At 66.2% G+C, this 222,744-nt stretch carries 211 protein-coding genes, 7 tRNA genes and 1 riboswitch (2 of these 219 only partly in view); of the genes, 114 read left to right on the plus strand and 104 right to left on the minus strand.

The annotated features are described in order from the left end of the window. From IEW24_RS06625 to IEW24_RS06635, 3 genes are all read right to left on the minus strand, one after another. On the minus strand, positions 1 to 355 hold the beginning of the coding sequence (locus tag IEW24_RS06625) for an amidase (RefSeq protein WP_188576527.1). 1,073 nt of this gene lie to the left of the window's left edge; the window shows 355 of its 1,428 coding nt (coding positions 1-355); it begins with the start codon at positions 353 to 355; its stop codon lies beyond the left edge, outside the window. A 3-nt stretch (positions 356 to 358) separates the two neighbouring features. Further along, the gene (locus IEW24_RS06630; protein WP_188576529.1) at positions 359 to 577 is read right to left on the minus strand and encodes a hypothetical protein; all 219 of its coding nucleotides are present in this window, start codon (positions 575 to 577) and stop codon (positions 359 to 361) included. Between the two features lie 66 nt (positions 578 to 643). Then, complete coding sequence (locus IEW24_RS06635) at positions 644 to 2,074, minus strand: amidase (RefSeq protein ID WP_188576531.1); 1,431 nt, start codon at positions 2,072 to 2,074, stop codon at positions 644 to 646. Between the two features lie 480 nt (positions 2,075 to 2,554). Here IEW24_RS06635 and IEW24_RS06640 point away from each other — a divergent pair, with 480 nt between their 5' ends. Then, entirely contained in the window at positions 2,555 to 3,265 is a 711-nt protein-coding gene (locus tag IEW24_RS06640) for a GntR family transcriptional regulator (RefSeq protein ID WP_188576532.1), read from the plus strand. A 34-nt stretch (positions 3,266 to 3,299) separates the two neighbouring features. Here the strand turns inward: IEW24_RS06640 and IEW24_RS06645 are convergent, their stop codons facing one another. Together IEW24_RS06645 and IEW24_RS06650 are read right to left on the minus strand one after the other, a co-directional pair. Further along, entirely contained in the window at positions 3,300 to 4,199 is a 900-nt protein-coding gene (locus tag IEW24_RS06645) for a MurR/RpiR family transcriptional regulator (protein ID WP_188576535.1), read from the minus strand. Then, positions 4,196 to 4,999, minus strand: coding sequence for an HAD-IIA family hydrolase (locus tag IEW24_RS06650; protein ID WP_188576537.1), 804 nt, complete (start codon positions 4,997 to 4,999; stop codon positions 4,196 to 4,198). The genes IEW24_RS06645 and IEW24_RS06650 overlap by 4 nt, the downstream gene beginning before the upstream one ends. 108 nt (positions 5,000 to 5,107) lie before the next feature. On the opposite strand from IEW24_RS06650, the gene IEW24_RS06655 reads away from it, so the two are divergent. The 5 genes from IEW24_RS06655 (at position 5,108) to IEW24_RS06675 (ending at position 10,351) form a co-directional block, all read left to right on the plus strand. Then, the gene (locus tag IEW24_RS06655; protein WP_188576539.1) at positions 5,108 to 6,235 is read left to right on the plus strand and encodes an ABC transporter ATP-binding protein; all 1,128 of its coding nucleotides are present in this window, start codon (positions 5,108 to 5,110) and stop codon (positions 6,233 to 6,235) included. Between the two features lie 53 nt (positions 6,236 to 6,288). Then, positions 6,289 to 7,242: a carbohydrate ABC transporter permease gene (locus tag IEW24_RS06660; protein WP_188577444.1), complete on the plus strand. Its 954-nt coding sequence runs from the start codon at positions 6,289 to 6,291 to the stop codon at positions 7,240 to 7,242. Further along, positions 7,239 to 8,087, plus strand: coding sequence for a carbohydrate ABC transporter permease (locus tag IEW24_RS06665; protein ID WP_188576541.1), 849 nt, complete (start codon positions 7,239 to 7,241; stop codon positions 8,085 to 8,087). Before IEW24_RS06660 ends, IEW24_RS06665 begins: the two co-directional genes overlap by 4 nt. Positions 8,088 to 8,125: 38 nt before the next feature. Continuing rightward, positions 8,126 to 9,397 (plus strand): ABC transporter substrate-binding protein, encoded by a 1,272-nt coding sequence (locus IEW24_RS06670; RefSeq protein WP_244644191.1) that lies wholly within the window; start codon positions 8,126 to 8,128, stop codon positions 9,395 to 9,397. 96 nt (positions 9,398 to 9,493) lie between these two features. Then, on the plus strand, positions 9,494 to 10,351 hold the full coding sequence (locus IEW24_RS06675) for a phosphodiesterase (RefSeq protein WP_188576543.1): 858 nt from the start codon (positions 9,494 to 9,496) through the stop codon (positions 10,349 to 10,351). Between the two features lie 55 nt (positions 10,352 to 10,406). Here the strand turns inward: IEW24_RS06675 and IEW24_RS06680 are convergent, their stop codons facing one another. From IEW24_RS06680 to serA, 3 genes are all read right to left on the minus strand, one after another. Further along, a complete protein-coding gene (locus tag IEW24_RS06680) occupies positions 10,407 to 11,081 on the minus strand; it encodes a TenA family protein (RefSeq protein WP_188576546.1) in 675 nt (224 codons plus the stop codon). Between the two features lies 1 nt (position 11,082). Further along, positions 11,083 to 11,724 (minus strand): TenA family protein, encoded by a 642-nt coding sequence (locus IEW24_RS06685; protein ID WP_188576548.1) that lies wholly within the window; start codon positions 11,722 to 11,724, stop codon positions 11,083 to 11,085. Positions 11,725 to 11,937: 213 nt separating this feature from the next. After that, complete coding sequence (serA, locus tag IEW24_RS06690; RefSeq protein WP_373870013.1) at positions 11,938 to 13,206, minus strand: phosphoglycerate dehydrogenase; 1,269 nt, start codon at positions 13,204 to 13,206, stop codon at positions 11,938 to 11,940. A gap of 348 nt (positions 13,207 to 13,554) precedes the next feature. Between serA and IEW24_RS06695 the strand changes: the two genes are divergently transcribed. Beyond that, positions 13,555 to 13,866: a hypothetical protein gene (locus IEW24_RS06695; RefSeq protein WP_188576550.1), complete on the plus strand. Its 312-nt coding sequence runs from the start codon at positions 13,555 to 13,557 to the stop codon at positions 13,864 to 13,866. Between the two features lie 438 nt (positions 13,867 to 14,304). Then, positions 14,305 to 15,327 carry an LLM class flavin-dependent oxidoreductase gene (locus IEW24_RS06700; protein ID WP_188576551.1) on the plus strand — a complete coding sequence of 341 codons (1,023 nt, stop codon included), beginning with the start codon at positions 14,305 to 14,307 and terminating at the stop codon, positions 15,325 to 15,327. 25 nt (positions 15,328 to 15,352) lie between these two features. Here IEW24_RS06700 and IEW24_RS06705 read toward each other — a convergent pair whose 3' ends face one another. Then, on the minus strand, positions 15,353 to 16,153 hold the full coding sequence (locus IEW24_RS06705) for a hypothetical protein (protein WP_188576553.1): 801 nt from the start codon (positions 16,151 to 16,153) through the stop codon (positions 15,353 to 15,355). Positions 16,154 to 16,733: 580 nt separating this feature from the next. Here IEW24_RS06705 and IEW24_RS06710 point away from each other — a divergent pair. Next, a complete protein-coding gene (locus tag IEW24_RS06710; protein WP_188576555.1) occupies positions 16,734 to 18,188 on the plus strand; it encodes a porin in 1,455 nt (484 codons plus the stop codon). A gap of 316 nt (positions 18,189 to 18,504) precedes the next feature. After that, positions 18,505 to 19,668 (plus strand): N-methyl-L-tryptophan oxidase, encoded by a 1,164-nt coding sequence (solA, locus tag IEW24_RS06715; protein ID WP_188576557.1) that lies wholly within the window; start codon positions 18,505 to 18,507, stop codon positions 19,666 to 19,668. A 13-nt stretch (positions 19,669 to 19,681) separates the two neighbouring features. Here the strand turns inward: solA and IEW24_RS06720 are convergent, their stop codons facing one another. Then, positions 19,682 to 20,161 (minus strand): Lrp/AsnC family transcriptional regulator, encoded by a 480-nt coding sequence (locus tag IEW24_RS06720; protein ID WP_188576559.1) that lies wholly within the window; start codon positions 20,159 to 20,161, stop codon positions 19,682 to 19,684. Positions 20,162 to 20,367: 206 nt separating this feature from the next. Between IEW24_RS06720 and IEW24_RS06725 the strand changes: the two genes are divergently transcribed. Further along, entirely contained in the window at positions 20,368 to 21,282 is a 915-nt protein-coding gene (locus IEW24_RS06725) for a PCC domain-containing protein (protein ID WP_188576561.1), read from the plus strand. Between the two features lie 16 nt (positions 21,283 to 21,298). Here IEW24_RS06725 and IEW24_RS06730 read toward each other — a convergent pair whose 3' ends face one another. The 3 genes from IEW24_RS06730 to IEW24_RS06740 all read right to left on the minus strand — a co-directional run bounded on the left by IEW24_RS06730 (position 21,299) and on the right by IEW24_RS06740 (position 24,157). After that, positions 21,299 to 22,132 (minus strand): class I SAM-dependent methyltransferase, encoded by an 834-nt coding sequence (locus IEW24_RS06730; protein ID WP_188576563.1) that lies wholly within the window; start codon positions 22,130 to 22,132, stop codon positions 21,299 to 21,301. Positions 22,133 to 22,139: 7 nt separating this feature from the next. After that, a complete protein-coding gene (locus IEW24_RS06735) occupies positions 22,140 to 23,051 on the minus strand; it encodes a metal-dependent hydrolase (protein WP_188576565.1) in 912 nt (303 codons plus the stop codon). 191 nt (positions 23,052 to 23,242) lie between these two features. After that, positions 23,243 to 24,157, minus strand: coding sequence for a LysR family transcriptional regulator (locus tag IEW24_RS06740; RefSeq protein ID WP_188576567.1), 915 nt, complete (start codon positions 24,155 to 24,157; stop codon positions 23,243 to 23,245). A gap of 144 nt (positions 24,158 to 24,301) precedes the next feature. Between IEW24_RS06740 and IEW24_RS06745 the strand changes: the two genes are divergently transcribed. Then, a complete protein-coding gene (locus tag IEW24_RS06745; RefSeq protein ID WP_188576569.1) occupies positions 24,302 to 24,463 on the plus strand; it encodes a hypothetical protein in 162 nt (53 codons plus the stop codon). A gap of 19 nt (positions 24,464 to 24,482) precedes the next feature. Here the strand turns inward: IEW24_RS06745 and IEW24_RS06750 are convergent, their stop codons facing one another. The 8 genes from IEW24_RS06750 to IEW24_RS06785 form a co-directional block, all read right to left on the minus strand. Continuing rightward, on the minus strand, positions 24,483 to 25,979 hold the full coding sequence (locus IEW24_RS06750) for a PepSY domain-containing protein (protein WP_188576571.1): 1,497 nt from the start codon (positions 25,977 to 25,979) through the stop codon (positions 24,483 to 24,485). Further along, positions 25,979 to 28,123, minus strand: coding sequence for a TonB-dependent receptor (locus tag IEW24_RS06755; RefSeq protein ID WP_188576573.1), 2,145 nt, complete (start codon positions 28,121 to 28,123; stop codon positions 25,979 to 25,981). The genes IEW24_RS06750 and IEW24_RS06755 overlap by 1 nt, the downstream gene beginning before the upstream one ends. A gap of 363 nt (positions 28,124 to 28,486) precedes the next feature. Continuing rightward, positions 28,487 to 28,714: riboswitch (cobalamin riboswitch) on the minus strand. A 97-nt stretch (positions 28,715 to 28,811) separates the two neighbouring features. Next, positions 28,812 to 30,680: a TRAP transporter large permease gene (locus IEW24_RS06760; RefSeq protein ID WP_188576574.1), complete on the minus strand. Its 1,869-nt coding sequence runs from the start codon at positions 30,678 to 30,680 to the stop codon at positions 28,812 to 28,814. An 84-nt stretch (positions 30,681 to 30,764) separates the two neighbouring features. Next, positions 30,765 to 31,784, minus strand: a complete 1,020-nt coding sequence (locus IEW24_RS06765) for a TRAP transporter substrate-binding protein (RefSeq protein WP_188576576.1) — start codon at positions 31,782 to 31,784, stop codon at positions 30,765 to 30,767. 44 nt (positions 31,785 to 31,828) lie between these two features. Further along, a complete protein-coding gene (locus tag IEW24_RS06770) occupies positions 31,829 to 32,602 on the minus strand; it encodes an SDR family NAD(P)-dependent oxidoreductase (protein ID WP_188576578.1) in 774 nt (257 codons plus the stop codon). Between the two features lie 68 nt (positions 32,603 to 32,670). Then, positions 32,671 to 34,047 carry a four-carbon acid sugar kinase family protein gene (locus IEW24_RS06775; RefSeq protein WP_188576579.1) on the minus strand — a complete coding sequence of 459 codons (1,377 nt, stop codon included), beginning with the start codon at positions 34,045 to 34,047 and terminating at the stop codon, positions 32,671 to 32,673. Continuing rightward, complete coding sequence (locus IEW24_RS06780; protein WP_244644192.1) at positions 34,044 to 35,300, minus strand: ribulose-bisphosphate carboxylase large subunit family protein; 1,257 nt, start codon at positions 35,298 to 35,300, stop codon at positions 34,044 to 34,046. Before IEW24_RS06780 ends, IEW24_RS06775 begins: the two co-directional genes overlap by 4 nt. 38 nt (positions 35,301 to 35,338) lie before the next feature. Continuing rightward, the gene (locus tag IEW24_RS06785) at positions 35,339 to 36,133 is read right to left on the minus strand and encodes an SDR family NAD(P)-dependent oxidoreductase (protein ID WP_188576583.1); all 795 of its coding nucleotides are present in this window, start codon (positions 36,131 to 36,133) and stop codon (positions 35,339 to 35,341) included. 335 nt (positions 36,134 to 36,468) lie between these two features. Here IEW24_RS06785 and IEW24_RS06790 point away from each other — a divergent pair, with 335 nt between their 5' ends. The 4 genes from IEW24_RS06790 to IEW24_RS06805 all read left to right on the plus strand — a co-directional run bounded on the left by IEW24_RS06790 (position 36,469) and on the right by IEW24_RS06805 (position 42,838). After that, positions 36,469 to 37,347, plus strand: a complete 879-nt coding sequence (locus IEW24_RS06790; protein WP_244644194.1) for a LysR substrate-binding domain-containing protein — start codon at positions 36,469 to 36,471, stop codon at positions 37,345 to 37,347. Positions 37,348 to 37,552: 205 nt separating this feature from the next. Continuing rightward, entirely contained in the window at positions 37,553 to 38,638 is a 1,086-nt protein-coding gene (recA, locus tag IEW24_RS06795; protein ID WP_188576585.1) for a recombinase RecA, read from the plus strand. 351 nt (positions 38,639 to 38,989) lie between these two features. Beyond that, a complete protein-coding gene (alaS, locus tag IEW24_RS06800; protein WP_188576587.1) occupies positions 38,990 to 41,635 on the plus strand; it encodes an alanine--tRNA ligase in 2,646 nt (881 codons plus the stop codon). Between the two features lie 267 nt (positions 41,636 to 41,902). After that, positions 41,903 to 42,838, plus strand: a complete 936-nt coding sequence (locus IEW24_RS06805; protein WP_188576589.1) for an AEC family transporter — start codon at positions 41,903 to 41,905, stop codon at positions 42,836 to 42,838. A 61-nt stretch (positions 42,839 to 42,899) separates the two neighbouring features. Here the strand turns inward: IEW24_RS06805 and IEW24_RS06810 are convergent, their stop codons facing one another. Next, complete coding sequence (locus tag IEW24_RS06810) at positions 42,900 to 43,325, minus strand: hypothetical protein (protein ID WP_188576591.1); 426 nt, start codon at positions 43,323 to 43,325, stop codon at positions 42,900 to 42,902. A 314-nt stretch (positions 43,326 to 43,639) separates the two neighbouring features. Here IEW24_RS06810 and IEW24_RS06815 point away from each other — a divergent pair, with 314 nt between their 5' ends. From IEW24_RS06815 to dprA, 4 genes are read left to right on the plus strand one after another with little or no spacing between them, the layout of a single operon-like run. Further along, positions 43,640 to 44,587, plus strand: coding sequence for an aspartate carbamoyltransferase catalytic subunit (locus tag IEW24_RS06815; RefSeq protein ID WP_188576593.1), 948 nt, complete (start codon positions 43,640 to 43,642; stop codon positions 44,585 to 44,587). A gap of 10 nt (positions 44,588 to 44,597) precedes the next feature. Continuing rightward, a complete protein-coding gene (locus tag IEW24_RS06820) occupies positions 44,598 to 45,893 on the plus strand; it encodes a dihydroorotase (protein WP_188576595.1) in 1,296 nt (431 codons plus the stop codon). A gap of 50 nt (positions 45,894 to 45,943) precedes the next feature. After that, positions 45,944 to 46,567, plus strand: a complete 624-nt coding sequence (gene plsY, locus IEW24_RS06825) for a glycerol-3-phosphate 1-O-acyltransferase PlsY (protein WP_188576597.1) — start codon at positions 45,944 to 45,946, stop codon at positions 46,565 to 46,567. Beyond that, positions 46,564 to 47,688, plus strand: a complete 1,125-nt coding sequence (gene dprA / locus IEW24_RS06830; protein ID WP_188576598.1) for a DNA-processing protein DprA — start codon at positions 46,564 to 46,566, stop codon at positions 47,686 to 47,688. The genes plsY and dprA overlap by 4 nt, the downstream gene beginning before the upstream one ends. A gap of 9 nt (positions 47,689 to 47,697) precedes the next feature. Here the strand turns inward: dprA and ruvX are convergent, their stop codons facing one another. Next, positions 47,698 to 48,216 (minus strand): Holliday junction resolvase RuvX, encoded by a 519-nt coding sequence (gene ruvX / locus IEW24_RS06835; RefSeq protein ID WP_188576600.1) that lies wholly within the window; start codon positions 48,214 to 48,216, stop codon positions 47,698 to 47,700. Between the two features lie 213 nt (positions 48,217 to 48,429). Here ruvX and IEW24_RS06840 point away from each other — a divergent pair, with 213 nt between their 5' ends. The 5 genes from IEW24_RS06840 (at position 48,430) to IEW24_RS06860 (ending at position 53,236) form a co-directional block, all read left to right on the plus strand. Then, on the plus strand, positions 48,430 to 49,140 hold the full coding sequence (locus IEW24_RS06840; RefSeq protein ID WP_188576602.1) for a metal-dependent hydrolase: 711 nt from the start codon (positions 48,430 to 48,432) through the stop codon (positions 49,138 to 49,140). Positions 49,141 to 49,204: 64 nt separating this feature from the next. Further along, a complete protein-coding gene (recQ, locus tag IEW24_RS06845; RefSeq protein ID WP_188576604.1) occupies positions 49,205 to 51,061 on the plus strand; it encodes a DNA helicase RecQ in 1,857 nt (618 codons plus the stop codon). Positions 51,062 to 51,171: 110 nt separating this feature from the next. Continuing rightward, complete coding sequence (gene gatC, locus IEW24_RS06850; protein ID WP_188576605.1) at positions 51,172 to 51,459, plus strand: Asp-tRNA(Asn)/Glu-tRNA(Gln) amidotransferase subunit GatC; 288 nt, start codon at positions 51,172 to 51,174, stop codon at positions 51,457 to 51,459. Next, complete coding sequence (gatA, locus tag IEW24_RS06855) at positions 51,456 to 52,940, plus strand: Asp-tRNA(Asn)/Glu-tRNA(Gln) amidotransferase subunit GatA (RefSeq protein WP_188576607.1); 1,485 nt, start codon at positions 51,456 to 51,458, stop codon at positions 52,938 to 52,940. The genes gatC and gatA overlap by 4 nt, the downstream gene beginning before the upstream one ends. Beyond that, positions 52,937 to 53,236 carry a chorismate mutase gene (locus IEW24_RS06860; RefSeq protein ID WP_244644196.1) on the plus strand — a complete coding sequence of 100 codons (300 nt, stop codon included), beginning with the start codon at positions 52,937 to 52,939 and terminating at the stop codon, positions 53,234 to 53,236. Before gatA ends, IEW24_RS06860 begins: the two co-directional genes overlap by 4 nt. 39 nt (positions 53,237 to 53,275) lie before the next feature. Here the strand turns inward: IEW24_RS06860 and IEW24_RS06865 are convergent, their stop codons facing one another. Continuing rightward, positions 53,276 to 54,427: a glycosyltransferase family 2 protein gene (locus tag IEW24_RS06865; protein WP_188576609.1), complete on the minus strand. Its 1,152-nt coding sequence runs from the start codon at positions 54,425 to 54,427 to the stop codon at positions 53,276 to 53,278. A gap of 136 nt (positions 54,428 to 54,563) precedes the next feature. Here IEW24_RS06865 and gatB point away from each other — a divergent pair, with 136 nt between their 5' ends. The 3 genes from gatB (at position 54,564) to IEW24_RS06880 (ending at position 56,815) form a co-directional block, all read left to right on the plus strand. Then, positions 54,564 to 56,042, plus strand: coding sequence for an Asp-tRNA(Asn)/Glu-tRNA(Gln) amidotransferase subunit GatB (gene gatB / locus IEW24_RS06870; RefSeq protein ID WP_188576611.1), 1,479 nt, complete (start codon positions 54,564 to 54,566; stop codon positions 56,040 to 56,042). A gap of 213 nt (positions 56,043 to 56,255) precedes the next feature. Then, entirely contained in the window at positions 56,256 to 56,513 is a 258-nt protein-coding gene (locus IEW24_RS06875) for a CopG family ribbon-helix-helix protein (protein WP_188576612.1), read from the plus strand. Then, positions 56,513 to 56,815: a type II toxin-antitoxin system RelE/ParE family toxin gene (locus IEW24_RS06880; RefSeq protein WP_188576613.1), complete on the plus strand. Its 303-nt coding sequence runs from the start codon at positions 56,513 to 56,515 to the stop codon at positions 56,813 to 56,815. Before IEW24_RS06875 ends, IEW24_RS06880 begins: the two co-directional genes overlap by 1 nt. Before the next feature lie 14 nt (positions 56,816 to 56,829). Here the strand turns inward: IEW24_RS06880 and lipB are convergent, their stop codons facing one another. Next, positions 56,830 to 57,534 (minus strand): lipoyl(octanoyl) transferase LipB, encoded by a 705-nt coding sequence (gene lipB, locus IEW24_RS06885; RefSeq protein ID WP_188576614.1) that lies wholly within the window; start codon positions 57,532 to 57,534, stop codon positions 56,830 to 56,832. Between the two features lie 230 nt (positions 57,535 to 57,764). Between lipB and IEW24_RS06890 the strand changes: the two genes are divergently transcribed. Further along, positions 57,765 to 57,849, plus strand: a tRNA-Leu gene (locus IEW24_RS06890). Positions 57,850 to 58,031: 182 nt separating this feature from the next. On the opposite strand, the gene IEW24_RS06895 is transcribed toward IEW24_RS06890, so the two are convergent. Next, complete coding sequence (locus tag IEW24_RS06895) at positions 58,032 to 59,213, minus strand: polysaccharide deacetylase family protein (RefSeq protein ID WP_188576615.1); 1,182 nt, start codon at positions 59,211 to 59,213, stop codon at positions 58,032 to 58,034. Between the two features lie 94 nt (positions 59,214 to 59,307). Further along, the gene (locus IEW24_RS06900; RefSeq protein WP_373870032.1) at positions 59,308 to 60,054 is read right to left on the minus strand and encodes a polysaccharide deacetylase family protein; all 747 of its coding nucleotides are present in this window, start codon (positions 60,052 to 60,054) and stop codon (positions 59,308 to 59,310) included. Positions 60,055 to 60,216: 162 nt separating this feature from the next. On the opposite strand from IEW24_RS06900, the gene mgtE reads away from it, so the two are divergent. The 4 genes from mgtE to IEW24_RS06920 all read left to right on the plus strand — a co-directional run bounded on the left by mgtE (position 60,217) and on the right by IEW24_RS06920 (position 66,129). Next, on the plus strand, positions 60,217 to 61,623 hold the full coding sequence (mgtE, locus tag IEW24_RS06905) for a magnesium transporter (RefSeq protein ID WP_188576617.1): 1,407 nt from the start codon (positions 60,217 to 60,219) through the stop codon (positions 61,621 to 61,623). 193 nt (positions 61,624 to 61,816) lie between these two features. Beyond that, positions 61,817 to 63,892: a putative bifunctional diguanylate cyclase/phosphodiesterase gene (locus tag IEW24_RS06910; RefSeq protein WP_188576618.1), complete on the plus strand. Its 2,076-nt coding sequence runs from the start codon at positions 61,817 to 61,819 to the stop codon at positions 63,890 to 63,892. Between the two features lie 152 nt (positions 63,893 to 64,044). Then, positions 64,045 to 65,217 carry an isovaleryl-CoA dehydrogenase gene (locus tag IEW24_RS06915; RefSeq protein WP_188576619.1) on the plus strand — a complete coding sequence of 391 codons (1,173 nt, stop codon included), beginning with the start codon at positions 64,045 to 64,047 and terminating at the stop codon, positions 65,215 to 65,217. A 96-nt stretch (positions 65,218 to 65,313) separates the two neighbouring features. After that, positions 65,314 to 66,129 (plus strand): YdcF family protein, encoded by an 816-nt coding sequence (locus tag IEW24_RS06920; RefSeq protein ID WP_188576620.1) that lies wholly within the window; start codon positions 65,314 to 65,316, stop codon positions 66,127 to 66,129. A gap of 6 nt (positions 66,130 to 66,135) precedes the next feature. Here the strand turns inward: IEW24_RS06920 and IEW24_RS06925 are convergent, their stop codons facing one another. Beyond that, on the minus strand, positions 66,136 to 66,435 hold the full coding sequence (locus IEW24_RS06925; protein WP_188576621.1) for a DUF3253 domain-containing protein: 300 nt from the start codon (positions 66,433 to 66,435) through the stop codon (positions 66,136 to 66,138). Positions 66,436 to 66,850: 415 nt separating this feature from the next. On the opposite strand from IEW24_RS06925, the gene IEW24_RS06930 reads away from it, so the two are divergent. Then, complete coding sequence (locus tag IEW24_RS06930) at positions 66,851 to 67,525, plus strand: glutathione S-transferase family protein (protein ID WP_188576622.1); 675 nt, start codon at positions 66,851 to 66,853, stop codon at positions 67,523 to 67,525. A 47-nt stretch (positions 67,526 to 67,572) separates the two neighbouring features. Beyond that, a complete protein-coding gene (locus IEW24_RS06935) occupies positions 67,573 to 68,016 on the plus strand; it encodes a DUF1489 family protein (RefSeq protein ID WP_188576623.1) in 444 nt (147 codons plus the stop codon). A gap of 376 nt (positions 68,017 to 68,392) precedes the next feature. Here IEW24_RS06935 and sseA read toward each other — a convergent pair whose 3' ends face one another. The 7 genes from sseA to IEW24_RS06970 form a co-directional block, all read right to left on the minus strand. Beyond that, a complete protein-coding gene (gene sseA / locus IEW24_RS06940) occupies positions 68,393 to 69,235 on the minus strand; it encodes a 3-mercaptopyruvate sulfurtransferase (RefSeq protein WP_188576625.1) in 843 nt (280 codons plus the stop codon). A gap of 41 nt (positions 69,236 to 69,276) precedes the next feature. After that, positions 69,277 to 70,308 (minus strand): cysteine synthase A, encoded by a 1,032-nt coding sequence (locus tag IEW24_RS06945; protein ID WP_188576627.1) that lies wholly within the window; start codon positions 70,306 to 70,308, stop codon positions 69,277 to 69,279. A 74-nt stretch (positions 70,309 to 70,382) separates the two neighbouring features. After that, a complete protein-coding gene (locus tag IEW24_RS06950) occupies positions 70,383 to 71,843 on the minus strand; it encodes a cryptochrome/photolyase family protein (protein ID WP_188576629.1) in 1,461 nt (486 codons plus the stop codon). 111 nt (positions 71,844 to 71,954) lie between these two features. Then, entirely contained in the window at positions 71,955 to 72,452 is a 498-nt protein-coding gene (locus IEW24_RS06955) for a DUF3592 domain-containing protein (RefSeq protein WP_188576631.1), read from the minus strand. Between the two features lie 239 nt (positions 72,453 to 72,691). Beyond that, positions 72,692 to 72,766 (minus strand) — tRNA-Asn (locus tag IEW24_RS06960). 147 nt (positions 72,767 to 72,913) lie between these two features. After that, positions 72,914 to 74,740: an ABC transporter ATP-binding protein gene (locus IEW24_RS06965; protein ID WP_188576633.1), complete on the minus strand. Its 1,827-nt coding sequence runs from the start codon at positions 74,738 to 74,740 to the stop codon at positions 72,914 to 72,916. Between the two features lie 220 nt (positions 74,741 to 74,960). Beyond that, positions 74,961 to 75,034: transfer RNA gene (locus tag IEW24_RS06970), tRNA-Cys, on the minus strand. Positions 75,035 to 75,239: 205 nt separating this feature from the next. On the opposite strand from IEW24_RS06970, the gene IEW24_RS06975 reads away from it, so the two are divergent. The 8 genes from IEW24_RS06975 to IEW24_RS28630 all read left to right on the plus strand — a co-directional run bounded on the left by IEW24_RS06975 (position 75,240) and on the right by IEW24_RS28630 (position 85,532). Continuing rightward, a complete protein-coding gene (locus tag IEW24_RS06975) occupies positions 75,240 to 75,911 on the plus strand; it encodes a protein-L-isoaspartate O-methyltransferase family protein (protein ID WP_188576634.1) in 672 nt (223 codons plus the stop codon). Positions 75,912 to 76,098: 187 nt separating this feature from the next. After that, positions 76,099 to 77,490: a TolC family outer membrane protein gene (locus tag IEW24_RS06980; RefSeq protein ID WP_188576636.1), complete on the plus strand. Its 1,392-nt coding sequence runs from the start codon at positions 76,099 to 76,101 to the stop codon at positions 77,488 to 77,490. Positions 77,491 to 77,662: 172 nt separating this feature from the next. Then, positions 77,663 to 78,697, plus strand: a complete 1,035-nt coding sequence (locus IEW24_RS06985) for a PopZ family protein (protein WP_188576638.1) — start codon at positions 77,663 to 77,665, stop codon at positions 78,695 to 78,697. Between the two features lie 355 nt (positions 78,698 to 79,052). Beyond that, positions 79,053 to 81,842: a valine--tRNA ligase gene (locus tag IEW24_RS06990; RefSeq protein WP_188576640.1), complete on the plus strand. Its 2,790-nt coding sequence runs from the start codon at positions 79,053 to 79,055 to the stop codon at positions 81,840 to 81,842. A gap of 419 nt (positions 81,843 to 82,261) precedes the next feature. Beyond that, on the plus strand, positions 82,262 to 83,077 hold the full coding sequence (locus IEW24_RS06995; RefSeq protein ID WP_188577454.1) for a tetratricopeptide repeat protein: 816 nt from the start codon (positions 82,262 to 82,264) through the stop codon (positions 83,075 to 83,077). Positions 83,078 to 83,205: 128 nt separating this feature from the next. Then, positions 83,206 to 84,216, plus strand: coding sequence for a BMP family protein (locus tag IEW24_RS07000; RefSeq protein ID WP_188576642.1), 1,011 nt, complete (start codon positions 83,206 to 83,208; stop codon positions 84,214 to 84,216). A gap of 137 nt (positions 84,217 to 84,353) precedes the next feature. Then, the gene (locus tag IEW24_RS07005) at positions 84,354 to 84,635 is read left to right on the plus strand and encodes a hypothetical protein (RefSeq protein WP_188576645.1); all 282 of its coding nucleotides are present in this window, start codon (positions 84,354 to 84,356) and stop codon (positions 84,633 to 84,635) included. 84 nt (positions 84,636 to 84,719) lie between these two features. Further along, entirely contained in the window at positions 84,720 to 85,532 is an 813-nt protein-coding gene (locus IEW24_RS28630; RefSeq protein WP_244644200.1) for a TonB family protein, read from the plus strand. Positions 85,533 to 85,549: 17 nt separating this feature from the next. Here IEW24_RS28630 and xth read toward each other — a convergent pair whose 3' ends face one another. Beyond that, complete coding sequence (gene xth, locus IEW24_RS07015) at positions 85,550 to 86,338, minus strand: exodeoxyribonuclease III (RefSeq protein WP_188576646.1); 789 nt, start codon at positions 86,336 to 86,338, stop codon at positions 85,550 to 85,552. A 192-nt stretch (positions 86,339 to 86,530) separates the two neighbouring features. Between xth and IEW24_RS07020 the strand changes: the two genes are divergently transcribed. Together IEW24_RS07020 and IEW24_RS07025 are read left to right on the plus strand one after the other, a co-directional pair. Next, a complete protein-coding gene (locus IEW24_RS07020) occupies positions 86,531 to 87,937 on the plus strand; it encodes an MBOAT family O-acyltransferase (RefSeq protein ID WP_188576648.1) in 1,407 nt (468 codons plus the stop codon). 2 nt (positions 87,938 to 87,939) lie between these two features. Beyond that, positions 87,940 to 89,079 (plus strand): alginate O-acetyltransferase AlgX-related protein, encoded by a 1,140-nt coding sequence (locus IEW24_RS07025; protein WP_188576650.1) that lies wholly within the window; start codon positions 87,940 to 87,942, stop codon positions 89,077 to 89,079. Positions 89,080 to 89,118: 39 nt separating this feature from the next. On the opposite strand, the gene erpA is transcribed toward IEW24_RS07025, so the two are convergent. Beyond that, positions 89,119 to 89,457, minus strand: a complete 339-nt coding sequence (erpA, locus tag IEW24_RS07030; protein ID WP_188576652.1) for an iron-sulfur cluster insertion protein ErpA — start codon at positions 89,455 to 89,457, stop codon at positions 89,119 to 89,121. A 108-nt stretch (positions 89,458 to 89,565) separates the two neighbouring features. On the opposite strand from erpA, the gene IEW24_RS07035 reads away from it, so the two are divergent. The 3 genes from IEW24_RS07035 to IEW24_RS07045 all read left to right on the plus strand — a co-directional run bounded on the left by IEW24_RS07035 (position 89,566) and on the right by IEW24_RS07045 (position 94,269). Beyond that, positions 89,566 to 90,762 carry a deoxyguanosinetriphosphate triphosphohydrolase gene (locus IEW24_RS07035; RefSeq protein WP_188576654.1) on the plus strand — a complete coding sequence of 399 codons (1,197 nt, stop codon included), beginning with the start codon at positions 89,566 to 89,568 and terminating at the stop codon, positions 90,760 to 90,762. A 34-nt stretch (positions 90,763 to 90,796) separates the two neighbouring features. Then, positions 90,797 to 92,554, plus strand: a complete 1,758-nt coding sequence (argS, locus tag IEW24_RS07040; protein WP_188576655.1) for an arginine--tRNA ligase — start codon at positions 90,797 to 90,799, stop codon at positions 92,552 to 92,554. A gap of 71 nt (positions 92,555 to 92,625) precedes the next feature. Further along, entirely contained in the window at positions 92,626 to 94,269 is a 1,644-nt protein-coding gene (locus IEW24_RS07045) for an SPOR domain-containing protein (protein ID WP_188576657.1), read from the plus strand. Between the two features lie 75 nt (positions 94,270 to 94,344). Here the strand turns inward: IEW24_RS07045 and IEW24_RS07050 are convergent, their stop codons facing one another. Together IEW24_RS07050 and IEW24_RS07055 are read right to left on the minus strand one after the other, a co-directional pair. Next, the gene (locus IEW24_RS07050; RefSeq protein ID WP_188576659.1) at positions 94,345 to 95,292 is read right to left on the minus strand and encodes an alpha/beta fold hydrolase; all 948 of its coding nucleotides are present in this window, start codon (positions 95,290 to 95,292) and stop codon (positions 94,345 to 94,347) included. 49 nt (positions 95,293 to 95,341) lie between these two features. After that, positions 95,342 to 96,166 (minus strand): HpcH/HpaI aldolase/citrate lyase family protein, encoded by an 825-nt coding sequence (locus IEW24_RS07055; RefSeq protein ID WP_188576661.1) that lies wholly within the window; start codon positions 96,164 to 96,166, stop codon positions 95,342 to 95,344. Positions 96,167 to 96,378: 212 nt separating this feature from the next. Here IEW24_RS07055 and IEW24_RS07060 point away from each other — a divergent pair, with 212 nt between their 5' ends. Beyond that, entirely contained in the window at positions 96,379 to 97,062 is a 684-nt protein-coding gene (locus tag IEW24_RS07060) for a class I SAM-dependent methyltransferase (protein WP_188576663.1), read from the plus strand. Positions 97,063 to 97,148: 86 nt separating this feature from the next. On the opposite strand, the gene IEW24_RS07065 is transcribed toward IEW24_RS07060, so the two are convergent. Next, the gene (locus IEW24_RS07065) at positions 97,149 to 98,951 is read right to left on the minus strand and encodes a class I poly(R)-hydroxyalkanoic acid synthase (protein WP_244644201.1); all 1,803 of its coding nucleotides are present in this window, start codon (positions 98,949 to 98,951) and stop codon (positions 97,149 to 97,151) included. Positions 98,952 to 99,101: 150 nt separating this feature from the next. Here IEW24_RS07065 and IEW24_RS07070 point away from each other — a divergent pair, with 150 nt between their 5' ends. From IEW24_RS07070 to recJ, 5 genes are all read left to right on the plus strand, one after another. Next, positions 99,102 to 99,434 (plus strand): hypothetical protein, encoded by a 333-nt coding sequence (locus IEW24_RS07070; RefSeq protein WP_188576665.1) that lies wholly within the window; start codon positions 99,102 to 99,104, stop codon positions 99,432 to 99,434. Positions 99,435 to 99,589: 155 nt separating this feature from the next. After that, on the plus strand, positions 99,590 to 100,810 hold the full coding sequence (locus IEW24_RS07075) for an LL-diaminopimelate aminotransferase (protein ID WP_188576667.1): 1,221 nt from the start codon (positions 99,590 to 99,592) through the stop codon (positions 100,808 to 100,810). A gap of 100 nt (positions 100,811 to 100,910) precedes the next feature. Then, the gene (locus IEW24_RS07080) at positions 100,911 to 102,212 is read left to right on the plus strand and encodes a homoserine dehydrogenase (protein WP_188576669.1); all 1,302 of its coding nucleotides are present in this window, start codon (positions 100,911 to 100,913) and stop codon (positions 102,210 to 102,212) included. A 4-nt stretch (positions 102,213 to 102,216) separates the two neighbouring features. Further along, positions 102,217 to 103,206 carry a class II fructose-bisphosphatase gene (glpX, locus tag IEW24_RS07085; RefSeq protein ID WP_188576671.1) on the plus strand — a complete coding sequence of 330 codons (990 nt, stop codon included), beginning with the start codon at positions 102,217 to 102,219 and terminating at the stop codon, positions 103,204 to 103,206. Positions 103,207 to 103,287: 81 nt separating this feature from the next. Further along, positions 103,288 to 105,084: a single-stranded-DNA-specific exonuclease RecJ gene (recJ, locus tag IEW24_RS07090; protein WP_244644202.1), complete on the plus strand. Its 1,797-nt coding sequence runs from the start codon at positions 103,288 to 103,290 to the stop codon at positions 105,082 to 105,084. Between the two features lie 6 nt (positions 105,085 to 105,090). On the opposite strand, the gene IEW24_RS07095 is transcribed toward recJ, so the two are convergent. Both IEW24_RS07095 and IEW24_RS07100 read right to left on the minus strand, forming a co-directional pair. Continuing rightward, entirely contained in the window at positions 105,091 to 106,383 is a 1,293-nt protein-coding gene (locus tag IEW24_RS07095) for a DNA polymerase IV (RefSeq protein ID WP_188576674.1), read from the minus strand. A 21-nt stretch (positions 106,384 to 106,404) separates the two neighbouring features. Continuing rightward, positions 106,405 to 106,719 carry a DUF3572 domain-containing protein gene (locus IEW24_RS07100; RefSeq protein WP_188576676.1) on the minus strand — a complete coding sequence of 105 codons (315 nt, stop codon included), beginning with the start codon at positions 106,717 to 106,719 and terminating at the stop codon, positions 106,405 to 106,407. A gap of 108 nt (positions 106,720 to 106,827) precedes the next feature. Here IEW24_RS07100 and IEW24_RS07105 point away from each other — a divergent pair, with 108 nt between their 5' ends. Continuing rightward, positions 106,828 to 107,196, plus strand: coding sequence for a response regulator (locus IEW24_RS07105; protein ID WP_188576678.1), 369 nt, complete (start codon positions 106,828 to 106,830; stop codon positions 107,194 to 107,196). A 423-nt stretch (positions 107,197 to 107,619) separates the two neighbouring features. Here IEW24_RS07105 and rpmG read toward each other — a convergent pair whose 3' ends face one another. From rpmG to rnr, 5 genes are all read right to left on the minus strand, one after another. Then, positions 107,620 to 107,787 carry a 50S ribosomal protein L33 gene (rpmG, locus tag IEW24_RS07110; RefSeq protein WP_188576680.1) on the minus strand — a complete coding sequence of 56 codons (168 nt, stop codon included), beginning with the start codon at positions 107,785 to 107,787 and terminating at the stop codon, positions 107,620 to 107,622. Positions 107,788 to 107,897: 110 nt separating this feature from the next. Continuing rightward, positions 107,898 to 109,088 (minus strand): MFS transporter, encoded by a 1,191-nt coding sequence (locus IEW24_RS07115; protein ID WP_188576682.1) that lies wholly within the window; start codon positions 109,086 to 109,088, stop codon positions 107,898 to 107,900. A 105-nt stretch (positions 109,089 to 109,193) separates the two neighbouring features. Beyond that, positions 109,194 to 109,943, minus strand: coding sequence for an NUDIX hydrolase (locus IEW24_RS07120; protein WP_188576684.1), 750 nt, complete (start codon positions 109,941 to 109,943; stop codon positions 109,194 to 109,196). Next, positions 109,940 to 110,386, minus strand: a complete 447-nt coding sequence (locus tag IEW24_RS07125; RefSeq protein WP_188576686.1) for a DUF983 domain-containing protein — start codon at positions 110,384 to 110,386, stop codon at positions 109,940 to 109,942. The genes IEW24_RS07120 and IEW24_RS07125 overlap by 4 nt, the downstream gene beginning before the upstream one ends. A gap of 53 nt (positions 110,387 to 110,439) precedes the next feature. Continuing rightward, positions 110,440 to 112,905, minus strand: a complete 2,466-nt coding sequence (gene rnr, locus IEW24_RS07130; protein WP_373870014.1) for a ribonuclease R — start codon at positions 112,903 to 112,905, stop codon at positions 110,440 to 110,442. 302 nt (positions 112,906 to 113,207) lie between these two features. Here rnr and IEW24_RS07135 point away from each other — a divergent pair, with 302 nt between their 5' ends. Beyond that, on the plus strand, positions 113,208 to 114,725 hold the full coding sequence (locus IEW24_RS07135; protein WP_188576689.1) for an MDR family MFS transporter: 1,518 nt from the start codon (positions 113,208 to 113,210) through the stop codon (positions 114,723 to 114,725). A gap of 27 nt (positions 114,726 to 114,752) precedes the next feature. Here the strand turns inward: IEW24_RS07135 and topA are convergent, their stop codons facing one another. Next, positions 114,753 to 117,449, minus strand: a complete 2,697-nt coding sequence (topA, locus tag IEW24_RS07140) for a type I DNA topoisomerase (protein ID WP_188576692.1) — start codon at positions 117,447 to 117,449, stop codon at positions 114,753 to 114,755. A 191-nt stretch (positions 117,450 to 117,640) separates the two neighbouring features. On the opposite strand from topA, the gene IEW24_RS07145 reads away from it, so the two are divergent. Further along, positions 117,641 to 117,922, plus strand: a complete 282-nt coding sequence (locus IEW24_RS07145) for a hypothetical protein (RefSeq protein ID WP_188576694.1) — start codon at positions 117,641 to 117,643, stop codon at positions 117,920 to 117,922. On the opposite strand, the gene IEW24_RS07150 is transcribed toward IEW24_RS07145, so the two are convergent. After that, on the minus strand, positions 117,894 to 119,081 hold the full coding sequence (locus IEW24_RS07150; protein WP_210324136.1) for an MFS transporter: 1,188 nt from the start codon (positions 119,079 to 119,081) through the stop codon (positions 117,894 to 117,896). The genes IEW24_RS07145 and IEW24_RS07150 overlap by 29 nt on opposite strands. Before the next feature lie 114 nt (positions 119,082 to 119,195). Here IEW24_RS07150 and IEW24_RS07155 point away from each other — a divergent pair, with 114 nt between their 5' ends. Beyond that, positions 119,196 to 119,786, plus strand: coding sequence for a TetR/AcrR family transcriptional regulator (locus IEW24_RS07155; protein WP_188576696.1), 591 nt, complete (start codon positions 119,196 to 119,198; stop codon positions 119,784 to 119,786). A 77-nt stretch (positions 119,787 to 119,863) separates the two neighbouring features. Here the strand turns inward: IEW24_RS07155 and IEW24_RS07160 are convergent, their stop codons facing one another. After that, positions 119,864 to 121,078, minus strand: coding sequence for an NADP-dependent isocitrate dehydrogenase (locus IEW24_RS07160; RefSeq protein ID WP_188576698.1), 1,215 nt, complete (start codon positions 121,076 to 121,078; stop codon positions 119,864 to 119,866). A gap of 289 nt (positions 121,079 to 121,367) precedes the next feature. On the opposite strand from IEW24_RS07160, the gene IEW24_RS07165 reads away from it, so the two are divergent. Further along, on the plus strand, positions 121,368 to 122,231 hold the full coding sequence (locus IEW24_RS07165; RefSeq protein WP_188576700.1) for an RNA methyltransferase: 864 nt from the start codon (positions 121,368 to 121,370) through the stop codon (positions 122,229 to 122,231). Between the two features lie 207 nt (positions 122,232 to 122,438). Continuing rightward, positions 122,439 to 122,515: transfer RNA gene (locus IEW24_RS07170), tRNA-Met, on the plus strand. An 85-nt stretch (positions 122,516 to 122,600) separates the two neighbouring features. Here IEW24_RS07170 and IEW24_RS07175 read toward each other — a convergent pair. The 7 genes from IEW24_RS07175 to IEW24_RS07205 all read right to left on the minus strand — a co-directional run bounded on the left by IEW24_RS07175 (position 122,601) and on the right by IEW24_RS07205 (position 132,546). Beyond that, a complete protein-coding gene (locus tag IEW24_RS07175; RefSeq protein ID WP_188576702.1) occupies positions 122,601 to 124,322 on the minus strand; it encodes a GMC family oxidoreductase in 1,722 nt (573 codons plus the stop codon). A 97-nt stretch (positions 124,323 to 124,419) separates the two neighbouring features. Continuing rightward, positions 124,420 to 125,748, minus strand: a complete 1,329-nt coding sequence (locus IEW24_RS07180; RefSeq protein ID WP_188576704.1) for an MFS transporter — start codon at positions 125,746 to 125,748, stop codon at positions 124,420 to 124,422. Between the two features lie 44 nt (positions 125,749 to 125,792). After that, positions 125,793 to 126,599: an enoyl-CoA hydratase/isomerase family protein gene (locus IEW24_RS07185; RefSeq protein ID WP_188576706.1), complete on the minus strand. Its 807-nt coding sequence runs from the start codon at positions 126,597 to 126,599 to the stop codon at positions 125,793 to 125,795. Between the two features lie 47 nt (positions 126,600 to 126,646). Next, a complete protein-coding gene (locus tag IEW24_RS07190) occupies positions 126,647 to 128,203 on the minus strand; it encodes an AMP-binding protein (RefSeq protein ID WP_188576708.1) in 1,557 nt (518 codons plus the stop codon). Beyond that, a complete protein-coding gene (locus IEW24_RS07195; RefSeq protein WP_188576709.1) occupies positions 128,196 to 128,729 on the minus strand; it encodes a (2Fe-2S)-binding protein in 534 nt (177 codons plus the stop codon). The genes IEW24_RS07190 and IEW24_RS07195 overlap by 8 nt, the downstream gene beginning before the upstream one ends. After that, positions 128,717 to 129,541, minus strand: coding sequence for an FAD binding domain-containing protein (locus IEW24_RS07200; protein ID WP_188576711.1), 825 nt, complete (start codon positions 129,539 to 129,541; stop codon positions 128,717 to 128,719). Before IEW24_RS07200 ends, IEW24_RS07195 begins: the two co-directional genes overlap by 13 nt. After that, positions 129,538 to 132,546, minus strand: coding sequence for a xanthine dehydrogenase family protein molybdopterin-binding subunit (locus IEW24_RS07205; RefSeq protein ID WP_188576713.1), 3,009 nt, complete (start codon positions 132,544 to 132,546; stop codon positions 129,538 to 129,540). Before IEW24_RS07205 ends, IEW24_RS07200 begins: the two co-directional genes overlap by 4 nt. A gap of 421 nt (positions 132,547 to 132,967) precedes the next feature. Here IEW24_RS07205 and IEW24_RS07210 point away from each other — a divergent pair, with 421 nt between their 5' ends. Both IEW24_RS07210 and IEW24_RS07215 read left to right on the plus strand, forming a co-directional pair. Beyond that, positions 132,968 to 133,786, plus strand: a complete 819-nt coding sequence (locus IEW24_RS07210) for a SapC family protein (RefSeq protein WP_188576715.1) — start codon at positions 132,968 to 132,970, stop codon at positions 133,784 to 133,786. 247 nt (positions 133,787 to 134,033) lie between these two features. After that, positions 134,034 to 134,591 (plus strand): hypothetical protein, encoded by a 558-nt coding sequence (locus IEW24_RS07215; protein ID WP_188576717.1) that lies wholly within the window; start codon positions 134,034 to 134,036, stop codon positions 134,589 to 134,591. Positions 134,592 to 134,623: 32 nt separating this feature from the next. Here the strand turns inward: IEW24_RS07215 and IEW24_RS07220 are convergent, their stop codons facing one another. Genes IEW24_RS07220 through pabB form a run of 3 tightly spaced genes read right to left on the minus strand, consistent with a single transcriptional unit; the run spans position 134,624 to position 137,429 of the window. Further along, on the minus strand, positions 134,624 to 135,247 hold the full coding sequence (locus tag IEW24_RS07220; protein WP_188576718.1) for a GNAT family N-acetyltransferase: 624 nt from the start codon (positions 135,245 to 135,247) through the stop codon (positions 134,624 to 134,626). Beyond that, entirely contained in the window at positions 135,244 to 136,041 is a 798-nt protein-coding gene (locus IEW24_RS07225; RefSeq protein ID WP_188576720.1) for an aminotransferase class IV, read from the minus strand. Before IEW24_RS07225 ends, IEW24_RS07220 begins: the two co-directional genes overlap by 4 nt. After that, a complete protein-coding gene (pabB, locus tag IEW24_RS07230; protein ID WP_244644204.1) occupies positions 136,038 to 137,429 on the minus strand; it encodes an aminodeoxychorismate synthase component I in 1,392 nt (463 codons plus the stop codon). The genes IEW24_RS07225 and pabB overlap by 4 nt, the downstream gene beginning before the upstream one ends. 191 nt (positions 137,430 to 137,620) lie before the next feature. On the opposite strand from pabB, the gene IEW24_RS07235 reads away from it, so the two are divergent. Both IEW24_RS07235 and IEW24_RS07240 read left to right on the plus strand, forming a co-directional pair. Continuing rightward, the gene (locus tag IEW24_RS07235) at positions 137,621 to 138,367 is read left to right on the plus strand and encodes an AzlC family ABC transporter permease (RefSeq protein WP_244644205.1); all 747 of its coding nucleotides are present in this window, start codon (positions 137,621 to 137,623) and stop codon (positions 138,365 to 138,367) included. Then, positions 138,364 to 138,711, plus strand: a complete 348-nt coding sequence (locus tag IEW24_RS07240; protein ID WP_188576724.1) for an AzlD domain-containing protein — start codon at positions 138,364 to 138,366, stop codon at positions 138,709 to 138,711. Before IEW24_RS07235 ends, IEW24_RS07240 begins: the two co-directional genes overlap by 4 nt. Positions 138,712 to 138,820: 109 nt before the next feature. Here the strand turns inward: IEW24_RS07240 and glnA are convergent, their stop codons facing one another. Together glnA and IEW24_RS07250 are read right to left on the minus strand one after the other, a co-directional pair. Continuing rightward, entirely contained in the window at positions 138,821 to 140,230 is a 1,410-nt protein-coding gene (gene glnA / locus IEW24_RS07245; RefSeq protein ID WP_188576726.1) for a type I glutamate--ammonia ligase, read from the minus strand. A gap of 46 nt (positions 140,231 to 140,276) precedes the next feature. Next, a complete protein-coding gene (locus IEW24_RS07250) occupies positions 140,277 to 140,615 on the minus strand; it encodes a P-II family nitrogen regulator (protein WP_188576728.1) in 339 nt (112 codons plus the stop codon). A gap of 217 nt (positions 140,616 to 140,832) precedes the next feature. On the opposite strand from IEW24_RS07250, the gene IEW24_RS07255 reads away from it, so the two are divergent. Beyond that, positions 140,833 to 142,320 carry an NAD(P)H-hydrate dehydratase gene (locus IEW24_RS07255; protein WP_188576730.1) on the plus strand — a complete coding sequence of 496 codons (1,488 nt, stop codon included), beginning with the start codon at positions 140,833 to 140,835 and terminating at the stop codon, positions 142,318 to 142,320. A gap of 7 nt (positions 142,321 to 142,327) precedes the next feature. Here IEW24_RS07255 and IEW24_RS07260 read toward each other — a convergent pair whose 3' ends face one another. Then, on the minus strand, positions 142,328 to 143,602 hold the full coding sequence (locus IEW24_RS07260; protein WP_188576732.1) for a multicopper oxidase family protein: 1,275 nt from the start codon (positions 143,600 to 143,602) through the stop codon (positions 142,328 to 142,330). A gap of 131 nt (positions 143,603 to 143,733) precedes the next feature. Beyond that, complete coding sequence (locus tag IEW24_RS07265; RefSeq protein ID WP_188576734.1) at positions 143,734 to 144,609, minus strand: aldo/keto reductase family oxidoreductase; 876 nt, start codon at positions 144,607 to 144,609, stop codon at positions 143,734 to 143,736. A 124-nt stretch (positions 144,610 to 144,733) separates the two neighbouring features. On the opposite strand from IEW24_RS07265, the gene IEW24_RS07270 reads away from it, so the two are divergent. The 9 genes from IEW24_RS07270 to IEW24_RS07310 all read left to right on the plus strand — a co-directional run bounded on the left by IEW24_RS07270 (position 144,734) and on the right by IEW24_RS07310 (position 155,032). Beyond that, complete coding sequence (locus IEW24_RS07270; protein WP_188576736.1) at positions 144,734 to 145,669, plus strand: LysR family transcriptional regulator; 936 nt, start codon at positions 144,734 to 144,736, stop codon at positions 145,667 to 145,669. 169 nt (positions 145,670 to 145,838) lie between these two features. Next, a tRNA-Leu gene (locus IEW24_RS07275) sits at positions 145,839 to 145,923 on the plus strand. Positions 145,924 to 146,029: 106 nt separating this feature from the next. Next, positions 146,030 to 147,379 carry a trigger factor gene (tig, locus tag IEW24_RS07280; RefSeq protein WP_188576738.1) on the plus strand — a complete coding sequence of 450 codons (1,350 nt, stop codon included), beginning with the start codon at positions 146,030 to 146,032 and terminating at the stop codon, positions 147,377 to 147,379. 64 nt (positions 147,380 to 147,443) lie between these two features. Then, a complete protein-coding gene (gene clpP, locus IEW24_RS07285; RefSeq protein ID WP_188576739.1) occupies positions 147,444 to 148,076 on the plus strand; it encodes an ATP-dependent Clp endopeptidase proteolytic subunit ClpP in 633 nt (210 codons plus the stop codon). Positions 148,077 to 148,662: 586 nt separating this feature from the next. Beyond that, a complete protein-coding gene (gene clpX / locus IEW24_RS07290; protein WP_188576741.1) occupies positions 148,663 to 149,931 on the plus strand; it encodes an ATP-dependent Clp protease ATP-binding subunit ClpX in 1,269 nt (422 codons plus the stop codon). A 315-nt stretch (positions 149,932 to 150,246) separates the two neighbouring features. Then, positions 150,247 to 152,667 carry an endopeptidase La gene (lon, locus tag IEW24_RS07295; protein WP_188576743.1) on the plus strand — a complete coding sequence of 807 codons (2,421 nt, stop codon included), beginning with the start codon at positions 150,247 to 150,249 and terminating at the stop codon, positions 152,665 to 152,667. A gap of 602 nt (positions 152,668 to 153,269) precedes the next feature. Continuing rightward, entirely contained in the window at positions 153,270 to 153,548 is a 279-nt protein-coding gene (locus tag IEW24_RS07300) for an HU family DNA-binding protein (RefSeq protein WP_188576744.1), read from the plus strand. Between the two features lie 568 nt (positions 153,549 to 154,116). Beyond that, entirely contained in the window at positions 154,117 to 154,434 is a 318-nt protein-coding gene (locus IEW24_RS07305; RefSeq protein WP_188576746.1) for a PilZ domain-containing protein, read from the plus strand. A gap of 522 nt (positions 154,435 to 154,956) precedes the next feature. Next, a tRNA-Val gene (locus IEW24_RS07310) sits at positions 154,957 to 155,032 on the plus strand. A gap of 57 nt (positions 155,033 to 155,089) precedes the next feature. Here the strand turns inward: IEW24_RS07310 and IEW24_RS07315 are convergent. The 3 genes from IEW24_RS07315 to IEW24_RS07325 all read right to left on the minus strand — a co-directional run bounded on the left by IEW24_RS07315 (position 155,090) and on the right by IEW24_RS07325 (position 157,205). Then, entirely contained in the window at positions 155,090 to 155,929 is an 840-nt protein-coding gene (locus IEW24_RS07315; protein WP_188576748.1) for a hypothetical protein, read from the minus strand. A gap of 362 nt (positions 155,930 to 156,291) precedes the next feature. Next, positions 156,292 to 156,368, minus strand: a tRNA-Asp gene (locus IEW24_RS07320). A gap of 516 nt (positions 156,369 to 156,884) precedes the next feature. Next, positions 156,885 to 157,205 carry a PilZ domain-containing protein gene (locus IEW24_RS07325; RefSeq protein ID WP_188576750.1) on the minus strand — a complete coding sequence of 107 codons (321 nt, stop codon included), beginning with the start codon at positions 157,203 to 157,205 and terminating at the stop codon, positions 156,885 to 156,887. Positions 157,206 to 158,652: 1,447 nt separating this feature from the next. Here IEW24_RS07325 and IEW24_RS07330 point away from each other — a divergent pair. Then, positions 158,653 to 159,348 carry an outer membrane protein gene (locus IEW24_RS07330; protein ID WP_188576752.1) on the plus strand — a complete coding sequence of 232 codons (696 nt, stop codon included), beginning with the start codon at positions 158,653 to 158,655 and terminating at the stop codon, positions 159,346 to 159,348. A gap of 234 nt (positions 159,349 to 159,582) precedes the next feature. Here IEW24_RS07330 and IEW24_RS07335 read toward each other — a convergent pair whose 3' ends face one another. The 7 genes from IEW24_RS07335 to IEW24_RS07365 all read right to left on the minus strand — a co-directional run bounded on the left by IEW24_RS07335 (position 159,583) and on the right by IEW24_RS07365 (position 169,475). Further along, a complete protein-coding gene (locus tag IEW24_RS07335) occupies positions 159,583 to 160,662 on the minus strand; it encodes an alpha-hydroxy acid oxidase (protein ID WP_188576754.1) in 1,080 nt (359 codons plus the stop codon). Between the two features lie 67 nt (positions 160,663 to 160,729). Continuing rightward, on the minus strand, positions 160,730 to 161,134 hold the full coding sequence (locus IEW24_RS07340) for an acyl-CoA thioesterase (RefSeq protein WP_188576756.1): 405 nt from the start codon (positions 161,132 to 161,134) through the stop codon (positions 160,730 to 160,732). Positions 161,135 to 161,302: 168 nt separating this feature from the next. Further along, positions 161,303 to 163,027: an ABC transporter ATP-binding protein gene (locus IEW24_RS07345; protein ID WP_210324159.1), complete on the minus strand. Its 1,725-nt coding sequence runs from the start codon at positions 163,025 to 163,027 to the stop codon at positions 161,303 to 161,305. 95 nt (positions 163,028 to 163,122) lie between these two features. Further along, a complete protein-coding gene (locus IEW24_RS07350; RefSeq protein WP_188576760.1) occupies positions 163,123 to 164,196 on the minus strand; it encodes a siderophore-interacting protein in 1,074 nt (357 codons plus the stop codon). A gap of 3 nt (positions 164,197 to 164,199) precedes the next feature. Further along, a complete protein-coding gene (fhuB, locus tag IEW24_RS07355) occupies positions 164,200 to 166,191 on the minus strand; it encodes a Fe(3+)-hydroxamate ABC transporter permease FhuB (RefSeq protein ID WP_188576761.1) in 1,992 nt (663 codons plus the stop codon). Continuing rightward, positions 166,184 to 167,062 (minus strand): ABC transporter substrate-binding protein, encoded by an 879-nt coding sequence (locus tag IEW24_RS07360; protein ID WP_188577464.1) that lies wholly within the window; start codon positions 167,060 to 167,062, stop codon positions 166,184 to 166,186. Before IEW24_RS07360 ends, fhuB begins: the two co-directional genes overlap by 8 nt. A 238-nt stretch (positions 167,063 to 167,300) precedes the next feature. Beyond that, complete coding sequence (locus IEW24_RS07365; RefSeq protein WP_244644207.1) at positions 167,301 to 169,475, minus strand: TonB-dependent siderophore receptor; 2,175 nt, start codon at positions 169,473 to 169,475, stop codon at positions 167,301 to 167,303. Between the two features lie 228 nt (positions 169,476 to 169,703). Here IEW24_RS07365 and IEW24_RS07370 point away from each other — a divergent pair, with 228 nt between their 5' ends. Further along, positions 169,704 to 170,585, plus strand: a complete 882-nt coding sequence (locus IEW24_RS07370; protein ID WP_188576763.1) for a helix-turn-helix domain-containing protein — start codon at positions 169,704 to 169,706, stop codon at positions 170,583 to 170,585. Positions 170,586 to 170,669: 84 nt separating this feature from the next. Here IEW24_RS07370 and IEW24_RS07375 read toward each other — a convergent pair whose 3' ends face one another. Then, positions 170,670 to 171,563, minus strand: coding sequence for an ATP-binding protein (locus tag IEW24_RS07375; protein ID WP_188576765.1), 894 nt, complete (start codon positions 171,561 to 171,563; stop codon positions 170,670 to 170,672). 265 nt (positions 171,564 to 171,828) lie between these two features. Between IEW24_RS07375 and IEW24_RS07380 the strand changes: the two genes are divergently transcribed. Further along, positions 171,829 to 172,521, plus strand: a complete 693-nt coding sequence (locus IEW24_RS07380; RefSeq protein WP_188576767.1) for a hypothetical protein — start codon at positions 171,829 to 171,831, stop codon at positions 172,519 to 172,521. 3 nt (positions 172,522 to 172,524) lie between these two features. Here IEW24_RS07380 and IEW24_RS07385 read toward each other — a convergent pair whose 3' ends face one another. The 3 genes from IEW24_RS07385 to dusA all read right to left on the minus strand — a co-directional run bounded on the left by IEW24_RS07385 (position 172,525) and on the right by dusA (position 177,092). Beyond that, positions 172,525 to 173,361 (minus strand): sulfite exporter TauE/SafE family protein, encoded by an 837-nt coding sequence (locus IEW24_RS07385; RefSeq protein WP_188576769.1) that lies wholly within the window; start codon positions 173,359 to 173,361, stop codon positions 172,525 to 172,527. Between the two features lie 120 nt (positions 173,362 to 173,481). After that, positions 173,482 to 175,590, minus strand: a complete 2,109-nt coding sequence (locus IEW24_RS07390) for a TonB-dependent receptor domain-containing protein (protein WP_244644251.1) — start codon at positions 175,588 to 175,590, stop codon at positions 173,482 to 173,484. 464 nt (positions 175,591 to 176,054) lie between these two features. Further along, a complete protein-coding gene (gene dusA, locus IEW24_RS07395) occupies positions 176,055 to 177,092 on the minus strand; it encodes a tRNA dihydrouridine(20/20a) synthase DusA (RefSeq protein WP_373870033.1) in 1,038 nt (345 codons plus the stop codon). A 122-nt stretch (positions 177,093 to 177,214) separates the two neighbouring features. Between dusA and IEW24_RS07400 the strand changes: the two genes are divergently transcribed. Further along, complete coding sequence (locus tag IEW24_RS07400) at positions 177,215 to 178,309, plus strand: site-specific integrase (protein ID WP_188576773.1); 1,095 nt, start codon at positions 177,215 to 177,217, stop codon at positions 178,307 to 178,309. On the opposite strand, the gene IEW24_RS07405 is transcribed toward IEW24_RS07400, so the two are convergent. The 22 genes from IEW24_RS07405 to IEW24_RS07510 form a co-directional block, all read right to left on the minus strand. Next, positions 178,304 to 178,588, minus strand: coding sequence for a hypothetical protein (locus IEW24_RS07405; RefSeq protein WP_188576775.1), 285 nt, complete (start codon positions 178,586 to 178,588; stop codon positions 178,304 to 178,306). The genes IEW24_RS07400 and IEW24_RS07405 overlap by 6 nt on opposite strands. Positions 178,589 to 178,644: 56 nt before the next feature. Beyond that, positions 178,645 to 178,905 (minus strand): pyocin activator PrtN family protein, encoded by a 261-nt coding sequence (locus IEW24_RS07410; RefSeq protein WP_188576777.1) that lies wholly within the window; start codon positions 178,903 to 178,905, stop codon positions 178,645 to 178,647. Then, positions 178,902 to 179,366 (minus strand): thermonuclease family protein, encoded by a 465-nt coding sequence (locus IEW24_RS07415; protein ID WP_188576780.1) that lies wholly within the window; start codon positions 179,364 to 179,366, stop codon positions 178,902 to 178,904. Before IEW24_RS07415 ends, IEW24_RS07410 begins: the two co-directional genes overlap by 4 nt. Beyond that, positions 179,359 to 179,799 carry a hypothetical protein gene (locus IEW24_RS07420; protein WP_188576782.1) on the minus strand — a complete coding sequence of 147 codons (441 nt, stop codon included), beginning with the start codon at positions 179,797 to 179,799 and terminating at the stop codon, positions 179,359 to 179,361. Before IEW24_RS07420 ends, IEW24_RS07415 begins: the two co-directional genes overlap by 8 nt. Continuing rightward, complete coding sequence (locus IEW24_RS07425; protein ID WP_188576784.1) at positions 179,799 to 180,086, minus strand: hypothetical protein; 288 nt, start codon at positions 180,084 to 180,086, stop codon at positions 179,799 to 179,801. The genes IEW24_RS07420 and IEW24_RS07425 overlap by 1 nt, the downstream gene beginning before the upstream one ends. Further along, complete coding sequence (locus tag IEW24_RS07430; protein WP_188576786.1) at positions 180,083 to 181,219, minus strand: DUF5131 family protein; 1,137 nt, start codon at positions 181,217 to 181,219, stop codon at positions 180,083 to 180,085. Before IEW24_RS07430 ends, IEW24_RS07425 begins: the two co-directional genes overlap by 4 nt. Further along, positions 181,212 to 181,670, minus strand: a complete 459-nt coding sequence (locus IEW24_RS07435; protein WP_244644208.1) for an ASCH domain-containing protein — start codon at positions 181,668 to 181,670, stop codon at positions 181,212 to 181,214. Before IEW24_RS07435 ends, IEW24_RS07430 begins: the two co-directional genes overlap by 8 nt. Beyond that, positions 181,663 to 182,028, minus strand: coding sequence for a hypothetical protein (locus IEW24_RS07440; protein WP_188576788.1), 366 nt, complete (start codon positions 182,026 to 182,028; stop codon positions 181,663 to 181,665). The genes IEW24_RS07435 and IEW24_RS07440 overlap by 8 nt, the downstream gene beginning before the upstream one ends. Continuing rightward, positions 182,028 to 182,462 (minus strand): YoqU family phage-derived protein, encoded by a 435-nt coding sequence (locus IEW24_RS07445; RefSeq protein ID WP_188576790.1) that lies wholly within the window; start codon positions 182,460 to 182,462, stop codon positions 182,028 to 182,030. The genes IEW24_RS07440 and IEW24_RS07445 overlap by 1 nt, the downstream gene beginning before the upstream one ends. Next, positions 182,455 to 182,802, minus strand: a complete 348-nt coding sequence (locus IEW24_RS07450; RefSeq protein ID WP_188576792.1) for a hypothetical protein — start codon at positions 182,800 to 182,802, stop codon at positions 182,455 to 182,457. Before IEW24_RS07450 ends, IEW24_RS07445 begins: the two co-directional genes overlap by 8 nt. A 177-nt stretch (positions 182,803 to 182,979) precedes the next feature. Then, positions 182,980 to 183,204 carry a hypothetical protein gene (locus IEW24_RS07455; protein ID WP_188576793.1) on the minus strand — a complete coding sequence of 75 codons (225 nt, stop codon included), beginning with the start codon at positions 183,202 to 183,204 and terminating at the stop codon, positions 182,980 to 182,982. Then, complete coding sequence (locus IEW24_RS07460) at positions 183,197 to 183,685, minus strand: hypothetical protein (protein WP_188576794.1); 489 nt, start codon at positions 183,683 to 183,685, stop codon at positions 183,197 to 183,199. The genes IEW24_RS07455 and IEW24_RS07460 overlap by 8 nt, the downstream gene beginning before the upstream one ends. Before the next feature lie 17 nt (positions 183,686 to 183,702). Beyond that, the gene (gene dnaN, locus IEW24_RS07465; RefSeq protein ID WP_188576796.1) at positions 183,703 to 184,824 is read right to left on the minus strand and encodes a DNA polymerase III subunit beta; all 1,122 of its coding nucleotides are present in this window, start codon (positions 184,822 to 184,824) and stop codon (positions 183,703 to 183,705) included. Positions 184,825 to 184,831: 7 nt separating this feature from the next. Continuing rightward, on the minus strand, positions 184,832 to 184,984 hold the full coding sequence (locus IEW24_RS07470) for a hypothetical protein (RefSeq protein WP_188576798.1): 153 nt from the start codon (positions 184,982 to 184,984) through the stop codon (positions 184,832 to 184,834). Between the two features lie 41 nt (positions 184,985 to 185,025). Continuing rightward, positions 185,026 to 185,958 carry a DUF2303 family protein gene (locus IEW24_RS07475; RefSeq protein WP_188576800.1) on the minus strand — a complete coding sequence of 311 codons (933 nt, stop codon included), beginning with the start codon at positions 185,956 to 185,958 and terminating at the stop codon, positions 185,026 to 185,028. Between the two features lie 30 nt (positions 185,959 to 185,988). Continuing rightward, the gene (locus tag IEW24_RS07480; RefSeq protein WP_188576802.1) at positions 185,989 to 186,336 is read right to left on the minus strand and encodes a YfdP family phage-associated protein; all 348 of its coding nucleotides are present in this window, start codon (positions 186,334 to 186,336) and stop codon (positions 185,989 to 185,991) included. Positions 186,337 to 186,351: 15 nt separating this feature from the next. Further along, positions 186,352 to 187,035 (minus strand): hypothetical protein, encoded by a 684-nt coding sequence (locus tag IEW24_RS07485; RefSeq protein ID WP_188576804.1) that lies wholly within the window; start codon positions 187,033 to 187,035, stop codon positions 186,352 to 186,354. Beyond that, positions 187,032 to 187,328 (minus strand): hypothetical protein, encoded by a 297-nt coding sequence (locus IEW24_RS07490; RefSeq protein WP_188576806.1) that lies wholly within the window; start codon positions 187,326 to 187,328, stop codon positions 187,032 to 187,034. The genes IEW24_RS07485 and IEW24_RS07490 overlap by 4 nt, the downstream gene beginning before the upstream one ends. Beyond that, positions 187,325 to 187,525, minus strand: a complete 201-nt coding sequence (locus tag IEW24_RS07495; protein WP_188576808.1) for a hypothetical protein — start codon at positions 187,523 to 187,525, stop codon at positions 187,325 to 187,327. The genes IEW24_RS07490 and IEW24_RS07495 overlap by 4 nt, the downstream gene beginning before the upstream one ends. Continuing rightward, entirely contained in the window at positions 187,522 to 187,776 is a 255-nt protein-coding gene (locus IEW24_RS07500; protein WP_188576810.1) for a hypothetical protein, read from the minus strand. Before IEW24_RS07500 ends, IEW24_RS07495 begins: the two co-directional genes overlap by 4 nt. 1 nt (position 187,777) lies before the next feature. Further along, entirely contained in the window at positions 187,778 to 188,002 is a 225-nt protein-coding gene (locus IEW24_RS07505) for a hypothetical protein (protein ID WP_188576812.1), read from the minus strand. Position 188,003: 1 nt separating this feature from the next. Further along, a complete protein-coding gene (locus tag IEW24_RS07510; RefSeq protein ID WP_188576814.1) occupies positions 188,004 to 188,432 on the minus strand; it encodes a hypothetical protein in 429 nt (142 codons plus the stop codon). A 130-nt stretch (positions 188,433 to 188,562) separates the two neighbouring features. Here IEW24_RS07510 and IEW24_RS07515 point away from each other — a divergent pair, with 130 nt between their 5' ends. Beyond that, complete coding sequence (locus tag IEW24_RS07515) at positions 188,563 to 189,066, plus strand: hypothetical protein (RefSeq protein ID WP_188576816.1); 504 nt, start codon at positions 188,563 to 188,565, stop codon at positions 189,064 to 189,066. Positions 189,067 to 189,090: 24 nt separating this feature from the next. Here the strand turns inward: IEW24_RS07515 and IEW24_RS07520 are convergent, their stop codons facing one another. Continuing rightward, positions 189,091 to 189,675: an XRE family transcriptional regulator gene (locus IEW24_RS07520; RefSeq protein WP_188576818.1), complete on the minus strand. Its 585-nt coding sequence runs from the start codon at positions 189,673 to 189,675 to the stop codon at positions 189,091 to 189,093. 85 nt (positions 189,676 to 189,760) lie between these two features. On the opposite strand from IEW24_RS07520, the gene IEW24_RS07525 reads away from it, so the two are divergent. From IEW24_RS07525 to IEW24_RS07550, 6 genes are all read left to right on the plus strand, one after another. Continuing rightward, positions 189,761 to 190,018 carry a hypothetical protein gene (locus IEW24_RS07525; protein ID WP_188576820.1) on the plus strand — a complete coding sequence of 86 codons (258 nt, stop codon included), beginning with the start codon at positions 189,761 to 189,763 and terminating at the stop codon, positions 190,016 to 190,018. Further along, positions 190,015 to 190,578, plus strand: a complete 564-nt coding sequence (locus tag IEW24_RS07530) for a hypothetical protein (protein ID WP_188576822.1) — start codon at positions 190,015 to 190,017, stop codon at positions 190,576 to 190,578. Before IEW24_RS07525 ends, IEW24_RS07530 begins: the two co-directional genes overlap by 4 nt. Positions 190,579 to 190,686: 108 nt before the next feature. Next, complete coding sequence (locus IEW24_RS07535) at positions 190,687 to 191,199, plus strand: hypothetical protein (protein ID WP_188576824.1); 513 nt, start codon at positions 190,687 to 190,689, stop codon at positions 191,197 to 191,199. 10 nt (positions 191,200 to 191,209) lie between these two features. After that, a complete protein-coding gene (locus IEW24_RS07540; RefSeq protein WP_188576827.1) occupies positions 191,210 to 191,434 on the plus strand; it encodes a hypothetical protein in 225 nt (74 codons plus the stop codon). Then, entirely contained in the window at positions 191,431 to 192,669 is a 1,239-nt protein-coding gene (locus tag IEW24_RS07545) for a DUF7146 domain-containing protein (protein WP_188576829.1), read from the plus strand. The genes IEW24_RS07540 and IEW24_RS07545 overlap by 4 nt, the downstream gene beginning before the upstream one ends. Then, positions 192,666 to 193,334 carry a GcrA family cell cycle regulator gene (locus tag IEW24_RS07550; protein ID WP_188576830.1) on the plus strand — a complete coding sequence of 223 codons (669 nt, stop codon included), beginning with the start codon at positions 192,666 to 192,668 and terminating at the stop codon, positions 193,332 to 193,334. The genes IEW24_RS07545 and IEW24_RS07550 overlap by 4 nt, the downstream gene beginning before the upstream one ends. Before the next feature lie 13 nt (positions 193,335 to 193,347). Here IEW24_RS07550 and IEW24_RS07555 read toward each other — a convergent pair whose 3' ends face one another. Next, entirely contained in the window at positions 193,348 to 193,692 is a 345-nt protein-coding gene (locus IEW24_RS07555; RefSeq protein ID WP_308468487.1) for a BrnA antitoxin family protein, read from the minus strand. Continuing rightward, positions 193,664 to 193,945 carry a BrnT family toxin gene (locus IEW24_RS07560; RefSeq protein ID WP_188576832.1) on the minus strand — a complete coding sequence of 94 codons (282 nt, stop codon included), beginning with the start codon at positions 193,943 to 193,945 and terminating at the stop codon, positions 193,664 to 193,666. Before IEW24_RS07560 ends, IEW24_RS07555 begins: the two co-directional genes overlap by 29 nt. Before the next feature lie 92 nt (positions 193,946 to 194,037). On the opposite strand from IEW24_RS07560, the gene IEW24_RS07565 reads away from it, so the two are divergent. From IEW24_RS07565 to IEW24_RS07665, 21 genes are all read left to right on the plus strand, one after another. Beyond that, positions 194,038 to 196,737: a DNA methyltransferase gene (locus IEW24_RS07565; protein WP_188576835.1), complete on the plus strand. Its 2,700-nt coding sequence runs from the start codon at positions 194,038 to 194,040 to the stop codon at positions 196,735 to 196,737. Between the two features lie 389 nt (positions 196,738 to 197,126). Beyond that, the gene (locus IEW24_RS07570; RefSeq protein WP_188576837.1) at positions 197,127 to 197,543 is read left to right on the plus strand and encodes a hypothetical protein; all 417 of its coding nucleotides are present in this window, start codon (positions 197,127 to 197,129) and stop codon (positions 197,541 to 197,543) included. Next, positions 197,533 to 197,973: a hypothetical protein gene (locus IEW24_RS07575; protein ID WP_188576839.1), complete on the plus strand. Its 441-nt coding sequence runs from the start codon at positions 197,533 to 197,535 to the stop codon at positions 197,971 to 197,973. Before IEW24_RS07570 ends, IEW24_RS07575 begins: the two co-directional genes overlap by 11 nt. Beyond that, the gene (locus tag IEW24_RS07580; RefSeq protein WP_188576842.1) at positions 197,970 to 198,791 is read left to right on the plus strand and encodes a phage antirepressor N-terminal domain-containing protein; all 822 of its coding nucleotides are present in this window, start codon (positions 197,970 to 197,972) and stop codon (positions 198,789 to 198,791) included. Before IEW24_RS07575 ends, IEW24_RS07580 begins: the two co-directional genes overlap by 4 nt. Next, a complete protein-coding gene (locus tag IEW24_RS07585; RefSeq protein WP_188576843.1) occupies positions 198,788 to 200,695 on the plus strand; it encodes a DNA primase family protein in 1,908 nt (635 codons plus the stop codon). Before IEW24_RS07580 ends, IEW24_RS07585 begins: the two co-directional genes overlap by 4 nt. Positions 200,696 to 201,054: 359 nt before the next feature. Then, positions 201,055 to 201,915, plus strand: coding sequence for a hypothetical protein (locus IEW24_RS07590; protein WP_188576845.1), 861 nt, complete (start codon positions 201,055 to 201,057; stop codon positions 201,913 to 201,915). Positions 201,916 to 202,015: 100 nt separating this feature from the next. Beyond that, positions 202,016 to 202,555, plus strand: a complete 540-nt coding sequence (locus tag IEW24_RS07595; RefSeq protein ID WP_188576847.1) for a hypothetical protein — start codon at positions 202,016 to 202,018, stop codon at positions 202,553 to 202,555. 413 nt (positions 202,556 to 202,968) lie between these two features. Then, the gene (locus IEW24_RS07600; RefSeq protein WP_188576849.1) at positions 202,969 to 203,571 is read left to right on the plus strand and encodes a hypothetical protein; all 603 of its coding nucleotides are present in this window, start codon (positions 202,969 to 202,971) and stop codon (positions 203,569 to 203,571) included. A 56-nt stretch (positions 203,572 to 203,627) separates the two neighbouring features. Then, positions 203,628 to 205,691 (plus strand): terminase gpA endonuclease subunit, encoded by a 2,064-nt coding sequence (locus tag IEW24_RS07605; RefSeq protein ID WP_244644209.1) that lies wholly within the window; start codon positions 203,628 to 203,630, stop codon positions 205,689 to 205,691. A gap of 7 nt (positions 205,692 to 205,698) precedes the next feature. Continuing rightward, positions 205,699 to 207,381, plus strand: a complete 1,683-nt coding sequence (locus tag IEW24_RS07610; protein ID WP_188576853.1) for a phage portal protein — start codon at positions 205,699 to 205,701, stop codon at positions 207,379 to 207,381. A 1-nt stretch (position 207,382) separates the two neighbouring features. Then, positions 207,383 to 207,658, plus strand: a complete 276-nt coding sequence (locus IEW24_RS07615) for a hypothetical protein (RefSeq protein WP_188576855.1) — start codon at positions 207,383 to 207,385, stop codon at positions 207,656 to 207,658. A 10-nt stretch (positions 207,659 to 207,668) separates the two neighbouring features. Next, positions 207,669 to 208,721, plus strand: coding sequence for a head maturation protease, ClpP-related (locus tag IEW24_RS07620; RefSeq protein ID WP_188576857.1), 1,053 nt, complete (start codon positions 207,669 to 207,671; stop codon positions 208,719 to 208,721). A gap of 12 nt (positions 208,722 to 208,733) precedes the next feature. Further along, a complete protein-coding gene (locus IEW24_RS07625; RefSeq protein WP_188576859.1) occupies positions 208,734 to 209,111 on the plus strand; it encodes a head decoration protein in 378 nt (125 codons plus the stop codon). A gap of 16 nt (positions 209,112 to 209,127) precedes the next feature. Then, on the plus strand, positions 209,128 to 210,156 hold the full coding sequence (locus tag IEW24_RS07630) for a major capsid protein (RefSeq protein ID WP_188576862.1): 1,029 nt from the start codon (positions 209,128 to 209,130) through the stop codon (positions 210,154 to 210,156). Positions 210,157 to 210,162: 6 nt separating this feature from the next. Further along, positions 210,163 to 210,558 (plus strand): hypothetical protein, encoded by a 396-nt coding sequence (locus IEW24_RS07635; RefSeq protein WP_188576863.1) that lies wholly within the window; start codon positions 210,163 to 210,165, stop codon positions 210,556 to 210,558. Beyond that, positions 210,558 to 211,304: a hypothetical protein gene (locus IEW24_RS07640; protein ID WP_188576866.1), complete on the plus strand. Its 747-nt coding sequence runs from the start codon at positions 210,558 to 210,560 to the stop codon at positions 211,302 to 211,304. Before IEW24_RS07635 ends, IEW24_RS07640 begins: the two co-directional genes overlap by 1 nt. Before the next feature lie 25 nt (positions 211,305 to 211,329). Continuing rightward, positions 211,330 to 211,548 (plus strand): hypothetical protein, encoded by a 219-nt coding sequence (locus IEW24_RS07645; RefSeq protein WP_188576868.1) that lies wholly within the window; start codon positions 211,330 to 211,332, stop codon positions 211,546 to 211,548. After that, on the plus strand, positions 211,548 to 213,053 hold the full coding sequence (locus tag IEW24_RS07650) for a hypothetical protein (RefSeq protein WP_188576870.1): 1,506 nt from the start codon (positions 211,548 to 211,550) through the stop codon (positions 213,051 to 213,053). The genes IEW24_RS07645 and IEW24_RS07650 overlap by 1 nt, the downstream gene beginning before the upstream one ends. A gap of 10 nt (positions 213,054 to 213,063) precedes the next feature. Then, on the plus strand, positions 213,064 to 213,438 hold the full coding sequence (locus tag IEW24_RS07655; protein ID WP_188576872.1) for a hypothetical protein: 375 nt from the start codon (positions 213,064 to 213,066) through the stop codon (positions 213,436 to 213,438). Further along, positions 213,438 to 213,776: a hypothetical protein gene (locus tag IEW24_RS07660; protein WP_188576873.1), complete on the plus strand. Its 339-nt coding sequence runs from the start codon at positions 213,438 to 213,440 to the stop codon at positions 213,774 to 213,776. Before IEW24_RS07655 ends, IEW24_RS07660 begins: the two co-directional genes overlap by 1 nt. A gap of 84 nt (positions 213,777 to 213,860) precedes the next feature. Beyond that, entirely contained in the window at positions 213,861 to 216,017 is a 2,157-nt protein-coding gene (locus IEW24_RS07665; protein WP_188576875.1) for a phage tail tape measure protein, read from the plus strand. On the opposite strand, the gene IEW24_RS07670 is transcribed toward IEW24_RS07665, so the two are convergent. Beyond that, positions 216,014 to 216,415 (minus strand): hypothetical protein, encoded by a 402-nt coding sequence (locus tag IEW24_RS07670; protein WP_188576876.1) that lies wholly within the window; start codon positions 216,413 to 216,415, stop codon positions 216,014 to 216,016. The genes IEW24_RS07665 and IEW24_RS07670 overlap by 4 nt on opposite strands. Positions 216,416 to 216,513: 98 nt before the next feature. Between IEW24_RS07670 and IEW24_RS07675 the strand changes: the two genes are divergently transcribed. The 8 genes from IEW24_RS07675 to IEW24_RS07710 all read left to right on the plus strand — a co-directional run. Continuing rightward, positions 216,514 to 217,182, plus strand: coding sequence for a DNA circularization N-terminal domain-containing protein (locus IEW24_RS07675; protein WP_188576878.1), 669 nt, complete (start codon positions 216,514 to 216,516; stop codon positions 217,180 to 217,182). Between the two features lie 9 nt (positions 217,183 to 217,191). After that, positions 217,192 to 217,770 (plus strand): hypothetical protein, encoded by a 579-nt coding sequence (locus tag IEW24_RS07680; protein WP_188576880.1) that lies wholly within the window; start codon positions 217,192 to 217,194, stop codon positions 217,768 to 217,770. 3 nt (positions 217,771 to 217,773) lie between these two features. Beyond that, positions 217,774 to 218,826 (plus strand): phage baseplate assembly protein, encoded by a 1,053-nt coding sequence (locus IEW24_RS07685; protein ID WP_188576883.1) that lies wholly within the window; start codon positions 217,774 to 217,776, stop codon positions 218,824 to 218,826. 18 nt (positions 218,827 to 218,844) lie between these two features. After that, positions 218,845 to 219,327, plus strand: a complete 483-nt coding sequence (locus IEW24_RS07690) for a phage baseplate assembly protein domain-containing protein (RefSeq protein ID WP_188576884.1) — start codon at positions 218,845 to 218,847, stop codon at positions 219,325 to 219,327. After that, entirely contained in the window at positions 219,327 to 219,827 is a 501-nt protein-coding gene (locus IEW24_RS07695) for a phage GP46 family protein (RefSeq protein WP_188576886.1), read from the plus strand. The genes IEW24_RS07690 and IEW24_RS07695 overlap by 1 nt, the downstream gene beginning before the upstream one ends. After that, positions 219,817 to 220,899 (plus strand): baseplate J/gp47 family protein, encoded by a 1,083-nt coding sequence (locus tag IEW24_RS07700; RefSeq protein ID WP_188576888.1) that lies wholly within the window; start codon positions 219,817 to 219,819, stop codon positions 220,897 to 220,899. The genes IEW24_RS07695 and IEW24_RS07700 overlap by 11 nt, the downstream gene beginning before the upstream one ends. Then, on the plus strand, positions 220,892 to 221,674 hold the full coding sequence (locus tag IEW24_RS07705) for a putative phage tail protein (protein WP_188576890.1): 783 nt from the start codon (positions 220,892 to 220,894) through the stop codon (positions 221,672 to 221,674). The genes IEW24_RS07700 and IEW24_RS07705 overlap by 8 nt, the downstream gene beginning before the upstream one ends. A gap of 75 nt (positions 221,675 to 221,749) precedes the next feature. Further along, on the plus strand, positions 221,750 to 222,744 hold the 5' portion of the coding sequence (locus IEW24_RS07710) for a glycine-rich domain-containing protein (protein WP_188576892.1). The gene runs 109 nt beyond the window's last position; the window shows 995 of its 1,104 coding nt (coding positions 1-995); it begins with the start codon at positions 221,750 to 221,752; the stop codon falls past the right edge of the window.

A 222,744-nucleotide genomic window follows, 5' to 3' on the forward strand; every position in this document is an offset into this window, starting at 1 on the left:
GCACGCCGCCGCCCGCCCACAGCTTTGCCTGCACGGTGCAGTCCTCGGCCGGAATGTGGTGCTCCAGCAACTTGGAATGGGCGGTGGTGAGCAGGCCGGCGGTGTCGTAAATGTCCTTCAGGCCGTAGGGGATGCCCTGCATGGGCCCCTTGTCCACGCCTTGCGCGAACAGGGTTTCGGCTTCCTTCGCCTCGGCGCGGGCGCGCTCGGGCGTCACCGTGATGAAGCTGTTGAGCGCGCCATCCAGCGCATCGATGCGCGCGAGGCAGGCCTCCGTCAGATCCACCGGCGAGAGGGTGCCGGCCCGGAACTGCCGGCCGGCTTCGGCGATGGTCAACTCATGCAGCGCGGCCATGGCTCACGCCGTCTCCGGCATGAACTTGCGCGGATCGAACACATGCGCCGGCTCATCCGCCCGGTCGCGGCTCCGGCGCAGGCGCATGAGCATGGGCTCAATGTTGCCATAGGCCTGCACCAGCTCCTCGAAGATCTCCGGCGGCAAGTCGAGCCCGGCGTTGCGGGCGAGCACGGCGATTTCCTCGCGGGTGGCGGGGCGGGGCGGAACGGTGCTGGTCATGGTCTTCGGCTCCCTTCGGTCACAGGGAGGACGCGTGCGTCCTCGCGGGGCGTGTCGGTCGGGTCGTCAGTCGAGATCAGGTTTGGCGAGGTGCCACTCGGTGGCCTGCTGGTAGGCATCGCCCGCGCACAGCACGGTTGCTTCGTCGAACGGGCGGCCGGCGATCTGCAGCGAGAGCGGCAGGCCGGTGGCGGAGAAGCCGCAGGGCAGGGCCAGCGCCGGCAGACCGGCGAGGCTGAACGGCATGGTGGCCAGCTGGCGCTTCTTGAAGAAGTCCACGCCATCGGGAATGGCGGGATCGGCGGGCGCCATCCAGCCGGCCGTCACCAGCAGATCGTAGCGGGAGAAGGCCGCCATCATGCGGGTGCACAGTTCCGTGCGCCAGCGCATGGCCTGCACGTAATCCTCCGCGCGCACGAGGCCGCCCACCATCACGCGGCTGCGCAGCAGCTTGCCGAAATCCTGCGGCCGCGTGCGGATGTCCGCCTCGTGCACGGAGAACAGCTCTGCGATGGAGATGGTGGTCTTGGCGTCCACATAATCGCGCAGCGGATCAAGGGTGAGCACCTCGACGCTGGCGCCGAGCCCGCGCAGCACCTCGACCGAGGCATCCACGGCGGCGATCACCTCCTCGGTGGCCTCTTCCTCGTACCAATGGCGCACGAGGCCGATCTTCAGGCCTTTGATGGAGCCGGTGAGCGCCGCGAGATAGTCGGGCACCGGCTCGTCGATGGAGCCGGGATCGAGCGGATCGTGGCCGGCGCAGGCGCCCAGCATGGCCGCGCAGTCGGCGGCGGTGCGGGTCATGGGGCCGCAATGATCCAGCGAATAGGTGTTGGGATGGACGCCGCGCCGGCTGATGCGGCCATAGGTGGGCTTCAGGCCGGTGATGCCGCACATGGCGGCCGGCCAGCGCACGGAGCCGCCGGTGTCGGTGCCGATGGCGCCGGGCACGAAGCGCGCGCCCACCGCAGCACCCGAGCCGGAGGAGGAGCCGCCGGGCAGATAGTCGCGGTTCCACGGATTGCGGGCCGGGGGCCAGGGCAGATCGAAGGAGGGGCCGCCGATGGCGAACTCGAAGGTGGCGGTCTTGCCGATGAGGATGCCGCCGGCCGCCTCCAGCTTGCGCGCCACCGTGGCGCTCTCCTGCGGCATGCGGTCGGCGAAAATCTTGGAATGGGAGGAGGACAGGATGCCCGCCGTGTCCACATTGTCCTTCAGGGCATAGGGAATGCCGTGGAAAGGGCCGCGATCCGTGCCCGCCGCCAGTTCAGCCTCGGCGGTGCGGGCCTGTGCGAGGGCGGCCTCGGCGGTCACGGTGATGAAGCTGTTGAGGCTGCCGTCGAGGCGCGCGATGCGATCGAGGCAGGCGGTGGTGACGTCCACCGGCGATATTGAGCCTTCGCGCATCAGTTGACCAAGCTCGGCAATGCCGAGATCGCAGAGATCGGCGCCTTCCCGCGCCTGCTGGTGGACTGCTGCCTTGAGTGCCGTCATCGCCTGCTCCGATCTCGTTTCAGAATTGTATACAACCTGAAGTGACGTGCTGCTCCGTATCCCGCGCCTTGGCTGGAATGGATCTAGCAACCTGCGTGCCAGCGAATGACCTTGGCGGAGCTATGTTGGCTTATAATTTTTAAGCCATTGAATTATATATATTTTTATTTCAAGCAATGAAGTCGCAGAAAGTCCTGCATCGGCCGTTGGTTGGCATGGCGGGTGGAAGTTTGAGGGCACCGGAGCCTGTCGCACGGGCTTTGCCGCAAGGCTGGGCGATGCACTTGTGTGCATGCCTAATCGGAAGTCATTGGTGGTCTGCGAGGCTATGACCCATTTATCGACTTCATACTCCTGCACTTAAGGGTTTGGGCGGGCCGCCGAGCTTCTGTCGTTATTGTGTACAAAAAGGGCAGGGCATTTTCCAGCAAGTCGCGTTAGCCTTGCGGATGGCAGGTGTTGCGGTGGGAGAAGTGTTTCATGGTCACGCGGGCCGAGGCCGTCACGCGGCAATTGCGGGAAGCGATCCTCGGTGGACAGTACGAGCCCGGCGCGCGGCTCAGCGAAATGGCGCTGGCGGACGGCATGTCGGTTTCGCGCACGCCCATCCGTGCGGCGCTCAGTGTCCTGTTTACTGAGGGGCTGCTCGATTACGAGCCAAACTGCGGCTATGTGGTGCGGCGTATCACGCTGGATGACGCGATCCACATCTATACCGTGCGGGCGACCCTCGAGGGCCTTGCGGCGCGCCTTGCCGCCGAAATCGGGCTGGCCGAGGCCGAGCGCACGCGCTTCGAGGCCGTTCTGGCCGAGATGGAGCGCCTTGTTGCCGGCAAGGCGTGGAAGGCCGAGCAGATGGAGCGTTGGGGCGAATTGAATATCGCCTTTCACGGCATGATCTGCGCCGCCGCCGGCAATGGCTATCTCGCCTCTTCCATCCTGCGCACCCGCACCTTGCCGGTGCTCACCGAACGCGGGCTGAAGACCTTCTTCGCCGAGCGCGCCGTGGTGTGGTGGGACCGCGCCGCTTATCGCCGCTCGCAGGATGACCATCTCGATATTGGCGAGGCCATCCTGGCGCGGCAGGGCACGCGCGCCGAGACGGTGATGCGCGAGCATATCGAGCGCGCTGGTCGCCTGATCCACCGCAAGCTTGCCATCGGCTCCGAGGCGGCGCTCGCTTTGCCTTAAGTGTGCTCAGCCGCGCGTCCTCAATAGCGCTTCCTCAATAACGTTTCATGGACAGCACGTCGAAGGTGCGGGAGATGGTGTCCATGGCGCGGTCATAGGTGGCCAGCGCGAGGCAGCAGATGAGCGCATCCACGATGGCGAGCTGGGCGATGCGGCTGGTCATGGCTTCGGTGCGGAACTGGGTTTCGCGCGCCATGGTCTGAAGCAGGATGTCCGCGTGGGCCATCAGAGGCGATTTGCCGTAATTGGTGATGCAGATGGTGGTGGCCCCCGCCTCCTTGGCCAGGCGCGTCGCCGCCACCGTCTCGAACGTGCTGCCCGAATGCGAGACGGTGATGGTGACAACCGTCTCATTGGCCAGTGCTGCGCTGATGGCCTGAAGATGAGAATCCACCACCGCCTTGGCCTCGATGCCGATGCGCCGCAGGCGGTAGTGCAGGTCTTCCGCGATGGGAGCGGCGCTGCCGATGCCATAGACTTCCACGCGGGCCGCCTTGACGATGGCCTCCACGGCGCGGCTCATCTCTTTGGTCTGCAACACCTTCAGCGAATCCTGCAGGGCCTGCATATCGCTGCGGAAGACTTTTTCGATGACGGTCTGGGTGTCGTCGTCGCGGGCCAGATCCTCGTGAATGAACTGCACCGGCTGCACCAGATCGCGGGTCAGCGCGATCTTGAACTGCTGGAAACCGCGCGCGCCCAGCTGTTGGCACAGGGCCACCACGCTGCCCTCGCTGGCCTGCGCATGCTCGGCGACTTCGGTCACGGACATGTAGACCACGTCCGCCGCATTCGCGAGGATGAAGTCCGCGATGCGCGCTGCGGTGCGCGACAGGGTGGGGCGCAGCGCCTGGAGCCGGTCCAGCGTGCCAGTGAGCGGTTGCTCACGCTCAGGGCTCGGCTTCACGTCATCGGTGGCGGTCTGCTTCTTCATGCTCTGACCCGTTCCTGTCCCTGCTTCGCTTCTTGTTGGCGGACGAATCGCGACGTCATCTCCTTGTGGCCCGGCGCGTGGCGCACGTCCAGAAAGCGCAGGCCCGCCCGCGCCGCGCCGCGCCCGTCGGTCTCGGGATTGTCGCCGATCATGATCGTTTCGTCCGCTCTCGTCCCGATGCGGCGCAGGCCTTCCGCGAACATGAAAGGCTCCGGCTTGCCGATGACGAGATGCGGAACCGGCCCGGTGGCCGCGAGCACGGCGGCCAGCAGTGCGCCGGTCTCGGGCAGCACGGTGCCGCCGGGGCCGGGGCGTGTGCGGTCGGGGTTGGCGGCGACAAGGCGCGCGCCATCGCGTACCGCGTTGACGGCAGCCGTGAGGCGGGCATAGGAGAAGTCCAGATCGCGGCCGATCACCACCACGTCGGGCCGTTCCTGCACCAGCCTGAGGCCCTTGCTGCGGGCATGCGCGGCAAGGCCGTTGCCTGCCAGCAGCATCACCCGCGCGCCCGGAGCCTCCCGCGCCAGATGGTCGAGGGCGAGCACGCCGGCCAGCAGGATGCGCTCCTCGGGAATGGGCAGGCCGAGGCCCGCCAGCAGGCGCGCCAGCTCGGCCGGCGTGTGCTGGGCATCATTGGAGAGGATGAGGCCCGCATCCCCCATATGGTCCACGAGATCGTGCGCCCAGGGGAGCGGCGCATCGCCCGTCACCAGCGTTCCGTCCAGATCGACCAGGAAGCCTTTCGCTTCCCGGAGCATGTCGTCCCACATCGCATCCCACTCGATTTTTCGGGTCCCCATGTGGACTGAGACAATGTCAATTTCAACCGGCTAATTTTCTGAAATAGGTTCATATGGGTGTCACAGATCGCGGCCTATAGGACGCTCCGAACACAGGGAGCTCTGGCCATGGCCGCAATCGAAGCCCGCGATCTGATCAAGAGCTTTCGCGGAACCTCCGTGCTGAAGGGCGTGTCGCTGAACATCGCCGATGGCGAGTTCGTCAGCCTTGTCGGCCCCTCCGGCTGCGGAAAGACGACGCTGCTGCGCATCCTCGCGGGCCTGGAATTGCAGGATGCCGGAGAGGTCTCCATCGCCGGTCGCGTGGTGGACGATCTGGAGCCCAAGGCGCGCGATGTGGCCATGGTGTTCCAGTCCTATGCGCTCTATCCGCACCTGACGGTTGCTGAAAACATCGCTGTGCCGCTGGTGATGCGGCGCCTCACCACGGCGGGCCGCCTGCCGGTGCTGGGCGGGCTCATGCCGCATGTTCGCCGCGCGCGCAAAGGCATTGCCGGCGAAGTGGCTACGGTGGCGCGGACGTTGGAAATTGAGCATCTGCTCGATCGCAAGCCGGGCCAGCTCTCCGGCGGCCAGCGCCAGCGCGTGGCGGTGGCCCGCGCCATGGTGCGCGAGCCAAAAGCCTTCCTCATGGATGAGCCGCTGTCCAATCTCGATGCCAAGCTGCGCACCCAGATGCGGGCGGAGATCTCCCAGCTGCACCGCCGGCTCGGCGCCACATTTGTCTATGTGACCCATGATCAGGCGGAAGCCATGACCATGTCGGATCGCATCGCGGTGATGATGGGTGGCGAACTGCTCCAGTTCGGCACGCCGGATGAGATCTATGCGGAGCCGGTGGACATCCGCGTGGCGGAATTCATCGGCTCGCCGCGCATCAATGTGCTGGAGGCGCGCTCCGACGGGCAGGGGGCGGCCAGCGCCGGCCCCATCGCGTTCTCACTGGCCAATGCGAAGCCGCAGGGCGAGGTGGTGCGCGTGGCCTTCCGGCCCGAGGCGGCGGAGCTGGCGGCACCCGATACCGGGCTTGCCGGCCGCGTGGAGCATACGGAGAATTTCGGCTCCGACCTGTTCGTGCATGTGCGGGCCGAAGGCGCGGCGGCGCCCGTGATCGTGCGCAGCCGGCCGCAGGGGCGGCGGGCGCAGATTGGTGATCATGTGGGCATCAAGGTTGCGCCGGATCGCCTGATGGCCTTTGGCGGCGACCACAAGCGTCTCGCCGCCGTAGCGGCCTGAGGCACGCCATGACTGATCACGCCATCACCGATCGTGCCATCACCAATCGTGCGATGACCGATCGCACCGCCCTTCCGGCGGCTGCCGCCGGCAACGCCCGTCCCGCGAAAGCGCGGGCGCCGGCCCGCAAGGCGGCGCGGCGTCAGGCCCGCACGGCTTACGCACTGCTCGCCCCGGCGCTGCTGCTGATGGCGGGGCTGCTCATCTTGCCGCTCGCCGCCATTTTCGCCCTCGCGCTCACCGACTATCAGTTGGGCGCGCAGGCCATCGCCTTCATCGGCATCGACAATTTCAAGGCGCTGGCGGTTGATCCGGTGTTCTGGCAGGCGCTGGGCAACACGCTGCTCTATGCCGCCATGGTGGTGCCCGGCTCGATCGGTCTCGGCCTTGTGGCGGCGTTGCTGATCGAGAGCGGCACCAGCCTGCGCAGCTTCTATCGCGCCGCCCTGTTCCTGCCGGTGATGGCGACGCTGATCGCCATGGCCATCGTGTGGGAATTCATGCTGCATCCCACCTTCGGGCTGGTGAATGCCATGCTCGGCGTCTTCGGCATCGCCCCGCACAACTGGCTGCTGGACAAGGCGACGGCGCTCCCCGTGCTGGCCGTCATCGGCATCTGGCAGCAGTTCGGCTTCGCCATGGTGCTGTTCCTTGCCGGCCTCGTCTCCATTCCCCGCCAGCTCTACGAGGCGGCGGCGCTGGACGGCGTGCCGGGTGGCTGGGAGCGGTTCCGGCTGATCACCTGGCCGCTGCTGGGGCCGGTGTCGCTGTTCATCCTCGTCATCTCCGCCACCCGCGCCTTTCAGGTGTTCGACGTGGTCTATGCGCTCACCAAGGGGGGGCCGAGCAAGTCCACTGAGGTGATGCTCTATTCCATCTATACCGAGGGCTTCGAGTTCTTCCGCACGGGCTATGCCTCGGCCCTCACCATCGTCTTCATCGTGCTCATTCTGGCGGTGACGCTGATCAAGAAGACGGTCCTCGAAAAGCGGGTGCATTACGCATGAGCCGGTCTATCGCCTTGCGCCGCCGCGCCCTGCTGGGCTCGGCCCTGCGCCACGTCGCGTTGTTGCTGATCGCCGCCTTCGCGCTGCTTCCCTTCGTTTGGATGGTGGTCACGTCGCTGAAGCCGCCGGGCGAGATCCTGAGCAGCGTCATCACATGGTGGCCGAAGCGCTTCTACGCGGTCGAGAACTACACCGCCGCGCTCAGCACGGCACCGCTGGCGCGCTATCTGCTGAACGGCGTCATCGTCACCGCTGCCATCTTCTTCCTGCAGGTGCTGATCGCGCTGCCCGCCGCCTACGCGCTGGCCAAGCTCCGGTTCAAGGGGCGTGAGGCGGTGTTCACGCTGGTCTTCTTCTGCATCCTCATTCCCTATCACGCGCTCGCCGTGCCGCTGTTCGTGATGTTCCACTACATGGGCATCCTGAACTCCTATGCGGCGCTGATCCTGCCTTTCACCATCTCGGTGTTCGGCATCTTCCTGATGCGGCAGTTCTTCATGACCGTGCCGGACGATCTGGTGGATGCCGCACGCATGGACGGCATCTCCGAATTCGGCATCGTCTGGCGGGTAATGCTGCCCACCGCCATCCCGGCCGTGACCGCGCTCGGCATCTTCTCCGTGGTCGCCCACTGGAACGACTATTTCTGGCCGCTGATCGCGCTCGTGGACGATGCCTATTTCACGCCTTCGCTCGGCGTGGTCGCCTTCCGCAATCAGGAGGCGGGCAGCAATTACGGGCCGCTGATGGCCGCCGCCACGCTGATTGTTCTGCCGCTCATCACGGCATTCCTGCTCGCCCAGCGCCGTTTCATCGAGGGCATCACCCTCAGCGGCATGAAGTAGCCAAGCCTTTCCCTCTCCCCCTAGTCGAGGACTATCAGATGAAGTTCATGCTCGGCACCGCGCTCGCGGTGCTCGCCCTCGGTGCGTCTTCCGCCCTGGCCCAGCAGCAGGTGGAAGTGGTGATGCAGTATCCCTATCCGGAGAACTTCAACACCACCCACAAGGAGATCACGGCCGCCTTCGAGAAGGCTCATCCCGGCATCAAGGTCACGTTCCGCGCGCCCTATCGCGATTATGAGGATGCCGCCCAGCGCGTGCTGCGCGAGGCCATCACCGGCGCCGTGCCGGACATCACCTTCCAGGGCCTGAACCGCGTGCGCGTGCTGGCGGAAAAGAACATCGCCGTGCCGCTGGACGGTTTCATCAAGGATGAGAAGAACTTCGCCGCCGCCGGCTTCCAGCCGAGCATGTTCGAGGCCGGCAAGGTGGGCGGCAAGGTCTATGGCGTGCCCTTCGCCATCTCCCTGCCCATCGCCTATTACAATCTCGACCTCGTGAAGAAGGCGGGCGGCGATCCGGACAAGCTGCCGACCACCTGGGACGAAGTGATCGCGCTGGCGCAGAAGGTCAACGCGCTGGGTGACGGCAACATCGGCCTCGCGCCGGACTGGTCCATCACCGGCAACTGGTTCTGGCAGGCGCTGGTGTTCGAGAATGGCGGCGCCATGATGTCGGCCGACGAGCGCAAGGTGGCGTTCGGGGAAGAGCCGGGCCAGAAGGCCATGCGCACGCTGGCGCGCTTCGTCACCGAGGCCAAGGCGCCCAACCTGTCCGCCACCGACCAGCGCTCGGCCTTTGCCGCCGGCAAGGTGGGCATCATGCTCACCACCACGGCGTACGTGAACATGGCGCAGAAGCAGATCGGCGACCGCTTCGTGCTGAAGACCTCCAATTTCCCCGGCATCCAGCCCGGCGTGACGCGCCTGCCGCCCGGCGGCAACGTGGCCGTCATGACCGCCAAGACCGAGGCCAAGCGCAAGGCGGCGTGGGAAGTGCTGAAGTTCTGGACCGGCCAGACGGGCGGCACCATCATGGTGCAGACCACGGGCTACATGACCGCCAACACGCAGGCGGCGGAGGTGGGCCTCAAGGACTTTTACAAGGCCACCCCCAACCAGTACACCGCCGTGGCGCAACTGCCCTACATGGCCAGCTGGTACGCCTTCCCCGGCGAGAACGGCCTGAAGATCACCGACGTGATCAAGGACCACCTGCAGACGGTGATGGACGGCTCCCGCGCCGGCGAGCCGGACAAGGTGCTGGCCGACATGGTGAAGGACGTTCAGGCGCTCATCCCCGCCACCAACTGATCGTTCACTTAACGTCAGGCGGTGGGGCGCGCCCCATCGCCTGCCGACGCGTTTTCCTCTGCTCCCTCACATAGCCGGTTCCAGAAGGTGCTTCCCATGAAGCTCGTCCACATCAGCGACACGCACATCGTGCCCGCGCCGAGCCAGCTCTATGGCCTCGATCCCCGCGCCAACCTCTCCGCAGCCATCGCCGACATCCATGCCAACCACGCGGATGCGGATCTGTGCGTCTTCACCGGCGATCTCGTCCATTGGGGCGATGCGGAAGCCTATGACGCGCTGGCGGACGTGTTGGCCGAGCTGAAGCTCCCCTATGTGCTGATGATCGGCAATCACGACGATCGCGCCCGCTTCCAGGCCCGCTTCCCCGATGCGCCGCGCGATGCGGACGGCTTCGTGCAGGGCACGCTGAAGACGCCCATGGGCACGCTGGTCTTCCTCGATACCCATGACGGCACCACCCATGCGGGCCTCTACTGCGAGACGCGCCGCGCATGGCTGGCGCGCACGCTGGAAGGCATCGAGGGTGACATCCTGCTGTTCGCCCATCATCCGCCCTTCCCGGTGGGTATCGGCGCCATGGATGCCATCGCCCTGCAGGAGCCCGACGCGTTTGCCGACGTGATCCGTCCGCATGCGCAGCGTATCCGGCACATCTTCTTCGGCCATCTGCATCGCCCCATTTCGGGCAGCTGGCTGGGCATTCCCTTCTCGGTGCTGCGCTCGCAGAACCATCAGGTGGCCATGGAGCTGCGGCCTACGGGGCGCGATGTCATCGGTGCCTGGGAGCAGCCGGCCTATGCGGTGGCCCTCGTCACGCCCGAGGCCGTGGTGGTGCATATGTGCGAATATCTGCTGGGTGCCGGCCGCTTCTCTCTGAATGCGGACGAGGGGCTGGGTCGCGCCTATGCGCTGCAGATGGCCGGGCCGCAGGTCGCGCTTGCTGCGGGCTGAGGCTGAGGGAAAAAAAAAGGGCAGGGGGCGAAGGCAACACCTTCGCCCTTTTGCTTCAGCGCGCGGCGGCCGCGCCGAGATCAAGCCCCATCTGCCAGAAGTCGGCTTCGAGCCGCGAGGCCTTGCCGAACAGCGCCGCCAGCTCCGTGAAACGGCGCTCGGTCATGGCACGGGCGGCGAGGTCGTCCAGATGGCGGCGGGCGGTGGCGGCGACGCCCTGATAGCCCGCGCCGGCATATTCGCCGATCCACTCCCGGTAGGGGTGATCCTTCAGCGCGTCCACGCCATCGGGCGCCAGCGCGCGGCCGATCTCCGCATAGCCGACCACGCAGGGCGCCAGCGCCACATGCAGGTCGAGAAGATCCCCCGCCGCGCCGCAATCCAGCACGAAGCGCGTATAGGCGACAGTGGCCTGATGCTCGGCTGCCGCTTCCATGTCCGCCTGCGACAGGCCCCAGCGGGCGCACAGGCGCACATGCAGCCCGGTCTCATGCAGGATGGCGGCGAGGCCCTCCTGCGCCACGCCGATGTCCGCCAGCGTGCGGCTCTTGTAGGCGGCGAGCGCATAGGCGCGGGCGAACTGGATCAGGAACAGATAGTCCTGCACGAGGTACGCGCGGAAGGCGGCCTCGGGCAACGTGCCGTCGCCCATCCGGCGCACGAAGGCGTGGTCCACATAGCTCTGCCAGTCGGCGGGGGAGGCGGCCTTCAGGCGGTCGAATATGTCCATCTCAGCCTCCGTAGGCGGCGTCGAAGAAGGCCCGCTCCAACTGGACGGTGCGCAGGAAGAAGTCGCGGGCGACGGCTTCCTCCGCCGGTCCCACCCGGTCAAGCTCGGCACGCACGAAGGCGACGAAATCGCGGAAGAACGGATTGTCGTGCAGCGTCACCCATTCCGCATGGACGAAGTATTCCGGCAAGGGCTGCGGCGCCGCCATGGCCCAGTCGAGATAGAGCCATTCGGCCACGTTCAGCACGGCGAGGGCCGCCGCATAGGAACGGGTAGCGGCGGCTTCGCGCATGATGGCCTTGAAGCCTGCGGTCGGCGCGGTATCGGAGATGCTCTCGCGCTGCGCCTCGGTTACGCCAAGGGCCTCGAACGCGCGCAGGAAATAGGTGTTCTCCTCGCCCGAGACCATGCCGACGAAGCGGCCGAGCCGCAGCCGGGACTCGAAACTGTCGGACGTTGCGATGGCGGCGCCGAGCAGGGTGAGGAAGCTGTCGAGGAAGCGATGGTCCTGAATGAGATAGGAGGCCATCACATCATCGGAGATTGTGCCGGCGCACATCTCGCTGACGAAGCGGTGGCCGGTGGCCTCGCTCCATGTCGGTTCGCTGGCCTCGCGAAGCGTATCGGTAAAGCGTGCGGCCATGGCGGTCTCCCTTGTCTGTTCTGATGTCCTCTTAGAACAATTTCCGTGGCAGCGCGTGCGGTTCTGCGGGAGGAATTGCGTCAATCCAATAGGTTAGAGCGTTTCTTGCTGCCTTCCCGACCATCGGCTGATCCGGATACAAAAAAAAAAAGCCCGGAGGCGGCACCCGCGTTCAAGCGGGGCCAGCCTCCGGGCTGCGTCGTCGTGCCGGGATCAGATCTTGTATTCGTACAGCAGGCGCGCACGCACCGTGCCGTCCAGCGCGCGGATGTCTTCCAGCACGGCATTGGCGTCCGCCGCCGAGGCATCGGCGTCCAGCACCACATAGCCCACGTCGGCGTGGGTCTCGTAATACTGGGCGGCGATGTTGACCGAGTGGCGGGCCAGCACCTCGTTGAGGCGGCCGAGCATGCCCGGCACGTTGCGCTGAACCTGGATGAAGCGCGTGCCCATGGGACGGGCCGGCAGCTGCACCTGCGGGAAGTTCACCGCGCCCACCGTGGAGCCGGTGTCGGAATAATCCACCAGCTTGCGCGCCACCTCGGCACCGATGCGCTCCTGCGCTTCCTCGGTGGAACCGCCGATGTGCGGGGTGAGGATGACGTTGTCCAGATTCTGGAGCGGGGTGACGAACTTCTCGTTGTTGGAGCCGGGCTCCACCGGGAACACGTCCACCGCCGCGCCGCGCAGCTTGCCCGAGCGCAGGGCATCGGCCAGCGCATCGAGATCCACCACGGTGCCGCGGCTGTTGTTGATGAAATAGGCGCCGTCCTTCATGGCGGCGATCTCGGCGGCGCCGATCATGCCGTGGGTGGCGGCCGTCTCCGGCACATGCAGGCTGACCACGTCGCTCTGGGCGAGCAGTTCCCGCATGCTGCTGGTGGACTCGGTGTTGCCGTGGCGCAGCTTGTCGGTGTGATCGTAATAGAGCACCCGCATGCCCATGGCCTCGGCGAGGTTCGACAGCTGGGTGCCGATATTGCCGTAGCCGATGATGCCTAGAGTCTTGCCGCGTACTTCGTGGCTGTCGGTGGCCGACTTGTCCCAGCGGCCCTCATGAGCGGCGTTGGAGCGCACCACGACCCGGCGCAGCAGCATGACGATCTCGCCGATCACCAGCTCCGCCACGCTGCGGGTGTTGGAGAAGGGGGCGTTGAAGACCGGGATGCCGTGCGCGCGCACCGCGTCGATGTCCACCTGATTGGTGCCGACGCTGAAGCAGCCGATGGCGATGAGGCGGTCGGCCGCCTCCATGATGTCGGCGGTGATCTGGGTGCGCGAGCGGATGCCGAGGATGTGCACGCCCTTGATGGCGTGCTTCAGGTCTTCGCCATCAAGCGCTTTCGGCATGCGCGTGACGTTGGTGTAGCCCGCATTGCGCATGATCTCGACGGCGCTGTCGTTGACGTTCTCGAGCAGCAGTATCCGGATCTTGTCCTTGGCCAGCGACAGTTGCGGCAACTTGGAAAGGCTATCTTGCACGATCTCGGCTTCCTTCAGCGATGAATGACCGCGCGGCGCAGCCTCGCATGACGCGTAAGCCCGGCCGCCTGCGGCTGCTCCCTCATCTACGGAGCGGGAATTTCTCAGGCGCGCGGAGACATGACCGTTTTTGCCCGCGGCGTCTAGGCTGAAGGGCGGCGGAAGCCACTGAAACCGGGCCATTGGAGCAGGCGGAATAGCTGGGGCGAGCGCGATGCATGGCTGACGGCGAAACCGAGATGAACGAAATGTGAATGGCTGTGATTTACCTCTATACCTCCGTATGGTTGCGTCGCTGCGTAATGGGGGAGTAGTCGTTTCTACACAAACAGAGGTAGCTAGAAACCTGTGAGCCACACTCATACATTGGATGTCGCCGCCCTCGGCTCGGCATCATTCCACCCCCGCCGCACCGCGACACGCCGTCTGGCGTCGCGCCTGAGCGTGCCGCTGGCCATTGGAGCCGCGCTGGTTCTCATGGAGGCGGCGCGGCTGGTGTGCGTTGCCGGAACCATGCCGTCCGATGCGCGGGCAGACGAGGTTTGCCGCGATCACGGTGCCACTTATATCGGCCTGTCGCCCGATCCGCAGCGCTGGGCCGTCACCTGCGCCCGCCCGAGCGGCTCGCTGTTCACGGTCGTCATGCCCACGCTCGGCTGAGCCGATCACGCCCCGCCGGGGTGTTTTTTGTCGCAGCGGATCGCTGCGCGCGCGCCGATGCCTTGCTCAGGATGGCACGAGCCGGCGCGCCATGGCCCCCATGTGGGCATACTTTATGAATCCGTTTCCGCTTGTCCGGCCGTGCCGTCTGGAAAGCCATAGGCCGCCGCTTCGGCCGAGGCTGGGACCGGCACCACGGGACAGCTTGCCGCAGGCCGGGGCCCGCGCATGCAAGACTGCGTGAGGGGCCTTGCGGGCGAGGGCAGGGAGTGTCTCTAGTCCGCGCCGAACGGACGGCGCACCGCAGGCCATGTGGGAGAGCCGGCCGAGCCTCGAAGTGACGGGACCGGCGGCCATGGCAGACATCTGGCCGGCGCCGGTTGCCGTCTGCGGATCCGGAAGGTGTCACCCGCCCCGGATCCGGGAAAGTGACAAGACGTGAAGAAGATCGGTTTTCTGTCCTTTGGACACTGGTCGCCCTCGGTGCATTCGGGCACCCGCTCGGCCGGCGACTCCCTGCTGCAATCCATCGACCTTGCCGTTGCCGCCGAGGAGCTTGGCGCGGACGGCGCTTATTTCCGCGTGCACCATTTTGCCCGCCAGCTTGCCTCGCCCTTCCCGCTGCTGGCGGCGGTGGGCGCAAAGACCAGCCGGATCGAGATCGGCACTGCGGTCATCGACATGCGCTATGAGAACCCGCTCTATATGGCAGAGGATGCCGGCGCGGCGGATCTGATCGCCGGCGGCCGCCTCCAGCTCGGCATCAGCCGGGGCTCTCCTGAGCAGGTGATCGACGGCTGGCGCTATTTCGGCTACCAGCCGGCCGAGGGCCAGACCGACGCCGACATGGGTCGGCGCCACGCGGACGTGTTCCTCGACGTGCTGCAGGGCAAGGGCTTTGCCCAGCCCAATCCCCGCCCCATGTTCCCCAACCCGCCCGGCCTGCTGCGCCTGGAGCCTCATTCCGAAGGCTTGCGCGAGCGCATCTGGTGGGGCGCCGGTTCCAACGCCACCGCGCGCTGGGCGGCGGAACGCGGCATGAACCTGCAAAGCTCCACCCTCAAGGACGATGAGAACGGGCAGCCGTTCCACGTGCAGCAGGCGGAGCAGATCCGTGTCTATCGTGAAGCGTGGAAGGAAGCCGGCCATGCGCGCGCGCCGCGCGTTTCCGTGAGCCGCAGCATCTTCGCCCTCGTGGACGATCGAGACCGCGCCTATTTCGGCCAGAGCGGCGGCGATGAGGACAAGGTGGGCTTCATCGACGAGAAGACAAGGGCGATCTTCGGCCGCAGCTATGCGGCGGAACCCGACGCGCTGGTGAAGCAACTGGCCGAGGATGAGGCCATCGCCGAGGCCGACACCCTCCTGCTCACCGTGCCCAACCAGTTGGGCGTGGATTACAACGCCCATGTCATCGAGGCGATCCTCAAGCATGTGGCCCCGGCTCTGGGCTGGCGCTGAGGTCGGGCCCGGCCGCAGACCTTCTCTATCCGGGTTGGCGGCGGGATCGGCCTGATCCCGCCGGCCTCAGGCCCACGAGTTCCACCTCCGCATCCGCGAACATCTGGCGCACGGCATCCCGTTCGGCGAACGGTGCCGGGGTGGGAGCATCCGGCGCCACCACCACGCGCCCGATGCCGGCGCTCACGATCAACCGGCAGGTGGCGATGCCGGGCAGGTGGGTCAGATAGAGCGTGGCCCCGGCCGTGGCGAGCCCCTGGCGGGCGGCGATGGCAATCAGGTGGTCGGCGGCGTGGGCCGGGATCGGGATGGCCGCTTCGGACTTCCGGCGGCCGCTCTCTTTGGCCGGGGAGATGCCGCCGGCACAGGCCAGCCGCAGGACACCGCCCATATTCACCAGCGCCGCGCCCCCCTCCTGCGGGCTGCGGCTGGCGGCATGGCGGGCAAATCCCAGGAAGTAAGCATCATCCGTTTGGGCGCTGGACGGGGTGTCCTGCCGTGCCTTCGAGCGGGGGGCGGCAGCGGGGCGGGGCACAGTCGGCGCGGCGACCTTGTTCTCGGGATCGTCCGCCGGCGCGTCGCTCGTGGAACCGGCCGCGCCACCTGCGATGGTGTCGTCGCTGGCAGGGGCGGGCATCTCCTTCGGGGGCTGCTTCACCCGCAGGCGACCCTGGCCGCCGCACGTGCCGCAGGTGGTGTGGACACCGTCCGGCGATGTCAGCACGCCCTTGCCCTCGCAATCGGGGCACCAGGTGAATGGGCTGCGCGGTACGGTCAGCGACATGGAATGGCTTTCGGTGAGGCCCGCTCCGGGCTCTGTCTGCATGGACGCCTCGCCCCCACCGGCAAGGACGTCCTTGCGCGCAAGCATAGGCTGGCGACCGGTGGGCGGGAACGGGATCGGACGGGACAGGCATACCCGGGACGACCGCCAGGCCCGCGAATCCCGAGCCGTGAAACACCCGGCGTGGCATTCCGGCCATGATTCGAGATGTGGCAAGGGGCGCCACAGTTTGTTCGCCTTCTGCCGCGCGACATCACGACGGCATCCCGGCAAGCATGAGCTGAAGCGGGCGTTTAAAACGCTCGCTATCTATGCTGAAATCAAGGTGAATGAAGGGTTTCTGCCTTCTTTTGCGGTATTCCAGGGAGGCTCACGGAAGCGTGCTCTTCCTGCAACACTTACCGGAAAAGGCCACCGTGTGGCCCGATTTGGAGCATGTCCACATTGATCCGGGGGGCGGCTTTTGTAAGGTGATCTCGCGACGAAGGGGGGCAGTCCCCGGTCGCCCCTTCCTGCGTGTGTTCATGGGTGTGTGCCCGGAAACAGATGCGGTGGGGGAATCGGGGCAAGGATCGCAGCAATGTGGCCTCGCTCCCTCGGAACAAGATTTTTGGAGGTCACAATGAACATGGTGAAGAGCCTTCTGCTCGGTAGCGTCGCGGGTCTCGCCGCCGTCGCCGGCGCCCAGGCCGCCGACCTTCCCGTGAAGGCGAAGGCTGTTGAGTACGTGAAGGTCTGCTCCGCTTACGGCGCCGGCTTCTACTACATCCCGGGCACCGACACCTGCCTGAAGATCGACGGCTACGCCCGCTTCGACACCTATCTGAACGCGGTCGGCACCTTCAACCCGAACATCTCGTCGGTTGCTGGCACGGGCTTCAACGGCCCCGGCGCCGGTGGCGCTGCCTACCCGATGGCTGACGACGATGACTCCTCGTACCTGACCCGCGCTCGCGCCGTCATGGGCATGGATGCTCGTACGCAGACCGACTACGGCACCCTGCGCTCCTACATCCGCTTCGGCATGAACTGGGATTCCCAGACCTCGGCCGGCGGTGGCTCGAACATCGGCTTCTACTTCGAGCGCGCCTTCATCCAGTTCGCTGGCTTCACCTTCGGTTACACCCAGTCGTTCTTCGACACGGGCATCAGCTACTCGTACAGCACCCTGTACGCCGGCTCGAACCAGTGGACCACCGCCCTGGCCTACACCGCGCAGTTCGGCAACGGCTTCTCGGCGACCATCGCCCTCGAAGACGCCGCCAACCGCATCACCGGCGTGCAGGCTTCGGCTGTCGGCGCTTACAGCCCGACCGCTGGTCTGAGCTACACCAACTACCAGTCCGGTCAGGAATTCCCCGACATCGTCGGTAACCTCCGCATCGACCAGGCTTGGGGTTCGGCTCAGCTCTCGGCTGCCGCTCACCAGGTTGGCGCTCTGACCCCGACCTATGCTGGCACGGGCACCTCGTTCCTCGGCCAGAACTCTTCCGACACCTGGGGCTGGGCCATCGGTGGTGCGGTGGAGATCAAGCTCCCCGTCATCGCCCCCGGCGACAGCCTGTACATCCAGGCCAACTATGCTGACGGCGCTCTGAGCTACGTCGGTCTGTCCGGCACCTCGCAGGGCCGTGGCGTTGCTCTCGGCTCCATCGATCCGGCCACCACCATCGGCTTCTCCAGCGGTGCGTTCTACACCCTGGCCGACGCTGTGTGGAACCAGACCACGCTGTCCTATGACACCGTGTCGGCTTGGTCGATCCAGGGTCAGTTCCGTCACTTCTGGACCCCCGGCTTCCGCTCGGCGATCTTCGGTGGTTACACCGACGTCTCCGTGCCGACCAACACCGTGGGCGCCACCGACGTCAACATCTGGCAGGTCGGCGTGAACAGCATCTGGTCGCCGGTCAAGAACCTCGACCTCGGCGTCGAAGTGCTCTACTCGAAGGTCGACGGCGACGCGATCCTCGGCAACTACGCCACGGGCGCGACTGCTGCCACCGGCGGCGCGACCGCCGTGCTCGGCGGTTCGACCGACGTGTGGTCGGGCGGCTTCCGCGCTCAGCGCAACTTCTGATCTTTTCAAGATCATTGGTTAGGAGAACCCCGGCGGGCAACCGCCGGGGTTTTTCTTTGTCTATATGCGCCCCGCGCTCGCGCTGCCGGCTCTCCGCCGTCGCTCAACCGCTGCGCGCAGCAGCGCAGGTGCGCCTTTCGTTCTTTCGCCTGCTGCCCGCTGAACGGGCATGACCCGGGCCGCTGGACGCGAAACAGGAAGAAGCGCGACGGCAGGCTGGGAGAAGCGCGACAGAGGACCGCTGCGTGCTTGCGCTCCGCTTCCGGCCATGGACTTCATCGTCCGGACCTGAACAGCGGAACCGGACGCGCGCGCCATGACGGATCACCCGAACACTTACGACGTCATCGTCATCGGCGTCGGCGGCATGGGGGCGTCGGCCTGCTTCCATCTGGCAAGGCGCGGCCTCAGGGTGCTCGGGCTCGAGCGCTTCGACATTCCCCACGCCATGGGCTCCTCGCACGGTTTCAACCGCATCATCCGGCTGGCCTATTTCGAGGATCCCTCCTACGTGCCGCTGCTGCGCCGGGCCTATGAGAACTGGCGCGAGCTGGAGACGCGCTTCGGCGAACAGCTGCTGTTCACCACCGGCTCCGTGGATGCCGGGCCTTCGGGTAGTGCCATGGTGGAAGGTTCGCTCGCCGCCTGCCGCCTGCACGATCTGCCCCACCGCCACGTCACTGGCGCTGAACTGCGCCGGATCGCGCCGGGCTACAATCTGCCCGACACGCACGAGGCGGTGCTGCAGCCTGACGGCGGCTTCGTCTCGGCGGAGCGGGCGATCGTGGCCCATGTGACCATGGCGCAGGCGGAGGGTGCCGAGATCCACGCCCGCGAGCCCGTGCTCGGCTGGGAGCCGACAGCGTCGGGCGGCGTGCGCGTGCGCACCGCGCGCGGCACCTATGAGGCCGGCCGGCTGGTGATTTCGGCCGGGGCCTGGATGTCGGATTTCGTGCCGGACCTGAAGGGCGTCTCGGTGCCGGAGCGGCAGGTTCTGGGCTGGTTCCAGCCGCGCGAGCCGGGCCTGTTCACGCCCGAGACCTTCCCTGTCTTCAACATGGAGGTGGAGGAGGGGAAGTTCTACGGCTTCCCGGTCTGGCACGTGCCCGGCTTCAAGATCGGCCGCTGGCACCATTTCGGTGAGACGGGCAGCGCGGATGAGCTCTCGCGCGATAGCGAGGCGCGGGACGAGGAAGCGCTGCGGCCTTGCGTCAGCCGCTATTTCCCCGCCGCCGATGGCCCGACCATGGCGCTGCGCGCCTGCTTCTTCACCAACACGCCGGACGAGCATTTCGTGATCGACACGCTGCCCGGCCTGCCGCAGGTGGTGGTTGCTTCACCCTGCTCAGGCCACGGTTACAAATTCTGCAGCGTGGTGGGCGAGATTCTGGCCGATCTCTCCAGCTCCGGCGATACCCGCTTTGACCTCGATCTCTTCGCCTTCAAGCGGTTCGCCCAGCCGGCGCCGAAACCTGCCTGAACCGGAAGCCGCGTCAGCTGCCGGTCTCCCGGATGAGCGGCGCTGAGCGACGGATAAAGCTCTTCACAGCGAAGTTGGACTGGATGCGCGCCACCCCGTCGATGGTGGTGAGCTGGTCCAGCATGGCCTGATAGTGCGCCAGATCACGCACCACTGCGTGCAGCAGATAGTCCGAGCTGCCGCTGATGAGAAAGCCGCCGATCACCTCCGGCATGCCCTCCACCTTCGCTTCGAAGCGGGTGAGGATTTCCTTCACCTGCCGCTCCAGCGTGACCGAGATGAACACCTGCACGGAACCCAGCACGCGCTTCTCGTCGATGGAGGCGGTGTAGCCCCGGATGGTGCCTTCCTCCTCCAGCCGCCGCACGCGCCGCAAGGTGGGCGAGAAGGACAGGCCGATCCGGTCGGCGAGGTCGCGCCAGCTGACGCGACCATCCTTCGACAGCTCATCGAGAATCTTCAGGTCGAAGGCGTCGAGTTCCCGATCCTGCATAAATTGATCCCGTTTATGGTCAAAAGTTAGATCGAATGATCTAAAAAAGATGCGTCTCCAGCTATAAATAGCACAAAATCGAAATGGGGTCCGCGTTAGCATTCTGGGCAACGGGAGGATGGCAAGAGGTCGCGCGCTGAAGCGGCCCGCCGTGATGCCGGATGGCGTCTCGCGTCCTTTCGCCGGAAACCTGCCGAGGACGATGCATGCCCCCTGCGCTCCAGATCGCCGCCGCCGATATCTCCCTCGCGCCCCCCATGGCGCCTGCGCAGGATGTCCTGTCCGGCATCCGGCATCCCGGCCGTCCGGCCGATGCGCGCGTGGAAGCGGTCGAGACGGGCATCGTACCAATCGTCGGCTCATTACGGGTGGGCCACGATGTCACCTCCGAGGTGCACCGGCTGTTCCGCGAGGCCGGCTGCCGGGGCGGCGTGGTCCAGTTGCAGGGCGGACGCTGCCAGCCCTTCCAGTTCGTCGGCCCGGCCTACGCCTCCGATGACGTGCACGCCGTCTGGTACAGCACCGCCAGGGCGCCGGCGGATGGCGCTGCCATTGCCGCCGCGACCGCCATCGTCGGCTGGCGCGACGGCGCGCCCTTCCTGCATTGCCATGGCACATGGGACATCGGGGGCGCTGCACTGGCCGCAGGGCATATGCTGACCTCCGACAGCATCGTCTCCGAGCCCATCGCCATCACCGGTTTCGGCACAAGGACGGCCTGTTTCGAGAGCCTGCCGGACGAGGAAACCAACTTCACGCTCTATACGCCGCGCGGCGACAGCATGGCGGGCGGCTCGCTGCTGCTGCGTCTGCGCCCGCATGAGGATCTGTGCGGCGCCATCGAGGCGGCCTGCCGGCGCCACGGCATCGCCAGCGCGCTGGTCTATGGCATCGGCAGTCTCATCAGCCCGCGTTTCGAGGATGGCGAAGGGCTGGCGTGCCGGGTCACGGAGATCGCCATTGAGCGCGGTGTCATCAGTGATGGCGTGGCGCATCTCGATATCGCGGCCGTGGATGTGGACGGCACAGTGCGCAACGGCCGCGTGCGCCGGGGCGAAAATCCCGTCTGCGTCACGTTCGAGCTGGTGGTGGTCGGTCTCGGGGGCTGGGGCCGGGCCTGAGCGGCGGCCCCGCGCCTCAGCTTTGCTCGGCGGTGCCGGTCTTGCGGTAGCGGCAGGCCACATAGGCCGCATCGCCGCGCACCAGCGCCTTGTAGATGATGGAGCCCTTGGCGCCGGCGAACTCGGTTATGAAGCTCTTCATGAACAGGGCACGGCCGATGCGCTCGCGCTTGCGCCGTTCGGAGGCGTCAAGCGCGGCGACGACGCCGGGAGACAGCTCGCATGCGCTTTCCAGCGTGAGGCCCGGAGTGGACAGCTGGCTGTTGAGCTCGGGCAACTGGCCCCTGCGGCGCATGTCGGCGAAGGTGAACCAGCCGCCGGGTGCGAGCACGCGCGAGACTTCCGCCGCGAAGGCGGCCACATCGGCATAGCAGTGGGAGGACTCGATGTTCACCACGATGTCGAAGGACCCATCGGGGAAGGGCAGATGCTCGGCATCGCCGGTCTCGAAGGATAGAGCGGGCGTGTCCGCATTGAGTTGCCGTGCACGACGCACCGTATCCGGCGAATAATCGAGCCCCACCATTTGCGCCGGAGCGTGGTAGCGGGCGATGTAGCGCGATCCGCCGCCGCGACCCGAGCCCACTTCCAGCACCCGCGCGCCGGCCACCGGCAGGCCGTCCACCGCCTGCTGATACAGGCCGATGAACGCGCGTTCCGGCTCATCCTCCGCACGCAGGGCAAAGGGGGCCCCGGGCGGCAGGAAGCCGTAGTTCATGAAGCGCCAGTCATCATCGCGCCAGAAGCGGGACAGCATGTTGTAGACGCCCCGCCATGCCCACTTGCGGGTGCGCGGGAAGGCGCCCCGGTCGATGGCGTCGAGCATTCCCGAGAACAGGCGGCTGGCCATGGCGCGCTCAACCGGCCGGTTGAGCTGGGGCGGGCGGGCTGCCGGGGGGCATGTCCTTGGACAACCACTCGCGGCCCCTGCGCATCAGCTCCTGATCGTCGGCATTCCGGGGGTCGAAGCCGGGCAGGTAATAGCGCAGCACATTGGGTATGCAGCGCCGCCAGTAGCCGGGCGAGATCATGGTGGTCTTGATGAAGCGCATCCAGAAGCCGAAGCCGGTCTTCACCCCCTCCGCCTTCGCATAGATGGGCACGTTGCGCAGGAACAGGAGGAGGAAGGGAATGAGCGTCGCGTTCATGCCCACCACCCGGACCATGTAGCGCTGCCAGCCCGACATGTTCGGGGTCGCGGCCTTCAGGACGTCGAGGGCCACCGCCTTGTGCTCCAGCTCTTCCAGCGCATGCCACATCCACAGGCGCCGATAGGCGGGGGCGGCATTGTCCAGAAGGTCGGGATGGCGCAGCGTGAGCGTGGAGAGGGTGGCCGTCATGTGCTCGATGGCGCAGGTGATGGCCAGCCGATGCAGCGGATCCTTCACCAGCTCGAATCCCATGCGGATGGGCTTTTCCATCGCCTCCACATCATAGCCGAGCTTCTCCATCGCCCGGTTGTATTCCTCGTGCTCGCGGGTGTGGAAGGCCTCCTGCACCGCATAGCCGCTGATCTCGGCGGCGAGCTGCTTGTCGGCGAGCTTGGGACCGTAATGCTTCAGCGAGCGGATGAAGAAGCGCTCGCCCTCCGGCAGGAAGATGGAGAGACCATCGATGAGCAGGGTCTTGACCATGTCGTCGTCCAGCCAGCGGTGCTGGGCGTTCTCCATGATGCCGAAACGGATGTCGCGCGGGATGATGTCATCCGGGTTGCCCCAGTGCGCCGAGCCGCCTGCTGCGTTCTGATCATATCCGCCGGCTTGTGCCATTGCGCCATCCACTTGCCTTGCGCCGGGCCACGACGGGAGGAGCCCGGGCCGGCAACGAAACCATGTCCCGCCTTATGGCAGATCGAGTTGCGAGGGGACAGCCCGCGACAACCCGATTGGAGGCATCTCAATGATGCGCGTCCGGCCGTCCGCGTAAGGGCGCGACGGCCAAAGGCGGCTGACCTTGGGCATCAGGCCGCAGCCTGCCCCACCAGCGTCGGCACGGTGCGGGCCAGCGTGCCGTGCAAGGCCTCCAGAAAGCGACTGGCGGCCACGGGCTGCCGCCGCAGGCCGGGCCAGAAGACCGAGGCCGGGCAGGGCGTGCGCGGGGCGAAGGGGATCACCACCAGCCCGGTCTGCCCCGAGGCGGCGGGGGAGAAGGGATCCACCACCGCCGCGCCCAGCCCCGCCGCCGCCAGCACGCAGGCTGTGCCGCAATAGCGCACCTCCACGCCGGCCACATAAGGCACGCCCTCGGCCGCGAAGGCTTCGCGCACCGTCTGCCCCATGCGGGTCTCGCCATCGAGGCCGACGAAGCTCTGGTTGCGCAGCATCTGCGGCGTGACGATGTGCTCGCGCGCCAGCCGATGGTCCGGCCGGCAGACGCAGACCATGGCGCCCGCATGCAGGGATTGCACCTTGAGCGTGGGTGCATCCCCGAGCGCGAGCCCGAAGCCGATATCGGCGGCGCCGCTCTCCACGCCCTCGATCACATCCTTCAGCGGGCGCACATCGAAGCCCACGCGCACATGGGGATGGGATGCGGCAAAGTGGACCATGGTCTGCGCCACCACGCCATGGCCGAGCGGGGGCGTGGCGAGGATGCGCAGGCGGCTCACCTTGTCGTCGCGCAGGTCGCGAACCCGCATTTCCAGGGCGGCGTGGATGGCGAAGAGGGGCTCCGAATCCTCATAGATCATGCGCGCCGCATCGGTGGGGAAGAGGCGGTTGTTGATGCGCTCGAACAGCGGAAAGCCGATCTGGCTCTCCATCTGCTTCAGGGCGTTGCTCACGGCGGGCTGCGACATGCTGAGCGTGGCCGCGGCCCCCATGGTGGTCTGGCAGCGCATCACGGCACGAAAGATCTCCAACTGGCGCAGATTCATGGTTTCCGCCGCAGGTGCATGTCTCGAGCCTATTTGTCCGGCAAATAGTTTAGGCTGCGGTTTTATAATTCGGGCGGTTGAGCTGCGCAAAACATATGCGGCCTTGGGTATGGCGAAATTTCAGTCATTCCGCCATGGGCGAGCGTGGCGCAAGCGCAGACGCTTCGCCGACAAGGTGCCGGTGCGGACTGCGACGTCGATGCCCGTCGCAAGGGCAAGGAGAAGACGTTCAACTTCGTCGCCCACCGCCGCCCGGAGCTTTGCCGGCGGCTGGTGGATCAGGTCGGCGCGGTTCTGCCGGAGTGAGACGGCGTTCCGCCCGGCCTCAGCGTACCAGACGTCGCCAGCCGATCACCACGCTGCTGACGGAGATGACGAGGCCGAACAGGCTGAGCGTCCACATCACCAGATCCCAGGCCGGGCGGTTCTGCAGCAGGATGTTGAGATCGAGGCTGTGCAGGCCGTTGTAGAGCCAGCGGTACACCCGCCCGCTGGATGTGCTGGCTCCGACGATGCGGCTGGTCGCGGGATCAATATGGATCCATGTGCGTGCATCATCTGCGAACTCCACGCGCACCACGGGCAGGGGGCGTTCGCGGTGGTGGCTGTACCAATAGGCGTCATAAGCGGTGAGGCGGGTGACGCGCGCGATCGGCGTGCCGGGGAGCAGAGGGCCTGCGGCCTTCGCGATGTCCGCATCCGACAGCGCGACGGGGGCGCCATCCGCATCCAGAAGCGCAAGCTGCGAGCGGGCATCGGCGAGCAGCACCAGGGGGCGGCCTGAAAACCAGATGAGATGGGCTTCCACGGCCTGCGCATGCTGTCGGCCCCAGCGGGCGATATCGCCGGGAAACGGCCCGCCGCCGTCGCCGCGATAGGCGGTTTGCGCGGTCGCGGGCAGGGGGCTCCGGGTGAAGGCGTTGCCGGGATTGAGCGACATCCAGCCGGAGAAGATGAAGGTCAGCACCGCGATGCCGCCGATCAGGCCGGATATGTGGTGCCAGAGCATCCAGCCGCGATAGGGCGAGACGCGCCCGCCTTTGTAGCGGGATTTGCCGAGGCGGACGCGCAGGATGCCGATCCAGATGCCGGTCACGGCCACCGCGATGCAGAAACCGGAAATCCAGAGCACCACGTTCGCCCACAGCAGGCCGTTGGTGCGCAGCGGGGTGAAATAGATCCAGTGCGGCACGGCGCCGAGCCAGTTCCAGAAGCGTTCGTGCGCCGTGGTCTGGAGCACGATTTCGCCCGTGCGGGCAGAGACATAGGCTTCCCCGCCTGCTCCGTCGTTCAGCGCGATGAGGTGCAACGGGCGATGGGCATTGTAGCCCTGCGCCACCGTCCACTGGTCGCGATCGCGCGTGTCGATCAGGGCGGCGGAGGGCGATTTGAGGTTCTCGCGGGCCAACTGCGTGGCATCGTCGGCCGTCATCCCGTCCAGCCGCCGGCCGTCCTCTGCTGACAGGATGATCACCTGCCCGGCCTCATCTGTGAGGCGATAGACGGGCGTCCGGCCTCGCATCTGCAACGCCACGTCGCGCACCTTGCCCCCGGTGCGCGTTATGGCGTCGGCGGGCGTGATCGCCACCTGATCCCAGGCGATGGGCGGCAGGATGGCCCTGCGCGCCGCATCGCTCTGGCCGGGGTAGGCCACGTACATCATCACCAGCCCGGAGGCGAACCACATGGCGAACAGCAGGCAGGAGGCGATGCCCAGCCAGCGGTGCACCCAATAGAGCCAGTGCTTCGTCTGTTTCCAGAGGCGCGGACGCCACCCCGCCTTCGCGGGCCGGCGCGTCGCCGGGGTGGTCGCCGCAACCATCAGAAGCGCACGCTGGCAGACAGTTCAGCTGTCAGCGGCTGGCCCAGCACCCATTGGGTGTTGGTGGATGAGCCCGTGACCGCATAGGTCTCGTCGAACAGGTTGAAGACCTTCAGCGCGACCGTTGAGGCCTTGGTCGGCGACCATTCGATGCCGGCGTTCACCACATAATATTCCGGCCGCCGGTAGGTATTGGCCTCATTGGCCCAGGTGGCGCCCACATATTGCAGGCCGGCCCAGGTCTTCCAGCTGGGCGCGAACATCCAGGTCAGCCAGACATTCGCCACCTGCTCCGGCACGCCCACGGGGGTGTTGCCGGTGGCGTTGATGCCGCCGGTGGTGATGAAGTTGTCGTACTTGGCATCCAGCACCGCGCCATTGGCCGTTAGTCGCCAGTTCTCATGGAAGGCGAGGGAGAAGGTGCCTTCGATGCCCCTGGAGGACTGCTGGCCGATCTGCTCGGTGACGGTGGAAGAGGCCGAGGACCGCGCCAGCAGGTCGTATTTGGTGATGTCATAGACGGCGAGTGTCCACTCGCCGCGCCCGCCCCAGAACGATTGCTTCACGCCGGCTTCATACTGCTCGGCAGTGGTGAGGTCGAACTTGGTATTGGCGCTCGCGAGCGTGATGAGGCCGGACACCGGATCGATGCCGGACGTATAGGAGGCGTAGAAGGCGAGGTCGGTGATGGGGGTGAAGACCACGCCGATGCGGCCGGTGAGGGCGGAGTAGGACTTTTCGAACTCCTGCACCCCCGTCACCAGATTGGTGCGGGTGATGGTGGGGTTCTCCGAGCGCAGCCCGCCGACGATGGACCATTGCTCGTTGAGCACCAGCCGGTCTTCCGCGAAGATCGAATATTGCGTGGTGTCGGAATGATACTTCGGCACCGTCGCCACGGGGCTCAGGAAATAGCCGGGATCGAAGCCGACCAACGGCACCGTCGAGGTGCCGCCATAGGGCGAGTTGTTGGTATGGGTGAAATTGATCCTGTTGACGTCGAAGCCCACCACGAGCTGGTTCGCCATGCCGAAGATCTGCGATTCATAGGTCGCGTCCGTGCGGTTTCCGGCCTGTGTCTGGTCGTGCAGGATCTCCAGATAGTCGGAGCGCGCAACCAGCCCCGTCGCGGGCTGGAAGGCATAGGCTTCGGCGTTCCGCCAGTGGCGGTTGCTGGTGAGATAATAGAAGGTTGAGCGCACGGTCAGCTGATCCGTGGGCGTCCATTCCGCCTTGAACTGGGTCCAGTTGTCCTCATAGCGATCGACCGCATTGAGCACATTGTAGTTCTGCGTCTTGTTGAGGCGGCTGATCTGGCCGTTGATCAGCGGTGTTCCGAAATACTGCTGCGGATTCTGCAGGCCATAGTCGTTGCTCAGCGAGAGCACGAGATTGTCGGTGGCCTGCACGCGCACGGCCGCCGAGACGGCGAGGTTGCTGTTGTCGCCCCGGTCCACCCAGCCTTCCGAGGTCTTGCCGGCGATGTCGAGCCGGTAGGAGACGCGGTCGTTGATCGGCCCGGTGGCATCGATGCCGAAGCGGCCGGTCATCAGGCTGTCGAGGGCGAGGAACGCCTCGCCATGGCTCTTGAACGGGTCCGGCTTGCGCGGAACGACGTTCACCACACCGCCGATGGCGCCGTCGCCATAGAGGACGGAGGCGGGACCGCGCAGCACCTCGATGCGTTCCGCCGACCAGGTATCGAACGGGAAGGTGACGGTGCCGGCGCCCACATAGAGCCGGGTGCCGTCATAGAGCTGCATCACCGAGCCGTGGCCGGAGAAACCGCGCGTGGAGAGCGAGGTGCCGCCATTGCCCGGTGCGGCATTGGTGCTGAAGCCGGCGGCATCCTGTGTCACCGCGTCGATGACCGAATATTGGCCGCGCTCGCGGGCGAGATCGCCGGGAATGATCTGCACGCTGGCCGGCGTTTCCAGCGGGGTGAGGTCGAGGCGGCTGGCGGTGGGCGAGGGCACGAGAAGATTGAGCCCGGCTCCGAGCGGCTGTGTGGTCACGTCCACCGTGTCGAGGGCGATGGTGTTGCCGGTCTCGGCGCTCTGCGCCAGAGCGGAGCCCGTTGTTGAGGCGGTGATCAGGGCAATAAGGGAGGTCTGCGCGCAAAGGCGCGCTGTGCGGAAGAACATGCGGATGGCCTGTATGTATTCGGCGGGACGTGGCAGCGGAAAACCCCGGCAGGGGCATCGACCGGCGTGCGGACGAGATCCCATGGGGCGCTCAGGGGCGGGCCATGAGCATCATGAGCAAATGATATAATGTATCATTTGCTCATGTGTCCAGTGATGGCTGTTCCTGTGCGGCGATCCGCGGTGTGCGAACGGCGATCTGCGCCGGGCGCGAAGGGCCGGCTCTCGCGCGGCGCGGAATGATGTAGCGTGGTCAAGCCTCTACCCCGATTGCGATGGGCAAGGGGCTTTGGAGGAGGCGACAGCGGCCCACGGCGAACGGATCGGTGGAGCCAAAGCGCACCACCGGGACACCCCGCCCGAGGACGATATGCTGTCGGGGTAGGTCTCCTGGCTCGCGGGTCGTCGCCTTAAGCCCGGCCTTCCCAGGACAGGATCCCAGTGGCGCTGATGGACGAAAGGCTAACCGCTTACAGTTGCGGGGGCAGCTTCGGCATTGGTGATCACCCCGTCAGGAGTGAGACCGCACCGTATTCCCTCTTAGCTCTGGCACCGGAACCGGCCCAGAGAACCTCGACAGGCGCAAACTGCCGGAAGGGAAATGCATCGTCAAGAATGAATATAAGGATTTCTTTATATTTGCACCGTTGCAAACCGGCCCGGCGTTTCCGCCGGGCCGGTCGCGATGTCAGATCAGGCCGACGGAGATCCACGGGATCAAGGCGATGGCGATGAGGCCGATGAACAGCGCCGCCAGGTAGAACCAGATGTTCCGCATGGCGGTGTCGGGCTGAACCTTGCCGATGGAGCAGGCGATGTAGAAGCCGATGCCCACGGGCGGCAGGAACAGGCCGATGTTCATGGCCACCACCACCACCATGGCGTAGTGCACCGGATCGATGGCCAGCGTCTTGGCGATGGGGAACATCAGGGGGGCCAGCAGCACGATGGCGGGCAGGCCCTCCAGCAGGCAGCCGAGGATGAGGAACACGACGATCGTCACCGCCATGAACACCACCCAGCCCCCGGGCAGGCCCTGCATGGCATTGGCGAGATAGCCGGCAAATCCGGTCTGAGTCAGCGCCCAGGCGGCGGCGGAGGCCGTGCCGAGGATGATCAGGATGGCGCCGGTCATGGCCGCCGTCTCCACCAGCATGCTGTAGATCTGGCGCCGGCTGATGCCGCCATAGAGCGTCATGCCGGTGATCATGGCGTAGAGCACGGCGATGGCGGACACTTCCGTCGCCGTGGCGACGCCCTCCGTGACCGCGCCACGCACCAGGAAGGGCAGCACGAGGGCCGGAGCGGCGATGAGGAGGGCCTTGCCGACCATGCCCCAGCTGGCGCGCGCAACGCCGGTCATGTTCTCGTGCCGGGCCTTCCAGCGGGCGGCGATAGCGAGGATCATGAGCAGGAAGAAGGCGACGATGAAGCCCGAGGCGAACAGCGCCGCGATGGATACGCCCGCCACCGAGCCGATGACGATGAGCACGATGGAGGGCGGCACCGTATCCGCCATGATGGCGCCTGTGCCCAATAGGGCCACCATCTCGGCCGGCTTGTTGCCGCGCCGCTTCATCTCCGGGAACAGGGCCGGGGCGACGGTCGCCATGTCGGACACCTTGGAGCCGGAGATACCGGAGACCAGATAGAGCGAGCCGAGCATCACATAGCTCATGCCGGCGCGCACATGGCCGAACATGGTGCCGAGCACGTCCACGATGGCCTTGCCCATGCCGGTGGCGTCCAGAATGCAGCCCAGCAGCACGAAGATCGGAACCGACAGCAGGATGAGGCTCGACATGCCCTCGTCCATGCGGCCGACGATGACGGTGAGCGGCAGCTTGGTGGAGAACATGAGGAAGGCGAGCGTGCCAGACCCGAAGCAGAAGCCGATCGGCACGCCGAGCGCGAGGCACACGGCGATGACGCCCACCAGCAGCACCACGATGTTGCCCTTGCCCAGCTGGGCGAAGGCTGGCGTGAGCAGCCACATGGCCAGCACGACGGCGGCCACGACAGCGAGCGACTTGACCATGTCGCTCGTGGTGGTCTCGCGCAGGAACTTGGCGGCAAGAACCACCAGCATCAAAGCGATGCCGAGCGGGATGCCGGCGATGCGCCAGGCCATGGAGATGTCGAGCGCCGGAGCCGTGATGTCCTTCTCGAAATAGGTGTGTTCGAGGGCGGAGGGCAGCAAGGCGGCGAGGAAGGTGCCGATGATCACGAGGCCGGTGGCCTCCATGAAGCTCTTCAGCTTCGGCGGCGCCCGGTTGACGAGAATGGCGAGGCGCAGATGCTCGTTGCGGTCGATGGCGATGACCGCGCCCAGCATCACGATCCAGAGGAACATGAAGGAGGCGATCTCGTCGCCGGCCACGATGGGGCGGCCGAGCACGTAGCGGCAGAAGACGTTGACGCAGACGAGGCCGATGAGGGCGACGATGAGGAGCGCCGAAATGGCTTCGAGCGGCCGCATGAGGAAGCCAAGTCCTGACGTGCGGCGCGCCAATCCAGGTTCGACGATGCCGTCGTGAGTCTCTATGGCGTGATCCATGGGCTTCCTTCCTGAGGATGATGCTTTTTATTGGAAATTACCTTGCGGAAGGATTTGGCCTTCCGCAAGGTGAAATGCATCGGGTCAGGAGAGCTTTCCGGTGGATTCTTCGAGCAGGTTCCAGGCTTCGTCGCCGAACTTGCCGCGCCACTCTGTATAGAAGCCGGCCTTGGAGAGTGCGGTCCGGAAGGGCGCCGGATCCACGTCGTTGAAAATCAGGCCTTTGGCTTCGAGATCCTTGCGCAGCGCGTTGTTCTGTTGGGCCACCTCTTCGCGTTCTGCCATGCACGCCGTATTCAGGATGCCAGAAACCTTGTCCTGTAGGTTGGTGGGCAGCTGGCTCCACGCGCGGCGGTTGATGAGGAACCACCAGCCGTCCCACATGTGATTGGTCATGGAGCAGTATTTCTGCACTTCGAACAGTTTGGCCGCGGAGATGATGGCCGGCGGGTTCTCCTGCCCATCCACCACATGGGTCTGCAACGCGGAATAGACCTCGGCGAAGTTCAGGCCCGTGGGCGTGGCGCCGAGGCCGCGGAACAGCGACAGCCACAGCGCGCTCACCGGCACGCGGATCTTCAGCCCGTTGAAATCCTGCGGCTTGACGATGGGGCGTACCGAATTGGTGGTCTGGCGGAAGCCGTTGTCCCAGATCTTGTCCAGCACCACGAGGCCGCCCTTGGTGATCTGCCCGCGCAGATAGGTGCCGAGCTTGCCGTCCATGGCGTTCCACAAGGTGGGATAGTCCTTGAAGGCGAAGCCCACGCCGGAGATGGCCGCCACCGGGATCATGGTGGAGAGCACGTTCACGCCCGAGTTGAGGAAGCACTCCATGGCCCCCGAGCGCAGCTGGGACAGCATGTCGCTGTCGGCGCCGAGCTGGTTGTTGGGGAAGAGCTGGAGATCGAACTGTCCGTTGGTCTCGGTCTTGATCTGCTCCGATGCCTTGCGCAGATGCACGTTGAGGGGATGGCTCTCGGGCACGTTGGTGCCGACCTTGAAGGTGAATTCCGCTGCGTTGGCGTAGCGCAGGGGCAGTGCTGCGGCCACCGCCGTGCTGGCGGCGAGCGTTGCGAAGCGGCGGCGGGTCATGATCAGGGACATTGGCGTTTCCTCCCGTTTTTTTGGGTTGGTTATGCGTCGTCTGGTCAGGCGGGCGGGGCGGCCTTCGAGCCCCGGAACATCAGGCCGGCGGCGCGGAAGCCGCCGTCCACATTCAGCGTGTGGCCGTGCACGTAGCGCGCCTCGTCGGAGGCGAGAAAAACGGCGGCATCGCCGATCTCTTCCGGCGTGCCATAGCGCGTCATGGGGATGAGGTAGTTGTAGGCGGCGCGTGTCGGCTTATCGTGCGCGAACTTGGCCATCTCGGTCTCGATGGCGCCGGGAGCGATGTTGTTGACGTTGATGTTGTGCTCAGCAAGCTCCACCGCCATCACCTTGGTGAGGAGTTCGAGCCCGGCCTTCGCCGCGCCATAGGCGCCCCGGCCATGGCCGCCGCGCTGGCCGGAGAGCGAGGCGACATTGATGATCTTGCCGCCGCCCTGCGCCGCCATCACCTTCGAGCATGCCTGCGCCACCAGGAAGGCGCCGGTGAGGTTGATGGAGATGGTGCGGTTCCACTCCTCCAGGCCGATGTCGAGGAAGGGCGTGTTGCCCCCGATGCCGGCATTGTTCATCAGGATGTCGATGCGGCCGTATTCCTTCATGATCGTATCGACCATGGCGTTGACGGAGGCCGCATCGGCGACGTTCACGCCGACTGCGAGACCTTTGCCCAGCTTCGCCACGGCCTCGCGGGCACCGTCCTCGTTGAGATCGGCGATCACCGGGATCGCGCCCTCGGCCACGAACGCCTTGGCGACCGCAAAGCCGATGCCGCGCGCGCCGCCGGTGACGAGGGCGATCTTGTCCTTGAGTCTCATGTGTCCTCCACCGCCGGATGATCCGGCTGTTCTGTCTTTGCAGGCGTGTTCGTCGTGGGCGGGCCGGCTCAGGCCGGCGCACCGTCACGGGCGCGGGCGAAGAAATCATCGGCGCCCACCTGTCCGCCCTTGAGCGCGATCTCCAGCCCATCCCGCGCCGGATCGGGCGCATGGGCGCGGCAGAGCGGCGAGCCGGAGGCCAGCGGCGCGATGGCGGTGAGCGCATCGATGCCGAGCTGCTGGGCCGCATGGCCCGAGGTGTCGCCGCCGGAGATGACGGCGCGGGGCAGAGCGGCGGTGCGCACCACCTGATCCAGTAGCCGGCCAAGGCCGGCGCCGATGCGGTCGTTCACCGTATCGATGGCGATGCCCGAGGTGGCGACCGCCTGCCGGAAGGCGGCAACGGAGGGATCCTGCGGGCCGGCGGCGGAGAAGACCAGCGGATCGCGGCCCTGCGACAGCGCATCGAGGGCGGCTTGCGCGGCGCGGCCGATCTCCGCCTCGAATGCGGTCTCGTCCACCGCGCGGGATGCATCGAGGCGGATGGCGGCGAAGCCGCGTTCGGCGGCATAGGCGATCTGCCGCTCGGTGACTGGCGAGACCGAGCCGGACACGCAGGCGATGCGCGTGACCGGCTTCGGGCCGGAAACCGCTGCGGCGGCCGGCAGCAGGCCGGCGGCGCGCCAATGGGCGACGAGCGCGGATTCCAGCCCCTGCGAGCCCACGGTGAAGACCGGGACGGGACCGCGCTGCCAGATCAGCCGCCCGGTCTCGGTGAGGGTCTCGGTGTCGAGCACATCGAGCGAGATCACCTCGGCGCCATCGGCCAGTTCCGCCGCCAGCAGCGCATCGGCGCCGCCCCGCTTCATGGTCACGAAGTCAACAAGGCCGATCTTCTTCCCCGTCTGGCGGGCGAGGTGGCGGCCGAGGTCGGCTTCGTCCATGGGCGTCACGGGATGGCGCGACATGGTGGGGTGGCGGTCCAGCCGATAACCCTTCCCATGGGCATGGGCGAACAGATGGCCGAAGGACTGGAAGCGCCCCATGCCGGGATCGCCCACCACCAGCGGAATCCAGCCCGCGAATTGCCGGGCGGCGATGTCGATGGCCCGGCCGATGGAGCCCACATGCGGGGCAGAGTCGAAGGTGGAGCACACCTTGTAATGGATCACCGGCGCCCCGAGGGAGCCGAGCAGGTGGAACACCGGCGGCAGGTGCTCTTCCATCCATTCCGGGCTTCGCGAGCGGGCGACGCCGGCAATGCCGATGCCGCGATAGTGCGAGAATTCCGCCAGCCGTTCCGGTGTCGGCGTGCCGAGAAAAAGCACCGTTTCCAGCCCGGCGAAGGCCAGCGCCTCCATGGAGGCGGACGAGCCGGTAAAATCGTCGCCATGGAAGGCGACGAGCGGCCCGGCGGGCAGGGCGCGCGAGGCCGCCCCGCTCATGCCGCCATTTCCAGCGCCCGGCCAAGCTCCGGATGGGTGCGGGCGCGCTCCTCCAGCGATACGCCGGCCACGGTCGCGTCCCAGGCTTCACGCAGGGAGCGCACGCCCGCGCCGGGGCCGTCCGGATGGGCCATGATGCCGCCGCCGGCCGTCATGATGAGGTCGGTGGACTTCAGGCCCGCAAACGTGGCGGGTACCTGCCGGGCGGACTGGCCGGAGGAGAAGACCGGCATCACCGTGCAGGGCTTGTCCGGGAACATGGGGGTGAGGCATTCCAGCGCCGAGGCCATGACGCTGTCGTCCTCCTCGGAGAACTTGTTGGCGATGCCGTTCACATGCATGTGGTCGGCCCCCGCCAGCCGCCAGATCTTCTGCCAGGCCACATAGGACCAGCCGAGCAGGGGATGGCGGGTGAGATAGCCCCAGCCGTTGCGATGGGCATGGATGGGCAGTTGCGTCATCCGGCCCAGCTCGATCATGCCGGCGAGGCCCACGGAATTCAGGCTCGCCATCACGCAGGTGCCGCCCTGCGCCAGCACCAGATCGTGGCGGTGGCGCATCTCGTCCATGTCGCCGGTGAGGTTGAAGGCGTACATCACCTTCTTGCCGGTGCGGTCCGCATGCGTGTTGATGACCTTCATCACCTCCCGCACGCGGTCGTCGAACGGGCAGGCGGGGCCATCGGCCTGCAGTTCGTCATCCTTGATGAAGTCGATGCCGGCCTCGCACAGCTCCTTCACCAGGGCGGCGGTCTGCGCCGCATCGAAGCCGACGCTGGGCTTGATGATGGTGCCAATGAGCGGGCCGGAGGCGATGCCGGACAGGCGGCGCGTGCCCTCGATGCCGAACTTCGGGCCGGGGTATCTGTCCGCGAAGGCCTGTGGCAGGCGGATATCCAGCAGCTTGAGGCCGCTGACCTGCCTGAGCTCGAACAGATTGCCGGCCACGGTCGCCAGCAGGTTCGGCAGCGAGGGGCCGAGATTGGCCAGCGGCCAGGACAGCGTGACCTTCGCCCGCGTCACCTTTTCGCCGGGGCGGGCGCCGGGCGAGGGAAGGGAGCGCACGGGCACGTTCTCCTCCAGCACGGTGAGGTGCACCACGCGCGCTGCTGAGCGCTCCTTCAGCTCCGGCGTTTCGCCGGGAATGGCGACGAAGGTGCCGCTGGACTGCTCGCCCGCCATCACGTCGGCGGCCTTCTCCGGCGATCCGGTCGTTTCCAGCAGATAGTCGGCTTCAATGCGATCGGTCAGCATCTGCATATCCCGGTTTGGGGGAGGGAGGCGCGCGGTTTTCAGGACGCGCGGCAGCTCAGGCCGCCATCGACGGGCAGGCTCACGCCGGTGATGTAGGCGGCATCGTCCGAGGCGAGGAACAGCGCGGCCTTGGCGATGTCCCAGGCCGTGCCCATCTTGCCGCTCGGGCAGGCGGCGTCGCGGGCCGCCACCATCTCGTCGGCATTGGCATACTGGCCGGAAATCTGCTGGAAGATCAGCGGGGTATTCATCAGGCCGGGCATGATGGCATTCACCCTTATGCCGTCCTTGGCATATTGGAGGGCGAGGCCCATGGTGAAATTGTTCACCGCCGCCTTGGAGGCGTAATAAGCCGAATAGGGATAGCCGGTGTAGCGGATCGCAGCGATGGACGAGACGTTGACGATGGCGCCGGACTTCTGGGCGAGCATGTGCGGCAGCACGTGCTTGGCGGTGAGGAAGCAGCTCTTCACATTGATGTCCATGGTGCGGTCCCAGCCGGCCTCGTCCAGCTCGATGGGGCCGCCCATCTGGGCGTAGCCGACATTGTTGTGCAGCACATCAATACGGCCATGGGCCGCCATCACTTCGGCCACCACCTGCGCGATGGAGTCCGACTTGGTGACGTCGCAGGCATGGGCGGACGCGCGGCCACCCTCGCCGGAGATGATGGACACCGTTTCCTCGGCCGCGGCGCGATTGATATCCACGCAGGCCACATGGGCGCCGTTGCGGGCGAACAGAGCGGCGGTGGCCTTGCCGTTGCCCCAGCCCGGACCCACCGAGCCGGCACCGAAAACGATGGCGATCTTGTCCTTCAGACGATCGGTCATGCTGTGACTTTCGCTGTGATTAAAAAGGAAGCTGCACCGGGCGCGGGCACGGTTGGGCAAGCCGCTGTCCGGGGCAATGTGCCCTTGCGGCAGCAATGGCACCGTCGCGCAGGTGGCAAAAGCGGTCGGCGTGGCCGTAGCGCTTGTGCGGGCGTATTTTGCGCGCTGTCAGAAGGCAGAAGGCGCGGATTTCTCCGCATGGTCCCTTGGCATGTTCCACCCAATTCTTGTTTGATTGAATGCCAAGCTATATCCCCGCTGGGGAAGGTGAAATCGGAAATCGACGCAGCCGCCTGTGAGTTTTCCTGACAGGTCCATCATATGGAGCTCTGCCTGTGGCCCCACCCCGTCTGCCGTTGAACGCCTTGCGCGCCTTCGAGGCCACGGCCCGTCTCGGCAGCATGTCGGCTGCGGCCGGAGAACTGGGCGTCACGCACGGAGCCGTGAGCCGGCATGTGCGGGAGCTGGAGGCGCAGTTCGGCCTCTCGCTGCTGCGGCGGCAGCCGAAATCGGTGGTGCCGACGCCGGGCGGGGCGCAGCTGGCCTCCTGCCTCGGCGAGGCGTTCGATCTGATGCGCCTCGGCGTCTCGCGCCTCGCGCCGTCGCCGCTCACCCTGTCGTGCTCGGCCACCATCGCCATGAACTGGCTGATACCGCGCCTCGGGGGCTTCAAGCGTGACAATCCCGATGTGGAAGTGCGCCTCAACATCAATTACGGCGAGGTGGATTTCGTGCGCGACGAGATCAGCGTCGCCATCCGCTCCAGCATGTTCCGCGCGCCGCAGGACGTGGTGATCCGGCCGCTGCTGCGGGAGGACATCGGCCCGGTATGCCATCCGGACTATGCCGCCCGCCTCGGGCTTTCGGTTCCGGAGGATCTGGCGCGGGCCCGCATTCTCGGCACCGCCACGCGCCCGGCCGCATGGCGCGAGTGGCTGGAGGTGATCGGGCATCCCGACCTGCTGCTCGACGCGCAGGAGACCTATGACCATTTCTATCTGCTGATCCAGGCGGCGGCGTCCGGCCTCGGCATGGCCATGGCGCCGCGCATCGTCGCCATCGACGCCATTGCCCGCGGCCATCTGGTGGCACCGTTCGGCTTCACGCCGGGGCCGCACGAACTCAGCCTCTGGATCGCTCCGCACCTCAGGGCACGCAGCGACGTCAAGCGGCTGGTGGCCTGGATTCAGGCGGACATGATCGCCTCGTCCTAGCTGGCCGGCCGCGAGGTGGCGCGGCCGTCTGCCTTGTCCACAGGGGCAGGTCGGCCGTGGTGGCCGGATCGGTCTCCAGCAACACATTGTTAGCAAAGAAAATTCCGGCGACCCGAGGTGCAAAAAGAACAGATTGCGAACATGGAACAAATAGAGTACGAACGCCGATGTAGCATTTCTCTTGCGCCAGGCACGGAGCGCGGCGATGACTCAGTCCACTCTCAGACTCGTCGAAGGGTCCTCCATGGATAAGACCAAGGCGCTGGACGCCGCGCTCTCTCAGATCGAGCGTCATTTCGGTAAAGGCTCGATCATGCGGCTCGGCAAGAGCGGCAAGGTCATGGAGATCGAAAGCATCTCCACCGGTTCGCTCGGCCTTGATATTGCGCTTGGCATCGGCGGCTTGCCCAAGGGCCGCGTCGTGGAAATCTACGGTCCGGAATCCTCCGGCAAGACCACGCTGGCGCTGCACTGCATCGCCGAGGCCCAGAAGAAGGGCGGCACCTGCGCCTTCATCGACGCCGAGCATGCGCTCGATCCCGTCTATGCGCGCAAGCTGGGGGTCAATCTCGATGATCTCCTGATCTCCCAGCCGGATGCCGGCGAGCAGGCGCTGGAAATCTGCGACACGCTGGTGCGCTCGGGCGCCATCGACGTGATGGTGGTCGATTCGGTGGCCGCGCTGACCCCGCGCGCCGAACTCGACGGCGAGATGGGCGACAATCAGCCGGGCCTGCAGGCGCGCCTCATGAGCCAGGCGCTGCGCAAGCTCACCGGCTCCATCTCCAAGTCCAACACCATGGTCATCTTCATCAACCAGATCCGCATGAAGATCGGCGTGATGTATGGCTCGCCCGAGACCACCACGGGCGGCAACGCCCTGAAGTTCTACGCCTCCGTGCGCCTCGACATCCGCCGCATCGGCATGATCAAGGAACGCGACGAGGTGGTGGGCAACCAGACCCGCGTGAAGGTGGTGAAGAACAAGCTCGCCGCCCCGTTCAAGCAGGTCGAGTTCGACATCATGTACGGCGAGGGCGTCTCCAAGATGGGCGAACTGCTCGATCTCGGCGTGCGCGCGGGCGTGGTGGAGAAGTCCGGCGCCTGGTTCTCCTATGACAGCCAGCGCCTCGGCCAGGGCCGCGAGAATTCCAAGACCTTCCTGCGGAACAACCCGGAAGTCTCGGCGCGCATCGAGGCGGCCATCCGCCAGAACGCGGGCCTCATCGCCGACCAGATCCTGACGGGCGGTCCGGACGATGATGACGGGGATGACGCCGCCGAGGCGTGAGGCAGGACAGGGATTGATCGGGCGGCTTCGGCCGCCCGTTTCGTTTCCGGCAAGCTCCTCGCAGGGGGCAGGCTTCCGCAGGGGGGCAAGCTCCCGTAGGGGGACAAGCTCCCGCAAGGGGCAAGCCTCCGCAAGAGGGAGGTCGCCCGGTTTGGGTGGGGCAGGCCCATCCCCCGGGGCCTTGCTGGACAAGCGCAGGGGCCATGGTTAAACGATCATGTCCCTTTTTGGGCGTCGCAGGCTGGAGTGAAACGCTTCCGCCCCGTGGCGCCCGGCCATCCGGCCGGGGAGGGCAGGGGCGTTCAGCGCCATCTGCTCCGGTCTTCGAATTCCAGGGTGTGGTGCCGGTACATGAGCGGCGTGAACGAGATCCGGTCGAGCTTCATCGACTACTTCGTCAAGAACGGGCACGAGGCGGTTTCCTCCTCCCCGCTGGTGCCGCGTAACGATCCCACCCTGATGTTCACGAACGCCGGCATGGTGCAGTTCAAGAACGTCTTCACCGGCGTCGAGAAGCGGCCCTATTCGCGCGCTGTCACCGCACAGAAATGCGTGCGCGCCGGCGGCAAGCACAACGATCTCGACAATGTGGGCTATACCGCCCGGCATCACACCTTCTTCGAGATGCTCGGCAACTTCTCCTTCGGTGACTATTTCAAGGATCAGGCCATTTCGCTGGCCTGGAACCTGATCACCAAGGAGTGGGAGCTGCCCAAGGAGAAGCTGCTCGTCACCGTCTATCATGACGACGACGTGGCCTTCGACCTTTGGCGCAAGATCGCCGGCCTGCCGGAAGAGCGCATCATCCGCATCGCCACCTCCGACAATTTCTGGGCCATGGGCGACACCGGCCCGTGCGGCCCGTGCTCGGAGATCTTCTTCGATCACGGCGACCACATCCCCGGCGGCCCCCCCGGCTCGCCGGACGAGGACGGTGATCGCTTCATCGAGATCTGGAACCTCGTGTTCATGCAATACGAGCAGATCCCAGGCGAGCGCCTGAACCTGCCGCGTCCGTCCATCGATACCGGCATGGGCCTCGAGCGCATCTCCGCGCTGCTGCAGGGTACGCACGACAATTACGAGACCGACCTCATGCGGGCGATCATCGCCGAGGTCCAGGAACTCACCAACGTGCCGTCCGACGGGCCGCAGAAGGCGAGCCACCGGGTGATCGCGGATCACCTGCGCTCATCTGTGTTCCTGATCGCTGATGGCGTGCTGCCGTCCAACGAGGGGCGCGGTTACGTCCTGCGCCGCATCATGCGCCGGGCCATGCGCCACGCCCAGCTTCTGGGTGCCCGCGATCCGCTGATGCACCGTCTGGTGCCGATTCTGGTGCGTGAGATGGGCCGGGCCTATCCGGAGATCGTGCGCGCCGAGCCGCTCGCCACCGAGACGCTGCTGCTGGAAGAAACCCGCTTCCGCCGCACGCTGGAGCGCGGGCTCTCGCTGCTGGAGGAGTCCAGCGCGGGTCTCGTGTCCGGCGCCCGCTTCCCCGGCGACGTGGCCTTCAAGCTCTATGACACCTACGGCTTCCCCCTCGATCTGACCGAGGACGCCCTGCGCGGTCGCGGCATTGCCGTCGAGCGTGAGACGTTCGACGCCGCCATGGCGAAGCAGAAGGCCGACGCCCGCGCCAATTGGGCGGGCTCGGGCGAGGCGTCCACGGACACCATCTGGTACGCCGTGCGCGAGCGCGAGGGCGCGACCGAATTCCTCGGCTATGACACCGAGCAGGCGGAAGGCGCCGTGCGCGCCATCGTCAAGGACGGCGCCGAGGCGACGGAACTTGCCACCGGCCAGCGCGGCTTCGTGGTGCTGAACCAGACCCCCTTCTACGGCGAATCCGGCGGTCAGGTGGGTGACACCGGTGCCCTGATCGGCGAGGGCGTGAAGGCGACAGTCTTCAACACCCAGAAGAAGCTGGGCGATGTGTTCGTGCATGAGGTGGAAGTCACCGAAGGCACGCTGAAGGTGGGCACGCCGCTGGAGCTGAAGGTCGATCACGACCGCCGCTCGGGCGTCCGCGCCAACCATTCCGCCACCCATCTGCTGCACGAGGCGCTGCGCCGGGTGCTCGGCGACCATGTGGCCCAGAAGGGCTCGCTAGTCTCCGCCGATCGCCTGCGCTTCGACTTCAGCCATCCCAAGCCCGTCACGGCCGAGGAACTGGCGCAGGTGGAAGACATCGCCAACACCTATGTGCTGCGCAACGAGCCGGTCGAAACCCGCATCATGGCGGTGGACGATGCGGTGGCCTCCGGCGCCCGCGCGCTGTTCGGCGAGAAGTATGGCGATGAGGTGCGCGTGGTCTCCATGGGCACCGATGCGGGCAACGGCGCGCCGTATTCCGTGGAGCTGTGCGGCGGCACCCATGTGGCCCGTACCGGCGACATCGGCCTCGTCTCCGTCCTCTCCGATAGCGGCGTCGCCGCCGGCGTGCGCCGCCTTGAGGCACTCACGGGCACCGTGGCCCGGCGCCATCTCAATACGGCCAACGCCGCGCTTCAGGGCGCTGCCGGCGCGCTGAAGGTGTCGGTGCCGGAGGTGGAAGCCCGTGTTGCCGTGCTCATGGAAGAGCGCAAGAAGCTGGAGCGCGATCTGGCCGAGGCCCGCAAGAAGCTCGCCATGGGCGGTGGTTCGGCGGCCGAGGACAACGGCCGCATGGTCGGCGACGTGAAGCTGCTGGCCAAGCAGGTTTCCGGTATCGAGATCAAGGATCTCAAGAGCCTGGTGGACGAGGGCAAGAAGCGCCTCGGCTCCGGCATCGTGGCCATCGTGGGCGTCACCGATGACGGCAAGGCCGGCGTCGTGGTGGGTGTCACCGCCGACCTCACCGATCGCTTCGATGCGGTGAAGCTGGTGCGTCTCGGCTCCGAGGCTCTGGGCGGCAAGGGCGGCGGCGGCCGTCCCGACATGGCCCAGGCCGGCGGTCCGGATGGCGACAAGGCCGATGCGGCGCTGGCCGCCATCGAGGGCGCGCTGACCGCCTGAGCGGAGGGGCTCCCCGGTTTGGCTTGAATGAAAAGGCGGGCGCAGGCCCGCCTTTTTGCTGTCCGGAAGGGCCCGATGCGCCTGCCCGTCCGGCGGCAGGGCGCCGGCGGTGCGGTCGGCCGGTCACAGCACATTTCAGACCGCTCGGGCCTGGGGGAGGGGCGGGTGTTTGCCTCGGCTCCGCCACGCGGGCCGTTACGACAATCAGCTCTGGCCCTCCCGCGGCGGGAGGTCTAAGCAGGCGGCCTGTTTAACGGGTAGCGCGTCATGGCCAGCATTCTCACCGCTCTTGTCCCGGTCTTTCTGGTGATTCTGCTGGGCGTCGTACTGCGCCGCGTGCTGCTGAAGAAAGCCGATCATTGGATCGCGCTGGAGCAACTGACCTATTACGTGCTGTTTCCGGCGCTGCTGCTGGTTTCGGCGGTCAAGGCGGACCTCTCCGGCGTCAGCGTGATCGCCGTGGTGGGGGCCATGCTGGGGTCGATCCTCATCATGTCCGCGCTGCTTCTGGCGGGACGGGAGCCTCTGTGCCGCATGCTGGCCATGGATGGGCCGGCCTACACCTCGCTGTTTCAGGGCGTCACCCGCTGGAACACCTATATCGCGCTGGCCGTCGCGGGGGGGCTCTATGGGGCTGCTGGCGTCACGGTGGCGGCGGTGGCGCTGGTGGCGATGATCCCGGCCGTGAACGTGGTCTGTGTGATCGTGCTGGCGCGCTATGTGGGCGCGCAGGCGCCGACACCGCGCTTCATCGGCACCCAGCTCGCCCGCAATCCCTTCATCTGGTCCTGCGCCCTCGGTGCCCTGCTCAACGGCTTTGCCGTGCCGGTGCCCAAGGTGGTGGTGGAGTTCGGCGACATTCTGGGCCGCGCCTCGCTGGCGCTGGGCCTGCTGGTGGTGGGCGGCGGGCTGGCGCTGGACCGGCTGAAGACCATCAAGCTGACGGTTCTGCTCGCAGTCGTGCTGAAGCTGGTGGGCAAGCCCGCCGTGGCGATCACTCTTGGGCTTGCGTTTGGCCTGCGCGGCACCGAACTGGCGGTGCTGGCCATCGTCTGCGCCGTGCCATCCGCACCCAATGGCTATGTGCTGGCGCGGCAGATGGGCGGGGATGCACCGCTGCTGGCGGAGATTCTCACGGTTCAGATCCTGGCGGCGGTGGTTTCGCTGCCGCTCGTGCTGGCGGTGGTCGGCCTCATCGGCTGAGCAGCGCGCAACAAAAAAGGACGGCCCGGAAGCCGTCCTTCTGATCTTTGGGAAGCGCTGCTCAGCACGGACCCCAGTATCCGCCACCCGGGCCGCCGTACCAGCAACGCGCGGGGCCCTGATAGACCACGGGCGGGGGCGGCGGGGGCGCGTAATAGACGGTGGGCGGCGGCGGGGGCTCCACATAGACCACGGCGGGCGGCGGCGCGGAATTGGCAGCGCCAGCGATGGCCGCAGCGCCCAGAATGCCGAGCGCGATGCCGGCGCCCACGGCCGCGCCATTGTTGTTGTTCCGGCGCCGGCCGCAGTTCCAGCAGGGCGGGGGCGGGCCGTAATACTGCGCCGCCGTCACCTGACCGGGGACCGAAGCGCCGACCGTTCCCGCGCCGGAGAACAGGGAAGCGGAAAAAGCGGGGGATGCGGCGGTCAAACCAAGCGCAGCAACGAGGCCGAGCGCGGCGACCCGTTTCGAAACACTGCCCATCATTACTCGTCTCCTCAGCGTCGCACTTGGCCGATGGCTCCCGGCCCACTTTAAACGCTGTCTCTATGGTCATCGCTCGTGATCAAAGCCGAATTATGTCTTTGCTCACGTCATCGTTAATACTCGGTTGCCCGGCTGAACGGTGTCTGAACAGATCCAGACCTTCCTGTGACTACTTGGAAGACACCAAGGCACACACGGCTACACCATGAGCTTTTGGGCAAAACAAAGACATTCCGCCGCAAAAGGTTCCCATCTCCAGCGACCCAACGCGCCCTTGCTCCGGCCGATGAGTCTCGCTAAGCCTCGGGCCTGCCATGACTGATGCTTCCGCCTTTACACTCGATCGCCGCGACCTGATCGGCATCGAAGGTCTTTCCGCGCCGGAAATCACCGGACTTCTGGATCTGGCGGAGGAATTCGTCGTCCTCAACCGGCAGATCGAGAAAAAGCGCACGACGCTGCGTGGCCGCACGCAGATCAACCTCTTCTTCGAGGCCTCCACCCGCACGCAATCGTCCTTCGAGATCGCCGGAAAGCGCCTCGGGGCCGATGTGATGAACATGTCGGTGGGCAACAGCTCGGTGAAGAAGGGCGAGACGCTCATCGACACCGCCATGACGCTCAACGCGATGCATCCGGACCTGCTGGTGGTGCGTCACCAGTCCTCCGGCGCGGTGGCGCTGCTGGCGCGCAAGGTGGATTGCTGCGTCATCAATGCCGGCGACGGGGCGCACGAGCATCCCACCCAGGCGCTGCTGGACGCGCTCACCATCCGCCGGAACAAGGGCCCGATCACCGGCCTCGTGGTGGCGATCTGCGGCGACGTGCTGCATTCGCGCGTGGCCCGCTCCAACATCCTGCTGCTGCACACTTTGGGCGCGCAGGTGCGGGTGGTGGCGCCCTCCACGCTGCTGCCGGCGGGCATCCAGCATTTCCCGGTCGAGGTGCACCGCTCCATGGAGAGCGGGCTGGAGGGGGCGGACATCGTGATGATGCTGCGTCTTCAGCGCGAGCGCATGGCCGGCTCCTTCATCCCTTCGGTGAAGGAATATTTCCATTATTACGGCCTCGACGAAGCCAAGCTGAAGCGGGCCAAGCCCGATGCGCTGGTCATGCATCCCGGCCCCATGAACCGGGGCGTGGAGATCGATTCGGCGGTGGCGGATGGCGCCCAGTCGCTGATCCGCGAGCAGGTGGAGATGGGCGTCGCCGTGCGCATGGCGGTGCTGGACGCGCTGGCGCGCAAGCTGCCGAACGCGTGAGGGACTGAAAATGGCCGAACCGCATCCCCTCCTGCTCACCAACGCCCGCATCATCGACCCCTCGCGGGGCGCGGATTTCACCGGCGACGTGCTGCTCTCCGGCGGCGTCATCAAGGATGCCGCCTTCGGCATCGCCGCCGCCGGCATTCCGGATGGCGCGGAAGTCGTGGACTGCAAGGGCGCCGTGGTGGCGCCCGGCCTCGTGGACATGCGCGCCTTCGTCGGCGAGCCCGGCGCCGAGCATCGCGAGACGCTCGCGTCCGCCAGCCATGCGGCGGCGGCGGGTGGCGTCACCACCATCGTCTGCCAGCCGGATACGGATCCGATCGTGGATGATCCGGCCATCGTGGACTTCATCCTGCGCCGCGCCCGCGACACCGCCGTGGTGCGCGTGCACCCCATGGCGGCCCTCACCAAGGGCCTGCATGGCACGGAGATGACCGAGATCGGCCTGCTTCAGGCCACCGGCGCCGTCGCCTTCACCGATGGCGCGCGCTCCATCGCCTCGGCGCAGGTGTTCCGCCGTGCCCTGTCCTATGCCCGCGATTTCGATGCGCTGATCGTCCATCACACCGAGGACGCCACCATGTCCGGCGGGGCGATGAACGAGGGGCTGTTCGCTTCCCGTCTCGGCCTCGGCGGCATTCCGAAGGCGGCTGAGACCATCGTTCTGGAGCGCGACCTGCGCCTCGTGGACGGGGTGCGGGGGCGCTATCACGCCGCCTCGCTCACCTGCCGCGAATCGCTGGAAGTGCTGGCGCGCGCCAAGGAGGCGGGGCTGCCCGTCACCTGCTCGGTGTCGGTGAACCACCTCAGCTTCAACGAGCGCGACATCGCCGAGTACCGGACCTTCTTCAAGCTCTCGCCGCCGCTGCGGGGGGAAGAGGATCGCCGGGCGCTGGTGGAGGCGCTGTCCTCGGGCCTGATCGACGTGGTGGTGTCTGACCACAATCCGCAGGACGTGGAAGTGAAGCGCCTGCCGTTCGCGGAGGCGGAGGCCGGCGCCATCGGCCTTGAGACGCTGCTGACTGCGACCCTTCGTCTCGTGCATGCGGGTGACGTGGACCTCGTCAACGCCCTGCGCGCCGTCTCCACCCGCCCCGCCGAACTGCTGGGTCTGGATGCGGGAACCTTGCGGCCCGGTGCTCCGGCGGATGTCATCGTGTTCGATCCCGAGATGTCGTGGGTGCTCGATCCGGCCACGCTGAAGTCGCGCTCGCGCAACACGCCCTTCGATGGCGCCCGCCTTGAAGGCCGGGTGCTGCGGACCATCGTTGCCGGACGCACGGTGTACGAATACGTTTGAAACCCTGAGTGGTGAGGGCGTGCCCCTCGCCACGCCGCAATGAGAGCTGAATGCCGGTGTCCTCCGTTCTCGTCTGGCAGTTGCCGCCGGTGCTCGCCTTGGCCGCACTCGTGCTTGGCTATGTGCTGGGCTCGATCCCCTTCGGCATCCTGATCACCCGCTTCGCCGGCACCACCGACATCCGCACCATCGGCTCCGGCAATATCGGCGCCACCAACGTGCTGCGCACCGGCCGCAAGGATCTGGCCGCGCTCACCCTGCTCGGCGATGCGCTGAAGGGCACCGTGGCGGTGCTGATCGCCCGCTGGCTGTGGGGGGCGGATGCGGCACTGGTGGCGGGCCTCGGCGCCTTCCTCGGCCATCTGCTGCCGGTATGGCTGAAGTTCAAGGGGGGCAAGGGCGTGGCGACCTTCCTCGGCATCGCGCTGGGCCTCTACTGGCCGCTGCTGCTGGTGTTCGCCGCCACATGGCTCGGCATGGCCTTCCTGTTCCGCTATTCCTCGCTGGCGGCGCTCACCGCAGCCATCACCACGCCCATCGCAGCCTTCCTGCTGGGTGGGCCGAAGATGGGGCTCTTGATGGCGGTGCTGGCGGTGCTGCTGTGGATCAAGCACCACCAGAACATCTCCCGCCTGCTGGCCGGCACGGAAACCAAGATCGGCGCCAAGGGATGACTGGTGGCGGGACGCGGCTCCTGAGGGCGCAGCGTCTCGACTGGCTGCGGCTCATCCGCACCGAGAATGTGGGCCCGCGCACGTTTCGCGTACTTGTGAATCAGTTCGGCGGCGCGGCGCCGGCGCTTGAGGCCCTGCCGCATCTGGCGCGCAAAGGCGGTCGGCTGATCCCGCCGCGCATTCCCTCACGCGACGAAGCCGAAAAGGAGCTGGACGCGCTGGAGCGTCTCGGCGGCCGGCTGATCATTCTGGGCGACAGGATCTATCCGCAGGCACTGCGGGTGCTCGACGATGCGCCGCCCGTTCTCTCCGTGCGCGGGCAGGATGCGGTGCTCGCCGCGCCCAAGGTCGCCATTGTCGGCGCCCGCAACGCCTCCGCCGCCGGGCGCACGCTGGCCGCGCGGTTCGCGCGCGAACTGACGTCGGCCGGCTTTGTGGTGGTGTCCGGCCTTGCGCGGGGCATCGACACCGCTGCCCATGAGGCGAGCCTTCAGGGTGGCACCATCGGCGTGTTTGCGGGCGGGCTGTCGCGGCCCTATCCGGCGGAGAATATTCCGCTCATCGAGAAGGTGGCCGAACTGGGCGCCGTGGTCTCCGAGATGCCGCTGGGCTGGGAAGCGCGGGTGCGGGATTTCCCCCGGCGCAACCGGCTGGTGTCGGGCATGTCGCTGGGCGTGGTGGTGGTGGAGGCGGCCGAGCGTTCGGGGTCTCTCATCACCGCGCGGCTGGCGGCGGAACAGGGGCGGGAGGTGTTCGCCATTCCCGGCTCGCCGCTCGATCCGCGCGCCGGCGGCAGCAATCGGCTGCTGAAATCCGGCGCCACGCTGGTCACGGAACCGCAGGATGTGATCGAGGCGCTGCGGCCCCTGCTGGAACGACCGCTGCCCGGAGAAGAGGAAGGCCGCATGGAGGCACCGCGCCTCCCGCGTCCCGACGATACCGGGCCTCCGGAGACGGTGCGGGCCCGCATCATCGAATTGTTGTCACCCGTGCCCACCAGTCTCGACGATCTGGTGCGCTTGTCTGGAGCGAGCGCCGCCGAGGTGCAGGTGGTGCTGCTTGAGCTGGAACTGGCCGGGCGGCTGGAGCGCCAGCGCGGCGGGCTCGTTGCGCTGATCTGAGGCTTGTCCTCAGAACCGCCGTCCGTTCAGGAAGTCGATGGCCCCTTGCAGGATGAAGGCGGCGGCGTGCTGGTCGATGACGTTCGCCCGCTTGGCGCGGCTCACATCGGCCGAGATCAGCGCCCGCTCCACGGCCACCGTGGACAGGCGCTCGTCCCAGAAGGCGATGGGCCGGCCGGACATCCTCGCGAAATTGCGCGCGAAGGCACGGCTCGCCTGCACGCGCGGACCTTCCGAGCCGTCCATGTTCAGCGGCAGGCCGAGCACGAAGGCCACCGCCTTGCGCTCCTCCGCCAGCACCAGCAGGCGCTGGGCATCCTGCGTGAACTTGGTGCGCCGCACGGTCTCCACCACGGTGGCGAGCCGGCGGTCGGGATCGCAGGTGGCCACCCCGATGGTCTTGGTGCCGAGGTCGAGCCCCAGAATCGTGCCGCGCGGCGGCAGATGGGCCGCGATGTCGGCCAGCGGCGCCACAGGGGCGACCGGGGCCGCGGAAGCGGGCGGGGTGGGGGAGGCGTCATCACTCATGGGCGCACATAACCCGTGTTCCGGCCATTAAGCTATCGCCACATGCCGGATGACGGCGGACAAGGGCAGGATCGGGGAACGACAGGCGGGACAACGCGTTGCGGGCAAGCGTGGCTTCCCTGATACTCCGCGCCGATCCGCGCTCCATTCATCCCGCATTTCAAGACCCCTCCCGCGCGGGCTTTCCCGCGACAGCTCAAAAGGGCCCATCCCATGAAGATCACCTGGCTTGGACATGCCGCCTTCCGCTACGACTTTGCCGGCAAGGCGGTGCTGATCGACCCCTTCCTGACCCACAACCCCACCTTCAAGGGCGATGTGGCCGAGGTCGCCAGGGGCGTGGATCACATCCTTCTGACCCACGGTCATGGCGATCATATCGGCGATACGGTTTCCATCGTTAAGGCGGCGGAGGCTGAGGGCCGTACGATCACCGTCGTGGCCAATCCGGAGCTTTGCTATTATCTCGGCGGGCAGGGCCTCACGGCCCTTGCCATGATGGGACTTGGCGGCGTGCAGGCCCTCGATGGCTTCACGGTCGCCATGGTGCGCGCAGACCACACGTCCGGTAGCGAGAGCCCCACGCCCGTCTATCTCGGCACGCCCTCCGGCCTCATCGTGACGCCCACGGGTGGGCCGGGCGTCTGGCATCTGGGCGACACAGACATCTTCTCCGACATGGCGCTGATCAGCGAGATCCATAAGCCCAAGGTGGCGATCGTGCCCATCGGCGACCGCTTTACCATGGGGCCGCGCACGGCGGCGCTGGCGGTGCAGCGCTTCATCGACGTGGAGACGGTCATCCCCTGTCACTATGGCACCTTCCCGCTGCTGGTGCCGGATGCTTCCCGCTTCGTTGCGGCGCTGGAAGGCCATCCGGTGAAGGTGCTGGTGCCGAAGAGCGGCGAGAGCGTCGAGGTCTGATCCTTGTGAACGCCGGCCGGGATCGCGCGTTGCCCGGCCGGCGCTCCAAGGTATAAGGGAGCCCATGCTTCCCGTTCAGCCGCTTGAGTCGACCTCGGATCAGTCGACCCAGAATCTGTCGACCTCCGACCCGAAGGACGTGCTGCGCCACGTCTTCGGCTATGACAGCTTCCGGGGCCGGCAGGCGGAGATCGTCGATTACGTCGTGTCCGGTGGCGATGCGCTGGTCCTGATGCCCACCGGCGGCGGCAAGTCGCTCTGCTATCAGGTGCCGGCGCTGGTGCGTCCGGGCACCGGCATCGTCATCTCGCCCCTCATCGCCCTCATGCACGATCAGGTGCAGGCCCTGCGTCAGCTGGGGGTGAAGGCGGCCGCGCTGAATTCCACGCTCCAGCCCGCGGAGGCCCGTCAGGTGGAGCGGCAACTGGCCATGGGCGAGCTGGACCTGCTCTATGTGGCGCCCGAACGGCTGCTCACCGACAGCTTCCTGACCCTGCTGGACGGCGCGCGCATCGCGCTGTTCGCCATCGACGAGGCGCACTGCGTCTCGCAATGGGGCCACGACTTCCGGCCCGAATATCGCCAGCTGACCCTGCTGCACGAGCGCTATCCCTCCGTGCCGCGCATCGCGCTCACCGCCACGGCGGACGGGCCGACCCGGCGCGAGATCATGGAGCGGCTGCAACTGGACGAGGGCCGGGTCTTCCTGTCCTCCTTCGACCGCCCGAACATCCGCTATCGCATCGCGCCCAAGGCCAATCCCAAGGCGCAGCTGCGTGCCTTTCTGGAGGAGCATGAGGGCGAGGCGGGCATCATCTACTGCATGAGCCGCGCCAAGGTGGAGCAGACCGCCAAGGCGCTGAACGACGAGGGCCGCTTCGCGCTGCCCTATCACGCCGGACTCGATGCCGAGATGCGCGCCCGCCATCAGGACCGCTTCCTGAAGGAAGAGGGCGTGGTGATGGTGGCCACCGTTGCTTTCGGCATGGGCATCGACAAGCCGGATGTGCGCTTCGTCGCCCATCTCGACCTACCCAAGAGCATCGAGGCCTATTATCAGGAGACCGGCCGCGCGGGTCGCGACGGCCTGCCGTCCGAGGCGCTGCTGCTCTATGGCGTCGAGGACGTGGCGAAGCTGATCCAGTTCGTGGAGGCGTCCGACGCGCCGGACCAGCGCAAGCGCGTGGAGCGCCAGAAGCTCGATGCGCTGCTGGGCCTGTGCGAGACGGCCAGCTGCCGCCGCCAGGTGCTGCTCTCCTATTTCGAGGAGACGCTGCACGAGCCCTGCTGCAATTGCGACACCTGCCTGGAGCCGGTGAAGACCTTCGACGGCACGCAGGCGGTGCAGAAGCTGCTGTCCACCGTCTATCGCACCGAGCAAAGGTTCGGTGCCGGCCATGTGATCGACGTGCTGTTGGGCGTCCATACGGATCGCATGGGCAAGTTCGGCCACGACAAGCTGTCCACCTTCGGCATCGGCACGGATTTCACGCGCGACGAATGGCGCGCCATCGTGCGGCAGGTGGTGGCGATGGGGCTGCTCAAGGTGGATGTGGAAGGCCATGGCGGCCTGAGCCTCTCCCAGGAAAGCCGCCCGGTATTGCGCGGCGAGCGCACCGTCCAGCTCAAGGTGGAGAAGAAGGTCCGTCCGGCGCGCACTAGCGCAGGCGGGCGCAGCTCCAAGCCCGTGCTGGCGACCCCGGACGACGAGCGGCTCTACCAGAAGCTCCGCGCCCTGCGGCTCGAGCTGGCCCGTGCCCAGGGCGTGCCGCCCTATGTGATCTTCCACGACGCCACGCTGATGGAGATCGTCAAGCTGCGCCCGCGCTCGCTGGCGGCTCTCGGGGATGTGTCGGGGGTGGGCGAAGCCAAGCTGGAGCGCTACGGGCCGGCCTTCGTGGATGCGGTGAAGGACGATTGAGGCGGCGTTTCTGGCCCACTGCCCGGTGCATGCCGGAACAGCCACGCCACCGTAAGGCTTTCACCTGCCGGATGCCCTTGCTATAGCGGCCGGAACGTTAGGAGCATGTCATGTCTGTCGATCAGGCGACCGTCCGCCGCGTCGCGCATCTCGCGCGCATCGCGGTGCAGGAGGAAGAGCTGGAGCCGCTGAAGGGCGAACTCAACGCCATTCTCGCCTTCGTGGAGCAACTGGCCGACCTCGACGTGGCCAATGTGGAGCCCATGACGGGCGTCATCCCCATGGAATTGCCCATGCGCGAGGACGTGGTGTCCGACGGCCATTATCCCGAAAAGATTCTCGCCAATGCCCCCGAAGCCGAAGGCGGCTTCTTCACGGTTCCGAAGGTGGTGGAATGACCGCGCTCAACCAGCTGACCCTGACCGAGGCCCGCGAAGGCCTCGCCAAGCGCGAATTCACCGCTGTCGAGCTGACCGAATCCTACGTCTCGGCCATGGGTGAGGCGCGCACGCTCAATGCCTATGTGGTTGAGACTGCCGAAAAGGCGCTCGCCATGGCGGCGAAGAGCGACGAGCGCATCCAGTCCGGCGAGGCCGGCAAGCTGGAAGGCCTGCCCATCGGCGTGAAGGACATGTTCTGCACCGAGGGCGTGCGCACCACCGCCGGCTCCAACATTCTCGGCGAATTCGTGCCGCCTTACGAATCCACCGTGACGAGCCAGCTGTGGCGCGATGGCGCGGTGATGCTGGGCAAGCTCAACAATGACGAGTTCGCCATGGGCTCGTCCAACGAGACCTCGGCCCTCGGCCCGGTGGTGTCGCCGTGGCGGCGCGAAGGGGATTCCGCCCCGCTGGTGCCCGGCGGTTCGTCCGGCGGTTCCGCTGCGGCGGTGGCGGCCTATCTGTGCGCGGGTGCCACCGGCACCGACACCGGCGGCTCCATCCGCCAGCCCGCAGCTTTCACCGGCACGGTGGGCATCAAGCCGACTTACGGCCGCTGCTCGCGCTTCGGCATCATCGCCTACGCTTCCTCGCTGGATCAGGCCGGCCCGTTCGCCCGCACGGTGAATGACGCCGCCGTGCTGCTGCGCTCCATGGCCGGCTACGACGTGAAGGATTCCACGAGCGTGAACCGCGCCGTGCCCGATTATGAGGACGCCGTTGGCGCCTCCGTGAAGGGCAAGAAGATCGGCATTCCGCGCGAATACCGTCTGGAGGGCCTCGACCCCGAAATCGCCGGCATGTGGGAAGAGGGCGCGCAGTGGCTGCGGGATGCGGGCGCGGAGGTGGTCGACATCTCTTTGCCGCATACCAAATATGCCTTGCCGGCTTACTATATCGTCGCCCCGGCGGAAGCCTCCTCCAACCTCGCCCGCTATGACGGCGTGCGCTACGGCGTGCGCGTGCCGGGCCGCGACGTGGTGGAGATGTACGAGAACACCCGCGCCGCCGGCTTCGGCCCGGAAGTGCGCCGCCGCATCATGATCGGCACCTATGTGCTCTCGGCGGGCTATTACGACGCCTATTACGTGAAGGCGCAGAAGGTCCGCACCCTCATCAAGCGCGACTTCGACGACGTGTTCGCGCTGGGCGTGGACGCGGTGCTGGCGCCGGCCACCCCGTCGCCGGCCTTCGGCATCGGCGAGAAGAGCCATGCGGATCCGGTGGAGATGTATCTGCAGGACATCTTCACGGTGACGGTGAATCTGGCCGGCCTGCCGGGCATCTCCGTGCCCGCCGGCTTCTCCGGCAAGAACCTGCCGCTGGGCCTCCAGCTCATCGGCCGTCCCTTCGAGGAGGAGACGCTGTTCTCGCTGGCGCAGGTGATCGAGGACGCGGCCGGCCGCTTCCCCGTGGAAGACCTGTGGTGGAAGGCGTGAGCGAGGAGCACGAAGCCGCCGCCTGGCGCGTCCTGAAGGAAGCGCGGGTGGAGATCGACACCATCGACGCCCAGATCGTGGACCTGCTCGCCGCCCGCTTCGCGGTGGTGGAGCGGGTGCTCGAGCTGAAGAAGGAGGCGGGCCTGCCCGCCCTCCTTCAGGATCGGGTGGACGACGTTGTGGCGCGGGTGCGCGAACGGGCGGTGAGTTCCGACGCGCCGCCGGAACTGGTGGAGGCGCTGTGGCGCTTCCTGATCCAGTGGACCATCGAATATGAAGAAGCCCGCCTCGGTTGAGGCGGGCTTCGGCCTTTCTGGAGCCGAATAAAGCCGGCTTTACGCGGCCCGTGCCGCCCGGCGCTTCGACAGGGAGCGCGTCAGCCGCCGGCCCACGGCCTTCCAATAGGCCTTTGCCAGTTTCGAGGGCGAGGAGGTCAGCCGCTGCACCTCCATCTCGCGCTGGTGAGCGTTCTGGCCGGCGATCCGCAAGTCCAGCATCAGCGCCTTGTTTTCCTCGACGAGCTTGCCGACCGCATCGGTGGTGAGGGTGCCGCCGGACGCCTTTATCAGCGCGTCCGCGGTGGCGGCGGCGGCAATGAGCTGATCCAGCATGCCGACCAACTGGTCATATGGCGGAGAGACGGCGAGTTCCGGCCACTTGAGCGCGCCATGGCGCTCCGTGAAGGGGCGGGGCCGGGCGGTCTCCATTTCGTAGTTGCGGCAATAGGTGGGAACGATGGCGGCGTCCGCGCTCAGCGCGAAGCGGGGCTCCGCGCGCAGTGTCTCCACGCCGGCCATGGAATCCCCTGCCAGGATGGGATCGTAGTCGCCCCGGCTGCGCCAGCCCACATAGTGCTTGAGGCACTTGATGGCGATCTGGTCCACGGAACGGATGGCGAAATGGGCCAGCGGCACATGCGGCAGGATGAAGGTCGGAACGCCAGCCCCGTGGCTGATGAGGTGATGGTTGCCCTCGGAAAAGGCGAGGCTGGCATCATCCAGCATGGCGCGCGGGGCGATGGACTTGAAGATGGCCGACGTATCGCAGGGCAGGGTCCAATGCAGGCGGGCGAGCGGATCGACCAGGTCCAGGTTGTCGTCCGGCCCGGCGAGATAGCGCAGCTCGGCGAAGGCCCCGGCCATGCCCGGCGGTATGGCCGCAAGATCGGCCTCGAACACCGCGCGCTCGGACGCGCAGATCAGTTCGTCCGCATCAAGTGCGAGCACGAAGTCCCAGTCGTCCGCCTGCCGGATGAGATGCAGGGCCCCCGTGGTGCGGCGGGCCTGATGGAAAGCGCCCGTCCAGCCATCTTCGAGCACTTGCACCCTGTCGCTCTCGGCGGTGAGGCGGCGCAGGATCTCCGGCGTGTTGTCCGTCGAGCGGTCGTCGATGAGGTACATGCGATCGACGAAATGGAGGTTGTGACGGACGAAACCCTCAAGGATGTCGGCCTCGTTCTTCACGAGCGAAATGGACGCAATGCGCATGGGGAAGGTGGCCGGACCTGTTGCTTGGGCTGGCTTCTTCTGGGTGGCGGGGGCCCTCAAGTCAATCAGTGCGGTTGCCACGCCTTGGCGGGGGGAGTAGGGGACAGACAGACGTTTTCATCCTCAAGGGATACTGATGACCGCTCACGTTCGCCCCTCTGACGCGAAGAAGCTCATCAAGGGCGCCACCGGCAATTGGGAAGTGGTGATCGGCATGGAAATCCATGCCCAGGTCTCGTCCAACGCCAAGCTGTTCTCCGGCGCTTCCACCGCCTTCGGCGGCCAGCCCAACGACCATGTCTCGCTGGTGGACGCGGCCATGCCGGGCATGCTGCCGGTCATCAACAAGGAGTGCGTGGCGCAGGCGGTGCGCACCGGTCTTGGCCTGAAGGCGCAGATCAACCTGCGCTCCACCTTCGACCGGAAGAACTATTTCTACCCGGACCTGCCGCAGGGCTACCAGATCAGCCAGTTCAAGAGCCCAATCGTGGGCGAGGGCGAGGTGATCGTGGACCTGCTGGACGGCGAAAGCTTCGTCGTCGGCATCGAGCGCCTGCATCTGGAGCAGGACGCCGGCAAGTCCATCCACGATTTGTCTCCCACGCTCTCCTTCGTGGATCTCAACCGCTCCGGCGTGGCGCTGATGGAGATCGTGTCGCGGCCCGACCTGCGCTCGTCGGAAGAGGCGCGCGCCTATGTGACCAAGCTGCGCTCCATCCTGCGCTATCTCGGCACCTGCGACGGCGACATGGAGAAGGGCAACCTGCGCGCGGACGTGAACGTCTCCGTGCGCCGCCCCGGCGAGCCGCTGGGCACGCGCTGCGAGATCAAGAACGTCAATTCCATCCGCTTCATCGGCCAGTCGATCGAGGTGGAGGCCCGCCGCCAGATCGAGATTCTGGAGGATGGCGGCTCCATCGATCAGGAAACCCGCCTGTTCGACCCCAACAAGGGCGAGACGCGCTCCATGCGCTCGAAGGAAGAAGCGCATGATTATCGCTACTTCCCCGATCCGGACCTGCTGCCGCTGGTGATCCATGCGGATTTCGTCGAGGGCCTGAAGGGCGAGCTGCCGGAACTGCCAGACGAGAAGAAGGCCCGCTTCATCGCGAGCTTCGGCCTCAGCTCCTATGACGCCAGCGTGCTGGTGGCCGAGCGGGACACGGCGGACTATTTCGAACAGGTGGCCAAGGGGCGCGACGGCAAGGCGGCGGCGAACTTCGTCATCAACGAGCTGTTCGGCCGCCTCAACAAGGACGGCAAGGACGTCACCACCTCGCCGGTGTCCCCGGCGCAGATCGGCGCCATCGTGGATCTGATCGGCGAGGGGGTCATCTCCTCCAAGATCGCCAAGGATCTGTTCGAGATCATCTACACCGAGGGCGGCGATCCGCGCGTGGTGGTTGAGGAGCGCGGCCTCAAGCAGGTGACGGACACAGGCGCCATCGAGAAGGTGGTGGACGAGATCATCGCCGCCAATCCGGACAAGGTGGCGCAGGTTCAGGCCAAGCCCACCATGCTGGGCTGGTTCGTGGGGCAGGCCATGAAGGCCTCCGGCGGCAAGGCTAACCCGCAGGCGCTGAACGACATCCTGAAGAGCAAGCTGGGCATCTGAGCCTTCTGGCCCATCGGGAATCAAAACGCCGGCCTTCGTGGCCGGCGTTTTTTGTTTAGGGCCGCACGTTGGGGCCCGGAGGCGGCTCCGTCGGTGGGCCGCTGCGTTACGCGCGCCTGCAGGCTATGTTTCGCCGCCAGATCGCGAGGCGGGCGAGGGCCTTCTCTCGCCTTCTGGACAGTGGCATGATCTCGGGCGTTGAAGGAGGCTACGATGAGCGAGGCGCCATTTTCCGCCCCGATCACCATTCGTGCGACGCAGGACACGGTGGACGAAATCGACGCCTTGGCTGCGGCCACCGATCGATCGCGCGATGACATCGTCAATCAGGCGATCCGGCAGTATCTGGAAGCCAACACGTGGCAGGCCGAACGGATAGAGTCGGGCCTCGCTGCCGCCCGTGACGGGCGCGTGATCCCGGCTGCGGAGGTTTACGCCGCCATCGCTGCGAAGCATGGCTGGAAGCTTTGATGCGGCTGGTCTACGCGGAGCCAGCTTCCCGAGACCTTGCCAGCATCATCGCATATATCGCCCTCGATAGTCCTGCCGCCGCCGAGACGGTCATTCGCAGGATCATCGAAAGCGCCCACAAGCTCACCCGTTTCCCGGACATGGGGCGCATGGGTCGCCTGCCCGGTACCCGTGAACTGGTCGTTCCGGGTCTTCCTTACCTGATCGTCTATCAAGTGACGCCCGATATGGTGACGGTGCTTGCCGTGTTCCATGGCTCACGCAACCTCGCCCGGGCCCTTGCGGAGCGCGGCAAGGCCTGATCCGGCCTCCGCCTTCACACCAGCGTCGTCGGCCCGAAGATTTCCTCGAACGCCACCCGCATCACGCTGTCCACCTCCGGCATGGAGACCAGCAGGCCGAGATCGGTGAAGCTGGTCACGCCGTGCTCACGGACGCCGCAGGGAACGATGCCCCCGAAATGGCTGAGGTCCGGGTCCACATTCAGCGAGACGCCGTGGAAGCTCACCCACTGGCGCACGCGGATGCCGATGGCGGCGATCTTGTCCTCCACGCCACCCTTGCGCGGCACCCACACGCCGACGCGGTCCTCGCGCCGCTCGCCGGTGATGTTGAAGGCGGACAGCGTGCCGATCAGCCAGGCCTCCAGCGCACCCACATAGCGGCGCAGGTCCTGATCGCGGCGCTTGAGGTCCAGCATCACATAGGCCACCCGCTGGCCGGGGCCGTGATAGGTGAACTGTCCGCCACGCCCGGTCTCAAAGACCGGGAATCGCTCGTCGATCAGGTCCTCCCGATGGGCGCTGGTGCCGGCGGTGTAGAGCGGGGGGTGCTCCAGCAGCCACACCTGCTCGGGCGCGGTGCCGGCGGCGATGGCGGCGGCGCGCGCCTCCATGGCGGTCAGGGCTTCAGGGTAGGGGACGGGTTCGTCGCTCACTTTCCATTCCACGGGCGGCGCGGCAGGATCGCGCGGCTTGAAAATGGTGGTGAGGGAGGAGCGGGGTCGGGACTGGACGTTCATGAAGGCCGGATCGGGTTCTACCAAGGGTCTGGAGGCGGATTCGCGGATCAGATTGCGGCAATCTGATCCGATCCGGCTCCTGATGGCGACGTGCCATCCACAGGCCTTCATATAGAACTGTCTTAAGCCGACTGTGAGCCCTTGTGGGGCGGGATTCGATTTGCTAGACGATGGCCCCCGGCGCCAGACGGACCCTTACGGGACTGACGGCGACGGATCCATCCCTGACTGCGGTCATGGCGGAATTGGTAGACGCGCTACCTTGAGGTGGTAGTGGGGAGACCCGTGGAGGTTCGAGTCCTCTTGACCGCACCAGTGGATGTTCAGGCTCTACCAATAGCCTGAAACAGCGAGGCGCCCTTCGGGGCGCCTTCGTCGTTTCTGGGGTCCGATTCTGCGGTTGCCCCAGGAAGGTCGGCCAAGGAAAACCAGCTCAAAGCCAGCTCCAAGAAAAAAGCCCGCCGGAAAGGCGGGCCTTTTTCTTCATGCTCTCGTCGTCACTGCCCGATCTTGCCGAAGGTGTCGTTCCACACCTTGGGCCAGAACTGCGTGAAGGGGTTGTTGTCCTGCGTACCCTCGCCATCCCCGGCCGCCGGCTGCGGAGATACGGGAGCGATGGGCTGGGGGCTGCTCACTGCCGCCTGCGCCTGCGCCTGCGCGGGCACGCCGGTGGCGGTGCGCGGCGCGGGGGCGGCCACGCGGGGCGTCGTGGGCGTCACGGGCTTGGCTGCGGTGGTCGCGCCCGGCGCCGGAGAAGGCTTTGCGGCGGTCGTGGAGGGCATGCGCCCGGAGGGCCCGGGGGAGGGCAGGCTGGCGGTCATGCCGGGGCCGGCCGGCACCACATGCACGATGCGGAAGCCCCGCGCCTTCAACTGGCGCAGCAGGTCCGGCAGCATGACGGCGGTGGAGGGCTGGATGTCATGCAGCAGCAGGATGCCGCCGCCGCGCGCCTCAAGGCGCTCCAGCGCGCGCTTTTCCACCTCATCCGGCTTCAGGTGCAGCCAGTCGTCGGCCACCGCATCCACGCTGAAGATGGCGAGGCCATGCTCCTGCGCATAAGCCTCATAGAATTTCGTGCGGCCAAGGCCGGGGAAGCGGAACCAGGGCTGCGTGACGCCGCCCACCGGCTTCAGCGCGACGCGCACCGAGGCAAAACCCTGCTCGATCTCCTGGATGCCGGCTTCCTGCGTCAGCTTGGGGAAGATCAGCGGATGGGTCTGGCTGTGGGTGCCGATGGTGTGGCCATCGGCCAGAATCTTCTGGACGATCTTGGGATGGGCGGCGGCCATGGTGCCGACGCTGAAGAAGGTGGCCTTCACGCACTCATGCGCCAGCGCATCCAGCACCCGGTTGGTCATGGGCGGCAGCGGGCCGTCGTCGAAGGTCAGCACCACCTCGCCCTTCTCCAGCGGCAGGGTCTGCTTGTACTGCAGGCGGCCGAGCATGGGGCTCGTCTTCGGGTCGATGGCGATGGTGCGCGCGGTGCCGATGGCGTCGGGATTGCCGGGGCAGCTGGAATCGCCCTGGGCCGCCGTCGTCGTGGGGGCCACCTTGGGGGCCGTTTCGGTCGGCGGGGGCAAGGTGGCGGGCCACTGGGGCTGGCCTTGGGCGAAGGCAGCGCCGATCAGCGCTGTGGAGGCGAACGTCGCGACGACGCCCGCAACAAGAATGGACCGCATGTGCCGATACCCGCGTGGCGCCGAGATGGGCGCAACTCCCCGTTCTGCGACAGTCTCGCCCGCACGCGGTGATGGCCGGTGGTCTGCGCTTGTTCTAGCGGGCCGTCGGCTGCTGACGCATGGGAACGATATGGACGATGTGATATCCGCGCTGAGCTAAAGCTCGCAAGAACGCCGGAATCATGGCCGCCGTCTGGGCCTTGGTGTCGTGGAACAGCACGATGCCTCGCCCGGCCGCGTCGAGCCGTTGCAGCACCAGCGCAAGTTCCTGTTCCGGCGTCATTTTATTCCAGTCGCTGGCCCAGAAATCCGCGCCGAAGACAGAAATGCCACGCCCCTGCAAATACGACAGCAGCTCCGGCGTGGCGGCAAATCCGGGAAAGCGGAAGAAGGGCACGCGCGGTTCCGCGCCGCTGATTCCATAAGCGGCCAGATCGTCCGCCGCCATGCCCGCCTCGATCTCACGGACAGCCGCCGCATGGGGCAGGCGGGCGAGGGTGGCGTCGGGATGGGTCATGCTGTGATGGGCGACCGTGTGGCCTTCCGCGATCTCGCGCCGCACCAGCTCCGGCCGCGCTTTCGCATTCTGGCCAATCAGGAAGAAGGTGGCCTTCACGCATTCCGCCTTCAGCGCGTCGAGGATGGCAGCGGTGGTTTGCGGCCATGGCCCGTCATCGAACGTCAGCACCACCTCGCCCGGCTGGAGCGGCAGCGTGCCGGGAAACGATTTCGTGCCCACCTGCACGCCCGCCGGAACCGCCATCACCCGCGCCGTTCCCAGCGCATCGGGACGACCGGGGCAGGCGGGCGCGGCCGCCTGCGGCTGAGCTTGCGCTGCCATGGGAAGAACAAGCGAAAGGGCGATCAGGATAAGGAAGGACAGCCCGACGCAACGCTCACGCATCTGGAAGCTCCGAATGTGCGTAGCAGGGTTTGCCTTCGCGCGGGCGTCCACCTAGAACGCCTCCACCTTCCGATCAATCCTGCCGTGAGGAGACGCGCCATGAGCGACGACGTCGAAGTCGCCCCCGCTGACGTGCTCGACTTGCCCGTTCGCGGCGAGGACGGAGGCATCGCGCCCGAATTCCTGGAGCTCGTATCGCGGGCCATCGCGGACAGCGATGCGGATGTGCTGCGCGCGCGCGTGCATGGGCTGCATGAAGCGGATGTCGGCGATCTCATCGAGGCCCTGCAGCCGGAGGAGCGCCCGCGCCTCATCGAGCTGATCGGCGCGGACTTCGACTTCACCGCGCTCACCGAGCTGGACGAGACGGTGCGCGTGCAGCTGCTGCACCAACTGCCGCCCCATGTGGTGGCGGCGGGCATCCGCAACCTCGATTCGGATGACGCGGTCTACATCCTCGAAGACCTGGACGAGGACGACAAGGCGGCCATCCTCGCCTTCATCCCGGCACCCGAGCGGGTGGCCCTGCTGCGCTCCCTCGATTATCCCGAGGAGAGCGCCGGCCGCCGCATGCAGACGGAGTTCATCGCCGTCCCGCCGTTCTGGACCGTGGGGCGCGCCATCGACTACATGCGCGAAACCGACGATCTGCCGGAAACCTTCTACGAAATCTTCGTCGTCGATCCCGCCTACCATCTCATGGGCGCCCTGCCGCTCGACCGCCTGCTGCGCACCAAGCGCTCCGTGCTCGTCACTGCCGTGAAGACCGAGCGGTCGTACGTCGTGAAGGCGAGCGAGGATCAGGAAGAAGTCGCGCGCATGTTCGAGCACTACAATCTGGTGTCGGCCCCGGTGGTGGACGATGCCGGGCGGCTGGTGGGCGTGATCACCGTCGACGACATCGTGGACGTGATCCAGGAGGAGGCCGACGAGGATCTGCGCGCCATGGCGGGCGTGGGCTCGGACGAAGAATTGTCCGATACGGTGGCTTATACGGCGCGGGGCCGCCTGCCGTGGCTGCTGGTCAATCTGCTGACCGCCTTCTTCGCCGCCTCGATCATCGACCTGTTCTCCGACTCCATCCAGCGCATGGTGGCGCTGGCCGTGCTGATGCCCATCGTTGCATCCATGGGTGGCAATGCGGGCAATCAGACCATGACGGTTGCGGTGAGGGCGCTCGCCACCAAGGATCTGGGCAGCCACAATGCCCGGCGCGTGGTGGTGCGCGAGGTGCTGGTCGGCCTTTGCAACGGCTGCGTGCTGGCGGTTCTGCTCGGCGCAATTGCCGCACTCTGGTTTGCCAACTGGCAGTTGGGCGGCGTGATCGCCAGCGCGCTGGTCATCAACATGTTGGCGGCCGGACTTTTCGGCATCCTGATCCCCATCGTCATTCACCGTTTCAAGCTCGATCCGGCGGTCGCATCGGGGGTCTTCGTGACAACTGTTACCGATACGGTAGGATTTCTTGCGTTCCTAGGCTTGGCTTCCTTGTGGTTTCGGGGTTGATGGTAACTAAATCTACTGTTCCTCAGGCAGGTCCCCTTTCAGGAGGGAGCCCCAGCCCGTAGAACGGCGGCAACGGGCCATTTCGGTCTCTCCGGCCTGGACAGAGGCGACCATTCCCAGCTCGCTCAAGCCCCGCGCTCCGCGCGCCCTCATCTGGCCGTTCGCCGCGATCCTGGTGATCACGGCGGCGCTGGTGTCGCTGCTCGTCTGGGCGCTCTTTCAGAACGAGACCGCCGGCGAGGCGCAGGAGCGCGAGGTCGTTCGCTCCTTCCTGGCCGCGCGCTCCTCCTACATGCTGCAAGCCCTGGATGCTGTGTCCGAACGGACGCAGCAGGCCGAGGCGGCAAGAGGCGGCCTGACCGTCACAGAAGTGCGCGAGTCGCTGGCCGAGCCGCTGCGGGAGACCTTTGGTTTCGAGCACGCATTCGTGCTCAACAAGGACGGCAGCCTCCTGTTTGCCTCGGCACGGGGCAAGGAACTGAGCGGCGCGGAGCAGGCCCGCATCGCCCCATTGCTCAAGACGCTCTCGGGCACGGTCGGCAGCCGGAACGAAGCGACGGGTGTGGTGGACCAGGGCGGCATCGCCGGTCTCGTGGCCATACGCGTTCTGGACAGTTCGCAGGTGGCGGCGAGCGTCGTGGCCATTGACGATCTGAACAGCGATCTCTTCAGCGCGCTCGGCAAGCCGTTCGATCCTGCCGCGTTCACTCTGGCCGAAGGGACACAGTTCAAGGGCCTGAACAGCGTGTCCATGGCTGACATGGCCGATGGCCATGGCCTCGTGCTCGCCTGGCCGGCGGCGCGCCATGAAGCCAGCGCCCTGTCCCGCGTCGCGCCCTCGGTGGCCATCCTGTCGCTCCTGCTCCTGCTGCTGTGCATCGGGATGCTGATCCATGCCCGGCGCGGTGCGGCGGCGCTTGTTCGGAGCGAGGCGGAGGCGAGCCAGCTTGCCTCCCGCGACAGCCTGACCGGGCTGCCGAACCGCGTCCAGTTCCTGGCCGAGCTTGAGCGCGCCATCACCGACCTGCCGCCGGGCGACCTGCTGGCGGTGATGTTCATCGACCTCGACGGCTTCAAGGACATCAACGATACGCTCGGCCATTCCTACGGCGATGCGCTGCTGCGGACGGTGGGGGATCGACTCAGCAAGGGCCTGATCGGCCGCAGCGTGGCGGCGCGCTTCGGCGGCGACGAGTTCGTGCTGATGACCCGCGCGCCCGATAATGATCGCATCTCGCAGCAGATCGACATGGTGATGCGCGCCCTGCACGATCCCGTGGTGGTGGAAGGCGTCACCCTCTCCGTCGCCGCCTCCGTCGGCGTGGCTCTGGCGCCGGAAGACGCCAATAACGTGCCGGATCTCCTGCGTCGTGCCGACATCGCGCTTTATCGCGCCAAGTCGCGGCGCCGGGGCGGGGCGGTGCGGTTCGAGCCGCAATTCGAGCGTGAGCTGAAGCGCCGCCGCAGCCTGGAAATCGAGCTGGCCGACGCGCTGGAACACGAGCAGTTCTCGCTGGTCTTCCAGCCGGAAATCGATGTGGAGACCCGGCGGATCGTCGGTTTCGAGGCCCTGCTGCGCTGGGATCATCCCGGCCGTGGCCGCCTGCTGCCGGTGGACTTCCTCTGGGTGGCCGAGGGCACAACGCTCATCACCCGCATCGACAGCTGGGTGCTGCGCACCGCCTGCATGCAGGCACGCGATCTAGGTGACGTGACGCTTGCGGTCAACATGTCGCCGGTCACGCTGCGTCATGCCGGCGTCGCCGACGAGGTGATGCGCATTCTGGAGGAGACGGGTTTCCCGCCGCACCGGCTGGAGATCGAGATCACCGAAACCGCCATCATCGGCGAGGCCCGCGAGATTACCGACGTTCTTGCGCGCCTGCGCAATTCCGGCATCCGTCTGGCGCTGGACGACTTCGGCACCGGCCATGCCTCGCTGCTGCATGTCCGCAACCTGCCGGTCAGCAAGATCAAGATCGACCGCACCTTCATCTGCAACCTCGGCGTGGCGCGGGATGCGGCATCGATCGTGGAATATGTGGTGCGGCTGGGCCGCTCTCTCGGCATCACCCTGACCGCCGAGGGCGTGGAGACCGAAGAGCAACTGCGCTTCCTGCGCGCGTTCGGCGCCCAGCAGGCACAGGGCTATCTGTTCTCGGCGCCGCTGCCGGTGGAGGCTGCCACTGCCATGCTGGAAGCCAACCGCAAGGCCTTCCCCGCGCTGGTGCGCCCCTGGCGGCGTACGGTCAGCGAGCGTCTGGTCTGATCTGACGACGCCCACGGGACGCACCGCGCGCGTCCCGTCTCTTTCCTTTCCTGTCAGCGATGTCCTGTTCTACCATTCCGCGTATCGGGCCGCAGAAGCCCGCGCTGAATGGATCAAGGGCGACATACGGACGCCCGCTGGGAGAGGAACGCATGCTCGCCAATACGCACAATGGCTTCGATTTCCAGCTCGGCGAGACCGCCGGCATGCTGCGCGACACGGTTCGCGACTTCTCGCAGGACAAGATCGCGCCGCGCGCCGAGGAGATCGACCGCTCGAACCAGTTTCCCCGTGATCTCTGGCCGCAGCTTGGCGAACTTGGGCTGCTTGGCCTGACGGTGGAAGAGGAGTTCGGCGGCTCGGGCCTCGGCTATCTCGATCATGTCATCGCCATGGAAGAGATCAGCCGCGCCTCGGCATCGGTGGGCCTGTCCTATGGCGCCCATTCCAACCTGTGCGTGAACCAGCTTCGCCGCAACGGCACCGAGGCGCAGAAGCGCAGGTATCTGCCCAAGCTCATTTCGGGTGAGCATGTGGGCGCGCTCGCCATGTCGGAGCCGGGGGCGGGATCGGACGTGGTGTCCATGCGCACCCGCGCCGACAAGCATGGCGACCGCTATGTGCTCAACGGATCCAAGATGTGGATCACCAACGGCCCGATCGCCGAAACGTTGGTGGTCTACGCCAAGACCGATCCGGCAGCAGGCTCGCGGGGGATCACCGCCTTCCTGATCGAGAAGGGCTTCAAGGGTTTCTCGACCGCGCAGAAGCTGGACAAGCTGGGCATGCGTGGCTCCGACACCTGCGAACTGGTGTTCGAGGATTGCGAGGTGCCGGAGGAGAATGTGCTGGGTCAGGTGGGGCGCGGCGTCAACGTGCTCATGTCCGGGCTCGACTATGAGCGGGCGGTGCTTGCCGGCGGTCCGCTGGGCATCATGCAGGCCTGCATGGATGTGGTGATGCCCTATGTCCACGAGCGCAAGCAGTTCGGCCAGTCCATCGGCACCTTCCAGCTGATGCAGGGCAAGATCGCCGACATGTATGTGACGATGAATTCCGTCAAAGCCTATGTCTATGCGGTGGCCAAGGCCTGTGACCTTGGCCGGACCACGCGCGAGGACGCGGCGGGCGCCATTCTCATCGCGGCCGAGAAGGCCACCTGGATGGCGCTGGAGGCGATCCAGACGCTGGGCGGCAACGGCTATATCAACGACTATCCCACCGGCCGCCTGCTGCGGGACGCCAAGCTCTATGAGATTGGCGCCGGCACCAGTGAAATTCGTCGCATGCTTATCGGCCGGGAATTGTTCGAAAAAACCGCCTGAGCCCTTGCGCTCCCGCGTCGGGCGTTTCACTACGCCCGCAGTGTTTTGTGTCGCCTTACCATAACACCTTAGGTCGGGCGGCGACGCGGGTGTCGCATGGATTCGTTTTTCACCGTTTCGAAGGTGGGTTGGCTTCTGGCCGCGCCCTCGAACCTGTTGATGTTCGTTCTGCTGCTGGGCTTCCTGCTGCGGGTCGCGGATGTGCGGCGGCCGGCCTTCGCCCTCGTGGCTCTGTCCGCGCTCGGTCTGCTTGTGTGCGGTTTCTCTCCGCTGGCGAACCATCTGGTGTCGCCGCTGGAGGAGCGGTTTCCGCCCTTCAAGGCCGATGGCCGGCCAGTGGAGGGGATCATCCTGCTCGGCGGCTCGGAAGTGCCGGACGTGGCGCTGGCGCGGGGCGTGCCGGCCCTCAATGATGCGGGTGAGCGGATGCTTGCCTTCGCCATGCTGGCCCGCACCTATCCTGATGCGCGCCTCGCTTTCTCCGGCGGCAGTGCCGATCTCGATACGGACGGACAGATGGAAGCGGACGCGGTGCGTCTCGCGCTGGGCGATCTCGGCGTGGACCTATCCCGCGTAACCTTCGAGCGTCGCTCACGCAATACGGCCGAAAACGCGGCCTTTACCCGCCAGCTGATTCAGCCCCAGCCCGGCGAGCGCTGGCTGCTGGTCACATCCGCCTTCCACATGCCCCGCGCGGTGGGCTGCTTCCGGCAGGTGGGATTTCCGGTGACGGCCTATCCGGTGGACTACCGGACCATCTCGCCGAAGGCGCTGGATGGCCCGTTCCCGCGCATCGCCATGGGGCTGGATCTGACGGACCTTGCCGCCAAGGAATGGCTTGGCCTGCTGGCCTATTATCTGTCGGGCCGCATTCCGGTGCTGTTTCCCGCACCGGACGCCGCCGCCAACTGACCTGCCTTATTCGTCGCGCGGAACACCGAGGCGGTAGACGCCGCGGAAGTCGGACGGATCCACCGGCTTGCCCTTGCGATAGATGATGAGCCGGCCCTCCTGCGCGAGGCGCACAGCCACGCGGCGCACGATCGGCAGCACGCGCTGCCAGCCGTCGCCCGTGGAGAGCGCGCGGGCGGCCTGCGTGGGGTCGATGCTCTTCATCTCCGCGCGGGCGAGCTCAAGGATGGTAGCTTCCACCTCGGCCTCGGAGGGCAGGGCAGTGGCCTGGGGAGAAGCGTCGGGAATGGGCGTTTGCTCGGTCATGGCGCCCTCGTGGCATTGGAGCGTTTCAGATGCAAGCCGGCCCGGCGTGAGCGGCGCAGTGTGAGCTGCGAGCTTTACGCAAGGCAGCTATGATAGGTTGTGGGCTACGGTCCCGCGTTGGTTGCGTCTAATGTCACGTTTCCTTAACTAAAGTGACAAGTCGCTGTGTGCTCCCTCCGGAGCGGCACGCGTGTGTGTCTGAACAGGGTCCATCGTCTCATCATGAGCGCATCGAACGGACGGTCGTGCTGGTGCTTCGCGCGCCTCGCACTGACGGCTTTTGGGCTGGGTATCGCAATCGTCTACGTATTCGGCGGGTTTGATCTCCAGACCATCGCCATGCGCTGAACCGATCAGGAAGGATTAGGATATCCTCCGCAAGGCGCCGGATATCCGGCCATCGGGGGAGAGCCGCATGTCCTTCACGCTGATCATCGGCAACAAGACATATTCCTCCTGGTCGCTGCGTCCCTGGCTGGCTTTGTCCGCCGCCGGCGTGCCCTTCCAGGAGAAGCTGCTGCCGCTGGGCTCGGACATGTTCCGGGAGACCTTGGCCGAGTTCGGCACCTCGGGCCGCGTCCCTCTGCTACTGGATGGCGAGGTGAAGGTCTGGGAGAGCCTTGCCATCATCGATCATGTGGCCGAGCGCCATCCCGACCGGCCCATCTGGCCGCAGGATCCTGCCGCTCGGGGCATGGCGCGGTCCATCGCGGCGGAAATGCATGCGGGCTTCCAGGCGCTGCGCAACGAACTGCCCATGAACCTTGCCCGCCCGCCGGAGACGCGCGCGATCACCAGCAAGGCGGCGGCGGATGTCAGTCGCATCCTGTCCATCTTCGTCGAAGCGCGGCGCCGGTTCGGTGCCGATGGCCCGTTCCTGTTCGGCCGTTTCTGCGCAGCGGATGCCATGTTCGCACCAGTCGCCACGCGCCTCGCCACCTATATGGTTCCCCTCGATCCCATAAGCGAATCCTATGTGCAGGCGATCCTCGCCCAGCCGGATTTCGTGCGCTGGCGCGAGGCCGCGCTGAAGGAAGAGTGGGTGGTGGCCGAGGACGAGGTGGACTGGCCGGAGGTCAAGCGCTTCTGATCACCGCCGCTTCCGCTTAAGTCCCATCCCCCCGATCGAGTCGCCTCATGACCACCCCGTTGCATCTCCTGAAACTCTGCGTTGGCGCCACCTCCGTGGCGGATCTGGAAGAGTGGATCGAACTACGCCTCGCGCAACGCAAGGCCGCCCGCGAGCCCGTCGAGCAATGGCACACCACGCGCATGGTGCCGACGCGGGTGGACGAACTGATCAACGGCGGTTCGCTCTATTGGGTGATCAAGGGCGAGATTCTGTGCCGGCAGACGCTGGTGGATGTGCGCCCGTTCACGGACGGGGAGGGCATCCGCCGCTGCCACCTCGTGCTGGACCCTGAGGTGATCAAGGTTTCGCCTCGCCCCTCGCGACCGTTTCAGGGCTGGCGCTATCTGAAGGACAAGGAGAAGCCTGCGGATCTCAATGCGGGCAGAGGGGGCGGCGAGGCGCTGCCCGAGGAGATGCAGCGGGAATTGCGTGCGCTCGGCCTGATGTGAGGCGCTGAACGCGCGAAAGGTGATTTCGAAAATTCAGAAGGGCCCCACGCAGAACGTGGGGCCCTTCCTCATTCGCGGCCAGCCTGGGGGGGAGTTAACCGGCCTGCGAATTCCAGCAAGGCCACACATCCGACCCGTTCAGCCGTATATGCCCACCTGCGCATCCTTATGCATCCTATACGTGCGGGGCTACCGCCCGGATCATATGCGCAATGAACAATCTCCAGCCGCCAAGGTTCCCGTGCAACCGCATCTTACCGCCTTATAGGTGGCGTTGGGGCCCTTGTCATTGGCGGTAGAGGTAATATTTGGTTCTCCAGAAAGATTGCGACCCGTAAAACCTGATCTCAGGGTTGTGCTGGTCGCGGGGTCGGTTTCACCCGGCGTCAGTCACGACCGGCTTGCCGCTCGAGCCCCATTCCGTCCAGGAGCCATCATACAGGGCGAGGGGCGTCTTGCCGATGCTCTCCAGTGCCACCCAGAGAATGGCAGCTGTGACGCCGGATCCACAAGAGGTGATGACCGGGCGATCCAGATCGACGCCAGAGGTGTCCAGCGCTGCCCGCAGTTCGTTCTCCGGGATGATCGCGCCGCTGCGCACCACCTTGGAGGACGGCAGGTTGAGGGCGCCGGGCATGTGGCCCGAGGGAATGCCGGGGCGCAGCTCCGGCACGCTGCCGGAGAAGCGGTCGTTCGGGCGGGCATCGAGCACCTGCGCCGAACGGTCGGCCAGCGTCTGCTCCACGCGGCCGATGTCCGCGACCATGGCGGCATTCAGCGTGGCCTTGAAGGACGCGGGGGCGGGGCTGGCTGCGCCGGCTTCAGTCGGGCGCCCTTCGGCGATCCATGCAGGCAGGCCGCCTTCCAGCAGCAGCACGTCGCTGGCACCGAACACCTTGAAGGTCCACCACACGCGCGGGGCCGAGAACAGGCCGGCACCGTCATAGACCACGATGCGCTTGCTCTCCGAAATGCCGAGCGCGCCGACCGCCGCCGCGAAGGCCTCGGCGCTCGGGAGCATGTGGGGCAGGTCGGTGTTCGGGTCCGAGATGCCGTCGAGATCGAAGAAGACCGCGCCGGGAACATGCCGCTCCAGATACTCCGCCTTCCCGTTGCGGCCTGCCGCCGGGAGATACCAGGAGGCATCCACCACCACGAGGTCCGGCTGCCCCAGTTGCCCGGCCAGCCATTCGGTGGAGACGAAGAGGGGAGCAGTCATGACGCAGCCTTCACACAGTGCAGGAGATCGGGGAGGGGAACTCAGACGAGAACGTTGGGCACATCCGCCTTGGCTTCCAGCCATGCCGGCACCGGCAGGGCCTTGGAGCGCAGGAATTCCGGATTGAACAGCTTGGACTGGTAGCGTGTGCCGTAGTCGCACAGGATGGTTACGATGGTATGGCCGGGGCCGAGCTTGCGCGCCAGTCGGATGGCGCCGGCCACATTGATGCCGGACGAGCCGCCGAGGCACAGGCCCTCGTGCTCCAGCAGGTCGAACACGATCGGCACGGCTTCCTCGTCGGGAATCTGGAAGGCGTGGTCCACGGGCGCGCCCTCAAGGTTCGCCGTGATGCGGCCCTGCCCGATGCCCTCGGTGATGGAGGAGCCTTCGGCGTGCAGTTCGCCGGTGGTGTAATAGGAATAGAGCGCGGCGCCCAAGGGGTCGGCCAGCGCGATCTGGACGTCCTTGTTGCGCTCCTTCAGCGCGATGCCGACGCCGGCAAAGGTGCCGCCGGTACCCACCGCGCTCACGAAGCCATCCACCTTGCCGTCGGTCTGGTCCCAGATCTCCGGGGCGGTGGTGTCCATATGGGCCTGCCGGTTGGCCACATTGTCGAACTGGTTGGCCCAGATGGCGCCATGGGTGGCGGTCTTGGCGATGGCCTCGGCGAGGCGGCCGGAGACCTTCACGTAGTTGTTCTCGTTGGAATAGGCCACGGCCGGCACCTCCACCAGCGTGGCGCCGGCGAGCCGCAGCATGTCCTTCTTTTCCTGGGACTGGGTCTCGGGAATGACGATGACGGTCTTGAAGCCGAAGGGCGCGGCCACCAGTGCGAGGCCGATGCCGGTGTTGCCGGCGGTGCCTTCCACGATGATGCCGCCTGGCTCGATCTGCTTCTTCGCGATGGCATCCTGAATGATGCCGAGCGCCGCCCGATCCTTCACCGACTGGCCGGGATTCATGAACTCGGCCTTGCCCAGAATGGTGCAGCCAGTGAGTTCGGAAGCCTTCTTCAGTTTGATGAGCGGGGTGTGTCCAATGGAATCTACGAGCCCGTCACGGAAATTCATGGAAAACCACCCCACTGTTCGGGTGACAAACTAACCAACGGGCGATGCGGCGGCAACAGCAGAGCTGAGCCAGCTCAGCCGGCCGCGCGCGTGTCCTTGCGGGTGTGCTCGAAAGCGCGCAGGGCGCGATCCCGCGCTGCCGCGTGATCGACGATGGGGCGGGGATAGGTAATGCCGAGCCGCACGCCTGCCTGCGCCAGTTCGAGCCCGCCCGCTTCCCACGGCTTGTGGATGAGGTTGCGGGGCAGATGGGCCAGTTCCGGCACATAGGTGCGCACATAGTCGCCCTTAGGGTCGAACTTTTCGCCCTGGAGCACCGGATTGAATATGCGGAAGTAGGGGGCGGCGTCTGCGCCGGAACCCGCCACCCATTGCCAACTGGCCGGATTGTTGGCGGGGTCCGCATCCACCAGCGTGTCCCAGAACCAGCTTTCGCCCTCCGTCCAGTGCAGCAGCAGGTGCTTGCAGAGGAAGGAGGCGACGATCATGCGCACCCGGTTGTGCATCCAGCCGGTCTGCCAAAGCTGGCGCATGCCGGCGTCCACGATGGGGTAGCCGGTCAGGCCGCGCCGCCATGCCTTCAGATCGCCGGAGCATTCCCGCCACGGGAAGGCATCGAAATTGGCTTGCAGGTTGCGCCGGGCGAGATCCGGCACGGCATGCAGGAGGTGGTACGAGAATTCCCGCCAGTAGAGCTCGGATTCGAACTTGCGCGCGTCCGCCATGGGTGCGGTTCCGGCCTCGCCCGCATGCAGCACGGCGGCGAGCGCCTGGCGAGGCGAAATCTCGCCGAACCGCAAATAGGGCGAAAGGCGGGAGACATGGATCTGGTCCGGCCGATCGCGCCCTTCTGCATAGCCCGACAGACCGCCGTCAATGAAATCGGACATCACCTCATGCGCGGCCGCCTCGCCGGGCTTCCAGCTCTCGCGCAGGCCGCCGGCCCAGTCCGGTTTTGAGGGTTCCAACTGCCAGCTGTCGAGATCCTCGCTCTCCAGCCGGGTCTTGAGACCGGTGAGGGAAGGCGCGCGCTGCGGCAGGGGCGCGGGCCGGTCGCGGAGGGCAGAGCGCTGGAAGGCCGAGAAGGTGCGTGGCATGCCGCCGGCCTGTGTCCGCACGCTGCCCGGCTGGTGCAGGAGCTGGCCGAGATGCCGCTCCACGGCACAGCCCTGTTTTTCGAGCAGGGCCTCGACCTCGTCGTCGACGCGCGCTTCGGCCCGGCCGGCGCGACGGTTGAAGGCGACCACTTCACAGCCGGCCGCCCTCGCCACCTCGGGCACCACCCGCGCAGCCGGCCCTTGCCGCAGCACGAGCTGGACCTTCGATCTCGCCAGCGCCGCACCGAGGGCGCGCAGGGATCCGGCCAGCCACCAGCGGGCTGCACCGCCCATGTCGCGCAGGCCGGCGCTGTCCTCGTCCAGCACATAGAGCGCAATCACCGGCCTGCCGCCCTGGGCGGCAGCGGTGAGGGCGGGATTGTCAGACAGGCGAAGATCGTCGCGGAACCACATGAGGGCAGGGGTGGTGTCGGTCATAAGCGTCCTCCCTGCGGCACCGCCAGGGGCGGGCTCCTGCTACATGGGGTGTCAGGTCATCATACGCTCGCGACGTGATCCGGGTCACGCCGCGCCGTGTCGCGGTGGCTGTTACCGGGATGCAGCTTCATCCGGTAATGGGGCGGATTCGTCCTTCGTGCTCTTGCCTGCGGCTTTCTTCCGGCGCGGAGCCGGCTCTGCAAAGGCAACCACCATGATGGTGGACAGCACCACGAAGGTGCCGCCGATGCCGCCGAGAATGAGCGTGGTGCCCCAGAGTTCCCAGAAGGTGGTGATCACCGCATCCTGCGGGTCGTCCCGCAGATAGGCGACGGGGACGACCTCGCCGCGCGAGAAGCGGGCGGGGCGGGAGCGCCATTTCGTGGTGAAGACGATCTCCCGGCCCTCGGCGGTCTCGAACCGCACCACGGGGCTGTAGAGATAGCAATTGCGGCAATCGGAATCGCGAAAGCGCTCCAGGCGCAGCACCACGCCGGGGGCGCTTTCCGCATCGATCAGGAAGGCATTCTTGTGCCATGTCACCGCGCCGCCGATCGCAAGGACGATGACGCCAATCGACGCAAACATCATCGGGAAAAGACGATCCATGGGGCACGTACTCCCGGTGGGGCTGGGACAAGGGTATGTGCGCCGCAGCGTCACGGAAGGGGAGGGCCGGAAGCAGGGCCGGCACGAAGCAGCGCTCAAGCTAACGCTCGACGGGGCCATTCCGTTGCGTCGCAAGGAGAATTTTATGAATGGGGTAAGGGAGGGCCAGCGAACGGTTGGCGTGCCATGCCCAGAATCGAAAAGGGACCGAGCTTCTTCAAGCTCGATCCCTTCGAATGTGGCTCCCCGGGCCGGATTCGAACCAGCGACCAACCGGTTAACAGCCGGTTGCTCTACCACTGAGCTACCGGGGAACGGGTGTCTCTCAACCCGAGGCCGGCGATATAGCAACCGGTTGGCGGCTTGTGAAGCCGGACAATCAGGATTTCTCGATTGTTCGCACCAAGTCGGTGGATATCTCTCGGAAATCCAGTCTTGCCATGGGGCCCGTATGTGGCCCGTCAGGCGCTCAGCAGGGCTTCTCCCTGAGGTTCGGCCCCCGCCTCGCCCTCATGGGCGAACTGAATCTGGTAGAAATTGTAATAGCGGCCACGCCGCGCCATCAGTTCGTCGTGGCGCCCGCTCTCCAGAATGCGGCCCTGTTCCACCACGCAGATCTTGTCTGCCCGCACCACGGTCTGCAGACGGTGCGCGATGACGATGGTGGTGCGGCTGGACTGCAGTTTCTGCAGCGCCTTCTGCACCTCCGCCTCCGACTCGCTGTCCAGCGCGGCGGTGGCCTCGTCGAGGAGGAGGATGGGGGCGTTCTTCAGGAAGGCGCGGGCGATGGCGATACGCTGGCGCTGGCCGCCGGAGAGCTGGGCGCCGTGTTCGCCCACCGGCGTGTCATAGCCCTGCTCGAAGCCCATGATGAAGTCATGCGCATAGGCGGCCTTCGCTGCAGCGACGATCTCCTCCTCGGTCGCGCCCTCGCGGCCGAAGCCGATGTTCTCCCGCACGGAGCCGGAGAACAGATACACGTCCTGACTCACCAGCGCCGTATGGGTGCGCACGGACTGGCGGTTGAACGCCGTCACGTCGTGGCCGTCGATGGCAACCGTGCCGGCGGAGGGCGTGAAGAAGCGTTCGATAAGGCTGATGACGGTGCTCTTGCCGCCGCCCGAGGGGCCGACCAGCGCCGTGGTCTGGCCGGGCTCGGCAACGAAATCGAAGCCGCGCAAAACCTTTTCGTTGTCGCGATAGCCGAACTCCACCTGATCGAAGGTCACGCGGCCGGGGCCGGCGGGGAGATCGGGGAGGGTCTTCTCCTCGGCTTCCGGCGCCCGCATGTCGAGCAGCTCGAACAGCATGTGCGCGCCGATCACGTGAGCCGCGAGGTCCACGTTGAAGCGGGCGAGACGCTTGGCCGGCTCATAGGCCAGCAGCAGAGCGGTGAGCACGGAGAAGAACTCGCCAGGGCTCTTGCCGGCGAACATCACGTTGTAGCCGGCATAGAGGATGACGCCGCCGATGGCGAAGCCGCCCAGCGTCTCCATGAGCGGGCTGGACTTGGCCTGGGTACGCACCAGCTTGTTCGCCGCGCGCTCCACGTCGTCGATGTAGGTGTGCACCCGCACCCGCATGGTGTCTTCCAGCGTGTAGGCCTTCACCGTGCGCATGCCCTGAATCACCTCCAGCGAGATGGCCGAGAGCTTGATGCCGCTGGCGAATTCCTTGCGGAAGATGTTCTTCGCCTTCTTGATCAACTTGCGGGTGCCGATCACCGCCGCCGGCATCAGCACCAGCGCCACGAGGGCCAGCATGGGATCCTGAATGACCGCCACCATCACAAGGACGACGAGGGACAGAAGGTCGCGGCCAATGGAGGTGATGACGAGGTTAAGGGCGTCGCGGGCGGCATTGGCGCCGGCCTGCAGGCGCATGGAAATCTCGGCGGTGTGCCGGATGGCGTAGAAGGAGACCTCCTGCCCGAGCAGGTGATCGAAGGCCTTCTTCTGATTATCGGCCACGATGCGGTTGCCGACGCGGGCCATGGTGATGTTCTGGCCGTAGGCAGAGGCGCCCTTGATGACGGAGAGGGCCATGACGCCCAGCGCCACGCCCCAGACGCCCCAGAAGGTCGGATGCACGAAGATGGAATTCACCGCATCGCGCATCAGCCAGGCCATGCCGCCGGTGGAAAGCGCCATGAAGCCCATGAAGGCAAAGGCCGTGGCATAACCCTTCCAATGCTTGACGCCGTCCGCGAGGAACAGGCGTTGAAGGACGCGGAAGCTCTCGTCCTTGGCCAAGGACGCGCGCAGGCGCTCCAACGGTCCGAAGCTCATGAATATCTCCAGGCGCGGGCTTTCGCGCGCCGATCCATCAACCGCCAACCCGGCGGCAAGTCAATTGTCGCGGCAACCGCTGTCGCGAGCAGTCATCCCGCGCGGCCGGTTCCCGGCACGGCGCAGCGCCCCGGGGCAGTGGATCTTCCGATATGGGAAAGATGCAGACCCGTGGGCCGTTGGAGCGATGGGCGCGGAAAGCACGCGGCGGATCGCTGACTGGAGGCCACGCCCGGAATCGAACCGGGGTGCAAGGATTTGCAGTCCTCTGCGTAACCACTCCGCCACGTGGCCTCACCGAGCGGCTACCTAAAGCACCCGGCGTCCGGGGGCAAGAGGGTGATGGCCGAAGCCTGTGCGGGGCTGGGGATGGCGCTGCCGTCTTAACCTTCAGCGCGCAGCCGCCGCACGGGAAGCGCTGACGCCGCCTTGCAAAAATGGCGGCGGTGTGGCTCTTGAGAGGAAGTATAAGGCCCGCTGGACGTGCCGGAGGACTGTGATGACCGATTACGTGGAACTGCGCCGGGGCATGGTGGATAGTCAGGTGCGGGCCAATGACGTCACGGATCTGCGAATCGTCGCCGCCATGCAGGAAATCCCCCGTGAACGCTTCGTTCCGGCGGCGATGAAGTCCCTGGCCTATATCGACGACGATCTGGTGGTGCGCCCCGCTTCTGCCGGGCAGGCTGCCCGCTATCTCATCGAGCCCATGGTGCTGGCCAAGCTGATTCATCTCGCCGAAGTGCATGCGGATGCACTGGTGCTCGATGTGGGCGCCGGCACGGGCTACTCGACCGCCATTCTGGCGCGCCTGTCGCAGCAGGTGGTTGCGGTGGAGGACGATGCCGAACTGGTTGGCACCGCCAATGCAGTGCTGGGCGATCTGGCCATTGCCAATGCCGCCGTCATGCAGGGTTCGCTGACGGCCGGCTGGGCCCCGGAGGCTCCCTACGACGTGATTCTGCTGAACGGCTCCGTGGACGAAGTGCCTGCGGCCCTGTTCGCCCAGCTGAAGGACGGCGGGCGTCTGGTGGCCGTGGTCGGTCGCGGCGGGGCTGGACGGGCGACCGTCTACACCAAGGTTGGCCAGGCAGTGTCGGAGCGGGTGGTTTTCAACGCTTCGCTCCCGCCCCTGCCGGGCTTTGAAGCCGCTCCCCGTTTCACGTTTTGACGGTCAAAAGGCGTGGGCGCAGGGGCAACCTGTGTCCGAACTGCCGCGGTTCCTAAAAAAGCAGTGGTACGTCGAACCAGTCGGTTCCTTCGGTCTGGGTCGATGGCTATGTTCGCATTCACATCCGCGCGTCTGGCTTCGCACGGGATTCTACGGCTTGGGCGGAGCCGCGGTTCGGGAGATTTCAATGTCGCTTGCGACGTATTTTGGCCGCCGACTGTCTGTTTTTGCTGCGGCCGTTGTCGTTACGGGAAGCGCCCTGGCGTCGAGCGTGTCCGCGCAGACGCTGGATGCAGCGCTCGCACAGGCTTACGTCAATAATCCTTCCCTGAATGCCCAGCGCGCCGGGACCCGCGCAAACGACGAGACTGTGCCGCAGGCGCTGTCCGGTTATCGTCCCAACGTTTCGGTCGGCGCCAGCGTCGGCAGCGAGTATTCCCGGGCCCGGACCGGCGGTGTGTCCTCGGACGGCTCGCTGGTGCCGCGTGCGGTGAACCTCACCGTCAGCCAGACCATCTTCAACGGCTTCCTGACGGCGAGCACGACGCAGAGGGCCGAATCTACGGTGAAGGGCTCTCGCGAGACCCTGCGCAACACCGAGCAGGTGGTGCTGCTCAACGCCGCCACCGCTTACATGAACGTGCTCCAGGCCGTCGCCCTGCTGGACCTGCAGCGGCAGAATCTCGCCGCCCTGCAGCAGGAACTGCGCGCCACCCGTGACCGCTTCAACGTGGGCGAAGTGACGCGTACGGACGTGGCGCAGGCCGAGGCGCAGGTCGCCGACGCCAATTATCAGGTGGCTCAGGCTGTCGCGAATCTCTCTGCCACGCGTGCCGTCTACCGGCAGGTGATCGGCGTCGAGCCCGGTTCTCTGACCCCGCCGCGCTCCATCGAGTACATGCTGCCGGCCAGCGTCGAGCGCGCCGTGTCGCTGGGGCTGTCGCAGCATCCGGCCGTGCAGGCCTCCAAGTTCGCCGTGGATGCGGCGATGTTCCAGGTGAAGATGTCCGAAGCGGGCCTCTCGCCCGTGGTGAGCGTGCAGGGGCAGCTCTCGCAGAGCTACGACCAGAGCAACGCCGTGGACAGCGCCAGCGCCGCACAGGTCTCCCTCAACCTGACGGTTCCGATCTATCAGGGCGGCGCGGAGTATTCCGCCATTCGCCAGGCCAAGGAACTGCTCTCGCAGGCCCGGATCGAAGTGGACGTGAACCGCGATACTGTTCGGGCCAATGCGGTGCAGTACTGGGGCGCGCTGGAAGCTGCCAAGGCGCAGATCCAGTCGGCTCAGGCCTCGGTTGCCGCCAATACCCTCGCGCTGGAAGGCGTGCGGGAAGAGTGGCGTGTGGGCCAGCGCACCACCACCGACGTGTTGAACGCCCAGACCGATCTCACCAATGCCAAGTCGGCGCTGGTGACGGCGCAGCGTGACCGGGTGGTCGCGGCTTATTCGCTGATCTCCACCGTCGGCAAGCTCGATGCGCTGTCGCTCAACCTGAAGGTCCCCGTGTACGATCCGCGGGTGCACTATCATCAGGTGCGCGACGCATGGGCCGGCACGCGGACGCCGGACGGAAAATAATCGCTGGATAGGCTGGGCGGTCCCTGTTGTGGCCGCCCGAGCCGGTGACATACTTGGCTCGTACATGGCGATTCTGGCGTCCAAACTGAAACTCAGCGTACCGCGTGGGTTGAAGGACGTCTTCGGCCGAGGGCGAGACATGTCCGCATATCCAAAGCCGCAAGAGCCTTCCATGGAGGACATTCTCGCCTCCATCCGGCGCATCATTTCCGATGACGATCACGAGCCGGTTCGTCGTCCTGCCCCGCCGCGGCAGGATGGGGCCTCGCGCGATTCCGTGACGCGCGCTGGCGCCGAATCGCCCATGCGGGAGCGGACGACGTCGGGCTTTGAGCCGGCGCGCCCCGAGTACAGCCGGCCGGCTCCGCGTACGGAAGCCAGCCGCCCCGGGCAGCTGCGTCCGGACCTGCCGCGCCCGGATCTGCATCACCACGATGCTCCCCGCTACGACGCTCCCCGCCCGGATGTGCTGCGTGCCGAAGTGCCACGTGCCGCCGCGCCAGTGGTCGCGCCCGCTCCGGTCGCGATGCCGCGTGCGGAGACGTTCCGCAGGGAGCCGGCCGAGCCTGTTTTCGGCGAGCGCGAGCCGCTGCGGCCGTCCGATACACGCCGGGAAATTCCGGACCTCGATCTGCTGCGTGCCGAGGCGCGACCGTCTGCGGCCGCCCGTCCGGAGGCTGCGCGTGCGGCCCCGGTGGAGGCGCCGCGCCTGCCGCCGATTCCCGATCGCTGGCAGGATGAGGCCGCATCGCACACGCCCGTTGCTCATGGGGCGTCCGCGGACGATTTCGATTTCGAGGCCGGCATCGAAGAGGCCCTGGCCCAGCTCGAGCCCGCGCCCGCACCCGTCGCGCAGCGTGCGCCGGTGGCTCAGGCCGTGATACCGCCTCGCGTGGTTGTGGAGCCGGAACCTGTTGCGGCCGCGCCCGTCTCGCGCGATCTGCCGGAAGTCCGGCCTGTCCGGGTCGAGATTCCTGCCGCCCCGCGTCGTAAGGAATTGCTGTCGCCGTCCGTGGATGCGGCTGTCGCGGCTGCCTTCGGCTCGCTCGGCAGCGCAGCTCTGCCGGAGCAGGGCCGCACGGTGGAGGATCTCATGAAGGAGATTCTCCGGCCGATGCTGAAGACCTGGCTGGATGAGAACCTGCCCGACATCGTCGAAGGGCTCGTACGCGCCGAGATCGAGCGCGCGTCGCGCGGCGGGCGCTGATCCGCTGCATTCGGGCGCAGCGCGGAGGCGCGCGCCCATGGCCGCTGCCTTCGCCGCTGTTGACGGGGACGTCTCGTTGACGCGGACACCCCGTTGACGCGGAGGGGGAGGAGCGGCTTTAACCCCTGAGATTGCATGAGTGGTGCTGCTGGCCGTGAGTGCCTGTGGCGGCCGCTCGTGCTGCGATCCGCGCGGCGGCCTTGCCGGCGCGCATCGCGTGCTTTTCCCCGGCGATCGCCTGTCCGTTGCCTCGTGCGCCCGGAGGCATCGCCGGACTGTCCCTTGGCCTGCGCGCGGATGCGCCATGCCATCCTGTTTCCTGATGAGGGCGCAGAGGCGCCCGCGGAGCGCGTCAATGCTCGACAAGATCTTCGATCCCGCCGCCGTCGAGGCTCGTATTTCGGCTGAATGGGAAAAGGAAGGCGCTTTCCGCAGCGGCCGGCCGGAGCGCAAGGATGCGCCGGGCTTCTCCATCGTCATCCCGCCGCCGAACGTCACCGGCTCGCTGCACATGGGCCATGCGCTCAACAACACGCTGCAGGACGTGCTGGCGCGCTTCGAGCGCATGCGCGGCAAGGACGTGCTCTGGCAGCCCGGCACCGATCATGCGGGCATCGCCACCCAGATGGTGGTGGAGCGCCAGCTCATGGAGCGCCAGGAGCCGGGACGCCGCGACATGGGCCGGGCGGCCTTTGTGGAGCGCATCTGGGAGTGGAAGGCGGAATCGGGCGGCACCATCGTCAATCAGCTGAAGCGCCTCGGCGCCTCCTGCGACTGGTCGCGCGAGCGCTTCACCATGGACGAGGGCCTGTCCCGCGCCGTGCTGAAAGTGTTCGTGGAGTTGCACCGCAAGGGCCTGATCTACAAGGACAAGCGCCTTGTGAACTGGGATCCCAAGCTGCTCACCGCCATCTCGGACCTGGAGGTCCAGCAGGTGGAGGTGAAGGGCAATCTCTGGCACCTGCGTTATCCGGTGGAAGGCCAGCCGGGCCGCTTCATAACGGTGGCCACCACCCGCCCGGAGACCATGCTGGGCGACACGGCGGTGGCCGTGCATCCGGAAGATCCGCGCTATCTCGACCTGATCGGCAAGTTCGTGGTGCTGCCGCTGGTCGGCCGCCGCATCCCCATCGTGGCGGACGAGTATTCCGACCCGGAGAAGGGCTCGGGCGCGGTGAAGATCACCCCGGCGCATGACTTCAACGACTTCGAGGTCGGCAAGCGCCACGATCTGCCGATGATCAACGTGCTGGATGCGGAAGCACGCATCGATGCCACGGGCATCCGCGAGGATTATGAGGTCCGTCGCGAGTCCTATGTGGACGATCCGGATTTCGGCGGCGTGCTCTCGCAACTCGCAGGCATGGATCGCTTCGCCGCGCGCAAGCAGATCGTCGAGCTGTTCACCGGCCTTGAGCTGCTGGAGAAGATCGAGCCGAACCCGCACACCGTGCCCCACGGCGACCGCTCGGGCGTGGTGATCGAGCCGTGGCTCACCGACCAGTGGTACGTGGACGCCAAGACGCTGGCCCAGCCGGCGCTTGCCGCCGTGCGCGAGGGCCGCACCACCTTCGTGCCGAAGAACTGGGAAAAGACCTATTTCGAATGGCTGGAGAACATCCAGCCGTGGTGCGTCTCGCGCCAGCTCTGGTGGGGCCACCAGATCCCGGCCTGGTACGACCCCTTCGGCAACGTCTTTGTCGAGCTGGACGAGGATGCGGCCTTCGAGGCGGCCATCGCCAAGAACGTCGGCGCCGAGAACCTGACGCCGGACGAGGCACAGGCGCTGATCGATGATGCCGACAAGCGCGCCCAGTTCCTCACCCGCGACGAGGACGTGCTCGACACGTGGTTCTCCTCGGCCCTGTGGCCCTTCTCGACCATGGGCTGGCCGGACGAGACGCCGGAACTTAAGAAGTTCTACCCCACCTCGGTGCTCGTGACCGGCTTCGACATCATCTTCTTCTGGGTCGCCCGGATGATGATGATGGGCATCGAGTTCATGGACGGCGAGATCCCGTTCAAGGACGTCTACATCCACGCCCTCGTCCGCGACGAGAAGGGGGCCAAGATGTCGAAGTCCAAGGGCAACGTCATCGACCCGCTGGACCTCATCAACCAGTATGGCGCGGACGCTTTGCGTTTCACGCTGGCCGCCATGGCCGCGCAGGGGCGCGACATCAAGCTCGCCACCTCGCGCGTCGAGGGCTACCGCAACTTCGCGACCAAGCTCTGGAACGCCTCACGCTTTGCCGAGATGAACGGTTGCGCGCGGGTGGAGGGCTTCGACCCCAAGGGCGTCAACGGCACGCTGAACCGCTGGATCCTCGGCGAGGCCACCCGCGCCGCCAATGAGGTGACGGCCGCCATCGAGGCCTATCGCTTCAACGAGGCGGCGGGCGCGGCCTATCGCTTCATCTGGAACGTGTTCTGCGATTGGCATCTGGAGCTGGCCAAGCCCGTCCTCTCCGGCCCGGACGGCGCCGCCAAGGACGAGACTCGCGCCACCACCGCCTTCGTGCTCGATGTGGCGCTGAAGCTGCTGCATCCGTTCATGCCCTTCCTCACCGAGGAGTTGTGGGCGCGCACCGGCGAGCAGGGCCCCGCCCGCGACAGCCTGCTGGTGCTGTCGCAATGGCCGGTGCTGTCGCTGGAGGCGCCCGATGCCGAGGAGGAAGTGGGCTGGGTGCTGGACCTCGTCACCGAGGTGCGCTCGGTCCGCGCCGAGATGAACGTGCCCGCCGGCGCGCAGGTGCCGCTTGTGCTGGTGGACGCCAGCGCGGATACCCGCGCCCGCGCCTCCGCCTGGGATGACGTTCTGCGCCGTCTCGCCCGCCTCTCGGAGATCACGCAGGCCGACGCCATGCCGGCCGAGAGCGTGCAGATGGTGGTGCGCGGCGAGGTGGCGGCCCTGCCGCTGGCCGGCGTCGTGGACCTCAAGGGCGAGCTTGAGCGCCTGCGCAAGGAGGCGGGCAAGCTCGATCAGGAGATCGCGCGCATCGACGCCAAGCTGGCGAACGAGAAGTTCGTGGCCAAGGCCGCCGAGGAAGTGGTTGAGGCCGAGCGCGAGAAGCGTGCGGAATATATCGCCCGCAAGGACAAGGTGATGGCCGCCGTTAACCAGCTTTCCGGCGGCATCGCGTGAAGTACTGGCGCCTCACGGTCCTGTGACGGCAAAGACACACCGTCATGCATATGCATGACGGCTGGAACTTCGCGGCGCCCTGCGCCGCGAAGCCGCCACAAAACGACACAAGATCGGCGATGGCAACGGCAGGCGCTTGAGTTGGGACCATTCCCAGCCGCCGTGCCCGAGGCAGGTCGCAGATGCGTGCGTTGAGGGCGGTATCAGGGCTGAAAGTAGGGCGCGCAGGCTCGCGCTGCCAAGGAGAAGCCTTGGCTCGGCCTTGCGTCGGCCCCGATGTCGCCCGCAGTGGCTGGCATCCTCTGCGCACTATGGATGTGGTGGCTTTCATTCGCGGCACGAAAGGGCGCGCCCTCAAGGGGCGTTCCTCCGGTCGCTCGCGCTCGGGTCTTGCGCTCGGGGCGGCACTGGGGCTCGCCATGCTGTGTGGCGCCTTCTCTCCCGCTTATGCCTTCGACGGCAATACGGACGGCAACGCCGGTTCCGGCGGTCTGACGCCGCCGGCCAGCCTGCCGCTGCCTCCCGGCACCCGCCCGGTGGACGAGGCCTTCCGCTCCGGTGCTCAGGCACTGAGGTCCGGCCAGACGGCCAAGGGGGTGGATGCCCTGCGCTATGCAGCCGATCAGGGACATCCCGCCGCTCAGTGGAAGCTCGGCCGCATGTATGCGGACGGCGACGGCGTGAAGCGCGACGACGCCAAGGCCTTCGAATATTTCAGCCGCATCGCCAATCTGCATGCCGAGGACTATCCCGGCACGCCGCAGGCGCGCTTTGCGGCCAGCGCCTTCGTGGCGCTCGGTTCCTATTATCTGGTCGGCATTCCCAACACGGCGGTGCGGCGCGATCCGGCCCGCGCGCGGGACATGTTCTCCTATGCCGCGTCCTATTTCGGCGATCCCGACGCCCAGTTCCGCCTCGGCAAGATGTATCTCGATGGCGTCGGCGCCCAGCGTGAGCCGCGTCAGGCTGCCCGCTGGCTGATCCTTTCTGCCCAGAAGGGGCAGTATGAGGCGCAGGCCCTGCTGGGGCATCTGCTGTTTCGTGGCGATGATGGCATTCCGCGTCAGGGCGCCCGTGGTCTCATGTGGCTGACGCTGGCCCGTGATGGTGCGGCGGCTCCCGAGGACAAGTGGGTGGTGGACCTCTATGAGGACGCCTTCACGGAAGCGACCCCCGATGAGCGGGCGCTGGCCCTGCAGTATCTGGAGCAGTGGCTCAAGACCGCCCAGCGCTGAGGCGCTGGCCCCCGCCATAGGCGGTGGGCTCTTCCTGCTTTCCTCTTCTTGTCCCTGCTTCCCCTCGCGTCATAATGGCATGCGGTGGTTTCGGCCGCCGTGACTGTTCGTTCGCGCGAGAGGCCCGCATGCCGCTTTTCAGCCGTCGCCAGATCGTTGGGGCAGGGGGCGTCGCCCTGTCCGCCCTCGTACTGCCCGTTCTGCCTCTTTCCGCCTCTGCGGCTGTCACCAAGGTGGGGCTTTTGCTGCCGGGCAAACGGGATGACGGCGGCTTCATGCAGGCGGGCTATGCCGGCTTCGAACAGGCCGTGAGCGAACTAAAGCTCGACGCCGTGGTGGTGGACGGTGTGCGGCCGCAGAAGGACGAACTCGTCGCGGCCCTGCGCAAGCTGGCGGCCGACAAGCCGCAGGTGATCGCGGCTCATGGCGGCCAGTGCAACGAGGCGGCGAAGGTCGTCGCTGCCGACCATCCAGACATCCAATTCCTCGTCATCCAGGGCGGCGTCGAAGGTGCAAACCTGACCAGCTATGAGGTTCTGCAGGAAGAGTCGGCGTGGCTGGCGGGTGCAGCGGCGGCGCTGCTGACGACGACCGGCGTCGTGGGCCACATCTCCGGCATCCGCGTGCCGCCGGGCCTGAAGGGGCGCGCGGCCTATGCGGCGGGCGTTGCCCATGCGAAACCGGACGTGAAGCTGCTCACCACGTTCTGTGGCGAGCAGGACGACGTGGCGCTCGCCCACAAGGTGGCGGTGGCGCAGGCGGATGCGGGTGCCGACATCATCTTCACCATGCTCAATGCCGGTCGCCCCGGCGCCATCGCGGCTTGCCGGGAAAAGAAGATCCGCCAGATCGGCAATGTGCGCGACTGGGGGCCCGTGGCGCCGGACGTGTTCGTGGCCAGTGCCATTGCGGATGTGGGCATCGCCATGCGGAATGCGGTGAGCGATGCCGCTTCGGGGCGCCTCGTGCCCGGCAAGCATGTGAAGCTTGGCGTTTCCTCCGGCAATGCCGTGCGGCTCGCTCTTGCGCCGGAGGTGCCGGCCGACGTGCGGGCCAAGGTGGAAGCCTATGCCGCTGATATCGCGCTGGGAAAGATCAGAGTGAGCACTGAGTACAGTGGGGTGGAATTCCAGCCGTAAACCACTTGGTGCGAGGGCGTCCTGTGCTCTCCATGTACTTAGACTGGAATTGTTATACTTAATCAGTCGACCCCGATGGCTTGAAGCCTTTGGTGGCTGCGCGTATCCCTGATGCACGATTGACGTGAGGATGGCGCGTGGGCTCGATGCCGGGGATTTCTGAAAGTGATGTGATCACGGCCGTCGGGCCGGCGAGCCAGCTCATCATTCGGGAGATTCTGCGGACCAAAGCCAGCCTCCGTGAGTTCCGGCACGCCCTTGCGTTCATCGCGGGTTCCTCGAATGCCGAGGCCTCGGCTTATGGCGCGCTCTCTGACCGCGTGCAGCGGCTGGTGGATCTGCTGGAGGCGGCTCCCGCCGTGTCCGCCGTGAGCCTGGCGGCGGCGGCGCGCCATTTTGCGGTCCGGCCCCATGTGTGAGGGGCATTCCACCCGTCATCGGGCGTTCGGTTTGCGGGCCGCAATGCGCGCGACCGTGTCTGGCGCCGCCGGCGAGATGGTCCATTGACCCACAGGGTCGCGCATCGCAGGCCCCCGGCGAGGGGGCGGGTCGTTTTCCAGCAGGCCGAGCGGCGGACTCCGGGCTTCCTGCTGTGGGGGGCAGCCGCGATCTTCGTCTGCTTTGCCCACGTGGCCTTCGCCTGGGTGACGTTTCTGTCGCCCCAGCGCCCGCAGAAGATGGGCGAGCAGGCCGCCGCCATCATGGTGGAACTGGCTCCGGCACCAAGCCCCCGGCTTCCCGATACCGGGGTGGCGATGAGCCCGGCCGGGCAGGTGAGCGCCGCTCTGGACACCACGCCCGCACCGGATGCGTCGCCGGCCACACCTCCCGTGCCCGCGGCTGTGCCGAACCGGATCACGGGCGCTGTCCCCCTGCCGACCCGGCCGCCTGATACACGACCTTCTCGGGGCACCACCGCGCGGCAGGCCGAGACGAAGCCCGCGCCGGATGCGCGTCAGGAGGCCGCCGCCCCCTCCAGCGCTCCGGCCAGTTCGCCTTTGCCGCAGATGGCCGATGCCAGCGCGACGGCCTCCGATTTGCCGTCGGACTGGAAAAGCCGCCTTCTGGCGCATCTGAACAAATACAAGCGTTATCCCGCCGGCGCTCGTACCGAGGGCGTAACTGTGATCAGCTTCGCCATGGATCGCGACGGCCAGCTTCTGGGATATGCCGTGGCGCGCTCATCGGGAGATCCGGCTCTGGATGCGGAGGCATCGGCGATGCTCCAGCGCGCCGTGCCCCTGCCGCCTTTTCCGCCGGAAACTCTGGCTAACAGCCTCCAGCTGACCGTGCCGGTGCGCTTCACCGTCCGCTAGAGAACAACTGGCGCTCGTCAGGCGGCGAGCTTCAGGTCCACCCAAACGGGCACGTGGTCGGAGGGGCGTTCCCAGGCGCGCACGTGCTTGTCGATGCCGGCACCGATCAACCGGTCGGCCGCCTGCGGCGACAGCAGCAGATGGTCGATGCGGATACCGAAGTCGCGCTGCCAGGCGCCGGCCTGATAGTCCCAGAAGCTGAACAGGCGGTCGCTGTCCGAGGTGGCGCGGATGGCGTCGGTGAAGCCCATGGCCAGCAAATCGCGGAAGGTGGCGCGGGTGCGCGGCAGATAGAGCGCGTCCTGCGTCCAGGCGGAAGGATCGGAGGCATCTGCCGGGCCGGGAATCACATTGTAGTCGCCGGCGATGACGAAGGGCTCTTCCAGCTTCAGCCGCTCGGCGGCAAAAGCCTTCAGCCGGGCCATGAAGCCCATCTTGTAATCGTATTTCTCGGTCTGCGGCGGGTTGCCGTTGGGCAGATACATGCAGCACACCCGCGCCACGCCGCCCTTCACCGACACCACCGCCTCGATGAAGCGGGCCTGCACGTCGCTCTCGTCGCCGGCAAGGCCGTGGGTCACATCCTCCAGCGGCAGCTTGGACAGGAGCGCCACGCCGTTGAAGCCCTTCTGGCCGTGCACGGTGACGTTGTAGCCCAGCGCCTCGAACGGCTCGCGCGGGAACTGCTCGTTCTGGCACTTGATCTCCTGCAGGCACACCACGTCCGGTTGCGTCTCCTTCAGCCAGGTGACGGCCTGTTCGGCGCGGAGGCGGATGGAATTCACGTTCCAGGTGGCGATGCGCATGGGGGCTCCTTCAGGCAGGCAAGCATAGAGATGCGGGGCAGGGCAGGGAACCGGCGAAGCCGGCCCGTCAACCGCCTTGTGCCGTTACGGTGTGTGGTATGCTGCATTCCCATTTCCGTGAGCGTGCTTGCTAACGCCTCTAAACGGTGGCATTGCCACAGGCAAAGCAGACGCAGGTCCGGCACGCACGGTATGACATTCGCCTCCATTGAGTTCCTGTTCTATTTCTTTCCTTTGTTTCTTCTGTTGTATTTTACAGCGAAGGATCTGAAGGTCAGGAACTTCATTCTCGTTGTCTTCTCCTTGGTCTTCTACTCGGTCGGCTACACGCCGCACCTGCTGCTTCTGCTCGTCTCCATTTATGTGAATTACCGGCTCGCCCTTGCCATCGATGAGCGTGAGGGCTGGCCGCGCCAGAAGATGCTGATCATCGGCGTCACCGCCAATGCGCTGCTGCTGGGCGTGTTCAAATACACCGGCTTTCTGGTGGACAACCTCAACGTGTTGCTGGAGCCCGCGCATCTGCACATTCCCGTGCCGCGCATCTCGCTGCCGCTGGGCATCTCCTTCTATTCCTTCCACGCCATTTCCTACCTCGCCGACATCTACAAGCGACGGGTGCGGGCGAACCGCAGCTTTGCGGAATTCACGCTCTACATGTGCATGTTCCCGCAGCTCGTGGCCGGTCCGATCGTGCGCTATTCGAGCGTGGCCCGGCAGCTGGGCGACCGGCGCACCACCTGGGGCCGCTTCTCGGCCGGCATGCGCCTGTTCGTGATCGGCCTCGCCTGGAAGGTGCTGATCGCTGACGAGGTGGCGGGCCTTGCGGACGCCATCTTCGATTCGACCACCGACCCCACGTTCGTGGAGGCGCTGGCGGGTGTCTTTGCCTACACCATCCAGATCTATTTCGATTTCGGCGGCTATTCGGCCATGGCGGTGGGCCTTGGCGTCATGGTGGGCTTCACCCTGCCGCGCAACTTCCGGCTGCCCTATGCCGCGCTTAGCGTCACCGATTTCTGGCGGCGCTGGCACATGAGCCTGTCGTCCTGGCTGCGGGACTATGTCTACATCACCATGGGCGGCAACCGCCGTGGCAAGGCGCGCACCTATTTCAATCTGTGGGCCGTCTTCCTGCTGTGCGGCCTGTGGCACGGCGCGAGCTGGAACTTCGTGATCTGGGGCGCCTATCACGGCTTCTTCCTGGTGCTGGAGCGCGCGTGGCTGGGACGCCATCTGAAGAAGCTGCCGTCCGGCTTCTCGCACCTCTATACGGTGGTGGTGGTGATGTTCGGCTGGGTCTGGTTCCGGGCCGAGACCTTCACCGGCGCCATCGACATCTTCAAGGGCCTCCTGGGCTTCAACGGCTTCCATGACCAGTCGCTGGCGCTGGGCTTCGGCCTGCATCCCCTGAGCATCGCGGCCCTCATTGTCGGCACGGTCATCGGCTTCTGGCGCTGGAAGCGTCCCGCTATCCTGAAGGGGGATGGTCTCGTCGCCACCGGCACCGATTACGCCATGATCGTCGTGCTGATGCTCCTTTGCGCCCTCTGGGTGGGCGGCGGCTCCGGCACGCCGTTCCTGTATTATCGGTTCTGACCATGCCGCTCCTCAGCCGCCATCGCCGTTATCTCGGCATCGCCGCCCTCGCGGTCTTCGTCTTCCTGACGCTCGGCAACCTCGTGCCCGATCCCTATGGGCGCGGGGTCTGGCGCACGCGTAACACGCCGCCGGCCAATGTCTGGCAGCAGATCCACATGACGCTGCAGAGCTACGCCCTGTATTTCCAGGACAATTTCGGCTTCCGCGCCAGCATGCCCGTGCTGCGGCGCGACCTGCGCGAGGCCATGGATTCGCCCAACGACCACAACACCTACCGCGGTCGCGACGGGCGCCTGTTCTGGGGCCGGGAGAATACGCCGGCCCAGTCCTCGGGTGATCTCATCCGTACCCATGAGGTGGACCAGTTCGTGCGCATGGCGGCCATCGTCCAGCGCGAACTGGCGCCGCTCGGCACCAAGGTGGTGGTCGCGGTTCCGCCCAATGCGCAGTCCGTGGACAAGGACGACCTGCCGGCCTGGCAGCGCGCGTTCGCGCCGCGCGCCACCGAATATGATCTGATGCTGGCTGGCCTGAAGGCCGATGGCGTCACTGCGGTGGACCTGCGCAAGGTGCTTCAGGATGCGCCTTTCAAGGGGCCGCGTTATCTGCTCACCGATTCCCACTGGAACAACGCCAGCTCGGTCTATGCCTTCAATGCGGTGATGGTGGCCGCGGGGCATCCGGACTGGCAGGTGGACCCCAAGCAGGTGCTGGGTGAACTCGGCCCCTCGCCCATGGGCGACCTGACCCGCACCATGCGCATGCCGCCACAGGTTGCCGACGAAAACTATCCCCTGCGTCTGCCGCCGCCGGACGTGCCCAACCAGCCTTCACCGGACCTGAAGCCCATCCACGAGCATCCGCTGTTCGTGCCCTATGTGCAGCATTTCCGGGATACGGGGCCGCGCGTGATGGTGATCGGGGACAGCTTCACGGTGAACATCTGGACGCGCCTGTTCGCCGCCAGCCCCGTTTCCGAGGCCGCGTGGATGCACTTCAGCCGCCGCACGCTGGGCTACTGCGGGTTCGACATGGCGGATGTGAAGAAATACAAGCCGGCGCTGGTTATTCTGGCGCGTACCGAGCGCTTCTTCCCCTGCCTCAACGGCGCCTGGCCCATCGGCCTGCCTGAAGAATGAGGAGGGCCGGCCGGCGGTGGACGCCGGCCGCAAAGGCCGTCAGAGCGAGAAGCTGGTGCCGCAGCCGCAGGAAGCGGTGGCGTGCGGGTTCTCGATCTTGAAGGCGGCCCCGATCAGATCGTCCACGAAGTCGATCTGGCAGCCGGCCATATAGTCCAGCGACACGGCGTCCACGAGCACGGTCGCGCCGTCCCGCTCGATGACGGTATCGTCGTCGTTGCGGTCCTGCGTCACGTCGAAGCGATACTGGAAGCCGGAGCATCCCCCGCCTTCCACGCTCACGCGCAGGGCGCTGGCGGGAGCCTCGCCTGCAAGGATTTCACTGATGCGCCGGGCCGCATTTGCGGTCACGACGACGGGTTCTGCCTGGGTTGCCATATCTCTACCATCGCCTTTCGGCGGTTGATCAGCTGTTGTCTGGATAGTTAAGTGCGCCCGCTGCCAAGTCAATGTCGCGGGTGCGACGGCCGGTCGCATGGAGGTGGAATGGCTGTTTCCGGAGCGCGGCCCCGCAGGGCCTGGGCGAGCGACGCAACCCTGTCGCGCGGCCGCCTCGTCCCGGAGGAGGAGGGCTCGCGTAGCGCCTTCCGGCGCGATTGCGACCGCATCATACATTCCACGGCCTTCCGCCGGCTGAAGCACAAGACGCAGGTCTTCGTCTTTCACGAGGGCGACCATTTCCGAACCCGCCTCACCCATACGCTGGAAGTGGCGCAGATCGCCCGCTCCATCGCGCGAGCGCTGGGGCTGGACGAGGATCTGGCCGAGGCGCTGGCGCTGGCCCACGATCTCGGCCATCCGCCCTTCGCCCACGCGGGCGAGCGGGCGCTGGACGGCTGCATGGAAGCTTTCGGGGGCTTCGATCACAACGCCCAGTCGCTGCGTGTGGTCACGCGGCTGGAGCGGCGCTATGCCGGCTTCGACGGGCTGAACCTCTCCTGGGAGACACTGGAAGGCATAGCCAAGCACAACGGCCCGCTGACCGATCGCGAGGGGCAGCGTCTGGACCCGCCGGGGGCAAGTCTGCCGCACGCCATCGTGGCCCATACGGCGGTGCAGGATCTGGAGCTGTGGAGCCATGCCGGTGCGGAAGCGCAGGTGGCCGCCATCTCCGACGACATTGCCTATGACGTGCACGATATGGACGACGGCCTGCGCGCCGGCCTGTTCACGCTGGACGATCTGGCGCCCCTGCCTCTGGTGGGCGAGGTGCTGACGGAAGTGCGCGCCGCGTGGCCGGGGCTGGAGGAGGGGCGGGTGATCCATGAGGTCATGCGCCGGCTCATTACCCGCTTCGTGGAGGATGTGGTGCGCGAGACCGAAGCCCGCGCCCGGGATGCCGGCCTCGGCTCCCCGGAGGATGTGCGCCTGCTGGGTCGCACGCTTGTGGGCTTTTCGGATCGGATGCGGGTGGCGGAGAAGGCGGTGAAGGGCTTTCTCTTCCCGCGCATGTATCGCCATGCCCGCGTGAACCGCATCATGGACGAGGCGCAGGACGTGGTGCGTGACCTGTTCGGCTATTTCCTTGCGCAGCCGCAGGAATTGCCCGCCGACTGGCGGCCCGTCGATGCGCAGCCCGATCGTGTCGCCCGCCGCGTGGCGGACTATATCGCCGGCATGACGGACCGTTACGCCCTCGATCTGCACGCCCGTTTTTTTGACGCGACGCCGGAATTGCGTTAAGCGCCCCATGCCCTTCAAGACATTGGATTGAACCATGAACGTCTACGCGATCTTCGCCGATCACGTGCGAGATGCCGTCGCCGCCATCGCGGGCGACCAGATCGAAGCCAAGGGGCTCGATCTCTCCCGTATCGTCGTGGAGCCGCCGCGCGACGTGAGCCATGGCGATCTGGCCACCAATGCCGCCATGGTGCTGTCCAAGGATCTCGGCATGAAGCCGCGCGATCTGGCAGTTGAGATCGCTGGCAAGCTGGCCGCCATTCCGGGCGTTGCCAAGGCCGACGTGGCCGGGCCCGGCTTCATCAACCTGACCCTGGACCCGGCTTTCTGGCCGCAGGTGCTGGCCGCCGTGCTGCGCATGGGCGCGGACTTCGGTCGCTCGCAGGTGGGCGCCGGCGAGGCGGTGAATGTGGAGTATGTCTCCGCCAATCCCACCGGCCCCATGCATGTGGGGCATTGCCGGGGCGCGGTGTTCGGCGACGCGCTGGCGAGCCTTCTGGCCTATGCCGGCTTCAAGGTGACGCGCGAATATTACATCAACGACGCGGGCGCTCAGGTGGATGTGCTCGCCCGCTCGGCCTATCTGCGCTACCGCGAGGCGGCCACCGGCGAAAAGGCGGAGATCCCGGACGGCCTCTATCCGGGCGACTATCTGGTGCCGGTGGGCAAGGAACTGGCCGCCATCCATGGCTCGGAATATCTGGGCTCGCCGGAAAGCGAGTGGCTGCCGATCTTCCGCTCGTTCGCCATCGGCGCCATGATGGTGATGATCCGCGACGATCTCGCCGCGCTGGGCATCTCGTTCGATGTCTTCTTCTCCGAGCGCTCGCTGACCGTCGGCCCCGATCGCGTGGGCCTGACCATCGAACAGCTGCGCCGCACGGGGGAGGTCTATGAGGGCCGCCTGCCGCCGCCCAAGGGCGCGCCGATCGAGGACTGGGAGGATCGCGAGCAGACCCTGTTCCGCACCACCGATTTCGGCGACGACGTGGACCGGCCGCTGGTGAAGTCCGACGGCAGCTACACCTATTTTGCCGGCGACATTGCCTATCACAAGGACAAGTTCGATCGCGGCTTCCGCCGCATGATCGACGTCTGGGGCGCCGATCACGGCGGCTATGTGAAGCGCATGCAGGCGGCGGTCAAAGCGGTGTCCGCCAGTCAGGCCACGCTGGACGTGGAGCTGTGCCAGCTGGTGCGCCTGTTCCGTAACGGCGAGCCTGTGCGCATGTCCAAGCGCGCGGGTTCCTTCGTGACCTTGCGTGAGGTGGTGGATGAGGTGGGCCGCGATGCGGTGCGCTTCATGATGCTGTTCCGCAAGAATGACGCTCCGCTGGACTTCGATCTCGCAAAGGTGATCGAACAGTCGCGCGAGAACCCGGTGTTCTACGTGCAGTATGCGCATGCCCGCACGCAGTCGATCCTGCGTAATGCCAAAGAACAGTATCCGGACCTGCCGGAGGGCATGGGCGTGTATGCGCATGCCCCGCTGGACCGACTCGGTGACGAGGGCGAAGTGTCGCTGGTGCGCCGGCTCTCGGGCTGGCCGCGCCTGGTGGAGCAGGCGGCAAATGCGCGCGAGCCGCACCGTATCGCCTTCTATCTCCATGACCTCGCAAGTGAACTTCACGGGCAGTGGAACCGCGGAAAAGACTTGCCTCATTTACGCTTCATTATGGAGAATGATCGAGAATTGACCATGGCCCGTCTGGCTCTGGTTCAGGGCGTGGCCGCGGTGCTCGGCTCTGGCCTTGGCTTGCTGGGTGTCGAGGCCGTCGATGAAATGAAGTGACCGTCCTGAGCCGGGGCCACCTTGTGTGGCGCCCGGTTGTTTCGGCGGTCTAAGGGCACGATCGAGGCGACATGGGCGACGAAAGCAGGTTCCGCTACCGGCGTGACGAGAATTCCGCCAGCGACGGTCGTTCGCCGCGCCAGGAGCGCGTCGGAACGGAGCGTACGACTGCGACCGCGCGTTCCTACGAAACCACCCGTTCCTACGACCAGCGCACGCAGGACACCCGCGCCCCGGCGCAGGCGAGCCGCGCGGACGACGCCCTCGCCGAACTGGCACGCCTGATCGGCGACGAGGATCCGTTCGCGGACTTCAACGATCTGCGCACCCCCGAGCCGGAGCCGACCCGGACGCGCGCCCGTCCTGAAGCTGCGCCCGCGCCGCAATTCTCCGCGCCGCCGGTGGAGCGCCGCTTCGACGACTGGCAGCCCGGTCGCCGAGGCCAGCGCACGCCGCCGCCCGGTACGCCCACCCATATCGCGCCTTCCGCTGCACCCGCGCCGCAGCAGGCGGATGACTGGGCCGATCAGACCCGTGGCAATGTCCGCCAGGGCTACGGCTCGCTCTCACGCCGCCCCGAGCCGCAGGAAGCCCCTCCGCAGGAGGCCTACGAGCCCGAGCAGCCCGATTACGATCAGCCGGAATATACACAGTCCCATTACACGCAGGCTCAGCCGTCGCGTCAGGCGCAGCGCGCCGCTCCGGCGACTGCCCGTGACGCCCGTCATAACGACGAGGCGGAAGATGATGCGAACTATGCCTATAGCGCGCGTCAGGAACAGTATGACGATTACGACGACGCCTACGATCCGGCCTATTCGGAAGACGGCTACATGCCGCCGCACGACGAGGACCTGTACGAGGCCGAGCCGCGTCGCCGGAAGAGCCGGGCCGTGCTGCTCGCCATCGCCTCCGTTCTGGCGCTGGTCGTGGTTGGCGTTGGCGGCTTCTTCGCCTATCGCATGATGACGGGCTCCAGCAGCACGCAGACCGCTGGCGGTCAGCCGCCGGTGATCCGCGCTGGTGACGCGCCTGTGAAGACCGCCGGCCCCGCGCCGACGTCCTCGACCAACAGCGACGGCCAGAAACTGATCTATGACCGCATGGCAGGCGCCACGCCGGGCAACGAGCGCGTGGTTCCGCGCGAGGAGCAGCCGGTGGATGTGAATGCCGCCGCGGCTGCTGCTGCCGCGAACCAGCCGGCGCCGGCCAATGGCACCGAGCCGCGCAAGGTCAAGACCATGACCGTGCGTGCCGACGGCACCGTCGTCACCAACGCCGCGCCGGTGCCTGCCCGTGCGGGGGGCGTTGCGCCCGTGGCCTATGCGCCGACCCAGAATCCCCTTCCGGTGGCGGCGCCCACGCCGACCCCGGTGACGACCGCGCCGGCCACCGCCAGCGTCGCGCCTGCTGCGGCGCCTGCGCCCGCACCGGCTGCGGCTCCGCCGGTCTCGTCGTCCGCCGCTGGCGGCTATGTGGTGCAGGTGGCCTCGCAGAAGTCCGAAACCGACGCCATGGGCTCCTGGAAGATCCTGCGCTCGCGCTATCCGCAGTTGCTCGGCAATTACGAGGCGTCGGTGAAGCGGGCGGATCTCGGCGAGCGCGGCATCTATTACCGCGCACAGGTCGGCCCGTTCGGAACCCGCGAGCAGGCCAACGAACTCTGCCAGAGCCTGCGGGCGCAGGGCGGCGATTGCCTGGTCCAGCGCAACTGACGCCTGTCCGGATGATCTGACGAACGTTTGCAAAAGGCGGCCTCCGGGCCGCCTTTCTGCGTTTGGGGAAGAGCTTCAGTGCGTTGACGCTGCCTGCGCCACTTCGTCGATCGCCTCCATCACCGTGGATGTCGCCGTCTGGTGCACCATATGGCCGCCGCCGGCGACCAGATGCAGGCTGCTTCCCTTGATTTGTGCGTGCAGAGGAAGGGAATGCGCGGCAGGGTCGATCAGCCGATCTGCCGTGCCCACGACGATGGAAACGGGCATGGAGAGAGTGCCGTAGAGCTCTGCGTTGCGCGCGGTCGCGTCCGGCAGCATGGCCACCTCCTCCGTGGCCGCTTCTAGCTGCCACGGACGCAGCGCCATGGCGCGCGGAAACCCTTCAAACTTCGCGGGCACGGCCTCCGGTCCGAAGACCACGTCCATCACCTGCGGCCAGAGCAGCCAGGACAGGGCAGGGATCAACGTGTAGTTCGCCGCCACATCCACACCAGCCCCGGACGTGAGCTCAGCCATGTGCACGTCAGGCCGGGGATCGGGATAGAAATAGCCTGCCACCAGAACCAGCCCGGCCACGGACTGTGGCTCCTGCAGTGCCATGGTGGCCGCAACGAGCGCCCCCCACGAGTGGCCGACGATGATGGCGCGGCGGATGCCCAGTCCCGCCAGCGCCTCGCGCAGCAGCCGCGCCTGTTCGGCTGGCGTCCAGTCCTGGCCGCCGGGGCGGGTGCTGTGGCCGAAGCCGGGTCGGTCGAAGGCGAACACATGGTAGCGGCGGCTGGCGTCTGCCATGAGCCCGCTGGACAGCATGTCCTCGACCATGGCGCCGTTCCCGTGCAGGAGCACGACCGGTGTGCCCTGGCCGCCCTCCACATAATGCAGCCGCACGCCTGATCGCTCGATGAAGCGTCCGATGGGGGGATGGGCCTGTTCCACCAGCAGGCCGGCGCCGACATTGGCCCCGACCACCAGCATCAGGATCAAGGCGGCGAACAGGCTCGCTCGGGCTATGCGGCGCATGAAAGGGGCCTGTACCTGTTCGCGCGTAGCCGGGTCGTGCCCGATATCTTCAGGCGTCGGGAAGGGCGGCGGCACGCTTGAGGATGCCTTCCGCCCGGATGCGCACGGGGGCATCCACCATCATGCCATCCACCTGAAGTGCGCCGGCGCCTGCGTCCATGGCCTCAAGGATGCGGCGCGCCCATGCGATCTCATCCGCGCCCGGGGCGAAGCCGCGGATCACGGGAGTGATCTGGTTGGGATGGATGCAGAGCTTGCCGGTGAAGCCAAGGCTGGCGGCATAGGCCGCATCCTCCTGTGCCGCGACGGCATCGGAAATCGAGGTCGTCACGCCATCGAGGGGGCCGGCGCGTCCGGCGAGGCGGGAGGCCAGCATCAGTTCGGAGCGGGCCATCAGCAAAGCCTCGCGGGTGTGTGCGATGCCGAGGTCCGCGCAAAAATCGATGGAGCCGAAGGCCAGACGCACCACGCCATGGGTGGCGGCGATCGCCCGCGCATTGGCAAGGCCCAGAGCGGTTTCGATGAGTGCGATTACCGGCACGCCCGGAACGGCGGCATGAACAGCCGAGATGCATTCCGCATGTTCGGTCTTCGGCAGCATGATGCCCGCGGGCCGGAGCTCTCGCGCCAGCGCCAGATCATCGGCGAAAAAGGGCGTTGCCCGGCCGTTGATCCGCATCAGCAACCGCCCCTCGCGCGGCCAGTTGGCGCTGATGGCAGCCCGCGCTGCCGCCTTTTCCGTGGCGGCGACCGCATCTTCCAGATCAATGATGACGGCATCGGCTCCGGCGGCGAGCGCCTTGCCAAACCGCTCCGGGCGGTTGCCGGGGACGAACAGGACGACGAGACGGTCGGTGTGCAGGGCGTCGCTCATGGGCTTTCCGGGTAGGGGCCGGCTGGCGGGCGCCAGTCTGCCGCTCTCCGGCAACTGGCCGCCGGATCATGTCATGATCCGCTCACGGCTGTACATCCATGCTGCCAGCCTCCTCGGGGAGGATACGAGGTGGACAGTTCGCCGATCCTGAGCTTGCTTGATCGCAAGCCCTGCGAGGGAGAGCCAATGAAGACGCAAGGAGGAAGCCTCGGATGACCCGTGACGTGCGGACGACCTTTTCGGTGATCGAGGATCAGATCGGGCCGATCAGCGGCAAGCGGATTCTCGATGTCGGCTGCGGCCACGGTGCGCTGGCCCGGGCGCTGGCCCGGCAGGGCGGGCGGGTGACGGGCGTGGATCCCCAGCAGGCGGCCGTCGAGGCGGCGCGCGCTGCCGTCCCCGAGGGGACCTTTGTGCAGGCTGGGGCGGAAAGCCTGCCCTATGCGGATGGTGCCTTCGATGCGGTGGTGATCCTGAACGCTTTGCACCACGTGCCGGGCCCGCTCATGGGGGCGGCGCTGCGCGAGGCGGCGCGGGTGAGCGCAGGACCGCTGCTCGTCATCGAGCCGCTGGCGGAAGGATCGTTCTTCGCCGCCGTGCGGCTCGTGGATGATGAAACGGAAATCCGCGCCCAGGCGCAGGACGCAATCTCCGAGGCGCTGGATGCGGGCGCGCTGACGCTGCTCAGAAAGGCGGAATATGAGGATCGGCGCAGCTTTCCCTCAGCCGACGCCTTTCTGAAGAAGGTGGTGGAAGTGGACCCCGCGCGCGCCGGTATCGCAGAGCGCGAAGCAGAAAGCGTGGCTGCGATCATCGCTGAGGTCAGCGAGCCGGCCGAGGCGGGCTTTGCCTTGTTGCAGCCGCACCGCGCGCACCTGCTGCAGCGCGCGTCCTAGACGCACGTACGGCTTGGATTGCGCTGCCATCCAAGCCGTACGACTTTCAACAAAGAATCAGAGGCGTCCCCGCCTCCTTCAAGGCGCTACGAGCGCTCGCGCACGTAGCGGCCGGGTGCGTCCTCGATGGGCGGATAGAGGTTGTTGCCTACCGGGCGGGCGGGCACCTCCTCCTGATGCAAAGCGGAGAACCACTCCAGCCAATCCGGCCACCACGAGCCCTTGTGCTCCTGCGCGGCCTCGACCCAGGCGTCATAGTTGCCGACCACGTCGCCGCCGGTCCAGTACTGGTACTTCTGCTTGCCGGGATGGTTCACCACGCCGGCGATGTGGCCGGACCCCGCCAGCACGAACCGCACGGGTCCGCCGAGCAGGCCGGCCCCGATATATGCGGAATTCGGTGGCGCGATGTGATCCTCGCGGGTGGCCAGTGAATAGACCGGCACGTTCACCTTGCTGACGTCGATCTTCACGCCCGCCAGCTCGGCCAGCCCCTTGGCGATGTTGTTCTGCAAGTAGCAGTTGCGCAGATAATAGGAGTGGTTCGCCGCCGGCATGCGGGTGGAATCAGCGTTCCAGTAGAGCAGGTCGAACGGGAAAGGCTGTTTGCCCTTCAGATAATTGTTGACCACATAGGGCCAGATCAGATCGTTCGACCGCAGCATGTTGAAGGCATCGGCCATCTTCTTGCCTTCGAGATAGCCAGTCTCTTTCATGCGGCGTTCGATCACCGCGAGTTGCCCCTCGTCCACGAACACTTTCAGATCGCCCGCATGGGTGAAGTCGATCTGTGTGGTGAGGAAGGTGCTGCTGGCCACGCGGTTGTCGCCCGTCGCGGCCATATAGGCCAGCGTGACCGCCAGCAGGGTGCCGCCGACGCAATAGCCGACGGTGTGGGCCTGCTCCTCGCCGGTGACGGACTTCACGGTGTCTAGGGCGGCGAAGATGCCCTCGCGCATGTAATCGTCGAACCCCTTCTCGGCGAGCCGCGCGTCGGGATTGACCCAGGAGATGACGAACACGGTCAGTCCGCTGTCCACCAGCCACTTGATGAAGGACTTTTCCGGGTTGAGGTCGAGAATATAGAACTTGTTGATCCAGGGCGGCACGATCAGCACCGGGATCTTCTTCACGCTCTCGGTGGAGGGCGAATACTGGATGAGCTGCATCAGCTCGGTCTCGAAGATCACCTTGCCGGGGCTCAGAGCCAGGTTCCGGCCCACTTCGAAGGCGGACATGTCGGTCTGGCGAATCCTCAGGTCGCCATTGCCCTCCATGAGGTCCTCGGCGAAGTTCTTCATGCCGCGCACCAGATTGTCACCGCTGGAGGCGATGGTCTCGCGGATCAGCTCCGGATTTGTCATCACGAAGTTGGATGGCGAGATGGCGTTCGCGAGCTGGCGGACGAGGAATTCCGCCTTGTGCTTCACGTGCGGATCGAGCCCTTCGGTCTCCTGCACCATGGCTTCGGCCCACTGGGTGGTGACGAGGTACATCTGCTTCAGGGCATCGAAGAAGGGGCTGTCCCACTCCGGATCCTTGAAGCGCGGATCCTTCGCATTCCCGGCGGCGGCAGGCTCGGCCTTCTCGCCCGAGAGCTTCTGAAGGGCGCCGGCCCAGACCGTGAAATAGCCGGTCATCAGGCGGGACTGCGCCTGGAAGGAGCGCTTGGGATCGGACATCCAGTAGTTGGCGACCTCGCCGAAGGTCTTCATGGCATCGGCGATATCGTCGGCCATGTCCTCGGCCTTGCCGTCCTCTCGCGGCTGCATATATGCCGCAGCGGCCTTTCCGCCTTCCTCGACCAGCCGGGCGAGATTCTGTGCGAAGGCCTCCATGTTCACGGAAGCGGGGCGTTCTTCGGTGGTGACGTCACGCGGCGCTGGCATGGGAATTCCTTAAGGCGATTCCGTCTCTATATGATCGTGTGTCCGGTGGATCTGGTTTGTCACCGGTTGCGGACATATTAGAATGGGTATCGAGCGGGGGCGAGTGGCTGACGGGCGGCGGAACCGTCGAGTTTCGAGATTGGGATAGGCATGAGGCCACAACAGGGCGCGGAGCGCCTTCGGATCACTGAGTTTCGCACCGGCAGCGCGGTTGGGGCGCGTATGCGGGCGGCTGTCCTCGTGCTGGGCGCTGCCCTGTCACTGGCGGGCTGCGCGGGCGATTCTCCCATGGCCTTCCTCGATCCCAAGGTACCCGATGTGCCCAAGGTCGAGCCCGCCAACTACATCACCATCGGCGCTCCCGAGGTGAAACGCCGGCCCACGCTGTCTCCTGCCGATCAGACCAAGCTGCAGCAGCAGCTGGAAGGTCTGTCCAAGGACAATGGCAAGAGCGTCGAGCAGGCCATCGAAAAGGGCGTCTGAGACACTGCGTCGCGCCTTGTGCGCACCGATCGGGCACGGCTGCCCTGCCTTGCGGCAAATCTGCCGCAATAGATGGTTTTTGATTCACCGAAGAGTGCTAAAAGAGCCGTCCGCCGCGCCGGGAGGATGAAGCGCGGCTGTTGGAGCTTCGTGTCATGACAGACTTTCACCGCATTCGCCGGCTGCCCCCCTACGTCTTCGAGCAGGTGAACCGTGTGAAGGCCGCCGCCCGTAACAACGGCGTCGACATCATCGATCTCGGCATGGGCAATCCCGATCTCGACGCGCCTGCGCACGTGATCGAGAAGCTGAAAGAGACCATCGGCAAGCCGCGCACCGACCGTTATTCGGCTTCCAAGGGTATTCCGGGCCTGCGCCGGGCGCAGGCGGCCTATTACGAGCGCCGCTTCGGCGTGAAGCTGAACCCCGACACGCAGGTCGTGGCGACGCTGGGCTCGAAGGAAGGCTTCGCCAACATGGCGCAGGCCATCACCGCGCCGGGGGATGTGATTCTGGCCCCGAACCCGTCCTATCCCATCCATGCCTTCGGCTTCCTGATGGCCGGTGGCGTCATCCGCTCGGTGCCGGTGGAGCCGGACGCGCAGTTCTTCCATGCGATGGAACGCGCGGTGCAGCACTCCATTCCGAAGCCCATCGCGGTGGTGATCTGCTATCCGTCCAACCCCACGGCGACGGTGGCGAGCCTCGATTTCTACAAGGACGTGGTGGCCTTCGCGAAGAAGCACGACCTCATCGTCCTGTCGGATCTGGCCTATGCCGAGCTCTATTTCGACGACAACGACCCGCCGCCCTCCGTGCTGCAGGTGCCGGGCGCCATGGACGTGACGGTGGAGTTCACCTCCATGTCCAAGACCTATTCCATGGCCGGCTGGCGCATGGGCTTTGCGGTGGGCAACGAGCGCCTCATCGCCGCGCTCGGTCGCGTGAAGTCCTATCTCGATTATGGCGCCTACACGCCGATCCAGGTGGCGGCCACCGCAGCGCTCAACGGCCCGCAGGAGTGCATCGCCGAGATGCGCGCCACCTATAAGCATCGCCGCGATGCCATGGTGGACAGCTTCGGCCGCGCCGGCTGGACCGTGCCTGTGCCCAAGGCCTCCATGTTCGCCTGGGCGCCCATCCCCGAGCCGTTCCGCGCCATGGGCAGCGTCGAGTTCGCCAAACTGCTGATCGAGAAGGCCGAAGTGGCCGTCGCGCCGGGCGTGGGCTTCGGCGAGCATGGCGACGATTATGTGCGCATCGCCGTGGTGGAGAATGAACAGCGTATCCGCCAGGCGGCGCGCAACATTCGCCGCTTCTTCGAGCAGGCGGGTCATACGCTGCACAACGTGGTGCCGCTCACGGCCTCCCGCTGATCGCCAGAGAACGTCGTGGAGCCGGAGCCGGCTCCGGAGGCTGACACTTCGCCGCCATCCGTCCGGGTGGCGGCCTCTCAACAGGACATCCGTTCGTTCCATGAGCCAATTGAAAGTTGGACTGGCTGGCCTCGGCACGGTCGGCGTCGCCGTGGTCCAGATGCTTGAGCGCCAGGCCGCCGAGATCGAGGCCCGCACAGGCCGCAGCGTGAAGGTGGTCGCCGTTTCCGCCCGCTCCAAGGGCAAGGACCGGGGCATCGACCTCTCCGGCGTGCGCTGGCACGACGATCCGGTTGCGCTCGCCAGGGATCCCGACATCGACGTCTTCGTCGAACTGATGGGCGGCGATGGCGATCCCGCCAAGGCGGCGGTTGCTGCCGCGCTGGCCGCCGGTCGTCCCGTGGTCACGGCCAACAAGGCGCTGCTGGCCCACCATGGCGTGGAACTGGCGCAGGTGGGTGAAGCCTCCAATGCCACGCTGCATTTCGAGGCGGCGGTGGCGGGCGGCATCCCCATCGTGAAGACTCTGCGCGAGGCGCTGGGCGGCAACCGCATCGAGCGGGTTTCCGGCATCCTCAACGGCACCTGCAATTACATCCTCACCCGTATGGCGGATGAGAAGATCGCCTTCGACGCGTGCCTCGCCGATGCCCAGCGCCTCGGCTATGCGGAAGCCGATCCCACTTTCGACATCGACGGCTTCGACACCGCCCACAAACTGGCGCTGCTCACCAGCCTTGCCTTCGGCACCAAGGTCGATGCGGACGCCATCTATGTGGAGGGCATCCGCTCGCTGACGCTGGCCGATCTGGAAGCAGCCGACGAACTGGGCTTCAAGGTGAAGCTGCTGGGCGTCGCCGTGCGCACCGAGGAAGGCATCGAGCAGCGCGTGCATCCCACCATGGTGCCCAAGCACTGGCCGATCGCACAGGTGTCCGGCGTCACCAATGCGGTGGCGGTGAATGGCGATGCGGTGAACCTCACGCTGGTCGGCCCCGGTGCCGGCGGTGCGGCCACGGCCTCGGCGGTGGTGGGCGATCTCATCGACGTGGCGCGGGGCAATGGCGGCTTCGCCTTCGGCCTGCCGGTGGCGGCGTTGCAGCCGGCGCAGCGCGCGCCCATGCAGCGCCACGAGGGCGGCTATTACATCCGGGTTGCGGCGGTGAACAAGCCGGGCACGGCGGCCACCATCGCGCGGCGCATGGCGGAGGAGGGCATCTCGCTCGAATCCATCGTGCAGCGTCGGCCGCAGCGGGCGGCAGGCGTGGAGCCGAACGATGTGGCGGTGATCCTCATCACCTATGCCACCACGGAAGATGCAGTGCGCCGCGTGATGGCGGCCATCGAGGCGGATGGCGTGATCGTCGGCCAGCCGCAAGTCATCCGCATCGAAAAGGACTGACCCCATGACCGCCGCGCCCGTGCCGCAGCAGCTTGATCGTCGCCATGCCCTGGAAATGGTCCGCGTGACCGAGCGGGCGGCGGTGGCGGCGGCGGTCTGGCGCGGCCGCGGTGATGAGCAATCGGCCGAGGAGGCGGCGACTTCCGCTGCCTATGCCGAGCTTGGCCAGATGTCGGTCAGTGGCCGGGTGGTCATCGGCGCGGGCGTCGAAGGTGACGTGTCGCACCTCTATATCGGCGAGACCGTGGGCGGGGGCGGCGACGCGGTGGATATCGCCGCCGATGCGCTGGAGGGCGCGACCCTCTGCGCCAAGAACATGCCCGGCTCCATGGCGGTCATGGTGCTGGCCGCGCCCGGCTCCCTGCTTCAGGTGCCGCCGGTCTATATGGACAAGGTGGCCATCGGCCCCGGCTATCCCAAGGATGTCATCTCCCTGCGGGTCAAGCCGGAAGACAACATCCGCGCGCTGGCCGAGGCCAAGGGCGTTTCCACCAGCGACATCACCGCGCTCGTGCTGGACCGGCCGCGCCATGCGGGCCTGATCGCGGCTGTGCGCGCGATCGGAGCATCGGTGAAGCTGATCACCGATGGCGACGTGGCGGGCGTGATCCACACCACCAATCCGCGCGACAGCGGCGTGGACATCTATCTCGGCACGGGTGGGGCAGCGGAGGGCGTGCTTGCCGCGGCTGCGCTGCGCTGCATGGGCGGACAGATGCAGGGGCGTCTGATCCTCGACACGGATGACAAGCGCGGCCTTGCGCGCAAGCTGGGCATCCGCGATCCGGGCCGGATCTATGACCTGTCCGACATGGTGGCCGGCGATTGCCTGATGGCCGCCACCGGCGTGACCGATGGCCCCCTGCTGCACGGTGTTCGTTTCAGCCGCGGGTTGGTGGAGACCGACACGCTGCTGATGCGGGCGGCGTCCGGTACCGTGCGCCGCATCTCCACCCGGCACAGCGATCCCCGGAAGTTCGGGCTGGAAGGCTGATCGCAGCCAGCTGACCTTAGGGTGGGGCGACGTTTCCGCTCGACGCAGGCATATGCCTTGGGCTTCATGGCCCGCGTGAACATGATGCCGACGAATCGACCTTTCCTGTCCGTGTCCCGCTCGGCCACCGGCCGCATCTGGCGCGACCGGCTGGACATGCGTGCCTCGCAGGCCGCCCTTGCCATCACCCAGCGGCACAATGTGCCGGACCTGCTGGCCCGAATCCTTGCCGGCCGGAATGTGGATCTGGACGAGGTTCCGGCCTATCTCGACCCCTCCATCAAGACCTTGCTGCCCGATCCGGATACGCTGACCGACATGGGCAGCGCAGTGGAGCGCATGGCTGCCGCCGTCACCAAAGGCGAGCAGGTCGCAGTGTTCGGCGACTATGACGTGGACGGCGCCACCTCCACCGCGCTGCTGGTGAGCGTGCTGCGGGCGGCAGGGCTCGATCCCTTCTTCCACATCCCCGACCGCATCTTCGAGGGCTACGGGCCCAATGTCGGCGCCATCGAGCAACTGGCGGCGAAGGGCGTGACGCTCCTGGTGACGGTGGATTGCGGCACCACCAGCATGGAACCTCTGGCCGCCGCCCGCCGGCTCGGCATGGACGTGGTGGTTCTTGACCACCATCAGGCGGGCGAGCACCTGCCCGACGCCAATGCCATCGTGAACCCGAACCGGGAGGACGACCTCTCGCATCTCGGCCATCTCTGCGCGGCGGGCATCGTCTTCGTCACCATGGTGGGCCTGCTCCGCAAGCTGCGCGAGATCGGCCATTGGACCTCCGAGCGCCCGGCGCCGGACCTGCTGGCCCTGCTGGATCTCGTGGCGCTGGGCACGGTGGCGGACGTGGTGCCTTTGAAGGGGCTGAACCGCGCCTTCGTCACCAAGGGGCTCATCGCCATGCGCCGCCGCGTGCGGCCGGGCCTGACCGCGCTCATGGACTGCGCCCGCCTCGACGGGCCGCCACGCCCCTGGCATCTCGGCTTCCTGCTCGGTCCACGCATCAATGCGGGCGGGCGCATCGGCGATGCGACGCTCGGCACGCGGCTGCTGCTCACCGATGACCCCGCCGAGGCGAAAGCCATCGCCGCCGAGCTGGACCGCCTGAATGGCGAGCGGCAGGCGGTGGAGCAGGGCATCCTCGCCACCGCCGAGGCGGAAGCGCAGGCGGCGCTGGGCATTGACGGCACGGGTGCATCCACGGTGGTGGTCAGCGGCAACGGCTGGCATCCCGGCGTGGTCGGCCTCGTCGCCTCGCGCCTCAAGGAGCGTTTCTCCCGTCCGGCTTTCGCCATCGCCTTCATGGGCGACACCGGCACCGGCTCGGGCCGTTCCATTCCCGGCGTGGACATCGGCCGCGCGGTGCGCGGCGCGGTGGAGGCGGGCCTTCTGGTCAAGGGCGGGGGCCATGCCATGGCGGCGGGCCTCACCGTGGAGCGTCATCGTCTCGGTGATCTGCGCGCCTATCTGGAAGACCAGCTCTCGCCCGCCGTGGAGCGTGCGGGCGGAGAGGGCGAGCTGATCATCGACGGCGCGCTCACCGCCAGCGGCGCCACGCCCTATCTGCTGGAGCAGGTGGCGCGCGCCGGGCCTTATGGCGCGGGCAATCCCGAGCCGGTGTTCGCCTTCCCCTCCCATCGCCTCACCTATGCGGAGAGCTTCGGCAACGGCCATGTGCGGGCACGCCTGACGGCGGGCGACGGCACCTCGCTGAAGGCCATTGCTTTCCGCTGCGCCGAGGAACCGCTGGGACGCGCCATTCTTGGCGCTCGCGGGCGGAGCGTGCACGTGGCCGGCCATCTGGAGCTGGAGCACTGGCAGGGCGAGACCCGTGTGGGGCTGCGGCTGAAGGACGTGGCCGAGGTGGGCTGAGCGCCTTCAGCGCCCCGAGCGCTCGGGTTTTCCACGTGTAGGCCCATCCAGCAGGATGCCGCGCTTGAGTGCCGCGGCGCCGAATTTGGCGCGCACTGCGTCCATGGCGCTCTCGGTGGCCTTGAGGCGCTGGGTGGAGGTGTCCACGAGGTCCACCGGGTCCGCGTCGCTGCCCGGCGAGAGATCGGACAGACCGACGCCGATGAGGCGGAAGGGCGTGCCGTCCACCTCCTTCAGCAGCAGTTCGTGGGCGGTGGCATAGAGGCGGGCGGCGAGATGCGTCGGGTTGTCGAGCCCGCGCGAGCGGGTGCGCAGGCGGAAGTCAGCCGTCTTCAGCTTCAGCGTCACCGAGCGGCCCGAGAGGTCCGCCGCCTTCATGCGGGCGCAGACCTTCTCGCACAAGGCATAGAGCGTCTGCTCCAGCGGACGCAGGTCGCGGATGTCGGTGTTGAAGGTGGTTTCGGTCGAGACGCTCTTGGCCTCGCGATCCGGCGAGACGATGCGTGAATCGAGTCCACGCGCGAGCCGATAAAGGCGCAGGCCCTCCGCGCCATAGCGTCGGGCGAGGTCCTTTTCATCCGCCCGCTGCAGGTCGGCGATCACATGGAAGCCATCCCGCGCCAGCTTGGCGCCGAAGGCGGGCCCCACGCCCCAGATGAAGGTGACAGGACGGGGCGCGAGGAAGGCAGGAGCCTCCTCAAGGCCCAGCACGGAATAGCCACGTGGCTTGTCCAGCTCGGAGGCGGTCTTGGCGAGGAACTTGTTCGCCGCCAGCCCCACCGAGACCGTGATGCCCACTTCCCGCTCCACCTCGGCAGCGAAGCGGGCCAGCACGCGGGCGGGGGAAAGACCGTGCAGGCGCTCGGTGCCGGTGAGGTCGAGAAAGGCCTCGTCGATGGAAAGTGGCTCCACCAGCGGGGTGAGCTGCTGCATCCTGGCCCGGATCTCGCGGCCTACGGCGACGTATTTCGCCATGTTGGGCTTGATGATCACCGCCTGCGGGCACAGCGCCCTGGCCTTGAACATGGGCATGGCCGAACGCACACCGGAGATGCGGGCGATGTAGCAGGCGGTGGACACCACGCCCCGCGTGCCGCCGCCGATGATGACGGGCACATCGCGCAGGTCCGGATTGTCCCGCTTCTCCACGGCTGCGTAGAAGGCGTCGCAATCCACATGTGCGACGCTCAGGGAATCGACCTTGGGGTGCCGGACAAGACGCGGGCTGCCACAGGCGACGCAGCGGGGACCGTTTCCGGCATCCGTCAGGCAGTCGCGGCAGAAGCCGGGTGAGGACATGGGATCGGCATCCCTCTGGCGTCAGTGCGCCCGGCGTACCACTGAGTCGGGGTCTACGGGCGGGCTGAGCAGGTCGTGAGCCCGGGACACTGTGGCGGGCTCAACGCTGGCGTGGGCGCAGAACACCAGCAGCAGCGGCTCGTCGGAGAGCAGATAGGCGAGCACGCCGGCGCCGAAGTCCGCGCGCTTCACGGCATCGCGAAGCCCGCTGGGATCAAGGCCCGTGGCCTCCAGGAAGCCGGCGATCCGCTCGGCATCGCCGGCGAGGAAGGTGAGGGCCTGAAGGGCGATGTCGTCCGCCCGCGCGCGTTCGGCGGGACGTTCCTTGATGGGCATTTGCGCTTCCGCAACGATTGGGCTCTAGCTAGTCCCATCATGTCCGATCCGCTCGCGTGTGCGAAGCGGCAATGAGACGCCGGACAGATGCGCTGGGGATGAGGACAGATGCCGAAGACGGTCATGATCGTGGAAGACAACGAGCTCAACATGAAGCTCTTCCACGACCTTCTGGAGGCGCACGGCTACCAGACGGTGGAGACGCGCAACGGCATCGAGGCCATGGACCTCGCCCGTGCCCACAAGCCCGACCTCATCCTCATGGATATCCAGCTCCCGGAGGTTTCCGGTCTCGAAGTCACAAAATGGCTGAAGGCGGACGAGGAGCTGAAGGCCATCCCGGTGGTGGCGGTCACGGCCTTCGCCATGAAGGGCGACGAGGAGCGAATCCGTGCCGGCGGCTGCGAGGCCTATCTCTCCAAGCCTATCTCGGTGGCCAAGTTCCTGGAGACCGTGAAGCAATACACCGGCGGCTAGCCGGCTCTAAGTTCTTTTGGCCGTGTATGATTCGATCTTGTGCCGGTGCGGCCTCTTTGCATTCTCCCGCCCATGGGATAGCCTTGGCTGTATGGAAACATGGAAGCTGAATGGTTCCTGAAGGCAGAAATGCTGAAGGTGCCTCGCTTCCTCTTCCAACCCTACGGAGTGCTCAGGTCCGCCGCATCTCCTGGGTCCGTGGGGTTCGGCCGGCGGGTGGACGATCACGGGAGGCCTCCCCGTCCGTCCACCGCCGGCCACCTCATCTCTCTCATCGTTGCTGAATGAAACCGTTGCTCCCGTCCGGGCAGCGGCCTTTTTGCGTGTGTACCGCACCGCCCGCCGGAGGCTCTCAGGCAAAGAAAAAGGCGCCTTCCGGAGAAGGCGCCTTTCAGTCGGTCACAAACCGAATCGCGGTTCAGATCACTTGATCTTGGTCTCGCGGAATTCGACGTGCTTCTTGGCGACGGGGTCATACTTCTTCATCACCAGCTTCTCCGTCTTGGTACGGGAGTTCTTCTTGGTGACGTAGAACACGCCCGTGTCCGCGCTGGACAGAAGCTTGATCTTGATGGTTGCAGCCTTGGCCATGATCGATCCTTGATGCCATTCCGGCGGGCAGGCCGACCGGGCGAACCTGCGGTAAAAGAATTACGTACGCGCTGCCGGTACGGCGGCTCGTGGACGCGGAAATTCTCTCATCAGCCCTTGCTTGTCAAGCCTTCCCGCATCTCGGAGCGGACAATGCAGGCAACCACCACCGCCACATAGACGCCGAGCATGCCCGCGACCACGAAGGCAAAGCCATATGGATTATAGGCATCCATGCCGAAGCCCACCAAAGGCGGGCCGATGATGAGGCCGATGGAATAGAGCATCACGAAAGCCGCATTGGCTGCCGCAAGGTCGGCTCCACGGAATCGCTCGCCCAGATGGGCCAAGCCTACCGTGTAGATGCTGCCGACGATTCCCGTGGCGAGGAACACCGCCACCTTGAAGGCGAGACTCTCCACCGGGATGAAGGGCAGCACGGCGGCGCCCAGGGTGCCGAATCCGGCGCAGAACAGCAGCAGATACCGGCGATCGATCTTGTCGCTGAGCAGGCCGAGCGGAATCTGGAAGGCGACGTTGCCGAGCACGGCGATGGTCAGCAGCAGCGAGGCCGATGTTTCTGTGAGGCCAAGGCGCACGCCATAAAGGGGCAGGAAGCTCAGGACAGCCGTCTCCACCGCGCCGAACATGAGGGCGGCCAGCGTGGCGATGGGCGAGCGGCGCACAAAGCCGAGCACGTGGTGATGGTCTTCCTCGTGGATCTTCGGCGTCACGCCATGGGCGATCAGGATGGGAATGATGCCCAGAGACATCACCACTGCGCCGGCCACATAGGGCTCCCAGCCGCGCGATCCGGTCAGCCCCAGAATCACCGGCCCCATGGCGGCGCCGACTGAGAGGCCTGTGGCGTAGAGGCCCATCATCAGCCCCCGTCGCTTGGGGGAGGCGACGGCATTGATCCAGAACTCGCTCACTGCGAACAGCACGCACAAGGCGGCGCCGAACACGAAGCGCAGCGGGAACCACATGGCGAAGGAGGGGATGGCCTTGAAGGCCAGCAGGCTCAGCGCCGTGATGACGATGGACAGGCTGAGCACGCCGCGCACGCCCAGCTTGCGGACCAGCAGCGGTACGAACGGCGCAGTGAAGATGGTGGCGATGCCTGCCACCGCCGTATTGATGCCGATCCAGGTGTTGGCGATACCACGGCCTTCCAGCTCCAGCGCCAGCAGCGGGATGGACAGGCTGATGCCGACGCCCACCACGGATACGGCGGCGATGGCGGCGGCAATGGAGAGGGTGCGGTCGGCGCGCGAGATGACCGGCTCGGGTGAATGCATGAAAACCTCAGGAACTCCGGCCGGCGCGCACCGGCTCTGACATCATCGGGGGGCGGGCGTGCAGGCACGCGGCCGGACAGGGGCGGGACACAGGCATGGGCTGCCTCAGTCCAGCTCGGCGCGCACGTGCGTGCCGTGGCGCATGGTGTAGAAGGGGACCGGCAGCCGCCGGGGCATGCGGGCCTCCAGCCGGGCCGCCAGCTCCCGCAACGCGATGCGGGTGATGTTGGGCAGCTCCAGCTTCTCCGTTTCAGGAAGCGTCAGCCAGCGCAGTTCCACCAGCTCCGCATCCGGCCCGGCCACGCCCTCCACCCGCGCAGCGACCTCGGAGACGTCCGCGAGGAAGAAACGCGTGTCGAAGCGCTTGATGCGCCGGGGCGGAGTGATGGCCCGCATCATGAAGGTGAGCGATTCCAGGTTGGGATAGACCCCATGGGTGGCGAAAGCCTGCCAGTCTTCGCTGGGGACATCCGGCGGCCCGGCCTCGGTGGTACCGAGCATCAGCCCGGTTTCCTCAAAGGTCTCGCGGATGGCAGCGGCAGCCAGTGCGCGGGCGCGCAGCGGCGAGGGCCGCTGGACGCGGGTCATCAGCCGGCGCTCGCTGTCGCCGTCCAGCATGCCGAAGACCGGCATGGCGCGGTCACTGGCTTCGACCCGTCCGCCGGGAAAGACGAAGACGTCGGGCATGAACCGATGGCCGGGATGGCGTCGGCCCATGAGCACGCGTGGCGCCTTGCGGCTGCGATCCACGAGAATCAGCGAGGCAGCATCGCGCGGCCGCAGGTTGGGTGTCTGCGCGCGCGGGGCGGTGCCGTCCGGCAAAAGCGCGGTGAGCTCTGGCGAGGTTTCGGTCATGGGGTGGCGGGGATCTTTTCTGGCGCGGTGCCGGGCGGGAGCGGTTCGTATTCCGGGCTGCGGGGATCGAAACCATGCATGCGCAGCGCCCATTGCAGGCCGATGAGCGCGCCCTTGGTGATGGGCAGCAGGGACAAGCTGAGAATCAATGCCAGCGGCATCCAGAGCGCGATATGCACCCAGACCTCGGGCCGGTAGCTCTCCTCGACCATGACCAGCAGCGGAACGACGATGTGGCCCACCAGCAGGATGGTGACATAAGGCGGGGCATCGTCGGCGCGGTGGTGATAGAGGGCCTCGCCGCAGGCGGGGCAATGGTCCGCCACCTTCAGATAGCGCGTGAACAGCGCACCTTCCCCGCAATGGGGACAGCGACCACGGGCGCCGCGCCGCATGGCGGGCGCCAGATCGCGTTCCCGGCGGGTTTCGGTGCGTCCTGTCATCAGCGCTCGCGTCCCCTCACCGTTGCGGCCCAATTACCGTTTGCGACTCTTGATTACCGTTTGCGACTCTTGCCGGACCTTGCGGTCCTTGAAAGTTTCGTCCGCCCCGGCCCGCTGTCGGAGGTGCCGGGGGCATTGTCCTCGCCCGGCGGCTTTCCGCGCCCGAGCCCGCTGGCGCTCCGGAACTTTCCGGAACCGGGTTTGAAGGCGCCGGATTTGGCCGGCCCGCGGGAGCGCGTGCTGACGGATTTGCCGCGCGCCTTCCCCACATAGGTGCCTTCCGAGAGAAGTTCAAACCTGAGTGCGCCCGCAACCGGGGCGGCTTCCACCAGCTTGACCTCAACCCGGTCGCCGATGCGGTGCATTTCGCCGGTGCGATCTCCCACCAGCGCCTGCCGCGCCTCATCGAAACGGTAATAATCCGCTCCCAGCGTGGAGGCGGGCACGAAGCCGTCCGCCCCGGTCTCATCCAGCGAGACGAACAGGCCGGCGCGGGTGGCCCCGGTGACGCGTGCACTGAAGGTGGCACCCAACTGGTCGGCCAGATGGTGGGCGATGAGCCTGTCCACGGTCTCGCGCTCGGCAGCCATGGCGCGGCGCTCGGTAGCGGAGATGTCGGCGGCGATCTCCGCCAGCGCGTCCACGGTCACGTTCTCGGGCAAGGCATCGGGGCCGCCGGTGAGCGTGCGCACGAGGCCGCGATGCACCACGAGGTCCGCATAGCGGCGGATGGGCGAGGTGAAATGGGCGTAGCGGCGCAGGTTCAGGCCGAAATGCCCATAGTTCTCAGGCGAATATTCCGCCTGCGACTGGCTGCGCAGGATCACCTGATTGACCAGCGGCGCGGCGTCCGTGTTCTCGGCCGTCGCGAGGATGCGGTTGAAATGCGAGGGCCGGACCTGATCGGTCTTGGGAAGCGTGATGTCGAGCGTGACGAGAAATTCGCGCAGGGCCGAGAGCTTTGCCAGCGTCGGGCCGTCATGGACACGGAAGATGAGCGGAACCTTCTTCTGCTCCAGCGTCTCGGCGGCCGCCACATTGGCGAGGATCATGAATTCCTCGATCAGGCGGTGGGCGTCGAGCCGGGGCGGGACGATGACGCGATCCACCGTGCCGTCCTCCTTCAGCAGGATTTTCCGCTCGGGCAGGTCCAGCTCCAGCGGCTGGCGGGCATCGCGAGCCTGCTTCACGCAGGCATAGGCCGCATAGAGCGGGCGCAGCACGCCGTCCAGCAGCGGGGCGGTGGTGTCGTCGGATTGCCCGTCGATGGCGGCCTGGGCCTGCGCATAGGCGAGCTTGGCTGCCGAGCGCATCAGGATGCGGTGGAAGGTGTGGCTGCGCTTGCGTCCGTCCTTGCCGATGACCATGCGCACGGCGAGCGCGGCGCGGTCCTCCTGCGGGCGCAGGGAGCAAAGGTCGTTGGAGATGCGCTCCGGCAGCATGGGCACGACGCGGTCGGGGAAATAGACCGAATTGCCGCGCAGCAGCGCCTCGCGATCCAGCGCCGAGCCCGGCCGCACATAGGCCGCCACGTCGGCGATGGCGACTGTGACGATGAAACCGCCGTCATTGTCCGGATCATCATCGGCCACCGCATGCACGGCGTCGTCGTGATCCTTGGCGTCGGGCGGGTCGATGGTGAGGAGAGGCAGCTTGCGCCAGTCCTCGCGATCCTTGGGCGTGGCCGGCTGGGCAGCCTCCGCCTCGGCGATCACCCGGGCGGGGAAAGCGTTGGGAATGCCATGGGCGTGGATCGCCACCAGACTGATGGCCTTCTCTGACGCCAGCGAACCGAGGCGGTCCTTCACGCGGGCGGTGGGCAGGCCGAACACGCGCTGGTGCATCATCTCCACGGAGACGAGATCGCCATCCTGCGCGTCATTCTCCGCGCCGGGCGGCACCTGCAGCTCGCGGCCGAGATTCTTCTTGTCGATGGGAATGATGCGTCCGCCGCCGCCATTGGGCAGGGCGCGGAACACGCCGAGCTGCTGCTTGCGCGCCTTTTCCAGCACCTTGATGACGCGGCCCGTATAGGCGACGCCCTCGGCCGGGTCGTCCTTCTCCACCCGCACGAGGATGCGGTCCGACAGGCCGGGGGCGGGGCCACGCAGCTTCTCGGGGATATGCAGCAGGATGACGGGGGCGTCACCATGCTCCTCGCTGTCCCATTCGGTGGGCGTGGCGAGGAGTTCGCCGTCGCTGTCGCGGCCGGTGACATCGGCGAGCACCACGCTCGGCAGGGTGCCGGCCACATGGACCTTGCGGCGGCGGCCTTCCACGGCGCCTTCATCCTTCAGGTCGCGCAGCATGGCCTTCAGTTCGATCTTCTGGCCGGTGCCAAGGCCGAAGGCGCGGGCGATGTCGCGCTTGCTCACCTTGCCGTCCTGCGAGGCGATGAAGGCCAGCACTTCTTCCTTGCCCGGCAGCACGCCGGTGGGGACAAACGCAGCCTTGGGCTGCTGGGACCTGTAGGGCCCGCGGGAGGAAGAGCGTTTTGGCGAAGGGGGGCGTTTGGCCAAGAGCGTGTCCTGTAGCCCGCTCATGCGGGCGTTTCAGCGCAGCCCTGCGCGCGGAGAGGGCGCGGGGCCGAAAGGAATGTTCCGCAAGCTAGTGCAGGCGGCATGTCAGTTCAAAGGCAAACCATTCAGGGCAGGGCGGGGTATGGCGAGAATGTGGTGATTGCCCGCTCCGCGTGCATGGCCGACGTATGGGTCATGCGGCATGCCACTTGCGGCCGGGCGCATGCTGAAGGAAAATACCAAGGCTGCCTTAGTATTCCAGTCCTGCCGGCCTTCCGGGCCCGCGGTGCCGCCGAGGTCCCATGTCCGCGCCTTCGTCCGCCTCTTCCCCCGCCGGCGTTGTCCTGAGTCACACCGAGATTCGCGCCATCATCTTCGGCATCATGCTGGCGATGCTGCTGGCGGCGCTCGACCAGACCATCGTCGCCACCGCCTTGCCCACCATCGGCGCCGACCTCCACGATTTCGAGAATCTGTCCTGGGTGGTCACGGCCTATCTGCTGACCTCGACCGCCGTGACGCCGCTCTACGGCAAGCTGAGCGACGTGCATGGACGCCGGGCCATGATGCTCTGCGCCATCAGCGTCTTTTCGGTGGGCTCTCTGGCATGTGCGCTGGCACCGAACATGCTGACGCTGATACTGGCGCGCGGTCTGCAAGGGCTGGGCGGCGGCGGACTGATCTCGCTGGCCCAGACCATCATCGCGGACATCGTCTCGCCGCGCGAACGTGGACGCTATCAGGGCATGATCGCCAGTGTGTTCATGGCGAGCAGCATTGGCGGGCCCGTCCTCGGCGGCGTGCTGGCGGAGCATGCGCACTGGTCGATGATCTTCTGGATCAACCTGCCTCTGGGGCTGGCGGCCTTCCTGATGACCGACCGCCAGCTGCGGCGCCTGCCGCGTCATGACCGCAAGGCCAAGGTGGACGTGCTCGGCGCGGTGCTGATGGTGACATCCACGGTCGCGCTGCTGCTCATGCTCACCTGGGGCGGCGTGCGCTATCATTGGGATGCGCCCGAAATGCTCGCGCTCGCGGGCGCGGCGGCGATTTTCGCGGTGTTGTTCGTCTGGCGGATTGCGGCAGCGGAGCAGCCATTCCTGCCGCTTACCATTCTGCTGCATCCGATCGTCTCCCGCGGGACCACGGCAGCTCTGTTCACCATGGGCACGCTGATCGCGCTCTCCATCAACGTGCCGCTCTATTTCGAATCTGTCCGGCATCTGACGGCCAGCCAGTCGGGTCTCGGTCTCATTCCGCTGATGGGTGGTGTCGTGCTCGGGTCCTATGGCTCCGGCCGGGCGCTGGCGACCGTCACCCATTACAAGCGGGTGGCCGTCGCGGGGCAGTGCGCTGCTATCGCGGGCCTGCTGGCGTTGGCATTGGGGCCGGCGCTGCCGCACATGGCCCTCATGATGGTGCTGCTGGGTCTCATTGGCACCGGCATCGGCTGCCTGCTGCCGATTGCCACCGTGTCGATCCAGAATGCCATGCCGCCACATCTGATGGGCACGGCCACAGGCGCCATGAATTTCTTCCGCTCGCTCGGGGCCGCCATTCTGGTGGCTGGCTTTGGTGCGGTGCTGATGGCGGCGCTCGGCATCATGCCGGGGCAGGGGGATGTGTCGCGGCTGATCTCTGGTGCGGATGCCGAACGGCTCATCCATGCCTTCCGGCTGGTGTTTGGCGGGGCGGCGGTGAGCCTGACGCTCGGCCTGTGCGCGCTGCTCAGCATGGAGGAGCGTCCGCTGCGCACCAGCGCCCGCAAGGCGGCTGAAGAAACCGCCGGTGAAGACGTGGTGATCGGGGCGGCCGAGTAGCCGCCCCGTCATCCGGTCGCCGTGGCCTCAGCCCTCGGCGGTCTTCTCGGACTTTGTCGTGGACTTGGCCTTGGTGGTCTTCACCTTTGTGGCGGTACCGGTCTTGGCCTTGGTCGTCGTCTTCTTCGCAGCCGCTTTCTTGGGCGCGGCCTTCTTGGCTTCGCCATTGGCCGAGGCGGCGCTCTTGCGAGCGGGCTTGCGGCCGCTCGGGCTCGCGGCGGCCTTGGCGTCGATCAGGGCCACGGCCTGTTCCAGCGTCAGCGCATCGGGATCCTGCGCCTTCGGCAGGGTCGCATTGACCTTGCCATGGTTCACATAGGGTCCGAACCGGCCGGGACGCACGGTGATGGCGCCACCCTCGGTGGGATGGTCGCCCAGCGCGCGGCCGGCAGGCGTGCCGCCGCGACCACCACGGCCCTTGGCCAGCTTCTCGGCCAGCAGCACCACGGCACGGTTCAGGCCGACGCTCAGCACATCGTCCCCTGCCTCCAGATTGGCGTAGACCTTGCCGTGCTGGATGTAGGGGCCGAAGCGCCCGATGCCCGCGAGGATAGGCTCGCCGTCCTCAGGGTGATTGCCGATGGGGCGCGGCAGGGAGAGCAGGGCCAGCGCCGTTTCAAGGTCCACGTCGGCCGGGGCGAGGCTCTTGGGTAGGCTGGAGCGCTTGGGCTTGTTGCCGTCCACCGTCTCGCCGAGCTGGAGATAGGTGCCGAAACGACCGTCGCGGATGGTGACTTCGAGGTTCGTCTCCGGATCGGTGCCGAGCGTGCGGGTGCCGCCTTCAGTGCCGCCTTCACCCTCGCCGCCGGACAGCGGGCGGGTGTAGCGGCATTCGGGATAGTTCGAGCAGCCGATGAAGGAGCCGAACTTGCCCATCTTCAGCGACAGGCGCCCGGTGCCGCAGGTGGGACACACGCGCGGATCGCTGCCGTCTTCCTTGGGCGGGAAGAGATGGGCGGTGAGGATCTCGTCCAGCGCGTCGATGACCTGCGCGATGCGCAGTTCCTTGGTGGCTTCCACCGCCAGCGAGAAGTCGCTCCAGAAGGCGCGCAGCACCTGCTTCCAGTCGATCTCGGCGGCCGAGATCTCGTCGAGCTTCTCCTCAAGATCGGCGGTGAAATCGTACTCAACGTACTTGGCGAAGAAGCTCTGCAGGAAGGCCGTGACGAGCCGCCCCTTGTCCTCGGGCACGAGGCGCTTCTTGTCCAGCTTCACATATTCGCGGTCGCGCAGCACGGCGAGCACGGCGGCATAGGTGGAGGGACGGCCGATGCCGAGCTCCTCCATGCGCTTCACCAGCGAGGCTTCGGAATAGCGCGGCGGCGGCTCGGTGAAGTGCTGGTCGGTCTTGATCTCGCGCTTGTCGAGGGCCTCGCCGGCGCTCATGGCGGGCAGGCGGCGGCTCTCGTCGTCGTCGTCCTCGTCATCCTTGCCCTCGCGATAGAGGGTGAGGAAGCCGTCGAACTTCACCACCGTGCCGGTGGCGGTCAGCTCCAGCTCGCGGCCGGCGGCCTTGGCGATGATATCCGCCGTGGTGCGCTCCAGCTCGGCCGATTCCATCTGGCTCGCCACGGTGCGGGTCCAGATCAGCTCATAGAGCCGGGCCTGGTCGTCATCGAGGTGACGGGCCATGTCGCGCGGACGGCGCGAGGGATCGGTCGGGCGGATGGCCTCGTGGGCCTCCTGTGCATTCTTGGCCTTGGTGGTGTATTTGCGTGGCGCGCCGGGCAGATAGCGCGCGCCGAACTGGGCGGTGATGGCGCTGCGGGTGGCAGCCACCGCTTCGGGCGCCATGTCCACGCCGTCGGTACGCATATAGGTGATGAGGCCGGCCGTCTCGCCGCCGATGTCGACGCCCTCATAGAGGCGCTGGGCGATCTGCATGGTGCGGGCGGGCGCCAGGCCGAGCTTGCGGCTGGCTTCCTGCTGCAGCGTCGAGGTGGTGAAGGGCGGCTGCGGATTGCGCCGCATGGGCTTGGCTTCCACGCCGCGCACACTGAAGGTGGAGCTTTCGAGGGCGGCGCGGAAGGCGGCGGCCTCTTCACCCGTGCCCACGGAGAGGCGGGTGATCTTCTTGCCGTCCGCGCCGGAGAGCCGGGCCTCGAACGTGTCGCCGCGGGGCGTCGCCAGCGTGGCGGCGATCGACCAGTATTCCTTGGCGACGAAGGTCTCGATCTCGCGTTCGCGATCGCAGACGAGGCGAAGCGCCACGGACTGCACGCGGCCTGCGGAGCGGGCACCGGGCAGCTTGCGCCACAGCACGGGCGAAAGGGTGAAGCCGACCAGATAATCCAGCGCGCGGCGGGCAAGGTAGGCATCCACCAGCGCCACATCCACGGCACGCGGCGCCTTCATGGCGTCCAGCACGGCCTGCTTGGTGATGGCGTTGAAGACGACGCGCTCGACCTTCTGGTCCTTGAGCGCCTTCTTCTCCCGCAGCACTTCCAGCACGTGCCAGGAAATGGCTTCGCCTTCGCGATCCGGATCGGTGGCGAGGATCAGGCCGTCAGCCGCCTTCACCGCCTTGGCGATGTCGTTCAGGCGCTTCTGGGCCTTCGGGTCCACTTCCCAGAGCATGCGGAAATCGGCTTCGGGATCGACCGAGCCGTCCTTGGACGGAAGGTCGCGGATGTGCCCGTACGAAGCGATGACCTCGTAATCTGGTCCGAGGTATTTGTTGATCGTCTTCGCCTTAGCCGGCGATTCGACGATGACGACCTGCATTTGACGACAATCTCTTGAAGAACGCCGCGGCCCCTGGCGGCGGCCGCAACATGGGGTTCGACAGCAGGGCTGTCAAATCCCCCCGCACTTTTCCGCGCAGCAAGGCTATTTCAGCAGGCTATACAACTTAAAGTAAGTTGTAAGCGATTGCCTATGCCTCAGGATGTGGTCTCGGGCGTGGGGAGTAGAGCATGAGTGGAGTCGATCCCAAACAGGCGCCAAACGGCGCCGAGGATTACGCGGCTTATGTGGCGGCAATGACGGGAGAGATGGCCCGCATTGCGCGCGGGCATGGCTTTCGCACCCTTGCTTACCTCCTGGAGATCGTACGGCTGGAGGCGCGCTCCATCGGGCGGACGGTTCCGCCGAACCGTGGAAACATTGCGAAAGAGCCCTCCGTGGCTGGTGATCACACCCATCCGCCACGCCCGCGCTCTTCCGGCTTCAGCGCGGTCGCACGAGAACGCCGATGATGGCGAACGCTATGATGAAAGCGCCGTAGATATCCGCCGTCGCCTCAAGACCCACATCCCGCGCCAGCGCACCGGCTGCGATAGCCGGCAGGCTGAACGCGATATAGCTCTCGATATAATAAGCGGAGAGCAGGGCGCCACGTTCGTGCTGCTGTGCCAAGGGCACGATGGAGCGCACCGCACCGAGGAAGCCGCTGCCGAAGCCTATCCCGATCACCAGCATGCCCGCCACGAGCAGGGTGACGGAGCCCGCATGCACGCCGGCCAGCAGAACTGCGAAGCCGCCGGACAGGAAGACCGTTCCCGTCATCAGGCAGCGGGCGGCGGATTGCTCCCGCATCAGCAGCACGGATGCTGCACCGGGCAGAGTGAGGGCGCAGACCAGAATGCCGCCCAGCAAGGGGGAGGCGACGCCGGTGGCGCTCCGCACCAGAGAGGGCATCAGCGACAGGGAAAACGCGCCCATGGACCAAAGGGCGATGTTGAGGGGCGTGATGCGCAGCAGGGCACCCCGCGCGGCATGCGGCACGTGGACACGAGGCAGCAGCGAGAACAGCGCACCCGGCCGGTAACGCACCGTTTCCGGCGTGCCCCAGATCAGTATGGTCTGCAGCAGGAAGATAGCGGCGAGCAGCCGGTAGACCGCCAGTGTGGGTGCATCGGCATAGCTCGCCATCAGACCGGCCCCCACGGCACCGACCGCCATTCCCACAAGCGGCGCCACGCTATTGATGAGCGCGCCGTGCTTGCGGCTGCCGTCGATCAGCGCCGCGCCCAGCACGCTGGTGGCGGCGCCCGTGGCAAAGCCTTGCAGCAGCCTGGCTCCAATCAGCGCGTTGGCGCTGTCTGCGGCGATGAACAGGGCCATGGCGGCGATCTCAAGCACCAGCGCGGCGCAGATCACAGGGCGCCGCCCCACATAATCGGAGAGGGCGCCAACCGTGAGCAAAGCCAGCAGCAGGCTGGCGGCATAGGCCGCGAACACCACGGTCAGCATGACCGGCGAGAAGCCCCACTGGTCCTGATAGAGCCGGTAGAGCGGCGTCGGCGCGGCGGACGCGGCGAAGAACATGGCGAGGATGGCGCCCTGAAGCGCAACGCCCGCTGCGGTCCGCCATGGCGCCGGCGCGGCGGGGCAGAGATTGGCGGAAATCGACATGGAAGCTGTCCTTGATGCGCGCGGTGGCGCTAAGGCTAAAAATGTGCGTTAACGGATCTCATAATGGAATTTTGCGCAAAAGCAATTTTTTTGCGTTAGCGCGAGGGGAGAGGAATGGAAGCGACGGAGAAAAAGGTCGCCCGTCTCGCCACGCCGGGCCTGCGTCCCGGCGGGCGCAGTGCGCGCGTGCAGGCTTCGGTGCATGCGGCCGTGCAGGCGCTGCTGGCTGAACATGACCGCGCTGAACTGAGCGTGCCGCAGGTGGCGGCGCTGGCCGGAGTTACGCCCTCCACCATCTATCGGCGCTGGGGCGACCTGAACGAACTGCTGGCCGACGTGGCGGTGGAGCGCCTGCGGCCTGAGACGGAACCCGCGGATACCGGCGGGCTGCGGTCCGATCTGGAAAGCTGGCTGGAGCAGTATCGCGAGGAGATGTCCTCGGAGCCGGGCAGGGCGATGCTGCGCGATGTGCTGGCGAGCCTGGGTAGCGCCATCGGCGCGGCGCAGTGCTGCGCTTTTTCCCGTCAGCAACTGGCCGTCATCGCGGCACGGGCGAAGACACGCGGGGACGTCGTTCCGGATCTCGACGCCATGGTGGAGGTCTGCCTCGCGCCGATTCTCTACGGCATCCTGTTCGACGCGACGATCATGGACGAAGGCTTCGTCCGGCGGCTGGTGGACCGCCTGCTAACGCCCGCCCCTTGAAACGCAAACGGCCCGCCGCTCCTGAGGAGCGACGGGCCGGATCAGCGTGCCGGGCACAAAAGCGCCCGGCCGAAGCCTCAGGCCGAGAGGGCCTTGGCGAGATTGTCGGACACCTTGTCCAGGAAGCCCGTGGTGGACAGCCACTTCTGGTCGGCGCCGACCAGCAGGGCGAGATCCTTGGTCATGTCGCCGGCTTCCACCGTATCGACGCACACCTTCTCCAGCGTGTCGGCGAAGCGCTTCAGCTCGTCGTTGCCGTCGAGCTTGGCACGGTGGGCGAGGCCACGGGTCCAGGCGAAGATGGAGGCGATGGAGTTGGTGGAGGTCTCCTTGCCCTTCTGGTGCTCGCGATAGTGGCGCGTCACCGTGCCGTGGGCGGCCTCGGCCTCGACGGTCTTGCCATCGGGGGTCATCAGCACCGAGGTCATCAGGCCGAGCGAGCCGAAGCCCTGGGCCACGATGTCGGACTGCACGTCGCCGTCATAGTTCTTGCAGGCCCACACATAGCCGCCGGACCACTTGAGGGCGGAGGCGACCATGTCGTCGATCAGGCGATGCTCATAGGTGAGCTTGCGCTTCTCGAACTCGGTCTTGAACTCGGCGTCGTACACCTCCTGGAAGATGTCCTTGAAGCGGCCGTCATAGGCCTTCAGGATCGTGTTCTTCGTGGAGAGATAGACCGGATAGTTCCGCAGCAGGCCGTAGTTCAGCGAGGCACGGGCGAAGTCACGGATCGACTCGTCCAGGTTGTACATGGACAGGGCCACGCCGGCGCCCGGGAACTTGTAGACTTCCTTCTCGATCTTCGTGCCGTCCTCGCCCACGAAGGAGATGGAGAGCGTGCCCTTGCCGGGCACCTTGAAGTCGGTGGCGCGATACTGGTCGCCGAAGGCATGACGGCCAACCACGATGGGCTGGGTCCAGCCCGGCACGAGGCGCGGCACGTTCTTGCAGATGATGGGCTCGCGGAAGATCACGCCGCCGAGGATGTTGCGGATGGTGCCGTTCGGCGACTTCCACATTTCCTTGAGGCCGAACTCCTCGACGCGGGCCTCGTCGGGGGTGATGGTGGCGCACTTGACGCCGACGCCATGCTTCTTGATGGCTTCGGCAGCGTCGACCGTGACCTTGTCGTTGGTGGCGTCGCGGTTTTCGACCGACAGGTCGTAATATTCCAGGTCGATATCAAGGTACGGATGGATAAGCTTGTCCTTGATATACTGCCAGATGATCCGCGTCATCTCATCGCCGTCGAGCTCGACGACGGGATTTGCCACCTTGATCTTCGCCATTTGGACGACCTTTCGGGGCGCTCTAAGAGCGGTTGGACGTTTCGCGAGCAGTCGGAATGGCGCCACGCCCCGTTGGTCGCGGCCATTCGCCTCCCGGCGCCGTGCCTATAGCATCGGAGTGAGAGGCGAGGAAAGCGCGTGCGACCCTCGACTTAGGGTGCAGGGACGTGCAAGTGCATGCGCCGCGTGCCCCCGGAGCGGGGTCTGCGCGTGATTTTGGTTTGAGAGGCGGTTTCACCCACCGGACGGATTCTGTCCGATGGGAGCCGGCTCCAGGGAAGAGGACAGGATGCCGGGTTCGGGAACAGACAGCACGAAGCCATGGACGGAAGGCGGGCCGGTGGTGGTTCTGGTAGAGCCGCAGCTGGGCGAGAATATCGGCTCGGCGGCGCGCGCCATGGGCAATTTCGGTCTTTCGCGTCTGCGGATCGTGAACCCGCGCGAGGGCTGGCCCAATGACAAGGCACATACCTTCTGCGCCGGCGCCGACCGCATTCTCGACGAGGCCCAGCTTTTCCCGGACCTGCGCAGCGCACTGGCGGATGTCTCCTATGCGGTGGCCACCACCGCACGCGAGCGCGGCATGGCCAAGCCTGTGTTCGGCGCTGACGTGGTGGCGCGGGATACGGTCGCGCGGCTTGGCGCCGGGCAGGACGTGGCGCTTTGCTTTGGGCGCGAACGCACCGGCCTTTATACGGAGGAGGTGTCGCTTTGCGATGCCATCCTGACCTTGCCGGTGAACCCTGCTTTCGCCTCGCTCAATCTGGCGACCGCGGTGGCCGTCACCGCCTATGAATGGTCGAAGGCAGCGTCCGATGGCGTTCTGCCCTTCGCCATGCCGGATCGCTCGCCGCCGGCAGAGCGTACCGACCTGTTCGCCTTCTTCGATCATCTGGAGAAGGAACTGGAGGAGGCGGTGTTCTTCCGCTCGCCGGAGAAGGCGCCGTCCACCACCCGCAACATTCGCAACATTTTTCACCGCTGCGAGCTGACGAAACAGGATCTCGCCACGCTGCACGGTGTCGTCACTTCCCTCGTGGAAGGGCGTGCCGGCCGCGAACAGCGCAAGGAACAGAACAACGCGCGCAAGGCGGCCAAGCGCAAGGCGCGGGCCGACGGCGCACCAGAGGAGCCCGCAGGTTCGGAGGGGTGAGCGGCACGCAGGGCTGCCATCCGCATCCCGGCGGGCGCGTCAAATTGTGCGTTGGCAACGGGTTGATTGACTAGGAGCGGGTTCGCCGTCCACAGGCGCCCGGAATAAAAGGCTTTTTTTGCCGGCGGGGCTTTCCATGCCGAGGGTGGGTTGCTACATACGCACCACACCAGCCGCCCGGTTCGCCGGCAAACGGTCTGGAGCTGACGCGGGGTGGAGCAGCCCGGTAGCTCGTCAGGCTCATAACCTGAAGGTCACAGGTTCAAATCCTGTCCCCGCAACCAAATGCGCAAGCATGATAAAGAGAGTTGGGCGAAAGCTCAGCTCTCTTTTTTGTTTCGGGCCTCTCTTCCGTCATGGGGAGCCGGTTCAGCCCGATGGCCCGACAAGACCTGTGGCGATCTTTTCCGCGACCATGATGACCGGAACATTGGTGTTGGCAGAGGGCAGGCGCGGCATCACGGATGTGTCGGCCACATAGAGGTTCTCCGTGCCCATCACTTTCCCCCGGGGATCCACGACGGCCAGTGGGTCGCTGGCGGAGCCCATTCGGCAAGTGCCGCTGGCGTGCCAGACGCCGAAGGCATTCTCCCGCACGAAGGCTTCGAGCCTTGCATCGTCTGCGATCACGCGCGGTAGCGCGCCCCCTGACATCACATACTTCAGCACCGGCCCGCGCAAGGCGGCGGGCACGTCAAGCAGCGCGCCGAGCACGGCGGTGAGCCGCGCATTGGCGGGCGTGACCGCACTCAGCTTCTTGATGGCCGGGGAGAAGCCCGCCGGGAAAAGATCGGCCGGATTGGGGTTCAGCTCGGGGGACAGCAGCAGCCCCACCACCTTGCGCACCCCGGCCATCATGCGCGCCAGATCCTGCGGATGGCTGAGCAGGTTTAGATCGGCCTTGGGGTAGTCCGCCGGATCGGGTGAGATGAGGCGAACGCTGCCGCTGGAGAGCGGCCGGTTACACCACAGGAAATAGAGGCCAAGCCGATTCCCCAGCGCATGCCAGCCGGCGCGGGCGGAGGCGGTGGCATACATATCTGAGGGCTCGCCCTCAGCGATGCCGGAAGAGAAGCGGAAAGCGGCGAAGGCCGAGCGCCGATAGCTCAGCGGCAGGCGCAGATGCTTCGGCAGATACTGGCAGAAGGTGAGCGTGGGGTGGTCGCGCAGGTTCTGTCCGACGCCGGCCCGATCCGCGATGACCGGAAGACCCAATTCCTGCAGATGAGCGCCCGGTCCGATGCCGGCACGCATGAGAAGGGCGGGCGTCTGCAAGGCGCCTGCCGTCACGATGACGCGGCCGGCCGACACCACCTGCCGTGTGCCGCCGCGCTCCACTTCCACGCCAGTGGCGCGCGGGCCGTCCATCACCAGCCGCGCCACCTGGCTCTCCGGCCAAATGGCGAGATTGGAGCGGGCGCGGGTGGTCGCATCCAGATAGGCCACCGCCGTGGAGACGCGCCGATCATGCTCGTTGCTGAAGGCGGGCGGAAAGATGCCGTCCTCATACTCGCCATTCTGGTCCTGCCGGCGCAGCACGCCGCTGCGGGCGAAGGCACGGGTGGCGGCCTCGGCGAAGGGAGGCCAGTTCGGCGGCTGGATGCGGCGGATGGGCAGGGGGCCATCCTTGCCGTGCAGCGGACCGCCGAAATCGAGATCGCGCTCCAGTTTGATAAAGAAGGGCAGCACATCGTCCCAGCCCCAGCCGGTGGCGCCGAGCGCGGCCCATTCGTCATAGTCGCGCGGCAGGCCCCGGTTGGCGGATTGCACATTGATGCTTGAGCCGCCGCCCATGATGCGCGCCTGCTCATAAGCACGGCTGCCGCGCGTGCCGTCCGGCCGCGTGCCGGTGAGGGCGGACAGGCCGGGCCAGATGTAGCGGTCCCCATGGAACAGGCCCATGGGATAGCTGTCGGCGATGGGGGCGGGCACGGCGCCGGGCGGGGTATCGGCGCCCGCCTCCAGCAGCAGCACGCGCGACCGGCCATCGGCTGAGAGGCGGTTCGCCAGCACACAGCCGGCTGAGCCGCCGCCCACGATGATGGTGTCGAAGGCCGGGGCATCGGTGGGGCGCGCGGAATGGGCATTCATGGGGCACTGCCGGCTGTTGAGAACACCGAAATGCGGACAGGCCCGGCGGGACCGGGCCTGTGGCCCGCGCCGGCGGAAGGCCAGCGCGGGCAAGTTATCAGCGGAAGTTGCCCTTGGTCTCGGGCACGATCAGGGTGCCGATGAGGTAGAGCAGGAAGACGCCGCCGGTGAACAGCGACAGCGCCATGGGAATGTCCGCAGGCGTTGCGCTGGCGAGCGAGACGAAGGTGGGCATCATGCCGCCGATGGCAAAACCGATGTTCCAGGACAGGCCCGTTCCCGTGGCGCGCATGGCGGTGGGAAAGCGCTCGTTGAGGAAGATCAGCACCGGCGCATAGCCGGCATTGCCCATGAAGGCGATGCCGAGCGAATAGAGCACGATGGAGGTGAGGTTCGTGGTCGCCGCCATGCCGAGATAGAAGGTCGGCAGCAGAATGATCGCCAGAACACCAACGATCAGGAAGGTCTTCTTGCGGCCGATCACGTCGCTGAGCATGCCCACTAGCACCGCCGACACGAAGGCCGACACGCTGCAGGCCATGAGGATGTATGAAGAGAGGTGGTTGGGCAGCTGGTTGATGAGCTTCAGGAAGGTGGGCATGTAGCCCGAGGTGAGATAATAGCCCGCGCCGCCGCCAGTGGTGATCAGAAGATTGACAAGCAGTACGTTGCGATAACCGCTGGAAAACAGCTCCTTCAACGGGGCCTTCGCGGCCTTCTTGGCGGCTTTCTGCTTCTGCATCTCCTTCCAGAAGGGGGATTCCTCCAGATTGCGGAAGATGAACCAGCCCAGCAGCGAGGACAGAAGGCCGGAGAAGAACATGAAACGCCAGCCCCACTGGGTGTAGGCCTCGCCCTGGAAGATGGTGGTGGTGATCAGGAACACAATGGAGGCCAACAGGGCGCCGATGCCCGCGCCGCCGCCGCCCACGAGCCCGGACATGAAGCCGCGCCAGTTCGCCGGCACGCTTTCAGTGCCCACCGTGTGGGTGGAAGCGACCACGCCGCCCACGAACACGCCCTGCACGAGGCGCAGGAGGAGGAACAGGATGGGCGCGATGATGCCCGCCTGATGGATGGTGGGCAGTAGGCCGAAAGCAGCGGTGGAGATGCCGACGCCCATGATGGCGACCAGCATGGCGCCCTTGCGGCCATAGGCATCGGCATAATGGCCGAAGATGGCCGAGCCGATGGGGCGCATGAGCAGCGTCACGGCGAAGGAGGCGTAGACCGCCGCCAGCGACCATGTGGGATGGGTGGAGGGGAAGAACAGCTGCCCCACCACGGGTGCCACATAGAGCAGGATGAACAGGTCGAAGAGATCCAGCGACCAGCCCATGACGGAGGCGATGATCGCGCTCCGCATCTGTTTGTTGTCCACCGCCGGCTGGGCGATGCCGGCGGTGTGCATTTCACTGGTCGACATGGCGTTGTGTCCTCCCGTTTTGCCCCTCTGGGTGGGCGTTTTTGTCAGCAGCCCTTGAAGGCGGGCTTGCGCTTCTCGTGGAAGGCTTCGACGCCTTCCTTGAAATCGTGCGACTGGCGCAGGCGGCTGTAGCAGTGGCCTTCCAGCTCGATGGCGATGGACAGGGTGGAGTCCTCGCTGTCGTTCAGCAGCTTCTTCGCCGTGCGCTGGGCCATGGGCGAGAAGGTGAGCAGTTCGGCCACCAGCGCGTCGGTGGCCTTCTCCAGGTCCGCGTCGGCCACCTTCTCGGTGGCGATGCCCCAGTCGAACGCCTGCTGGGCGGAGATGCGCTTCGAGCGCATCACGATGTCCTTGGTGCGGGTGATGCCGACCATCATCTGCAGACGCGCCGAACCGCCCGAGCCGGGGATCTGGCCGAGCTTCTGCTCGGGCAGGGCATACTGGGTGGTGTCGGTCACGATGCGGAAGTCGCAGGCCAGCGACAGCTCGAAGCCGACGCCGAAGCAATAGCCGCGATTGGCCGCGATCACCGGCTTGGTGCAGCGGGTAGGCGAGGCGATGTTCCAGGCGAGCTTGGAGACGTGCTCGGGGCTGGCCTCCATGAAGCCCTTGATGTTGCCGCCGGAGGAGAAGTGCTCGCCCAGGGCGCGGATGACGATGACGCGCACGCGCTCGTCCTCGTCCAGCGCCTCGAAGACGAGACGGAACTGGTCGCGCTGGGGCATGGAGACGATGTTGTAGGGCGGCCGGTCGAGGATAATGTCGGCGCGCTGGGTCGCCTCGTCGATCTCGACGTGGAAGCCGTCCAGTGCCTTGAGGCGGGGATCGGTGAAGGTCATGGGGGACGGCATTTGCGGCTCCTTTGAAATAATATTGAGCGTGTGATTGGTTTTTGGGATCAGGCGGCACCCTGCCGGCGGGGCTGGCTCTCGGGCTCGGCCACGTAGTCGCCGGAGACCAGGAAGCGGCGCAGGAGTTTGCCCACTGGCGATTTCGGGATGTCCTGCACGAAGACGAAGCGGCGCGGGCGCTTGAAATTGGCAAGGCCGGAGGTGCGGCAGTGCTGGTCCAGCTCTTCCGCTGTGACTGGTGCGCTCTTCTTGATGAAGGCGGTGACGACCTTGCCCCATTTCTCGTCCGGCAGGCCCACCACCGCCACTTCGGACACGGCAGGATGCAGGGACAGCGCGCTCTCGATCTCGGCGGGGAAGACGTTCTCGCCGCCGGTGATGATCATGTCGTCCATGCGGCCGGTGACGAACAGGTCGCCATCGGCGTCGATCATCCCGGTGTCGCCGGTGAAGTACCAGCCGTCGCGCAGCGACTTGGCATCCGCCTCGGGACGGCGCCAATAGCCCTCGAACGCCTCGTCGCCGGCCAGCAGGGCGATGATCTCGCCTTCCTCGCCGGGAGCGGCGACGTCATCCGGTGTGCGGGCATCCAGCTTCACCACACGGATCATCTGGTTGATGCCTGCGCGTCCTGCCGAACCAGGCTTCCGAATGGCCTTCTGGTCGATGGTGAAGGTGTAGATTTCGGATGAGCCGTAATGGTTCACGAACAGCTCGGGATGGAAGGCGGCGTCGAGCTTCTTCAGCAGGCCGTCGGTCATCGCCGCGCCGGCGAAGCCCAGCTTGCGCACGCTGGAGACGTCCGTCTGTGCAAAGACGGGATCGTGCACGAGGTCGTGGTAAAGGGTGGGCACCAGATAGAGGTTGGTGACTTTTTCGGCCGCGATAGAGGCCAATGCCTTCTTCGTGTCGTAGCGCGGCAGGCAGACGAAGGCGCCGCCAATCACCGACATGGCGATGAGCGAGCGCACACCCATGGTGTGATAGAGCGGCATCACGCCCAGCGTCACCTCCCCCTGCCGGTAGAGGTTTTGGGCCACATGGGCGATGCCGGCGGCGCGCTCGGCGCGGTGGCGGCGCGGCACGCCCTTGGGCTTGGAGGTGGTGCCCGAGGTGTAGAGCATGATGGACCAGGCATCGGCCCCCACGCGAGGTTCGGCCTCCGGTGCATCGCCCTCGGTCATGGCGCTGAAGGAATGCGCGCCCTCCGGCGTTTCGGTCCCGACGGCGATGCACAACAGGCCGCCAGCCAGTTTGCTGCCGGCGACGGCAGCCTGGGACACCTCCTCGAACACCACGCCGCGCGCCTCGGAATCCTCCAGGCAAAAATCAAGTTCGTCGGCCTTGGCGCGCCAGTTGATGGGGGTGATGACGATGCCGGCGAACTGGCTGGCCCAGTGCAGGGTCGCGGCCTCCCAGCGGTTCTGCAGGATGCTCACCAGATGGTCGCCGGGCTTGAGGCCCGCGCGGTTGAGCGCCGCTACCACGTTCGAGATCCTGGCGTACCACTGGCGGTAGGTGAGCCTGAGATCACCATCCACCAGCGCGAGCGCATCCGGATCGCGGGCGACGCTGGCGACGAAGCTGGTGCCGAGATCAAGCATGGGCGGGTTCCTCTTGGCATGCGGCGGTGTCTTGTGCGGAAAGTTCGGCGGCCGCCTCCAGCGCAGCGCGGACGATGGGCGTGTATCCGGTGCAGCGACACAGATGGCCGGAGAGCAGGTCGCGCACCTGAGCCTCATCGGGCTCCGGATTGGCCTTCAGGAAGGCGTCCAGCGACATCAGGATGCCGGCGGTGCAGAAGCCGCACTGGAGGGCGTGGTGGCGGCGGAAAGCCGCCTGCAGGACGGAGAGACGGTCCGGCGCCGGGGCGAGGCCCTCGACCGTGCGGATGGACGCGCCATCCACCTGCACGGCCAGCGTGAGGCAGGAGCGGGCGAGCATGCCGTCCACCTCCACCGTGCAGGCGCCGCAGACGCCGTGCTCGCAGCCCACGTGGGTGCCGGTGGCACCCAGGGTCTGGCGCAGGAAGTCGGACAGCAGCATGCGCGGCTCGGCCACGCCGTCCACGGGGAGGCCGTTGAGGGTGAAGGCCACCGTGTGGCGCTGGTCGGCGCTCAGGCGCGGCATGTCAGGGCCTCCTCGATGGTGGCGCGGCCAATGCGTCGCACCAGTTCACGCCGGTAGCGCGCGCTGGCATGCACGTCGTCGCGGGCATCCAACTCGTAGGCGAAGCTGTTGAGCGCATCGTCCAGCGCAGAGCCTTCCAGCAGTGGGAAGTCGCGGGCGGTGGGCACGTCCGCGACGCCGCCCACCGCGAGGCGGATGCCGGTGTCGGTGGCCACCGCGCCGCAGGCCACGATGGCGAAATCGCCATGCCGGCGGGCGATCTCGCGGAAGGCGGTGCCCTCGCGGCCCGCCACGGGAAAGGAGACCGCCTCGATCATCTCGTCATCGGCCTTGGCGGTGGCCATCATGCCGGTGAAGAAGTCCGCCGCCGCCACCTTGCGTTTGGCTTTGGCGGTGGCGAGGTGCACATGGCCCTTCAGCGCCACGAGGCAGAGCGGCAGCTCGGCGCTCGGGTCCGCATGGGCGATGGAGCCGCACACCGTGCCCCGCGCGCGGGTCTGCACATGGCCGGTGTAGGGCAGTGCCTTGGCGATCAGCGGCAGGGTGCGGGAGAGGTCATCCCATGCCAGAAGGCGTGCCTGCCGGATGCCAGCGCCCACCAGAACGTCGCCTTTCGCCTCCGAGAGCGTGGCGAGGTCGGCGAGGCGCATGATGTCCACCAGCACCTTGGGGCGGGCGAGGCGCATGTTGAGCATGGCCATGAAAGACTGGCCACCGGCGATGATGCGGGCGTCGGTGCCTTCCGCCTTCAGCACGGACAGCGCTTCGGCGCGGCTGTCGGCGCGCACGAAATCGAACGGGGCGGGCTTCATTTGCCGTCTCCCTTCGATCCGGAGAACAGGGACAGCAGAGAAAGGATGCGCGCCAGCAGGCCGGGTCCGGAGGCGGCACCCCCCGAACCACCGGCGCGTCGCGCCAAGGCGGAGAAGAACTGGCCGATGATGACCTTGGCGGCGCCGTCCAGCAGGCGCCCGCCCACGCTCGCCACCTTGCCGCCCACGAAGGCCTCGTAGGTGTAGGACAGGTCCGTGCCGCCCTTGGCGTCGGGAGTGAGGGTGATGCGGCCGGAACCGCCGCCGAAGCCGAGGTTGCCCTCCACCTTGCCGCCCAGCGTAACCGCTTTCGGCGCGTCGAGATCGGACAAGGTGACTTCCGCGCGATAGCGGCCCTTCACCGGGCCGATGCCCAGCGTCACGTCGGCGCGGAAATGGGTGTCGCTGACCTTTTCCACCCCATGGGCGCCGGGAATGATGCTCTCCAGCGTCTTTGGGTCGAGTAGCATCGCCCAGATCTTTTCCGGCGGGGCGCCGATGCTGGCGCGGCCCTCGCCGCGCATCATCTTCTCGCCCTTTGCGCCCGTGGCCTTGGGGGCATTGCTGCGGGCCTTCAGCCCTTCGGGTGCCGGGCGCTCCTCGCCCTGGATCAAGGCGGCGATGGCGGAAGGCACCATGGGCAGACGGATGTCGGCCACGCCCAGCGCGTCCGCCACCGCATTGGCGAGGCAGGCGGGGGTGGACATGCAATTGCCCTCGCCCACGCCCTTGGCGCCCAATGGCGTGAAAGGGGAGGGGGTCTGGGTGTGGATGATGACCGGCTCTGGCACCTCGGTGGTGGTGGGCAGCAGATAGTCGGCGAAGGTGCCGGTCAGGAAGCTGCCGTCCGGGCCGTAGGCATATTCCTCCAGCAACGCGGCGCCGAGCGCATGGGCGAAGCCGCCCCTTATCTGTCCGTCAACCATGCCGGGGTGGAGAATGGTGCCGCAGTCATGGGCGGTCACGTAGCGGTCGATATGGATCTCGCCGGTGTCGCGGTCGATCTCGACGCCGCAATAATCGAAGATGAAACCGTAGCAGAGCGACGAGTTGATGTGGTCGGCGTCATCCGCCGCCGTGAGCTCCGGCGGGGTCCAGAAGGCAGTCTCGCGGATGGTGGGGGCCGTGTCGTCCGGTAGCTGAGCAGGCGACCAGTGGGAGAGTGCGGCCACGCGCGAGAAGGAGAGCGCATTGCCCGGATTGCCCTTCGCGGCCAGCTTGCCGCCGGCAAACACCACCTCGTCCGGCGGAACGTTGAGCTGGGCGGCGGCGATGCGGGCGAGACGCTCCGCGAGCCGTTTGGCCGCAAGGCTTGCCGCGCCCGCGACGGCACCGGCGAAGCGGCTGGAATAATTGCCCGAGGCGATGGACCATGCGTCCTTGGCAGTGTCCATCTCCGCATTGACGCGGATGTCGGCGGGGGCGAGGCCGAAGGCATCCGCCACCACCTGTGCGATGACGGTGCGGTGGCCCTGGCCCTGCGGCACCGAGGCCACATGCGCGCTCACCGAACCCACGGGGTCGATGCTGATGGTGGCGGTGGCCTGGGCGCCGTTCTTCGGCCCCGCCTTCTTGCGTTCGGCGGGGGTGAGGACGGTGGCGATATAGCCCATGTTGGAGATGGAGGGCTCCACCGCCGCTGCATAGCCGATGCCATAGAGCCGGCCTTCCGCCCGCGCGGCATCGCGGCGGGCAAGCAACTCGGCAAGGCCACCCTCGGCTATGCCTTTCTCCAGCGTGCCGGCGTAGTCGCCGCTGTCCAGCAGCGCGCCTGGGGCGGTGCGATAGGGGAAGGCGCCGGTGGGCACGAGGTTGCGGCGGATGACAGCCAGCGGATCGAGGCCAAGCTCCACCGCGATGCGCTGCACGAGCCGCTCCAGCGCGAAATAGACCTGCGGTCCGCCGAAGCCGCGATTGAGGCCGGTGGGGCACTTGTTGGTCACGACCACCCGGTTGCGTACCCGCACGTGGGGGATGTCGTAGGCGCCCGTGAGATTGCCGTGCATGCGGTAGAGCGTGGCGGGCTCGGGGGCGCGCAGATGGGCGCCGCAATCCTCCACCTGGTCCCAGTCCAGCGCCGTGATGCGGCCTTCAGGTGTGACGGCGGCGGTGAGGGTGGTGGCGCGGTTGGTGGCGGACACCGAGGCCATGAGGTGTTCGAGGCGGTCCTCGATCCACTTCACCGGCTTGCCCGAAACCCGCGCGGCCACAGCGCCGAGCACGATGTAGGGGAAGATGCCCTGTTTGATGCCGAAGGAGCCGCCGCTGTCCGGCGGGGTGCGCAGGCGCAGGCGATTGCCGGGCACCTTCAGCGCCCGCGAGATCACCGCATGAATGGAGAACGGCCCCTGGAAGTTCGCCAGCACGTCATAGGCATCCTCGCCGGGGTCGTACTCGGCGACGAGGCCATACGTCTCGATGGGGGTGCAGGAATTGCGCGGATAGTGCATCGAGAGCGAGATGCGGTGGGCGGCGGCAGCAAACGCGCTCTCGGGATCACCATAGCGGAAGCTGCGGTCGGAGGCGGTGTTGCGGGCGAAGCCGTCATGCAGCAGCGGCGCGCCGTCTTCCATGGCTGCGAGCGGGTCCACCACGGCGGTGCGGGTCTCGTAGCGCACCTCGATGAGATCCAGCGCGTCCTCGGCCACATAGCGGTCACGTGCCACCACCAGCGCCACCGGCTCGCCCACATAGCGCACGCGTCCGACCGCCATGGGCCAGCAGGTGACGGGCGCCTTGACGCCCACGACGAGGCTGGTGGTGTATTTCGTGATGTCCTCGCCGGTCAGGACTGCGGCAACGCCGGTCAGTTGCTGAGCCGAAGAACAGTTGATGCTGACGATGTCCGCATGGGCGTGCGGTGAGCGCAGGATCGCCATATGGAGCGTGCCGGGCCGGGTGCCCAGATCGTCCATGTAGCGGCCCCGGCCGGTGAGGAGGGCGGCGTCTTCCACCCGCTCCACATCACGGCCCAGCCAATTCTCCTTGTGGGAGACGTCCAGCATCGACGGCAGTTTCCTCAAGGCTGTGCGCCGCCTCGGTGGGACAGCGCTTCATTAGCCGGGAGGTTGCCGGGGAGGGCGGGGCGGAACCATGCCCCGTCGTCTCATGTCTGACCAAATCGTCTCATTCGCTATGCTGCGCCGCATCAATGTCCTGGCGCAATGCGATGAGGGTGTTGCTGAAGATAAACCTGAGGCGGCGCCCCAAACGTCACTCTGTTCATACCGGTTGTTTTCTATTGATCCTCGGCGGTCGTTCTCGATGCCGGCTCCGGCTGCGGCCGCATTTCATCAGCTTGCGTCGAACGGGTGTGTCGCGCGGCTTGAATGAAAGTCTGTGCTTGCGGAACGCTGTGCGCCTGCGCCAAATGCACAACAAGTCCCCTGAGGGCAGCCGGCTTCACGAACCGATCAGAAGGCAGACATGAGCCTCAAGACCAACACCGCCAGCAAAGTCGAAGCCGGGGCAGCCGGATTGCCGCTGTTTTATCGCGATCCCGTCCTGATCCGGGCGACCGACCACGCCAACCTCGGCCTGCTGCGCACCCGCGATTTCGGCTTCTGCGCGAAGGCAACCGCCATTCCCGTGGTGGTTGGGGAATTCGCTGCGGCGGGGCGTTACTATCCGCTGGTGTTTTCCAGCGATGATCATGCCGCGCCGCTGATCGTGACGGGTATCAAGGCCGGGCAGAACCTGTTCGTCGGGGAGGATGGCCGCTGGCGTCCCGGCACCTATGTGCCGAGCTACCTGCGCCGCTATCCTTTCATCGGCATGGCCAGCGATGCTGGCGGGCCTCTGATGCTCGGTATGGACGGTGCCAGCGATCATGTGGTCAGCGACCATCGCCGCAAGGGCGTGGATGCCGAACCCCTGTTCGATGCGGCCGGAGCCCCCACGCAGGTGAGCCGTGCCGCCATTGCGCTGTGCGAGGCCTATACGCAGGAGCATGAGCGCACGGCGGCATTCGCGGAGGCGCTGAAGGCCAATGGCCTGCTGATCGAGAAGGCTGTGGAGATCCGTTACAACGATCCCGCCCGGGCTGCCGGCGGGCCCGTTGAGGGTGCTGCGGCAACCATGCAGGTCAACGGCTTCCGCATCGTGGATGAGCCCGCATTCCGCGCGCTGCCGAAGGATGTGGTCGCCACTTTCCATGCCAACGGCTGGCTCGACCTCATCGTCCTGCACCTCGCCTCGCAGCTGTCCTGGCAGGTTCTCGTCGACGAGGCGGCACCGAAGCGCTGATCCGGGAGACGCGGGCTTTCTTGCGTCCAGGCCTGTAAAATCAGGCTTGGACGCCTGTCGGCAAGGGCTAAGGCTTGCCGATCGCCCGCGTGTCTTCCCATCGCGGCTCGTTGCATTTCGAACGTGATTTCCGACCGGAACGAGCATCGGCGAAAGTTGATTTGCACGTCTGGATTGCGATTGCGTGAACGTTCTAGCGGTGAAATGATGCCGCCCCGCAGGCTTTGCGCCGGGCGGGGGATTTTGCATGCAACGCATTCTTGAGATTAGGGCGGTCCATCTGGCCGTACTGCAGAGCAGACCGACCAGATTAAGCGTGGTCGCCATCGGAGAGGTTCCGACCTCGGGATGGAAGGCGCCCCTGCTAGAGCCTTGGTTCTACATTGCACCGCCCGAAGATGGCATTCAGGACTTTGACTTTACGGCAGCCCCGCCGTTTGGCATCGCGCTGGAAGTGGTCACGCCCATCACCGCGGAAATCCTGCTGGAGCGGGCGCCGGAAAGCTATTGGGGCGAAGGGCGTCCGCTGAAGGGCGTGCGCGTGCATGCGCGCGCAAATGTGCTTGAAGTGCCGTTCGAGGCGCCTGCGGAGCCACAGGAGCCCCAGGTCATGGATGGTCCCCGCTGGGCGAGCCCGGTGAATTCCGGCGTCATATCCGCCACCGATCCCATCTCCAGCCTGATCGGCCGCGAATTGCGAGTCTATCATCCCGGCGATGCGCTGGCGTTCGACTGGCGGCAGGATCGCGTGAACCTGCAGATTGATCCGGGCTCCCGGCAGATCCGCGCCATAGCCTTCGGTTGAGCGTCGCCAGTACATAACAGGGTCCACCGACCTCAGGGAGCGGTGTCTTCGGCCGCTGCCATGAAGGTTTCGCGCGAGAGGCGGTAGAGCACGTGCCGGCGCAGGCGGTGGCCCGGCGGCACGCTCGGATGGTCGAAATCCTCCGCCGGATCGTGGCTCATGCCGAGCCGCCGCATCACTGCCTGCGAGCGCAGATTGGCGGGAATGGTCAGCGCCAGAATCTCGGTGAGATCGAGCCGCGAGAAGCCGTCCGCAAGCGTCAGGCGTGCCGCTTCGCTCACATAGCCCTGGCCCCAGAAAGCCTTCTGGATGCGCCAGCCGATCTCCACCGCCGGCGTGAAGGTGGCGATGAAGGGCACATGCACCAGTCCGGTGTAGCCGATGAACGGAGAGATGCCCGGCAGCTCGATGGCCCACAGGCCGAAGCCGTGGGTGGCGAAATGGCGCTCGATGCGGCGGGCAACCTCGTCGCTGGCCGCTCTGCCCTCCACGGGCATCAGATGCTCCATCACCTCCGGATCGGCCAGCATGGCGGCCAGCCCGTCCCAGTCCGACTGCCGCCACAGCCGAAGTTTGATCCTTGGCCCCTGAATGGCCTCGGGCGGTGTGGAGTAGGGGACCGGCACGCGCGGAAAAGGCAGCTGGGGGATGCTCATGCCAGCTCCGCTCGCAGTCGCTCGGCCATTGCGAACGAGGCGTAGGACCGCCCCTCGCAGGACGCCACGGAGCGGATGCCGAGGCTGGAGGTGAGCAAAAGCTCATCGGCCTGCGCGATATCCTCCACACCGAGTGGCGTTTCGCGGGCGCCCCGCGCGAGAAGCTCGGCCCGCATCACGCCGGGCAGCGCGCCCTCGCTTACGGGCGGGGTGAATAGGGCGCCGTCGCGTACGGCGAACAGATTGGCAATGGTGCTCTCGGCGATGCGTCCCTGCGTATTGAGCAGGAGGGCATCATCGCAATCGCGTCGCTGGGCCTCCTGCCTGGCAAGGATATTATCGAGATAGTTGAGTGACTTGATGCGCGCCAGTGGGGAGTGCTCGTTGCGCCGCGTCACCTGCGCGAGGCATAGACGGGCTGGTGGCAGCGGCGCGGCACGCGGTGCGAGGGTCGCCAGCACGGTGGGGTTCGGCGTGGCCGGCGGCAGGACGCCGCGCGGACCTTCCCCCCGCGTCACGGTGAGCCGCAGCACACCATCGCGCAGGCCGTTGGCGGCGGTGAGCGCGGCGGTGAGGGCCAGCAGGTCGAGGGGCGGCAGGGGCAGGCCGAGAATGGCGGCTCCGGTCGAGAGGCGTGTCAGATGCGCTTGCCAGCGTTCCGGGACGGTGTCGCGGATCGCAAGGGTCTCGAACAGGCCGTCGCCGAGCGTGAAGCCGCGATCTCCGGGCGCGATGCGGGCGGTGTCGATCGGCACCAGCGCTCCGTTGAGCCAGACGAGAGGCTGGGACGTCATGGGGCATCTCCGGTGACGGCGCGCAGCAGCGGCTGCATCTTGATCAGGCTCTCCTCATACTCCGCAGCAGGGTCGCTGTCGGCGACGATGCCGCCGCCCGCCTGTGCCATCAGCGTCTGCCCGGTACGGGTGAGGGTGCGAATGACGATGGATGAGTCCATGGCGCCATCGAAGCCGATCCAGCCGATAGCGCCGCAATAGACACCCCGCGGGGCAGGCTCCAGCTCATGGATGATCTCCATGGCGCGCACCTTCGGTGCGCCGGTTATGGAGCCGCCGGGAAAGCTGGCACGGAGCAGATCCACCGCGCCGAGGCCCGGTCGCAGATGCGCACGAACCTCGGAGACGAGATGATGCACGGAGGCGAAGGTCTCCAGCGCGCAGAGCTGCGGCACCTCGACACTGCCGAGGCGCGAGACGCGCCCGAGATCGTTGCGCATCAGGTCCACAATCATCAGGTTTTCCGCCCGGTCCTTGGCGCTGTCGCGCAACTCGGCGGCGAACCGCTCATCCTCCCGTGGGTCGGCCCCGCGCGGCCGCGTGCCCTTGATGGGACGCGTCTCGATGATGCCCTCCGGCGACAGGCGCAGGAAGCGCTCCGGAGAGGCGCTGATCACGGCGAGATCCGGCCCGGCGGTGAGCAGGGCCGAGAAGGGGGCCGGGCTCAGCGCGGTGAGGCGGCGGTAGAGATCATAGTCGGACAGGCCGTCCGGACAGGGCGCGCGAAAGATCTGCGTGATGTTGGCCTGGAAGATGTCGCCCGCGTGGATGTAATCCACCGCGCGGGCGATGCGCGCCTCCATCTCGGCGCGTTCCAGATCCGCCGTCCAGCGGGCGGTGGCGGACCAGTCCAGCGCAGGAGCGGGCGGAGCGGCGGCGAGGCGGGCCAGTATCGCGTCGGCGCGTACCTTGGCACGCCGCGTCCGGGCGGCTTCCGTCCGCTCCGGCAGCCCGGAGCTGAGGAGCCAGGCGGCACGGGCCACATGGTCGAAGGCCAGCACCACGTCATAGAGCCCCATGAGCAGATCGGGGATCGGCGGGCCGGGCCGGGGCGCTGGCAGGCGCTCCACATGGCGCCCGAGCTCGTAGGAGAGGAAGCCCACGGCGCCCCCTGTGAACGGCACCGGCGCGTCTGCGGGCGTTGGCCCGGCATGGTCCGCCAGCGCCTGCGCAAGAACGGCGAAAGGACCGCCGGCGACAGGCCGACCGTCGCGGGTGACGCCCGTCGTGTCGGCCCGCAGCACCTCATAGGGCTCGGCGGCGATATAGGAATAGCGCCCGCGTGCCGCATCCGGTGCCGCGCTGTGCAGCAGTGCCGCGACCGGATCATCGGCAAAGGTGCGGAACAGCTGGATGGGATCGCCATAGGCAAGGGGCACCACAAGCACGGGCGGGCAGTCTCCAGAGAATGGGGGCCGGGCGGGCGATTCTGCCGCACCGGCGTAACTTTCACCTTGCGGCAGGGGACGCAAGTCTGTGCTCCGCGCGCCGCCGCCGCGAGCCATGCGCCACGGTGCCTGCCGCAACGAACGGGCCGATGCTACAGGATCATGAGATCCCGCCATGCGAAGACGTGTTCATGCTCGATGTAATGACCGAGACCGTTCCGCCTGTCTCCCATGGCCGGCTGCATTATGTGCGGCTGGGCGTGCGCGGCGCCATGTCGGTGCCGCTGCTCGTGCTGATCGCCTCCTACATCGGCTTCGGCGGCCTGTTGCAGGGTGTCGGCTTCCCGCTCCTGCCGGGCATGCTGTCCACGGTGCTGATCTGGGCCTTGCCGGCGCAAGTGATCCTGATCGGCGGGCTGGCCGCCGGAACGGCGCTGCCGGCCATCGCGCTGGCGGTGGGCCTCTCCTCCATCCGCCTCCTGCCCATGGTGGTGGCGCTGGCGCCTTTCGTGCGCGGACGGGAGCAGTCGACCTGGCGTGAGCTCTGGGCGTCCCATTACGTGGCCATGACCATGTGGGTGGAGGGCATGCGCCTTCTGCCGAAAGTGCCCGTGGAGGGGCGGCTCACCTATACGCTTGCCATGGGGACCACCTATGTGGCGGTGAGCACGCTGGCCACCTGGATCGGCTTCGCGCTGGCCGGAAGCCTGCCGCCGGCGTTCGGCGCCGGCCTGCTGTTCCTGACGCCGGCCTCCTTCACCATCCTCATGGTGCGCGGGGCGAACACGCCGCTGGACTGGATGGCGCTCGGCTTTGGCCTCGCCTCGGCGCCGCTGGTGGCGGGGCTGGGCGGGGGCATGGACCTGATGATCGGCGGGGTGGGCGGCGGCACGCTGGCCTATGCGCTGGCGCGGCTGATGAAGCGGCGGGCGGCATGATTTACGACAATGTGCTGATCGCATCGCTGATCGTCATCGTCGTCGGCTTCCTGCCTACGGAAGTCTGGCGCTGGCTTGCCATCTTTGCCGGTCGCCGGGTGGAGGCGGGCAGCGAGCTGTTCCTCTGGATCAAGGCGGTGGCGACCGCGCTGCTGGCGGCTGTGGTTGGCCGCCTCGTCTTCATGCCCACCGGCGCTCTGGTGGGGGTGCCACTGAGCCTGCGCCTCGCCTCGGTGGTGGCAGGTGTGCTGGCTTTCCTCCTCATCAAACGTTCTGTGCTGGCGGGTGTGGTTGCGGCGCAGGTGGTGCTGCTGGGCGGCATCTGGTGGCTGGGCCTTCACTGAGCTCCCATCAGACAGAAGATCCCCAAACGAAAAGGGGCGCCCGAAGGCGCCCCGATCCTTGAGATCCGATCCTGTGGCGCCGGCCCGAAGACCGGCGCCCCTTTGAGGATCAGACCGAGTAGTACATCTCGAACTCGACCGGGTGCGGGGTCATCTCGAAGCGAGCGACTTCCTGCATCTTGAGGTCGATGTAGGACTCGATGAAGTCCTTCTGGAACACGTCGCCCTTCAGCAGGTAGTCGTGGTCCTTGGCGAGCGACTCGAGCGCCTCGCGGAGCGAACCGCAGACGGTCGGGATCTGCTTCAGCTCGGCCGGGGGCAGATCGTACAGATCCTTGTCCATGGCCGCGCCGGGATCGATCTTGTTCAGGATGCCGTCCATGCCGGCCATGAACAGGGCCGCGAAGGCGAGGTAGGGGTTCGCGCCCGGATCGGGGAAGCGGACCTCGACGCGCTTGGCCTTCGGGTTGCTCGTGTAGGGGATACGGCAGGAAGCCGAGCGGTTGCGGGCCGAATAGGCCAGCAGCACCGGAGCCTCATAGCCCGGGACCAGACGCTTGTAGGAGTTGGTCAGCGGGTTGGTGAAGGCGTTCAGCGACTTGGCATGCTTGATGACGCCGCCGATGTACCACAGGCACTCCTGCGAGAGGTCGGCATACTTGTCGCCGGCGAAGAGCGGCTTGCCGTCCTTCCAGATCGACTGATGCACGTGCATGCCCGAGCCGTTGTCGCCATAGACCGGCTTCGGCATGAAGGTCGCGGTCTTGCCATAGATGTTGGCGACCTGATGGATGCAGTACTTATAGATCTGCAGGTGGTCGGCCATGGTGACGAGCTGGCCGAACTTCAGGCCGAGCTCGTGCTGGGCAGACGCCACTTCGTGGTGGTGCTTCTCGACCTTCGCGCCCATGCGGGCCATGGAGGCGAGCATCTCGGAGCGCATGTCCTGGGCGCTGTCGAGCGGGGGCACCGGGAAGTAGCCGCCCTTGGTCTTGATGCGGTGGCCGAGGTTGCCGCCTTCATAATCGGTGTCGCCGTTGGTCGGCAGCTCGATGGAGTCCAGCTTGAAGCCCGTATTGTACGGGTCAGCCTTGAACTTCACGTCATCGAAAATGAAGAACTCGGCCTCGGGGCCGAAGAACACGGTGTCGCCGATGCCGGTGGACTGCAGGTAGGCCATCGCCTTCTTGGCGATGCCGCGCGGGTCACGGCCGTAGGGCTCGCCGGTGGTCGGCTCGAGCACGTCGCAGACGATCGAGAGCGTGGTCTCGGAGAAGAAGGGATCGACGCAGGCAGTGGTCACGTCCGGCATGAGGAGCATGTCGGATTCGTTGATGGCCTTCCAGCCGGCGATCGAAGAGCCGTCGAAGGCCTGGCCTTCGGCGAAGAATTCATCATCGACCATGGTGATGTCGAAGGTGACATGCTGCCACTTGCCGCGCGGGTCGGTGAAGCGCAGGTCGACGTATTTCACGTCGTTCGACTTGATAAAGTCGAGGACTTCCTTGGCCGTCTTCATTGGATCAAACGCCTTTCCTGAAGGTAAGCTTGCGGGATTTCGGAGGTTAGATGGCGTCGAGGCCAGTTTCACCGGTGCGGATACGGATGGCTTCCTCGATATTGGAAACAAAGATCTTGCCGTCGCCGATGCGACCGGTCTGGGCAGCACGCTTCAACGCGTCCACTGCCTTTTCGACCATGTCGTCGGCCAGCACCACCTCGATCTTCACCTTCGGGAGAAAGTCCACCACGTACTCGGCGCCGCGGTACAGCTCGGTATGACCCTTCTGGCGCCCGAAACCTTTCGCCTCGGTAACTGTGATACCCTGGAGGCCGACGTCCTGCAGGGCCTCCTTCACCTCATCGAGCTTGAAGGGCTTGATGATCGCCTCGATCTTCTTCATGCGCTCCGTCTCCCGTGGCCCGTCCCCTCCGCCGAGCGGGCGAGCCGCACACCTGTAAGCACGATACATGCCACCCGCGCCATTCCCGCGTTTGCCGCAGTTGTGGATGGCGAGTTGTGCCTTCATAGTGAGCAGAGAGATTAAAAAACATGCACGATTTTGCTGAACTTGGTTCCATATCTGGATGTGTTTTAGGCAGCCTCTGGAAGGCCGGGCGATGACCCATCTGCTCGATCCGCAGGAAATGGCACGTGCCGATCGTCTCGCCATGGAATGGGGTACCGCTGGAATCACGCTCATGGACAAGGCCGGGGCGGCGGTGGCGGATGTGGTGGCCCGGCGTCCCCTCGTGACGCGCGTGACCATCCTCTGCGGGCCGGGCAACAATGGCGGCGATGGCTTCGTGGCGGCACGGTTGCTGGCGCAGCGCGGTTTCCGCGTTCGCCTCGCTTTGCTGGGGGATCGCGGCCGGCTCACCGGGGATGCGGCGCAGGCGGCGGAGCGGTGGCGCGGCGCGGTGGAAGATGCCGCCGCCTTCGATCCCGAGGATGCCGACCTCATCGTGGATGCCTTGTTCGGCGCCGGTCTGACCCGTGATCTGGATGGTGTGGCGCGTGCGGTCGTGGCGCGCATGGCGGCAAGCGGCAAGCCGGTGATTGCGGTGGACCTGCCGTCCGGCGTCGATGGTGCCACGGGCGCTGTGCGGGGCGTGGCGGCGCAGGCGGTGGAGACCGTCACCTTCTTCCGCCGCAAGCCCGGTCATCTGCTGCTGCCCGGACGGACCCTGTGCGGCAAGCTGCGGGTGGCGGATATCGGCATTCCCGACCTTGTACTCGACGAGATCCGGCCGAAGACCAGCGCCAATGAGCCCGCTCTCTGGCTCCCGGCCTTTCCCATTCCATCTGCCGGCGGCCACAAATATGCGCGCGGTCATGCCGTCGTCGTGAGTGGCGGGCGGTGGACAGCGGGGGCGGCGCGGCTTGCCGCGCGGGCCTGCCTGCGAGCCGGGGCCGGTCTTGTCACGGTGGGCGCGCCCGAGGCGGCGTTGCCCATGCATGCGGCATCCTATGCCGCGCTCATGGTGCGGCCGGTGGAAGAGGCGAGCGATCTTCGGCATCTGCTGGAGGACAGGCGGTTGTCAGCGATTGTGATGGGGCCGGGCCTTGGCGTTGGCGCCACGACGCGGGATCTCGTGTCGGCCGCCACCGGGGCGGGGCGCCATCTGGTGTTGGATGCTGATGCCCTCACCAGTTTCGCTGGCGATCTCAAGGGACTGGCAGATGTTGTCGGTTCGGCAGCCGGAACGGTGGTGACGCCCCATGAGGGCGAGTTCGGCCGGCTCTTCGGTGATGTAGTCTCCGCCGATGCCGACAAGCTCACCCGTGCCCGCACTGCGGCGCAGGCGCTGGGCGGCGTGGTGGTGCTGAAGGGGGCGGATACCGTGGTTGCGGCTCCGGATGGCCGGGCGGCCATCGCCGCCAATGCGCCCCCCTATCTCGCGACCGCCGGTGCGGGCGACGTGCTGGCGGGCATCATCTGCGGTCTGCTGGCCCAGGGCATGCCGGCCTACGAGGCGGCGGCGGCGGGTGTTTGGCTGCATGGCGAAGCGGCCCGGGCGTTCGGGCCGGGCCTCATCGCCGACGATCTGCCGGAAGCGCTTCCGGGTGTCTATCGCAAGCTGTTCGAGGAGGCTGGCGCGCTCTGACGCGCGCTTATTTCACCTCATAGGCCGCGGCGGCCACGGCCTCGCCGGTGCCCGCCGCGCGGGCGATGATGGCCCATTTGCCGGGGGTATCTGGCCGCACCGCCACCCGCACGGTCCGCTTGGCCGGCACGGGAACGGTGTCGTGCCACCAGGGCTTCCAGCCATCATCCGCGCCATCCAGCAGCCGAACCGGCATGCCGTGAAAATGGACGGCGACCGGCACCTCCGACGTATTGTTCAGGGCGAAGACGAGCGATTTCCCGACCGGAACCGTGCTGAGGACCGGGATACGGGCGAGATCCGCAGGTGCCACGCCGATGGCCAGTTCCGCCCGCACCGCGCCCTGTAGCGGGATATCCGAGGGGAGCGGGTTGGCGGGAAGTGCCTGTGGGGTGCTGGCCGGCGCCGGGGTATTGCTGCCGCCCACGGGAGCGATCAGCGCCAGTTCGATCGGGCCGCGCAGCAGTTCCACCTGCACATTGATGGGATTGGCCGATGCGCCGTTCAGGTTGATGTCCATCGCAAGGTCGATGCGGCCGCCCGGCACCAGCTGCATCCGGCCATCCTTGAGCACGAAGGGCGTGACCGGCTGGCCGTCGATGGCCATCACCCAGCTTTGCGTCTCCGCCACGCGTAGCGGCAGGAACTCCGGGGAGGCATTGATCAGCCGCAGTCGCGCGCGGCTGGCGGCGGGCGCCTCCAGCGTCGGCGAGACGGCGCCGTTGACGGTGATGACCGGCATCTGCGTGGTGGCGTCCACACCCCAGGTCTGAAGCAGCATCACATGGTCGGCGCCGAACGCGGCCGGGGTTTCCTCCTCCACGATCAGCGCGCCTGCCAGCGCCCGGCGGGTCAGGACGCCATCGAAGGCGTGATACCAGAAGGTGCCGGCGTCCGGCGGGGCGAAGCGGATGTCGCGGGTTTCGCCGGCGGCGATGGCCGGGCCGGTAAGGCCGGGCACGCCATCAAGGGCGTTGGGCAGGCGCACGCCGTGCCAGGTGATGTCGAGCGGGCCGGAGAGGCCGTTGGCCACCGCCACGGAGAGCGGTTGGCCCCGCTTCACGCGCAGGATCGGGCCGGGGAGGGCGCCGTCGAAGAGTGACACAGGATCCGAGCCGGCCAGTTCGATCCGGTCGGCGGTGCCGACCTTGAGCAGCCGCCCGGCGGGCGTGGGGACGGCCGGAGTATTCTGGGAGAGCGCCAAACGGGGCAGCGCACCACCCAGGACAAGGGCTGCGGCGCCGGTGAGGACGGCGCGACGGGATGGGACCGGAACGCGCATGACACCTCTCCACACTGGGGACAGCAGCATGCGAACTTTCCCTTGCCCATGGGAAATGGGCAAGGGATTTCAGCCTTATAGGCGTTGCGGGCATGGTGCGCCGCAGCGCTCCCGCTTCGTCCGGAGAATGGTCAGGCGGCCTTGGCGCCGATGCCGTCGAGGGCGTGCAATTCCGCAACTGGCAGCTCAAGGGCGGCAGCGGCGAGATTTTCCTCCAGATGGGCCACGGATGAGGTGCCGGGGATCAGCAGGATATTGGGCGCGCGCTTGAGCAGCCAGGCGAGAGCGACCTGCAAGGGCGTCGCACCGAGCCTGTGGGCAACCTCCGACAGGGTAGCCGACTGCAGCGGGCTGAAGCCGCCCAGCGGGAAGAAGGGCACATAGGCGATGCCCATCTCTGCAAGGGCGTCGATCAGCGGGTCGTCGGCGCGATGGGCGAGATTGTACTGGTTCTGCACGCAGACGATCTCGCAGATGTCCTGGCCGGCCTTCACCTGATTGAGCGTGGCGTTGCTGAGGCCGATGTGGCGCACAAGGCCCTGCCGCTGAAGGTCTGCCAGCACCGAGAGCATGTCATCGATGCGGCCTTCCGCCGGACCGTGGATATCGAACATCAGGCGCAGGTTCACCACGTCGAGTGCGTCCAGTCCGAGGTTGCGTAGATTGTCCTCCACACCACGCTTCAGTTCATCCGGGGCGAAGGCGGGCAGCCATGAGGCATCGTCGCCACGGCGGGCGCCGATTTTGGTGACGATGACGAGATCCTTCGGATAAGGCGCCAGAGCCTCGCGGATGATCTGGTTGGTGACGTGAGGCCCGTAGAAGTCGCTGGTGTCGATATGATCCACGCCCGCTGCGATGGCGGCGCGCAGAACGGCCAGCGCAGCATCCCGGTCCTTCGGCGGGCCGAACACGCCCGGGCCGGCGAGCTGCATGGCGCCATAGCCCAGGCGCTTCACCATTCGATCGCCGAGACGATAGGTGCCGGATTTTTCGACGTTGGTCATCGCTGTGCTCCTTCGGGGGAGGGCTTCTGCCCGTTCCATGACGCTGACATAGGCCTTGTCGCTTCGTGCGATAATCGGGGATTATCGGTACGGTCTGTGCGGATTTTCGAACAATGGATGCGACGTGAAGGCTGATCTGAGCGACCTCAACGCATTTGTGGCTGTGGCGCGGGCCAGGGGCTTTCGTGATGGCGCCCGCGCCAGCGGTATCAGCGCCTCCGCCCTCAGCGAGGCTGTACGGCGCCTGGAGGCGCAACTGGGCGTCCGGCTGCTCCACCGCACCACCCGCAGCGTGGTGCCGACGGAGGCGGGGGAAAGCCTGTTGGCCCGGCTCACGCCCGCGCTTTCCGAGGTGGAGGCAGCGCTGGATGTGGTGAACGGCTTTCGTGATCGCCCCGCCGGCACGCTCAAGCTCAACGTGCCGGTCAGCGCAGCCCGGTTGGTGCTGCCCGCTATCGTGCCCGGCTTTCTGGCAGCCTATCCGGACATCCGGCTGGAGGTGATGGCCGACGAGAGCTTCGTGGATGTGATCGCTGCCGGCTGCGATGCGGGTATCCGCTATGATGAGCGGCTTGAGCAGGACATGATCGCGGTTCCCATCGGGCCACGCATCCAGCGCTTTGCCGCTGTCGCCGCTCCGGCCTATCTGGCGCAGGCGGGGCGTCCCGCGCATCCCCGCGACCTTCTGGAGCATGCCTGCCTCAGCGGTCGTTTTCCCAGCGGTGTAGTGCCGCCGTGGGAGTTCGAGCGGGATGGCGAGACCGTTCTGATCGATCCTCCGGCGCGCCTGCTGACCTCTCTGGGCCCTGCCACGGATCTCGTGCTGGACGTGGCCCTCGCCGGTGGCGGCGTGATGTTCATCTTCGAGGACTGGATCCGGCCGCATCTCGATAGCGGCAGGCTGGAGCCGGTGCTGGAGGACTGGTGGCCGAGCTTCAGCGGCCCCTTCCTGTATTACCCCGGCCGGCGGCTGGTGCCGGCGCCGCTGCGGGCCTTCATCGATTTCGTCAAGGGGCTTGGAACGCAGGGGCAGGTGGGCGCGAGCAGGGGTGGGGTTTGACTGCCCCGCGGGTTGCGCGCAATTCACACCCGGAGAGGGAGCCGAGGCGTGCTTTTTCTTGCTGCACGGGAAACCGAGCGTGATATAAGCCCCAACCCGGCCGGACCCGAGTCAATCGGTCGAACGGGCGATGGTGTGCGCCTCGGTGCGCGGATTTCAAAGTCCGCAGGCGGGCGTGGCGGAACTGGTAGACGCGCGGGATTTAGGTTCCCGTGACGCAAGTCGTGGGGGTTCGAAACCCTCCGCCCGCACCACGCCGCACCCGTTTCCGTGAGGGATGAGGGCGCTCCCGCTCCGGCGGCGCCAGAGAATTCGAACCGGACCGTCCAGCAAGGGCGGCCTATGGATGAAGGCAAGACGATGCAGGTGACTGAAACCCAGGCCGAGGGCCTCAAGCGCGCCTATACCGTGGTTCTCCCCGCGGCCGACCTTGATGCCAAGGCCCAGGATCGCCTGGTTGAGCTCAAGGACAAGGTGAAGATCAACGGCTTCCGCCCCGGCAAGGTGCCGGTGGCCCATCTCAAGGCGCTGTACGGCAAGTCCGTCATGGCCGAGGTGATCGAGCAGGCCGTGACCGAGGCCAACGGCAAGATCGTCGAGGACAACAAGCTGCGTCTCGCGCTGCCCCCGAAGGTCGCGCTGCCTGAGGCCGAGGACGAGGTGAAGAGCGTCATCGAGGGCGCCGCCGACCTCAAGTACACCGTCGAGCTGGAAGTGCTGCCCGCCATCGAGCTGGGCAACTTCAAGGACATCGCCATCGAGAAGCCGGTGGCTATCGTCTCCGACGAAGAGGTGGACGAGACCATCAAGCGCATCTCCGACGCCAACCGTCCGTTCAGCGCCAAGGAAGGCGCGGCTGCCTCCGGCGACCGGATCACCGTTGACTTCGTCGGCTCCATCGACGGCGTGCCGTTCGACGGCGGCGCCGGCCAGGACATCCCGGTGGTGATCGGCTCCAACAGCTTCATCCCCGGCTTCGAGGAGCAGCTGATCGGCCTCTCGGCTGGTGAGGAACGTACCATCACTGTCACTTTCCCGACGAACTATCTGTCGGCCGAGCTGGCGGGCAAGGAAGCCTCCTTCGCCGTGACCGCCAAGGGCATCGAAGCCCCCGGCGATCTGGCGATCGACGACGAGTTCGCCAAGACCCTCGGCCTCGAGAGCCTGGACAAGCTCAAGGAGAACGTGCGTGAGCGCATCTCCAAGGAGCATGAGGGCGCCACCCGCCAGCGCGTGAAGCGCCAGCTGCTGGACGCGCTCGACGCCGGCCACAAGTTCGACGTGCCGCCCACCCTGGTGGAGCAGGAGTTCGAGGGCGTGTGGAACCAGGTGCAGCAGGACCTGACCCAGCAGAATCGCACGTTCGCGGACGAGGGCACCACGGAAGAGGACGCCCGCGCCGAGTACCAGAAGATTGCCGAGCGTCGCGTGCGCCTTGGTCTGGTTCTTGCGGAGATCGGCGAGCGTAACAATATTCAGGTCAGCGACGACGAAGTGACGCGCGCGGTAGTGGAGCGGGCGCGTCAGTTCCCCGGTCAGGAGCAGCAGGTGTGGGATTACTATCGCCGCAATGCGCAGGCGATGGCTTCCCTCCGCGCGCCCCTGTTCGAAGAGAAGGTCGTCGATTTCCTTCTGGAGCTCGCCAACGTGACCGAGAAGCAGGTCTCGCGCGAGGAGCTCTACAAGGAAGATGAGGAGAAGGCGGCCTGATTTCAGGCCTCCTTTACTCCGCCTGCGACGATAGCGCGCGCCCTCCCTGCGCCGAGGACTGAAAATGCGTGATCCTGTAGATACTTACATGAATTACCTCGTCCCCATGGTGGTCGAGCAGACCAACCGGGGAGAGCGCGCGTATGACATCTATTCCCGTCTCCTGAAGGAGCGGATCATCTTCCTGACCGGTCCGGTGGAAGACGGGATGTCCACGCTGGCGGTGGCGCAGTTGCTCTTTCTTGAGGCTGAAAACCCCAAGAAGGAAATCTCCATGTACATCAATTCGCCGGGCGGCGTGGTGACGTCGGGTCTCGCGATCTACGACACCATGCAGTTCATCCGCCCGGCGGTGTCCACGCTGTGCATCGGCCAGGCTGCCTCCATGGGCTCCCTGCTGCTGACTGCCGGTGAGAAGGGCCTGCGCTTCGCTCTGCCGAACGCTCGAATCATGGTTCACCAGCCGTCCGGCGGGTTCCAGGGTCAGGTCACGGACATCATGCTGCATGCGCAGGAGATCATGAGCCTGAAGAAGCGGCTGAATGAAATCTATGTGAAGCACACGGGCCAGCCGATCGAGAAGATCGAGGACGCCCTGGAGCGCGACAATTTCATGACTGCCGCCACCGCGCAGGAGTTTGGGCTGATCGATACGGTTATCGACAAGCGCCCTTCTGAAGAGCCTGCCAAGGCCTGATACCTTCGGTTTTTCCGGGGGAGGTGCACGCAACGCTCTTGCGTGCACCGCCATATCGCGCTTGCATGCTCCGATAGCCGGCGTTGGACCGGCTGCGTCGGAGCCCCGCCATTTCGGTTGTTTCCGGATGGCGGTGAGCCGGGGCAATAACATCCGCCTCGGCGTTTCCGACGTAGCCATCATATCCGATGGCGGCGCACGATCCGGCGTGCGCGATGAAACATATCATCGTCATGCGGGATTGGTCTGGCAGGCAGGTCTCCGGCACGCCATATGCATGGCAACATGCGTGGGGTGTGCAGAGTGGATCGCCTTCCGGTGGGAAGGAAATGCCCGGCCTCGTGATGGCCGTGCGTTACGACAGGTAGCCGCAAGTCTGAGGGTGTTAACTCAGGGTTGTGGAAAGCAGGCTGAGGATGGCGGGATCGGTTCGCGAGGGCCGGATCTCACCGAAGGGCGGCGCAGGCCGCTAACGGAAGCGGGCGCCCGCGGGGTGCCTTCCTTCCACAAGGGTTCCATCTCGCGCCGCGGGGGGCTCCTTCAGCAAGGGCATCCGACGGAGTGAATGGACCGCACGGAGACGAAGATGAGCAAGACCGGCGGCAGCGACAGCAAGAACACGCTTTACTGCTCGTTCTGCGGCAAGAGCCAGCACGAGGTCCGAAAGCTCATCGCAGGACCTACGGTCTTCATTTGCGACGAGTGTGTCGAACTGTGCATGGACATCATTCGCGAGGAATCCAAGTCCTCGCTGGTGAAGTCGCGGGACGGCATCCCGACCCCGAAGGAAATCCGCAAGGTCCTCGATGATTACGTCATCGGCCAGGACCATGCGAAGAAGGTCCTCTCGGTGGCGGTTCACAACCACTACAAGCGCCTGAACCACGCCACGAAGCATGGCGATGTGGAACTGGCCAAGTCCAACATCATGCTCATCGGCCCCACGGGCTCGGGCAAGACGCTGCTGGCCCAGACGCTGGCGCGCATTCTGGACGTGCCGTTCACCATGGCCGACGCCACCACGCTGACCGAAGCCGGTTACGTGGGCGAGGACGTGGAGAACATCATCCTCAAGCTGCTGCAGGCTGCCGACTACAATGTCGAGCGGGCGCAGCGCGGCATCGTCTATATCGACGAGATCGACAAGATCAGCCGCAAGTCCGACAACCCCTCCATCACCCGCGACGTCTCGGGCGAGGGCGTGCAGCAGGCGCTGCTGAAGATCATGGAAGGCACGGTGGCTTCCGTCCCGCCCCAGGGTGGCCGCAAGCATCCGCAGCAGGAATTCCTGCAGGTGGACACCACCAACATCCTGTTCATCTGCGGCGGCGCCTTCGCCGGCCTCGACAAGATCATCGCCGGCCGCGGCAAGGGCGGCACCTCCATCGGCTTCTCCGCCAAGGTGGCTCCGGTCGAAGACCGCCGCCCCGGCGAGGTGTTCCGTGAGGTGGAGCCCGAGGATCTGCTGAAGTACGGCCTCATCCCCGAGTTCATCGGCCGTCTGCCGGTTCTGGCGACGCTGGGCGACCTCGACGAGGCGGCTCTCAAGCAGATCCTGGCCGAGCCGAAGAACGCGCTTGTGAAGCAGTATCAGCGCCTGTTCGAGATGGAGAATGTGGATCTCACCATCCACGAGGAGGCGCTTGGCGCCATCGCCCGCAAGGCCATCGAGCGCAAGACCGGCGCGCGCGGCCTGCGCTCCATCATGGAAGGCATCCTGCTGGACACCATGTTCGATCTCCCCGGCCTTGAGGGCGTGGAGGAAGTGGTGATCAGCAAGGAAGTGGTCGAGCAGAACGCGCGTCCCCTCTACATCTATGCGGATCGTGTCGGCGACGCCGGCGCCAGTGCGTGACAGGGCGCAAGCTCTCGGCTTCCCCCGCCTCTCAGGAGCGGGGGAAGCATTTGAACCTGTTCGCGGAACGGCCCGCGCATTCGGCCGGTTGAAGACGCTGGAAAGTGGTGCGTTGAGCGTGGTCTTCGCGGTCTTGAAAGCCCGCGATGCGCTCTCCATGTCTGTGACGAAGACTCCGGTTCCCGGGCTCGGTTCCTGTGCCTCTCGCGGCGTTTCCGCCGCGCTCTAGCATCGAAATCCCGTTCCCGCTCCGGCTGCGACCGCGCAGACGAACCCGTGTCCGTCGGCGACGGCGCCTATTGAAAGGATTGGGTCATGACGAGCCCGAAGCAGCGCCCCCCTCTCGTTCCTGGCGTCGCTCAGACTTTCCCCGTGCTGCCCCTGCGTGACATCGTGGTGTTCCCCCACATGATCGTCCCGCTGTTCGTCGGCCGCGAGAAGTCCATCCGCGCGCTTGAAGAAGTGATGCGCGGCGACACCTATATCCTGCTGGCCACGCAGGAGAACGCTTCGGACGATGATCCGGCGACCGACGCCATCTATCGCGTCGGCACGCTGGCGACTGTCCTGCAGCTGCTGAAGCTGCCCGACGGCACCGTGAAGGTGCTGGTGGAAGGCGTTACCCGCGCCCAGGTGGTGCAATATACCGACCGTGCCGATCTCTATGAGGCTGAAGCCATCTCGCTGCCCGACGAAACGGGCGACGTGGTGGAAGCGGAGGCGCTCGCGCGCTCCGTGGTCAACGAGTTCGAAAACTATGTGAAGCTCAACAAGAAGGTGTCCCCCGAGGTGGTGGGCGTCGTCGGCCAGATCGACGACCACGCCAAGCTCGCCGACACCATCGCCTCCCATCTCGCGGTGAAGATTCCCGAGAAGCAGGCCGTGCTGGAGACCGTGAAGGTCGCCGACCGGCTGGAGAAGGTGCTGGGCCTGATGGAGAGCGAGATCTCCGTGCTCCAGGTGGAGAAGCGCATCCGTACGCGGGTGAAGCGCCAGATGGAGAAGACCCAGCGCGAGTACTATCTCAACGAGCAGATGAAGGCGATCCAGAAGGAACTCGGCGACGAGGACGGCCGGGATGACCTTCAGGAGCTGGAAGACCGGATCAAGCGCACCAAGCTGACCAAGGAAGCGCGCGAGAAGGCCACGCACGAGCTGAAGAAGCTCCGCCAGATGTCGCCCATGTCGGCGGAAGCCACCGTGGTGCGCAACTATCTGGACTGGCTGCTGTCGATCCCGTGGAGCGTGAAGAGCAAGGTCAAGAAGGACCTGCCCTTCGCCCAGTCGATCCTGGATTCGGATCACTACGGCCTCGACAAGGTCAAGGAGCGCATCGTCGAGTATCTGGCGGTGCAGAGCCGCGCCAACAAGCTGGCGGGCCCGATCCTGTGCCTCGTCGGCCCTCCGGGCGTCGGCAAGACCTCGCTTGGCCGTTCCATCGCCAAGGCGACGGGCCGCGAGTTCGTGCGCGTCTCCCTTGGCGGCGTGCGCGACGAGGCGGAGATCCGCGGCCATCGGCGGACCTATATCGGGTCCATGCCGGGCAAGATCATCCAGTCCATGCGCAAGGCCAAGAAGTCGAATCCGCTCTTCCTGCTCGACGAGATCGACAAGATGGGCGCCGACTTCCGTGGCGATCCGTCCGCTGCCCTGCTGGAGGTCCTCGACCCCGAGCAGAACAGCACCTTCGCGGACCACTATCTGGAGGTCGATTATGACCTCTCGAACGTGATGTTCGTGACCACGGCGAACACGCTGAACATTCCCCCGGCGCTGCTCGACCGTATGGAGGTGATCCGCATCGCCGGTTACACCGAGGACGAGAAGGCGGAGATCTCGCGCAAGCATCTGATCCCCAGCGCCCTGCAGAAGCATGGCCTGCAGCCCAAGGAGTGGTCCATCGACGATGCGGCCCTCATGCAGGTGATCCGCCGCTACACCCGCGAGGCGGGCGTGCGTAACCTGGAGCGCGAGATCTCCACACTGGCCCGCAAGGCGGTGAAGGAACTCGTTATCTCCAAGAAGAAGTCGGTGAAGGTGACGGCGAAGAACCTCGAGGACTTCCTCGGTGTTCCGCGCTTCCGCTATGGCGAGATCGAGCGCGAGGATCAGGTGGGTGTCGTCACCGGCCTCGCCTGGACCGAGGTGGGCGGCGAGTTGCTGACCATCGAAGGCGTGATGATGCCCGGCAAGGGTCGTATGACCGTCACCGGCAACCTGCGCGATGTGATGAAGGAGTCCATCTCGGCCGCCGCCTCCTATGTGCGGTCGCGGTCGGTGGACTTCGGCATCGAGCCGCCGCTGTTCGAGCGCCGGGACATCCATGTCCATGTGCCCGAGGGCGCGACTCCCAAGGACGGTCCGTCCGCCGGCGTCGCCATGGCCACCACCATTGTCTCCGTGCTCACGGGCATTCCCGTGCGCCGCGACGTGGCGATGACCGGCGAGATCACGCTGCGCGGCCGCGTTCTGCCCATCGGCGGCCTCAAGGAGAAGCTGCTGGCCGCCCTGCGCGGCGGCATCAAGAAGGTGCTGATTCCGGAAGAGAACGCCAAGGATCTGGCGGACATCCCGGACAATGTGAAGAACGCGCTGGAGATCATTCCGGTGTCGCGCATGGATGAGGTGCTGCACCACGCCCTGCTGCGCCATCCGGAGCCCATCTCCTGGACCGAACAGCCGGTGAGCGGCGCAGTGGTTCCGGATGAGGATGCATCGGGCCTGGTTGCTCACTGATCCGCATCGCGTTCCTGAGTGAAGATAGATCCCGGCGCCGCCTAGCGGCGCCGGGATTTTGCGTTTTCGGCCTGTCTTCTCGTTCTTCTCCCTGTGTGAGCTGGTGAGGACAGAGGCTGCCCGTGGGGGAAGCGGGAAAACGCCTTTGCCTCCCCACGCCAGAGATCGTGACCGAAACCGCCTGCGATCCGCTTCAGAGGTCATCTGGATGCGTGCATGCATCTTGAATCGCGGCAAAGTGAGTGTTCGCTTGCCCTCGCGCGACACTGACGGCGCTGGTCCGCAGCTCATTTCACGGCTGGTTGTCCCCCGTTTTTCGTGCGCCTCATCGGGTCGCGCCCGGGAGCTCTGTCGTGGCCGGGGAGGGCTCCCGCTGACGATCCAGTGCATTCAATGATTTCAAGTGTTTAGCGCATTTGCGAGACCGCCGACGGCTGCGCGGCAGGGCTTCATTCAACCGCCCGTGCGTCCCCGAAACCCTGTGTTGATGCGGGTTTGTGGCGCTTGCCGCTTGCAAAAGCCATATTTTCCGTAAAGCTTCCCGCGCGTCGTTGAGGCGAAAGCCTCGCGATTCGAAGAGACACAACGGAAGGAACGGTCACATGACCACCAAGAACGAACTGATCGCCGCGGTGGCCGAAGAGGCCAAGCTCACGAAGGCGGCTGCGGCGGCCGCCGTGGATGCCACGTTCGACATCATCGCCAAGGCGCTGAAGGACGGCGAAGAAGTGAAGCTGATCGGCTTCGGCTCCTTCTCGGTCGTCACCCGCGCCGCCCGCGAGGGCCGCAACCCCCGCACCGGCAAGCCGGTGAAGATCGCCGCCTCCAAGGCGCCGAAGTTCACCCCCGGCAAGGGCCTCAAGGAAGCCGTCAACGGCTGATCCCGTTCCGTGCGGCGCTCCCCCGCCCGAGGCGGGCGGAGCGCCCCGGCGACGGTCCCTCGGGCCGTACGGCCCGGGTGGCATATTCCGGCGTTATCGGCGGGTTTACCGCCGACGCCCTCTGGCCTTTTAGCGCCGATCCCGGTGCCTGCCGTCACGTTCCGCATGCCGAACGTCGAGCGCAGGACTCCCGGACGTCCTGGCCATCTGATGCCTGCGTTCGCGAATCTGCCGTTTCCCGCCTCCGCTGCTTCGGGAATGCATCGCGTGCTCGCAACGCCTGATGACGAAATGCACTGAAACTTGGGCTCAGCGCGCATCATACATGCGCTCATGGGCACGGCCGCTTTCAACGGCCTGCGGGCGTTGTTGGGGGGCTCCAAAGGCTGGGAGGTTCCCCGGTGCGGAAAAAATAGCTTGCAAGTCAGCTCCGCGACAGCAATGCAGGGTTTTCTAAGACGGTAATCACGTCCTTGGGGTGCGGTGGCAGGATGCCTGCCGTAGAGCCTTGGGTCCGGTTGCCAGTGCTGCCCCAGCAGCGTTGCTCCTCGCAGAAATGAGTCTTCCGATGAAGCCGCAGATCTATCATGTTCATGCGCGCCCCATGCCCTCCGCCGGGCAGAGCAATCGGCGCGCGGCCAGGCGTTATCCGACCTCGCAGAAGGCCATCATCATGCGAGAGGAAAAGCAGCTCTGCCACGGTGAGATCATCGACATGTCGTCCGGCGGCGCGCAGATCAAGGTCGTGCGCCAGCAGATGGTGCCCGACGAGGTGAATGTGCTGATCCTCGGCGAGACCTACATGAAGGATATTCCGGTCTCCGTGCAGTGGCGCAGCGATGGGCGCCTCGGAGTGATGTTTCTCTCCCACGGCAAGGTTTACTGAGCCTTCGCTCCACAAGGCGAGGCCATTTCACATCCAAGCCGGCCTTCTAGGCCGGCTTTTTTGTTGGATCTCGCGTAGCTCGCTTCCGGGGGCGCCCGTGGCCGCCGCTTGGCGCGCCTGTCATCGGTTGATCGGTCGCGCGTCGTGGTGCCTCCGCCCAGCCCGGTGCGAACCGTAATACAGGATTGACCAGGACTGCTGCATGTCCGGGTGCGGGACGCGGTGTTCAGGGGGGGGGCGACACGTCGGTGGGCCCGTATCGCATTCCTTCAGGCGCGTTGCAGCATGTTCCGGTTTGCATCAGGCGGTGCTGATGTCTGGCGCTGCGAAGGCAGGACGGCGGCGGTCCGCCTCGTTTCGGCCACTGGTGGGTTGGGGGCAGCGGCATCGCGGGCGCAAGGGCCCACTTGCACCGGCGGCGTCCGGATGGTTAAACCGCCGCTCCGGGCTGTCGCTTCGTTTCCACCAGTGAAATGGCGCGGTGCCTGCGACCGGCCAGCCTGCTTCAGGCGGGGCTGCATAGGGCGGTTAGCTCAGTTGGTAGAGCATCTCGTTTACACCGAGAGGGTCGGCGGTTCGAGCCCGTCACCGCCCACCATACTTTCCATGTCGGCATCAGGTGGGGCGGTCGTGCGTCGGCGCCGCTCGCAGCTCATCAGATGCCTGTGCCCGTCGCGGCGAAGCTGTTGGCGACGATGGCGAGCTTCTCAGCCTGATAGGCATCGTACTCCGCGATAAAGCCCCTGGAGACCCAAAGCGTCGAGCGCCCACGTGCTCCCGTCCATCCAAGGCTTCCGGCCGCCTCTGCGGCATGGAGCTTTCGGGTCAGGTGGGAGCGCGAGATGGCGAGTCCGGTTCGAAGCTGCGTGTAGCTCGACAGCGCCGTGGCTACCTGTGAGGCCCTCTCACGGGTATCGGTCAGGCCGGCGATCAGCCGATCCATCAACAATCCACCATCGTTCAGCCAGCTGAACAGTGCAAACGTCCCCGATGGCCGGATGCACACATCCGACTGCAGGATGCCATCGACCACGCGCGGCTGCAGGATGGGGAGCAGGTCCGGCTGGGTCGAAAGGGTCGCAGCGCGCGCGCCGCCATCGAGCCGGTCCAATGTGTGAAGGTGGATGGCCATCCAGCGCCGCATCATGACATGGGCGGCCTCGGCCACCATGAGCGGCCGGGAGCGGCGGTCTTTCCGTTCCGGGGCGGGAATGCCGATCCCCTCGCGGACCATCTCCCGTACAAACGCCTCGGCCGTGTTCGGGCTGGCGATCCGGAACTGTTCGACCTTGCGCAGGAATTCTGCGAGCAGAACGCGCCCGTCGCTACTCTTATAGGTGAGGGACAGGAATATCTGGCCCATCATGTAGCGCTGCTGGGTGGCGAACACCGAGGCGAGGAGGGGGGCATGGGCGTGGATGCCGAGAAAGGCCTCCGCCTGCTGGCGGATAGCGGGCCGCAGCTCCGCGTTCTGCAGGATGTCCACTGGTGTCATGGCGTGGGCGACTGCTTGCGAGGGCGGATCCGGCTGTTCCTGGCCCGTGGTGACGTTCCCAGGATACCGGGCGCATGCTGAACCGGATTTAGAGCTGTATCTCGCCTTATCTGCGATGGGCCCGAAAATGGTTGAGCTCAAGCCGCGATCCGAGGCTCCTTGGGGCGGGATCTTCTCGACGACTGTTATGCGGTCGAGGAGGCGCCATTCCGTAGAGATCGACGGGGCCACGCAGAATGGAAAAAGGCAAGGCCGTCAGCCGCCTAGTGGGGGCGTCAGCATGAGGCGATGAAGAGCATCGCAGGCTCTTTCTCGGATATGCAATCGATGTCTGGAGAGGACGGCTCAAGCCGTAAAGTAAGTGGCGGGAGTGACGGGGCTCGAACCCGCGACCTCCGGCGTGACAGGCCGGCGCTCTAACCAACTGAGCTACACCCCCCGAAGCGGCCGCCGCAGAAGCGATCAGCGCGTCGAGTGGCCGGGTGATACGGCGCCCCTCACATCAAGTCAAGCGAGGCTACCGCCTTTTCATGAAGGCTGTGCAAAAGCCCCTGTGGATGGCGTTGCGCCCTCACCCCGTCCTGCGATGTCCCAGGCCTTCCAGTCATTGGATTTTGGTCTGCATAATCCGTCACTCGCAAGCCTTTGCGGGGAGGCCACGGAAGACGATGTGCGATCCCAGGGCTGGGGTGCGAAAGGGGGCGAGCAGGAGGCCCGTGCTGAGAATCGTGAGGTGCGGATGATTGCCAGAGACAGGGGAAGGCGAGATGCGCAGGTGGAGCTGCCTTCCGCTTTGCAAAAAGCGGCAGCGCGTGTGTGCGCACGCCAAAGGAGCCAGAGCTCGACACGGCTGAGCGGCTCGTGTCTTAAAAGTCACGCAAGGGATGTGGTGCGCCAGATGGCGTCTAAGGCACGCTCGCGCGATACGGCGCTTGGAGCGTCCTGACGGGAGCGATCAGAGAAAGACGCCGTTGGAGCAGAACAGGACGCCCATGCGATCCCCATCCCGCCAGCGAACCGAGACGGGCACCGACTTCATGTAGGTGTCGCCGACGATGAGGATGTTGAATTCGGCCGGAAAGCGTTCGGGCCTGGAAATCTTGATCTGGGCGCCGCCTGCCGACATGTCCACGATCTCGCAGAAGCACAGCTTCTCGCCATTGTTCATGATCCAGGCGCGCTGCGCTGTCGGGAAGCGCTTGGACTTACGCCGGTTCACCTGCTGGAACTGTGCAGCAGCCCAAGGCGAGACATGAACAATCTGACGCTGCAGCATAAGGCCCACCCTGAAAGAAGGTGCACGAGTCTCAAATGCAATGGTCGTGTGGAGCCGTTCAACACCACTTCCCTTCGCCGTGCAACAATTAATGTCAAAATGGAGCGCGTATGCGGCAGGAAATTTCCATAGTGGACGATTTATGTGCCGAAAGCTGCGCGCGGATATCGGGTCTCGCTTTGGTTGAGTTGGATATTTTTCAATATTTTTCAAATAGTTAGTCGGAAATTTGGGCTGATTTTTCGCCTCAGGTGATCCTTGTTCAAGCCCCAGTGTGGCGCGCCGCCGCACCTGCTCCATTTTGAAGCCATCTCTCCCATCTTACCGTCCGAGACGCCCTGAGCGACGTCGCAAACGGCAGGATTCGTTGGCGAAAAATGTCGCGTACAGGCAGCCGCCTCCATCATGCCGAGCGAGGGGCGGCCTATGCGAGACGGATGAAGGTTAGCCGAAGAGAGGCGTGTGCATTCAGCTGCGTGGCACAGCGTCCGCTATCGACGCCCGGCTGTTGCGAAATGAAGCGCCTCCATGTGGCCCCTCGGGCCGGGGAGCACGCCTCGCCAAGTTTTGGCGGAGGTGATCATGAGGCGGGCCCTCGAGATCGGCTACGAGCGGATGCGGGGGAAAGGGGCGGGGCGCTTGCGTTTTTCACGCGTTCGCCCCGGCGCGATCGCCCCCGCAGGCGGTCAACGCACCGGCAACGGGGTGCCGGTCCCGCCGCGTCCAACGTAGATAGCGGGCTATGGTTTCATGGTTGGAGTTATTTTTTTACCGCAAGCGGTGCTTGCCGCCCTAGTGGGTGCTGCTCGCAAACCAAAAATAGACGGCGCACAGAACCAGACTTCCCGTCAGCAGAAGGCCGATGCGTAACGCAACGCTGGGGCCAGCACGCTCGACCCGGTCCCAATCCGCCTCGTCATCACCGAGGGGATACGGCCCGTTCGGCCCTGCATCCTTCTTCGTCACGCGCGCCTGCTCCCTGCAGAACTCCATCGGTCGGCGCAGCCGGCCCGAGGCAAAGGAGCGAAAAGGCGCCAGAAAGCGTGCCTCGCCGCCAATAAGGGCCGGAATACATTACCGTAATGCCGCGGTCGTCGATTTGTTCCCAAAGTCGGCGGATTTTTCGCTGCGATGGGGCGCGCCGCGTGAAGGCGCTCGTCAGAGGCGAAACCGGCCGCTGTCTGTGCCTGAGCGGGAGGTTTATCCACCAGGATGGGTGTCTGTCGTTTTCTGAACGTATCTGCAAATAATGAATCTTAATCTCAACTCGCGTTTCAGAGATTAATATGGTGTCAAATTACCGTATTTGCGCGCGATGCGCGAAATTGGAGTGAGGGGTGCAATTTATAAAGGAGTATAATAATTTATAGTTGCATGCGAATAATACTTCTCGTGGGCGATTTTGCTATGAGGGGAGTGGTGGTTTGTTGAAAACAAGGTCGTAACAATGAAGCGTATCCTCCTCGCCGCTCTGCTCGCCACGGCAGCCGGCGCTCCGGCCATGGCGGCGGACCTAGCCGCACGCTATCCCGTGAAGGCCGTCGTCGCCCCGGTCGTACCGGTCTTCTCCTGGACCGGCTTCTATGTCGGCGGAAATCTCGGTTATGGCGGCGGCACCAACGACTATGCGTTCGGCACGCCCCTGACCTCCGTGACGGGCTCCGCCAATGCCGGTGGTTTCGTCGGCGGCGGTCAGATCGGCTACAATTATCAGTTCGCGAACAATGTGGTGCTCGGCCTTGAGACCGACATCCAGTGGACTGGCATTGAGAACAATGTCAGCGCCGCGAGCCTGAACGTCTCGACCTCTCTGGACTATTTCGGCACCGTGCGGGCGCGCCTCGGCTATGCGATTGACCGCTTCCTGCCCTACGTCACGGGCGGCTTGGCCTATGGCAAGACCAAGACGTCAGCCAATCTGGCCTATATCACCAACGACATCTTCTCCGGCTCGTCCACGAACACCGGCTGGACCGTTGGTGGCGGTGTCGAATACGCCGTCACAGGCAACTGGACGTTCAAGACCGAGTATCTCTATGTGGATCTCGGCAGCAACGACTACACGTCCTTGACGACGACGGACGCCATGAGCGTGGACAATGCCTATCACGTCGTTCGTGCGGGCCTGAACTACAAGTTCTGATGATCCGGCCGCTGCGTGCGGCCCCGCCGGTGCCTGTCCAGCGGCTGGCGCCGGCTCCTGATGAAGACCAGAAGACACTTCAGCCGCGCCGCCGGGCATGGTCCGGCAGGCGCGGTCCTTTAAGGGGAGGGGCTAGAGCATGTCCGGCTTTGATTGCTCCGCAATCCAAGCCGCAAGACATTCTCTATCAAAGAGTTGGAGTGTTTCTGTGTTTCCATGAAACACGGAAACGCTCTAGGCCTGCGCGAGCGCCGAGGGGGCCGTGTCGAACCCGGTGCAGCCGGTCAGCGCCATGGCCACCTCCAGTTCCGCGCGCAGGAGGTGCACCACATGCGCCACCCCCAGCGCCCCGGCCATCGCGAGCCCGTGGATATAGGGGCGGCCGATCAGCACCGCGGAAGCGCCGAGCGCCATCGCCTTCAATATGTCCGTGCCATGCCGGATGCCGCCGTCCACCAGTACCGGGATGCGCCGGTCTACGGCGGCCAGAACGGCCGGCAGCACTTCGATGGTGGGTGGAACGCTGTCCAGAACGCGACCGCCGTGGTTGGAGACGATCAGGCCGTCCAGTCCCTCCGCCAGCGCCCGGCTGGCGTCTTCCGGCGCCATTACGCCCTTGAGCAGGATAGGCAGGCGCGTCAGCGCACGCAGCCGTGCCACATCAGCCCACACCGGCGCTGGAGGCAGGGAGCCGCCGAACAGCGGGCTGCCGCCCAATGTGCTCGGCTGCGGCTCGGCCGCCACGAGGCCACGCAGATTGACCGCGTCTATCTCCGGTGGAAGCTGGAAGCCGGCGCGCCGGGCCTGAACGCGCAGGCTCACCGGCGCGTCCACCGTCACCACCAGCGCGCCATAGCCGGCCGCTTCCGCGCGGCGCACCAGGGCGGCGGTGAAGTCCCAGTCAGGCTGGATATAGAGCTGGAACCATTGTGGCCCCTGACTGGCGGCGCGAATGTCCTCCAGTCCCGTACTGGCATGGGTGCTCACCACCAGCGGCGTATCGGTGGCTCCGGCACCCTGCGCGACGGCGATTTCGCCGTCCGGATGAAACAGCCGGTGATAGGCCACGGGAGCCAGCAGGATGGGGTGTTCGAAGCTTGCCCCGAAAAGTCGGATGCGCGTACTCGCGCCGGAAAGATCGGCCAGCACGCGCGGTGCGAGCCGGAGGCGGTCATAGGCCTCGCGGGTCATGCGCTGGGTCAGCCCGTTGCCCGCCAATGATGCCAGATAGGCCCAATAGGGTTCCGATATCCGTTCCCGCGCCAGCCGTTCGTAGTCGGCGAGATCATAGGCGTCGGGCAGGGTGATCGGCATGGGTTGTCTCGGGCACGCGGGTATTTAGTTGCTGGGACGGGATTTGAACCTGCGCAAGCGCCTCTGCTCAGGCGGTCCGCGGATGCACCGGGCGCGGCTTGCCGGCTTCGTCGAGGGCGACCATGACGAACGTGGCCTCCGTCACCTTCTCGCGTCGGGAGGTGAGGGCGCGGCGGGCGAAGGCCTGCACATCGAGTGTCATGGAGGTGCGGCCCACCTTCACCACATTGATGTAGATGCACAGCGTGTCGCCGACCTTCACCGGGAGGCGGAAGTTGATCTCCTTCACACCCGCCGTGACCACGCGGCCCATGGCAACCTCGGTAGCGCGCATGCCGGCGGCAAGATCCATCTGCGCCATCACCCAGCCGCCGAAGATGTCGCCTGCGGGATTGGCATCAGCCGGCATGGCGAGGGTACGCAGGGTCAGGTCGCCGGTGGGCTCAGCGGCATCGGAAGGGGAGTTGGACATCGGGACGGGGCTCCGGGCGGGAGGGGAAACGGTTCCCGCTTGGTAGGCCCGTCATGCGCGGGGAGGCAAGCCGCAATGACGCCACGCCATGCTGCGCGGCGCCTGTCCGGCCCGGATCGCTTGTCGTAATCCCCGTCGCAGAAGCGCACCCGCTTCCGAGGAAACACTCTAGGCCATGTCCGCGAACTGGGTGTCGTGCAGCCGTCGGTAGAGCCCGCCCTCCAGCGCCACCAGTTCGCCGTGCCGGCCCTGCTCGGCCACGCCCTGCGGCCCCACCACGATGATGTGATCGGCATTGCGGATGGTGGACAGGCGGTGGGCGATAGTGAGCGTGGTGCGTCCTTCCGAAAGCGCCGCCAGCGACTGGCGGATCTCCAGTTCGGTTTCCGTATCCAGCGCCGAAGTGGCCTCGTCGAGGATCAGGATGGGCGGATCCTTCAGGAAGATGCGGGCGATGGCCACACGCTGCTTCTGTCCGCCCGAGAGCTTCACGCCTCGTTCGCCAACGACGGTGTCGAGCCCGGCCGGCAAGGCGGCGATCAGCGAGTCGAGGCGCGCCCGGCGGGCGGCTTCCAGAATGTCCTCGTCCGAAGCTCCGAGGCGGCCATAGGCGATGTTCTCGCGCAACGTGCCGGCGAACAGGAACACGTCCTGCTGCACGATGCCGATATGGGCGCGCAGCGAGGACAGGGTAAAGTCGCGGATATCGGTGCCGTCGATGGTGATGCGCCCGCCCGTGGGCTCGTAGAAGCGCGGCAGCAGCGAGCAGAGCGTGGTCTTGCCTGCCCCCGAGGGGCCGACGAAGGCCACCGTCTCGCCCGCCTTGATGGTGAGCGAGAGGTCGTTCAGCACCAGCTTCTCGGAGCCGTAGCCGAAGCTCACATTCTCATAGCGGATGGCGTCCTTGAAGCCGGTGAGCGGCTTGGCGTTCGGACGGTCGGCGATGTCAGGCTCGTTGGCGAGCAGTTCCAGATAGCGGCGGAAGCCGGCGACGCCCTTGGGGTAGATCTCCAGCACCGCATTGATCTTCTCGATCGGCCGGAAGAACACACCCACCAGCAGCAGGAAGGAGACGAACCCGCCATTGGTCAGTTCGCCCCGGATCACGAAATAGGTGCCGGCGATCATGACCAGCACCTGCGTCAGGCGCATGCCGAGATAGCTCAGCGTCATGTTGGCGGCCATGATGCGGTAGGCGGCCAGCTTGGTGGTGCGATAGCTTTCGTTGTCCTTGGCGAACAGCGCCTTCTCGTGTGCCTCGTTGGCGAAGGCCTGCACCACGCGGATGCCGCCCACATTCTCCTCGATACGGGCGTTGAAATCGCCCACGCGACCGAAGAGGGCGCGGAAATTCTCCGTCATGCGGCCCGAATAATGCGAGCCGAACCAGGCCACCAGGGGCACCACGCAGCCGGTGATCAGCGCCAGATGAATGTTCACCGTCGCCATCAGGATGAAGGCGCCGATGAAGGTCATGATGGCGATGAACAGGTCTTCCGGGCCGTGATGGGCGACTTCGCCCACCTCTTCCAGATCCTTGGTGATGCGGGCGACGAGGCGGCCGGTCTTCTGGTTGTCGAAGAAGCGGAAGGACAGCTTCTGGAGATGGTCGAATGCGCGTCGGCGCATGTCTGTCTCCATGTTGATGCCCAGCATGTGACCCCAGTATGTGACCACCGCCATGAGGCCGGCATTCAGCACATAGATGCCCACCAGGGCGGCGGCGGCGGCGGCGATCAGCCCCCACTGCTGGCCGGGCAGCAACTGGTCCACGAATAGCTTCACCGCCATCGGGAAGCCGAGTTCCAGCAGGCCCGAGACCACCGCGCAGGTGAAGTCGAGCACGAACAGGCCCTTGTAGGGCCGGTAATAGGCGAAGAAGGCACGCAGCAAAGACATGGACCTATCCTAGAGCCGGCGCGCCCGTCGCTGCCTGCGGAAGGCAGGGCGCCGGGCGCGTCGGTGGCACGCGGGTCGTGCGCGAAACATCAGTCACCGAGATCGACACCCTGATAGCCCCGCCGCCAGTAGGCGACAATGGAGCGGCGCTTTTTGGGAATGTCGAGCGTGTTGGCATGGGCGCGCAGGGCGCGGGCGGCGGACTGCTCACAGCCGACCCAGATGTAGGGATCGGCGGCATCCTCCGGCAGGGACACGGCTTTCACCGCATCCTCCAGCAGCGTGGTGGTGCCGGCCTCGGCGTCCTTGCGGTGGAGCCACTTCAGGTCCACCCGCGCGCGGCTGGGCAGGTGCTGCTCCTCGGCGGCATCAGCCACCTCGATGCGCACCACGGCCCGCGCCGTCGCCGGCATGATCTCCAGCCAGCGGGCGATGGCGGGCAAAGCCGTCTCGTCGCCCGCCATGAGATAGAAATCCGCATCCGGCAGACCGCCGCCGCCAGGCCCCATGAGGGCTGCGGGCAGGTCGGCGTCCGCCGCCAGCGCCCAGTCGGAACCGGGTGCGCCCGGATGCACCACGATGTCGATGGCCGCCTCGCCCTTCGCCACGTCCACGGAGCGGAGCGTGTAGACACGGGGGGTGAGCGCATCCTCGCCCTTGGGCCACTCCACCCGGCCGTCCGGACGCGGCGTGGGCCAGCGTGGGGTGCGGTCCTTCGGCGGGATCAGCAGGCGTACGTGAATGCTCTCGGCGGCAAGGCCGGATACGTCGCCGCTGAAGATCACCCGCCGCATGCGCGGGGTGATCTGGTACGCATCCTTGACGTGCAGTTCGTGCAGATAGGGCAGGCGGGTTTCCGCCATGCCGTCGCCCTGCCAGATGAAGTCCGGCGGTGTCGCGCCGGCGAAGGCGGCCAGATGCTCCGACAGGACCATCTTGGAGACGGAGAGGGCTGCGGCGGTGGGGCATTCCACCCGGAAGCGCAGGCGGGTGGCTTCGGCAAACATCTCCGCCCGGCCGAAGGTCGTGGTGATGGTGGCCCGGCCCGTGTCGCGCGTTACCGTGCCGTGGGTCTCGAAATGCTCGGCGAGCTTTTCCAGCATGCCGTACGGATCGGGGAGAGGCACCAGCGCATCGGCGCAGAGAAGGGCGGGTTCAGCCATGGGTCATGCACCTTTGGCAGGGCCGCGTCGCAGCAGCCAGACGAGATACGGGCCGCCCACCAGCGCCGCGAACAGGCCGACGGGGATCTGGTAGGGGAAGGCCACCATGCGCCCGAGCCAGTCCGCCAGCACCATCAGCGTGGCGCTGATGCAAGCGGCTGCGATCATCTGATAGGACCCGCGCGAGAAGCCGGCAAGCCGCGCAAGGTGCGGTCCGATCAACCCCACGAGACTGAGCGGCCCGACGAAGTAGGTGGCCACCGCCGTCATCAGCGCCGCCACCGTGGCGACGATCATCCGGGTGCGGGATACCGGCAGGCCGAGGCCGCGCACCATGGGGGCGCCGAGCGGCAGGATGTCCAGCCAGCGTCCCAGCAGCAGAACCGGTCCGATCAGGATCACCGCCGCGCCGAGAGCGATCAGTCCTTCGAAGCCGGTCACTCGATCCGTGGAGCCGGACATCCAGCCCAGCAACCGGATGGCGCGCCCGTCGCCCGGTGCCAGCACGGCGGCGAGGATGGCAAGGCCGGTGGCGCCCAGTGCGACGCCACCCAGCAGCATGCGTTCCGGACCGAAGCCGCTGGCAGCGGAGAAGGTGAGGATGATCACCAGTGCCACCAGCGAACCGATGGCGCAGGCGGTCATCATCAGCGCCAGGGATGGGGTGAGGGTGAACAGCAGCACCACGGCGAAGCCGACGCCGGCGCCCGCACTCACACCCAGCACTTCGGGGCCGGCCAGGGGATTTCCGGTCATGCGCTGCATGAGCGTGCCGGAGGCGCCGAGCAGGGCGCCGGCGGCGATCGCCGCCGCCACCCGCGGACCACGGAAGGGGAATATGTCCTCGAACATCTGGCCAGTGACCAGGGTCCAGCCGTCAAAGGATCGGCCGATGAACAGTGCCATCAGACCTGCGGTGGCGAGCAGCAGCGTGAGTAGCAGGAAGCCTCGCCCCGGTCGCGCGAGGCGGCGAGCCACTGGCCCCTGTGCGCCGGGCCGCTCGGCGACCGAGAGGCGTGGCAGCAGCCAGATCAGCAGCGGGCCGCCCAGCAGCCCGGCGGCGGCGCCGGTGGGGATGAGGTCCGAACCGCCCATGGCGGTGAGCTGCACCAGCCCGTCGGTGAACCACAGCAGCAGCGCGCCGAGGCAGGGGGCGACGATGAGCATCTCGCGGGGCGAGCGCACGCCGCCGAGACGGGCGAAGGCGGGCGCGGCAAGGCCGATGAAGCCGATGACGCCCACTTCCGCCGTTACGCTGGCAGCGAGCCATACGGCCACGCCGATCACCAGCACGCGGGCGCCATTCACCGCCATGCCGAGGCTCTTGGCGCTGGCATCGTCCAGCGCCAGCACGGTAAGCGGGCGCAGCAGGATGGCGCTGGCGGCAATGCCGAGTACGAGGCGCCAGCTCAGCGTGATCGCCCCGTCCCAGCTCTGCTGATGGAGCGAGCCGGCGCCCCAGACGAACAGCGACATGACATATTCGCCATGGCTCAGCACAAGGGCGGAGGACAGGGCGGCGGCCACCAGCGACAGCGTCATGCCCGACAGCGCCACGGTCACGGGTTCGAGGCCTCGCTTCCAGCCCAGTGCAAGCACGATGAACACCGCCGCGAGCCCGCCAACCAACGCCACCAACTCGCGCGGCAGATCGCCCAGCACCGACGCGTAGATGACCGAGATGGTCAAGGCGAGCTGGGCGCCGGAGGCGATGCCGAGCGTGGAGGGATCGGCAATGGGGTTGCGCAGCACCCGCTGCAGCAGCGCACCGGACAGGCCGAGCGCCCCACCTGCCAGCAGGGCGACGGCGGCGCGCGGAATGAGGCTCTGCCAGAGCACCACCTGATCCAGCATGCGGGCGGTGGCGGCATCGCCGGGGATGGGCTGGCGGAAGGCGATCGCGGCCGCGAACAGCAGCGCGGCCAGCGTGCCGATGACGGCCCACAGGAGCGGCGGGGTGCGCAGATGGCGCTGGCGCGAGGCGATGTCAGCCACGGGCGGTGGCCCTTCCGGCAAAGGGGGCGGCCTCGGCGAGCAGGCGTGCGAAGCGCAGACCGGCCGGCAGGGCGCCGAAGGGATCTATGGGAGCGAGCACGGCCACACGGCCGGCCCGCACATTGGGCAGCGCGTGCCAGAAAGCGCTTTCCGCCATCATGCGGCGGGTCGCCGGTGGCATGGGCCCGATCACCACGATGATGGCATCCGGCATCTGTGCAAGCGTCTCCAGCCCAAGCGGGGCGGCGGCCGCGTAACGGGTCGTGCCCGTCCAGGCGTTGGCGAGGCCGATACGCTCCAGCACCTCGCCGAACATGCTGTCCGGGCCGAATACGCGGAAGTGGCGGGCATCGCCCAGATTGATCACCAGCACGGGGCGTCCGTCGTGGCCTGCGAGGCGTGCCTTGAAGGCTTCCAGCCGGGCGCGCGCATCGGCGACCAGCGCCTGCGCGGCAGCGCTGCGACCGAGGCGGGCGCCCAGGGTGAGCGCGGCTTGCTCCGAATTGGCATAGGGCTTCGCACCTCGCCCATAGATGGAGAAATTCTCCACCGGGGCGATCTTGCGCAGGATGGGATCAGACCAGGAGGTGTAGTTGGAGCCGAAGATCAGGTCCGGTTCCAGGAGCCGGAGGGCTTCGTAATTGGGTGTGCCGCGCAGGCCGAGATCGGCCACGGAGGCGGGCACTTCCGGTTCCACCACAACCTGCCTGTAGAGCACCAGCTCAGCACCGGCGACGGGTGTCACGCCGAGGGCGAGCAGCGTCTCCAGCAGTGCCCAGTCGAGGGTGGCGACACGCAATTCGGGCGTGGCCGCGCGGGCATTGGATATGGAGGCTGCGGGCAGCAATGCGGAGGCGGCAAGGCCGGCCATGAGGCGGCGGCGGGACAGGGTCACGGCAGGTCTTCCAAAGCTACGCCCACCCCCTGGAACGCAAGAGTGCCGCCCGTGGGCGGCACCTTCCGGGCGAGCCGCTGCATGAGCGTGCTCTTGCCCGATCTGTCATGGCCCACAAGACCATGGGTCCGCGCCGGCCGGAGGTGAGTGGCGAGCGGTGCGGGGATGTCATGTCCCCGCACCACGCGCGCCTCCGGATTTCGGCGCGGCGCACTCACCACTTGTAGCTGACCTTGCCGGTGACGGTGCGGCCATCGCCCCAGAAGCAGCCGAAGCTGCCGCAGGTGGCGACATAGCGGTCGTCCGCGATGTTGTTGACGTTGAGCTGCGCCTTCCACGAGCCCACCTCGTAGTGGAGCGCGGCGTCGAACAGGGTGTTGGAGGGCAGCAGATTGGCGTTGGTGTCGAGGTCGTAGCGCTCGCCCACATAGCGAACGCCGCCGCCGACGCCGAAGCCCTTCAGCGGGCCGTTCTGCCACGTATAGTCGAGCCACAGGTTGGCGGCGTTCTCGGGCACGTTGGCCGGGCGGTTGCCGGCATTGTCGCCCTGTGTGATCTCGGCATTCATGTAGGTGTAGTTGGCGAGCAGCTTCAGGCCTTCCACGAGGCTCACGGTGGCCGAGAGCTCCACGCCCTTTACGTTGACCTCACCGTTCTGCACGGTCTGACTGATGCCGCCGACCAACGCGCTGGACGACACGTTGGTCTGGGTCAGGTCGTAGACCGCAGCCGTGAAGAAGCCGTTCCAGCCCACCGGCTGGTACTTCACGCCGGCTTCCCACTGCTCACCCTTCGAAGGCTGGAAGGCGCCACCGCCAAGCTGCACCGGCATGTTGCCGATCACGGGCTCGAACGAAGTCGAGTAGCTGACGTAGGGCGCGATGCCGTTCTCGAACAGATAGGTCAGGCCGACGCGATAGGTGGTGGCGTCGTCGTCCTGGTCCTGATCGGTATTGCCGAAGTTCGTGACCTGCGTGGACTGGATGCTGGCCCAGTCATGGCGCACGCCGAGGGTCAGCAACCAGTTCTGCAAGCGGATCTGGTCCTGCGCATAGAGGCCGAGCTGGCTCAGAGTGCCGTCCACCTTCGAGGCGTACCAGACGGTGTTCGGGATGTACTGACCGTACACCGGCGCGAAAATATTGATGTCCGGCGCGGTGCCGAAGGACGTGTAGGTGTTGGTGTCGTGCTGACGATAGTCGAGGCCGACCAGCACCTCATGGCTCAGCGCCCCTGTGCTGAACTTGCCCTCGAGCTGGTTGTCGATGGTGAAGGTGCCGAGGTTCTCAGTGGTTTCCTGCGTGCCGCGCGCAGCTACCAGCGGATTGGTGGTGGACAGGCCGCTATAGTAAAGCGAGCCGTAGTCGTAGTTCAGGCTGAGGTAGCGCGCGTTCTGACGGAAGGTGATGTTGTTGTCGAACGTGTGGCTGAACTCATAGCCGATGGTCGACAGGGTGCGGCTGGCATAGTTGAAGTCGGGATCGCCCAGATAGGTGCTGCGCGAGGCCCGCAGGCCGTTCAGCGACTGCAGCGTGTACTGGTTCGGCAGGCCGACCGTGTTGTCGGGTGTATCGTACTGCACCATCGCGAGAACGGTCAGTTCCGTCGCGCCGTCCGGCCGGAAGGTGATGGACGGGGCGAACAGGTAGCGGTCGTCGTTCACATAATCGGTCTGGGTGTCCGCCAGACGGCCGAGGCCGGTGAGGCGGTAGGACACCTTGTTGTCCGGACCGATGACGCCGCCGATGTCGAAGCTCGCCGTATAACGGTCGAAGGTGGCCGCCTCCAGGTTGAACTCGCCGAAGTTCGTGAAGGTGGGGCGCTTGGAGACGAGGTTGATCAGGCCGCCCGGATTGCCCTGGCCGTACAGCACGGAGGAGGGGCCGCGCAGCACGTCGATGCGCTCCAGCGCATACGGGTCGATGGATGTCATGCCCTGGTCGCGGATCAGCTTCAGCCCGTTCAGATACTGGCTGTTCTGGGCGTTGAAGCCGCGAATGATGGGCGAATCGAAGCGCGGGTCGTTGCCATAGGGCGAGGAGACGACGCCCACCGAGTAATCGAGCGCCTGCCCGATGTTCTCGACCGCGCGGTCTTCCATCTGGTCACGGGTGATGACGGAGATGGACTGCGGCACTTCCACCAGCGGGGTCGCGGTCTTGGTGCCGGTCAGGGTCTGGCGGGCCACATAGCCGACCACCGGGCCGGTCGGGCTGTCGTTCTGGCCCTCGACGTTCACCGTATCCAGGATAACCAGCGAGGAGTCCGCCGCCTGCTGGGCGTGGGCAAGGCCCGACAGCAGGCAGGGGCCGGCGACGCCGACCAGGAGAAGGGAACGAAGAGACCAGTTATGCCGCATCTGCCGCCTGCCGAAGGTGCTCGACCCCATCGCACTTCAGAAGTTTTCAAAAGTAACTCTGGGCCTTGGGGTCAATAGGTTTGATAAACGGCTCATAACAACCGATGTCCAGTCTTGATTGTCATTTCCTGTTGTGGGTAGAACTCTCTTGCTTTGTCGTGACGCACCGGGGGGTGACGGCAAGTCCTTGAACCTGCTGGTTTATAGCTTTTACAAACTGCGCTGTTCTCGGGGATACCTTGAGCTGAGGAACCGGGCATGACGTTCCAACCCCGCATGACCTCCCGACGGGAGGGCATCACGCTGCTGGAGGACCTGCGCTGGCGGCGCTGGAATGGCGCGGTGGCGGACGTGTGGCATGCGGCCTGCTCGGCGGGGGCGAGGGGGGAGTATCTTTCCAAGGATCCCCGCCTGTTCGTCGTGCTGGAGCGCAACGGTCCGTGCTCGGATCTCAAGCTCAGCCCAAACGCCACCGAGGTGGTGAGCGGCCGACAGGAGTTCCAGCTCAGCTACATTCCTGCCGACATGCCCTTGTGGTCACGGACCGACGAGGACATGACCATTCGGCATCTCGACATTCATTTCGATGTGTCCACGCTTGCCGTGCGGCTGGGCGAGGAACTGGACGCCGAGCGTCTCGCAACGCCTCGCCTGCGCTTCAGCGACGAGCGCATCATGAGCCTCGCGCGCATGATCGCCGCCGAGTGCATGGATCCGGATTCTCACCATGAGCTGTATGGCGACGGCCTGATGGTGGCGCTGTTCATCGACCTGATGCAGCTCGGCCGCACCCCGCCGCGCAAGCGCGGCGCGCTGGCGCCCTGGCAGCTCAAGCGGGTGACGGACTTCATCGAGGCCAACTGCCTGCGCAACATCCGCCTGCAGGAACTGGCCGAGCTGGTGGAGCTGTCGCAATCCTATTTCAGCCACGCCTTCAAGGCCGCCACCGGCCTTGCGCCGTTTCAGTGGCACCAGCAGGTGCGCCTGAAGAAGGTGCGCGAGATGCTGGCCAACGACGGCATGACCCTGACCGAGATTGCGGACGCCGCCGGTTTTGCCGATCAGGCGCACCTGACCCGCGTGTTCCGCCGCGCCCTCGGCCAGACCCCCGGCGCATGGCGGCGGGCGCGGGCATCCTGAGCGGCGGTTTCCAGCGATCCTGAATGCGAAAGGGCCGGAACGCGGGTGCGCTCCGGCCCTTTGCGTATGGAACGGAAAGTTGCTTCAGGCGGGCTTCAGATGCACGCCGAGGCGGCCGGCCAGATCCTGCACATACTGCCATGCCGTACGGCCTGAGCGGGCGCCGCGCGTGGTCGCCCATTCCAGCGCCTGCGGTCGCCACACGTCCTCTGTGACCGGGATGGCGTGGTGGGCCACATAGCCTTCCACCATGGCCAGATACTCATCCTGGCTGCACTTGTGGAAGCCGAGCCATAGGCCAAAACGGTCGGAGAGCGAAACCTTCTCCTCCACCGCCTCGCCGGGATTGATGGCGGTGGAGCGCTCATTCTCCATCATGTCGCGCGGCAGCAGGTGGCGGCGGTTGGAGGTGGCGTAGAAGATCACATTATCCGGGCGTCCCTCGATGCCACCTTCCAGCACCGCCTTCAGCGACTTGTAGGAGGTGTCGTCGGAATCGAACGAGAGATCGTCGCAGAAGACGATGAAGCGGTGATGTGAATTGCGCGCCTGCGCCATCAGGGCGGGCAGGGTCTCGATGTCCTCGCGGTGGATCTCCACCAGCTTCACGCGCGGCCCCCCGGCGGGGAGATGGAGATTGACATGCGCGTGGGCCGCCTTGACCAGCGAGCTCTTGCCCATGCCGCGCGCACCCCACAGCAGCGCATTGTTGGCGGACAGGCCACGGGCGAAGCGCGTGGTGTTCTCGACCAATTGATCGCGCACCCGGTCGATGCCCTGCAGCAGGTCCATATCCACGCGGTTAACGCGCGGCACCGGCTCAAAGCGGGAGGGCTCGGTGGCCCAGACGAAGGCGTCCGCCGCCTCGAAATCCGCTGCGACGGTGGCGGGCGGCGCGGCGCGCTCCAGCGCGTCGGCGATGCGCGCGAGCAGGCTGGTGAGGGCAGTCAGGTCGGTCGTGCTCGGTTCTTGCGGCATTTGCTTCTCCCTGAGGCGGGGGATACGGCGCATGGCGCGCTACGGCAAGCCGTTCTGGCGGCAGGTGGATTTCGCAAGGCATGCGCGGTGCGCAGGAGACGATCGGATGCACATGGTAAATGTCGGGAGGTGCCATGGGGTTGTTGCACTGCGACAAGAATTTCGTAACCTGCGCGCGTGCAGATAGATCCGGGCTGGGTCGAGACCGGGTGGACCGCTGGGGTGGTCCACCACCGCTGATGAAGCGCATCAACGGAGCACCGAAATGCGACCGAACTCTCCTGCCGCAAGGGCATCCGGTTTTGCCGCCGGTATTGCGGTTCTGGCGTTCGCCGCGGGCGCGGCACACGCCGAAGACGTGAAGACCACCGTGACGCGGGACGTGAACACAGACGGCTCGTCTGCGGTCTATGTCTCAAGCTCGCCCATGTGGCTTGAGGGGGCCTCCTTCGGCTTTGACCTGTCCATGGCGGCCAGTACGGTGGCGACCTTCCAGCCCACGCGTACGCTGCCGTGGGATGTCACCGACACATCCAATGCCGCAGCTTGGGCCAAGGTGAGCCTGCCGACGGATTCGCTCTGGATGCCCTGGCAGCAGACCACGTTCGAGATGCGGGTGGATCCCTCCCAGAACGAGGGCAAGTTCGGCACCACCTTCTCGCGCGACATGCAGCTCAACCGCTACATGACGGCGAGCGTGAACGACAGCTATGCGGTGATCCACACCACCGATACCGCAGGCGGCTGGGAGATCGGCAAGTCGGTGAGCCTGAAGCTGCTGGACACCGGCACCACCTTCTCCATCGGTGCCACCAACAGCAGCACGGATCGCCTGTGGCTGCCCACCGCCACCGCCGAGCAGAAGCTGTTCGGCCCGCTCAACGTCACCACCTCGGTGGCGGATACGGGTAGCGAAATCACCAAGAGCATCACCGCCGGATATAAATACAGCTGGTGATGCTCAGCCGCTGATGATCGCCACCAGGAAGCGCAGGGCGACCAGCAGCAGGAACAGCCCGAAGCCGATTTCCAGCGCCCGCCGCGGCAAGGCGTGCGCGAAGCGCGCGCCCAAGGGGGCTGCGAGCGCACTCACCGGGGCCATGCACAGAAAGCCCAGCACCGACACATAGCCCAGCGAGAGAGGCGGCAGGTCGCCGAGGTGCGGCCAGCCGGCCACCGCATAGCCGATGACGCCGGGCACCGGGATCAGCATGCCGAGGCTGGCGGAGGTCGCCACCGCCGCATGGATGGGAACGCCATAGAGGGTGAGCAGGATGGTGGCGAGCGCGCCGCCGGCCACTCCGATCATGGACGCCACCATGCCGATGATGAAGCCGGAAACACGCATCATCGCCTTCCCCGGCAAGCCCTCGCCGATGCGCCACTGCGTCTTTCCGGCAAGGCTCTTGGCGGCGAGGAGGAAGGCCACCGCGATGAACACGCCCTGCAACACCTCGCCCGGAACCACGCCGGCCAGCGCGCTGCCAGCAATTACGCCCAGCACCGCCGGCACGGCCCACACTTTCAGCAAGCCGGGGATCACCAGCCCACGTGCCTTGTGGGCCTGATAGGAGCGCCAGGAGGTGGGGATGATGATGGCCAACGAGGTGCCGATGCATAGTTGCATGCGCACGTCGTCCGCTACGCCGAGGACGCGGAACACCTCATAGAGCACCGGCACGATAACCCCACCGCCGCCAACACCGAGCAGGCCGGCGAGGATGCCGGTGGCGATGCCGCCGACAATCAGTGCCAGGACGAGGGGGGCGATTTCAGACCAGGGGATGGAAGCGAGCATGACGACTCGGAAAAGGCGGGTGCGGAAGCTGCCATGTGTCGTCTTACGGAACGGCTTGTCCAGACGAATGGCACGCAACGCAGGACGGCGCCGGGCACAGACCCGGCGCCGTCTCGTCGGTCACAGGTGAGCGCGCAGGCTCACAAGGAAGGTGCGGCCCTGCCCGGTATCCCCGGAGAAGCCCGTGGGGGCGATGGACAGGGCGGGCGTGTAGGCCTCATTGAGCAGGTTGGTGGCGTCGACGCGCAGGGTCAGCACGTCGGTGAGCGCGTAGCTGCCGAACAGGTCCACGATGCTGTAGCTGTCGGACGGCGTTGAGCTGATGACGCCGGTGAAGTTCGAGCCGTAGGCGATCGCCTGACCTTCCGAGATGTAGGAATAGCGGGCGCCGAGCACCAGCTTCTCGTCGAAGAGCCGCACGCCGCCGGAGAAGGTGAAGATGTCGTCCGGCAGATACTGGTTGGCACCGAAGCCCTGAGTCTGGGCCGGCAGATCGTTGTCATTGTGGGTGTAGCTCATGTCGGCGAACACCTTGCCGGCGTCATAGCTTGCCTGCATCTCCACGCCGCTGACATTCGAGGTGCCGGCCACGTTGCAGAAGTAGTATTGCGTGCTGCGGCAGGTGACGATGTAGTTCTCGATGTCGTTGGTGAAATAATCCACCTTCAGGCGCACCTTGTCGCCGGCGACGATCACGCTGTCCTTGCGGATGTTCAGGCCAAATTCCCAACCCTTGGAGACTTCCGGCTCCAGATAGGGATTGGCGGAATAGGACACGCTGCTGCCCGGATGCTCACCACCCACCATAGTCTCTGAGGCGGTCGGCGCGCGCATGGTCTCGGCATAGGTCACATAAGGCTGCAGCCAGTCGAGCGGATTGACAGCCAGCGTGATCTTGGGATCGAAGCGACCTTCGTTCCGGTCCACGGTCCAGTAGCCGATGGGGACCGCGCCGCCGCTCGTATTCTCATAGCCGGAGCCGTTGAGTGTGAAGAAGTCGTAGCGCAGGCCGGCGATGAGATCGACCATGCCGTAAGTGAAGGTGGTCTCGGAGAAGACGCCGCCGATAGAGCTGGTGCCCGACGGATTCACGCCGCCGTAAGAGGAGGGCGTTACCGTGTTGTAGGCGTCCACGTCGTCATGGAAATATTCGAGCCCGTAGGTGGACTTCACCGCCACCTGCCCCAGCAGCAGCTTGGAGGTGTTGGACGTGTCAAAGCCCCAGCCCTTGTCCTCGATAACGCGCCCGCGATAGGACGAGATGGTCGAAGATGAGGTGCCATACTTCATCTTGGTGGCATTGTAATAGGCGTTCAGCTTGAAATCGACGAGGTCGTTGCCGGGATCATAGCTGTAATTGGCGGTCAGCGTGTCGTTGATGACATTCTGGGCGGCCGAGTTGGCATAGAAGAAGTTATTGTAGAAGACGCCGCCGAGCTTCAGACGTGACGTGTCCGTGAGCTTGATGTCGGTCTTCACGAGCCCGGAGGTCAGCTCCTGGCTGGTGTAGGGGACGGTGACATCGTCGCCATTCTTGTAATTGCCGCTGTCGCGTGTGGCGATGGCGGCACCGAGGGCGAAGCGGTCGTTCACGCGCGCCGCGCCCGCGAACATTTCCTGCCAGCCAACACCGTTGCTGCCCCAGCGGATGTTGGCCATGGCGCCGTAGGACTTGCCGGGCTTGATGATGTCGTCGATGCCCAGCGTGCGCATGTTCACCGCGCCCGCCAGCGCGCCCGCGCCGCCGGCCGTGCTCACCGCGCCGCGGGCGACGTCCACGCCGGCGAGCAGTTGATCATCCACATAGGTGAAGCCGCCGGCCTCATGGCCGACGAAGCGGAAGTTCTGCCGCACGCCGTCGATCATCATGTTGACGCGGTCCATGCCCTGGAAGCCGCGGATGTTGACGGCGACGCCCGGGTTGGAGGTGCTCTGCTCGGTGAAGGTGCCGGGCACGCTGCGCAGCACGCTGTCGAGGCGAGTGGAATCGCTGGGGCTGTTCAGAAGATCAACGCTGCTGACGGCGGCAGGCGTCTGATAGGGATCGCCGACGAGGACGTTGCCGCCCTCACTGACCGTGACGGTGGGAAGGACCACGGGAGCATTCGCAGTCGCCGTGCCGGCGCTGGTGGATGCGGTGGTCTGGCCGGATGCGGCCCGCGTGTTGGTGGTCTGCTGCGCCAGCGCCGGTCCGGCGACGAGTAGGGGCAATAGTGAGATGCCGATCATCAATGAGCCGTTGATCATCGGAAGAGCGCGGCAAGCGGATGCCGTTTGTGAAGTGCGGGCCATGTCAGTTCCCGAAAGCAGAAGAGGACAGTCACCGGCCATGCAGCCAGTGTTGTATTGGAGGTGACGATTCCGCCACCCGAAATCAGTCTCTCTTCTGATAGATATTGGCAGATTGCAGTGTCAAACGGTCGTAAATAAGAAGTAATCCAATGCGCGTGAGCGGAAATATGAGATTTAAATAAATTAAAAAATACGAATCGTGTGATGTGAGTGCGTTTCGCTTGCTTCCCCGGCGGCATGTTTTTCTGAATGTTGCTGGGGTGGAGGTGGTTTGATCGAGCGCATGCGATGATGTTTCGAATGTGTGTGGCCGACAGGACACGGCGCATGCATGCGCCGGTTGCAGGAAGGCCTCCCTGCATGCGCCGCAAAAAATGAGAAGAATCGGAGTGCGGGCGGACTCAGCCGTCGGTGCCGGTGCGCGCATCCTCTGCGGAGGACTGCGGCCGGCGGATGGCCGCGACAGCCTTGCGCAGCACTTCGAGGCCCGCACCCGGCACCAGCGCTTCGGTGGCAAGCGTGCGGCGATAGGTGCGCGCGCCCGGCCGCCCGCCGAACAGGCCAAGCATGTGGCGGGTAATGTCGTGCAGCCGACCGCCCGCCTGCAGATGCGCGGCGACATAAGGCTCGAAAGCTTCCACCGCAGCAAAGGCATCCGCATGGGGTGCAGCGTCGCCATGTACACGCGCGTCCACCTCCAGCAGGAGGTCCGGATCCTGATAGGCGGCGCGACCCAGCATCACGCCATCGAGCGGGCCGCTCTCGCGCAGGGCGTCGTCCAGCGTGGCGAGGCCGCCGTTCAGCTCGATGGGGACGTGGCTCAGGCGGGCCTTCAGTCGCCGCACGCGGTCATAGTCCAGCGGCGGTATCTCGCGATTTTCCTTGGGTGAGAGACCCTTCAGCCATGCCTTGCGGGCGTGGACGATGAGCCGGTCGCAGCCTTCCGACAGAACCTGATCGGCGAGGGCGTCGAGAGCTTCCTCGATGTCCTGCTCGTCCACACCGATACGGCACTTCACCGTGATCGGGATGGCAACCGCAGTCTTCATGGCGGCGACGCAAACCGCCACGAGCGCAGGATCGCGCATGAGGCAGGCACCGAAATTGCCGCCCTTCACCCGGTCGGAGGGGCAGCCCACGTTGAGATTGATCTCGTCATAGCCGAAATCGACGCAGATGCGGGCGGCCTCCGCCAGCAGCTTCGGATCGCTGCCCCCGAGCTGGACGATGACAGGATGTTCCGGCTCGGAGAAACCGAGCAGTCGCTGACGGTCGCCATGGATGATGGCAGGCGCCGTGACCATCTCCGTATAAAGCCAGGCCCGGCGCGACAATGTGCGATGGAAGGCGCGGCAGTGCCGATCTGTCCATTCCATCATGGGGGCGACGGAGAAGCGGAAAGTGCCTGAAATGCTTGCGCTGGTGGTGTTTCGGCTCACGATAGGGTTGGTCAAGGCTGTACTTTTTCCTGCGGTTTTCCGCCATTTCAGCCTGTTTCATTGCTCCGAGTACAGCAATGCTGTACTCGTGAAGCCATGCTGTACAGGCGAGGCGGTGGATCGTGGGCACTATCATAACACGCAACCGGAAGGATGGCTCGACGGGCTATCACGCCCAGATCGTGATCAAGCGGGATGGTCGGGTGCAGCACCGCGAGACCCGCACGTTTGATCGGCGACAGGCTGCCGCGGCGTGGCTTGAGGGGCGCGAGAAGGATCTCGCCAAGCCAGGTGCTTTGGAAAGGCTAAAGGACGCCGATCCGCCGCTCTCCAAGGCGATTCTCCGCTACACGCAGGAGTCCTTGAAGGAGATTGGCACGACCAAAGCGCAGGTGCTGCGCGCCATCCTGGAATTCCCGATTGCAGACATGGCCTGCTCGAGGATCACCAGCGTCGAGCTCGTCGAGTTCGCCAAAGCCAAGATCGCAACGGGTGTGGTCCCTTTGACGGTGGCGAATTACATGTCCCACCTGAGCGCGGTGTTTCGTGTTGCCTCCGCTGCGTGGGGCTTCAAGCTCGACATGGCCGAAATGGAGAAGGCGCGGGTTGTCACCGCCCGGCTGGGCTACACCGGCAAGGGAATGTCACGTGATCGCCGGCCGTCGCTCGACGAACTGGACAAGTTGCTCACTCACTTTTCCGAGGTGGAGAGGCGGCGTCCCCGCGCTGTGCCGATGACGAAGGTGGTTGTGTTTGCGTTGTTCTCGGCACGGCGACAGGATGAGATCGTTCGCATTGCGTGGGAGGATTTGCAGGAGGATGGCTCACGTGTGCTGGTGCGGGACATGAAAAATCCCGGGCAAAAAATCGGCAACGATGTCTGGTGCGATCTGCCGGCTGAAGCGCTTGCGGTGATCCGTTCAATGCCGCGGCGAAAGAGTGGCCCGATCTTTCCCTACTCGAGGCTTGCCATTTCGGCCAACTTCACACGGGCCTGCGCATTCCTTGGCATCGAGGATCTGCACTTCCATGATCTACGGCACGAGGGGGTGTCGCGCCTGTTCGAGATGGGCAACAACATCCCACACGTCGCGGCCGTTTCCGGTCATCGCTCCTGGTCCAGTCTGAAGCGATATACCCACCTCCAGAAGACCGGCGATAAATACGAAAATTGGGTGTGGACGTCTCGTTTAACTCGCCCGAGTTCTGGCTTATGACCCATTAGCTTTTCTGACACGGTCGAAAAACTCGGCGCATTTAAATACCACCGAATGAGTGATGTAAGACCCATGATTTTGCTGGGCAGTTTTGAGCTTATCGTTCTCGCGCGCTTCGATATATTTGCACGAGGTCTGCCACCAATTGAACGTATCCATTTTGGGCTCGCTCTTCATCATCAGGTTGAGGAGCTCGCGATATTGAGTCTCAGTGATGCCCTGGCTGAATGCGGGTGTGACGCTGAGTACGAAAAATAAACAGAACGCGAACTTCGTCATGGGGCTGAGAACCTCATTGGCAATCTACCCATGATAAGTTGCCCGAGACACCGGCGCTAGCGGTTCAGAGCGGCGCATTCTTTCCGGGCATCCGAGACTCTCGCATCCAGATATGAGGCAAGGTCGGACAGATGAATGCCCTTCGCGCATTTCTGGCTGGCTTCGATACGCACCACAGGAATCACGATCTCCCGCAACATCACCTTGCGGAGGAACTTCTCGGGCGTGAGATGGGAGAAATAGTCCCGGCACACGTCCTCGAGAGGGATGATGGCCTTGCCCTCATACTGGGCCATCAGCAGGAAGTTCGTGTTCATCGCTTTTCCCCCCGCACGCACCAGGTCGCCGGCGGCATCGACCGGCCCCATTTGAAATCGTAGGGGCGGGCAAGGCCCTCACGGATGAGGATGGCGCCCGCATCCCGGCCGGCGATGGTCAGCACGCCGCAGAAGCGGCCGTAGTTGCAGGCCATGGTGCCTTCCGCCGCGCCGGGCCGGCAAGAGCAGGGAACCCGCTTCAGGTCGGCGCCGCCGGCGGCGATGAGCTGCCGCAGCCGCGCCGTCGCCTGGGCTGCCAGCGCGCGCTCGGCCGGGCAGCGGGCGCGGTCGCCGCGCTCGGGCGTGTCGAAGCCCACCAGCCGATAATGCGCGCCCTGCCACGCGACGGTGTCGCCGTCGATCACCCGCACGGTGGCGGGCGACACGTGCTCGGCGGCGGCTGATACCGCGCTCAAGAGCAGGAGGGTGGCGGAAAGTAGCCTTCCGACGATGTCAGTCATGGCCCTTATCCCTCCACAGCTCGTCGATGATCTGGCAAGCGCTGGCCGTGGTATGAGCCGTCGTCCGGTACATGACGAGTTGCGCCTCCATGAAGGTATTGTTCGCCTTCAGAGCGTTGTGGACCGTATAGGCGCCGACGAGATTGCCCGTCGACGCGAGCAGCAGGCACACGGGCGTGACCCATTTCCAGCCGATGTCAGGCATTGCGGGCCTCCTGCGGTGCCAGGGCGGCGCGGCCGAGACGGGAGGGGTGGGTGCGGCGGCGAGCATGGCGCGGTAGTTCTGCTCGTCTTGGGCCCGCTGTCTCTCATCTTCCACGCGCGTGGTGGCAAGTTCGTGCGCCTGTTCGTGCGTGGCACCAACGAAGAGGTATTGGTCTTTCCAGACGGCATACCTCATCTCGCGTGTTACTTCGCAAGGCAGGATAGGCATCAGCACACCTCGTCGAAATAGCGGTTGAGAAGGTCGTTAGTGAAGGGCGGTGACTGCTGGATCAGTTGGGCCTGATCGGTGACCTCGCCACAGCAGACCTGTTCCAGCTGGTCAGTGGTCAGGCCTGCCAGCCAGGCGTCGATGTCCGCCAGCATTTCCGGAGGCTCCTTGGCGAGGAAAGTGGCGATCTCCGCTTTTACCTGCTCGGCCGAGCGGTCGCGGTTGATGCCGCCATTGTCGAGGGCGATGAGCAGGAATGCCCGCTCGATGCCATGGAAACTGGTCATGACGCTCTCCGGGGCTGGATGGGGAGTTCGTTGTGCTCTCGGCCGTCCAGCAGGCGGCCGGCGGCCTTTTTGTGGGCGCGGCGCAGAACGACGCCGACGGCTGCGCCATCGTCGATCCGATCCACGGCGAGGAAGGCCTTTCCGGACGGGACGAGTGCACCCGGGACCGTTTCGGCGGTGGCGGCGATGTGAAATCCATCCACGCGGCGATAGGCCCCCCATTGCTTGAAGAAGAAGGGGACGCTGGCTGCGGCGCACTGGTCGCGGATGGAGCGCACCCAGTCCCGATGCATCGGCCGGGCATTGGGGCCGCTCTCGCCGCCGGCGATGATCCATGCGATCTTGCCGCCGGTCCATTTCAATCCAACGTCAATGTCGCCACGGCGCGTCCCATCAGGCGCTCTCGCCTCAGCTTCGCATCGGCCGGATAGCGCGTCGAGCCAATGCCAGTCTTGCGTGTCGCGTGGCCAGTGGGGATCCGGGTGGCCTCCGCAATCGGCGAATGTGTCGGCAGATTCCTCGATTCTGTCGAAGTGGATTGGGCCAAGCATGGGCTCAGCCGAAATGAAGTGGAGAGCTGCGGGTGTGGCCAAGAGGTCCGGCACGCGCTCGTCTGCCCGGCGCTGGTCCTCGGTCGATACACCGAGCCAAATGTTGGGTGCGGGGATGCTCGCATGCATCTCCAGCCCCATGTCGTGCTGTGCATCGGCGATCCGGTCCGTCAGCCCGGGCGCAGTCATGTAGGCGAGCATTCGGGCGCTGCGCTTGGTGAGCACCTGATAGGTATGCCAGTCGGCGCTGCACATCACCGCGAAGATGCGATCAATCCACTCGTCCGGCACGTCCTCGTGGAAGAGGTCGCCCATGGAGTTGACGAAGATCGTGCGCCCCCGCTTCCAGCGGAGCGGCTGGAAGAGGGTGTGCTCTGGCGCGAGCACCGTCCTGCCGGTCCACACCGGGTTGCCCTTCACCACCTGCGTGGTGCCGGCATAGTGGGATCCGGGCTGCATGGCCTCGATCCGCCGCGCCATGGCCATGGCATAGCAGTTCGTGCAGCCGGGCGAGGTGATCGAGCAGCCGACGATGGGGTTCCACGTCGCGTCGGTCCATTCGATGTGCGAGTGATCAGCCATCACGCGGCCCCCCGGCCTGCGCGGCCCGGGCGCGGATCTCGTTGGCCACCGCAGCGCACGTCTCAGGGGGCAGGCGGAAGAAGCCGAGCGCGCCCTTGCAGGCCACGAGCGGCAGCGGGAAGGCGTCGCGGAGAACGAACCCGTAGCGGCCGCGGAACCAGTCGCTGTCCATCTCCGTCACGCAGTCTGTGATGCGAGCCATGCCAACCACGCCGCCACGCGGCAGTGCGGCCTCCGCCTCGCAACACTCAGACTTCGAGACGCCGGCATGGACGATGAACCAGCCGCGCCCTTTCGTAGGCCAGTCGCGGTTCTCGACATCTTTGCCGTCGTGGAAGATGCGGTTCGGCCACGGCTGCTTGATGCTCAGAGCCTTGATTTGGCAGGCCGCAACGCGATCAGCTAGGCGCAGGAGGTCAGGCCCCGAGACGGTGCTTGGGAGGTCAGCCATGCTTGCTCTCCTCAATCGCGATGAGGGCATTGAGGACGGCGACCACCAGCGCTTGGGCCGGCGTCGGGGCCTTGCCGCTGGCTTCGTCGATCCGGTCGCAATGATCAGGATGGACGCGGTTAAGGTGCGCCCAGCCGGGTTCGGCCGAACCATGCCCGCAGCGCCAGAACCATCCGGGGAGCATGGCCTCCTTGAACTCAACCGCGCTGTCGACGCTGTTGAAGTTGATCGTGGCGGCCTGCGCTGACATTGCCGCCCGCTCGCCAAAGGCATGGATGGCTCGCAAATCGGCACCACCGATATAGCCGCCGCCGGCCACCAATGCCCGGTAATGACGGAGGATGGGGAGGTCAGCCATCACGCTGTCTCCCTCGTCGGCGTGGTCGGGGCTACCCGTAGGCACGGGCTGGCCGCGATTTCGCTCCGCAGCGCTTCCATGGCGTCGGTCCCGTAGCTCCACAGGTCGCCATCGCAGAAGTGCATCGGCCATGGGCCGAAGTGGCCGCGCCAAATGCGCTCGCCCGTGCGGATGTATGTGGCCAGGTCATCGACCAGCCGACGCATGGTCCCGCCGTGACTGAAGTGACGCCACCACCCGCTGTAGGCGACATAGACACGCTTCCACGTGTAATCGTCGCGGAACCACAGGCGGCCCGCCAAGTCGATCTCAAAGCTCGCGACGCGCTGGCGCCGGTCGTAGTAGAAGAACCGGCGGCCGTGGCGCGAAATGGATTCGAGAAGCGCGTTAGCATGAGCCATGCGCTGTTGCCTCGTGAGGATGGCTTCAGCCATTGGCGCCTCCCTCATCTCCTTGAGGGGGAGATGGGAGTGGCATCCACCCTTCGATCCACTCATCCGGGAAGCCGCCGCAGCCCACCGGCGCGGCAACGCCCCATCCGATGTCGAAGCCATCGGCCGCAAGGCCGTTGTGCCTCATTGGCATCTGGATGCCGTTCCAGCGCTCCAGGTCGTCCCGGGTCGGCAACAGGCCGGGATAGATGTCGTCTCGCAGCTTCGCCCAGATGGTCGTGCCATCCTTCTTCGCTTCGGAGATAGGACGCCACTGCATCGCCTGACCGATGTTCAGCAATTGAGCGACAGCGCCTGCTTGATCGCCGGCCGCTTCATGCATGTTGCACACCGGAAAGCCGATGGTGATGCTGGTCGACCCGTCCTCATTCCGGCGGCAGACCGGCTCTTTCCAGACGACGTTGCCCTTTGCGGTGAAGGTGGGAGAGGCCGCGCCGCGGGGGGGATCGGCGCGGCCTCGTCACGCCCGCCGCCGGGGGGGAGCGGCGGGACGTTGGGTTCAGAAGGATGGGGCATCGGGCGCCTCCTGCGGGGCGGGATAGCGGCGGCTGAGCTCGTCAAGCGACAGCCCGGCCTCGGTGCTGGTGAGCGGGTGGATGGCGCCGGGGATCATCAGGCGCGCCTGGCTGTTGTGGTGCGCGTCCGGAGCCTCGCTCCAGCGCTGCGGCTCGGGGCCGCGCAGGCCGCGAACCCAGAGGAAGACGGGCGTGCGGACGCTAGCCATGGGTGCCACCGTCCGTGGACACAGGCTCCAGCCGGGGCTGGCCGTCCACGATGCGCAGGGTGAAGAGGTGATCGTCCCACCGCGCGAATTCCACCTCGAAGGGGGTGCCATCCGGCTGTGCGAATTCCCGCATCCCATCCGCGAAGTTCGCCATGGTGTCAGCGACGGTTTCGATGTCGCCGCGCTCCCAGACGTTGTTGGCGCCGGTGGGCTGCACATCGTCCGGCTCGAACCTTCCGTCCGGATAGAGGATGATGTTGTCCACGCCGAGGTGCGTCATGCGTTGGAATTTGATCTGGTCACCATCGGTGACGATCTGTCCCTCCTGATCGGAGAAGTAGGGATCCCCCTTGAGCACGCCGCAACGAAAGGCTCCGTCATCGGCCCTGGTGATCCATTGCGCAGGATCGGTGTGGCCGGGCGGTACGATCTCGTCCACCAGACTGTCAGGCCACCACTGGATCTTGGGAGTGTCGGTCATGGTCGGTCTCCTGGCGCTCACACGCGCATCGGCATGAGGACGAACAGCGCGGCGGATTCGCCGTCGCCGGTGATGAGCGCCGGGAGACCGGGCTCGCTGAGGGAGATATTGAGCTTCTCGGCCTTGGAGGCGCCGGCGATGTCCTGCAGATAGGTGCCGTTGAAGCCGATCTCGATGGGCTCGCCTTCGTGCTCGGTGGCCACGTCGTCGGTGGCCTCGCCCATGTCGGTGTCCGTCACCTTCAGCGTCAGGCCTTCGGCAGCGAAGGCGAATTTGACGGCGCGTGCCTTCCCCGTGCTCACCGTACAGACGCGGTCGCAGGCCTCGGCCAGCGCCTTGCGGTTCACGCCCACCTGCGTGCTGCCGGGAGCGGGGATGACGCGGGTGTAGTCGGGGAATGTGCCGTCGATCAGCTTGGTGATGAGGGTGGTGGTGCCGACCTCCAGCCGCAGCTTGGTGGTGCTCACGGCCACCTTCGCGTCCGAAGCCGACCAGTCCGGCAGCAGCTTGGCGAATTCCACCACCGCCTTACGGGGCAGGATGATCGGTGGCATGTCGGCAGCGCCCTCCGGCGCCGGCACGCGCCGGAGGGCCAGCCGGTGGCCGTCGGTCGCAACCGCCGTGAGGTGGGGCGCGTCCTGATGATCGACCACGTGGAAATGGATGCCGTTCAGATAATAGCGCGTCTCCTCGGAGGAGATGGCGAACTGCACCTGCTGGATGGTGGCGAGCAGATCCTTGGCCGGCAGGGTCCACGGGGCGGGCATCTCGCCGGCGGCGAGGCTGGGGAAGTCGGCTTCCGGCAGTGTGTTGAGCTGGAAGCGCGAGCGGCCGCTCTTGATGATGGCCTGCTGGCGCTCTCCCGCCGTCGCGTCGATGGAGACGCTCTCGCCGGCCACCTTCGCCGCGATATCCTTCAGCTGCCCGGCGGGCAGGGTGATGGCGCCGGGCACCAACACCTCGGCCTTGATCCGGCAGGTGGCCTCCATGTCGAGGTCGGTGGCGGTGATGGCGAGACCGTCCTCGTCGGCGCGCAGCAGCAGGTTGGACAGGATCGGGATGGTGTTGCGGCGCTCGACGATGCGCGAGAGCTGCGCGGCGGCGGCCACCAGGGTCTCGCGGGGGACGTTGATCTTCATGGTGGCCTCAGGTTCGGGGCGAGGTGGGCGCGCGGCGCTTCGCGGGGCGGCTGGTGCGCAGCTCGGCACGCAGCATCTCGGTGGTGACGGATTGCAGCCGGTCCCCCAGCCGGGCCCGCTTGGTGGACTGGCTGGGGGTGGCAGCGAGGGCCGCGATCATCTCGCGGCGCCGGGCCTCAAGTGTCGCGGCCTTGGCCATGGTCAGGCGCCCATCTCGGGCGCGCCCTCATAGGCGGGCAGGGCCGTTTCCTTGGCGGCCTCGGCGAGGTCCTGCTGCACACGCTCGCGCAGCCAGAACTGCCAGCGATACAGCTGGTAGAACCATTTGATGGCCCCATCCTTCAGCCGATAGCGGATGCGCGCCGGGATGCGCACGGTGGGCGCCTCTCTGTCGCCGCTGACGAAGGGCGCAACCGACACCATGAAGATGCCGGGAATATCGACCTTCTCGCCGCTGGAGGTCTGGTGCTCGGTGGTGAAGATCACCTGCCGCTCGCCGGACTGCAGCCGGGTGCTCTGTTTCACCTTCGCGCTCTGGAATACCTCGAGCTCGCGCGAAAGGGTGATGAGCTCGTTCGGCTCCGCGAACCGCTCCTTGAACAGCTGCTCGAATTCACTCTTCTCACCGGGAAAGGGCGAGGCCAGTTCCGCGGCGTGATTTTCGAGGAAGGCGGCGAAGGTGACCTGATCCATCTCCAAGCCGTTATTATCGATCCACGCCTTGAATTCTTCGGTCAGCGGGAAGCTGTATTCGACCCGGTGCTTGCCGAAGGTGGCCTCTTCCTGGCTGTCGAAATAGTCCAGCACGGTCGTCAACTTCGGGTCCGGCCACGCAGTCTTGCCGAAGATGACGCTCTTGCCCGTCTTGTGGCGGTTGGAGAGGTCGATGAAGGAAGCGAGGGTGGTGACCTTCGCCGTGCCCTTGCGCTCGATGGGGGGGCGGGCTGCCTCGATATGCTCCAGCAGCGGGATAACCTGCTGCGTCTGGCGATTGAACAGCACCGGCACCTTCGCAGGCAGGCCGGCGCCGAGCCCGTCGGTGTGGATGATGATGATCTCGGGCTTCGACGCCGCCATGGCGAGGTCGGCGATCTGCTCGATGGCGGCGCCTTCGAGGATTTCGGAAATGGGCATTGTCGTCTCTCGCTTGTGGTGAGTGCTGGATCAGGAGAAGTCGCGCTCCGCGCGGCGCTCGCTGGCGTCGCGCGGGCCGAACATGTCGTGCTGGCTGGGGTGCTGGACGGAGAGGCCGCCCTCGGCGGGCCAGAAGGTGGCGCTGCGCAGCGCCTTCTCCTTCGGCAGGACGGTCTTGACCTCGGGTGCCACGTCCATCCGGTCCGACAGCTTGGTGAATTTCAGCGTCAGCGTGATGGTGCCGGAGATCTTCTCCTCGGGGTGCTGCTGCAGGGCTTCCAGCAGGCGGCCCATCTCGTCGTTGAGCTTCTCCTGCACGCGGCCCCGGTCGATGAGGCCGACCGTCTGCAAAAGATCGTTGATGATGCGCTGGGACATGGGATCGGCTCCGGATCAGGCCGCGTCGGCGGACGGGACGAGGTGAGGGAAGAGCATCAGGAGCCGCGCCCGCCATTCGTCGGCGGCCTTCGGCCAGGGCCAGATGCTGATGCGCCCGGTGAGGGGGACGGGTTCGGCGGCCTCCACCGCATCCGCCCACGGGAAGGGGACGCCGTTGAAGAGGTGGTCGCGCTCGGTGCGCAGCATGCGCAGGTCCCACGCCTTCACCGCTTGCAGGATTTCCGGCGCCGGCGGGTAGGGGTGGCCGGCCGCCCCGTAAATCGCGGCATCCAGATCGCGCTTCTGCCCCGAATGCGCCTTGCGGAAACAGGCCCGGCCGATGCGGGCCGCCTGATCCGCCATGTGCGGCATCAGCTTCGCCAGCTCCTGCCCGACCCGCTCCTCCAGAGCCTCCACTGTCGGCGTGCCGATGTTGCCGATGGCGAAATCGTGCGCGTCGTGCAGATGGAAGGCCCGCGCGATGGTGAGGCTGCCTGTCGCCTTCAGGATGGCATCGGTGCCGAGGCAGGTGTGCTGTGCCACGCTGTAGACACCGGCCCGCACATGGCCGCTGAAACGGGCGGTGCGCGCCAGTGCCTCCGCCACATCGGTCATCAGGTCGATGCCGGCGGCGGTGGGGCTGATGAGATCGAGGGCCCGGCAGGTGCCGGTCTGCATCCAGATGTCGGGGGCGGTCACAGGCGCCTCCCGGTCTCGTCGGCGCTCTTGGGTGGCTTGATCAGGCCGGCGCGCCAGAGCTCGCGAACGGTGGCCTCCTCGATGGTGATCGGGCGTTCTGTCCGCTCATCTCCCCATTGCCAGCCAAGCCGGGCACCGAATGCCACAGCGAAGGCTGTGAGGGCGGCCATGCCCACGATCCTCCAGGCAAATTCGAGCCGCTCCATCACGGATTCGATGCCGTATGCGGTGAGGGTGGCGCCCAGCCAGAGGCCGGCGCCCAGAACGATCGAACCCCAGATGTGCGGCTTCATGCGGCTTCTCCGTGGGCGCGCTGGCGATCTCGGTCCCACTCCAGACGGCGCGCCAGGCTGTCGAAGCGGGTGGCCGCGCGGTGCAGCCGGTCGATACGGTCGGTGTGGTGCCACGGCACGCCAGCGGCTTCGGAGCGCAGCAAACAGGCCCGTTGCCGGCAGTCGGTGGGGGAGATCAGAATCTCGGTGATGATCACGCGGCCCTCCCGCCCTCGGGCGCGAGGGATAGCGCCATGGCGATCTCCAGCGTGCTGGTGATGCTGCGGGAGAGGGCGGGCGTGCAGCGCGCGTCCTCGCGGGTGTTGGTGAGCCAGCGGGCGATCTGCGCGGCATTGGCGCGATCGCCGGTGCGGGCGGCGTGCAGCATCTCCTGCGAAGCGGTCCACACGATGGTGGCCATGCCAGCGGGGCCGATGGAGGGCGCGGCGAGGATGGTGATGATCGCCATGTCAGGCCACCCGTGCCGGATCGGAGGGCCGCACCACCTTGAGCACGCCAGCCTCACCGCCGTTTCCAGGCTCGAGGCAGAGGGTGACATCCGGTCCGGTGTCGTCGGCGTCGATCTCCACTTCAACCCGGAGGTCGTTATCTCGGATGCCCAGGCGATACGTGACCCCGGCCGGGGTGCGAAACACCGCCGTGTCGCGGATGTCGTTGAGGATGACGTAGGCCATGTCAGACGGCCTCCATCTGGGACGGCGCGCCGGCGATGCCGCGGGCCTCGTCTGCGAATTCGATGATCTGGGCGCAGGTGAAGCCGGCGCAGGCCAGATCATCGGCGGTGCAGCGGCCAGTCTCGGCCTCACGCTGCCGCATCACGTCCGCCATGCGAGCCGCGACGGCGCTGCACTCGGCCTGCCAGTCGGGCCGGCGCGCCACCAGTTCGAAGCGGAAGACGGCGTAGGGGCCGCCGTCGATCTCCTTGAGATGGACCACCGGCATGCGGGAGCGCTGCAAGGGCTCCACGTCACCCAGGCCCTCGCTCTCGCGCACTGTGTAGATGTGGTTGAGCTTGAGTGGGCTCCAGGGAAGCTGCCCCGCCAGCGTGCGGCAGCGCAGGATGTCACCCGGGCCGACATCGGCGGGGCATTCGGGAAAGGTCATGGAAGGCGGCTCCCTCGGTGCGGAAAGTACCGACTGAAGCGAACAGGTACAATAAGTACCGATATCGGTCAAGTACGATTTGTACCGATCAATGTGCTTCCATAAGTGGCTTGGGTTGGAGGGGGTTCTGATGAAGTGGGGTTGGACGGTTCTGGCTGCGGCGCTCGTGGCCGCGCCGGCGATCGCCGAGGAGACGAAGGTCTATGGCGATTGGGCTGTAAATGTTGAGCGCGACAGGTTCGGTGACGCGTCTGCGAATAAGACGATCGCGATCCGTGTACAGGCAGGCAACATATTGGCTGTGCGATGTTTTCCGAAGGGCCTATCTGTCGCTCTTATCGAATCTCGACTGGGTTCGGGGCGCTTTGAGGAAGGCATGCTCTTCGGGGTGAAGTTCCGAGCCGACGAAAAGTCGGTCATCGATACTGCAGGCGTTGGGCTGGATGATAAGATCATTCAGGTGGATGATAGTAATAGTATTGTGGCGCAAATGGTCGGCGCGAAAGAGTATGCATTCCGCGTCACTTACAAGTCGGTGACATTTGATAAGGTGTTTACTGCAGGAAAGGGCGCAAAGCAGGCGCTAGACGTTGTGCTCAAGGCTTGCCCTTTGCCGAAGGCGAAGGGTGCGTAGTGGGCGTCGATGCGGTGCTGTTGATCAGCGCCGCATCACGCCGAGAAACGGCCCTGCCGAGTGCACCTCTACATCCGGGATGGTCGCGCCATTGTAGGAGGCGAGGCTGTAGATCCCTGGCCGGGAACCGTTCTGCAAGATCTTGAAGAAGCGGCGGCCGTCCTCAAGGATCACCGCGCATTCGTGATGCAATAGCGGACGCACGTCGCGACGTGCGACGCCGAAGAACGCTATGTCGCCGGATCTCGCGACGGGGAGCATGCTGTCTCCCTGCACCTCGAAGGCGGTAGTGGTGTCGCTGTCGAAAAAGCCTTCCACGCTGTCGATGTTGTCGTCAAACAGCATCATCTCTTGGCCGGCGCCGATCCTGCCCTGCAAGGGGATCATCAAGGCGCTCTTGGGTGAGCCTTCGCCCGTCAGCAGCCAACCCACGGCCACGCGGTGGTGGCGAGCTATCTTGCGGGCGTTCTCGATGGTGAGGCCGCGTTTTCCGCTCACGATCGCCTTATAGGTCTCGTACCCGATCCCGTATTGGCGCGCGGCTTCCGCATAGGAGGCGATGCCTCCGGCGGTGCGCAGTTCAGTGAGTCGGTCAACGAGCGATGTCATGGGACATTTTGTACCCCTTCTAACGGTACTATGTGTCCCTGCCTGCTTGACGAGTGATCGGTACATATTGTAACGATCTTGGGTCATGAGCACAGAACAGCCCTCATCGGTTCGCGACCTGATGGCCTTGTGGCCGTCACTGAGCGCATTCGCAGCGGACACCGCCGCCGGCTATGAGGCTGTGCGGCAGTGGTTCAAGCGCCAGTCAATTCCCGTTCGCTACTGGCCGGCGGTGATCGAAGGTGCGGCACAGCGTGAGATCGGCGGCGTCACTTCTGACCTGCTCATGAAGCTTCACGCGCCGGTACCGGATCTCCGCGTTGCCTCGGGAGAGGCGGCATGAGCGCCGTGCATAACTCCACCGAATATCCCTGGGGCCAGCTTGTCCGCATGGCGGATAGTCCTGCGGACCGGGCGGTGCTGGTGGCCGAGCTGGCCGCTCAGACAGGTCGTTCTGACTTCATCGCTGCCGATGGGGACTTTCGGGTCGCGCTGCCACTCGCCGTTGCTCTGGATCATGTGCCGGCGTCACGAATTGCCGCGCTGCTTGCCGTCAGCCGCGCTTACACCTGCATTCTTCTGCGTGCCGCTGTGACCTCGCCGGAGCGCTTCGCGGACTGGATTTCCGGACCGGGCGATCTTCACGAGTTCCCCGGACAAGGCATCCAGCTGCTCGACGACGGACGGATTGTTTGCGATCTGCCTGGCGAGGGCGGGGACGGTGTTCTGCACCACGTCCATCAGCCGGTGGCGGGCTGTGGGGTCGGCCCGTGCGGCGTCACGGGCACACTCCTTTGCCAGGGCAATCAGGAAGTTGCGGAAGAGGACATCCTCCGCCGTGAGGCCGCTCCGCTCGATCATCCCGAACCTCCCGTACCGCAGAGGGCCAAGCCGCCCCCGTGATCTGAACCTCCGCACTCAACCACGCTGAAACTGTTCCCGGTACGGGAAAACGCGCGACGTTTTCCCGACGCGGGAAGTCTTTTGCCTATTGACATAAGGCTCAATACGATGTCCGACGCCCGCCCCATCTCGGAACACTGGTTCCATCGCCTGAAATCCGCCACCCGCGATCTGATCAAGGTCTGCGGCGGCGTCATCCGCGCCGGTGAGATCGCCCATCGCAGCAAGAGCGAGGTGTCGCGCTGGCAGTCCGTCACGGATTCCGACGTGATCGACCTGGCTGCCGCCATCGCGCTCGAGGCGGACTGCGGCATGCCGCTGGTCACCACGGTGATGGCCGAGCTCAATGGCCGCCGTCTCACCGACGAGGTTGCCGCGCAGTCCGCCTCCAGCCTGCTGGATCGCCACGCCGACGTGCTGCGCAAGAGCGCGGAGACGGCGACGCTGATGGCGCGGGCACTGGAGGATATGACCATCACGCCCGCCGAGGCCGAGCTGCTCGATCGCGCGGCGTCCGAGCAGGAGGCGGCATTGCGCAACTTCCGCGCCGGCCTTGCCGCCGTGCGGGGCTCGGGAGCAGCACACGGCGCCGCGCCCGTGGGCGGCCTGCGGGCGGTCTGAGGCCAGCGACATGCGCCGCCCGCTGATCATCCGCATCGCCAGCCTCTATCGCCGGCGCGCCGCCACGGCGCGGGTGATGGCGGCGCACGGCTATGGGCCGGCGGATATCGGGCGGCTGCTGCGGCTCTCGCCGGGCCGTGTGGTGGATGCGCTCGCCGGCCGGGCCGAGAACGGGCGGCTGTGGAGTGAGCAGGAGCGCAGCGCGTTCCGCGCCGAGATGCGGAGGGCTGCATGAGCCACGATGCCGACTTCGAAGCCTGGCTGGCCGAGGCGCGCTCCGTCACCTGCGAGGAGGTGATCAACAGGCGCGGCATCCAGCTTTCCAAGGGTGTCGAGCGGGTGGGACCGTGCCCCGCCTGCGGTGGGAAAGACCGCTTCTCCATCAACACGCGCAAGGATATCTGGCTCTGCCGGGGCGCCGGCAGCGGACGTTCCATCCTGCTGGTGCAGCATCTGGACGGCTGCGACTTCCTCGCCGCCTGCGAGACGCTGACCGGACGCCCGTCGCCACGCGGCGAGAGCGGGACACGGCTCTCGGCCGGGGAACTGGCGGCGCGGGAGGCCGAGCGGCAGCAGAAGGCGGTGGCGGCGAAGCGCGCGGACAACGAATATCGCGAGCGCGAGCGGCGCCTCTCCTATGAGCTCTTCCGCAGCTCCATCCGGGCGCGAGAGGCGCCGCTGCTGCTTGCCTGTCTGGAACGCCGCGGCCTCCGGTTGCCGCCGGCCTGCCGGGCTCTGCGCTTCGCGCCCGACGTGCCCTATTTCCACGGCACCGCGCAGGATGATCTGGGGCGCACCTACAAGCGGATCCTATTCCGGGGGCCGGCCATGCTCGCCGCCATCACGGATGAGCATAGCATCTTCCGGGGCCTCCACTGTACCTGGCTCGATCTCGCCCAGCCCAAGGGGAAGGCGGTCATCTTCGATCCGGACACCGGCGAGCTTCTACCCTCCAAGAAGGTGCGCGGTTCCAAGCAAGGCAACCGCATCCTGCTGAGCCCGGCCAATGATGCGTCCGCGCCTCGCCGGAGCATTGCGGGCGAGGGCATCGAGACGGTGCTGTCTGTGTGGGCCGGCCTTCAGGCCGAGGGCCTCGGCCGCCCCGACACCGAATTCGTGTCGGCGATCGATCTCGGCAACCTCTCGGGCGCGGCTGACGGCATGGTGCAGCATCCCAGCCTTGTCACCGTGGACACGCGCGGTCGACAGCGCCCGCGCAGAGTCTCCAGCCCGGTGCCGAGGATGGATTCCGAGGCGATGTGGGTGCCGGACAGCGTCTCGCATCTGACCCTGCTGGCCGACGGGGACAGCGATCCCTTCGCCACACGCTGCGCCATGGAGCGCGCGCAGGCCCGCCATGCCGTGCCCGGCCGGCACGTGACGGTGGCATGGCCGCCGCTGGGCTTCGATTTCAACGACGTGCTGCTGGGCCGCCATCTGGCGCCGGCGCCAGGGAGGGTTGCCGCATGAGCCCGTGGACGAATGAGAAGAATGTGGAGCGGCTGCGGAAGCTGGTCAGGGAGGGATTGTCCGCCAGTGCCATCGCGGTCGCCTTCTGCGAAGCCGGCGTCTTCATCAGCCGCAACACCGTGATCGGCAAGGCGCATCGCCTCGGCCTCTCGGTGGGCATCCCCTCCGCACCGCGCCCGCGCAAAGTTCCCGTTTCGCCGCCGGAGACCTCCCCACTCCCCCCGGCTGCGAAGGGGCGGCGGGCGGAAGGGAAGCGTATCGCCAGCGCTTCCGCCCGCCCGCCGCATCCGCCCGTTGTCCCGCAGGTGCCGGAGGTGGCAGCGCCTTCGCGGCCGCCGATGCCTGCGCGCCTGCCATCGGAGATGTTGCCCGCCGTCGTGGCGCCGGCACCCCGCCCAACCGCGTTTCCCGCGCCGATCATCGAGGCGCGGGTGCTGCTGACCGAGGTGCGCGAGGGGCAGTGCCGCTATCCGGTGGCGGGCGAGGGCCTCTCGCTGGTGGTGTGCGGCAGCCGGGCGCTGGATGGCCGGCCCTACTGCGCGCGCTGCTGCCGCATCGCTTACGCGCCGGCGGAACGGCGTGTGCGGCGGGCTCTGCCGTCGGATACCCACCGGGCGCGCGTGCCATCGGCCCGCGACATGTGGCGCGCGGTCGGGGGGCGGTGATGATGCCCGCGCCCTACAGCCCGACCACCTTGCGCAGCGCCTCGTCGATGCGGGTCTGCCAGCCTGGCCCCATGGCGCGGAAATGCTCCAGCACGTCCGGAGACAGGCGGATGGCCACCTTCTCCTTGGTGGGCGCCTTCTGCCTGCCGCGCGGCGGCCGGCTGACCTTGGCCACGAAATCCGGCGCCACCTCGGCCGAGGGCCGCATGCGGGCGAAATCCGCCTCGGTGAGCGGCGGATTATCCGGATCGGCCTCGGCGGCGGCGGTGATCGCCGCATCCTCTTCGTCGGTCATCGCGGCCAGCTGCTTGCGCGCCTTGGCGCGGGCGTCAGCCCATTTGCTCTGTGAATTCGACATATTGGGCAAGCTCCCTGCGGTTCGCTTTGCGAAAGCTGATGATGCGGACCTTCTCGCCGCGACGGGTGAACACCAGAACGTGGAGCCGGTCGGCCACATAGCCGACGGCGATGGTGCGGACTTCCGGGTAGGCGAAGCGGTTATCGCGGGCCTCAATGGCGGTGTCCCAATCGAAGCCGACGACGGAAGCGAAGGCCACACCGTGGGTGCTGGTGTCTTCCTTGCTCGGTGTCCACTCGAAAAAGTCCAGCATGTCCCGCCCCGTTCGATGTCTTTTTGTACCCCCAATTTGATGGGGTGTCAATCAAATTGGGTGGACAATTTGAGGGCGGCAGGGGGTGTTGCGTGACCGATTATCGCGAATTCCTGCGGGCGAAGGTCCGCATCGCGCCCGCGCTCGGCTTTGAGCCGCCGGTGCCCATCAATCCCGGCCTCAAGCCCATGACGCAAGCCATTGTGCCGTGGGCTTGCCGGGGCGGCCGGCGGGCGCTGTTCCTGCGCTTCGGCCTGCACAAGACTTCGACCCAGTTGGAGGTGATCCGGCAGTGCCTCGCCCATGCCGGCGGGCACGGCCTGATCGTGGTGCCGCTCGGCGTCCGGCACGAATTCTTTCTCGAGGTGGAAGCGCGCCATCCCGATATCCGTCTGAAGTTCATCCGCTCGGCGGCGGAGCTGGAGCCGGCCAATGTCGTCGGTGCCAATCAGGTGGTCATCCACCTGACGAATTACGAGACCGTCCGCGACGGGAAGCTCGATCCGCTGCTGTTCACCGCTGCCTCCCTGGATGAGGCGGCCTGCCTGCGCGGCTTTGGCGGCACCAAGACGTTCCGCGAATTCATGGCGACGTTTGCCGGTGATGATCGCAGCACCGGCGTGAAACATGCGGGGGTGCGCTTCCGCTTCGTCGCCACCGCCGTGCCGGACCCCAACGACTATATCGAGCTGCTGGCCTATGCCGCCTTCCTCGGCATCATGGATGTGGGCGAGGCCAAGACGCGCTTCTTCAAGCGGGACAGCGAGCATGCGGACAAGCTGAGCCTGCATCCCCACAAGGAAGAGGAATTCTGGCTGTGGGTGGCCAGCTGGGCGTTGTTCGTTCAGAAGCCATCCGACCTCGGCTTCTCGGACGAGGGCTATGATCTGCCGCCGCTCGACATCCGCTGGCATGAAATCGCGTCGGACCACACGGCAGCCGGCGCGGAGAAAAGCGGGCAGCTGCGCCTGTTGGCGGACGCTTCGCAGGGTATCATCGAGGCGAGCCGGGAGAAGAAGCGGTCGCTGGATGACCGCGTCGCCCGGATGATGGAGGTGCGGGCCGAGGCCCCTGATGCGCACCGCCTGATCTGGCATGATCTGGAGAGCGAGCGCGCCGCCATCGAGGCCGCCATCCCCACGGTGTGCAGCGTGTGGGGCAATCAGGATCTCGACGAGCGCGAGCGGCGGGTGGTTGGGTTCGCGCGCGGCGAATTTGCGGAGCTGGCCACGAAGCCGGTGCTCAACGGCTCCGGCTGCAATTTCCAGCATCATTGCAGCTGGGCCATCTATCTCGGCATTGGCTTCAAGTTCCACGACTTCATCCAGTCGGTCTATCGCATCCAGCGTTTCGGGCAGACCGGCGCCGTGCGGCTGGACCTGATCTATACCGAAGCCGAGCGCGGCACGCGGCGCGACCTGGAGCGGAAGTGGCGGCAGTTCGAGGCGCAGGCCGAGCGCATGTCCGCGCTGATCCGCCGCTTCGGCCTCGCCGAGCAGGCGGTGGCCGGCGCGCTCGGCCGGACCATGGGCGTCGATCGGCGGGAGGCGCGGGGCGAGGACTACCTGATCGTCCATAACGACACGGTGGAAGAAACCCGGTCCATGCCCTCCGACAGCGTGGACCTGATCGTCACCTCGATCCCGTTCTCGACGCAGTATGAATATTCGCCGAGTTTCAACGACTTCGGCCATACCGACGACGATGCCCACTTCTGGGCGCAGATGGATTTTCTGACCGCCGAGCTGTTCCGCGTGCTGAAGCCGGGGCGCATCGCAGCCATCCATGTGAAGGACCGCACGGTGCCGGGCGGAATCAACGGTCTCGGCTTCCAGTCCATCAACCCCTTTTCCGATGACTGCGTCGCACATTTTCGCAAGCACGGCTTTGCCTTCATGGCGCGGGTCACGATCGCCACCGATGTGGTGCGGGAGAATGCGGGCACCTACCGGCTGGGCTGGACCGAGCAGTGCAAGGATGGCACGCGCCACGGGCGCGGCCTGCCGGAATATGTGCTGGAATTCCGCAAGCCGCCCTCAGACCGCTCGGATGGCTACGCCGACACGCCGGTGGTGAAGTCGAAGCCCTTCTCCTTCGCCGATGCGAGCGAGCATCCGGACAAGACGCTGCCGCTGGGCGAGGCGGTGCGCCGGGTGCCGTTCGACCGTGACCTGCGGCCGGTGCCGGGCGAGGGATTCGGCCGGGCGCGCTGGCAGATCGACGCGCATGGGGTTTGGCGCTCCAGCGGCGACCGTCCGCTGCTGCCGGATGAGCTGCGTGCGCTGGTGAAGCTGGACAAGCGCTCTATCTACCGCGGCTGGAAAGCCTTCAACCTCGCCAACATCTACGACCATGCCACGCATGTGGAATTCTGCGAGGTGCTGGACGCGGAGGGCAAGCTGCCCAGCGAGTTCATGCTGGCGCCCCCGCACATCGACCATCCGGCGGTGCGCACCGACGTGGCGCGTATGCGCACGCTCAACATGCAGCAGCAGCGCAAGGGGCGTGAGATGCACCTGTGCCCGCTGCAGTTCGACATCGTGGAGCGGGCCATCGAGGATTTCTCGATGCCGGGCGAGGTGGTGCTGGACCCCTTCGGCGGCATCATGACCGTGCCTTACTGCGCCCTGCGCATGGGCCGTCGCGCCATCGGCGTAGAGCTCAATCCCGACTATTTCCGCGACGGTGTCGCCTATGCCGAGGCGGCTGCCGCCGGCGGCACAGGCCCGTCCCTGTTCGATCTCCTCGAGGCCCCGGAAGCGGCCGAGGCAGCAGCGGAGGCCGCAGAGTGAACGCCCCTTTGGCCCTCACCCCCTTGACCTTTTTGTCGAACGCTCGCAGCTTGTGCGGGATCGAGGCGCCTCAGAAACGCGACGATCAACATGTGCAGAGGCGGCTGGCGGCTCCCCGAAAGGTCCGCACCCCGCGAATAGTCCAGGGTCCCCACGCGCATGTCCAGGGCGCGAGCCTAAAGGCGTGGGGGCACGACCTCTGCCGTGTTTCTGAACCCTGGGCGCGGCGCCGCTTCAGAAACGGTCCCCGCCCGCTAGGCGAGCAGAGGATCAACGTCATGGCACGAGCGCCACGGCGCGCGGCAGCGCGCACCCATACCCATGTCCATTCGAGGTCAGAAAGCGGGGTCGAATGTCCCGTGGAGGCGCTCGGTCGAGAGGCCCTGAAGATGCTCGTCGCCTCGGAGCGCATTCAAGTACGGGCCTTTCAGCTTGCGGGCGAGGCGCGTTCCAAGGCCACTGATCAGTTCGATCTGCTGGGCGAACGGCAGAAGGGGCTTGAGGTTCAAGCCTCTCATCTGAAGGCAAAAAGCCGGCTTGGCGCCATCTATCAGATACATCTCATCCTTAGTGCCGCTGATTTGCTTCGCACCTGTGTGGCGGAAGGGAGCGGCGATGCCCTCACAGCCGATGAAGACCTGAGCACCATCAAGCGCATGTGTCACTCGGTGCGGGCCTATCTGGAACAGGACTGCGAGGAGAGCGCACACGCCGTGGGCAGCGACTATTACATGCCCCATGCGTGTGATCCGCATCAACTCATCGAGGATGCTCTCTATCGTGAAGAGGGCGGCCATGCCGATTGATATCCGGCAATCGGCACCGCGTTTCCCCGTGTGTCCGCCGCTCCACACCATCAGCCTCGCGGGGCACCCGTTTCGATATTTTCGTTCGCCGCTCGCTGGGGCACACCTGCCCTGGCATAGCGCCGACGATCTCCAACTCTGCTTGGCCTTGCCTAGTCAGGCACGCCAGCATTTGCTGCGGCAGAATCCGTATCGTGATGCCACGCGAGTGATCGCCACCGTATCGGGCATCACGACCATCGCCCCGCATTTCATGGCGCAGGGTCTGATCGAGGCGGCGGCCGATTTCGGCTTGATCCAGGGCGATTTCGAGGCGGCCTATGTGAAGGGCGCCAGCACTGCCCTCAAGTCAATGATGGGCGATCTACCTCCCATGGCACGGCTCGCCTTTGCCCTCGCAGCATTTGAAAATGACGGAGCTTCGCAATGACGGCCCATGCGCTTGCGTTGACGCACGTTGAGTTCCACGGCGACACGCTGTTCGCGGTGGAGAAGGACGGAGAGATGTTCATCGCGATCAAGCCGATCTGCGAGCGGCTAGGCATCGACTGGTCTAAGCAGCTTCAGCGGATCAAAAGAGATGCATTGTTGTCCGAAGGTATGGCCATCATGGCCATACCTTCGCCTGGTGGATCGCAGGAAACGACCTGTCTGCGGCTCGATCTGGTCCATGGATGGCTCTTCACCATCGACGAAAGCCGGGTAAAGGACGAGGAAACCCGCCAACGGGTGCTCGTTTACAAGCGTGAGTGCTACGCGGTTCTCTTCCAGCATTTCCACGGCGAAAACAGGCGAGCGTCGTCTGCGGGCGCGGATGACGCATCCGAGTTGGCCTCCGACGATATCGGCCCGCTCTCCGATCTCTCGGCCCGCTGCCGTATGGTGGAGATCACCGAGCGCCTCTCCGGCAAGCCTGCGGCACGGGCGCTCTGGCGGCATCTCGGCTTGCCTTGGGTGAACGAGATGGGTCCGCGGGGTGCGGCTGTCGCCGATGAGGATGATGCTGTCGCGCGCTTCGCGGTTGGGGGCATTGAGCGGGTGAGCGGCGTGGTGACGCCTGCGGCCATGCTCTGGCCCGCCTTCTGTGCGTTCTGCCGGCGGGAGGATCTGGTCAATCCTGGCGAGCGCTGCTTCTTCACCCGCTTTGGGCGGATGGGTTTTTCCAAGCGCAAAACGGGCGGCCGGTCGGTCTATCAGGGTCTGCGTCCGAGAGGCCCGAATGAAACTGCGGGGGCTGGAACGCCTTGACACCCTCGCTTTCCAATGCGTCGCCTGTGCCGCCCGCCGGCGCCACGCACATCGCCGCCATTCTCGCGGAGGCACACACCTCTGAGGGCGGCGGCTCGCCCCCGGCTTCCCCCGCAGGTCACCAGCCGCGCGAAGGGAGGGACGATGGTGGCGACGGTGACTTCGACACCGGCGACTGGTCGCCGCTGACCGATGAGCCGCCGCCGGCCGGCTTTGATCCGCTGGAGCCGGTGCTCGCTGCCTGCGCGCTGGAGCCGCTGAACGACATCGGCAATTCCCGCCGCCTGCGCATGCGCTGGGGCTCGGACATCCTGTTTGTGCCCAATCTCGGCTGGCATTGCTGGGACGGCGCGCGCTGGCACCGGGCCGAGAATGACGAGGACGCGGTGCGCGTCTTCGCGCACCGCACCGCCGAGGCCATCGGGCTCGAGGCCTATGCCATGCAGCCGACGCCCCGAGAGCGCGAATTCATCACCGCTGGCGAGACTGCGGCGGTGCGCCTGGCCGAGATCCCCCACGACATCATCGCCCTCGATGATGAGGACATTTCTGTCGGCGAGAAGAAGAAGCGCACCCGCGTCCTGAGGGATGAGGCGATCCGGCTGAAGGACGTGGTGGGGCGGGGCGCGCTGGCGCAGAAGGCGCACGCCGCCCGGCAGGCGCAGCGCCGCCGCTTCGCCACCGCCAGCGGCAACTCCGGCAAGCTGGACGGCATGCTGGGCGAGGCGCGCCCTTCGGTCTCGCGCACGTTGCAGCAGCTCGATCATGATCCGTTGGCGCTGAACGTCGCGAACGGCACCATCCGCTTCCACAAGGTGGAGAAGCCCGATCCCGAGTGCCCGGATCCCGACGAGACGCGCATGCTCGTGTCCTGGCACTATTCGATCCGGCCGCACGAGCGAAGCGACCACATGACCAAGATGGCGCCGGCCTTCCACTGTCCGGAGGCGAAGGCGCCCGTCTTCCATGCCATGCTCGCGCGCATCGTGCCGGATCCCGAGGTGAGGGGATTCCTGCAGCGCTTCTTCGGCTATTGCCTCACCGCGCTCACCTCCGAGCAGATGTTCTGCATCTTCTTCGGCGAGGGCTCAAACGGGAAGTCCACGCTGGTGGACATCATCGCCCGCGTGCTCGGCGACTATGCCACCAGCGTGCCGGTGGCGAGCCTCGTGAACGAAAACAACCGCAAGGGTTCGGAGGCGACGCCGGACCTCATCCGCCTGCCTGCCGCGCGGTTCGTCCGCTCGGCCGAGCCGAAGGAAGGGCTGCCGCTCGATGAGAGCCTGATCAAGGATCTCACCTCCGGCGAGCCCATCAACGTGCGCCGGCTGAACCACGAGTTCGTGGAGGTCTATCCGCTCTTCAAGCTGGCCATCTCCTGCAACCGGAAGCCGCGCATCTACGGCAATGACGACGGCATCTGGCGCCGCGTCACCCTCGTGCCCTTCGAGGTGCAGATCCCGAAGGAGGAGCGCGACAAGGCGCTGCCGACCAAGCTCCAGAAGGAGATGAGCGGCATCCTCAACTGGATGATCGAGGGCGCCCTGGATTTCCTCACCAGAGGTGCCTTGCAGCCGCCGGAGAGGATCCTCGCCGCCACGCAGGAGTATCGCGACGAAAGCGACATCGTGGGCGCCTTCGTGCGCGCGGCCTTGGAGGTCACGAAGAGCCCCGACGACACGGTGGAGGCCGGCGATCTCTATTCCGCCTTCACCACCTACTGCACCAAGAGCGCGGTGACGCCGGTGAGCAAAAACACCTTCAACCGAAGAATGCCGAAGGCGGCGGACGCCTTCGGCTTCGAGAAGGGCAAGGCCTCGGTCTCGGTCTACACGGGCATCCGCATCCGGCCCGCGTTCGACCCCTCACGCACCCCGTACGGCTATGGCGCGGCGGGGGAGTGAAGCGGGGTCATGGGAGGCTAGGGAGCGTAGGGAGGCTGTAGTCGTCGCCGGGTTCTGATGCCGGGGGTGCGGGGGATCAAGGACTTAGCGCCCGTCGTGGGAGGCTGGGGAGGCTAGGGAGCCAGCGGCGCGGGTATGCGTAGGCGCGTGAAGTGAAATTCGGCGGGATCAGCCCGCCAGAAATACAAATACGGTTCTTATGTAAGGCGGGTTTCATCCTCCCTAGCCTCCCTAGGCTCCCACTGTTCAAAAATACGTTTTGTAATTCAACGGGTTGTCTGGGTGGTGATCAGAAGGGAAAGCAAAATGGCTTCCCTCCCTACACTCCCTAGCCTCCCATGGCTTGGAATGGGTGCTTCATGAAGCGGGTGGATATCGAACAACTGGTGCGGTGGACCTATCGGGATGAGCTGCCGAAGGTGGAGCGCGACACGGACTTCTCCGCCGGTATCCCCTCGTCCTGGTCCTCTCTCGCCCGTTATGGCGAACTGCTGACCGTGGTGCAGGAAGGCGACATCGTGAACCGCTGGGGTCTGGTGCCGTTGGACGGCGATCACGAGCCGCATCCCGACGCCCTTGTCGTGGCCGACGCGGTCGAAATGCTCGGTGAATTCGAAGTGGCGCTGCCGGACGGTTGGAGCCCTCTGTCCGACATGGGCGATCTCGGGCCGGAGGGCGTTGAGGCGGTGCGGCGGGGGCTGGATCGCCTCTCGCCCGTCGATCCCAACGGCCGACGCACCCTTCGCCAGCCTCTTGCGCGCCTGATCATCCGGAATGCGGTGCTCGGTTGCGCGCCGTGCTGGGAGGCCGAAGCGCCGGAGCGTGTCATGGTCACCGGCGCGAATGGCAAGCCGCTGTGGTTCCGGCACCTGACGGAGACAACTCCCGGCGCCTTTGGCCCCGTCACCAGCACCGTCGAGGTCGACGGCTTCAACGCCTCCCGCCAGCGGCCCTATCCCGGCGCCTACCGGAAGTTCGCGCTCCTGCCTGATCCGACCTTCGCGGTGGTGGAGCGGGGCGAGTATGAGCTTTGGGTTGCGGCCCTCGGCCTGCTGGTGGAATTGCTCGACGGCAAGCTCTCCGCTCACATCCCCACGCCCAGCGCTCGGCTGTCGCGGCCGTGGGAGGTCAGCGCGCCGGAAGGGCGAATTTTGCCATCCTTGGTGGTGCCGGCACCCGTGCCTCGCAGGAAGCCGAGCAGAAGCTCAATCTCCGCTTGACGCGCGGCTGGATCTTGGTGCATCACTTGTCACGGATAAATAGAAACCCGGTTCGCTACTCGCGAGCCGGGTTTTTTCTTGGGCAAGGGGAGGTGGCGATGTGACCGTCCAGACCACCTTCGATGCCACCGACTTCCTCCGCGTCGCCCGCATCTTCGAGCGCCTGCCGCCGGACATTCAGGCGGTGGCCTTCCGCCGGGCGGCGGGCCGAACCCGGAGCGTTGTCGAGCGCAACTTTGCCCGCTTCTCGGCGCTGCACATCAAGGTGCCGCAGAAGCACGTCAAGGCACGCATGCGCTCCAGCCTCTCGGGCGGCGACGTGACATTGGTGGTTCGCTCCACCAACATCCCGCTGAATGAGATCGGGGCGCAGCAGCGCGGTTACGGCGTCCATGTCCGTGGGCGAGGCCGATACGAGGGGGCCTTCATTCCGAAGGCCTCGGCCAAGCGCGCGGCAGGTCTTGTCCTCAAGCGCATCGGCGAGCGCCGATTGCCCACCGAAATGCTGTTCGGTCCCAACCCGGCCAATGCGGTGGACCGCACGCCGGCGGGTTATGAGGACATGCTGTCGGAGATCGCGAGGGGCGAGTTCGCCTCGGTCATCCTGCAGCAGGTCACCTACCTGCTGAGCAAGGGCTGACCTCCGCCGGACTTGCGGGTCGGCCCGCGGGTCAGCGCGGCCGGGGTGCCCCGGTCGCCCGGCGGGGTCGCGGTGTGACATTCGTCCCGTTTCGGCCCCCAAACGTGACCCCGCCGCAACACCTCGGCCCCTCCCGGCGGCCGACCAGGGGGCAGGCCCCCCCATTCAGGGACCGTACCGAGCCAGAAACCGAAAGGACGGGAGCGGCGCCCCCGGCTTTTCGCCAGTGTGGGGGCTCGCAGGCGGTACACGGCACGCACGCGTGCTGCACGCATCAATGCACGCGAGGAATGCGACCATGCGCACCACCTATCAGCGGCCGGACGGCTCCACGATGGTGGAGGTGGCGCCGCATTGCTTTGTTGAGCGGGAGGCGGCGCTGCGGCTCGGCCTCATTCTGAAGTAGGCCGACCGTGGACGAGCAGGGAGAGTGGCTCTCCATCACCGATGCGGCGGCACGGCTGACTGCGGCGGGGGATGCGGTCGATCGGTCCACGCTGTCGCGCTATCTGAAGCAGCATGGCGAGGCGCTCCCGCTGCGGGCCGCCGGCAAGTCCAACCTCGTTGAGTTCGGTGCGCTCCAGCAGCATCGACAGGAGAATATCCGCATCCGCTCGATGCCCGCCGAGGTGCGCCCCGCGCCCGGTCGGGCTGTGGCGGCTCCGGCACCGGGACGCTTCGTCGGGAGCCAGGCGGACGGGGCCGCCCGCAAGGTGCAGGCCGATGCAGAGATGCGCGAGATGGATCTCTCGCTGCGCCGGAAGGAGCTGGTGCCGGCGATCGAGGTTGACCGCGCCGGTCGGTCGGCGGTGGCGCTGATGCAATCGGCCTATGAGCAGGCGCTGGAGAGCGAGGCCTCGAGCGCATCGCTGAAGTACGGGTGGGATGAGCGCACATTGCGCATCGTCCTGAAACAGCTGGTGCGCAAAGGGCTCGAGGCATTCAATCGCGAACTGCTCAAGAGCATCGACACCATGACACGGTCGGAGGAGGGGACGGCCGGCCAGCCTGACTGATCGGGAGCTCCATGTTTGACGCACGCGCTGCCTTTCCCGCTCTGCCGGATGGCGGCGTGGCGCTGTTCGGTGCGCTGGAGGCTGCGAGCCGGCAGCAGGATGAGCTGACGATCAGTGAGCATGCGGATCTCTTCCGCAAGGTGTCGGCGGAATCGGGTTCGCCCTGGCCGGGCGACTTCCACACCGCGCGCGTGCCCTATTTGCGCGAGCCGCAGGACTGCCTGCATCCCGACCATCCGGCCCGCCGGGTGGTGGCGCGGTGGGCGGCTCAGCTGGGCAAGTCCACGGCCATCGAGAACTGGTTCTGTTTCATCGTCGATCGTGCGCCGGGCTCGATGATGATCGTGCTTCCGACCATGGATGAGGCGATCAAGTTCAATCGCATCAAGCTGCAGCCGACTATCGACGCGTCGCCGCAGATCGAGCACAAGGTGATGCCGGTCTCCAGCCGCGACGAGCAGGGCTCCACCACCAGCTTCAAGAAGTTCGCCGGCGGGTTTGCCCAGATCGTGAATGCGGGTTCCTCCAAGGGCCTGCAGATGGTGTCGATCAAGTACCTCGCCATGGACGAGGTGACGGGTTACGCCAAGGACGTGGATGGGCGCGGCTCACCCCGCGATCAGGCCCGCGCGCGCCAGAAGTTCTACGGTGATCTTGCCAAGGAATGGCAGGGATCGACGCCCGGTATCGTGGGCGACTGCGTGGTCACCGCAGACTTCGAGGCCGGCGACCAGCGTTATGTGTACGTGCCTTGTCCGCACTGCGGCAGCTTCCAGGCGCTGGAGTTTGACCAGATGCGCGGGCCGGATGCGGCCCGCGACCTGCCGGCGCATTTCCGGTGCATCAGCTGCGACGGCGCCATTCTTGACGGCCACAAACCGGAGATGCTCGCGCGTGGCGTGTGGATCGCGCGTCGGGTCTCGGAGGGTGAGGGCCCGGTACCGCTGGCGATCGCCGAGGCGGATCTCGCGCGGTGGGCCTGCCTGCCCTGCGAAGGGCGGTGCCGCCACTGGCAGCCGACCTACCATCTCTGGGCGGCCTATGCGCCGCGCGAGAAGTTCGGCGCGATCTGGACCCGGTGGGAAGAGGCGCAGGGCGACACCACCAAGCTGCGGGTGTTCTACCAGCAGGATCTGGCGCTTCCTTACGATCCCGGCGGCGTCGCGGTCGAATGGGAGAAGGTGGTCGAGGCGAGCCGGAAGGTGCCTTATCCGCCTCGCGTCGTGCCCTCGGGTGCCGGTCTCATCGTCTCGGCGGCGGATGTGCAGGGCTATGGCATCAAGTGGTCGGCCTATGCCGTCGGTCCGCTCGGTCAATGGTGGCTTATCGACCGCGAAGTCTTCGAGGGCGCTCCGGATCAGAGCGACGAGCCATGGATCGGCCTCTCCGATGCGCTCGCCCGGCGCTATCCCACCGCCGGCGGCGGGGAACTGGGGATAGAACTGTCCGGCGTCGATACCGGCTGGGCGACGAGCCGGGTCTATGCCTTCTGCGCCGGGCGCCCGAACGTGCTGGCGCTGGACGGGCGTCACCAGCGGGGCCTGCCGTGGCTCGGCACGCCTTCGAAAAAGGACGTGAAGGACCGCCATGGCCGCGTCGTCGCGAAGGTGCTGCTCTATCCGGTCGGCCTGTACGACGCGAAGACAGCGGTGGTGGCGGGCCTCGCCAATCTGGTGCAGGGCCCCGGTGCCGAGGGCATGTGGCCGCGCAACACGCTGCACCTGACCTCGGAGCTTTGCGACGACGACTTCGCCCGGGAAATGACGGCGGAGCGGCTGGTCGATCCGGATGAGGAAGCCCGGGCGTCCGTGACGCGTCGCGCGCGCAGCCTGATCAGTCCGAAGGCGCCACGCGAGTGGAAGAAGATCGTCGGCCGGGCCAACGACTGGTTTGACGCGGCCGTCTATTGCCTCGCGCTCGCCTGGCAGTTGGAACGGAAGTTGCGCCTCACGGCTGAACGCTGGGCCGATCTGCTGGTGGAGGTGCATGGACAGCCGGTAGCGCCGGATCTGTTCTCAGCCACGCCCGATCCGTTCGTGAAGAAGCCGCGTGAGCCGGTGGAAACCGGCGAGCCCCGTACACCGCGCCCGCCGCGAAAGCGTTGGGGCGCCTACAACTGAGGTTGCGATGAACGCCGACGCGAAGCCGCGGGTACGGGTGCAGGCCGGGTCGCGTCCCGCCACCCGTGTGCCCGCCGGCAGCGCGCCGGCGGCGCGGCCGGTGGCGCGTTATCTGCGGGATGACCGCTCCGGCACGCTCTCCATGCGCCGGGCCGTCACCCGTGACGGCTTCATCGACGTGCGGCAGGCGGCGGGGCGAGCTTCGGCGCTGGCGCTGGACTTCCTGCACAATTGCGGCTGGATCGCCGGCATTGCTGATCAGGTGATCGTTGATACGGTCGGCACCGAGCTCAAGCTCAACCTGCGGCCGGACCTCACGCGCCTAGGCTATGACGAGAAGGAGCGATCCACCTGGTGCCGTCTCGTAGAGGGCGAGTGGCGCCGTTATTCTTGGAACCCGGCCGAGTGCGACCTCGCCGGCAAGTCCACGATTCCCGAGATGCTGGACGGGGCCATGCGCCACTATTTGGCCTATGGCGAGGGCTTCGGTGTGCTGTCCTACCTGTCGGCGGCGGATCGCGCGCGCTACAGGATCGCCACCGGCACCAAGGCCACGCTGGTGGCACCGCATCGCCTGCCGGCCCGCACGAGCGAGATGGAAGGCCTACAGGACGGTATCTTCCACGATGCCAACGGCCGGCCGACGCATTTCCGGTTCCGGCGCCGGGAGGATGGGTTCGAGCGAGACATGGACATCGCGGCGCGCGATGAGGCTGGCATTGCGCAGGTGTTGCATGTGATGGACCGGGGCGCCAATCCCGGAGCCTATCGCGGCATCTCGCCCATGGCGCCCATCTTCAAGGTGATCGCGCAGTATGACCAACTGGCAGACGCCACCCTCGCGACGGCGCTGCTGCAGACCATCTTCGCCGCCACCATCAAGAGCCCGGAACCGTCGGAGAATGCGTTCAAGGCGCTCCAGACGCTCGGCGACACTGACCCGCCGGCGGCCTGGGATGGCACCGACGCGGAATGGCGGGCGCAGGTCAGCGGCGTCGTGTCCGACCTCATCGACGTGTGGGGGCAGCGTATCGAGGCGCTGAAGAGCGGCGGCATCGACCTGTCCGAGACGGCCCGCATCGGCCATCTCGGGCCGGGCGAGGAGTTGGTGTTCCACACTGCCCAGACACCGGGCTCGGCCTATCAGCCGTTCTCGGCCAATCTGAAGCGGGAAGCGGCGCGCTGCATCGGCGTCACCGCCACCAGCGCCTCCATGGATTTCAACGGTGCCACCTATTCCTCGGTGCGCATGGAGGCGGCGACCATCTGGCCGCTGGCCGTGCGCCGGCGCGAGCGCATCCCGGCGCCGCTGGCGCAGGGCATCATGGAAGCGTGGCTCGACGAGATGATCGCCACCGGTCGCATCCCCTTCAAGGGTGGCTACCGGGCCTTCGCCGCGAACCGGGACAAGGTGTGCTGGAGCGAATGGCAGGGTCCGGCAGCCCCTACGGCGGATGACTTCAAATCCGCCAATGCCGCGGCGGTGCGACTGGAAAAAGGCCTGTCCTCGCTCTCCGACGAGTGCGCCCTCGGCGGCAAGGATTGGGAGGAGACGGCGCGTCAGCGGGCGCGCGAGCGCACCGTCATCGTGGAGGAGCTCGGCTTGCCGGATCCGTTCCAGCGCATGAGCGGCGGTGCGGGGCCGGACGGCGCGGCAGCGGATGGGCGGCGCGAGCCGGAGGCGGCCTGACATGGCGAACATCGTGACGATCCGCGGCGCCCAGGTGGACGCGGACGATCCGTGCGCGCTGTGGCAGGCGCTCTACGCCTTCAAGCTCGCAGTTCTCGCGGGCGAACGCGTCGAGGAGATCGAGGTGCGCTCGCCGGTCACCACCCGGCGCAGCCGCTTCGGCGCTTCCAGCATGTCGGACCTCGAGGCCGAGCTCGACCGGCTCCAGGCCTCTTGCGAGGCAAAGTCCGGACGGCGGCGTCGCTACGCGATCCGCGGCACCTATCGACCTTACTGAGGATCACCCCATGGCTGCGATCATGGACGGCGGGAAGCTGCGGCTCTCCGGCTATGTCGGCGAATATTTCTTTGAAGACGGCTTTACCGCCTCGGACGTGGTGATGGCGCTCGCCGGCATTCCGCCCGGCGATGAGCTGGATGTGCACCTCAATTCGGGTGGCGGCATCGCCACGGAGGGGGCGGCCATCCATGCGATCCTGATGGCCCGTCCCGGCACCACCAACATCGTGGTGGAGGGGATAGCGGCCTCCGCCGCCTCGCTTATCGCCATGGCGGGTGACACCGTGACCATGGCGGCGGGCGCCACCATGATGATCCACGATCCCGCCACCATCGCCTGGGGCAATGCGGACGAGCATCTGAAAGCGGTGGAGGAGCTGGAGGCGATCGCCACGGCTTATGCCCACGTCTATGCCGCCAAGTCCGGCAAGAGCGCCGAGGATTGCCGCGCCATCATGAAGCGCGAGACCTGGTTCACGCCCGATCAGGCGGTGGAGGCGGGCTTCGCCGATGTCACGGCGCAGGGCAAGGCCCGGCCCGTTGCGGTGGCGGCCTTCGACTATCGCGTCTTCGCCCACGCTCCCAAGCGGCTCGTGGCCATGGCGAAGGCGAACAATTGGTCCTTCGGGCCCAACGCGCGGGCGACTTCGTCCGCACCACCCCGTCAGCAGCAGGAGCCATCCATGACGGTCGAGACCAATGGCGGGGTCGATGCCGCCGAAATGCAGCGTCTTCGCGAGGAGAACGCGAAGTTGACCGCGGAGAAGGGTGACCGGGAGCGCCGCGACGCGATCGCCGCGCTGCCGGAGGCCAAGGGCCGCGAGGCCATGGCCAAGGCGCTGGCGGATTCCGGCGTCTCCATCGAGCAGGCCAAGGCCGGTCTCGCCGCCGCACCGGCGCCGACTGCGGAAGGATCGGAGGACGAGACCGGCACGGACCCGACCGCCTATGACCGCCGCCGCGCCACCGCCGCCGGCCTCAACAGCGGCAAGCCGCCGGCCAAGAAAGGCGACCGCGCGGTGCTTGCCGCCGCCGTCGCCCGCACCAACAAGCGCCGCTGACGGGAGGATTTCATGGCCCAGACCCTGACCCAGGACCTCGCCGTTCGCACTGCGAACTACATCATCTCGGAAGCGAACGGCTATCTGTCTCGCGACCAGGTGCTCGTCGCCAGCGGTGCGGGCGTGGTTAAGCCCGCCACCGTGCTGGCGAAGGTGACGGCGTCCGGCAAGTTCGTGCCGCTCGCGCCTGCCGCCACCGACGGCAGCCAGAATGCCGCCGCCATTCTCTACGAGGGCTGCGATGCCACCTCCGTCGATGTGCGGCGCACGGTGAGCAGCCGTGCCACCGAAGTGCAGGCCGCCGTACTGATCTGGCCGGCTGGCATCACCGCCCCGCAGAAAACCGCCGCGCTGGCGCAGCTCGCTGCGCTCCAGATCATCGCCCGCTGAAGGAGGGGCTGATCCCATGGGACTCGTCACCGACGTCTTCAATGCCAACGCTTTCGGCGTGGTCGAACTGCAGGAAGAAATCGTCGAGAAGGTGGACTATAAGCCCCAGCTTCTCGGCCAGCTCGGTATCTTCGAGCCGGTCTATTCCCGCTCCCGCGCCATTGGCGTCGCGGAGAAGGATCGGCAGATGACGCTGATCCCGACTTCCGAGACCGGCGCGCCGCCGGAGGAACTCGTGCCCAAGGGGTCCTCCGTCAAGTTGTTCCAGGCCGTGCGTCTCGCCAAGGGCTCGACGGTCTATGCCATCGAGCTTGCGGGCGTGGCGGCGCTGCCTTTCGATGTGCAGACCAAGGAAGTCACCGAGGAGGTGTCCGACCGCACCGGCCAGATCATCGACGATCTGGAACTCACCTGGGAGCACATGCGCTTCGGCGCCATTCAGGGCCGGGTGCTGGACGCGGACAACACCACGGTGCTGGTGAACTGGTACACCGAGTGGGGCATCGCCGAGCCTGCGGAGATCAACTTCGCGCTCGGCACCGCCACCACCGACGTGCGCAAGCTCTGCCGCGATGTGGGGCGCACCATGCAGAAGGCGGCGAAGGGACTGTGGACCCCCTCGACCCGGATCGGTGCGCTGTGCGGCGACACCTTCTTCGATCAACTGGTGAACCACCCGCAGATCAAGGAGACGAAGCTCGGCACCGAGAAGGCGCCGCTGCTGGAGAATATCGAGGGCTATTCGGCCATCGAGATCGAGAACATCACCTTCATCAACTATCGCGGCACCGACGACGGCTCCACCATCGCCATCGGGTCCGACAAGGTGCGGTTCTTCCCCATCGGCGCGCGCGGGGCCTTCAAGGTGGGTTTCGCGCCCGCCAACGAGTTCAAGCCCTACCTCAACCAGCGCGGCCGTGAATTTTACGGCCTCCTGCTGGCGGATACGTCCGGTCGCGAGGCTTGGGATCGCGTCGAACTGTACAGCTACCCGCTGTTCATCGCGACCCGTCCCGAGATGCTGCTGCGCGGCCGGGCCGCGTAACCGGCCATGGGCTGGAATGATGCGCTCGCCGCCGCCGATCGCGCGGTGGCGAGCTATTTCGACACGACGGACTTCACGGCCACCGGCATGACCAAGCCGGAGCGGGCCGTGAATGCCGATGGCGTGGTGGATTCCGCGCGTCCGGCGTTCGACTTCAAAGGAACGCTGGAGAAGGCACCCGAATTCTCCGCCTTCGACACCACGAGCCGCCCCTCGCCGGCGGATCGCAATATCCGCAAGGTGGACCGGATCTGCCTCACCGCCGACAGCACCGCCTGGCCGTGGATGCCGAAGCAGGGCGACCGCATCCGGTCGGCATCGGCGCTCTATGCCCTTGCTGCCGAACCCGACAACGACGGCACGCGCCGCGTTGCCCTCTGGCTCAACAGGATATCCGGCTGATGCTTGCTGCCGCCGCCTTTCGCCTCGCCGTGATCGAGGCCCTATGCCCGACCGCCGCGGTGAACAGCGGCGAGGGATTTCCCACGATGGCGCTGTACCGTGTCTATGACAGCCGTGCCATCTCCAGCGCCGACCTCGATGCCGGCGCCACCTTCACCCCCTCGCTCTCGGTCTACACCGAGGATACGCGCGTCGAGCGGCGAGGCGACGCACAGGCACCGGCGGCCGGTTTCGCCCTCACCGATCTGGTCATCATCGCCGAGCTGTCCGAGCTTGCCCGCGACGAAAACGGCGCCGTCATCACCGAGCCCGGCGGCGGGCCGGTCACTGACGCGGTGATCAATGGCGACGCGAAGATGCAGATCATGCTCGCCGCCCTGACCGCGCAGGTGCGTGCCGTCATCGTCCAGAAGCCGGCGGGTGCGCCGGTGCGCAAGATCATGAAATCCGTGCGTGATGTGCGGATCGAGCCTTTCGGTCTGCCGCAGTACGGCGTGCGCTTCCTGCGCAACGTCATGACCTTCACCGTCGAGATCGGCGACGACAGGTTCACCGATGCTGCCGGCCTGCCGGAGCCTATCCGGAGCGTCGCTGAAGAGCTGCCGGAGGGCTCCTATGCCAAGGGCCGTCTCGCCGAGCTGGCGCAGGCCTTCGCCGCCACCACGCGCGCCCAGATCGAGGGCTTCACAGTGCGTTTTGATGCGGACGGCAAGCCCGCCATGCCCTTCGGCGAACAGGAAACCTGACCACCAGCCTCAAGGATCCGGACCCATGAAGTTCCGTGCCAAGCCCGGACTGCGCATCCCCATGCCCGATCGGTCCGGCCAGTTCGTGCCGGATACCGGCGAAGGGACGAGCGTGGACGAGCTCAACCCCTATTACGCCCGCCTCATCGCCGATCGCGACATGGTCCCGGCGACCGATGAAACGGCCGAGGCCGACCCCGAAACCACCGCGCCGGACACCGGCAGCGATGAAGGAGAGAACTGATGGCTATCGGCTTCAACACCATCCCCGGCACCATCGTCGCGCCCATCATTTCCTTCGAGATCAATTCCGGTGGGCAGTTCGAGAGCACCTCCCGCCTGCTACTCATCGGTCACAAGAACACCGGCACAGCGGCCGTCGACAACGTCCCATTCCGCTGCAACAGCGTGACCGAGGCGATCGCGCTTACCGGCAAGGGCTCCATGCTGGCCGAGATGATCATCGCGGCCCGGCGAAACGCCCCGGCGCAGGACGTCTGGTTGATGCCGGTGCCGGCCGCCGGCACTGCGGAGGTGCGCACCATCACCGTCGGCGCGGTCCCGGCGGCGGGCGGCTATGGCGTCATCGAGATCGACGGTCAGGAGATCGCCCTGACCATGGGCGCCGGCGATACCGCGGCTGCCGTTGCCACGGCGCTGGCGGCGGGCATCAACGGTTTTCAGGATCCGCTCACGCGCTCGGCGCTGCCGTTCACCGCCGCCGCCACCACCAATGTGGTGACGCTCACCGCCCGCTGGGCCGGCGAGATCGTGAGCGGCGTGGACATCTACGTGCCGCTCCTTGCCTCCGGCAACGCGTTCAGCGGCCTGCTCACCGTGGCCACAACCGCCGCCGGCACCGGGGCGCCGAACCTTGCGGCGGGTCTCGCGGCGTTGGCCGATGATCCTTTCGACTGGATCGTCAGCCCGTTCTCCGATGCGAGCAACGTCGCGCGCTATCAGAGCGTGCTGTCGGACATTTCTGGCCGTTGGGCCTGGAGCCGCCAGAGCTACGGCCACATCTTTACGACGAAGACGGACACGACGGCCAACCTCACCACCTTCGGCCTCTCCTACGACACGCGTCACGTGGCAACGTTCACTCGGCTGTCGGGCGGCGGCGACGCCACCAGCCCCTGGGTGTGGGCGGCAGCGAATGCGGGGCGCATCGTGCCCTGGCTGTCCGACGGCGCCCTCGGCAACGTGTCGCGCAACCAAACCGGCCTGGTGGTGGAGGGCGTCAAGGCGCCCCGTGATCGCACCCGTTGGATGAACGATTACGCCACGCGCAACGCCTTCCTGGTCTCCGGCCTCTCGACCTATGGCGTGCGGAGCGACGGAGCCGTGACCATCGACAAGGTGATCACCATGCAGCGTACGGATGGGGCGGGCAACACCGACACCACCTTCCGCGACATCCAGAAAATCGGCCAGCTGGTCTATGCGCTGCGCTATTTCCGCACCCGCCTGCAGGCGGAGCATGGACAGAAGGCGATCGCCAACGACAATCCGGGCAACCTGCTGGCGATCACCACGGTGAACGACATCCGAGCCACCATGGTGGGGGTCTATCGCTCCATGCCCGGCGTGCTCGAGAACGCCGAGACCTTCGTGGCGCAGCTGGATGTCCGGCGCAACAGCGACAACCCCAACCGGATCGACATCTACGCGCCTCTCGACATGGTCAACCCGCTCGATGTGATCGCGGCGAACGCCACCATCTACAGCCAGTTCGCCGCTGCGGCCTGAGGAGAGCAACATGGCAGGAAATGATTTCGGCGGGGAAATGCGTCTCCGCCTGGCCGATGGCACGAACCTCGTGCTGCGTACGGCCATGAAGCTCGGCACCTCCGGCGTGTCGGTGGAACCGGTGACCAATCAGGACGGCTCCGTGTCCCGTCAGGCCACCCTGAAGCCGCGCACTGCGGAGATCACCCTTGAAGATACCAATGTGGACAAGAACCTGCTCATGCGCGCGCCCCGGCAGGACATCTACATCGCCGAGGAATTCACCGGGGTGAGCCACGTGTTTCTCTCTGCATTCTTCTCCGGTGATTCCTCCGAGGACCGCGCCACGGGCGAATGGTCGGGCCTCGTCATCAACGGCTCCGGCTATCAGCGGATCGGCGGCTGATGGACGCTCTTCCGCTCTCCCGCACATACACCTCCGGCAGTTCCACCTTCGACAGGGTGGAGCTGCGCGACCCCACTTATGTGGACTATCGGCGGATCGGGCCGGTGTTCGATGTGCAGAAAGGCGTAGTGCTGCGCGATCGCGAAGCCGTGTTCGCCTATGTGGACGCGCTCACCACCAGCCCGCCGATCGGCGCACTTGCGGTGCTCAATCTCGGCGACACCGTGGCGCTGGAAGAGCACATCCTCGGTTTTTTCATCAACGCTCGCAGATCGCGGGCCTCGCCGATGAACTCGTCTTCCGGCTCGGATGGGATCCCGGATACGTCGATACCCTGACGCTCGACGAAATCGTCGATTGGTTCGAGCGCGCGGTGAACTGGCACCAGGCCGAGAGCCGCCGCCGACCCAAGGGGAAACGCCATGGCGCGTGAGATTGAAGCTCGCCTGAAGATCTCGGCTGTCGATCGGACTGCCAAGGCCTTCGAGACGCTGGAGCGCCGCCTCAAGCGAGCCGAGGCGGCGGCCCGTCGCGCCAATGAGATGCAGCGGAAGACCGCTGCGCTTGAGCGCGCGACGGCAGGGGTTGAGCGCGGCATCATTCTCGGCGGCGGCGCCCTGATGGGTGCCTACGCTGCCGCCGGTGGCGTGCGGGCAGGCCTCACGACGCTGACCACCTTCGAGAACGGCCTCACCGCGATCCAGAAAAAAGCTGGTCTGACACAGGACCAGATGAAAGGCGTCTCAGAGGAGGTGAAGAAGCTCGCCGGCAGCGACAAGCTTGCGGTTCCAATCGAAGAGATCCTTGCCGCTTACGAACGCGGTGCCGCCGCCGGCCTGCCGCTCGACGAGCTGCGGGACTTCGCGGAGCTGTCGGCGAAGGCGGCCGATGCGTTCGAGATGTCGGCAGCCGACGTGGGCAACGCCACCGCAGGCTTCAAGGTCGGCCTCGGCATCCCCATGAAGGAGATGCAGCAGTATTTCGACCTCATCAACACGTTGGGCGACAGCGGCATTAGCGACGAGAAGGACATCATCAACTTTCTCGATCGCGCCGGCGCCTCTCTGAAGAATTTCGGTCTCAGTGCGCAGCAGGCGGCGGCCTATGGCTCGGCGCTTTTGAACCTCAAGATGCAGCCGGAAGTGGCGGCCCGCATGATGTCCGCGATGACCAGCAACCTTATCGCGCCGGAGTTGCTGTCCAAGAAAGGGCAGGCGGCGCTGACGAGCGTGGTCGGCAACCTCGGGAAGTTCAAAAAGGCGCTGAAGGCCGACGCTCCCGGCACACTCGAAAAATTTCTCCAGAGCGTGTCCAAAATGGACAAGTTCCAGCGGGCCGAGAAGCTCGGCGCCATCTTCGGCAAGGAGTGGTCGGACGAGATCATGCGTCTCGTGGAAGGACTGGAGGAGCTTAAGAAGAACCTGAAAATTGCGGCTACGCCGTCGGATTTTCTAGGGTCGCTCGATAGATCCTACCAGCTCAAGCTCGGTACTCTCTCCTCCCAGTGGCAGCAGTTCAAGAACGAGATCGGCCTGATCGCAATCGACGTCGGCACCATCGGCCTGCCGGCGCTGAAGGATGGGCTGGAGAGGATCAAGACACTCGCGCACGAGATCGGTGAAGCGTTCAAAACCGACTTCGTACCGAACCTTGACATGAAGGCGCTCGACGACGCCCAAAATGCCATCGTCGATCTCAAGAATGATCTTGCGGCACTGTTCGGTCTGAACTCCAGCGGTTCCGAGATCGGTGCCTTTTTCCGCGACACAGCCAAGGCGGTGAACGAGATCGCCGAAGCGGTGAAGCAGGCCAAGGGCGTGGTCGATGCGATCCTGCATCCCGAAAAAGATGTCCAGCCGCTGACCGACGAGGACCGCCGCAAGTTGATTGCGGAGAATGGTCCATATCAGCCGAACTGGCTCGAGCGGCAATTCGCCACGGTGGGCAACGGGTTCTCGGATCTGATCACTGGAGAGAGTGAGGAATCTCGGGGCCCGTCCGGCCCAAATCGTCGCTTCGCCAACGGCTCGGGCTTTGGCAAGCCTGGAACCAAGCCGGCACAGCCCCTTGTGGGTGGTGTGGTCGGGAGTGCGCTCGATTGGCTTCTCGATGCAAATAGGGGCATGAACCAAGCTCATGAATGGCTTCAGCAGGGTGATTACTCGCTGCAGCCGGCAATGCCTGGTCGGTCGCCGATCAACCCGAACTCCATCCCCACGGAGGGTGGGCGCGCTGCAAGCGGCTTCGATCCGACCGCCGCATCCGCGGCTGCCACGCCTTCTATTCCCGCCGGTGGGCCCATGACCGTGCAATTCGGCGGTCCAGCTCCCGATGCGCTGAGGCAGGCGATGGAAGGTGCCAGCTCGCCCATTGCCGTCGCAGGTGCGGACGCGGCCTCTTCGATCGAAGGCGCGGCGCAGAAGCTGCAGGAGGCCGCGCGCGAAATCGGCGAGGAAGGGCGTCGCGCGGCGGAAGCCATTTCCGCGGCGCGCATTCAGGTGCCGGCCATTCCCGGTGCCCGTGGCCCGAACGCGAACCTTGGCCAATCCATGCCGACGGTCGGAACGCCGGGTGGCTAGGGTCGCATCTGCGCATTGATTTTGGGAATGTCGATCGCCTGACCGTTCCACGGTTCGACGGCGATCGGCTTCTGATCGGCGCTCAGTAGTTTCGTGTAACCTCTGAGGTGGGTCTTGGCCTTCCCGTTTACGATGTAGATCGTTGGCGTGGATCCGTGGACCTGGATCAAAAACAGACCGCCAATTCCACTCCCGTCGTGACATTTGACGAAGGTGTCATTGCCTTCTGTGAGGTGGGGGCAAACGACGGGATAATAGATATTGCGTGTGATGTAGTGGAGCTTAATGGCGTCCCTTGCAGCGCTGATCGCCTGCGGAGCGCTCTGAAATGCCACTTCTGCTCTGACCGCTCCAAAGGTCGAAAGCAGGATGGTGGCTGCAATGATCCCCATGCGCATGCGTGATCCCCCGGACGATTGATGCCTGCGGGACAGTAGCGTGCATCCCGATCGAGTCTATGCCTTCGCTCGAAAGGCATCCTGAGAGGAACCTTCCGATGCGCGCATGGGACAAGGCTTTCCGACGCGCGTCTTTTCGCGGCGCGCGTTTCTGGGTGGAGAGCGAGGATCCGGTCTGCGGTCGGCGGGTGGCAGTGCATGAGTTGCCCGCCGGCGAACGGCCGATCACCGAGGATATGGGGCGCCGCGCCGGCGAGTATCGCGTCTCGGCCTATGTGGCCAGTGACAGCGCTGACAGTGAGGGGCGGGGTCTGGAGGCTGCGTGTAGCGCCTTCGGCCCGTCCGTTCTGGTGCTGCCCATGGATGCCGCGCGAGCGGCGCACTGCACCAGCTGTACGCGTAACCGACGTCTCGATCGCAATGGCTACATCGCCTACAGCCTCACCTTCGTGGAAGCGGGTGGGGTGGCGGGCGGCCTTTCGGTGGGCGTCGGCCTGTCGCTGGGTATCGGCGGGATTTCGGTCTCGGCCGGTCTCGGAGGCGTGTCGATGTCGGCGGGGCTGGGCGGCCTTTCCGTCAGCGCGGGCATCGGCGGCATCGGCGGTGTGTCGCTCAGCGCCGGGATGGGCGGGCTCTCCCTGTCGGGTGGCGTCAGTCTTTCGGGCGGCGTCAGCGTGGCAGCAGGCTTCACGGCCCTGTCGGCGGTGCGGAACGTCTTCGGGGCCGGCGTCAGTGTCGCCGCCTCGGCCATCGCCAAGGTTGGATAGGAGTGCGGGATGAGCTGGCTGGATGATCTGGTGGCCCGCTTCGTCTCCGATGCGGACGATATCGCGCTCGCCCAGGCGGCGGCCGCCACGGTGGCCGGCGGCGGGGAGTTGGGTGCGCTCGCCCATCTCGAGCTGTGCCGGTTGGTGGGCGAAAGCACCACCGACACGCGCGGCCTGCTGCGCGCCCTGGATGACGTGTCCGGCGGCACGCGCGATCTCATCAGTGCGTTGGTGATCGCCTGTTTCGCCACGGTGCGGGCCGGCTATCCCGCGAGGCAGGATGCGCAGGAGGCCCGCACCGCCCTGACGGCGCGGGCCGATGGCGTGCTGGATGCGGCCGGCGCGGCCTACGGGGCCGAGGTGCACGCCTGGCTGATCCGCCTCGTGGGGGAGACCACGGTGCAGATATCCGCCATCGCCGCCACGCTGGCGCCTGTGGTGCGGGTCGAGACCGGCATTTCCCTGCCGTCCTCGCTCATCGCCTTCGACCTCTACGGCGATCCCGCCCTCGCCAACGATCTGGTGGGGCGCAACCGCACGGGCACGGCCATGCTGATGCCGGTGCGCCTCGAAGCACTGGCGCCCTGAGCCATGGCCTTCGAGACCATCACCCTTATGGTGGCGGGCGTCCCATTGCCCTTCACCGATTGCACCCTCACGGCCGGCGCCGAGCAGGCCGTGAGGAGCGGTTCCTTCGAGGTGGCCTGGACCGGCCCCGGGCTGCCGTGCCGGGAGGACACGCCTTGTGTCGTATTGATCAGCGATGATGTCTGGCTCACCGGCTATGTGCGCGACGTGAACTGGGAGCATGACCGGGCGAGCCGGCGATATTCGGTTTCCGTCGTGTCGCGGACGGTGGATGCGACGGAAACTTCCATCGACCATCCCACCGGCAGCGCCACCGACGTGGACCTGAAGACCATCGCCAAGACATTCGACACGGCGGGCGTCGGCGTGGAGGTGGTGCTGGCGACAGCGAAGAAGGCGGTGCACCAGATCCTGCCGGGCGAGACCCTGTTCCAGACGCTCGAACGGGAGGCTCGCGCCCATGGCGCGCTGATCTACGACACGCCCAAGGGCAAGCTGAAGATCATCGACAAGCCGGAGGGCCGGCACAAAGGTGCTCTCAGGCTCGGCGTCAACATCGTCCGCGCCTCCGGCACGCTGTCGGGCCAGTTCAATTACGACAAGGTGAAGGTGCGGGGTCAGTCTTCCTTCGGCACGCGAGGGGGCGCCCTGCGGCCCGAGGCGGAAGCGAAGGGCACGGCCGATCGCAAGCGCACGCTCATCATCTATCACGAAGGGGAGGCCACCTCCGAGCGCGTGAAAAAGCGGGCGGGCTGGGAGGCCAAGCGCGCTGCCGGGAAGGGGAAGACGGCGCGCTTCACCGTGCCCGGCTGTCGGGACGAGGAGGGGAAGATCTATGCCCCCAACCATCTGATCCCTGTTCAGGACGATTGGGGCGGCCTGCGGCAGGACATGATCATCGCTGCACTGACGATCCGGCAGGACGAGGACAGCGGCACCACCACCGAATTGACGGTGAAGGATCCCCGCGCGCTGGGTGGCGAGAACCCGCGCGGCGAGAGCGCGGAAGGCTGGGCCGCGCCGGGCGCGACACCGCCGACCTTCCGGGAGGACTGACGAAAAAAGGAGAGGGCCATGGGCTTCGACGCCAACCTGACCCGCATGCAGCTCGACGGGACCGTCAAGCATGTGGGTGGGCAACAGTTCCTCGCGGGCAAGGGGCTGGCGGGCGAGACGTTTCCGCGGGTGCATCGGGTCGAGCCGCATGGTTTCACCTCGCATCCGGTGTCTGGCGGCATCGCCACGGTGATGCAGTCGCGCTCCAGCCGCGACAGCGTCTATGCCATGGGGGGAGCCAATCCCGACCTCGTGCCCCAACTCGCCCTCGGCGGGTCGGCCATCTACGACCATCTCGGCAACGTCGTCTCGGTGGTGGAGAACAAGGTCCGGATTGTCGCGGCCGAGAGCATCGAGCTCGTGTCGCCCCTCATCGTCCTCGACGGGCTTGTGAAGCTGGGCGGGCCCGGCGCCGACCGGCCCGCGTCAGCGCGCGGCACGGTGGACACCGCCGGCGCCCAGGACGTGGACAATCTCGCAACCCGGGTGCTGGTGATCTGATGCGCATCATTCCTCTCGCGCAGGCTGCCGAACCCATCCTGACGCCGGACCTCGTGTGGGACGGCGACATGGCCGATCTGGTCATCGACGCCACGCGCGGCGACCTGAAGGCCGACCAGGCGCTCGCCACGGCGGTGCTCATTTGCCTTGAGACCGATCGCCGGGTGGAGGCTTCCGAGCTGCCCGAGGGCGAGGCGAACCGGGGCTGGCCGGGCGATGCGTTCGACATGCAGCCCGGCGACGTTCCGCTCGGGTCGAAGCTCTGGCTGCTGCGGCGCCGCGCCCTCCTCGAGGGCATCGAGCTGGAGGCCGAGGACTATGCCCGCGAGGCGTTGCAAACGCTGATCGACCAGGGCGCGGTGGTGCGGGTCGACGTCACCGCCACGCGCGTGCCGGAGCGTGCCCGCCTCGACCTCGACGTCGCGCTGTACGGGCGCGACGGCACCGTCATCTATCAGCAGCGCTTCGCCGTGCTGTGGGAGCAGATCAATGGCCTATGAGACCCGCTCCCTCGATGCTCTTGGCGCGGCGGTGCGCGGCATGGTCCGGCAGTATCTCAAGGGCACCGATGCGACGCTCCGGCAGAACTTCACCGCGGTCACCGCCAAGGTGCTGGCGCTGCTCGCCCGCGAGTACGAATTCCGGCTGGCGTGGATCTATGCCCAGCTTTTCACCCGCACCACCACCGACCGCGCCGCGTTGCGCATGCAGGGCGCGGACTTCGGCATCTACCAGAAGGCCGCGTCGGCGGCCTCCGGCGCCATCACCGGCACCGGGCAGCCGGCGATCACCTATCCCGCCGGCATCCGCTTTCTCTCGGCCGGGCTGACCTATCTGACCACTGCCGCCTTCACCGCAGCCCCTGACGGTACGTTCACGGCGGTTGTGCAGTCGGAAGCGGTGGGCGCGGCGTCGAACCGCGAGCCGGAAGCCGTCATGACGCTGGCCGATCCCTCGCTCTATCCGACCCTGTCGGAAACCGCGGAGGTGGGCGCCGATGGGCTCGGCGGCGGGGCGGACATCGAGGGCATCGAGAGCTTGAAGGCGCGCATCCTCGAACGCAAGGCGCGGCCGCCGCAGGGGGGATCGCTCTCCGACTACGAGCGCTTCGCACTGGAGGTGTCCGGCGTGCTCAAGGCGTGGGCCTTCAGCTTCACCGGCGGCATCGGCTCCATCGCCGTCTTCTTCCTGTTCGATGGCCGGCCGAACAGCATCCCGACGGCGGCCGATGTGGATGTGGTGCAGACGCATATCGACAGCCTGCGGCTCATCCGCGTGGACGATACGGTCGCGGTCGCGCCCCTGCCGCAGGCGCTGGACGTGACCATCTCCGATCTGGCGATGGACACGCCGGAGGTGCGGGCGACGATCGAGGCGAACATCGCCGCGATGCTGCTCACGCGCGCCCGGCCGGGGCTCGATGCGGACCCGTTCGTCCTCTCCCGCTCGTGGGTGTCCGAAGCCATCTCGTCGGCCGCCGGCGAGGACAGCCATACGCTGGTGCTGCCCGCAGGCGACGTGACCTATACCGGTGGGCACCTGCCGGTGCCGGGGATCGTGACCTATGCGTGATCCCGCCTTCAACACCCGGACGGAATATGAGGCTCCGACGGAGCCCTCCGAGGTGCTGCCGCCGGCGCCGTGGGATGCGCTGGCCCGGCCCGAGATCGACGATCTTCTGCCGGGCGGCCTGGCGCTGTGGCCGCGCGGCGCGGCATGGGGCTCGCCTGACGGCGCGGCGCGGGACACCGGCTCGGTGCTGGCGAACTTCACGCGCGTGCTGCTGGGCCCGTTCCGCGACCTCTACGCGCGCGCGTTCGGCATCACGCTGGAAAGCCGCGTCCTGACGCTGGAGAACAGCCTTGCGGACTGGGAGGCGGACTATGGCCTGCCGGATGCCTGCTCGCCCACCGACAGCCTCTCCGGACGTCGCCGAACGCTGCTCTCGCGGGTGCGGTCGGTGGCGACGATCACGCCGCAGGACTTCGTGCGGCTGGCGCAGGCGGAAGGCTTCGACATCGTCATCGAAGAGCCGGCCACTTTCGAGTGCGGCTTTTCCGAATGCGGCGGTGAGCACACGCTCGGGGACCCGATCCAGGAGGTGTACTGGATTGTCCACATCTACGATCTCGCCATCGACTATTTCACCTGCGGCGAGAGCGAATGCGGGCATGACCCGCTGTTTGAGACAGTTGGTGTTGAGCGCCTGCAATGCCTGTTCGGCCGGCTGTTCCCGGCCTGGACCCAGCCCGTCTACGTGCTGCACGAAAACCCGCGCCAGCAGCTGGTGCTGGGGGGCGTGCCGCTGACGCTGGGCGGTGCCCATCTCATGATCACGCCGCCCTGACGGCCGCGCCTTTCCTTCCGAACGCCCGGCCGTATCGGCCCGGCGCCGCTTCTCCGTCCCGCATCAGGGGTCTCCATGAAATACAATCCGCCCTACGGGTCCACCGACCCGAATGCGCCCTATCTCGACCGCAGTACGCCCGGTGCCATCTCCGGCTCGCGCGTGCCCGCGGTTGCGTTGGAACACCCTCAGCGCGAACTCGTGAACCTCCTCACGAAAGCGGGTCTGACGCCTTCCGCTGCCGACCTTCTGCAGGTTGTGAGGGCGGTTCGGTCCGGTCGCCTGAACTATCTCACGGCGGGCGGCACGGCCAATGCGATCACGCTTGCGCTCGATCCCGCGCCGGCTGTTCTCGACGAGCTGGTGGCGACCCCTCTCCGCATTCGTGTATCCGCCACGAACACATTGGCGGTGACCGTCAACGTCAACGGTCTCGGCGCGCTGCCGCTTCTGCTGCTTGGCGGCGCCGCATTGGTTGCTGGCCACTTGCCTGCTGGCGGCCTCGCCGAGATTGCCCTGCTGCCGGATAAGACAGCGTTCCAGATTTTGAGCCTCACCCCGGCGGCCTTTCCCAAGGGTGGGCGCCAGCGGTTCTCATCGAGCGGAACCTTTACGGTTCCTGCCGGCGTCAACCGCGTGGAGGTCGTGGTTCTCTCGGGCGGTGGGGGTGGAGGTGGAGCGAACAGCACCGGCGCTGCCGCCATGAGCGGCAACGGCGGCGCGATGGGTGCTGGATCCTACGCAGTGACACCGGGCCAGGCCATTCCCGTGATCGTCGGCGGCGGCGGCAGCGGAGGGCCCGCTGGCGCGAACAACGGAGGGGCTGGCGGCGCTTCGTCTTTCGGATCTTTCCTGACCGCCAATGGTGCTCTGGGAGGGCTCGCGTCCGGCGGTGGCATCCAGACATTCGCGGGCGCCAATGCCACGGTGAATGGCGCGAACATCTATTCCCTGATCGGCTCGCAGGCGCAGCCTGCTTATGCGCTGAGCGGAAACAACATCGTCCGATCCGCCGCCGGACCGCCGCCAAACGGAACCTATGGCGACCGCATCGGGGTGGACAGTTCCAT

It is taken from the genome of Azorhizobium oxalatiphilum (assembly GCF_014635325.1).
GTDB classification, from domain to species: Bacteria; Pseudomonadota; Alphaproteobacteria; order Rhizobiales; family Xanthobacteraceae; genus Azorhizobium; species Azorhizobium oxalatiphilum.

What these genes read in the sequence shown, in the direction of transcription:
- IEW24_RS06630 (WP_188576529.1), bottom strand. Translation starts at nt 577, where the DNA reads ATGACCAGCACCGTTCCGCCCCGCCCCGCCACCCGCGAGGAAATCGCC.
- IEW24_RS06635 (WP_188576531.1), bottom strand. Translation starts at nt 2,074, where the DNA reads ATGACGGCACTCAAGGCAGCAGTCCACCAGCAGGCGCGGGAAGGCGCC.
- IEW24_RS06640 (WP_188576532.1), top strand. Translation starts at nt 2,555, where the DNA reads ATGGTCACGCGGGCCGAGGCCGTCACGCGGCAATTGCGGGAAGCGATC.
- IEW24_RS06645 (WP_188576535.1), bottom strand. Translation starts at nt 4,199, where the DNA reads ATGAAGAAGCAGACCGCCACCGATGACGTGAAGCCGAGCCCTGAGCGT.
- IEW24_RS06650 (WP_188576537.1), bottom strand. Translation starts at nt 4,999, where the DNA reads ATGGGGACCCGAAAAATCGAGTGGGATGCGATGTGGGACGACATGCTC.
- IEW24_RS06655 (WP_188576539.1), top strand. Translation starts at nt 5,108, where the DNA reads ATGGCCGCAATCGAAGCCCGCGATCTGATCAAGAGCTTTCGCGGAACC.
- IEW24_RS06660 (WP_188577444.1), top strand. Translation starts at nt 6,289, where the DNA reads ATGACCGATCGCACCGCCCTTCCGGCGGCTGCCGCCGGCAACGCCCGT.
- IEW24_RS06665 (WP_188576541.1), top strand. Translation starts at nt 7,239, where the DNA reads ATGAGCCGGTCTATCGCCTTGCGCCGCCGCGCCCTGCTGGGCTCGGCC.
- IEW24_RS06670 (WP_244644191.1), top strand. Translation starts at nt 8,126, where the DNA reads ATGAAGTTCATGCTCGGCACCGCGCTCGCGGTGCTCGCCCTCGGTGCG.
- IEW24_RS06675 (WP_188576543.1), top strand. Translation starts at nt 9,494, where the DNA reads ATGAAGCTCGTCCACATCAGCGACACGCACATCGTGCCCGCGCCGAGC.
- IEW24_RS06680 (WP_188576546.1), bottom strand. Translation starts at nt 11,081, where the DNA reads ATGGACATATTCGACCGCCTGAAGGCCGCCTCCCCCGCCGACTGGCAG.
- IEW24_RS06685 (WP_188576548.1), bottom strand. Translation starts at nt 11,724, where the DNA reads ATGGCCGCACGCTTTACCGATACGCTTCGCGAGGCCAGCGAACCGACA.
- IEW24_RS06705 (WP_188576553.1), bottom strand. Translation starts at nt 16,153, where the DNA reads ATGCAGACAGAGCCCGGAGCGGGCCTCACCGAAAGCCATTCCATGTCG.
- IEW24_RS06710 (WP_188576555.1), top strand. Translation starts at nt 16,734, where the DNA reads ATGAACATGGTGAAGAGCCTTCTGCTCGGTAGCGTCGCGGGTCTCGCC.
- solA (WP_188576557.1), top strand. Translation starts at nt 18,505, where the DNA reads ATGACGGATCACCCGAACACTTACGACGTCATCGTCATCGGCGTCGGC.
- IEW24_RS06720 (WP_188576559.1), bottom strand. Translation starts at nt 20,161, where the DNA reads ATGCAGGATCGGGAACTCGACGCCTTCGACCTGAAGATTCTCGATGAG.
- IEW24_RS06725 (WP_188576561.1), top strand. Translation starts at nt 20,368, where the DNA reads ATGCCCCCTGCGCTCCAGATCGCCGCCGCCGATATCTCCCTCGCGCCC.
- IEW24_RS06730 (WP_188576563.1), bottom strand. Translation starts at nt 22,132, where the DNA reads ATGGCCAGCCGCCTGTTCTCGGGAATGCTCGACGCCATCGACCGGGGC.
- IEW24_RS06735 (WP_188576565.1), bottom strand. Translation starts at nt 23,051, where the DNA reads ATGGCACAAGCCGGCGGATATGATCAGAACGCAGCAGGCGGCTCGGCG.
- IEW24_RS06740 (WP_188576567.1), bottom strand. Translation starts at nt 24,157, where the DNA reads ATGAATCTGCGCCAGTTGGAGATCTTTCGTGCCGTGATGCGCTGCCAG.
- IEW24_RS06750 (WP_188576571.1), bottom strand. Translation starts at nt 25,979, where the DNA reads ATGGTTGCGGCGACCACCCCGGCGACGCGCCGGCCCGCGAAGGCGGGG.
- IEW24_RS06755 (WP_188576573.1), bottom strand. Translation starts at nt 28,123, where the DNA reads ATGTTCTTCCGCACAGCGCGCCTTTGCGCGCAGACCTCCCTTATTGCC.
- IEW24_RS06760 (WP_188576574.1), bottom strand. Translation starts at nt 30,680, where the DNA reads ATGGATCACGCCATAGAGACTCACGACGGCATCGTCGAACCTGGATTG.
- IEW24_RS06765 (WP_188576576.1), bottom strand. Translation starts at nt 31,784, where the DNA reads ATGTCCCTGATCATGACCCGCCGCCGCTTCGCAACGCTCGCCGCCAGC.
- IEW24_RS06770 (WP_188576578.1), bottom strand. Translation starts at nt 32,602, where the DNA reads ATGAGACTCAAGGACAAGATCGCCCTCGTCACCGGCGGCGCGCGCGGC.
- IEW24_RS06775 (WP_188576579.1), bottom strand. Translation starts at nt 34,047, where the DNA reads ATGAGCGGGGCGGCCTCGCGCGCCCTGCCCGCCGGGCCGCTCGTCGCC.
- IEW24_RS06780 (WP_244644192.1), bottom strand. Translation starts at nt 35,300, where the DNA reads ATGCTGACCGATCGCATTGAAGCCGACTATCTGCTGGAAACGACCGGA.
- IEW24_RS06785 (WP_188576583.1), bottom strand. Translation starts at nt 36,133, where the DNA reads ATGACCGATCGTCTGAAGGACAAGATCGCCATCGTTTTCGGTGCCGGC.
- recA (WP_188576585.1), top strand. Translation starts at nt 37,553, where the DNA reads ATGACTCAGTCCACTCTCAGACTCGTCGAAGGGTCCTCCATGGATAAG.
- alaS (WP_188576587.1), top strand. Translation starts at nt 38,990, where the DNA reads ATGAGCGGCGTGAACGAGATCCGGTCGAGCTTCATCGACTACTTCGTC.
- IEW24_RS06805 (WP_188576589.1), top strand. Translation starts at nt 41,903, where the DNA reads ATGGCCAGCATTCTCACCGCTCTTGTCCCGGTCTTTCTGGTGATTCTG.
- IEW24_RS06810 (WP_188576591.1), bottom strand. Translation starts at nt 43,325, where the DNA reads ATGATGGGCAGTGTTTCGAAACGGGTCGCCGCGCTCGGCCTCGTTGCT.
- IEW24_RS06815 (WP_188576593.1), top strand. Translation starts at nt 43,640, where the DNA reads ATGACTGATGCTTCCGCCTTTACACTCGATCGCCGCGACCTGATCGGC.
- IEW24_RS06820 (WP_188576595.1), top strand. Translation starts at nt 44,598, where the DNA reads ATGGCCGAACCGCATCCCCTCCTGCTCACCAACGCCCGCATCATCGAC.
- plsY (WP_188576597.1), top strand. Translation starts at nt 45,944, where the DNA reads ATGCCGGTGTCCTCCGTTCTCGTCTGGCAGTTGCCGCCGGTGCTCGCC.
- dprA (WP_188576598.1), top strand. Translation starts at nt 46,564, where the DNA reads ATGACTGGTGGCGGGACGCGGCTCCTGAGGGCGCAGCGTCTCGACTGG.
- ruvX (WP_188576600.1), bottom strand. Translation starts at nt 48,216, where the DNA reads ATGAGTGATGACGCCTCCCCCACCCCGCCCGCTTCCGCGGCCCCGGTC.
- IEW24_RS06840 (WP_188576602.1), top strand. Translation starts at nt 48,430, where the DNA reads ATGAAGATCACCTGGCTTGGACATGCCGCCTTCCGCTACGACTTTGCC.
- recQ (WP_188576604.1), top strand. Translation starts at nt 49,205, where the DNA reads ATGCTTCCCGTTCAGCCGCTTGAGTCGACCTCGGATCAGTCGACCCAG.
- gatC (WP_188576605.1), top strand. Translation starts at nt 51,172, where the DNA reads ATGTCTGTCGATCAGGCGACCGTCCGCCGCGTCGCGCATCTCGCGCGC.
- gatA (WP_188576607.1), top strand. Translation starts at nt 51,456, where the DNA reads ATGACCGCGCTCAACCAGCTGACCCTGACCGAGGCCCGCGAAGGCCTC.
- IEW24_RS06865 (WP_188576609.1), bottom strand. Translation starts at nt 54,427, where the DNA reads ATGCGCATTGCGTCCATTTCGCTCGTGAAGAACGAGGCCGACATCCTT.
- gatB (WP_188576611.1), top strand. Translation starts at nt 54,564, where the DNA reads ATGACCGCTCACGTTCGCCCCTCTGACGCGAAGAAGCTCATCAAGGGC.
- IEW24_RS06875 (WP_188576612.1), top strand. Translation starts at nt 56,256, where the DNA reads ATGAGCGAGGCGCCATTTTCCGCCCCGATCACCATTCGTGCGACGCAG.
- IEW24_RS06880 (WP_188576613.1), top strand. Translation starts at nt 56,513, where the DNA reads ATGCGGCTGGTCTACGCGGAGCCAGCTTCCCGAGACCTTGCCAGCATC.
- lipB (WP_188576614.1), bottom strand. Translation starts at nt 57,534, where the DNA reads ATGAACGTCCAGTCCCGACCCCGCTCCTCCCTCACCACCATTTTCAAG.
- IEW24_RS06895 (WP_188576615.1), bottom strand. Translation starts at nt 59,213, where the DNA reads ATGCGGTCCATTCTTGTTGCGGGCGTCGTCGCGACGTTCGCCTCCACA.
- IEW24_RS06900 (WP_373870032.1), bottom strand. Translation starts at nt 60,054, where the DNA reads ATGGCAGCGCAAGCTCAGCCGCAGGCGGCCGCGCCCGCCTGCCCCGGT.
- mgtE (WP_188576617.1), top strand. Translation starts at nt 60,217, where the DNA reads ATGAGCGACGACGTCGAAGTCGCCCCCGCTGACGTGCTCGACTTGCCC.
- IEW24_RS06915 (WP_188576619.1), top strand. Translation starts at nt 64,045, where the DNA reads ATGCTCGCCAATACGCACAATGGCTTCGATTTCCAGCTCGGCGAGACC.
- IEW24_RS06920 (WP_188576620.1), top strand. Translation starts at nt 65,314, where the DNA reads ATGGATTCGTTTTTCACCGTTTCGAAGGTGGGTTGGCTTCTGGCCGCG.
- IEW24_RS06925 (WP_188576621.1), bottom strand. Translation starts at nt 66,435, where the DNA reads ATGACCGAGCAAACGCCCATTCCCGACGCTTCTCCCCAGGCCACTGCC.
- IEW24_RS06930 (WP_188576622.1), top strand. Translation starts at nt 66,851, where the DNA reads ATGTCCTTCACGCTGATCATCGGCAACAAGACATATTCCTCCTGGTCG.
- IEW24_RS06935 (WP_188576623.1), top strand. Translation starts at nt 67,573, where the DNA reads ATGACCACCCCGTTGCATCTCCTGAAACTCTGCGTTGGCGCCACCTCC.
- sseA (WP_188576625.1), bottom strand. Translation starts at nt 69,235, where the DNA reads ATGACTGCTCCCCTCTTCGTCTCCACCGAATGGCTGGCCGGGCAACTG.
- IEW24_RS06945 (WP_188576627.1), bottom strand. Translation starts at nt 70,308, where the DNA reads ATGAATTTCCGTGACGGGCTCGTAGATTCCATTGGACACACCCCGCTC.
- IEW24_RS06950 (WP_188576629.1), bottom strand. Translation starts at nt 71,843, where the DNA reads ATGACCGACACCACCCCTGCCCTCATGTGGTTCCGCGACGATCTTCGC.
- IEW24_RS06955 (WP_188576631.1), bottom strand. Translation starts at nt 72,452, where the DNA reads ATGGATCGTCTTTTCCCGATGATGTTTGCGTCGATTGGCGTCATCGTC.
- IEW24_RS06965 (WP_188576633.1), bottom strand. Translation starts at nt 74,740, where the DNA reads ATGAGCTTCGGACCGTTGGAGCGCCTGCGCGCGTCCTTGGCCAAGGAC.
- IEW24_RS06975 (WP_188576634.1), top strand. Translation starts at nt 75,240, where the DNA reads ATGACCGATTACGTGGAACTGCGCCGGGGCATGGTGGATAGTCAGGTG.
- IEW24_RS06980 (WP_188576636.1), top strand. Translation starts at nt 76,099, where the DNA reads ATGTCGCTTGCGACGTATTTTGGCCGCCGACTGTCTGTTTTTGCTGCG.
- IEW24_RS06985 (WP_188576638.1), top strand. Translation starts at nt 77,663, where the DNA reads ATGGAGGACATTCTCGCCTCCATCCGGCGCATCATTTCCGATGACGAT.
- IEW24_RS06990 (WP_188576640.1), top strand. Translation starts at nt 79,053, where the DNA reads ATGCTCGACAAGATCTTCGATCCCGCCGCCGTCGAGGCTCGTATTTCG.
- IEW24_RS06995 (WP_188577454.1), top strand. Translation starts at nt 82,262, where the DNA reads ATGCTGTGTGGCGCCTTCTCTCCCGCTTATGCCTTCGACGGCAATACG.
- IEW24_RS07000 (WP_188576642.1), top strand. Translation starts at nt 83,206, where the DNA reads ATGCCGCTTTTCAGCCGTCGCCAGATCGTTGGGGCAGGGGGCGTCGCC.
- xth (WP_188576646.1), bottom strand. Translation starts at nt 86,338, where the DNA reads ATGCGCATCGCCACCTGGAACGTGAATTCCATCCGCCTCCGCGCCGAA.
- IEW24_RS07020 (WP_188576648.1), top strand. Translation starts at nt 86,531, where the DNA reads ATGACATTCGCCTCCATTGAGTTCCTGTTCTATTTCTTTCCTTTGTTT.
- IEW24_RS07025 (WP_188576650.1), top strand. Translation starts at nt 87,940, where the DNA reads ATGCCGCTCCTCAGCCGCCATCGCCGTTATCTCGGCATCGCCGCCCTC.
- erpA (WP_188576652.1), bottom strand. Translation starts at nt 89,457, where the DNA reads ATGGCAACCCAGGCAGAACCCGTCGTCGTGACCGCAAATGCGGCCCGG.
- IEW24_RS07035 (WP_188576654.1), top strand. Translation starts at nt 89,566, where the DNA reads ATGGCTGTTTCCGGAGCGCGGCCCCGCAGGGCCTGGGCGAGCGACGCA.
- argS (WP_188576655.1), top strand. Translation starts at nt 90,797, where the DNA reads ATGAACGTCTACGCGATCTTCGCCGATCACGTGCGAGATGCCGTCGCC.
- IEW24_RS07045 (WP_188576657.1), top strand. Translation starts at nt 92,626, where the DNA reads ATGGGCGACGAAAGCAGGTTCCGCTACCGGCGTGACGAGAATTCCGCC.
- IEW24_RS07050 (WP_188576659.1), bottom strand. Translation starts at nt 95,292, where the DNA reads ATGCGCCGCATAGCCCGAGCGAGCCTGTTCGCCGCCTTGATCCTGATG.
- IEW24_RS07055 (WP_188576661.1), bottom strand. Translation starts at nt 96,166, where the DNA reads ATGAGCGACGCCCTGCACACCGACCGTCTCGTCGTCCTGTTCGTCCCC.
- IEW24_RS07060 (WP_188576663.1), top strand. Translation starts at nt 96,379, where the DNA reads ATGACCCGTGACGTGCGGACGACCTTTTCGGTGATCGAGGATCAGATC.
- IEW24_RS07065 (WP_244644201.1), bottom strand. Translation starts at nt 98,951, where the DNA reads ATGCCAGCGCCGCGTGACGTCACCACCGAAGAACGCCCCGCTTCCGTG.
- IEW24_RS07070 (WP_188576665.1), top strand. Translation starts at nt 99,102, where the DNA reads ATGAGGCCACAACAGGGCGCGGAGCGCCTTCGGATCACTGAGTTTCGC.
- IEW24_RS07075 (WP_188576667.1), top strand. Translation starts at nt 99,590, where the DNA reads ATGACAGACTTTCACCGCATTCGCCGGCTGCCCCCCTACGTCTTCGAG.
- IEW24_RS07080 (WP_188576669.1), top strand. Translation starts at nt 100,911, where the DNA reads ATGAGCCAATTGAAAGTTGGACTGGCTGGCCTCGGCACGGTCGGCGTC.
- glpX (WP_188576671.1), top strand. Translation starts at nt 102,217, where the DNA reads ATGACCGCCGCGCCCGTGCCGCAGCAGCTTGATCGTCGCCATGCCCTG.
- recJ (WP_244644202.1), top strand. Translation starts at nt 103,288, where the DNA reads ATGATGCCGACGAATCGACCTTTCCTGTCCGTGTCCCGCTCGGCCACC.
- IEW24_RS07095 (WP_188576674.1), bottom strand. Translation starts at nt 106,383, where the DNA reads ATGTCCTCACCCGGCTTCTGCCGCGACTGCCTGACGGATGCCGGAAAC.
- IEW24_RS07100 (WP_188576676.1), bottom strand. Translation starts at nt 106,719, where the DNA reads ATGCCCATCAAGGAACGTCCCGCCGAACGCGCGCGGGCGGACGACATC.
- IEW24_RS07105 (WP_188576678.1), top strand. Translation starts at nt 106,828, where the DNA reads ATGCCGAAGACGGTCATGATCGTGGAAGACAACGAGCTCAACATGAAG.
- rpmG (WP_188576680.1), bottom strand. Translation starts at nt 107,787, where the DNA reads ATGGCCAAGGCTGCAACCATCAAGATCAAGCTTCTGTCCAGCGCGGAC.
- IEW24_RS07115 (WP_188576682.1), bottom strand. Translation starts at nt 109,088, where the DNA reads ATGCATTCACCCGAGCCGGTCATCTCGCGCGCCGACCGCACCCTCTCC.
- IEW24_RS07120 (WP_188576684.1), bottom strand. Translation starts at nt 109,943, where the DNA reads ATGACCGAAACCTCGCCAGAGCTCACCGCGCTTTTGCCGGACGGCACC.
- IEW24_RS07125 (WP_188576686.1), bottom strand. Translation starts at nt 110,386, where the DNA reads ATGACAGGACGCACCGAAACCCGCCGGGAACGCGATCTGGCGCCCGCC.
- IEW24_RS07135 (WP_188576689.1), top strand. Translation starts at nt 113,208, where the DNA reads ATGTCCGCGCCTTCGTCCGCCTCTTCCCCCGCCGGCGTTGTCCTGAGT.
- topA (WP_188576692.1), bottom strand. Translation starts at nt 117,449, where the DNA reads ATGCAGGTCGTCATCGTCGAATCGCCGGCTAAGGCGAAGACGATCAAC.
- IEW24_RS07145 (WP_188576694.1), top strand. Translation starts at nt 117,641, where the DNA reads ATGAGTGGAGTCGATCCCAAACAGGCGCCAAACGGCGCCGAGGATTAC.
- IEW24_RS07150 (WP_210324136.1), bottom strand. Translation starts at nt 119,081, where the DNA reads ATGTCGATTTCCGCCAATCTCTGCCCCGCCGCGCCGGCGCCATGGCGG.
- IEW24_RS07155 (WP_188576696.1), top strand. Translation starts at nt 119,196, where the DNA reads ATGGAAGCGACGGAGAAAAAGGTCGCCCGTCTCGCCACGCCGGGCCTG.
- IEW24_RS07160 (WP_188576698.1), bottom strand. Translation starts at nt 121,078, where the DNA reads ATGGCGAAGATCAAGGTGGCAAATCCCGTCGTCGAGCTCGACGGCGAT.
- IEW24_RS07165 (WP_188576700.1), top strand. Translation starts at nt 121,368, where the DNA reads ATGCCGGGTTCGGGAACAGACAGCACGAAGCCATGGACGGAAGGCGGG.
- IEW24_RS07175 (WP_188576702.1), bottom strand. Translation starts at nt 124,322, where the DNA reads ATGAATGCCCATTCCGCGCGCCCCACCGATGCCCCGGCCTTCGACACC.
- IEW24_RS07180 (WP_188576704.1), bottom strand. Translation starts at nt 125,748, where the DNA reads ATGTCGACCAGTGAAATGCACACCGCCGGCATCGCCCAGCCGGCGGTG.
- IEW24_RS07185 (WP_188576706.1), bottom strand. Translation starts at nt 126,599, where the DNA reads ATGCCGTCCCCCATGACCTTCACCGATCCCCGCCTCAAGGCACTGGAC.
- IEW24_RS07190 (WP_188576708.1), bottom strand. Translation starts at nt 128,203, where the DNA reads ATGCTTGATCTCGGCACCAGCTTCGTCGCCAGCGTCGCCCGCGATCCG.
- IEW24_RS07195 (WP_188576709.1), bottom strand. Translation starts at nt 128,729, where the DNA reads ATGCCGCGCCTGAGCGCCGACCAGCGCCACACGGTGGCCTTCACCCTC.
- IEW24_RS07200 (WP_188576711.1), bottom strand. Translation starts at nt 129,541, where the DNA reads ATGAAGCCCGCCCCGTTCGATTTCGTGCGCGCCGACAGCCGCGCCGAA.
- IEW24_RS07205 (WP_188576713.1), bottom strand. Translation starts at nt 132,546, where the DNA reads ATGCTGGACGTCTCCCACAAGGAGAATTGGCTGGGCCGTGATGTGGAG.
- IEW24_RS07210 (WP_188576715.1), top strand. Translation starts at nt 132,968, where the DNA reads ATGAGCCTCAAGACCAACACCGCCAGCAAAGTCGAAGCCGGGGCAGCC.
- IEW24_RS07215 (WP_188576717.1), top strand. Translation starts at nt 134,034, where the DNA reads ATGCAACGCATTCTTGAGATTAGGGCGGTCCATCTGGCCGTACTGCAG.
- IEW24_RS07220 (WP_188576718.1), bottom strand. Translation starts at nt 135,247, where the DNA reads ATGAGCATCCCCCAGCTGCCTTTTCCGCGCGTGCCGGTCCCCTACTCC.
- IEW24_RS07225 (WP_188576720.1), bottom strand. Translation starts at nt 136,041, where the DNA reads ATGACGTCCCAGCCTCTCGTCTGGCTCAACGGAGCGCTGGTGCCGATC.
- IEW24_RS07235 (WP_244644205.1), top strand. Translation starts at nt 137,621, where the DNA reads ATGCTCGATGTAATGACCGAGACCGTTCCGCCTGTCTCCCATGGCCGG.
- IEW24_RS07240 (WP_188576724.1), top strand. Translation starts at nt 138,364, where the DNA reads ATGATTTACGACAATGTGCTGATCGCATCGCTGATCGTCATCGTCGTC.
- glnA (WP_188576726.1), bottom strand. Translation starts at nt 140,230, where the DNA reads ATGAAGACGGCCAAGGAAGTCCTCGACTTTATCAAGTCGAACGACGTG.
- IEW24_RS07250 (WP_188576728.1), bottom strand. Translation starts at nt 140,615, where the DNA reads ATGAAGAAGATCGAGGCGATCATCAAGCCCTTCAAGCTCGATGAGGTG.
- IEW24_RS07255 (WP_188576730.1), top strand. Translation starts at nt 140,833, where the DNA reads ATGACCCATCTGCTCGATCCGCAGGAAATGGCACGTGCCGATCGTCTC.
- IEW24_RS07260 (WP_188576732.1), bottom strand. Translation starts at nt 143,602, where the DNA reads ATGCGCGTTCCGGTCCCATCCCGTCGCGCCGTCCTCACCGGCGCCGCA.
- IEW24_RS07265 (WP_188576734.1), bottom strand. Translation starts at nt 144,609, where the DNA reads ATGACCAACGTCGAAAAATCCGGCACCTATCGTCTCGGCGATCGAATG.
- tig (WP_188576738.1), top strand. Translation starts at nt 146,030, where the DNA reads ATGCAGGTGACTGAAACCCAGGCCGAGGGCCTCAAGCGCGCCTATACC.
- clpP (WP_188576739.1), top strand. Translation starts at nt 147,444, where the DNA reads ATGCGTGATCCTGTAGATACTTACATGAATTACCTCGTCCCCATGGTG.
- clpX (WP_188576741.1), top strand. Translation starts at nt 148,663, where the DNA reads ATGAGCAAGACCGGCGGCAGCGACAGCAAGAACACGCTTTACTGCTCG.
- lon (WP_188576743.1), top strand. Translation starts at nt 150,247, where the DNA reads ATGACGAGCCCGAAGCAGCGCCCCCCTCTCGTTCCTGGCGTCGCTCAG.
- IEW24_RS07300 (WP_188576744.1), top strand. Translation starts at nt 153,270, where the DNA reads ATGACCACCAAGAACGAACTGATCGCCGCGGTGGCCGAAGAGGCCAAG.
- IEW24_RS07305 (WP_188576746.1), top strand. Translation starts at nt 154,117, where the DNA reads ATGAAGCCGCAGATCTATCATGTTCATGCGCGCCCCATGCCCTCCGCC.
- IEW24_RS07315 (WP_188576748.1), bottom strand. Translation starts at nt 155,929, where the DNA reads ATGACACCAGTGGACATCCTGCAGAACGCGGAGCTGCGGCCCGCTATC.
- IEW24_RS07325 (WP_188576750.1), bottom strand. Translation starts at nt 157,205, where the DNA reads ATGCTGCAGCGTCAGATTGTTCATGTCTCGCCTTGGGCTGCTGCACAG.
- IEW24_RS07330 (WP_188576752.1), top strand. Translation starts at nt 158,653, where the DNA reads ATGAAGCGTATCCTCCTCGCCGCTCTGCTCGCCACGGCAGCCGGCGCT.
- IEW24_RS07335 (WP_188576754.1), bottom strand. Translation starts at nt 160,662, where the DNA reads ATGCCGATCACCCTGCCCGACGCCTATGATCTCGCCGACTACGAACGG.
- IEW24_RS07340 (WP_188576756.1), bottom strand. Translation starts at nt 161,134, where the DNA reads ATGTCCAACTCCCCTTCCGATGCCGCTGAGCCCACCGGCGACCTGACC.
- IEW24_RS07350 (WP_188576760.1), bottom strand. Translation starts at nt 164,196, where the DNA reads ATGGCTGAACCCGCCCTTCTCTGCGCCGATGCGCTGGTGCCTCTCCCC.
- IEW24_RS07360 (WP_188577464.1), bottom strand. Translation starts at nt 167,062, where the DNA reads ATGGCCGGCCTTGCCGCCTCCGCATTGCTGCCCGCAGCCTCCATATCC.
- IEW24_RS07365 (WP_244644207.1), bottom strand. Translation starts at nt 169,475, where the DNA reads ATGGGGTCGAGCACCTTCGGCAGGCGGCAGATGCGGCATAACTGGTCT.
- IEW24_RS07370 (WP_188576763.1), top strand. Translation starts at nt 169,704, where the DNA reads ATGACGTTCCAACCCCGCATGACCTCCCGACGGGAGGGCATCACGCTG.
- IEW24_RS07375 (WP_188576765.1), bottom strand. Translation starts at nt 171,563, where the DNA reads ATGCCGCAAGAACCGAGCACGACCGACCTGACTGCCCTCACCAGCCTG.
- IEW24_RS07380 (WP_188576767.1), top strand. Translation starts at nt 171,829, where the DNA reads ATGCGACCGAACTCTCCTGCCGCAAGGGCATCCGGTTTTGCCGCCGGT.
- IEW24_RS07385 (WP_188576769.1), bottom strand. Translation starts at nt 173,361, where the DNA reads ATGCTCGCTTCCATCCCCTGGTCTGAAATCGCCCCCCTCGTCCTGGCA.
- IEW24_RS07390 (WP_244644251.1), bottom strand. Translation starts at nt 175,590, where the DNA reads ATGATCGGCATCTCACTATTGCCCCTACTCGTCGCCGGACCGGCGCTG.
- IEW24_RS07405 (WP_188576775.1), bottom strand. Translation starts at nt 178,588, where the DNA reads ATGACGAAGTTCGCGTTCTGTTTATTTTTCGTACTCAGCGTCACACCC.
- IEW24_RS07410 (WP_188576777.1), bottom strand. Translation starts at nt 178,905, where the DNA reads ATGAACACGAACTTCCTGCTGATGGCCCAGTATGAGGGCAAGGCCATC.
- IEW24_RS07415 (WP_188576780.1), bottom strand. Translation starts at nt 179,366, where the DNA reads ATGACTGACATCGTCGGAAGGCTACTTTCCGCCACCCTCCTGCTCTTG.
- IEW24_RS07420 (WP_188576782.1), bottom strand. Translation starts at nt 179,799, where the DNA reads ATGCCTATCCTGCCTTGCGAAGTAACACGCGAGATGAGGTATGCCGTC.
- IEW24_RS07425 (WP_188576784.1), bottom strand. Translation starts at nt 180,086, where the DNA reads ATGACCAGTTTCCATGGCATCGAGCGGGCATTCCTGCTCATCGCCCTC.
- IEW24_RS07430 (WP_188576786.1), bottom strand. Translation starts at nt 181,219, where the DNA reads ATGGCTGATCACTCGCACATCGAATGGACCGACGCGACGTGGAACCCC.
- IEW24_RS07435 (WP_244644208.1), bottom strand. Translation starts at nt 181,670, where the DNA reads ATGGCTGACCTCCCAAGCACCGTCTCGGGGCCTGACCTCCTGCGCCTA.
- IEW24_RS07440 (WP_188576788.1), bottom strand. Translation starts at nt 182,028, where the DNA reads ATGGCTGACCTCCCCATCCTCCGTCATTACCGGGCATTGGTGGCCGGC.
- IEW24_RS07445 (WP_188576790.1), bottom strand. Translation starts at nt 182,462, where the DNA reads ATGGCTGAAGCCATCCTCACGAGGCAACAGCGCATGGCTCATGCTAAC.
- IEW24_RS07450 (WP_188576792.1), bottom strand. Translation starts at nt 182,802, where the DNA reads ATGCATGAAGCGGCCGGCGATCAAGCAGGCGCTGTCGCTCAATTGCTG.
- IEW24_RS07455 (WP_188576793.1), bottom strand. Translation starts at nt 183,204, where the DNA reads ATGGCTAGCGTCCGCACGCCCGTCTTCCTCTGGGTTCGCGGCCTGCGC.
- IEW24_RS07460 (WP_188576794.1), bottom strand. Translation starts at nt 183,685, where the DNA reads ATGACCGACACTCCCAAGATCCAGTGGTGGCCTGACAGTCTGGTGGAC.
- dnaN (WP_188576796.1), bottom strand. Translation starts at nt 184,824, where the DNA reads ATGAAGATCAACGTCCCCCGCGAGACCCTGGTGGCCGCCGCCGCGCAG.
- IEW24_RS07470 (WP_188576798.1), bottom strand. Translation starts at nt 184,984, where the DNA reads ATGATCGCGGCCCTCGCTGCCACCCCCAGCCAGTCCACCAAGCGGGCC.
- IEW24_RS07475 (WP_188576800.1), bottom strand. Translation starts at nt 185,958, where the DNA reads ATGCCCATTTCCGAAATCCTCGAAGGCGCCGCCATCGAGCAGATCGCC.
- IEW24_RS07480 (WP_188576802.1), bottom strand. Translation starts at nt 186,336, where the DNA reads ATGTCCCAGCGCATCATCAACGATCTTTTGCAGACGGTCGGCCTCATC.
- IEW24_RS07490 (WP_188576806.1), bottom strand. Translation starts at nt 187,328, where the DNA reads ATGAAGCCGCACATCTGGGGTTCGATCGTTCTGGGCGCCGGCCTCTGG.
- IEW24_RS07500 (WP_188576810.1), bottom strand. Translation starts at nt 187,776, where the DNA reads ATGGCGATCATCACCATCCTCGCCGCGCCCTCCATCGGCCCCGCTGGC.
- IEW24_RS07505 (WP_188576812.1), bottom strand. Translation starts at nt 188,002, where the DNA reads ATGGCCTACGTCATCCTCAACGACATCCGCGACACGGCGGTGTTTCGC.
- IEW24_RS07510 (WP_188576814.1), bottom strand. Translation starts at nt 188,432, where the DNA reads ATGACCTTTCCCGAATGCCCCGCCGATGTCGGCCCGGGTGACATCCTG.
- IEW24_RS07515 (WP_188576816.1), top strand. Translation starts at nt 188,563, where the DNA reads ATGAAGTGGGGTTGGACGGTTCTGGCTGCGGCGCTCGTGGCCGCGCCG.
- IEW24_RS07520 (WP_188576818.1), bottom strand. Translation starts at nt 189,675, where the DNA reads ATGACATCGCTCGTTGACCGACTCACTGAACTGCGCACCGCCGGAGGC.
- IEW24_RS07525 (WP_188576820.1), top strand. Translation starts at nt 189,761, where the DNA reads ATGAGCACAGAACAGCCCTCATCGGTTCGCGACCTGATGGCCTTGTGG.
- IEW24_RS07530 (WP_188576822.1), top strand. Translation starts at nt 190,015, where the DNA reads ATGAGCGCCGTGCATAACTCCACCGAATATCCCTGGGGCCAGCTTGTC.
- IEW24_RS07535 (WP_188576824.1), top strand. Translation starts at nt 190,687, where the DNA reads ATGTCCGACGCCCGCCCCATCTCGGAACACTGGTTCCATCGCCTGAAA.
- IEW24_RS07540 (WP_188576827.1), top strand. Translation starts at nt 191,210, where the DNA reads ATGCGCCGCCCGCTGATCATCCGCATCGCCAGCCTCTATCGCCGGCGC.
- IEW24_RS07545 (WP_188576829.1), top strand. Translation starts at nt 191,431, where the DNA reads ATGAGCCACGATGCCGACTTCGAAGCCTGGCTGGCCGAGGCGCGCTCC.
- IEW24_RS07550 (WP_188576830.1), top strand. Translation starts at nt 192,666, where the DNA reads ATGAGCCCGTGGACGAATGAGAAGAATGTGGAGCGGCTGCGGAAGCTG.
- IEW24_RS07555 (WP_308468487.1), bottom strand. Translation starts at nt 193,692, where the DNA reads ATGTCGAATTCACAGAGCAAATGGGCTGACGCCCGCGCCAAGGCGCGC.
- IEW24_RS07560 (WP_188576832.1), bottom strand. Translation starts at nt 193,945, where the DNA reads ATGCTGGACTTTTTCGAGTGGACACCGAGCAAGGAAGACACCAGCACC.
- IEW24_RS07570 (WP_188576837.1), top strand. Translation starts at nt 197,127, where the DNA reads ATGCTCGTCGCCTCGGAGCGCATTCAAGTACGGGCCTTTCAGCTTGCG.
- IEW24_RS07575 (WP_188576839.1), top strand. Translation starts at nt 197,533, where the DNA reads ATGCCGATTGATATCCGGCAATCGGCACCGCGTTTCCCCGTGTGTCCG.
- IEW24_RS07580 (WP_188576842.1), top strand. Translation starts at nt 197,970, where the DNA reads ATGACGGCCCATGCGCTTGCGTTGACGCACGTTGAGTTCCACGGCGAC.
- IEW24_RS07590 (WP_188576845.1), top strand. Translation starts at nt 201,055, where the DNA reads ATGAAGCGGGTGGATATCGAACAACTGGTGCGGTGGACCTATCGGGAT.
- IEW24_RS07610 (WP_188576853.1), top strand. Translation starts at nt 205,699, where the DNA reads ATGAACGCCGACGCGAAGCCGCGGGTACGGGTGCAGGCCGGGTCGCGT.
- IEW24_RS07615 (WP_188576855.1), top strand. Translation starts at nt 207,383, where the DNA reads ATGGCGAACATCGTGACGATCCGCGGCGCCCAGGTGGACGCGGACGAT.
- IEW24_RS07620 (WP_188576857.1), top strand. Translation starts at nt 207,669, where the DNA reads ATGGCTGCGATCATGGACGGCGGGAAGCTGCGGCTCTCCGGCTATGTC.
- IEW24_RS07625 (WP_188576859.1), top strand. Translation starts at nt 208,734, where the DNA reads ATGGCCCAGACCCTGACCCAGGACCTCGCCGTTCGCACTGCGAACTAC.
- IEW24_RS07630 (WP_188576862.1), top strand. Translation starts at nt 209,128, where the DNA reads ATGGGACTCGTCACCGACGTCTTCAATGCCAACGCTTTCGGCGTGGTC.
- IEW24_RS07635 (WP_188576863.1), top strand. Translation starts at nt 210,163, where the DNA reads ATGGGCTGGAATGATGCGCTCGCCGCCGCCGATCGCGCGGTGGCGAGC.
- IEW24_RS07640 (WP_188576866.1), top strand. Translation starts at nt 210,558, where the DNA reads ATGCTTGCTGCCGCCGCCTTTCGCCTCGCCGTGATCGAGGCCCTATGC.
- IEW24_RS07645 (WP_188576868.1), top strand. Translation starts at nt 211,330, where the DNA reads ATGAAGTTCCGTGCCAAGCCCGGACTGCGCATCCCCATGCCCGATCGG.
- IEW24_RS07650 (WP_188576870.1), top strand. Translation starts at nt 211,548, where the DNA reads ATGGCTATCGGCTTCAACACCATCCCCGGCACCATCGTCGCGCCCATC.
- IEW24_RS07655 (WP_188576872.1), top strand. Translation starts at nt 213,064, where the DNA reads ATGGCAGGAAATGATTTCGGCGGGGAAATGCGTCTCCGCCTGGCCGAT.
- IEW24_RS07660 (WP_188576873.1), top strand. Translation starts at nt 213,438, where the DNA reads ATGGACGCTCTTCCGCTCTCCCGCACATACACCTCCGGCAGTTCCACC.
- IEW24_RS07665 (WP_188576875.1), top strand. Translation starts at nt 213,861, where the DNA reads ATGGCGCGTGAGATTGAAGCTCGCCTGAAGATCTCGGCTGTCGATCGG.
- IEW24_RS07670 (WP_188576876.1), bottom strand. Translation starts at nt 216,415, where the DNA reads ATGCGCATGGGGATCATTGCAGCCACCATCCTGCTTTCGACCTTTGGA.
- IEW24_RS07675 (WP_188576878.1), top strand. Translation starts at nt 216,514, where the DNA reads ATGCGCGCATGGGACAAGGCTTTCCGACGCGCGTCTTTTCGCGGCGCG.
- IEW24_RS07680 (WP_188576880.1), top strand. Translation starts at nt 217,192, where the DNA reads ATGAGCTGGCTGGATGATCTGGTGGCCCGCTTCGTCTCCGATGCGGAC.
- IEW24_RS07685 (WP_188576883.1), top strand. Translation starts at nt 217,774, where the DNA reads ATGGCCTTCGAGACCATCACCCTTATGGTGGCGGGCGTCCCATTGCCC.
- IEW24_RS07690 (WP_188576884.1), top strand. Translation starts at nt 218,845, where the DNA reads ATGGGCTTCGACGCCAACCTGACCCGCATGCAGCTCGACGGGACCGTC.
- IEW24_RS07695 (WP_188576886.1), top strand. Translation starts at nt 219,327, where the DNA reads ATGCGCATCATTCCTCTCGCGCAGGCTGCCGAACCCATCCTGACGCCG.
- IEW24_RS07700 (WP_188576888.1), top strand. Translation starts at nt 219,817, where the DNA reads ATGGCCTATGAGACCCGCTCCCTCGATGCTCTTGGCGCGGCGGTGCGC.
- IEW24_RS07705 (WP_188576890.1), top strand. Translation starts at nt 220,892, where the DNA reads ATGCGTGATCCCGCCTTCAACACCCGGACGGAATATGAGGCTCCGACG.